Origin of the sequence: Psychrosphaera ytuae (genome assembly GCF_017638545.1) — a bacterium.
GTDB lineage: Bacteria > Pseudomonadota > Gammaproteobacteria > Enterobacterales > Alteromonadaceae > Psychrosphaera > Psychrosphaera ytuae.
In genome coordinates this window covers 460,261-690,946 of sequence record NZ_CP072110.1, presented here as the reverse complement: position 1 = coordinate 690,946, position 230,686 = coordinate 460,261, and the positions used below count along the sequence as shown (strand labels likewise).

At 41.7% G+C, this 230,686-nt stretch carries 193 protein-coding genes, 5 tRNA genes, 4 rRNA genes, 2 pseudogenes and 1 riboswitch (2 of these 205 running past the window's edge); of the genes and pseudogenes, 114 read left to right on the top strand and 90 right to left on the bottom strand.

Annotated elements, in window-relative coordinates; translation table 11 throughout:
• A pseudogene (locus tag J1N51_RS14825) lies at window positions 1-649 on the top strand (histidine kinase dimerization/phospho-acceptor domain-containing protein); its annotated part reaches 119 nt to the left of the window's first position; the annotation flags it as partial.
• Window positions 650-874: 225 nt separating this feature from the next.
• On the top strand, window positions 875-1,618 hold the full coding sequence (locus J1N51_RS14820) for an ATP-binding protein (RefSeq protein ID WP_408635892.1): 744 nt from the start codon (window positions 875-877) through the stop codon (window positions 1,616-1,618).
• Between the two features lie 11 nt (window positions 1,619-1,629).
• Here the strand turns inward: J1N51_RS14820 and J1N51_RS03130 are convergent, their stop codons facing one another.
• The 5 genes from J1N51_RS03130 to J1N51_RS03110 all read right to left on the bottom strand — a co-directional run bounded on the left by J1N51_RS03130 (window position 1,630) and on the right by J1N51_RS03110 (window position 9,949).
• Entirely contained in the window at window positions 1,630-2,682 is a 1,053-nt protein-coding gene (locus J1N51_RS03130; protein ID WP_208832540.1) for an aldo/keto reductase, read from the bottom strand.
• A 23-nt stretch (window positions 2,683-2,705) separates the two neighbouring features.
• Window positions 2,706-3,383, bottom strand: coding sequence for a nitroreductase family protein (locus tag J1N51_RS03125; RefSeq protein ID WP_208832539.1), 678 nt, complete (start codon window positions 3,381-3,383; stop codon window positions 2,706-2,708).
• A gap of 87 nt (window positions 3,384-3,470) precedes the next feature.
• The gene (locus tag J1N51_RS03120) at window positions 3,471-6,623 is read right to left on the bottom strand and encodes an Ig-like domain-containing protein (protein WP_208832538.1); all 3,153 of its coding nucleotides are present in this window, start codon (window positions 6,621-6,623) and stop codon (window positions 3,471-3,473) included.
• Between the two features lie 76 nt (window positions 6,624-6,699).
• Window positions 6,700-8,391 carry a monovalent cation:proton antiporter-2 (CPA2) family protein gene (locus J1N51_RS03115; protein ID WP_208832537.1) on the bottom strand — a complete coding sequence of 564 codons (1,692 nt, stop codon included), beginning with the start codon at window positions 8,389-8,391 and terminating at the stop codon, window positions 6,700-6,702.
• Window positions 8,392-8,494: 103 nt separating this feature from the next.
• On the bottom strand, window positions 8,495-9,949 hold the full coding sequence (locus J1N51_RS03110; RefSeq protein WP_208832536.1) for a DEAD/DEAH box helicase: 1,455 nt from the start codon (window positions 9,947-9,949) through the stop codon (window positions 8,495-8,497).
• On the opposite strand from J1N51_RS03110, the gene J1N51_RS03105 reads away from it, so the two are divergent.
• Window positions 9,948-10,151 carry a hypothetical protein gene (locus J1N51_RS03105; protein ID WP_208832535.1) on the top strand — a complete coding sequence of 68 codons (204 nt, stop codon included), beginning with the start codon at window positions 9,948-9,950 and terminating at the stop codon, window positions 10,149-10,151. The two genes, J1N51_RS03110 and J1N51_RS03105, sit on opposite strands and share 2 nt — an antisense overlap.
• Window positions 10,152-10,154: 3 nt before the next feature.
• On the top strand, window positions 10,155-10,439 hold the full coding sequence (locus J1N51_RS14815) for a GIY-YIG nuclease family protein (RefSeq protein WP_408635878.1): 285 nt from the start codon (window positions 10,155-10,157) through the stop codon (window positions 10,437-10,439).
• Here J1N51_RS14815 and J1N51_RS03095 read toward each other — a convergent pair.
• A complete protein-coding gene (locus tag J1N51_RS03095; RefSeq protein WP_208832534.1) occupies window positions 10,436-11,653 on the bottom strand; it encodes an EAL and HDOD domain-containing protein in 1,218 nt (405 codons plus the stop codon). The two genes, J1N51_RS14815 and J1N51_RS03095, sit on opposite strands and share 4 nt — an antisense overlap.
• Window positions 11,654-11,908: 255 nt before the next feature.
• On the opposite strand from J1N51_RS03095, the gene J1N51_RS03090 reads away from it, so the two are divergent.
• The 3 genes from J1N51_RS03090 (at window position 11,909) to J1N51_RS03080 (ending at window position 16,135) form a co-directional block, all read left to right on the top strand.
• Window positions 11,909-12,970: an extracellular catalytic domain type 1 short-chain-length polyhydroxyalkanoate depolymerase gene (locus J1N51_RS03090; protein WP_208832533.1), complete on the top strand. Its 1,062-nt coding sequence runs from the start codon at window positions 11,909-11,911 to the stop codon at window positions 12,968-12,970.
• 140 nt (window positions 12,971-13,110) lie between these two features.
• Complete coding sequence (locus J1N51_RS03085) at window positions 13,111-15,414, top strand: TonB-dependent receptor (RefSeq protein ID WP_208832532.1); 2,304 nt, start codon at window positions 13,111-13,113, stop codon at window positions 15,412-15,414.
• Window positions 15,415-15,502: 88 nt separating this feature from the next.
• The gene (locus J1N51_RS03080) at window positions 15,503-16,135 is read left to right on the top strand and encodes a response regulator (protein WP_208832531.1); all 633 of its coding nucleotides are present in this window, start codon (window positions 15,503-15,505) and stop codon (window positions 16,133-16,135) included.
• An 18-nt stretch (window positions 16,136-16,153) separates the two neighbouring features.
• On the opposite strand, the gene J1N51_RS03075 is transcribed toward J1N51_RS03080, so the two are convergent.
• Window positions 16,154-19,660, bottom strand: coding sequence for a hybrid sensor histidine kinase/response regulator (locus tag J1N51_RS03075; RefSeq protein WP_208832530.1), 3,507 nt, complete (start codon window positions 19,658-19,660; stop codon window positions 16,154-16,156).
• Between the two features lie 158 nt (window positions 19,661-19,818).
• Here J1N51_RS03075 and J1N51_RS03070 point away from each other — a divergent pair, with 158 nt between their 5' ends.
• The 5 genes from J1N51_RS03070 (at window position 19,819) to arsJ (ending at window position 24,902) form a co-directional block, all read left to right on the top strand.
• A complete protein-coding gene (locus J1N51_RS03070) occupies window positions 19,819-21,036 on the top strand; it encodes an MFS transporter (RefSeq protein WP_208832529.1) in 1,218 nt (405 codons plus the stop codon).
• Entirely contained in the window at window positions 21,036-21,998 is a 963-nt protein-coding gene (locus J1N51_RS03065) for an alpha/beta hydrolase (RefSeq protein ID WP_208832528.1), read from the top strand. The genes J1N51_RS03070 and J1N51_RS03065 overlap by 1 nt, the downstream gene beginning before the upstream one ends.
• A gap of 124 nt (window positions 21,999-22,122) precedes the next feature.
• A complete protein-coding gene (locus J1N51_RS03060; RefSeq protein WP_208832527.1) occupies window positions 22,123-22,488 on the top strand; it encodes a metalloregulator ArsR/SmtB family transcription factor in 366 nt (121 codons plus the stop codon).
• Between the two features lie 82 nt (window positions 22,489-22,570).
• Window positions 22,571-23,575: an ArsJ-associated glyceraldehyde-3-phosphate dehydrogenase gene (locus tag J1N51_RS03055; RefSeq protein ID WP_208832526.1), complete on the top strand. Its 1,005-nt coding sequence runs from the start codon at window positions 22,571-22,573 to the stop codon at window positions 23,573-23,575.
• A 52-nt stretch (window positions 23,576-23,627) separates the two neighbouring features.
• Complete coding sequence (arsJ, locus tag J1N51_RS03050; protein WP_208832525.1) at window positions 23,628-24,902, top strand: organoarsenical effux MFS transporter ArsJ; 1,275 nt, start codon at window positions 23,628-23,630, stop codon at window positions 24,900-24,902.
• A 43-nt stretch (window positions 24,903-24,945) separates the two neighbouring features.
• On the opposite strand, the gene J1N51_RS03045 is transcribed toward arsJ, so the two are convergent.
• Window positions 24,946-25,767 (bottom strand): 3-hydroxybutyrate dehydrogenase, encoded by an 822-nt coding sequence (locus tag J1N51_RS03045; protein WP_208832524.1) that lies wholly within the window; start codon window positions 25,765-25,767, stop codon window positions 24,946-24,948.
• A gap of 375 nt (window positions 25,768-26,142) precedes the next feature.
• Here J1N51_RS03045 and J1N51_RS03040 point away from each other — a divergent pair, with 375 nt between their 5' ends.
• The 4 genes from J1N51_RS03040 (at window position 26,143) to J1N51_RS03025 (ending at window position 28,541) form a co-directional block, all read left to right on the top strand.
• A complete protein-coding gene (locus J1N51_RS03040) occupies window positions 26,143-26,841 on the top strand; it encodes a CoA transferase subunit A (protein ID WP_208832523.1) in 699 nt (232 codons plus the stop codon).
• Between the two features lie 10 nt (window positions 26,842-26,851).
• Window positions 26,852-27,508, top strand: coding sequence for a CoA transferase subunit B (locus tag J1N51_RS03035; RefSeq protein ID WP_208832522.1), 657 nt, complete (start codon window positions 26,852-26,854; stop codon window positions 27,506-27,508).
• A 131-nt stretch (window positions 27,509-27,639) separates the two neighbouring features.
• Window positions 27,640-28,158 (top strand): hypothetical protein, encoded by a 519-nt coding sequence (locus J1N51_RS03030; protein WP_208832521.1) that lies wholly within the window; start codon window positions 27,640-27,642, stop codon window positions 28,156-28,158.
• A gap of 29 nt (window positions 28,159-28,187) precedes the next feature.
• Window positions 28,188-28,541, top strand: coding sequence for a DUF1428 domain-containing protein (locus tag J1N51_RS03025; RefSeq protein WP_208832520.1), 354 nt, complete (start codon window positions 28,188-28,190; stop codon window positions 28,539-28,541).
• A gap of 20 nt (window positions 28,542-28,561) precedes the next feature.
• Here the strand turns inward: J1N51_RS03025 and J1N51_RS03020 are convergent, their stop codons facing one another.
• Window positions 28,562-30,502, bottom strand: coding sequence for a methyl-accepting chemotaxis protein (locus tag J1N51_RS03020; RefSeq protein ID WP_208832519.1), 1,941 nt, complete (start codon window positions 30,500-30,502; stop codon window positions 28,562-28,564).
• A 122-nt stretch (window positions 30,503-30,624) separates the two neighbouring features.
• On the opposite strand from J1N51_RS03020, the gene J1N51_RS03015 reads away from it, so the two are divergent.
• The gene (locus tag J1N51_RS03015; RefSeq protein ID WP_332874936.1) at window positions 30,625-31,788 is read left to right on the top strand and encodes a MalY/PatB family protein; all 1,164 of its coding nucleotides are present in this window, start codon (window positions 30,625-30,627) and stop codon (window positions 31,786-31,788) included.
• On the opposite strand, the gene lnt is transcribed toward J1N51_RS03015, so the two are convergent.
• From lnt to miaB, 5 genes are all read right to left on the bottom strand, one after another.
• A complete protein-coding gene (gene lnt, locus J1N51_RS03010) occupies window positions 31,712-33,310 on the bottom strand; it encodes an apolipoprotein N-acyltransferase (protein WP_208832518.1) in 1,599 nt (532 codons plus the stop codon). The genes J1N51_RS03015 and lnt overlap by 77 nt on opposite strands.
• A gap of 14 nt (window positions 33,311-33,324) precedes the next feature.
• Window positions 33,325-34,194, bottom strand: coding sequence for an HlyC/CorC family transporter (locus tag J1N51_RS03005; RefSeq protein WP_208832517.1), 870 nt, complete (start codon window positions 34,192-34,194; stop codon window positions 33,325-33,327).
• A gap of 135 nt (window positions 34,195-34,329) precedes the next feature.
• Entirely contained in the window at window positions 34,330-34,791 is a 462-nt protein-coding gene (gene ybeY / locus J1N51_RS03000; RefSeq protein ID WP_232842884.1) for an rRNA maturation RNase YbeY, read from the bottom strand.
• Window positions 34,782-35,873 (bottom strand): PhoH family protein, encoded by a 1,092-nt coding sequence (locus J1N51_RS02995; protein ID WP_208832515.1) that lies wholly within the window; start codon window positions 35,871-35,873, stop codon window positions 34,782-34,784. The genes ybeY and J1N51_RS02995 overlap by 10 nt, the downstream gene beginning before the upstream one ends.
• Window positions 35,874-35,925: 52 nt before the next feature.
• On the bottom strand, window positions 35,926-37,359 hold the full coding sequence (gene miaB, locus J1N51_RS02990) for a tRNA (N6-isopentenyl adenosine(37)-C2)-methylthiotransferase MiaB (protein WP_208832514.1): 1,434 nt from the start codon (window positions 37,357-37,359) through the stop codon (window positions 35,926-35,928).
• A 230-nt stretch (window positions 37,360-37,589) separates the two neighbouring features.
• On the opposite strand from miaB, the gene J1N51_RS02985 reads away from it, so the two are divergent.
• Window positions 37,590-38,804 (top strand): FAD-dependent monooxygenase, encoded by a 1,215-nt coding sequence (locus J1N51_RS02985; RefSeq protein ID WP_208832513.1) that lies wholly within the window; start codon window positions 37,590-37,592, stop codon window positions 38,802-38,804.
• Here the strand turns inward: J1N51_RS02985 and J1N51_RS02980 are convergent.
• The 8 genes from J1N51_RS02980 to J1N51_RS02945 all read right to left on the bottom strand — a co-directional run bounded on the left by J1N51_RS02980 (window position 38,801) and on the right by J1N51_RS02945 (window position 43,543).
• Window positions 38,801-40,153, bottom strand: a complete 1,353-nt coding sequence (locus J1N51_RS02980; protein WP_208832512.1) for a porin family protein — start codon at window positions 40,151-40,153, stop codon at window positions 38,801-38,803. The two genes, J1N51_RS02985 and J1N51_RS02980, sit on opposite strands and share 4 nt — an antisense overlap.
• A 177-nt stretch (window positions 40,154-40,330) precedes the next feature.
• Window positions 40,331-40,405 (bottom strand) — tRNA-Gln (locus tag J1N51_RS02975).
• Window positions 40,406-40,414: 9 nt separating this feature from the next.
• A tRNA-Gln gene (locus J1N51_RS02970) sits at window positions 40,415-40,489 on the bottom strand.
• Window positions 40,490-40,532: 43 nt separating this feature from the next.
• A tRNA-Leu gene (locus J1N51_RS02965) sits at window positions 40,533-40,617 on the bottom strand.
• Window positions 40,618-40,654: 37 nt separating this feature from the next.
• Window positions 40,655-40,731 (bottom strand) — tRNA-Met (locus J1N51_RS02960).
• A 444-nt stretch (window positions 40,732-41,175) separates the two neighbouring features.
• The gene (gene ychF, locus J1N51_RS02955) at window positions 41,176-42,267 is read right to left on the bottom strand and encodes a redox-regulated ATPase YchF (RefSeq protein WP_208832511.1); all 1,092 of its coding nucleotides are present in this window, start codon (window positions 42,265-42,267) and stop codon (window positions 41,176-41,178) included.
• Window positions 42,268-42,306: 39 nt separating this feature from the next.
• A complete protein-coding gene (gene pth / locus J1N51_RS02950) occupies window positions 42,307-42,897 on the bottom strand; it encodes an aminoacyl-tRNA hydrolase (protein WP_208832510.1) in 591 nt (196 codons plus the stop codon).
• Window positions 42,898-42,922: 25 nt separating this feature from the next.
• A complete protein-coding gene (locus J1N51_RS02945; RefSeq protein WP_208832509.1) occupies window positions 42,923-43,543 on the bottom strand; it encodes a 50S ribosomal protein L25/general stress protein Ctc in 621 nt (206 codons plus the stop codon).
• 281 nt (window positions 43,544-43,824) lie between these two features.
• Here J1N51_RS02945 and J1N51_RS02940 point away from each other — a divergent pair, with 281 nt between their 5' ends.
• A complete protein-coding gene (locus tag J1N51_RS02940) occupies window positions 43,825-44,274 on the top strand; it encodes a hypothetical protein (RefSeq protein ID WP_208832508.1) in 450 nt (149 codons plus the stop codon).
• Window positions 44,275-44,325: 51 nt separating this feature from the next.
• Window positions 44,326-44,709: a hypothetical protein gene (locus J1N51_RS02935; RefSeq protein WP_208832507.1), complete on the top strand. Its 384-nt coding sequence runs from the start codon at window positions 44,326-44,328 to the stop codon at window positions 44,707-44,709.
• A gap of 52 nt (window positions 44,710-44,761) precedes the next feature.
• On the opposite strand, the gene J1N51_RS02930 is transcribed toward J1N51_RS02935, so the two are convergent.
• From J1N51_RS02930 to J1N51_RS02920, 3 genes are all read right to left on the bottom strand, one after another.
• Window positions 44,762-45,718, bottom strand: a complete 957-nt coding sequence (locus J1N51_RS02930) for a ribose-phosphate pyrophosphokinase (RefSeq protein WP_208832506.1) — start codon at window positions 45,716-45,718, stop codon at window positions 44,762-44,764.
• Between the two features lie 69 nt (window positions 45,719-45,787).
• Window positions 45,788-46,663, bottom strand: a complete 876-nt coding sequence (gene ispE / locus J1N51_RS02925; protein WP_208832505.1) for a 4-(cytidine 5'-diphospho)-2-C-methyl-D-erythritol kinase — start codon at window positions 46,661-46,663, stop codon at window positions 45,788-45,790.
• On the bottom strand, window positions 46,663-47,307 hold the full coding sequence (locus J1N51_RS02920) for an outer membrane lipoprotein LolB (RefSeq protein WP_208832504.1): 645 nt from the start codon (window positions 47,305-47,307) through the stop codon (window positions 46,663-46,665). The genes ispE and J1N51_RS02920 overlap by 1 nt, the downstream gene beginning before the upstream one ends.
• A 140-nt stretch (window positions 47,308-47,447) precedes the next feature.
• Here J1N51_RS02920 and hemA point away from each other — a divergent pair, with 140 nt between their 5' ends.
• From hemA to J1N51_RS02860, 12 genes are all read left to right on the top strand, one after another.
• Window positions 47,448-48,698 (top strand): glutamyl-tRNA reductase, encoded by a 1,251-nt coding sequence (gene hemA / locus J1N51_RS02915; protein ID WP_208832503.1) that lies wholly within the window; start codon window positions 47,448-47,450, stop codon window positions 48,696-48,698.
• Window positions 48,695-49,780, top strand: coding sequence for a peptide chain release factor 1 (gene prfA / locus J1N51_RS02910; RefSeq protein WP_208832502.1), 1,086 nt, complete (start codon window positions 48,695-48,697; stop codon window positions 49,778-49,780). Before hemA ends, prfA begins: the two co-directional genes overlap by 4 nt.
• Window positions 49,781-49,786: 6 nt before the next feature.
• Window positions 49,787-50,671, top strand: coding sequence for a peptide chain release factor N(5)-glutamine methyltransferase (gene prmC / locus J1N51_RS02905; protein ID WP_408635875.1), 885 nt, complete (start codon window positions 49,787-49,789; stop codon window positions 50,669-50,671).
• 90 nt (window positions 50,672-50,761) lie between these two features.
• The gene (locus J1N51_RS02900; RefSeq protein ID WP_208832501.1) at window positions 50,762-52,306 is read left to right on the top strand and encodes a response regulator; all 1,545 of its coding nucleotides are present in this window, start codon (window positions 50,762-50,764) and stop codon (window positions 52,304-52,306) included.
• 140 nt (window positions 52,307-52,446) lie between these two features.
• Window positions 52,447-52,806: a SirB2 family protein gene (locus J1N51_RS02895; protein WP_208832500.1), complete on the top strand. Its 360-nt coding sequence runs from the start codon at window positions 52,447-52,449 to the stop codon at window positions 52,804-52,806.
• Window positions 52,807-52,832: 26 nt separating this feature from the next.
• The gene (locus J1N51_RS02890; protein WP_208832499.1) at window positions 52,833-53,636 is read left to right on the top strand and encodes a tetratricopeptide repeat protein; all 804 of its coding nucleotides are present in this window, start codon (window positions 52,833-52,835) and stop codon (window positions 53,634-53,636) included.
• A 27-nt stretch (window positions 53,637-53,663) separates the two neighbouring features.
• The gene (locus tag J1N51_RS02885; RefSeq protein ID WP_208832498.1) at window positions 53,664-54,905 is read left to right on the top strand and encodes a DUF819 family protein; all 1,242 of its coding nucleotides are present in this window, start codon (window positions 53,664-53,666) and stop codon (window positions 54,903-54,905) included.
• Between the two features lie 50 nt (window positions 54,906-54,955).
• Window positions 54,956-55,819, top strand: a complete 864-nt coding sequence (kdsA, locus tag J1N51_RS02880; protein WP_208832497.1) for a 3-deoxy-8-phosphooctulonate synthase — start codon at window positions 54,956-54,958, stop codon at window positions 55,817-55,819.
• 51 nt (window positions 55,820-55,870) lie between these two features.
• Window positions 55,871-56,989 (top strand): beta-ketoacyl-ACP synthase III, encoded by a 1,119-nt coding sequence (locus J1N51_RS02875; RefSeq protein WP_208832496.1) that lies wholly within the window; start codon window positions 55,871-55,873, stop codon window positions 56,987-56,989.
• 150 nt (window positions 56,990-57,139) lie between these two features.
• A riboswitch (Lysine riboswitch) is annotated at window positions 57,140-57,314 on the top strand.
• Window positions 57,315-57,393: 79 nt separating this feature from the next.
• A complete protein-coding gene (lysC, locus tag J1N51_RS02870) occupies window positions 57,394-58,776 on the top strand; it encodes a lysine-sensitive aspartokinase 3 (RefSeq protein WP_208832495.1) in 1,383 nt (460 codons plus the stop codon).
• Between the two features lie 17 nt (window positions 58,777-58,793).
• A complete protein-coding gene (locus J1N51_RS02865) occupies window positions 58,794-59,903 on the top strand; it encodes a biotin/lipoyl-containing protein (protein WP_208832494.1) in 1,110 nt (369 codons plus the stop codon).
• Between the two features lie 28 nt (window positions 59,904-59,931).
• Window positions 59,932-60,807, top strand: coding sequence for an NAD(P)-dependent oxidoreductase (locus J1N51_RS02860; RefSeq protein WP_208832493.1), 876 nt, complete (start codon window positions 59,932-59,934; stop codon window positions 60,805-60,807).
• A gap of 28 nt (window positions 60,808-60,835) precedes the next feature.
• Here the strand turns inward: J1N51_RS02860 and J1N51_RS02855 are convergent, their stop codons facing one another.
• The 6 genes from J1N51_RS02855 to J1N51_RS02830 form a co-directional block, all read right to left on the bottom strand.
• On the bottom strand, window positions 60,836-62,716 hold the full coding sequence (locus J1N51_RS02855; protein WP_208832492.1) for a methyl-accepting chemotaxis protein: 1,881 nt from the start codon (window positions 62,714-62,716) through the stop codon (window positions 60,836-60,838).
• Between the two features lie 112 nt (window positions 62,717-62,828).
• The gene (locus tag J1N51_RS02850) at window positions 62,829-63,563 is read right to left on the bottom strand and encodes an RNA methyltransferase (RefSeq protein WP_208832491.1); all 735 of its coding nucleotides are present in this window, start codon (window positions 63,561-63,563) and stop codon (window positions 62,829-62,831) included.
• 104 nt (window positions 63,564-63,667) lie between these two features.
• The gene (locus J1N51_RS02845) at window positions 63,668-64,516 is read right to left on the bottom strand and encodes a tryptophan 2,3-dioxygenase (protein ID WP_208832490.1); all 849 of its coding nucleotides are present in this window, start codon (window positions 64,514-64,516) and stop codon (window positions 63,668-63,670) included.
• Between the two features lie 88 nt (window positions 64,517-64,604).
• Window positions 64,605-65,918: a phosphate regulon sensor histidine kinase PhoR gene (phoR, locus tag J1N51_RS02840; RefSeq protein WP_208832489.1), complete on the bottom strand. Its 1,314-nt coding sequence runs from the start codon at window positions 65,916-65,918 to the stop codon at window positions 64,605-64,607.
• A 9-nt stretch (window positions 65,919-65,927) separates the two neighbouring features.
• Window positions 65,928-66,614 (bottom strand): phosphate regulon transcriptional regulator PhoB, encoded by a 687-nt coding sequence (phoB, locus tag J1N51_RS02835; protein WP_208832488.1) that lies wholly within the window; start codon window positions 66,612-66,614, stop codon window positions 65,928-65,930.
• A gap of 99 nt (window positions 66,615-66,713) precedes the next feature.
• Entirely contained in the window at window positions 66,714-67,598 is an 885-nt protein-coding gene (locus J1N51_RS02830) for an AraC family transcriptional regulator (RefSeq protein WP_208832487.1), read from the bottom strand.
• A gap of 143 nt (window positions 67,599-67,741) precedes the next feature.
• On the opposite strand from J1N51_RS02830, the gene J1N51_RS02825 reads away from it, so the two are divergent.
• The 11 genes and pseudogenes from J1N51_RS02825 to J1N51_RS02775 form a co-directional block, all read left to right on the top strand.
• Complete coding sequence (locus tag J1N51_RS02825) at window positions 67,742-69,238, top strand: CoA-acylating methylmalonate-semialdehyde dehydrogenase (protein WP_208832486.1); 1,497 nt, start codon at window positions 67,742-67,744, stop codon at window positions 69,236-69,238.
• Between the two features lie 111 nt (window positions 69,239-69,349).
• On the top strand, window positions 69,350-70,507 hold the full coding sequence (locus J1N51_RS02820) for an acyl-CoA dehydrogenase family protein (RefSeq protein WP_208832485.1): 1,158 nt from the start codon (window positions 69,350-69,352) through the stop codon (window positions 70,505-70,507).
• A gap of 10 nt (window positions 70,508-70,517) precedes the next feature.
• On the top strand, window positions 70,518-71,294 hold the full coding sequence (locus J1N51_RS02815) for an enoyl-CoA hydratase (protein ID WP_208832484.1): 777 nt from the start codon (window positions 70,518-70,520) through the stop codon (window positions 71,292-71,294).
• An 8-nt stretch (window positions 71,295-71,302) separates the two neighbouring features.
• Entirely contained in the window at window positions 71,303-72,427 is a 1,125-nt protein-coding gene (locus J1N51_RS02810; protein ID WP_208832483.1) for an enoyl-CoA hydratase/isomerase family protein, read from the top strand.
• 9 nt (window positions 72,428-72,436) lie between these two features.
• Window positions 72,437-73,330, top strand: a complete 894-nt coding sequence (mmsB, locus tag J1N51_RS02805) for a 3-hydroxyisobutyrate dehydrogenase (protein ID WP_208832482.1) — start codon at window positions 72,437-72,439, stop codon at window positions 73,328-73,330.
• Between the two features lie 621 nt (window positions 73,331-73,951).
• A 16S ribosomal RNA gene (locus J1N51_RS02800) occupies window positions 73,952-75,487 on the top strand.
• Window positions 75,488-75,947: 460 nt separating this feature from the next.
• Window positions 75,948-78,823: ribosomal RNA gene (locus J1N51_RS02795) — 23S ribosomal RNA — on the top strand.
• Window positions 78,824-78,966: 143 nt separating this feature from the next.
• A 5S ribosomal RNA gene (rrf, locus tag J1N51_RS02790) occupies window positions 78,967-79,081 on the top strand.
• 89 nt (window positions 79,082-79,170) lie between these two features.
• Window positions 79,171-79,285: ribosomal RNA gene (gene rrf / locus J1N51_RS02785) — 5S ribosomal RNA — on the top strand.
• Together the 16S, 23S and 5S rRNA genes form the textbook arrangement of a ribosomal RNA operon.
• Window positions 79,286-79,449: 164 nt before the next feature.
• Window positions 79,450-79,950: a helix-turn-helix domain-containing protein gene (locus J1N51_RS02780; RefSeq protein WP_208830311.1), complete on the top strand. Its 501-nt coding sequence runs from the start codon at window positions 79,450-79,452 to the stop codon at window positions 79,948-79,950.
• A 2-nt stretch (window positions 79,951-79,952) separates the two neighbouring features.
• Window positions 79,953-80,792, top strand: a pseudogene (locus J1N51_RS02775) (IS3 family transposase); the annotation flags it as partial.
• A gap of 79 nt (window positions 80,793-80,871) precedes the next feature.
• Here J1N51_RS02775 and sbcB read toward each other — a convergent pair.
• Together sbcB and J1N51_RS02765 are read right to left on the bottom strand one after the other, a co-directional pair.
• The gene (gene sbcB / locus J1N51_RS02770; RefSeq protein ID WP_208832481.1) at window positions 80,872-82,305 is read right to left on the bottom strand and encodes an exodeoxyribonuclease I; all 1,434 of its coding nucleotides are present in this window, start codon (window positions 82,303-82,305) and stop codon (window positions 80,872-80,874) included.
• Between the two features lie 6 nt (window positions 82,306-82,311).
• Window positions 82,312-83,028, bottom strand: coding sequence for a LysE family translocator (locus J1N51_RS02765; RefSeq protein ID WP_208832480.1), 717 nt, complete (start codon window positions 83,026-83,028; stop codon window positions 82,312-82,314).
• Window positions 83,029-83,137: 109 nt separating this feature from the next.
• Here J1N51_RS02765 and J1N51_RS02760 point away from each other — a divergent pair, with 109 nt between their 5' ends.
• The 3 genes from J1N51_RS02760 (at window position 83,138) to hrpA (ending at window position 88,800) form a co-directional block, all read left to right on the top strand.
• Complete coding sequence (locus J1N51_RS02760; RefSeq protein WP_208832479.1) at window positions 83,138-84,151, top strand: isoaspartyl peptidase/L-asparaginase family protein; 1,014 nt, start codon at window positions 83,138-83,140, stop codon at window positions 84,149-84,151.
• Between the two features lie 98 nt (window positions 84,152-84,249).
• Window positions 84,250-84,681: a CBS domain-containing protein gene (locus J1N51_RS02755; protein ID WP_208832478.1), complete on the top strand. Its 432-nt coding sequence runs from the start codon at window positions 84,250-84,252 to the stop codon at window positions 84,679-84,681.
• A gap of 93 nt (window positions 84,682-84,774) precedes the next feature.
• A complete protein-coding gene (hrpA, locus tag J1N51_RS02750) occupies window positions 84,775-88,800 on the top strand; it encodes an ATP-dependent RNA helicase HrpA (RefSeq protein ID WP_232842843.1) in 4,026 nt (1,341 codons plus the stop codon).
• A gap of 72 nt (window positions 88,801-88,872) precedes the next feature.
• Here hrpA and J1N51_RS02745 read toward each other — a convergent pair whose 3' ends face one another.
• Window positions 88,873-89,631: a TIGR04219 family outer membrane beta-barrel protein gene (locus tag J1N51_RS02745; protein WP_208832477.1), complete on the bottom strand. Its 759-nt coding sequence runs from the start codon at window positions 89,629-89,631 to the stop codon at window positions 88,873-88,875.
• A gap of 192 nt (window positions 89,632-89,823) precedes the next feature.
• Between J1N51_RS02745 and J1N51_RS02740 the strand changes: the two genes are divergently transcribed.
• Window positions 89,824-90,189 carry a response regulator gene (locus J1N51_RS02740; protein WP_208832476.1) on the top strand — a complete coding sequence of 122 codons (366 nt, stop codon included), beginning with the start codon at window positions 89,824-89,826 and terminating at the stop codon, window positions 90,187-90,189.
• 19 nt (window positions 90,190-90,208) lie between these two features.
• Complete coding sequence (locus tag J1N51_RS02735; RefSeq protein ID WP_208832475.1) at window positions 90,209-90,508, top strand: PilZ domain-containing protein; 300 nt, start codon at window positions 90,209-90,211, stop codon at window positions 90,506-90,508.
• 50 nt (window positions 90,509-90,558) lie between these two features.
• On the opposite strand, the gene cspD is transcribed toward J1N51_RS02735, so the two are convergent.
• Complete coding sequence (gene cspD, locus J1N51_RS02730; RefSeq protein ID WP_208832474.1) at window positions 90,559-90,768, bottom strand: cold shock domain-containing protein CspD; 210 nt, start codon at window positions 90,766-90,768, stop codon at window positions 90,559-90,561.
• Window positions 90,769-90,955: 187 nt separating this feature from the next.
• Here cspD and clpS point away from each other — a divergent pair, with 187 nt between their 5' ends.
• Both clpS and clpA read left to right on the top strand, forming a co-directional pair.
• Window positions 90,956-91,276, top strand: coding sequence for an ATP-dependent Clp protease adapter ClpS (gene clpS, locus J1N51_RS02725; RefSeq protein ID WP_208832473.1), 321 nt, complete (start codon window positions 90,956-90,958; stop codon window positions 91,274-91,276).
• Window positions 91,277-91,322: 46 nt separating this feature from the next.
• A complete protein-coding gene (gene clpA / locus J1N51_RS02720) occupies window positions 91,323-93,581 on the top strand; it encodes an ATP-dependent Clp protease ATP-binding subunit ClpA (RefSeq protein ID WP_208832472.1) in 2,259 nt (752 codons plus the stop codon).
• Between the two features lie 74 nt (window positions 93,582-93,655).
• Here clpA and infA read toward each other — a convergent pair whose 3' ends face one another.
• The 4 genes from infA to trxB form a co-directional block, all read right to left on the bottom strand.
• Window positions 93,656-93,874, bottom strand: a complete 219-nt coding sequence (infA, locus tag J1N51_RS02715) for a translation initiation factor IF-1 (protein ID WP_208832471.1) — start codon at window positions 93,872-93,874, stop codon at window positions 93,656-93,658.
• 101 nt (window positions 93,875-93,975) lie between these two features.
• Complete coding sequence (locus tag J1N51_RS02710) at window positions 93,976-94,671, bottom strand: arginyltransferase (protein ID WP_208832470.1); 696 nt, start codon at window positions 94,669-94,671, stop codon at window positions 93,976-93,978.
• Window positions 94,658-95,419: a leucyl/phenylalanyl-tRNA--protein transferase gene (gene aat, locus J1N51_RS02705; RefSeq protein WP_208832469.1), complete on the bottom strand. Its 762-nt coding sequence runs from the start codon at window positions 95,417-95,419 to the stop codon at window positions 94,658-94,660. The genes J1N51_RS02710 and aat overlap by 14 nt, the downstream gene beginning before the upstream one ends.
• A gap of 64 nt (window positions 95,420-95,483) precedes the next feature.
• Complete coding sequence (gene trxB, locus J1N51_RS02700) at window positions 95,484-96,434, bottom strand: thioredoxin-disulfide reductase (protein ID WP_208832468.1); 951 nt, start codon at window positions 96,432-96,434, stop codon at window positions 95,484-95,486.
• A 175-nt stretch (window positions 96,435-96,609) separates the two neighbouring features.
• Here trxB and J1N51_RS02695 point away from each other — a divergent pair, with 175 nt between their 5' ends.
• A complete protein-coding gene (locus J1N51_RS02695) occupies window positions 96,610-97,452 on the top strand; it encodes a hypothetical protein (protein ID WP_208832467.1) in 843 nt (280 codons plus the stop codon).
• A 55-nt stretch (window positions 97,453-97,507) separates the two neighbouring features.
• Here the strand turns inward: J1N51_RS02695 and ald are convergent, their stop codons facing one another.
• Window positions 97,508-98,638, bottom strand: coding sequence for an alanine dehydrogenase (ald, locus tag J1N51_RS02690; protein WP_208832466.1), 1,131 nt, complete (start codon window positions 98,636-98,638; stop codon window positions 97,508-97,510).
• Between the two features lie 138 nt (window positions 98,639-98,776).
• On the opposite strand from ald, the gene lrp reads away from it, so the two are divergent.
• From lrp to J1N51_RS02655, 7 genes are all read left to right on the top strand, one after another.
• Window positions 98,777-99,247 carry a leucine-responsive transcriptional regulator Lrp gene (gene lrp / locus J1N51_RS02685; RefSeq protein WP_208833292.1) on the top strand — a complete coding sequence of 157 codons (471 nt, stop codon included), beginning with the start codon at window positions 98,777-98,779 and terminating at the stop codon, window positions 99,245-99,247.
• A gap of 103 nt (window positions 99,248-99,350) precedes the next feature.
• The gene (locus tag J1N51_RS02680; RefSeq protein ID WP_232842842.1) at window positions 99,351-102,080 is read left to right on the top strand and encodes a DNA translocase FtsK 4TM domain-containing protein; all 2,730 of its coding nucleotides are present in this window, start codon (window positions 99,351-99,353) and stop codon (window positions 102,078-102,080) included.
• 24 nt (window positions 102,081-102,104) lie between these two features.
• A complete protein-coding gene (gene lolA, locus J1N51_RS02675; protein ID WP_208832465.1) occupies window positions 102,105-102,824 on the top strand; it encodes an outer membrane lipoprotein chaperone LolA in 720 nt (239 codons plus the stop codon).
• 133 nt (window positions 102,825-102,957) lie between these two features.
• Window positions 102,958-104,250: a replication-associated recombination protein A gene (locus tag J1N51_RS02670; protein ID WP_208833290.1), complete on the top strand. Its 1,293-nt coding sequence runs from the start codon at window positions 102,958-102,960 to the stop codon at window positions 104,248-104,250.
• A 35-nt stretch (window positions 104,251-104,285) separates the two neighbouring features.
• Window positions 104,286-104,663: a fluoride efflux transporter CrcB gene (gene crcB / locus J1N51_RS02665; RefSeq protein WP_208832464.1), complete on the top strand. Its 378-nt coding sequence runs from the start codon at window positions 104,286-104,288 to the stop codon at window positions 104,661-104,663.
• Between the two features lie 61 nt (window positions 104,664-104,724).
• Entirely contained in the window at window positions 104,725-106,038 is a 1,314-nt protein-coding gene (gene serS / locus J1N51_RS02660) for a serine--tRNA ligase (protein ID WP_208832463.1), read from the top strand.
• Between the two features lie 101 nt (window positions 106,039-106,139).
• Window positions 106,140-106,433 carry a DUF3301 domain-containing protein gene (locus J1N51_RS02655; RefSeq protein WP_208832462.1) on the top strand — a complete coding sequence of 98 codons (294 nt, stop codon included), beginning with the start codon at window positions 106,140-106,142 and terminating at the stop codon, window positions 106,431-106,433.
• A 21-nt stretch (window positions 106,434-106,454) separates the two neighbouring features.
• Here J1N51_RS02655 and nadD read toward each other — a convergent pair whose 3' ends face one another.
• From nadD to leuS, 4 genes are all read right to left on the bottom strand, one after another.
• Window positions 106,455-107,069 carry a nicotinate (nicotinamide) nucleotide adenylyltransferase gene (gene nadD, locus J1N51_RS02650; protein WP_208832461.1) on the bottom strand — a complete coding sequence of 205 codons (615 nt, stop codon included), beginning with the start codon at window positions 107,067-107,069 and terminating at the stop codon, window positions 106,455-106,457.
• Window positions 107,070-107,082: 13 nt separating this feature from the next.
• Complete coding sequence (holA, locus tag J1N51_RS02645) at window positions 107,083-108,147, bottom strand: DNA polymerase III subunit delta (protein WP_208832460.1); 1,065 nt, start codon at window positions 108,145-108,147, stop codon at window positions 107,083-107,085.
• Window positions 108,148-108,152: 5 nt separating this feature from the next.
• Window positions 108,153-108,671, bottom strand: coding sequence for an LPS-assembly lipoprotein LptE (locus J1N51_RS02640; protein WP_208832459.1), 519 nt, complete (start codon window positions 108,669-108,671; stop codon window positions 108,153-108,155).
• A gap of 98 nt (window positions 108,672-108,769) precedes the next feature.
• Window positions 108,770-111,352, bottom strand: coding sequence for a leucine--tRNA ligase (gene leuS, locus J1N51_RS02635; RefSeq protein WP_208832458.1), 2,583 nt, complete (start codon window positions 111,350-111,352; stop codon window positions 108,770-108,772).
• Window positions 111,353-111,651: 299 nt separating this feature from the next.
• Between leuS and J1N51_RS02630 the strand changes: the two genes are divergently transcribed.
• Window positions 111,652-114,069: a Lon protease family protein gene (locus J1N51_RS02630; RefSeq protein WP_208832457.1), complete on the top strand. Its 2,418-nt coding sequence runs from the start codon at window positions 111,652-111,654 to the stop codon at window positions 114,067-114,069.
• A gap of 74 nt (window positions 114,070-114,143) precedes the next feature.
• Here the strand turns inward: J1N51_RS02630 and J1N51_RS02625 are convergent, their stop codons facing one another.
• The 3 genes from J1N51_RS02625 to gloB form a co-directional block, all read right to left on the bottom strand.
• Window positions 114,144-114,755 carry a hypothetical protein gene (locus J1N51_RS02625; RefSeq protein WP_208832456.1) on the bottom strand — a complete coding sequence of 204 codons (612 nt, stop codon included), beginning with the start codon at window positions 114,753-114,755 and terminating at the stop codon, window positions 114,144-114,146.
• 34 nt (window positions 114,756-114,789) lie between these two features.
• Window positions 114,790-116,403 (bottom strand): lytic transglycosylase, encoded by a 1,614-nt coding sequence (locus J1N51_RS02620; protein WP_408635908.1) that lies wholly within the window; start codon window positions 116,401-116,403, stop codon window positions 114,790-114,792.
• Window positions 116,404-116,523: 120 nt separating this feature from the next.
• Window positions 116,524-117,297 carry a hydroxyacylglutathione hydrolase gene (gene gloB, locus J1N51_RS02615; RefSeq protein ID WP_208832454.1) on the bottom strand — a complete coding sequence of 258 codons (774 nt, stop codon included), beginning with the start codon at window positions 117,295-117,297 and terminating at the stop codon, window positions 116,524-116,526.
• A gap of 71 nt (window positions 117,298-117,368) precedes the next feature.
• On the opposite strand from gloB, the gene J1N51_RS02610 reads away from it, so the two are divergent.
• Entirely contained in the window at window positions 117,369-118,121 is a 753-nt protein-coding gene (locus J1N51_RS02610; protein WP_208832453.1) for a class I SAM-dependent methyltransferase, read from the top strand.
• Here J1N51_RS02610 and J1N51_RS02605 read toward each other — a convergent pair.
• Window positions 118,118-118,588 carry an acyl-CoA thioesterase gene (locus J1N51_RS02605; protein ID WP_208832452.1) on the bottom strand — a complete coding sequence of 157 codons (471 nt, stop codon included), beginning with the start codon at window positions 118,586-118,588 and terminating at the stop codon, window positions 118,118-118,120. The genes J1N51_RS02610 and J1N51_RS02605 overlap by 4 nt on opposite strands.
• Window positions 118,589-118,830: 242 nt before the next feature.
• On the opposite strand from J1N51_RS02605, the gene J1N51_RS02600 reads away from it, so the two are divergent.
• Window positions 118,831-119,583 carry an electron transfer flavoprotein subunit beta/FixA family protein gene (locus tag J1N51_RS02600; RefSeq protein WP_208832451.1) on the top strand — a complete coding sequence of 251 codons (753 nt, stop codon included), beginning with the start codon at window positions 118,831-118,833 and terminating at the stop codon, window positions 119,581-119,583.
• Entirely contained in the window at window positions 119,580-120,506 is a 927-nt protein-coding gene (locus tag J1N51_RS02595) for an electron transfer flavoprotein subunit alpha/FixB family protein (RefSeq protein ID WP_208832450.1), read from the top strand. The genes J1N51_RS02600 and J1N51_RS02595 overlap by 4 nt, the downstream gene beginning before the upstream one ends.
• On the opposite strand, the gene J1N51_RS02590 is transcribed toward J1N51_RS02595, so the two are convergent.
• The gene (locus tag J1N51_RS02590) at window positions 120,503-120,946 is read right to left on the bottom strand and encodes a GNAT family N-acetyltransferase (RefSeq protein WP_208832449.1); all 444 of its coding nucleotides are present in this window, start codon (window positions 120,944-120,946) and stop codon (window positions 120,503-120,505) included. The two genes, J1N51_RS02595 and J1N51_RS02590, sit on opposite strands and share 4 nt — an antisense overlap.
• Before the next feature lie 6 nt (window positions 120,947-120,952).
• Entirely contained in the window at window positions 120,953-121,714 is a 762-nt protein-coding gene (locus J1N51_RS02585) for a hypothetical protein (RefSeq protein WP_208832448.1), read from the bottom strand.
• A gap of 220 nt (window positions 121,715-121,934) precedes the next feature.
• Between J1N51_RS02585 and cysB the strand changes: the two genes are divergently transcribed.
• On the top strand, window positions 121,935-122,909 hold the full coding sequence (cysB, locus tag J1N51_RS02580; protein ID WP_208832447.1) for an HTH-type transcriptional regulator CysB: 975 nt from the start codon (window positions 121,935-121,937) through the stop codon (window positions 122,907-122,909).
• A gap of 71 nt (window positions 122,910-122,980) precedes the next feature.
• Here cysB and J1N51_RS02575 read toward each other — a convergent pair whose 3' ends face one another.
• Entirely contained in the window at window positions 122,981-124,210 is a 1,230-nt protein-coding gene (locus tag J1N51_RS02575) for a NupC/NupG family nucleoside CNT transporter (RefSeq protein ID WP_208833289.1), read from the bottom strand.
• Between the two features lie 286 nt (window positions 124,211-124,496).
• Here J1N51_RS02575 and J1N51_RS02570 point away from each other — a divergent pair, with 286 nt between their 5' ends.
• Window positions 124,497-126,746, top strand: a complete 2,250-nt coding sequence (locus J1N51_RS02570; protein ID WP_208832446.1) for a TonB-dependent receptor — start codon at window positions 124,497-124,499, stop codon at window positions 126,744-126,746.
• 143 nt (window positions 126,747-126,889) lie between these two features.
• Here J1N51_RS02570 and pyk read toward each other — a convergent pair whose 3' ends face one another.
• Together pyk and J1N51_RS02560 are read right to left on the bottom strand one after the other, a co-directional pair.
• Complete coding sequence (gene pyk, locus J1N51_RS02565; RefSeq protein WP_208832445.1) at window positions 126,890-128,329, bottom strand: pyruvate kinase; 1,440 nt, start codon at window positions 128,327-128,329, stop codon at window positions 126,890-126,892.
• Window positions 128,330-128,606: 277 nt separating this feature from the next.
• Complete coding sequence (locus J1N51_RS02560) at window positions 128,607-129,455, bottom strand: MurR/RpiR family transcriptional regulator (protein ID WP_208832444.1); 849 nt, start codon at window positions 129,453-129,455, stop codon at window positions 128,607-128,609.
• A gap of 290 nt (window positions 129,456-129,745) precedes the next feature.
• Between J1N51_RS02560 and zwf the strand changes: the two genes are divergently transcribed.
• From zwf to J1N51_RS02535, 5 genes are read left to right on the top strand one after another with little or no spacing between them, the layout of a single operon-like run.
• Window positions 129,746-131,215 (top strand): glucose-6-phosphate dehydrogenase, encoded by a 1,470-nt coding sequence (zwf, locus tag J1N51_RS02555; RefSeq protein WP_208832443.1) that lies wholly within the window; start codon window positions 129,746-129,748, stop codon window positions 131,213-131,215.
• Between the two features lies 1 nt (window position 131,216).
• On the top strand, window positions 131,217-131,915 hold the full coding sequence (pgl, locus tag J1N51_RS02550; protein ID WP_208832442.1) for a 6-phosphogluconolactonase: 699 nt from the start codon (window positions 131,217-131,219) through the stop codon (window positions 131,913-131,915).
• 16 nt (window positions 131,916-131,931) lie between these two features.
• Window positions 131,932-133,749: a phosphogluconate dehydratase gene (gene edd, locus J1N51_RS02545; RefSeq protein WP_208832441.1), complete on the top strand. Its 1,818-nt coding sequence runs from the start codon at window positions 131,932-131,934 to the stop codon at window positions 133,747-133,749.
• 6 nt (window positions 133,750-133,755) lie between these two features.
• Complete coding sequence (locus J1N51_RS02540; protein WP_208832440.1) at window positions 133,756-134,709, top strand: glucokinase; 954 nt, start codon at window positions 133,756-133,758, stop codon at window positions 134,707-134,709.
• Between the two features lie 30 nt (window positions 134,710-134,739).
• Window positions 134,740-135,378 (top strand): bifunctional 4-hydroxy-2-oxoglutarate aldolase/2-dehydro-3-deoxy-phosphogluconate aldolase, encoded by a 639-nt coding sequence (locus J1N51_RS02535; protein WP_208832439.1) that lies wholly within the window; start codon window positions 134,740-134,742, stop codon window positions 135,376-135,378.
• Between the two features lie 48 nt (window positions 135,379-135,426).
• Here J1N51_RS02535 and J1N51_RS02530 read toward each other — a convergent pair whose 3' ends face one another.
• Together J1N51_RS02530 and gap are read right to left on the bottom strand one after the other, a co-directional pair.
• Complete coding sequence (locus tag J1N51_RS02530; protein ID WP_208832438.1) at window positions 135,427-136,263, bottom strand: D-hexose-6-phosphate mutarotase; 837 nt, start codon at window positions 136,261-136,263, stop codon at window positions 135,427-135,429.
• A gap of 129 nt (window positions 136,264-136,392) precedes the next feature.
• Window positions 136,393-137,403: a type I glyceraldehyde-3-phosphate dehydrogenase gene (gene gap / locus J1N51_RS02525; protein WP_208832437.1), complete on the bottom strand. Its 1,011-nt coding sequence runs from the start codon at window positions 137,401-137,403 to the stop codon at window positions 136,393-136,395.
• A 229-nt stretch (window positions 137,404-137,632) separates the two neighbouring features.
• Between gap and malQ the strand changes: the two genes are divergently transcribed.
• The 4 genes from malQ to gndA all read left to right on the top strand — a co-directional run bounded on the left by malQ (window position 137,633) and on the right by gndA (window position 145,855).
• Window positions 137,633-139,840: a 4-alpha-glucanotransferase gene (gene malQ / locus J1N51_RS02520; protein WP_208832436.1), complete on the top strand. Its 2,208-nt coding sequence runs from the start codon at window positions 137,633-137,635 to the stop codon at window positions 139,838-139,840.
• An 88-nt stretch (window positions 139,841-139,928) separates the two neighbouring features.
• Window positions 139,929-142,136: a 1,4-alpha-glucan branching protein GlgB gene (gene glgB, locus J1N51_RS02515; protein WP_208832435.1), complete on the top strand. Its 2,208-nt coding sequence runs from the start codon at window positions 139,929-139,931 to the stop codon at window positions 142,134-142,136.
• Window positions 142,137-142,151: 15 nt separating this feature from the next.
• The gene (gene glgX / locus J1N51_RS02510) at window positions 142,152-144,203 is read left to right on the top strand and encodes a glycogen debranching protein GlgX (protein ID WP_208832434.1); all 2,052 of its coding nucleotides are present in this window, start codon (window positions 142,152-142,154) and stop codon (window positions 144,201-144,203) included.
• 125 nt (window positions 144,204-144,328) lie between these two features.
• On the top strand, window positions 144,329-145,855 hold the full coding sequence (gene gndA, locus J1N51_RS02505; protein ID WP_208832433.1) for an NADP-dependent phosphogluconate dehydrogenase: 1,527 nt from the start codon (window positions 144,329-144,331) through the stop codon (window positions 145,853-145,855).
• A 72-nt stretch (window positions 145,856-145,927) separates the two neighbouring features.
• Here the strand turns inward: gndA and J1N51_RS02500 are convergent, their stop codons facing one another.
• Genes J1N51_RS02500 through J1N51_RS02490 form a run of 3 tightly spaced genes read right to left on the bottom strand, consistent with a single transcriptional unit; the run spans window position 145,928 to window position 151,277 of the window.
• Complete coding sequence (locus J1N51_RS02500) at window positions 145,928-146,932, bottom strand: zinc-binding dehydrogenase (protein ID WP_208832432.1); 1,005 nt, start codon at window positions 146,930-146,932, stop codon at window positions 145,928-145,930.
• Window positions 146,933-146,935: 3 nt separating this feature from the next.
• A complete protein-coding gene (locus J1N51_RS02495) occupies window positions 146,936-150,085 on the bottom strand; it encodes an efflux RND transporter permease subunit (RefSeq protein ID WP_208832431.1) in 3,150 nt (1,049 codons plus the stop codon).
• A gap of 1 nt (window position 150,086) precedes the next feature.
• Window positions 150,087-151,277: an efflux RND transporter periplasmic adaptor subunit gene (locus tag J1N51_RS02490; RefSeq protein WP_208832430.1), complete on the bottom strand. Its 1,191-nt coding sequence runs from the start codon at window positions 151,275-151,277 to the stop codon at window positions 150,087-150,089.
• A gap of 117 nt (window positions 151,278-151,394) precedes the next feature.
• Here J1N51_RS02490 and J1N51_RS02485 point away from each other — a divergent pair, with 117 nt between their 5' ends.
• The 4 genes from J1N51_RS02485 (at window position 151,395) to J1N51_RS02470 (ending at window position 156,710) form a co-directional block, all read left to right on the top strand.
• A complete protein-coding gene (locus J1N51_RS02485) occupies window positions 151,395-152,366 on the top strand; it encodes a LysR family transcriptional regulator (protein ID WP_208832429.1) in 972 nt (323 codons plus the stop codon).
• A 60-nt stretch (window positions 152,367-152,426) separates the two neighbouring features.
• Entirely contained in the window at window positions 152,427-152,816 is a 390-nt protein-coding gene (msrB, locus tag J1N51_RS02480) for a peptide-methionine (R)-S-oxide reductase MsrB (RefSeq protein ID WP_208832428.1), read from the top strand.
• A gap of 236 nt (window positions 152,817-153,052) precedes the next feature.
• Window positions 153,053-154,495 (top strand): glyceraldehyde-3-phosphate dehydrogenase, encoded by a 1,443-nt coding sequence (locus tag J1N51_RS02475; RefSeq protein ID WP_208832427.1) that lies wholly within the window; start codon window positions 153,053-153,055, stop codon window positions 154,493-154,495.
• A 166-nt stretch (window positions 154,496-154,661) separates the two neighbouring features.
• Window positions 154,662-156,710: a bifunctional diguanylate cyclase/phosphodiesterase gene (locus J1N51_RS02470; RefSeq protein ID WP_232842841.1), complete on the top strand. Its 2,049-nt coding sequence runs from the start codon at window positions 154,662-154,664 to the stop codon at window positions 156,708-156,710.
• A gap of 14 nt (window positions 156,711-156,724) precedes the next feature.
• On the opposite strand, the gene J1N51_RS02465 is transcribed toward J1N51_RS02470, so the two are convergent.
• Window positions 156,725-157,144: a hypothetical protein gene (locus J1N51_RS02465; protein ID WP_208832425.1), complete on the bottom strand. Its 420-nt coding sequence runs from the start codon at window positions 157,142-157,144 to the stop codon at window positions 156,725-156,727.
• Window positions 157,144-158,373 carry a hypothetical protein gene (locus J1N51_RS02460; protein ID WP_208832424.1) on the bottom strand — a complete coding sequence of 410 codons (1,230 nt, stop codon included), beginning with the start codon at window positions 158,371-158,373 and terminating at the stop codon, window positions 157,144-157,146. Before J1N51_RS02460 ends, J1N51_RS02465 begins: the two co-directional genes overlap by 1 nt.
• Window positions 158,374-158,617: 244 nt before the next feature.
• On the opposite strand from J1N51_RS02460, the gene J1N51_RS02455 reads away from it, so the two are divergent.
• The 14 genes from J1N51_RS02455 (at window position 158,618) to J1N51_RS02390 (ending at window position 169,508) form a co-directional block, all read left to right on the top strand.
• Window positions 158,618-158,803: a hypothetical protein gene (locus J1N51_RS02455; protein WP_208832423.1), complete on the top strand. Its 186-nt coding sequence runs from the start codon at window positions 158,618-158,620 to the stop codon at window positions 158,801-158,803.
• A 56-nt stretch (window positions 158,804-158,859) separates the two neighbouring features.
• Entirely contained in the window at window positions 158,860-159,363 is a 504-nt protein-coding gene (locus J1N51_RS02450) for a TlpA family protein disulfide reductase (protein ID WP_208832422.1), read from the top strand.
• Between the two features lie 91 nt (window positions 159,364-159,454).
• Window positions 159,455-160,582: a M14 family metallopeptidase gene (locus tag J1N51_RS02445; protein WP_208832421.1), complete on the top strand. Its 1,128-nt coding sequence runs from the start codon at window positions 159,455-159,457 to the stop codon at window positions 160,580-160,582.
• A gap of 111 nt (window positions 160,583-160,693) precedes the next feature.
• Window positions 160,694-162,367, top strand: coding sequence for an alanine/glycine:cation symporter family protein (locus tag J1N51_RS02440; RefSeq protein ID WP_208832420.1), 1,674 nt, complete (start codon window positions 160,694-160,696; stop codon window positions 162,365-162,367).
• Between the two features lie 128 nt (window positions 162,368-162,495).
• Window positions 162,496-162,819 carry a zinc ribbon domain-containing protein gene (locus J1N51_RS02435; RefSeq protein ID WP_208832419.1) on the top strand — a complete coding sequence of 108 codons (324 nt, stop codon included), beginning with the start codon at window positions 162,496-162,498 and terminating at the stop codon, window positions 162,817-162,819.
• A gap of 14 nt (window positions 162,820-162,833) precedes the next feature.
• Window positions 162,834-163,115, top strand: coding sequence for a YeaC family protein (locus tag J1N51_RS02430; protein ID WP_208832418.1), 282 nt, complete (start codon window positions 162,834-162,836; stop codon window positions 163,113-163,115).
• On the top strand, window positions 163,105-166,011 hold the full coding sequence (locus J1N51_RS02425; RefSeq protein ID WP_208832417.1) for a DUF349 domain-containing protein: 2,907 nt from the start codon (window positions 163,105-163,107) through the stop codon (window positions 166,009-166,011). Before J1N51_RS02430 ends, J1N51_RS02425 begins: the two co-directional genes overlap by 11 nt.
• 177 nt (window positions 166,012-166,188) lie before the next feature.
• On the top strand, window positions 166,189-166,533 hold the full coding sequence (locus J1N51_RS02420; RefSeq protein WP_208832416.1) for a hypothetical protein: 345 nt from the start codon (window positions 166,189-166,191) through the stop codon (window positions 166,531-166,533).
• Between the two features lie 98 nt (window positions 166,534-166,631).
• The gene (locus J1N51_RS02415) at window positions 166,632-167,243 is read left to right on the top strand and encodes a hypothetical protein (RefSeq protein ID WP_208832415.1); all 612 of its coding nucleotides are present in this window, start codon (window positions 166,632-166,634) and stop codon (window positions 167,241-167,243) included.
• Window positions 167,244-167,424: 181 nt separating this feature from the next.
• Complete coding sequence (locus J1N51_RS02410) at window positions 167,425-167,679, top strand: energy transducer TonB (RefSeq protein ID WP_208832414.1); 255 nt, start codon at window positions 167,425-167,427, stop codon at window positions 167,677-167,679.
• Window positions 167,680-167,825: 146 nt separating this feature from the next.
• Window positions 167,826-168,251, top strand: a complete 426-nt coding sequence (locus tag J1N51_RS02405) for an energy transducer TonB (protein ID WP_208832413.1) — start codon at window positions 167,826-167,828, stop codon at window positions 168,249-168,251.
• Between the two features lie 109 nt (window positions 168,252-168,360).
• Window positions 168,361-168,573, top strand: a complete 213-nt coding sequence (locus J1N51_RS02400) for a hypothetical protein (RefSeq protein WP_208832412.1) — start codon at window positions 168,361-168,363, stop codon at window positions 168,571-168,573.
• 43 nt (window positions 168,574-168,616) lie between these two features.
• The gene (locus tag J1N51_RS02395; protein WP_208832411.1) at window positions 168,617-169,000 is read left to right on the top strand and encodes a hypothetical protein; all 384 of its coding nucleotides are present in this window, start codon (window positions 168,617-168,619) and stop codon (window positions 168,998-169,000) included.
• Window positions 169,001-169,136: 136 nt separating this feature from the next.
• Complete coding sequence (locus J1N51_RS02390) at window positions 169,137-169,508, top strand: hypothetical protein (RefSeq protein ID WP_208832410.1); 372 nt, start codon at window positions 169,137-169,139, stop codon at window positions 169,506-169,508.
• Window positions 169,509-169,671: 163 nt separating this feature from the next.
• Here J1N51_RS02390 and ansA read toward each other — a convergent pair whose 3' ends face one another.
• Window positions 169,672-170,679 carry an asparaginase gene (ansA, locus tag J1N51_RS02385; protein WP_208832409.1) on the bottom strand — a complete coding sequence of 336 codons (1,008 nt, stop codon included), beginning with the start codon at window positions 170,677-170,679 and terminating at the stop codon, window positions 169,672-169,674.
• 13 nt (window positions 170,680-170,692) lie between these two features.
• Window positions 170,693-172,561 (bottom strand): signal peptide peptidase SppA, encoded by a 1,869-nt coding sequence (gene sppA / locus J1N51_RS02380; RefSeq protein WP_208832408.1) that lies wholly within the window; start codon window positions 172,559-172,561, stop codon window positions 170,693-170,695.
• 157 nt (window positions 172,562-172,718) lie between these two features.
• Between sppA and J1N51_RS02375 the strand changes: the two genes are divergently transcribed.
• Together J1N51_RS02375 and J1N51_RS02370 are read left to right on the top strand one after the other, a co-directional pair.
• Window positions 172,719-174,734, top strand: coding sequence for an NADPH-dependent 2,4-dienoyl-CoA reductase (locus J1N51_RS02375; RefSeq protein ID WP_208832407.1), 2,016 nt, complete (start codon window positions 172,719-172,721; stop codon window positions 174,732-174,734).
• Between the two features lie 54 nt (window positions 174,735-174,788).
• On the top strand, window positions 174,789-175,307 hold the full coding sequence (locus tag J1N51_RS02370; protein ID WP_208832406.1) for an RNA methyltransferase: 519 nt from the start codon (window positions 174,789-174,791) through the stop codon (window positions 175,305-175,307).
• Here J1N51_RS02370 and pssA read toward each other — a convergent pair.
• From pssA to asnS, 5 genes are read right to left on the bottom strand one after another with little or no spacing between them, the layout of a single operon-like run.
• The gene (pssA, locus tag J1N51_RS02365) at window positions 175,304-176,644 is read right to left on the bottom strand and encodes a CDP-diacylglycerol--serine O-phosphatidyltransferase (protein WP_208832405.1); all 1,341 of its coding nucleotides are present in this window, start codon (window positions 176,642-176,644) and stop codon (window positions 175,304-175,306) included. The genes J1N51_RS02370 and pssA overlap by 4 nt on opposite strands.
• A gap of 4 nt (window positions 176,645-176,648) precedes the next feature.
• Window positions 176,649-177,371 carry a dipeptidase PepE gene (gene pepE / locus J1N51_RS02360; protein ID WP_208832404.1) on the bottom strand — a complete coding sequence of 241 codons (723 nt, stop codon included), beginning with the start codon at window positions 177,369-177,371 and terminating at the stop codon, window positions 176,649-176,651.
• Window positions 177,368-177,736, bottom strand: a complete 369-nt coding sequence (locus J1N51_RS02355) for a response regulator (RefSeq protein WP_208832403.1) — start codon at window positions 177,734-177,736, stop codon at window positions 177,368-177,370. The genes pepE and J1N51_RS02355 overlap by 4 nt, the downstream gene beginning before the upstream one ends.
• 11 nt (window positions 177,737-177,747) lie before the next feature.
• Window positions 177,748-178,176: a DUF3010 family protein gene (locus J1N51_RS02350; RefSeq protein ID WP_208832402.1), complete on the bottom strand. Its 429-nt coding sequence runs from the start codon at window positions 178,174-178,176 to the stop codon at window positions 177,748-177,750.
• Between the two features lie 13 nt (window positions 178,177-178,189).
• Window positions 178,190-179,587, bottom strand: coding sequence for an asparagine--tRNA ligase (gene asnS / locus J1N51_RS02345; RefSeq protein WP_208832401.1), 1,398 nt, complete (start codon window positions 179,585-179,587; stop codon window positions 178,190-178,192).
• Window positions 179,588-179,745: 158 nt separating this feature from the next.
• Here asnS and J1N51_RS02340 point away from each other — a divergent pair, with 158 nt between their 5' ends.
• Entirely contained in the window at window positions 179,746-180,096 is a 351-nt protein-coding gene (locus tag J1N51_RS02340) for a hypothetical protein (protein ID WP_208832400.1), read from the top strand.
• 20 nt (window positions 180,097-180,116) lie between these two features.
• On the opposite strand, the gene bioA is transcribed toward J1N51_RS02340, so the two are convergent.
• Window positions 180,117-181,427, bottom strand: coding sequence for an adenosylmethionine--8-amino-7-oxononanoate transaminase (bioA, locus tag J1N51_RS02335; protein WP_208832399.1), 1,311 nt, complete (start codon window positions 181,425-181,427; stop codon window positions 180,117-180,119).
• A gap of 171 nt (window positions 181,428-181,598) precedes the next feature.
• On the opposite strand from bioA, the gene bioB reads away from it, so the two are divergent.
• From bioB to bioD, 4 genes are read left to right on the top strand one after another with little or no spacing between them, the layout of a single operon-like run.
• Window positions 181,599-182,645: a biotin synthase BioB gene (gene bioB / locus J1N51_RS02330; protein ID WP_208832398.1), complete on the top strand. Its 1,047-nt coding sequence runs from the start codon at window positions 181,599-181,601 to the stop codon at window positions 182,643-182,645.
• A 19-nt stretch (window positions 182,646-182,664) separates the two neighbouring features.
• Entirely contained in the window at window positions 182,665-183,891 is a 1,227-nt protein-coding gene (locus J1N51_RS02325; protein ID WP_208832397.1) for an aminotransferase class I/II-fold pyridoxal phosphate-dependent enzyme, read from the top strand.
• Window positions 183,888-184,721: a methyltransferase domain-containing protein gene (locus tag J1N51_RS02320; protein WP_208832396.1), complete on the top strand. Its 834-nt coding sequence runs from the start codon at window positions 183,888-183,890 to the stop codon at window positions 184,719-184,721. The genes J1N51_RS02325 and J1N51_RS02320 overlap by 4 nt, the downstream gene beginning before the upstream one ends.
• A gap of 13 nt (window positions 184,722-184,734) precedes the next feature.
• Window positions 184,735-185,427 (top strand): dethiobiotin synthase, encoded by a 693-nt coding sequence (gene bioD, locus J1N51_RS02315; protein ID WP_208832395.1) that lies wholly within the window; start codon window positions 184,735-184,737, stop codon window positions 185,425-185,427.
• 16 nt (window positions 185,428-185,443) lie between these two features.
• Here bioD and J1N51_RS02310 read toward each other — a convergent pair whose 3' ends face one another.
• From J1N51_RS02310 to J1N51_RS02275, 8 genes are all read right to left on the bottom strand, one after another.
• Complete coding sequence (locus tag J1N51_RS02310; protein ID WP_208832394.1) at window positions 185,444-185,629, bottom strand: DUF2897 family protein; 186 nt, start codon at window positions 185,627-185,629, stop codon at window positions 185,444-185,446.
• Between the two features lie 27 nt (window positions 185,630-185,656).
• Complete coding sequence (locus J1N51_RS02305) at window positions 185,657-186,361, bottom strand: M15 family metallopeptidase (protein WP_208832393.1); 705 nt, start codon at window positions 186,359-186,361, stop codon at window positions 185,657-185,659.
• Complete coding sequence (gene dapE / locus J1N51_RS02300; protein ID WP_208832392.1) at window positions 186,361-187,512, bottom strand: succinyl-diaminopimelate desuccinylase; 1,152 nt, start codon at window positions 187,510-187,512, stop codon at window positions 186,361-186,363. Before dapE ends, J1N51_RS02305 begins: the two co-directional genes overlap by 1 nt.
• 70 nt (window positions 187,513-187,582) lie before the next feature.
• Entirely contained in the window at window positions 187,583-187,933 is a 351-nt protein-coding gene (locus tag J1N51_RS02295) for an ArsC family reductase (protein WP_208832391.1), read from the bottom strand.
• 49 nt (window positions 187,934-187,982) lie between these two features.
• Window positions 187,983-188,501, bottom strand: a complete 519-nt coding sequence (locus J1N51_RS02290) for a PTS glucose transporter subunit IIA (RefSeq protein WP_208832390.1) — start codon at window positions 188,499-188,501, stop codon at window positions 187,983-187,985.
• Window positions 188,502-188,519: 18 nt separating this feature from the next.
• A complete protein-coding gene (locus tag J1N51_RS02285) occupies window positions 188,520-188,912 on the bottom strand; it encodes an ACT domain-containing protein (protein ID WP_208832389.1) in 393 nt (130 codons plus the stop codon).
• A gap of 179 nt (window positions 188,913-189,091) precedes the next feature.
• On the bottom strand, window positions 189,092-191,230 hold the full coding sequence (gene pta / locus J1N51_RS02280) for a phosphate acetyltransferase (RefSeq protein WP_208832388.1): 2,139 nt from the start codon (window positions 191,228-191,230) through the stop codon (window positions 189,092-189,094).
• Window positions 191,231-191,233: 3 nt separating this feature from the next.
• The gene (locus J1N51_RS02275) at window positions 191,234-192,475 is read right to left on the bottom strand and encodes an acetate kinase (protein WP_208832387.1); all 1,242 of its coding nucleotides are present in this window, start codon (window positions 192,473-192,475) and stop codon (window positions 191,234-191,236) included.
• 135 nt (window positions 192,476-192,610) lie between these two features.
• Between J1N51_RS02275 and yfbV the strand changes: the two genes are divergently transcribed.
• The gene (gene yfbV, locus J1N51_RS02270) at window positions 192,611-193,063 is read left to right on the top strand and encodes a terminus macrodomain insulation protein YfbV (protein WP_232842840.1); all 453 of its coding nucleotides are present in this window, start codon (window positions 192,611-192,613) and stop codon (window positions 193,061-193,063) included.
• A gap of 26 nt (window positions 193,064-193,089) precedes the next feature.
• Here the strand turns inward: yfbV and xthA are convergent, their stop codons facing one another.
• Window positions 193,090-193,908, bottom strand: coding sequence for an exodeoxyribonuclease III (gene xthA / locus J1N51_RS02265; protein WP_208832385.1), 819 nt, complete (start codon window positions 193,906-193,908; stop codon window positions 193,090-193,092).
• 208 nt (window positions 193,909-194,116) lie between these two features.
• Between xthA and J1N51_RS02260 the strand changes: the two genes are divergently transcribed.
• From J1N51_RS02260 to recD, 5 genes are all read left to right on the top strand, one after another.
• Complete coding sequence (locus J1N51_RS02260) at window positions 194,117-194,452, top strand: DUF6122 family protein (RefSeq protein ID WP_232842839.1); 336 nt, start codon at window positions 194,117-194,119, stop codon at window positions 194,450-194,452.
• 158 nt (window positions 194,453-194,610) lie between these two features.
• Window positions 194,611-194,949, top strand: a complete 339-nt coding sequence (locus J1N51_RS02255) for a hypothetical protein (RefSeq protein WP_208832384.1) — start codon at window positions 194,611-194,613, stop codon at window positions 194,947-194,949.
• Window positions 194,950-195,024: 75 nt separating this feature from the next.
• A complete protein-coding gene (gene recC / locus J1N51_RS02250) occupies window positions 195,025-198,714 on the top strand; it encodes an exodeoxyribonuclease V subunit gamma (protein ID WP_208832383.1) in 3,690 nt (1,229 codons plus the stop codon).
• Window positions 198,714-202,643, top strand: coding sequence for an exodeoxyribonuclease V subunit beta (gene recB, locus J1N51_RS02245; protein WP_208832382.1), 3,930 nt, complete (start codon window positions 198,714-198,716; stop codon window positions 202,641-202,643). The genes recC and recB overlap by 1 nt, the downstream gene beginning before the upstream one ends.
• Window positions 202,636-204,696, top strand: a complete 2,061-nt coding sequence (gene recD, locus J1N51_RS02240; protein ID WP_208832381.1) for an exodeoxyribonuclease V subunit alpha — start codon at window positions 202,636-202,638, stop codon at window positions 204,694-204,696. Before recB ends, recD begins: the two co-directional genes overlap by 8 nt.
• A 201-nt stretch (window positions 204,697-204,897) precedes the next feature.
• Here recD and J1N51_RS02235 read toward each other — a convergent pair whose 3' ends face one another.
• On the bottom strand, window positions 204,898-205,875 hold the full coding sequence (locus tag J1N51_RS02235) for an ion channel (protein ID WP_208832380.1): 978 nt from the start codon (window positions 205,873-205,875) through the stop codon (window positions 204,898-204,900).
• Window positions 205,876-206,062: 187 nt separating this feature from the next.
• Here J1N51_RS02235 and J1N51_RS02230 point away from each other — a divergent pair, with 187 nt between their 5' ends.
• Window positions 206,063-207,931, top strand: coding sequence for a metallophosphoesterase family protein (locus J1N51_RS02230; RefSeq protein WP_208832379.1), 1,869 nt, complete (start codon window positions 206,063-206,065; stop codon window positions 207,929-207,931).
• Here the strand turns inward: J1N51_RS02230 and J1N51_RS02225 are convergent.
• Window positions 207,928-209,112, bottom strand: coding sequence for a class I SAM-dependent methyltransferase (locus tag J1N51_RS02225; RefSeq protein ID WP_208832378.1), 1,185 nt, complete (start codon window positions 209,110-209,112; stop codon window positions 207,928-207,930). The genes J1N51_RS02230 and J1N51_RS02225 overlap by 4 nt on opposite strands.
• A 78-nt stretch (window positions 209,113-209,190) precedes the next feature.
• Window positions 209,191-209,382, bottom strand: coding sequence for a hypothetical protein (locus J1N51_RS02220; RefSeq protein ID WP_208832377.1), 192 nt, complete (start codon window positions 209,380-209,382; stop codon window positions 209,191-209,193).
• Window positions 209,383-209,475: 93 nt separating this feature from the next.
• Here J1N51_RS02220 and J1N51_RS02215 point away from each other — a divergent pair, with 93 nt between their 5' ends.
• The 4 genes from J1N51_RS02215 (at window position 209,476) to putA (ending at window position 215,716) form a co-directional block, all read left to right on the top strand.
• Complete coding sequence (locus J1N51_RS02215; RefSeq protein ID WP_208832376.1) at window positions 209,476-210,090, top strand: HvfX family Cu-binding RiPP maturation protein; 615 nt, start codon at window positions 209,476-209,478, stop codon at window positions 210,088-210,090.
• 80 nt (window positions 210,091-210,170) lie between these two features.
• Window positions 210,171-210,722: an NAD(P)H nitroreductase gene (locus tag J1N51_RS02210; protein WP_208832375.1), complete on the top strand. Its 552-nt coding sequence runs from the start codon at window positions 210,171-210,173 to the stop codon at window positions 210,720-210,722.
• Between the two features lie 71 nt (window positions 210,723-210,793).
• Window positions 210,794-211,765: an aldo/keto reductase gene (locus tag J1N51_RS02205; RefSeq protein WP_208832374.1), complete on the top strand. Its 972-nt coding sequence runs from the start codon at window positions 210,794-210,796 to the stop codon at window positions 211,763-211,765.
• Window positions 211,766-211,927: 162 nt separating this feature from the next.
• Window positions 211,928-215,716: a bifunctional proline dehydrogenase/L-glutamate gamma-semialdehyde dehydrogenase PutA gene (gene putA, locus J1N51_RS02200; protein WP_208832373.1), complete on the top strand. Its 3,789-nt coding sequence runs from the start codon at window positions 211,928-211,930 to the stop codon at window positions 215,714-215,716.
• A 114-nt stretch (window positions 215,717-215,830) separates the two neighbouring features.
• On the opposite strand, the gene J1N51_RS02195 is transcribed toward putA, so the two are convergent.
• On the bottom strand, window positions 215,831-217,210 hold the full coding sequence (locus J1N51_RS02195) for an MATE family efflux transporter (RefSeq protein ID WP_208832372.1): 1,380 nt from the start codon (window positions 217,208-217,210) through the stop codon (window positions 215,831-215,833).
• A 276-nt stretch (window positions 217,211-217,486) separates the two neighbouring features.
• Here J1N51_RS02195 and J1N51_RS02190 point away from each other — a divergent pair, with 276 nt between their 5' ends.
• Window positions 217,487-217,978, top strand: coding sequence for a low molecular weight protein-tyrosine-phosphatase (locus J1N51_RS02190; RefSeq protein ID WP_208832371.1), 492 nt, complete (start codon window positions 217,487-217,489; stop codon window positions 217,976-217,978).
• Window positions 217,979-219,325: a class II 3-deoxy-7-phosphoheptulonate synthase gene (locus J1N51_RS02185; protein ID WP_208832370.1), complete on the top strand. Its 1,347-nt coding sequence runs from the start codon at window positions 217,979-217,981 to the stop codon at window positions 219,323-219,325.
• Between the two features lie 79 nt (window positions 219,326-219,404).
• On the opposite strand, the gene ppsR is transcribed toward J1N51_RS02185, so the two are convergent.
• On the bottom strand, window positions 219,405-220,217 hold the full coding sequence (gene ppsR, locus J1N51_RS02180) for a posphoenolpyruvate synthetase regulatory kinase/phosphorylase PpsR (protein WP_208832369.1): 813 nt from the start codon (window positions 220,215-220,217) through the stop codon (window positions 219,405-219,407).
• Window positions 220,218-220,393: 176 nt separating this feature from the next.
• Here ppsR and ppsA point away from each other — a divergent pair, with 176 nt between their 5' ends.
• Window positions 220,394-222,775, top strand: a complete 2,382-nt coding sequence (gene ppsA, locus J1N51_RS02175; protein ID WP_208833287.1) for a phosphoenolpyruvate synthase — start codon at window positions 220,394-220,396, stop codon at window positions 222,773-222,775.
• 49 nt (window positions 222,776-222,824) lie between these two features.
• Here ppsA and J1N51_RS02170 read toward each other — a convergent pair whose 3' ends face one another.
• Both J1N51_RS02170 and J1N51_RS02165 read right to left on the bottom strand, forming a co-directional pair.
• Complete coding sequence (locus J1N51_RS02170) at window positions 222,825-223,181, bottom strand: YchJ family protein (protein WP_208832368.1); 357 nt, start codon at window positions 223,179-223,181, stop codon at window positions 222,825-222,827.
• A 116-nt stretch (window positions 223,182-223,297) separates the two neighbouring features.
• Window positions 223,298-223,699 (bottom strand): hypothetical protein, encoded by a 402-nt coding sequence (locus J1N51_RS02165; protein ID WP_208832367.1) that lies wholly within the window; start codon window positions 223,697-223,699, stop codon window positions 223,298-223,300.
• A gap of 79 nt (window positions 223,700-223,778) precedes the next feature.
• Here J1N51_RS02165 and J1N51_RS02160 point away from each other — a divergent pair, with 79 nt between their 5' ends.
• Window positions 223,779-226,316 carry an EAL domain-containing protein gene (locus J1N51_RS02160; RefSeq protein WP_208832366.1) on the top strand — a complete coding sequence of 846 codons (2,538 nt, stop codon included), beginning with the start codon at window positions 223,779-223,781 and terminating at the stop codon, window positions 226,314-226,316.
• Here the strand turns inward: J1N51_RS02160 and J1N51_RS02155 are convergent.
• The 4 genes from J1N51_RS02155 to J1N51_RS02140 all read right to left on the bottom strand — a co-directional run bounded on the left by J1N51_RS02155 (window position 226,275) and on the right by J1N51_RS02140 (window position 229,369).
• A complete protein-coding gene (locus J1N51_RS02155) occupies window positions 226,275-226,763 on the bottom strand; it encodes a DUF6436 domain-containing protein (protein WP_208832365.1) in 489 nt (162 codons plus the stop codon). The two genes, J1N51_RS02160 and J1N51_RS02155, sit on opposite strands and share 42 nt — an antisense overlap.
• Window positions 226,764-228,245 (bottom strand): methyl-accepting chemotaxis protein, encoded by a 1,482-nt coding sequence (locus J1N51_RS02150; protein ID WP_208832364.1) that lies wholly within the window; start codon window positions 228,243-228,245, stop codon window positions 226,764-226,766. It lies immediately after the preceding gene.
• Window positions 228,246-228,250: 5 nt separating this feature from the next.
• Window positions 228,251-228,997, bottom strand: a complete 747-nt coding sequence (locus J1N51_RS02145; RefSeq protein ID WP_208832363.1) for a substrate-binding periplasmic protein — start codon at window positions 228,995-228,997, stop codon at window positions 228,251-228,253.
• 295 nt (window positions 228,998-229,292) lie between these two features.
• A tRNA-Val gene (locus J1N51_RS02140) sits at window positions 229,293-229,369 on the bottom strand.
• Window positions 229,370-229,584: 215 nt separating this feature from the next.
• Here J1N51_RS02140 and J1N51_RS02135 point away from each other — a divergent pair.
• A complete protein-coding gene (locus tag J1N51_RS02135; RefSeq protein WP_208832362.1) occupies window positions 229,585-230,226 on the top strand; it encodes a riboflavin synthase subunit alpha in 642 nt (213 codons plus the stop codon).
• 32 nt (window positions 230,227-230,258) lie between these two features.
• Here the strand turns inward: J1N51_RS02135 and J1N51_RS02130 are convergent, their stop codons facing one another.
• Window positions 230,259-230,459 (bottom strand): CPXCG motif-containing cysteine-rich protein, encoded by a 201-nt coding sequence (locus J1N51_RS02130; RefSeq protein WP_208832361.1) that lies wholly within the window; start codon window positions 230,457-230,459, stop codon window positions 230,259-230,261.
• A gap of 17 nt (window positions 230,460-230,476) precedes the next feature.
• Window positions 230,477-230,686, bottom strand: partial view of a pteridine reductase gene (locus J1N51_RS02125; RefSeq protein WP_208832360.1) — the final stretch only. The gene runs 549 nt beyond the window's last position; 210 of the gene's 759 nt are visible here — the last part of the coding sequence; the start codon falls outside the window, past its right edge — the gene reads right to left on this strand; the stop codon is at window positions 230,477-230,479.

Below are 230,686 nucleotides of genomic sequence, written 5' to 3'. Positions count from 1 at the left end.
TATTTTATTTTTATTACTCAACCCCGAACATTTTGTAAATGAAGATGAGCGTTTAGCGCATTCTAATGTACAACTCCTTATTGATGGAGTGACTTGGTTTCAGTTTGGTCAACAAAACCTAAACCAGGATGAGGTGATTGTAGAGCAGCACACTGCGTCTAAAAAAAATGAGTATGGTCTCGATTTTGAAGTAAAAGTTAAGCATTCAGAGCAATACTTTACTAGTTCGGTATTCGAATCAATTATATTGTCCAGCTTGTTAGTTATTCTACTATTTGTCGTGCTGCAAATGTATTTAATGGGGGTGACCAAACGCCTAACTCACCCAATAGAATTACTAGAAGAAATGACAGAAAAGATCAGAAAAGGGCATTACGAAGTCACTGGTTTGCGCTCAGAGTACACTGAATTTGATAAGTTATTTAACACCGTTGATAACATGACTAAGACGATAACGGCGCAAATAGACGATTTACACGAACAACGAACTCGCGCAGAGGTTTCAGAGCGAGCGAAAGCGGTGTTTTTAGCAAATATGAGTCATGAGATCCGAACCCCGATGAACGGAATTCTAGGCACATTACAAATTTTACAGCGCCAACCATTGCCTAAAGAGTCTGCTGACCTAATCGAAAAAGGTGTGTTGTCGAGCAAAATGTTATTGACGATTGTTAACGATATACTCGATTTTTCAAAGATAGAGGCTGGCCATTTACACCTCGAAACGATACCGACTAACATCTCAAGCTTGACTCAAGATATTGTTGCGGAACTGAGCCCGCAAGCAGAGTCAAAAGGTTTGCAACTAGATTTGATTCAAGACCCAACTTTCAGTTCTACTTGGTTTGCGGATCCTGTTCGCATTAAACAGATCTTGTTAAATCTTATTTCTAACGCAATTAAGTTTACTGACAAAGGCACCGTAACCGTTGAGTTAGCGGTCGATCAAAGTTCCGGTCATGCTCGTATAACTGTCATGGATACTGGGATTGGTATGTCAGAATCCATGTGTCAAAATTTATTTAATCGATTTGAGCAAGCGGATAGCAGTACTACGAGAAGGTTTGGTGGTACGGGTTTAGGCATGACGATAACTCGACAATTAGTAGAACTGATGAAAGGTGAGATTACGGTCAGTAGTACAATTGGTAAAGGCACAAAATTTGTTATTTTACTGCCGCTTATTGAAACTACATTAGACGTAGAGGAAGAGCATCACCACACAGAGTCAGTGACACCTGATCTCACCGGTAAACACATCTTACTGGCAGAGGATAATAAAATTAATCAAACAGTCTTTTTAGCCATGATGAGACCGACAAACGCAACAATAACCATTGCTGAAGATGGTGTGGAAGCGGTAGATGCGTTTAAAAATCATTCACCAGATCTAATTTTTATGGATATTCAAATGCCTAATATGGATGGGATTGATGCCTGTAAATCAATTCGTAAAGTTAATACAGACATCCCAATAATAGCGCTCACCGCTAATGTAATGGATCAAGACGTAAAGACATATATGAGTTCAGGCTTTGATTCTCACCTCGGTAAACCAATTGAGTTGAATGCATTGTACCGAGAAGCGACTTTATATTTGGTGTCAAAAGATCAATAACTTACCCCTTTTTAAAAAGGGGCAGGGAAGCGCTTTAAAATTTCATCAATTTCACTTAGTAATACGTCATCCAACGTAATTTCAAACGCATTAATATTCTCATTGAGTTGTTTTATTGATGTAGCACCGATAATCGTCGATGTGACACCGTCTACTTGTTTACACCAAGCTAACGCTAACTGTGCCGCACTATAACCATTTTTTTCAGCGAGTGTTTTGTATTCAGCGACCGCATTCATGCTCTGCTCAGAATCCCTAAACAAGCCATTGCGTTGACTCATAGTCCATCGGCTTCCTTCGGGGCGGGCACCATTCAAATATTTACCGGATAAAGCGCCGCCGGCCAAAGGTGACCAAGGTAAGTAAGCAATATTCTCGTGTATACAGTTTTCGATTAGGTAGGGCCAATCTTTGCTGTGCAACAAACTGAACTCATTTTGAATCGACACCATCTTGGGCAATTGGTATTTTTCACTGAGTTTTAGGTACTGATTAATCCCCCAGGTCGTGTCGTCAGATAGACCGCAATGTTTTACTTTTCCTGCATCAATACAGGTTTGTAGTGCATCAAGGATTTCATGCATTACTGCTGTTTCATGTGCGGCGCTTACTTCAGAAAAACGAACTTGATTTGGACGATGTTTAGCAAAATGAGGAGAGGTTCGATTGGGCCAATGCAACTGGTATAAGTCTATATAATCTGTTTGTAGCCTTTGAAGAGAATCGTCGACTGATTTGATAATAGCAGGACCTGAAATATCTTCAGCATTTCGAATCCAAGGCAAGCCGTTACCTGCTATTTTTGTAGCAAGGACTAGGTTTTGTCTTTGCGCTTTGTTTCGCGCTAACCAATTGCCAATAATACGCTCTGTATCGCCATACTTTTCACCTGATGGCGGCACCGGATAAAGCTCTGCGGTATCGATAAAATTGATGCCTTTATCTATAGCAAATTCGATTTGTTGGTCTGCATCTTGTTGGCTATTTTGTACGCCCCAAGTCATAGAGCCCAAGCAGATGTTTGAAACGTCGATACCACTGGAGCCAAGTTTTGCGTATTCCATGTTTTTTCCTGTTCTCGGTTTTATTACAAAAAGCTAGCTATGTCCTCTAGTGGCTTTTTAATGGTTGCATGATGTGGAATAGTTGCGTTTTGTGCTGGATAACCTACTACCAACAGCATGTAAGGGCGCTCGTTGTCCGGTCGCTGACACACTTTTGATAAAAACTGCATAGGTTTGGGGGTGTGAGTCAATGTCGCCAGTCCAGCGTGATGTAGTGCATTAATTAAAAAGCCAGTCGCAAGACCAACTGATTCATGTACGTAGTAGTTAGTATTTTGATCACCTGCGTGGACACCACCTTTCTTTTGTGAAAACACCGCGATTAACCATGGTGCGTGTTCTAAAAAAGGTTTGTTAGCATCTGTACCCAAAGGCTTGAGTGCTTCTAACCACTCATCTCCAGCTCTACCATCATAAAAGCCTTTTTCGTGAAGTTCTGCTTGTTCTCGGACTTGTTTTTTTACTTCATGACTGCTTATAGCGACAAAATGCCAAGGCTGATGGTTGGCTCCACTAGGTGCGGTTCCCGCCGCTTTTATGCAGTTTTCTATGATAGTGCGCGGCACTGCTTGGTCCGAAAACATGCGGATGCTGTGTCGACGCTTAATGTTTTCGTAAAACTGAACAGAGCGTTCCAGCATTTCTGATTCTGGATATTTGATGAAATCGGTTAACGGGTGGTGTTGTTCTGACTGACTCATGCCGTCCTCCAAGCCTAAATAATTGTTTTATTTAACGTGTATTTAGACCTGGAGGCAAGTTTAAATTAGTGGTTAGTTTGTAGACTCTTACAGATCATCGTCCCTGACCTTTACAGTAATAAACTCATCCACTTGAACATAGCCATCGGTTAATCGAATCGCTATGCTGACAGGTCGACTATCAGCTGGGTCGGCCAGGGTTACATCGTTGGTATTGATAGTAAATTCAACCCGATTGTTAAAGTAGTTGATGTTTGTAATATTGACGACGGAGGCGTTGCCGAAGTTGTTTGTTGTACTCACACTGATAGGAACTACAGTATCCTCCGGAGTTACACCATCTTGTAGCACATCATCGTCAAAGAAATAGAAGACTTCGGTTAGCGATGAATTATCTCCCATACTGATGGTTTTGGGACTTAAGTTTTCAAATTCTATATATGGTGGCGTATTGTCAATGGTTTTTGATAGCGTAAATGAGGCGGTAGCAGACGTCTGATCTGGGTCCGTTACTCGTATTGTTACTACCTCGCCGGCAAGTGATGTGCCTTTTGTCGCAGCTTTCAGGGTGATTGAATAAATATCAAAACCAACCACTTCTATGGTTGTTGGTAATGCTTCTGAGTTGCCATTGAGCGCTTCGATTTGCAAATCACCAAGCTGGTTATCTATATCACTAATATTGAGCGTCATTGTCGCTGTGTAGTCGTTGACTAAAGCAAGGCTCGGTGCACCTAGGCTGATGGTCGGAGGATCGTTTTCAGGCAGTGCAACTACCTCAATGATTTCTGAAGTACTGAGTTGGCTGGTACTTGTGTCTGTGGCGACGACTTGAATTCTGTATACGGTTTGACTGAGTACATTATCGGGTACTCTTATTTGTAACGAATTAGCAAGATAATCAATTTGCAAATTGGCAATATTAGAGGTTCCTCCATCAAGCGTACTGATAATTATACCGTCGCCGTTAGGGTCGCTGACGGTGTAATTGATGATTTGGAAGTTACCTTCTTCAATATTTGGGTTGAATGGCTCGATGGTCAAAATAGGTGGCTCAGGTGCCGTAGGAACAACGACGGTAATAGTCTCTGAGACTTCAATAAAACCATCGGACGCTGTGGTAGTAAACGTCATACTCTGTTGGAACTCAGCACTCGGATCCAAAGTTAAGGTTAGCTCTCCAGATGTTTGGTTATAGCCAAAAGTAAGTAATGTGTTATTGGTAAACCGATTGATAGTCAGAGCGGTACCGTCTGGATCGGTATAGGTCAATAATAGTGTAGTGCTTTGGCCTGGTGCTAACGTCACTTGTGATTGACTCACTGAGATTTCAGGTGGTCTATTGTTAATTCGTACAATGACCGGAAGCTCTAATTCTGCAACGGCGCCAAATTCATCCTCTGCTCTAATCAATACAGAATCAGAGGTTTCAAATTCAACGTCCTGCGCTGTCACGGTCATGATGCCATCGGTGTAGCTAATGTTGACCAAATCAGAATCAAACGTAAATGTAGGTATAAGCACACCTTCATCAACATCTGCTACATTGAGAGGAATATTAAGAGTACCTGTTTCTACAATGTCGATAGCGCTGACATTTGTAGTTATAGTTGGAGCAGAGTTTTTATAGATCTCAATTGGAACTGTAATACTTCGGTCGCTCCCAAAAACGTCTGTCGCCGTTACTGTGACATCTGTTACAACCGTTGTTGATTCGGCAAGTAGATTTGTGTTGACCGTAACAGTGTCAGTATTGACTGTAGTATCGCCATACACCGGGTCTATTTGTGCAGACAATGTGTAGTCATGACCTTCAAAGTCTGAGCCAGTTACCACGAAGTCGATGGCCTTACTCTCTAGTACAGGAGGTGGAGTCGTTGCTTCAATAATAGGCGCAAGGTTTTCGTTACCACCTTGAAAGGTAGAGAAATTATTGCGCACATATAAGTGAAAAGTTAGTTTACTTTGAAAGCTCTGATCAGCCGCGACGATGGTAATTTGCTCGTGTTGGAGTTGGCTCACATCATCGGCATATACTGAAAAATAAGGGTAGTTAATATCAAACGTAAATCCATCAAAGGTAGTCAGGACATCATACGTTACATCCTCAGGGGTTTCGTCCTCCATCACAAATGCAAAGCGGCTTATTTCGTCGGTTTCGTTACCGGTTAGGCGTTTGGTTAAGCTCACAGTCACATTTTCTTCTAGGTACAATCGCGGCGGTTGATTGTTATTAACTAGACTTTGACTGTTGGCTGATTCTATAAGCTCGATATCGATTAAATCTTTGAGGTGACCATCGCTCACCTCTAAAGTTATAAACGTCTGATTTTCCGGCAGGCTGTCAATTAATGAGACACTGAGTTGATAACCTATGGCTAATCGGTGCACGTGAGTTTGAACTTGAGGTGGAGCCGACACAACCCGATATGAAATTCGATCTGAGTCCGGATCATAGACATCAAAGGTCAAATGAGTTGTAACACCCGGCGTTAATGTCATTTGAGGTGCGATTAATGCAATTACAGGTGGCTCTGGGGTAACTAAGTTTCTGTTTTTATTGTAGTAGATGATGTCTATGCTGGACTCAATCCGTTCACCCATGTATTCGGTCACTGCAAGTAATTGACCATAGGTATCTTCCTCACCATCATCTGCAGTAATTGTGTAACTTTGCCCATCATTGCCCAGGCGTCCAGTCAGGTTTGCTGCGTTTAGATAAAGCGTCTCAGTGATGTCTGAATTATCGAGACTGTAGTTTCGACTGAGGTTTAGTGTGATTTTTTCGTCTTCAAAAATCGTGATGTAATCGGATGGCCAGCTGACGGTAAGAGGGCCGGTTTCTTCTTCGTCTCCGCCACTGCCATCACCGCCACCATTTCCATCTCCACCGTTAGCAGAGTCATTTATGGTAATGGATATATTTGATACTACCGTGCGCTGAGGTGCAACAAACGTCAGTTGTAACTGCCCAGAACTGGCTGCATCTCCAGCCGTAAATGTAACGGTTTGAGCGTCAGTATTGATGACGGCAGTACCTAAGTCACTTTGAACAATCGCCGAAACATCTACATCGTCAACATTAGCATTAGTTAATGTGTAGTTGAGAGTAACTTGCTCCCCGACCTGCACATCAAGCGAAGTTGGGCTGACTTGGACTGAAAATGGTGTGTCCGTAGGTGTTGGTTCGTCCTGACCATCGCTTGAGCCACATCCTGTTAGCGCCCACAACACCACCATTAAGACAAAACATCTTAAATGCTGGCACGAATTGTACATTAAGCTAAATTACTCCAAAGCTAATCACAAACTAATGTTAGTTCATTATAGTATCGGTCGGATCCTTAATTTTTTTATAGTAATTTTCGCGAAATGCCGTTAAAAGTTGATTTTGTAATAATGAATCTACGCCGTGATCGTCCAGAACTTGCTCGCTGAGCTCTAAACTTACTTCTATATTTTCAGATATGACTCTTGTTGCCCCGAGTTGGTATAAGGCTTTACAAGTGTCACTGTTATGACCTCTTACATATAACGGTAGACTTGGGTGAGCGTGATGCAGCGTAGAGACTAACTCTTTTGCGTCCTCTGGTGAATTGACTGTAATAATGACACAACTTGCATGCTGTATGCCGCCAGCGTGAAGTAGGCTGGTTTGCGTGACATCACCGAAAAAAATCGGGTGCTCTTGTTGGTAGGCTTTTACAATGTTTGCACTCTTATCAAAGGCCATATAACTGATATTGGCGCTATCTAATACCTGAGCGACAGCTCGACCAACTCGACCAAAACCGGCTATAACGACTTTGCCTTCGCTTTGTTCAGCCTCTACTGTATTGAGATCTGTATCATCTTGAGGTTTTGCTTTTAAAACATCCGCAAAATAGGCCAAAACAGGGGTTACCAACATACTAACAAGCACCACTAACATGAGCTTGTCAAATATGGGCTGAGCCAAAATGCTTTGATTGAACGCGAGTGTAAACAGTACTAATGCAAACTCACCTCCTTGACCCAATAATAAACCCACACTCAATGCTTTGTGCCATGGTAAGCCAAACAATCTTGCAAGAGGCGTAATGACAGCAACTTTTACGACAATTAATCCGAGTGTCGCAAATAAAATTATCCCAGGGTTGTTAATTAATCCCGAGATATTAAGTGACATGCCCATAGCAACAAAAAACGCCCCTAGTAATAATCCTCTAAAGGGCTGAATTTCTGCTTTTATTTGATGGCGATAGGATGAGTCAGAAATCAATAAACCAGCTAAAAACGCGCCCATTGCCATAGATAAACCTGCAAGCTCGGTTAAGTAAGCAGTACCTAATACTATGAGTACAGCGAGAGCCGTGAAGACCTCGGCATTGGCGCTAAGTGCGACGCGATGTAAAAGAGGAGTCAATAAATAGCGCCCACCTAAAAATACCGCGACTAATATCCCAATAGACTGTAAAAATGCCGAGCTGACACTTGAAGTCACAGAGTTTGTCGCCGCCAACATAGGGATAAGGGCTAACAAAGGAACAACCGCTAAATCTTGCATCAATAAAATTGCGACCGAAGGCTTACCTGTGTCTGTGGTTAACTGTTTTTTGTCTGTTAATATCTGTAATACAAATGCAGTAGAAGAAAGGGACAGAGCGGTACCAATGACCACTGAAGTAGGCCAACTTAGATTTATTACAAAATAGCAAAAGGAAGTGATAATTGCGGTACAAAGTAAAATTTGTGCAGAGCCCAAGCCAAATACAAGATGACGAATCCGCCACAAAAATGCCGGTTTCATCTCCATACCGATGACAAACAAAAGCAGGACCACCCCAAACTCGGAAATGTGAGCGATGTTCTCTACATCATGTACTAGGCCTAAAACCCCGGGGCCGATTAAAATACCAGCTAACAAAAAGCCCGGAACCGCGCCTAGTCTGATGGCTTGTGCGATGGGAACAAAAATAACCGCAGCAAGAAGAAGATAGATGATTTCGAGTAAAAAAGAGCCGTGCACAGTAACGGGACCTATGATGTGGATAATAATTCCAGTTTACTGTGCAAAATTAGTCTAAACAACTCTTGTTCAATCCAGATGTGATTTGGATCAAGTAGTTGGTTTATTTAGCTTTGTTTATTGAGTATTTCGACTTCTGCTTCGGCTTTTGCCCAGTCTTATTTTGGGGCTTATTATTACCTTGATTTTTAGGCTTTGGTTTACTGTCTGTTTTTTTATTTGCGTCTGGTTTTCGACGGCGATTGGCCCCAGAGCCATTGCTGTTTGGACGTCTTTGACGTGTTTTGTCTTTACCCTCAGTTGTACTTGCACGTGATTTGGTATCTGAGCTTGAGGTTTCTTCGGTCTCTTCTGACTTTGGTTTTTTGTTCTTTTTAGGCTTTTTCTTTTTAGGTGGCTTTATCGGTTTTGATTCTGCCAATACCATTTGTGGCTCAAATTCTTCATCGATTAAACGCGGAATGTGTTGCTGAATTAACTGTTCAATATCGTTAAGGTTCTTAAATTCATCCCCACTAACCAACGAAATAGCATGACCGGCTGCACCAGCGCGGCCTGTGCGGCCAATTCGGTGAACATAGTCTTCAGCAACCTGTGGTAAATCGTAGTTAACAACTTGAGGCAGTTGTTCAATGTCCAAACCTCGAGCAGCGATATCCGTCGCTACCAAAACTCGTATTTCTTTATTTTTAAAGTTAGCCAGGGCTTTAGTTCGAGCCCCTTGGCTTTTGTTGCCGTGAATAGCGGCAGCTGTGATGTTTTTTGCGTCTAGGTTGCGGGCAATGCGGTTTGCACCGTGTTTAGTGCGACTGAATACTAATACCTGCTGCCAGTCATTTTGTTTAATCAACTTGATTAACAATTTACCTTTACGGCCTTGGTCGACGCTGTATAGCCTTTGTTCAACAAGTTTAGTCGTTGTGTTGGCCGGAGTCACAGATATGTGGACTGGATCATTCATTAGACCCTGTGCGAGCTGCTTGATGTCATCTGAAAAGGTCGCAGAAAACATTAAGTTTTGGCGTTTTTTAGGCAGAAGTTTAAGAATGCGTTTTATATCGTGAATAAAACCCATATCGAGCATACGGTCTGCCTCGTCTAAGACTAACATTTCAAGTTGCTCAAACTTAACCGCGTTTTGTTGGTACAAATCAAGTAATCGACCAGGCGTAGCGATTAATATATCTACGCCTTTTCTCAATGCCATCATTTGTGGGTTTATTTTTACACCACCAAACACAACAGTCGACTTTAAGTTAAGGTGTTTACCATAAGTCGCAACACTATCGGCTACTTGGGCGGCAAGCTCACGCGTGGGGGTCAATACCAACGCTCGTACTTGATTACTTTTGGCACTTGGACCAGACAATAAACGCTCAAGCATAGGTAGAGTAAAACCTGCGGTCTTTCCCGTTCCAGTTTGCGCGGCGGCCATGACATCGCTGCCGGATAGGACAGCTGGAATGGCTTTGGCTTGAATAGGAGAGGGTGAATCGTAACCTTGTTCGGCAATAGATGTTAGTATTGCCTCGTTAAGGCCTAAATCGGTAAACTGCATGTTTTCTCACTTGCTGGCTGATGACAAACTTAAACCACTGGCATTCTTTTGGTATTGCTCTGATATTAGCCCAAAGATTGAGTTTGTATCATTGAAACCATACGAGCATCTGCCAAGGGAGTACGAGCTCGCAGAGCAGCAGTGGAAAGTGGCGCGAAGACTACAGGAAAGCGCCTATGTAAGCAATCGAATCAAAGGTTAAAAATTGGATAGTACAGCTTTGTGGTATGTCTATATATTAAAGTGTGCGGACAATACTCTATATACAGGGATTACAGTCGATGTAAAAAGGCGTTTAGTCCAGCATAATTCTGGAAAAGGGGCCAAATATACGCGCAGTCGAACACCCGTCGAAGTTATGTATACGGAGGTGGCAGAATGCCGAAGTTCTGCGACAAAAAGAGAAATGGCCATTAAAAAAATGACCAAAACTCAAAAACAACAATTGATTTTGAACGGTGCGTTAACCGTTAAGCAACTTGATCTTTAACTGAAAAGACTATCGGCTTCGATACTTGCGTCTAAATAAACTTTATCTATATTAAAATCTTGGTCGGGAAAGTGCTTTTCAACGACGGCTCTTACACCATCCCACTCGTCACGCTCAACGTGCTTAACGACCTGAAGAGCACAGCCGTACTGACCCTCATAATGCAACAGTGAGTTGGCGAGCTTCTCTTGTAATTGGAGCTTGGCGACGACATCTTCCATTGTTGTATCTAGAATCGCGTCAAGGACTGATAGTATTCCCACTAAGAATCCAGTTGGGCTTGGTGGTTGACCAATGAGCGTTGGTAGGTTCTGAATAAACAGGGCGCGCCTCAAGCCCAGTAAAACCAACTCGCTAGGTTTTGAATCTGCAAGCTTAGTAACGGCTACCACTGAAATAAATTTTCTCATGGTGTCTTCACCGAGATAAATAACCGCTTTATTAATACTCGAAATGTTAATGTTGCGAAGCGCTAAAGAGACATTGGCAAGCTTTATAACACGAGCAGTTAGACTTATATCTCGACCTAACACGCTTGCCACATGGTTGAAGTCCAATAAGGTTTTACTCAAACAATTGACAAGCTCTAAAGCGACAACTTTAGATGGATCAATGTTTTTAAACTGCATAACTTGAGGTTTGGCAAAGTAATACCCTTGCAAGTAGTCCACTCCACATTTAATTGCAGCTTCTGCTTGCTCTAGGGTCTCGACTCTTTCAGCGACAAGTTTGACATCAGGAAATCTTTGTTTGATCACCCTTACTGTCTCTGGTATTTCACCTAGAGACTCCGGGATATCAAACTTAACATAGTTGATATAAGGCGATAAACGCTGCCACTTGCCCTCAAAATCATAATCGTCGAGTGCAAAAATATAGCCCATTTTGTGCAGTTCACCGATAGCGGCGACGGTTTGATCATCGACTACACTTCGTTCGACAATTTCAATTACAAGATTGTCACGAGGGATAAGATTAGGGATTTTTCTTAGAACACTTTTGTCACATAAATTTACGAATGCTTTGCGCTGTTCGGTGACATTATTGATACCGTGAAATAATGCAGTTTCATAAAAAAGACGAGCGGAGGCTTCCTCGTCAGTCATACCGGCAGGAAACATATTTTTTTCTGAATCACGGTAGAGCAACTCATAAGCAACAACTTCATGATCAGCATCAAAAATTGGTTGTTTCGCTAAAAACTGTATATTCAAAAACAAACTCCATATTTAAATCTATTAACAGCGATAGACTTCCCGTACTCGATAAATTAGGTTTTCCATTCTCTAATTTGACAAGACAACACTACGAGAAAACAAGCCCATAGTATAAGTGTAAAACTCGCTAAAGTGCATTAAAAATATACAAATATAGTCAGTTGGGATTTAACCGGGACTAAAGTAGCATTGTGTCTGGTCTCTTTCTCATTTTGACTTACAGGACGTCTTTGTTTTAAAAGGAATACTATTTTGAAGACAACTCATATGTTCAACGCCGGCATCGATTATGTCGATTTCAGATTTAGTAACAGGGTGCGAAAGCTTGTGCTAATTGTCGTGACTTTTCTAATCGCCTTACCTAATTACTCGGTTGCAGCAAAGTCTGATTCTGTGGCAACTTGGAACGAGTCATTGATACCTATACAGATTGCACCAAAGTTAAACCCTGGTGAATTAACAGCATCACTTTATAAAGTGACAAACGCACAGAACTTGGTGGTATTACTTCATGGTTGTGGCCAATCGGCAATAGACTTTGCCAATCATGGTGGGTTTTATGCGATGGCTCGGCGCTTTGAAGCTAACTTGTTGTTGATTCAACAGTCGCAACAAAACAACCCACAGGGCTGTTTTAATTGGTTTTCTGAGCATGATACGACAGTAGGCAAAGGGGAGTACGCCAGTATTATGGCCTTTGTTTTTCAGGCAGAAAAACAACTTACCTCACCTCAGGCGCGGTTTTTAATAGGGCTGTCAGCGGGTGCTGCAATGGCGAATGCACTCTACGCTCAGCAACCCGAACAATTTGATGGTTTGGCTGTCGTAGCTGGTATTCCGTTTCCATGTGCGCAGTCATTGGTTCAAGCTATTTCTTGTATGAAAGTGGGGCCTAACCAATCTGGTAAAGCGATGGCGCAATCCGCAATGTCCTCTGGTTCAAATACACTTGGTTCAAACTTGACTCGAGGAAATCACGTCATTGTTATTACTGGCACAGGGGATCGAATTGTATCGCCAAATAACTCTGAACTAACTGTTTCACAATACAAACATCTATTGGGCTTAACTGAGCTTCCGTCAAAACAAGAGGGAGACGGGTATTCGAAAATGATTTATCACCAAACCGATAGCAAAATCCCCGCTCAAATCGATTATTACCAAGTGTTAGACATGGATCACGGTTTGCCAGTTGACAGTCGTACCTTATCTGGAGAACGCGCAGCGCCGTATTTCTTGGATGTAGGATTTAGTGCCAGTAGTTCTATTTTTAGTACTTGGTTTGGCGCTAGAAAGAACAATGCGTCAAGTTGATGGGCCATTAAAAATAGCGAAGTAGAACAATAAAGTCAGTCTCTCAAACCCCATATACTACTAAGGTACACATTAAATTTGTTCTTAACTGGGTTAGGGTGGATGACGTCAAATAATAAAAATATAAACAGGGTTACAACATGAATTCTATCCTCCTAACAAAATCACTGGTGGCGGCAGCTGTAGCAAGCGTTTTGGTTGCACCCGTCAGTTACGCTGCGGAATCCGAAGCTAAAGCATCTAAGAAAAAGGGTCTTGAAGTAATCGAAGTAACAGCCCGAAAAACGGTTGAAAATCTACAGGAAGTACCCGTTGCAGTTACCTCGGTAAGTGAGTCGGATTTAGCAGAAGCCGGCATTCAAGTATTAACGGAAATTCAACAATTTTCGCCAAATACGACGCTGCAAACGAGTCGTGGTACTAATTCAACATTAACGGCTTTTATTCGCGGTGTTGGTCAACAAGACCCTTTGTGGGGTTATGAGCCAGGTGTTGGTATCTATGTTGACGATGTTTATATCGCTCGTCCTCAAGGAGCTGTTATCGATTTGCTAAACGTCCAACGAATCGAAGTATTACGCGGGCCACAGGGAACGTTGTACGGTAAAAACACCATAGGTGGTGCCGTCAAATATGTAACTAAAGCGATGAGTGGTGAAACTCAAGTTGACCTTAATGCAACAATTGGCTCATACAACCAAAAAGATTTTAAAGTGACAGGTCAGATTCCTTTGATTGACGATGAGCTGTACGTTGGGTTTGGATACGCGTCTTTAAATCGTGATGGTTATGGTGAGTTTTTGACGGTTGCTGAAGGCTTAGGAGCGCAAGATACCGAAAATTACAATAAAGACTTAACGGCGGCTCGATTGACTTTAGAGTACGCACCATCTGACGACTTATTTATTCGTCTAGCTTGGGATACGACTCAAGATGATAGTAATGCCAAAGGGGGTTATCGTTTACTGCCGAGTTTGTTGACCAATGCGCCGGTTCCAGACAGTGTTTATGATTCGTATACCTCGTTACCAACGGAAAATTCAGTTGAGTTAGATGGTCTTAGCCTTACCGTTGATTACTCAGTCTCAGAAACCTTATCTCTGAAATATATTGGCTCAAGCCGCGAGAGCTACTCCGATACCAATATTGACTTTGATAATACCGCCTTGGATATTTTTGACGTTCCAGCGATTTATGACGATGAAAATACAAGCCATGAATTACAAGCTAATTATCAAGGCCAAGGATACAGTTTAGTGGCTGGTGCTTATCTTTATGATGGCGAATCATGCGGTCAATTTGACGCAATTTTAGGGGTGTTAGGGCGTGCATTGTTCCCTGGTGTTGCGACTGGATTTACCCGAGAAGTCACTGGTTGTAATAACTCAGAAAGCCAAGCCGTATACGCACAAAGTAGTTTTGACCTCGCTGAAAACTTATCGTTAACCGTAGGCGCAAGGTATACCAAAGAACAAAAAGATGCGTTTGTACATAATGATGTGACGATTTCTAATGTATATCCACGCACGGGTTGGATCCCGGGCTATACTCGCGATCCTAACTTAATGTTTGGTCGTGTGTTGGGCACAGATACCGATGGCGATGGAACCTTAGATGCACCTAAGTCTGCAGATTGGTCTCGTTTTACACCTCGAATCGGTGTTGAATATTTTGTCGATGACAAAACCATGTTGTTTGCTAGTTACTCTCAAGGTTTTAAATCAGGAACATTTAACCCTCGAGCGTCGAGTAATGAAGACGCAGCGAACCCAGAAATCGTTGACTCTTTTGAAATTGGTATGAAGAAAGATTGGAATAGTCAGCTAAGAACCAATCTTACTGCCTTTAGTATTGATCATACGGATCGTCAGTACATTGTTGTGACACCTGATCCAAACGATGCAACGGTACTAAACCAAAATCTAGGCAATGTTAAAGGTTCTACGGTAAAAGGTTTTGAAGCTGAGGTCAGTATAGCTGCAACGGACTTATTGAGTTTTGACATCGCGCTAGGATGGTTAGACGCAGAAATCGAGGATGATCCAGCCATTGCGACACCGCTAGTAGGATTAGCTAATACGCCAGATTACACTTTGGCGGTGTCGGGTAACTACCTGATTGAATCAGATTATGGTTACTTTGTTGTTAACGGTGGATATTACTATCGTGATGATTACCGTATTTTTGAAGATAGCGATGATTTGTATCAGGATGGCTATGGCATCTTTAATCTAGGCGTCAGCTGGGAAAGCAATGACGGAACCTGGTACGGTGGGTTGCACGGCAAAAACTTAACCGATGAAGAATACATGGTAGGTGGCTACGCCTTTGCCGCACGCAATGAAGATGGCACTTATTCACCTGGTTTAGGTGGAGATACCACATTAGCGAGTTATTACGGGGATCCCAGAACCATTCATTTAACAGTGGGATATCGCTTCTAATTCACTACCACTATGATAAAAAGCACATCTGGCAATGATGTGCTTTTTCTGTTTTTATAGATAACAAATAGGAAGTAAGGAAACCCACATGTCTCACGTACTCATTGCCGATGACCATCCGTTGTTTCGGGCTGCATTAAAACAAGCCGTAGGGCTATCGTTTCCAGAGTCACACATTGTCGAGGCGAGTGATGTAGAAGAGCTCTTTGGCCAAGTGAATCGCTTGTCTGACTTAGAGATCGTGTTTTTGGATCTACATATGCCTGGCAACGATGGGTTTATGTCACTTACCCAATTAAAAAACCACTACCCAGATATCGAAGTTATTATGGTCAGTGCCGACGAACAAACGGAGCTCATGCAACAGGCCATAGATTTTGGCGCCTCGGCATTTGTACCTAAGTCGGCGGACTTGGCCTCGATTCAAGCTGCCATCGAGAGTGTTTTGGACGGTGAAACTTGGTTGCCCTCTGGTGTGCGTCATGAAAGCGCCGAACACCAAGCTCGTGTGTTGTTAAGTGCTCAATTAGCAGAGCTGACACCGCAACAATACAAGGTATTAAAGCTCATTGCAGAAGGACAGCTTAACAAACAAATAGCCTACGAATTAGACATCAAAGAAACAACAGTTAAAAAACACGTGTCGGCTATTTTAGAAAAACTTCAGGTTCACAATCGAACCCTTGCGGGTATGGCATTTCAACAGTTAAAACTAAATTAAAACTCACCTAAACCCCACCTAAATTGCGGTGGGGTTTAATATATTTTTCAATTTACGCTTGAGAGCAGGAGCTTTGACTGGCTTTCGAATAAAGCTGTACTTGTGATCGATACAGGTTTGGCGAAGTGTTTCGGAAGGGTCCGCCGAGCAAATAATAACTGGCGTTGTCGACGTCAAAAGTTTGGTCAGTGATGGATGGTCATGTAAATAATTGACCACTTCAATGCCTGTGTCACCGTCATCTAAATGATAATCTGCGACAATTAAATCCAACGTACTTTTGTACTGAGTCAACTTCTCGAACAACTCAGCCCGACTGTGGCCAGATATTACTTTGAAACCCCAATGTTCAAGCTGTTGAGATAAGGCTTTAACGATCAGTGGTTCGTTATCTATGATGGCAATGGTTTGTTGGCTTTGCGTAACCGCAATAGCGTTGTTGGTTTCTGCTCTTGAAGGCAAGGTTGGTGGTTGCACTTCACGTTCAACATCAATGCCAAAACATATGCCCTTATCAGGCACAGAACGAACAAATATAGGGGCATTTAATAAATCAGCGATGCGGTCACAAATCGCTAAGCCAAGACCTAAACCTGGCTTTTCTTTATTTTCTTGTAGACGCTCAAACTCTTTAAACACCCTAAACAACTTGGTGTTTGGGATGCCAAGTCCGTTGTCGATCACATCTAAGCGCAATCGCTGTCTATGTCGCCTCACACCGATAACGACCTTTATTTTTCGCTTTGGATCTTTGGCAAGTGCAAGCGGTGCATAATGGAATGCGTTGGACAAAAAGTTTTGTAATACTCGGCGCAATAAACGCTTATCAGATCTAATCCAAAGCGCACTATGGACGCAACTGAATTCAATTCCAAGACGCTTTGCCATCGCAGAAAACTCATTTTCGAGAGGGCGGAGCAGTTCCATCACAGGAAAAGATTGGATATCAACTTTTTGCACCCCTGAATCTAGTTTACTGATCTCAACCAGGTCCGTTAATAGTTCCTCTACGACTTGAAGTGAATCTTCAATGTTGTTCGCTAGTTCTTCAACCTCAGAGTTCTGGGCTTTTTGTTTAAGCATGGCGGTAAAAAGCGACAGAGCGTTAAAGGGCTGCATTAAGTCGTGACTTGCTGCTGCTAAAAATCGGGTTTTACTGCGGTTGGCGTTTTCTGCTTCTGCTTTTGCTTCGGTTAACTCAGAAGTTCGCTCTGCAACTCTTTGTTCTAATAGTTCATTCGCTTGTTGGAGTTGCTTTTCGGCTTCAATGTGGCGGCTTATATCTGTAAAAGTACTTACAAAACCACCACCTGGCATAGCTTGGCCACGTATTTCAATGACGACACCAGAAGGTAATGTGCGCTGTGTGTGATGCTGGTGACCTTGACGCATATGGGCAAGGCGTTTATCAATCATGCCTTGAATATCGTCACCGCTGAGTAAGTCACGCTCGGCATTATATCGAATGATGTCTTCAATCGGCATTCCTGCCTTGAGCATACCAGCGGGAAATTCTAACAACTCAACATAGCGTTGGTTCCAGGCCACTAACTTCATGTCAGCATCGATAACACTTATTCCTTGCGCTATATTCTCGACACCGGCTTGAAGTAACTCTCGATTGAACTCGTACAAACGAGATGCTTCATCGACAATTTCCGCAACGTTATCTAGGGTGTGGATGTCGCCACTTCTATGTTGACTCGCGGCCTGTAAAACAAGTCTTGTCGAAGCTGTCCCCAAAATAGCGGATAGGGATTTTTGTACAAACTGAATATCTTGTTTTTTTGCTAATTGGGACAATGGAAGCGCAGTAGGTAAGCTTTTTGCAAAATTGTTTTTTGCGCTTTCATCTATAAACCGATGCAGCAAGTCCAGTAAGTCACCATACGTCAAAGTATGCTCAATGCCACTAGATGAGTTTAGGTGGGAAGACGCAGCGGTGAAGTTTTTGGCTAATAGGGATTCACCAAGTGACGGTTGCTTCCAATTGGAGATGGCCACAAATAACATCAGGTTGATTGTCAGACTCATCAACAGACCGTGAGTAATAGGGTCTAAACTATCTAGCCCAAACATGGCGGTAGGAATTAAAAAGTCTATTCCAAACAAGCCGTTTGTAACTATTGATGACTCAGGCCAAAGGTTTGGTATTAGTAAACAATAAAACCATGTTACGCTACCGCCAATCAGCCCCCACAAGGCACCATCTGAACGACTGTTTCGCCAATACAACGCACCGACTACAGCGGGAGCGCATTGAGACAGCAAAACAAAGGACAATAGACCTAAACTGGCAAGCTCGCTTTGTTGAGTGATAAGTTGGTCGAACGCTAAAGACAGCAACAATATTCCCGCAATCACTAGACGCCGAATGAATAATAACAATCGACCCATAGTTTTAGGTTGATCAGTGCCGGTTTGTTTGGTCTTTCGCCAAGTTTTTAAAATAATTGGGTTGGCAATTTCAGTGGTGATGAGCGTTGATAATACGATTGATGCAATGATCACCATGCTAGATGCCGCCGCTAACCCTCCTAAAAACACCAACAAACTCAAAACTGATTGGTCGTAATACAAAGGGATTGTCAGCATAAAGGTGTCTGGGCTAATCGCCCCACCTGGAAAAGTGACCAAACCGGCCATTGCTATAGGTAAAATAAATAGATTTATCAGTAATAAGTATCCTGGATACATCCAACGGGCTTGTTTTAGCTGGTGTTCATTATCGTTTTCTATGGCAATCATGTGAAATAGTTGCGGCGTAATAAATATCGTCGCAAACCCCAGAATGATTTGTGCAAGAATAGAATACATATCCATAGGTTGGTCAACGGGAGAAGGCAGGGCTTGATATTGTTGATGCAAGCTTTCCCAACCGTCAAACACATAAAACACCGCAAAGACGCCGACAGCTAGAATTACGAACAACTTAAATAACGAACTAAATGCAATGGCAATGAGCAAGCCGGGGTTTTGCCGGTTAACCTCTGCGTGACGGACCCCAAACAACACGCTAAACCCAATTAATACTATGGTTACAATTGTTGTTGTCGCAAAACCTGATTGATAACTGCCCGTGACTAAATCAAATGATTGACTTACAGCTCGCAATTGGAGTGCTATGTATGGAAGTGTTCCGACGACGGCAATAATAGAGATAACAGCTGCAATGCTTGGGGCTTTGTCATACCTACATGCAATAAAGTCAGCAACAGAGGTGAGGTTTTGTTGTTTGCTTACTCGCACCAGTTTTAACAGCATTGGCCAAGCTAATACAAAACACGCAATCGTTCCGATATAAATTGGTGCTAACCAGTAACCCGTATGAGCTGCTTGAGAAACCGTTCCGTAAAAGGCCCAACTGCTACAGCTCACTGCAATTGCAAGGGTATAGAGGCTGGGTTTGGCAGCCCAATGAGAAAGGTGTTTTTGGCCAAAATAAGCTACAAAAAAGAGCAGGCCTAAAAACCCCAGTGCCAAAAGGGACACTAACCACGTATCAATCGACAACCAAACTAACACAGTATTCCCTCACGACTTTTCTGCTTTTTTACAAAGAGTTTGATGATTATCCCATGACCAGTTGGCAAGGGTAGTGGACTAAGGTAGTAGATATTTTTATAAGGCGGTCCAGTACTCTTTGAAGCACTTTTATTATTATCAAAAAGAAACTACCACATATGAAAATTCGGAACAAATACTTGGTCGAAGCCATTGTTTTTATGAGTTATGTCTTGTTTGCTATGGCGTGGGTGGGTGGCACAGCCAGTATGAGTCAAATAATGAGCTCGATGCAATTAGACAGTTATGCTTCTGCGAGTTTTATTAGTGGAGCGGTTACTTTTGCAAAAATAGTGGGCACCTTTATGGCGGCTTGGTTAGCCATTAAATTTGGAGTTAAAGTTGCCTTTTTTATAAGTGGCTTGCTGGTTGTGCTTGGCATATTTACGCCCCTTGCACAAGATTACGAATGGCTATTAGTCAGTCGGTTCTTGATGGGGTTAGGTGGGGCCTTAATGATTGTTTATTTTAATCCTATCGTAATGAATTGGTTTAGCTTAGAAGAGCGCTCTACAATTAATGGCTTAAATGCGGTCGCCTTTAATGTTGGAACTGCAATTATATTAACCTCTATGGTTAGTATTAATGAGTTAACTGGTAATTGGCAAAACAGTTTGGTCCTGTTTAGTATTATTAGCCTTGTATTGATTGTGATTTGGCTGTTTGTAGACGATCAGCCAACGACTGCCCAAACGTCAAGTCAAAATACTGTAAGTCAGGACAGCGAACAAACCTACGGTTATGTCGACGGTTTGAAGGATCCGTTTAATTGGGCATACTCGTTGTGTTATGCAGGATTGTTGGCCTTCTATATCTGTTTATTTACTTTTTACCCTAAAGCCGGTGTAAGCGAGAGTAGTGTAGTTATAGGCTTTGGCATTGTTGGCACGATAGCGGGTATGATTTATAGCAAACGGATCAAACAACGAGTTTCGGTAATAAAATGGTCGGGATTGATCGTTACGTTGATGGTTTTCACTTTATCATTTGTCAGTAGCGAAAGTATCCAGGCTCTTGCAGCTATGGTATTGGGCTTTTTTATATTTTTTCCGATAACTGCTTTAGTCTCTATTCCGCATGAGTTACCTAAAATGACAAGTAACAAAATTACTGTTGTGTTTAGTCTATTTTGGTCAATCAGCTATCTTTTTGCTACGGTCGTACTATGGTTGTTTGGCAAAATCGTCGATATGAATAATGGTGATTTTCAATATGCGTTTGGTTTAATTGCCATGGTAAGCTCTACGTTGTTTTTGGGGAGCTTCTTTTTGCCAGAAACCAATCCCAAACCAAATAAAAACAGTATTTCAAATGACAGTAACGAACAGGAGGCGTAATGAGAGGTACGTTAGCAAATCACTTGCAAGGCTTTATTAACGATGTCAATGCGGCTCTGAACAAAGCGCGCGAAGACGGAATAACACCGACCCCTGAACTCGCGAGGGAAAATCTAACAAAACTGTCGGGCTTTGTGACTCAGATACCGCAAATAGCCTTTGCAGAAGAGCGCCGTATTTATCACGAACAAATTGAAATTCCAGTCCGTGTTTATTCTCCTAATCCCCAGAAAGAGCTCCCTGTCTTGATATATTTTCATGGTGGTGGCCATATGTGTGGTAGCACTGAGTTATATGATCCTATGTGCCGTAAGCTTGCTATTGCAGGCGACTGCGTCGTGATTAGCGTCGACTATCGCCTTGCCCCTGAGTTTCCTTATCCGGCCGGTGTGAATGACTGTGAAGCGGTCGTTAAGAAATACCATCAAGCGTTGGTACATGTCGGTTATTCAAATACAGTAATGATTGGCGGGGATAGTGCTGGTGGTGCGATTTGTGGCACTCTTACCATGCGTAAAGAGGACGATCCTGAGCTTAACTTTTCCAAGCAAATTTTAATCTATCCTTCCTTAGATTACACAATGAGCCAACCTTCAATACAAGAAAATGGCGAAGGCTATTTACTCGAACGAACGCGCATCCAATGGTATTTCGATAACTACTTTGACGATTATGAAGACAGAAAGTTGTGTTCGCCATTATTTGCAGAGCTAAGTGAAAAAATGCCAGATACACTTTTAATCGTTGCCGGATGTGATCCTTTGCGTGATGAGGGGCTTTTGTACGCGCAGCAGTTAACTGACGCTGGGCATAGAGTGGTGGTTCGTGAGTTTGCGCATATGATTCATGCCTTTATGAATATAGAAGATTTAGTTCCGGATGAATGTCGAGAGCTTTACAAAGTCATTGGTGACTTTATAAACGAAGATTTACCCAGCACAATTGCACCACCAGCGGCGTAGATTTTTACATTTCCTTAATGTCTTGGTAATTCCGTATATCAAAATTGTTATATAACAATAATTGCATATGCGGTTTTTGTTATGTATCCTTGTGGCGTTTTAAATTTGGGTTCAAAGGAACCATATGGAACACAATACGCCAACACTACCTCAACTATTTAAAGCGCTCGGTGACGAAATACGCCTGGTGGCTTTATTACTCATTGTTGATCAAGATGAAATTTGTGTCTGTGAACTGATGACGGCACTTGATGAAGATAGTCAGCCTAAGGTTTCTAGACATTTAGCCCAACTTAAGAAAATGGGTATATTGCAAGATCGCAAACACAAACAGTGGGTGTTTTATTCAATTTCTCCACGCTGCCCAAACTGGTTGAGTGATTTACTCAAAGCACAATTACTCATTCAAAGTGACTTTTTACAACCATTTAAAACAAAGCTGTTAGCTATGGGGGAAAGACCACAGCGAACGGAGAACTGTTGTATCTAATTTGTACTTTTCGTCTTTAAAACAGCCTTAGCACAGATAACCAAGTGTAAAGGCTAAAACACATTTTCATTGGAGAACCGACATGACAATTAAAGTAGGTATTAATGGCTTTGGCCGCATGGGTCGACTGACGTTCAGAGCGGCATGCGACTTTCCTGAATTAGAGTTTGTTCAAGTAAATGATCCGGCCGGAGATGCGGCAACTTTCGCCCATTTGTTAGAGTTTGACTCGGTCCATGGAACTTGGGACAAAAAAATAGAAGTTAACGATAATCAAGTGACTGTTAATGGTCATAAGTTAATTTTCAGCCAAAACAAAGAAATAGAAGCAACAGACTGGTCGGGGTGTGACATCGTGATTGAAGCATCCGGTAAAATGAAAACGACGGAACTGCTAACTGCCTATTTGAATCAAGGTGTTAAAAAAGTTGTTGTGACTGCACCAGTAAAAGAGCCTTCGGTTTTGAACATTGTCATGGGCGTTAATGATCATTTGTATGACTCAAACGTGTACGACATTGTCACGGCAGCGAGCTGTACGACTAATTGCCTTGCACCGGTTGTAAAAGTGCTACAGGAAAAAGTGGGTATTGAGCACGGCTCCATGACGACCATTCATGACATCACCAATACCCAAACTATTTTAGATGCACCTCACAAAGATTTACGTCGAGCTCGTGCCTGTGGTATGAGTTTGATCCCAACGACAACAGGCTCTGCGACAGCGATCACCCATATTTTTCCTGAGTTAAAAGGGCGCTTAAATGGCCATGCTGTTCGCGTGCCTTTAGCTAATGCATCCCTAACCGATTGTGTATTTGAGTTAAAACGCGCAGTTACCGAGCAAGAGGTAAATGATTGGTTTGAAGAGGCTTCAACAGGCGCACTTAAAGGTATCTTGGGATATGAAACTAAACCTTTAGTGTCAATCGACTACAAAACAGATCCTCGTTCTACCATAGTGGATGCGTTATCAACCATGGTCATAAATGGTACTCAGCTTAAACTTTACACTTGGTATGACAATGAGTGGGGGTATGCTAACCGTACTGCTGAGCTTGCTCAAAAAGTTGCAAAAGCACTTTAATTTTAAGTTTTTAAATTATTTATAACTAATAAGAGATAGACGAGAGTTTGTTATGTTGAGTGCCCTTAGTTCTGTTAGCCGAGATGTCAAACAGTACCTATTAGTTACATTTAACTATTGGTCGTTCACCCTGACAGATGGTGCACTTCGCATGCTTGTTGTGTTGTATTTCCACCAGTTGGGATACGACACATTAAGCATTGCACTGTTGTTTATCTTTTATGAGGTATTTGGCGTCATTACCAACCTGTTGGGGGGCTGGATAGGAAGTCGGGTAGGCTTAAACCGAACAATGAACGTAGGGTTGCTTTTGCAGGTAGGTGCGCTGTTAATGCTAACCTTACCAACCGAATATTTAACGGTTGTTTGGGTCATGATCGCACAAGCCCTGTCAGGCATTGCCAAAGACTTAAATAAGCTCAGCGCCAAAAGCAGCATCAAACAGCTGGTTAAACAAGGAGAGACTGGCAAGTTATTCAAATGGATTGCGGTACTGACGGGGTCGAAAAACGCGTTAAAAGGCGTCGGTTTTTTCTTAGGTGGATTGTTATTGACTACGGTTGGATTCAGTCAGGCAATGTGGCTGATGTCGATGTGGCTCTTTGCTGTTTGGCTTTTGAGTATCTGGACTTTGGACAAAGATCTAGGAAAAGCGAAAAATAAGCCTAAGTTTTCTGAGCTGTTTTCAAAAAGTCCTGCAATCAATTACCTATCTGCAGCCAGAATGTGTTTGTTTGGTGCTAGAGACGTTTGGTTTGTGGTGGCACTACCGGTTTTTTTAACGGCTGTTCTAAACTGGAGCAGTGCGTCCGTCGGTATTTTTATGGCGAGTTGGGTTATCGGTTATGGCCTAGTTCAATCTCTTGCCCCGCGACTTTTCTTAGATGTAACTGGTCAATTAAAACATTCTAGACCTGCTTTATTGGCTGTTTTGGCGTTAACTATTGTGACACTCGCTCTGACTGGAGTATTCCAAGTGGTCATTGGAAATGGTGATTTGGCAATCGTTAACCAAGTCGTTGTAATTGGCTTGTTGGTATTTGGTGCTGTGTTTGCTGTGAACTCTAGCTTACATAGTTTCTTGATTGTTGATTTGGCAAAAGCGGACGGCGTCGCCATGGATGTCGGCTTTTATTATATGGCCAATGCGATGGGCAGATTGCTTGGCACCATACTCTCAGGTGCCGTATATCAAGCCTATGGTCTGGTCGAGTGCGTAGCGGTGTCGTCGTTATTATTAATTTTGGCTACGTTGGTTTCTACTAAGCTACCAGGCAAAGAATCAGGCAAACAATCAGGTAAATTACCAGGTCAATTATCTGGGTAATTAGCCCCGTACATGACCCTTTGCGCAAGATGAGGTGCTAGTTTTACTGTGCAGTCCAGCCTCCATCAATTGTCAATGCGCTTCCAGTCATAGTACTCGCGGAGTCGCTGCATAAAAAGCTTACAAGATCGCCAATTTGGTCCGGGCTTGTCATGTTTTCCAGCGGCTGTTTGGCCGTGACTAATTGTTTTTTTGCATCATCAAAACTGAGTGATTGATGTTTAGCGATGGCGTCAATTTGATCATTGATTAGCGGGGTTTCGACCCAGCCTGGACAAATAGCATTTACCGTTACACCTCGATTAGCTTGCTCCATTGCAACCACTTTAGTGAACCCCACTAATCCGTGTTTTGCAGCCACGTATGCAGACTTATTTACAGAGCCGACTAAACCATGAACTGAAGCGATGTTTATGATCCGTCCCCAGTTATTTTCGTGCATCAAAGGAAGTGCTTTTTGGGTAATATAAAAAGCAGCAGTCAGGTTGATGTTAATGATCATTTGCCAGCGTTCTAACGGAAATTTTTCGGTGGTTTCCGTATATTGAACGCCTGCGTTGTTTACTACGATATCCAATCGCCCAAATTTGGCTTGAATGACAGAAAAAAGCTGATCAATTTCTTTTACTTCCGCCAAATTGGCATCACTAAACGCAGACTTTATCTCATAGGTTCGCTCGAAAAGTCCTTGTAGTTCTTTACCTTGTGCTTGGTCTACCAAACCATGAATTATTACATTACACCCTTGTTGCGCCAATTTATGGGCGCTTGCTAAGCCGATACCGCTAGTCGAACCTGTGACTAAAGCGACCTTGCCTGTTAAGGGGGCATTTACAAATTGATGTTTAGGGACTTGCACAGCCATAAAGCGAAACTCCGAGAAATAAAACCTAAAGAATAACGATACCAATATTTAGGGCGCTGATATCTACTACCTTAGTATGAGTCGTATTTGTATGAAATCCTGCTGTTCGGTACGAAAGTAGAGTTGATGTTTATTGACTAGCCAATTATCTTTCATTTTCAAAGGTAAAACCTATGGAAGTGTCAAATAGAGTTTACTGGACGGTGTTGAGTTTTTATTCATTTGATGTCAAAAAATAGCGCGGTTTTGCCAACTTTGTGTAAGTATCAGCTTTAGCTGCGAGTCGGGTTTGTAAAAAACGACTTGGCAATAAAAAATTATAATGAAAAACAAAACGTTTGATTGAAGAGTCACTGAAAGGTGAAGGGGAGAAATATGTCAGGTTTTGACAAAGTCGTAAACAGCTACGAAGAAGCGATGGCGGGTTTACAAGACGATATGACGGTAATCGCTGGTGGATTTGGCCTTTGTGGTATACCAGAAGGCCTAATTGCACAGATTAAAACTATGGGAACCAAAGGCCTAACAGTCGTTTCGAATAACTGTGGCGTTGATGGATTTGGTTTAGGGTTGTTGTTAGAAGATCGCCAAATTAAAAAAATGGTGTCGTCTTATGTTGGTGAAAATGCTTTATTCGAACAGCAGCTATTAAATGGTGAGCTTGAAGTAGAATTAACCCCTCAAGGTACTTTGGCAGAAAAAATGCGCGCCGGTGGTGCAGGTATTCCTGCATTTTATACGGCGACAGGTTATGGCACTCCCGTTGGCGACGGAAAAGAAGTCCGCGAATTTAATGGCCGCAACTATATTCTAGAAGAAAGCATCACCGGTGACTTTGCGATTGTAAAAGCTTGGAAAGCAGACCGCTACGGCAACTGTGTTTATCGTCACACGGCTCAAAACTTCAATCCCATGGCTGCAACTGCGGGAAAAATTACCGTTGTAGAAGTGGAAGAAATCGTTGAACCTGGTGAATTGTCGCCATCAGAAATCCAAACCCCAGGTATTTACGTCAATCGAGTGATCAAAGGTAACTTTGAAAAACGCATCGAAAAAGTAACCACAAGAGACTAAGGAGCGACAGATGGCTTTATCAAGAGAACAAATTGCACAACGCGTCGCCCAAGAATTCAATGATGGCGATTACATTAACCTAGGTATCGGTATTCCTACTCTTGCGGCGAATTATGTGCCTGAGGGTATTGAAGTAATGCTTCAGTCAGAAAATGGTTTGTTAGGTATGGGCCCATACCCAACAAAAGACCAACTTGACGCTGATATGATCAATGCGGGTAAAGAAACGGTAACTGCAGCGACGGGAGCGGCGATTTTTAGCTCGGCAGAGAGTTTTGCAATGATCCGTGGTGGTCATGTTGATGTGACTGTACTTGGGGCATTTGAAGTTGATCAAGAAGGCAATATTGCGAGTTACATGATCCCTGGCAAACTCGTCAAAGGAATGGGTGGTGCCATGGATTTGGTTGCAGGTGCAGAAAACATCATTGTTACCATGACTCACGCCAACAAAAATGGCGAGTCTAAGCTGTTAGAAAAGTGTACTTTGCCACTAACGGGTGTTAACTGTATCACTAAAATCATCACTGATTTAGCGCTTTTAGAAGTTGATAATGGTGCGTTTATTCTTCGTGAGGTAGCACCAGGCGTAAGCGTAGAGGAAGTGAAGGAAAAGACCGCTGGTAAACTAATTATTCCTGATGACGTTAAAGAAATGAACGTATAACTTTCGTTTTTTCAAAAGACATTCTTAAAATCAGAGCCACTGGATTAAGCACCCAGTGGCTTTTTTGTTGTAGCGCATATATGCAGTAACCGTGTTTAGGCCTATAGTTATTAAAAACGGGGGAAGCTTTTATGTCTATGTCAGGTCAAAGTTTATTGCACTCAAAATGGCAACGCTCAGGGCTGGTAATTTTCGCCGCACTGTTATCGTTTAATTCCATGTTTAGTTTTGCTGAACGTGGCCCTTTGTCTGGTAAAGAAAGGGTGCTTCAAGCTATCGAAGACTATCAGGTTCAACCTATCTCCAAACGTGGCTTTGAGCTTGCTGGGCAAATTATTGAATTTGCTGAGCAGTCCGATAAAGTACTGGTAGAAGTGAATCCAGATACGACGCCTTGGTTATTGAACAATCGGCTCCCTGACTCATTAAGAGGGGCACTGTTGGGCGCGTATGTATCGGGAAACATTAAACCTCAATTGCAGCTCGAATTAAAAAAAGCTCACCATTGTGAAGGAGCTCTAGAGGTTAAGCGAGTACTGTCGTTAATTGTTAATGCCCAACTCAAGCAGGAATTAGAATTAGCGAATCAACTTAATGAAAACAGCCTTACTAACTTTAATTGTGTAGGCAAACCGGCAGACTTTATTTAATTGACTGTTTTAATAAAAAAGGAAACGAAATGGAATACATCGATGGCTATTTACTAGCGGTATCACAGGACAAAAAAGATGAATATATAGAGTTCGCCTCAAAACTCGTACCTGCATTTAAAAAATACGGTGCCACCCAAGTCATGGAATGTTGGGGGGATGATGTTCCCGATGGAAAACTAACGTCCTTTCCGATGGCGGTCAAAGCAGAGGAGGGTGAAGCAGTAGTATTTTCATGGATAGTGTGGCCCGATAAAGATACGCGTATGGCAGCCTGGCCAAAAATAGAAGCCGACGAATCTCTAGCCGGGCTTTTTGAAGATATGCCTTTTGATGGCAAACGTCTTATTTTTGGCGGCTTTAGCGTTGTTATAAAAGAGTAAATTGCGAGCGGTTAATCATCTCACGCGAAGGTATCTTTAATACGCTTTGATTGTTCATTGACAGACGTTTTTACATCCAAAGCCTGCTGACTTGCATCGTCAACTTGCAGGCTTATCTCATTCATCATATTGGCAAAATCACCAAAGTGAGTTTGCTGTTCGTTTGCGCACTGTAATGTTTGTGCGGAGATTTGCGCTGACATCAGGGCTTTTTCCTCAACTGAGTTTGTCGTTTCTATCAGCGAATTAACTATGACCGTTTGTTGCTGGCCAGATTCGGAAATTTGCTCGATGTTGGATTGGAGTAGGTTACTGTAATTAGTTAATTGTTCGAGTATTTGGCTGGTATCTTCTAACGACTCTTGTGTCTTAAAGGCGAGTTTTCTTACTTCATCTGCCACTACCGCAAAGCCTCGGCCGTGTTCGCCAGCTCGGGCAGACTCAATGGCAGCATTAAGTGCAAGGAGGTTGGTTTGTTCAGCAATCGACCTAATCACGTCCATGACCTGTTGTACTTCCGTTACGCTGCCTTGTAATTGATTTACTGTGTCGTTGGAGACATTGATTTGCTCGATGGTTTTGGTATTTGCAGCGAGTACTTCTTCTGCACCTTTACGGCCAGAAATCATGGCTTTTTCAGTATCCTGGGCGTAAGTTTCGACTTGCTGGGCAAGGTCGTTGAGCTGTTCATTGATTTGAGAAAGTTGGCTCAATACCGTTTTTGCTTGATGAACATTTTGTTGAGTTTCGTGGGTGCTATGGGAAATTCTCTCTACTTTATCACCAAGTTCGGCTAACGCATTGGATACAACCGTCATTTGTTCTGTTTTGAGTTTATAGTCACGCTCTTGGTTGTCTAACATGTGATTAAACGACGTGGCTATTTCACCAAACTCATTGTTTGCTCTGTCTGCTATTCGATTGAGTTCGCCACTTGTCACTAGCCGTTTAAAGGCGTCTCTTAACTCACGCAAAGGGTATAATATTTGACGAACCATTACTGCGTAGTTCATCAGACCAACAAAGGCAACAATCGCCAATGCCACTAAGGTGATGTAAATGGAAGTTTGATAGGTTGTTTCACGGTTTTTTTGTACTTGTGCTGCGGCTACTTCCGTTAAATGCTCGAGTTCGTCCATATCCTTATTTATTTCTTTTATTGTTTGAACGCGTAACGCAATAGAATCCAAAGTGTTGTTTAACTCCATTGGGTAACGATTTGCCAAAGAACGCAATTCGCCTATGATGTCCTCGCCAATATCGGTTTTGTCTTCATCATCACCAAAGAAAGACGCCAAATCATCATCGGTGTCGCTCTCTGCAAATACCTCAAGTAAAGGTAAGTTACTTATTTGGCTATTGACGTTTTGAATTTGAGTCACGGTTGCTGCAATCGCATCTTTTAACTCAGAGTCGGCTGTTTCGACAAATTTAACTCGAGTTTCACCAAGTTGATTAACCAAGGACATCACCTCTGAGCCGTACTCAATGTATTGTTTGGCAATTAAAGGTTTGTTGTCATAGCCTTGCATACCATAGCCAATCAAACTATCGGCATATCCAAACATTTCTCTCTCGGCGTTGACGATGAGGGCTTGTTCGTTTCCACTTAACTTTCCAAGTGCTCGATATTTGTTAGTGGTCTTGTCATTGAATTCACGTAGCTTAACTTGTAAGTCTTTAACCGCTTTATTTTGATCGCCCAACACGGTAAGTTGTTGTTGGATTGACTCTACTAAAGACTCAGCTTCACTGAGGTTTATGGCGTTACCAGTAGATAGGTAATTTTGGATGTGTCGGTAAAGGTTTATCGTCATCGTTTGATAAACCAATTGGAATTGATTGGCGTTACTATCTGAGGATTCAAGTTTGTTTTTGGCTATAAAAAATAGGCCAGCCATTACAATTACGGAAATAATGATAGTGACAGCCGAGATGCGAATTAGGTTAGATATTCTCATAAGTACTCCAATGTAGAGCGGCGAAGTGTAGTGAACTTATGTGACAAGTTTGTTACGCGAATGTGACAAGTCTGAATTTTTGGTTTTTATTCTGATAAACAACTAATTAACTAAGGTGAATAATGGAATCCATGACAAATCAATGGTTTGAACAACTTGTTGAGCGCACTGATACACATTCTTTAAAGTGGAATCGTTATAAAAATAAGGATGTTATTCCACTTTGGGTAGCAGACTCTGAATTTAAATCACCAACAGAAATACAGGCTGCATTGGCCAAACGAGTGCAGCACGGGATTTTTGGTTATCACAATCCTTATCACGATGAAGATGCGACTGAGGCTGTCGTCAATTGGTTGGATAGGCGTTTTAATTGGAAAATAGAGTCTAAGTGGTTGGTGTGGACTCCGGGTGTGGTACCTGCCTTTAACGTCATGTTGCGAGCGTTTTGTCAAAAGGGCGATGGGGTTATCGTTCAAACACCTAACTACCCACCTATTCTAAACGCAGCGAATCATCACAGCTTAGAAACCTTATCAGTAGGAACCGTTTGGTCAAATGGGCGTTGGCAGTTGGATTTTGAAGAGTTAGAGCGTCAAGCGGCAAAACCAAACGCCAAGGTCTTTTTGTTATGTAATCCTATGAACCCTTGTGGCAGTGTTTACACAGAAAAGGAATTAGAGAAAATTGAGGCAATTTGTCTTCGTAATGGTGTGTATTTATGTTCTGACGAAATCCACGCAGATCTTATATTAGAGCCATCTCAACCTCATTTTCCGGCCGGCCGTCTGAGTGAAATTGGAAGTCAAGCCGTTACCTTAATGGCAGCGAGTAAGACGTTTAATATAGCGGGGTTTGGAGTTTCGTTTGCGATTATTAAGGATCCCAAAATAAGGGCGCAATTCAAACAAGCCGCAGACGGAATTTGTCCTTCAGCTAACAACTTGGGTGTGATTGCGACGAAAACAGCTTTTAGTCAATGTGAGCCTTGGTATCTGGCACAGTTGGATTACCTTAGAGCAAATCAGCAATACTTAAACAAAGCGATAAATGAAATTCCGGGTCTCGAATACAAGCCCCAAGCGGCTACATACTTAGCTTGGATTAATGCTGAAGGGTTAAATGTAGCGGATGTGCAAAAAACCTTTGAAGAGGCCGGTGTGGGCCCCTCGCCAGGAAAAGATTTTGGTTGGCCTAATTACGTTAGGATTAACTTTGCTTGTCCGCGTTCAATGCTCGAGAGCGCCATTGAACGACTACAGCAATTCCTGCCAAAACCAAGGTAAACAACCAAGCAATAAGGTTACCTAGCGTTTTATACGGAGTTTGGCTCAGTGCAATATCGACTGTATGACTCAATACTGCTTGTTCAAATTGCGGCAACTGCGCCGCAATTGTTCCATCGCTGTTAATAACCGCTGTAACACCATTATTGGTGACACGAATTACTGGCATAGCCATTTCGAGTGCGCGCATTTGGGCAATCTGTAAGTGCTGCCATGGACCATGAGAAGCGCCAAACCAAGCGTCATTGCTCAGAGTTAGTATAACGTCGCTGTTGTTATATAGATTGGCTCTAACTTGGTCAGCAAAGGCAATTTCGAAACAAATCGCAGGAGATAAGTTAAGCCCATTAGCAATCAGGTTATCTTGTTGGTAATAACCTCGACTAAATGATGACATGGGTAAATCAAAAAGCGGCGCAATTTCTCGCAATACGCTCTCTAACGGCACAAATTCACCGATTGGCAATAAGTGGTGTTTGTTAAATCTATTGCTGTGACCGTATCGGTAGTGGCCATGTTCGTCACCTGAGTTCTTATTGCCTAATACGATTATGTTGTTATAGGCATTAGTGGTATCTGGTTGATAATCGACGATGCCCGTAATAAGAGCTGTGTTACTTTGAGCCGCAATACTATCTACTTCGTGTAAAAACTCTTTAGACAGGATCTCTAATCTAGGAATAGCAGCTTCAGGCCAAATAATTAAGTCATGATCGTCAAAAAACGACGTCGATAACTTGAGGTAAGTCTGCATTGTTGGCCATTCGTTTTCAGGTTGCCATTTAATGCTCTGGGCAATATTGCCTTGCACCATCGCAACTTTAACTTGTTTGTGCGTAGGGCCAGACCAGGAAGCATTATTGAGAATGGTTGCCGCAGTAAATATAGATACGAACGGTAAAATATAAATACTCGAGTTGAACCTGAGTTTATTTTGTTTAACCTTGATAAGCAGTTGTGCCAGGCTTGCGGTAACAAAAACGACAATCGCCTGTAAGCCAAACTCACCAACAACTGGCGCTAACGCTCTTAACGGCCCTTCTGTTTGGCTATAACCAATTGAAAGCCACGGAAACCCAGTTAAAAATACCCCACGTAAAGACTCTGCTATCAGCCATAATAGTGGCATGATTAAAGTCAGCGGTAGGCCAATAAAACGTTGGGTTAATTTTTTATATGCCCAGCCGAAGAGGGCTGGATATAATGCTAGATACAGAATTAAAAGACCCATCAAGAGTAAAGAAGCGGCGATGGGAAGACCACCGAAGTCAGCGATTGCAACATGAACCCAGCTGATTCCCGCACCAAACCATCCAAGTCCAAAACACAGGCCTAAAGTACGTGCGTATTTAGCAGTAGAGGCTCGCTCTAAACTATAAAACAATAAAGTGAAGGTAAAAAAGGGAAGCCACCATAAGTTAAATGGGGCATAGGCTAGTGTATTAATACTGCCAGCTAATATTAAGCCGATGGCGGGAAACCATCGGCTTAAAAGTGCATCCGTGCGGAATTTGTTAACCATGTAGATAAAACACCTTATACAGCGTGCGCTTTCTTTTTAGGTAGAGTAACCATTAGTTGCTGAATTCGACGCGTATCGGCAGATTGAATCTTAAACTTGATGTCTTCGATGTGCACTTCTTCACCTTTTTCAGGCATGTGACCGAATTTGTGCAAAACGATACCGCCAATGGTATCAGCTTCTTCTTCGTCAAATTCAGTTCCGAAATAGGCATTGAAGTCATCAAGTTCCGTTAACGCTTGAACCATATAACAGTGTTTTGAAACTTGGCGAATGTCGTCGGTTTGATTATCTTCAGAATCAAACTCGTCTTCGATTTCACCAACGATGAGTTCTAGGATGTCCTCGATAGTAACTAGTCCTGATACACCACCATATTCATCAACGACGATTGCCATGTGATAACGATTTAAACGGAATTCGCGTAGCAGGGTATCGACGCGCTTACTCTCAGGTACAACAACGATTGGGCGCAATAGAGACTTAAGGTCAATCTCTTGTTCACGGTCCATTAACAGTTGCAGTAGGTCTTTTGCAAGAAGTATCCCTTCGACGTGATCTTTGTCTTCAGTCACAACTGGAAAGCGTGAGTGACCTGACTCGATCATTTCTGGGATGAACTTTTCTGGGCTGTCAGATAAGTCCAAAGTGATCATTTGTGAGCGAGGGATCATGATGTCACGGATACGTAAATCGGCAATACCCATTACGCCATCAATCATGTTTTTGGTGCTCAGGTCGATCAGATCATTTTGTGCCGCAGCATCTATGATGTTAGCGACATCTTCTTTACTTTGCGGTTCGTCGGTAAAAAGTTGGCCAAGTTTTTCTATCCAACCTTTGTTCGAAGAACCGTTGCTACTATGTGGATTGTCGTCGTTCATTCTAGTAAGAATGTTCCTATGTTATTAAAAAATCTATTAAAACGGCTAACTTAATCGTTACCGAAAAAGACTGCCATTTGACTCCATTTTGGTTGAAAAATGAGCGCAATGTCAATCTAAATATTTGTTACAAAATTAGTCAATTAGATAAGGGTTGTGAAAACCAAGCTCTTTTAGAAGGTCGATTTCTAATTGTTCCATCTCTTCCGCTTCTGAGTCTTCTATATGGTCATAACCGAGCAGATGCAAGCTTCCGTGTATAATCATATGACACCAATGTGCTTGTTCGGTCTTATTTTGCTCTTTGGCTTCTTGTTGAACAACTTGCGCACAGATGACTAAATCACCTAACAGCGGAAGCTCTACGTGCGCTGGTGCTTCAAACGGGAAAGATAAAACGTTTGTCGGTTTATCCTTGCCACGATATTCGTGATTCAAACTTTGACTTTCTTCTACGTCAACAATGCGTATTGTGATCTCTGATTCTGCTTGAAATTGCGGCAATACATGATTCAACCACTGTTCAACCTGGTCTTGCGAAGGAAGGTTGGTTGCTGAAGTAGCAAGTTGATAATCTAGAGTAACGCTCATTGTGATGAGAGATCCTTTAATGTCGCTTCTCGAATGGCTTTTTCTTGCTCTGCTTTTTCTTTTGCAAGTTTGTCGCGCTCAGCTTTGGCTCTGCGCTCGTCTTCGTCGTGTTTTTCATAAGCCATAACAACCTTAGCCACAACTGGATGACGCACAACGTCATCGGCTTTAAAGAAGTTAAAACTAATGTCTTCGACTTCACCAAGGATTTCGATTGATTGACGTAAACCCGACTTCGCACCGCGAGGTAAGTCGACTTGAGTGATATCACCTGTAATGACGGCTTTAGAATTAAAACCGATACGGGTCAAAAACATCTTCATTTGCTCGACTGTGGTGTTTTGGCTTTCATCCAAAATAATAAATGCATCGTTAAGTGTGCGTCCACGCATGTAGGCTAGAGGCGCAACTTCGATTACGTTGCGCTCAATAAGGCGTTCTACCTTTTCGAAGCCCATCATTTCAAATAATGCATCGTACAGTGGGCGCAAATACGGATCGATTTTTTGACTTAAATCACCAGGTAAAAAGCCCAGCTTTTCACCGGCCTCAACCGCTGGTCGAGTTAACAAAATTCGACGAACTTCTTGGCGCTCTAATGCGTCGACTGCGCACGCTACCGCTAGGTAGGTTTTACCAGTACCTGCGGGACCGATACCAAATGTGATGTCGTGATTGAGTACGTTTTTAACGTAATCGATTTGATTTTTGTTACGAGGTTTGATGTTGCCTTTACGAGTACGAACAATGACTTCGTCGTCATAGGCTTCGTGACCTTGATCAAGAACGGCCGCCTCTTGCACTGCCAAATGTACTTGGTCTGGGGTTAGCTCTGCCGCTTTTACTTTGTTTTTAGCTTTGGGACTGGGCTGTGTCTCGATATAGAGATTTTTTAATACATCGCTCACCGCTGCCGTATTTTGCGGGTTACCCACAATTTTAAATTTGTTTCCTTGATAAGTGATCTCCACTCCCATGCGACGTTCGATATATTTGAGGTTATCATCGTATGGACCAATAAGAGACGCTAAACGGTCTTTATTGGCAGGTTCTAGAAACAGTTCTACGGTATTGATTTTTTTTGGCAATGTCGTTCAGTCCTCAGTTAAAAATAGGGTGTCTATGCACCCTATATTTTCATTAGTTTGGTGTAAAGGTCGCAACACCTAAATCGTCTTCTTGAACTTGTCGTTTGGCTAAAATGTCGGCAGGCGATACATCTTGACGCAAGCCCATTTCGTTTTCGCCACGAATAAATTCGCCGCGTAAAGAGTTTGTATAGACGTCGACAATCTTAACGTCTGCAAATCCACCGATTAACGAGTGTGGACCTTCAAAGTTTACTACACGGTTGTTCTCAGTACGACCACGAAGCTCCATTGGATTTTTAACCGAAGGACCTTCAACCAAAATACGCTGCTCCGTGTTTAACATCTGACGAGAGATTTGCATTGCTTGGTGCGTAATTAAGTTTTGAAGCTCGTATAGTCGCTCTTTCTTTTCTTGCTCAGACACGTCATCCGGTAAATCTGCCGCTGGTGTACCTGGGCGAGCACTATAGATAAAGCTGAAGCTGTGGTCATAACCAATGTCTTCGATTAGCTTCATCGTTTTAGCGTGATCTTCCGCTGTTTCACCTGGGAAACCAATGATGAAGTCACTACTCATACTTATATTAGGACGCACTTTGCGCAATTTGCGAATTTGTGACTTGTATTCAATTGCCGTATGGCCACGTTTCATCAAGTTTAGAATACGGTCAGCACCTGATTGAACTGGCAAGTGCAAGTGATCTACAAGCTCTGGAATGTCCTCGTACGCGGCGATAATGTCGTCGGTAAATTCTACAGGATGAGATGTTGTGTAACGAATGCGGTCAATACCATCGATTGAAGCAACATAACGCAACAACTCACTGAATAAACAAATGTCGCCATCGTGTGTTTCACCACGATATGCGTTAACGTTTTGGCCAAGTAAATTAACTTCACGAACGCCTTGCTCTGCAAGTTGCGCGATTTCATATAATACGTCGTCAAGAGGGCGCGATACTTCTTCGCCACGTGTGTAAGGTACAACACAAAACGTACAGTATTTACTGCAGCCTTCCATAATGGAAACGAACGCACTTGGACCATCAGTTGTTGGCTGTGGTAAACGGTCAAATTTCTCGATTTCTGGGAACGAGATATCAATAACAGACTCACCTTCGCCAGCTTTGATTTGTTCAATCATTTCTGGCAAACGGTGTAAAGTTTGAGGACCAAATACCATGTCTACATATGGTGCGCGTTCACGAATGTGCTGGCCTTCTTGAGACGCAACACAACCACCAACACCGATAATTAGGTCTGGGTTCTTTTCTTTAAGGTTTTTCCAACGTCCAAGCTGATGGAATACTTTCTCTTGAGCTTTTTCACGAATAGAACAGGTATTCAGAAGAATGACGTCAGCGTCTTCTGCTTGTTCGGTAAACTCATATCCATGACTGTCATCCAAAAGATCTGCCATTTTTTGCGAGTCATACTCGTTCATCTGACAGCCCCAGGTTTTAATATGTAGTTTCTTTGTCATTCTGCTCTCGTACTTCGTAAATGAAAACGTTGGTTTGTAAAAGGTCGCGTATTTTACAGGTAAAAGAGGTTAACTGGAAGACCTGAAATTTGTCCTGTTTATAACAACTTATTTCTTTGTAGTTGATTTTGTGAATATTTGCAGTAAATGCCTTCTTAATAAAGACTTTTCTGGCATAATATTGGTAGTTTATCGGCTTTAAAACAACAGCCAATCACAGGTACAAAAACATGCCCAATCAGAATCTGCAAGACTCTTTACTCAACAACAGTTTCGATATTGTTATTATAGGTGGTGGCATGGTCGGTGCGAGTTTAGCAGCGGGTTTTGCTCAACAAAACAAGTCTGTACTGGTGATTGAGCGAGCACGTCCAGATAATGATTGGCTATCACAACCACCGCTGAGGGTATCTGCTGTCAACAGATACAGCGAAACTTGGCTACAATCGGTTGGGTGTTGGAATGACATAGATAAAGCAGATAAATGCCAATTTAATCGACTCGCAACTTGGGAAAAGGGCACTGATAAAGTCGAATTCAGTGCTGAAGAGTTACAGGAGTCTCATTTAGGTCATTTAATTCGTAACGAAGCTTTGCAGTTAGCCTGTTATAGCGCTTTAGAGAAAAATGACTCAGATAAGGTGTCTTTTATGTACGGTGGGCAAATTGATCAAGTACAAAACAACACCAACAATGTAATTATTACAGGTCGCACCAAAGATGATAAAGCGTTTACTGTTAATACCTTACTTTTAGTCGGTGCAGATGGTGCCAATAGTAAAGTTCGCCAATTAGCAAAAATTGGGGTGACCGGTTGGGATTATCAGCAGGCTTGTTTTAGTATTACGATAAAAACCAATTTTGCGACGCAAGACATTACCTGGCAAGAATTCCAGCCATCGGGCCCTAAAGCATTTCTGCCTCTAAATGACGGTTTTGCTAGCCTCATCTGGTATGACAGTAAATCAACCATTAGTGCATTAAAAGGGTTGTCTGACCAAGCTTTGAAACAAGCGATTATTGAGACGTTTCCCGAGCTACCTGGTGATTTTGATATCATTCAACACGCATCATTTCCATTAACTCGCAGGCAAGCCAACCAGTATAACAATGGCAGAATTGTACTTGTTGGTGATGCTGCTCACACGATTAACCCATTAGCAGGTCAAGGTGTTAACTTAGGGTACAAAGACAACGCGACGTTACTCTCGTTAATGCAGGACTCTGACCTTAAAGACTTTGATAGATTAGTTAAGTCACTCAAGCGCTATACTATCAAGCGCAAAGCCGATAGCTTGTTAATGTCTGGTGTTATGGATGGGTTTTATCACTTGTTCAGTAACGACAAAGCCCCACTTAAAAAAGCTAGGGGCGTTATGCTATCTTTGGCAAACCACTTTTCTTTTGCTAAAAAGTCGGTAATTAAAAAAGCGTTGGGTTTTTAGAAATTAGCGCTGATATACAAAACCGCCATTCTTTTTTCAGCCTCTGATACATCGAACGTTTCACTAGGTGGATATAATGGTAAACCTATGATGTTTTCGACGACTCTAATATCCGATAATCGTATCTCTCCCGTTCCCTGTTTAACATATCCACCAATAGTAATAGGGAAGCCAAACGCGTCAGTATTTACTGATAAGCTTAACCCCAACAAATCTATGACTTCCGTCCTTTGATAGGGCTGGGCCGTGTCGATTTGGTCATTCGCATTATCAGTAAAGAAACCCAATGTCATTTTATTTGTTTTTGACAGATGATAGGAAAAGCCTAATGAGTAGTTAATTACTTTTTTGAGGTTTCGGGTAATCGGTGGGTGAAAGTCACTAATGGTAAATGGTTTAACATCGACATCACTGTAATAATCAATATCAAAACTAACCATCACTCGATTAAATTGCTTCGACAAACCCGTTGAGATGTTGGTTGCGTACTCTTGCTTTTTTTCGCCTTGGATTAGGCCAACACTGGCGTTTCTTCCTGGCGCGGGCACACCGCCAACGCTTGATACAAATATCTGATGTGCGGCTTCAAAATTTCGGTTAAGGGCAACGTCCTGAGACGCTTTTAAACCCCAATTAAACTCAGGACTTTTGTATAACACGCCTATTTGTGGTGTCGCAATGACGTTAATATCGGTTATTCGTCTTGTAGCGGTAAACCCTTGGTTAATGGGTCCAAGCTGGGTATTAACATTAGCTAAAATGCCAGAGCCTTGCACGGTTTCAAACTGCTTGTATTTTAAAATCATCGAGCTGCCAAACGACCAGTTGTCATTGATCTTAACCGCACCACCAATTCCGAGTTCATAGGATGCATTGTCTAAGTCAATATTGGCAAATTGTGTCTCGGTACCAATTTGAGCCCCGTTGTCTAATAAAATATCGGTTTTCGCTGTGGAGTAATTGCGTTCGATAGATAGGTCAGATACGGCAAAGGCCAGACTCCAATGCCATCTATCGGTGTTTTTACCTGTTCCTAAAAAGCTAGGTACGATAGAAAACGATGACCTTGAAAAGTCCGAGTTATCAGCAAAGACTTCTTTTATATCCATCTCTTCCCAAGCAAAAGTACTTAATGATGCAGAGTTGTTGAGCTTTGTTTGGGCCAGGCCAGCAGGGTTATAAAAAACGGCTGACATGTCGTCTGAAATAGAGGTAAAGGCACCACCCAAGCCAATCGCTTTGGTTCCAAGTAACACGTTTTTGTAGTGATATTCATCTGCAATTGCAGAGTTTATAAGTAACAAGGAAACAGTAATACTGACACAGGTATTAATAAAACGATTATTCATTGATGCACTCCATTGACTACTAGCAAAAACACATACGAAAGCATTAGTATTCAACGTTTAAAAAACGTGAGAGTCGAGATTAATTAGAAAGATAGCTAATTAAATTGGATTGCGAAAGGGGAGTTTAGATTTTTGTTTTAGAAAGAAAAAAGCCTCGCAAGAGCGAGGCTTTAAAGGTGGCTGGAGTACCAGGATTTGAACCTGGGAATGGCGAGATCAAAACCCGCTGCCTTACCGCTTGGCGATACTCCAACAAAAAGTTGGCTGGGGTACCAGGATTTGAACCTGGGAATGGCGAGATCAAAACCCGCTGCCTTACCGCTTGGCGATACCCCAACGTAACCTTGCATGACTTTGGTTAAAAGACCATGACTTTAAATGGTGCGGAAGGAGAGACTTGAACTCTCACACCCGAAGATACTGGAACCTAAATCCAGCGCGTCTACCAATTCCGCCACTCCCGCAAATTCTTTATACTTGAGTTTGGTAGTGGTATCGAATTGGTGGCTACGCCCTGATTTGAACAGGGGACCCCATCATTATGAGTGATGTGCTCTAACCAGCTGAGCTACGTAGCCATCCTTTGTTTCGATTACCGCCTCAAGCGATGTGGCGTATTATGCTGATGCGACCCCCACTCGTCAACAGCTTTTTTAAATAAAATGTCATTGTTTTGATTGTTTGGTTTTAAAATAAACAAGTTGAACAAAATATAATTAAAAATCGCCGATTTTGGGCTTTGTTTAATGAAAATAATGGCTGTTTTATTTGAATTAAATAGTATTTTACGTGATGAAGTCGGGAGCTTTTGGTGGTTTAAACAGCGATCGAAAGTCCTTAATTAAAAATCAAAAGGTTGAATTTTAGGCGTTTGAATAAAATAAACATAAGAACAGACCGAAAAGGTAGTTTAAGTTTTTTAAATCAATCCAAGTTCGGGCTTTTAAATTAACCAACTGGACAAATTTCATCCATAAAAAAAGCCTCAATTTGAGGCTTTCATAAAAAGATTTTTGGTTAAATTACACGTTGAAACGGAAGTGAATGACATCGCCATCTTTTACAATGTAGTCTTTACCTTCTAAACGCCACTTGCCTGCTTCTTTAGCACCAGATTCACCACCATTTTCTACATAGTCGCTGTAGCCGACGATCTCAGCTCTGATGAAGCCTTTTTCAAAGTCGGTATGGATTTTACCAGCGGCTTGTGGAGCAGTACTTCCCTCAGGGAAAGTCCAAGCACGAACTTCTTTAACGCCAGCAGTAAAATAAGTTTGTAGGTTAAGTAATTCGTAACCAGCGCGAATTACACGGTTAAGACCTGGCTCTTCTAAACCTAAATCTTCCATGAATTCTGCCAACTCATCGTCTTCAAGCTCTGAAAGCTCAGATTCAATAGCCGCACAGACTGCAACAACGACTGCGTTTTCGCCTTTAGCGATTTCTTTCACTTGATCTAAAAACGGGTTGTTTTCAAAACCATCTTCCGCAACGTTTGCGATATACATAGTTGGTTTCATAGTTAAGAGGTTAAGGTAGCTAATAGCTGCTAACTCTTCTTTTGCCAACTCAACAGAACGAGCCATGCCGCCTTCATCAACAACAGGCTTAAGTTTTTCTAATACTGTGATTTCAAACTTAGCGTCTTTATCACCACCTTTTGCTTTTTTAGCGTTGCGTTGTAACGCTCGGTCGATGGCTTCCATATCAGATAACGCAAGTTCAGTGTTGATGACATCGATATCTTCTTGAGGATTTACTTGACCCGCTACGTGCACAATGTTCGGATCGTCGAAACAACGAACTACGTGGCCAATCGCATCAGTTTCACGGATGTTCGATAAGAATTGGTTACCCAAACCTTCACCCTTAGACGCACCTTTTACCAAGCCTGCAATGTCAACAAATTCCATAGTGGTTGGAATGACACGTTGCGGGTTAACGATCTCCGCTAGTTTGTTCAAGCGTAAATCTGGAACAGGAACCACACCTGTATTTGGTTCGATTGTACAAAACGGGAAGTTTGCCGCTTCGATACCGGCTTTTGTTAATGCATTAAATAGTGTTGATTTACCAACATTTGGCAAACCTACGATGCCACATTTAAAACCCATGATGGTTCCTTAATTGTTGCTTTTATTTGTATAAAAGTATTATTCAGCTTTGAAAGAGTGCAGACGGCTCTGCGCTTTTTTCAAATCTTGTTTAAACCAAATGTCGAGACTGCGAACTGCTTCGTCAACGGCAGCGTCTATTTTTTCTTGTTCGACACTTGGCGCTTTTCCTAATACCCAACCTGTTACTTTTTCGCGGCTGCCAGGATGGCCAATGCCAACTCGCAAGCGATAAAATTCTTTGTTGTTAGCCATTTTTGCAATGATGTCTTTTAAACCGTTGTGTCCACCATGACCGCCGCCTTGTTTTATTTTAGCGACACCTGGCGGTAGATCCATTTCATCGTGAGCGACTAAGATCTGTTCTGGTTTAATTTTATAAAAGTTTGCTAAGGCTGCGACAGCTTTACCACTTAAATTCATAAAGGTGGTAGGGATGAGTAATTTAACTTCTTGACCGTGCAAAATAACTTTGCCGGTATATCCAAAGTATTTACTGTCGTTTTTGAGGGTAACATTGTTGCTTCGGCAAAGTTCTTCGATAAACCATGCTCCAGCATTATGGCGGGTATATTTGTATTCGGGGCCCGGATTTGCCAGGCCCACGATTAGTTGAATATCAGTACTCACTTAGTGTACGTCTATTCAACGCAGATTATTCAGAATCTGCTTCTTCAGAAGCTTCATCTTCAGCTGCTTTTGCTTTAGGTGCGCTTAAGCTTACAACCGCTTGGTCGTGATCTTCACCTTTAGCTAGTTCAACTGATTCAACACCTGCAGGAAGCGTTAAGTCACTGATGTGTAACGTTTGACCAACTTCTAGGTCAGCAACGTTAACTTCGATGAACTCTGGAAGGTCTTTAGGAAGACAAGTAATTTCAAGTTCAGTCATTGTGTGATTAACAATCGCGCCGCTCTTAGTAGCAACATCTTCACCGATGAAGTGAACTGGAACACTTGTGTGTAACTTGTGGCCAGCTTCAACACGTTGGAAGTCCAAGTGCATGATTTGTGCTTTGTAAGGGTGACGTTGAACGTCTTTTAAGATTACTTCTTCGTTCTTGCCATCGATAACTAGAGTTAAGATGTGAGAGTAGAAACCTTCGTGTTCTTGAGCTTGCCAAACTTTGTTGTGCGCAAGAGCGATTTGTTGAGTTTCTTTATCTGCACCGTAAACGATTGCAGGAACTTGGTTAGCGTGACGAAGGCGGCGGCTCGCACCAGTACCTTTTTCGTTGCGAACTGTAGCTTCTAAAGTGTAAATAGCTTCAGACATGGAATTCTCCAAAATACATAAATAAAAGATGTTTTCTCCCGCGACCAAGAGAAAACCCATACCCCAAAAGATGAGGGCGGCGTATTTTAAAGGAAAGTGACCAAACGCTCAACTGTTTATTTTATTTACAGCAAGTTAATATGGTTTGTTGTTAGGAAGAAAAAACTCACAATCGATGCGTTTCACTTATAGAGACATTGTTTCGTGGGTCTTGTGTCAAATGCATATAATATTTAATATCAAGTGGATAATAAAAAGAACAAAAAAGAGTTAGGGTTACAATGAATAGATTGATTAGGGCAATCGCTCTTTTACCTCTGCTACTTTTACTCGTTAAAAGTGGTATGGAGGTGAATCAGGGTAATGCAGTTTCAACCTCTTATTGGGTGTTTGGCTTGGCGGTAATAAATTTATTCGCTTTAAATATGTCACTAGAAAAACTACGCGACGGTATCAAAGGTATTTTATATTCGGGTTTGATGGCGAATTTTCTGTTGGTTTTAACAATTTTAATGGGCCAACAAGTTTCGTTACTAACGCTGTTTATATTCTCGGTCTATGCTCTGTCTGTGTTTATTTTGGCATTGTTAGATTTGATCAATGTTAAGTATGTGGATAATAGCAAGGCTGAAGCACCGTTCCACTCAAGCGATGACGATCAAGTCGTAAACCATTCTAAATCTACGGAAGATCAGTCCAGCAAACGCTCGTTAAATGAAGCAAGAGATTAGGTCGTATCGAACCATAGACAAATATGTCTGTAGCCTTATTGGAGGGTTTTAATGAAGCAGTTTATGTTAATAGCAACGGGCTTGTTAATAACAGCTTGTACCTCGACAGATTCAAGTAATGATATTCAACCGCTGTCGAATGAGCGGGTTACAATATATAAAGATGCTGTAAAAAAGCAATGCTTTGGTGACGGTATCGCCTTGGAAACTATGAGCTCGACTCTTTCAATATCGGGCGTAACTGTGTTTTGTGCAGAACGGCATAATGATGGAATGGTGTACCCACAGGTTTGTGGAAATGATGAGGGCACAATAAATGTGTTTTCGATTTCTAAGTCTGATTTAGAGACCGCCAAAACATTGGGCTTTAAAGAGGTCAGTGAGCTAAAGTCGGCACAAATTAAAACAAGCTGTGCAGAAGTCATTAAAAATTAACTAAGAAAAAGCGGCTTCAAAGCCGCTTTTTCTTAGGATATCTATTTGGTATCTAGTGCTCGAACATGGCCGAGATAGATTCTTCGTTGCTTAAGCGACGAATCGCCTCTGCTAACATGTTCCCCAAGGTCAGTTGACGAACATTTGGCAGTGCGGCTATTTCTTCTGCCAGTGGAATCGAATCTGTTACTATAACTTCATCAATGACTGAATTTTTTAGGTTTTCTACTGCATTACCAGAGAATACCGGGTGAGTTGCATAAGCAAAAACGCGTTTTGCGCCGTGTGCCTTAAGTGCTTCAGCTGCTTTACACAAGGTGCCACCTGTATCAATCATATCATCAACCATAATACAATCACGACCTTGAACGTCACCGATTATATGCATGATTTGAGCGACGTTGGCTTGCGGGCGACGTTTGTCGATAATCGCAAGGTCTTTGTCGTCCAATAATTTAGCGATTGCTCTAGCGCGAACAACACCACCAATGTCTGGTGATACAACAACCACATCTTCAGCACGGTCAAAGCCTTTTTTGCGAAGGTCATCAACCAAAATAGGACTACCGAAAACGTTATCCACTGGCACGTCGAAGAAACCTTGGATTTGCTCAGCGTGTAGGTCAACCGTTAATACACGGTCTACACCAACACTCGATAAGAAGTCGGCAACAACTTTGGCAGTAATTGGAACACGTGCAGAGCGAACACGACGGTCTTGGCGAGCATAACCAAAATATGGAATGACAGCGGTAATACGTCCAGCAGAAGCTCTTCTAAGAGCGTCAACCATGACGATAAGTTCCATTAAGTTGTCGTTACAGGGGGCACAGGTCGATTGAATAATGAACACGTCTGAGCCACGGACGTTATCATTTACTTGAACGCTGATCTCACCGTCGCTAAAACGACCTACAGTGGCATTTCCTAGGTCGATGTCGAGACGATTACTGATGATTTCGGCAAGTTCTGGCGTAGCGTTTCCAGCGAAGAGCTTTATATCAGGCACGGAGATATCCTATAGCTTTATGCTTTATTTATGTTGAGATTAGTCAAAGAAAGACTATTTCTCTAATGTTTATTGGCCAAACAACGTTTGGTGCGTTGGTGAAATGTTACAGCCTTTTGCAACAAATCCAGCCAGTTCGACAGGCAGCCGACGAAATATCTCATTTGCTTCGTCTTGCGAACAAAATTCAGCAAAAACACAAGCGCCAGTGCCAGTCATCCTGGCCGGGCCATATTCTAACAACCAGTTCAATGATTTGGCAACGGTTGGATAGCCTTTAATCACTATGTTTTCAAAATCATTTTTAAACTGTGGATCAACAGCTTGGTAGTCTATTTCTGAAAGGGGGATTTTGGCTGTATCCCTGGGTAGGGAATCCGAGTTAAAAAGCATAGCTGTGTTGACATGAGCATCTGGAGTTAGAACAACATACCAAGCTTCATTAACCGGATAGGGCGTTAAATGTTCACCAACACCTTCGGCGATTGAAGACTCTCCGCGTACAAAAATTGGTACATCTGCGCCCAATTTAAGACCTATTTCTTCCAGTTGTGGTTTTGACAATTGAAGTTGCCAGATTTCATTTAGCGCCAACAAAGTCGTCGCCGCATTTGACGAGCCTCCACCGACTCCGCCGCCCATAGGTAACACTTTATTGAGGTGAATATGAATGGGTTGCAGGTGTTGAGGCTTATCACGTAAGCTATTTATTTCAACCAGTGCATTACGCGCTTTAATAATTAAATTGTCTTCAGTTTCTAGTTCTGGATTGTCACAAGTAAAAAGGTGTTGGTCAGACTCGGAAAACGTCATGGTGTCGCCGTAGTCTAAAAAGTGAAATAAGCTCTGTAATTCATGGTAGCCATTGGGTAAGCGCCCATTGATGTGTAAAAACAAATTGAGCTTGGCTGGCGATAGTAACGTCATTGGCAAAACAAGACTCATTAGAACAGGTCCCAGTTATTAATTCTTAGTTTGATGCGGTTAAGTGATGAGCTAATTTGAATTTGGCTAGGTAACCAAAGGCCATCGACAGATTGGTATTGCTGATAATGTACACTCCAGCTCGAATTTATAGGCATTTTTGTTGGTACTTTTGTTGGCAGTGGTGTGGTAGCTGAATTTGGACTAAAGACAAAGCGCTCTGGTCGACCCGAAGTGAACTTTTGTAGGTTGAATACACCACGGCCTTCAACCCGGCCAATAAGCCATTTTGATATATGCTGCAATGGTAGTGTTTGTCCTGTTAATGATTGTAATAACAGTTGGGGATCATCACCGTTGTGTTCTTTACCATCTACATATACGACTGCGTTATTCTCATTTACTTTTAAAGAAAACACATCAATACCCAGAATTGTCGAAACAACAAATTGATAACCGGACTCAGAACGACGCCAAAAAAAGTAACCTGATTGTTTGTCACTGCCATTAACCAGCAGGATTTTTCCAGATGCCGTGTAATTGCCTATTTCGGCGATTGATGTCGGTTTTTTTAGTGGCACAGAACCCGTTACAGAAGGGCGAGTTGTACAACCTGCGAGGACAAAAAAACAACAAATTAAAAGTCCCAAACGAAAGATTGACATCAAATATCCTTAATTATGTTAGATAACCTAGTGTATTCAATTATATCTATCACAATAATCAAGGGAATAGACTTTTAAATACTTTGGTATTTTCGTAGAATTGCATGCTTTTTCAAATCTGAGACCATTTTAAGCTAAATATGACCGTTCTTGCACTAGGTATAAACCATAAATCTGCTTCCGTAGAGTTACGTGAACGTCTTGCGTTTACGCCGGAGCGATTACCTGAAGCGTTAAAAACGATAAAAACGCAAACAGGTTGTGAAGAAGCTGTCATTTTATCTACTTGTAATCGCACCGAGATTTATTGCTTTGGAGAGCAAGCAGATTCAAACAACTTGGTAGATTGGTTAGCAAACTTTCATGGCGTAGCTCAAAGTGAATTGGCTGAGCATGCATATATATACAGAGATGTTGATGCCACCAAACATTTGATGAGAGTGGCTAGTGGGTTGGACTCAATGGTTTTAGGTGAGCCCCAAATCCTGGGCCAGGTGAAACAGGCATATCAACAAGCAAGAGCAATTGGTACGGTCCAGACTTACTTCGAACGTATGTTTCAACAATCTTTTTCAGTTGCTAAACAAGTACGAACTGACACTGACATTGCCGTTAATGCGGTATCTGTAGCGTATGCTGCGGTAACCTTGGCGAAACAGGTCTTTGGAGAATTCAAAGGTAAAAAAGTTTTGCTGGTAGGTGCCGGTGAAACGATAGAACTTGTTGCCAAACACATTTTTGAACAAGGTGCGACTGATATTGTAGTTGCCAATAGAACACTGAGTCGAGCAGAAGGGATAGCAGAGCAATTTAACGCTCGAGTTTGTACTTTGAGTCAAATTAGTGAAGAAATATTGACGGCGGATGTAGTGATTAGTTCAACCGCAAGTACTCTACCTATTATTGGCAAAGGCCTGATTGAAAATGTGTTCAAACAACGCAAACACAGGCCAATGTTCTTAGTCGATTTGGCTGTACCAAGAGACATAGAACCTCAGGTAGCTGAGTTAGAAGACGCCTACCTTTACACAGTCGATGATTTACAAGAAATCGTAGCAAGTAATATGCAAGCGCGCTCAGAGGCTGCGGCAGAAGCCGAGGTGATTATTGATGGTAAGGCCACGATTTTCGCTGATTGGTTGAGTGCGTTGGATTCGGTAGATCTAATCAAAGAATACCGAACTCAAAGTCTTGCTATTAAAGATGAATTATTAGGGCGAGCTAAGAATCAACTTCAGGCGGGCAATGACGCTGAGTTGGTGTTAACTGAGCTGGCTAACAAACTAACAAACAGACTGATTCATGCTCCTACTTCCGCACTGAAAGAAGCGGCAGAAAAGCAGAGTAAAGATGAATTAGCGATACTTAAATCCGTATTGGGGATCCAATGAAAGAATCAATTTTTAGAAAATTAGAAGGGTTAGTGGAGCGTTTTGAAGAGATTCAAGCGTTATTAAGTGACCCGGAAGTCATTTCTGATCAAGATAGATTTAGAGCGCTTTCTAAAGAGTTTTCAGACCTTGAGCCTGTAACTAAGGCATTTACAGAATTTCAGACCGCCCAAGAAAACCTTGAAGACGCTAAGTTAATGTTGGAAGAAGACGACGCAGAAATGCGTGAGATGGCCAACGAAGAAATTAAAGCTGCGAAAGAAGACATTGAGCGATTGGAAGAAGAGCTGCAAGTTCTCATGTTACCTAAAGATCCAAACGACTCTAATAACTGCTTTGTAGAGATCCGCGCAGGTGCCGGTGGTGATGAAGCAGCCATCTTTGCGGGTGACTTATTCCGTATGTACAGCCGTTACGCTGAATCTAAGCGTTGGAAAGTCGAGGTCATGAGTGCCAACGAAGGTGAGCATGGTGGATACAAAGAAATCGTAGCTCATTTCACTGGTGATGATGTTTACGGAACAATGAAGTTTGAATCAGGTGGTCACCGTGTACAACGTGTTCCTGAGACAGAATCACAAGGACGCGTTCACACCTCTGCATGTACAGTTGTGGTCATGCCTGAAATTCCAGAAGCAGAAGCGATTGAAATTAACCCTGCCGACCTAAAAATCGATACATATCGGGCGTCAGGTGCCGGTGGTCAGCACGTTAACAAAACCGATTCAGCGGTTCGTATTACTCATATACCAACGGGTATCGTAGTTGAATGTCAAGACGAACGTTCTCAACACAAGAACAAAGCGAAAGCAATGTCTGTCTTAAGCGCCCGTATGCAAGCGGCTGAAGATGAAAAACGCAGTGCAGAAGAGACCAGCATGCGTCGTAACCTGGTTGCAAGTGGTGATCGTTCGGAACGTGTACGTACCTATAATTTCCCTCAAGGACGTATGTCAGAGCACCGTATTAACTTAACTTTGTATAAGTTAAATGAGATCATCGAAGGTGATTTAGACTGTGTATTACAACCGCTAATGACGGAATATCAAGCCGATTTATTGGCGTCAATGTCAGAAGAATAAGTCGAGTTGAATACCTCAGACAAAAATAGCGATGGTCAGTCCCTCAAGACCATCGCTTTTGTTATTACACAAGCTGCGCAACTTCTTTCTGATGTCTCTGACACCGCAAAGCTCGACGCAGAGATATTGTTGTGTCACGTATTACAGCAAAACAAAACTTACCTGATAACTTGGTCAGATCGACAATTGACGGAGCAAGAGCACTGTCAATTTAATATTTTGGTAGCAGAACGCCAAAAAGGCAGGCCAGTTGCTCACCTCATCGGTCACCGAGCGTTTTGGACATTGGACCTTGAAGTAAATGACAGCACGCTCATTCCTAGGCCAGATACTGAAGTCTTGGTTGAGACTGTGTTAGCAGAGCTTGGTGAACACAATATAAATCAGTCGTTGTCAGGCTTGGACTTAGGTACAGGGACCGGAGCCATCGCTTTAGCCTTGAGTTATGAATTACCAAACTCTCATTGGTTGGGTGTTGATTTTAATCAACAAGCCGTTGAATTATCAAAGCGCAATAAAAAACGCAATAACATCGATAACTGTGACTTTGTACAAAGTGACTGGTTTACCAATGTACCACCACAAAAATTTGATCTTATCGTTAGTAATCCACCATATATTGACCCAGACGATATACACCTAAACCAAGGCGATGTGCGGTTCGAACCTTTATCTGCGCTAATAGCTAAAGACAAAGGACTGTCAGATATAAAGCATATAGTAAATGCAGCGACAGAGTACCTTAAGCCTAATGGACTGTTAGTGATTGAACACGGTTACGATCAAGGCAAAGCAGTACAGGCGATCTTTATCCAAAATAGATTCACTAAGGTAAAGACGATCAAAGACTTAGGCCAAAATGATCGCATAACCATTGGCTATTTTTTGTAATTGGGTTACTCTAAAGTTAGAGGAAAAAGATACTGTCAATATCGGGGTTTGTGGCAGTCGTTGTTCTAATTTTATTGGAGTGCGATCAGAATGGCTGAGGATTTTTTATTTTCAGGGGAAGAAGTTGAAGAGGTAACTCAACCTACGATTGGAACCTGGAAGGTATTAATTGTCGATGATGAACCCGAAGTTCACGCAGTGACGAAACTGGCATTAAGTGATTTTACCTTTAGAGATAAAAGCCTCGACTTTTTAAGTGCCTATTCTGGCACAGAAGCAACTAATCTACTCAAAGAACACTCAGATATCGCGATTGTTCTGCTTGATGTTGTAATGGAGACTGATGACGCCGGCCTTAAGGTTGCCGACTTTATTCGTAATGAATTAGAAAACGACAGTATCCGAATTATATTGAGAACTGGTCAACCCGGCCAAGCGCCCGAGCGCCAAGTGATCGTAAATTACGATATCAACGATTATAAATCCAAAACAGAACTCACAGCGCAAAAGTTGTTTACCGTCATAATGGCAGGGCTGCGTTCATATAGAGACATTATGTCTTTGCGAACCACTCAAGATGGTTTAAAGAAAATTATATCTGCCTCTTCCGATATTTTTAGTGTGCATTCGATGGAGCAATTTATCGATGGTGTCATGATGCAGTTAACTTCAATATTAGGCTGTGGTGAAGAACAAGCTATGTACGCCTCTAACAGCTTAATGGTAAATTGCCAACCTACAGATTCTGATACAGAACTCAAAGTTGTAGCGGGTCAAGGTAGGTTTGGGGCTGTTGTTGGCAAACGCGTTAGCGAAATTTCCGATATTATTAATGATGAACTGCAGGGGGCATTTGCTGAGGCGATAAAACGCAGGGCTATTGTTTATCGTGGCAACTATCTTATCGCATACTGTCACAGTAAATTTAGTACGAATTCGCTGTTGTTTGTTTCTGGCATACCAACAGATTTGAGCAACAACAAGCGGGATTTGGTTGAGTTGTTTGCCCAGAACGTCCAAGTAGCATACGAAAGTATTCAACTAAAAATTGAACTAGAAGCCTCCCAAACAGAGCTCCTGCAACGCCTTGGTGGTGCGATAGAAAAACGCCTAAACGATCGTGGTGAGCACATCTACAGGGTTGGCCAAATTAGTGCAATGCTAGCTGAATTATACGGTCTGTCCAATTCTCAAATTGAACTTTTAAAGCGTGCCTCCGGTTTACATGACACCGGAAAAATCCTTTTAAGTGACGATATTTTAAAAGCGCCAAAGTCGTTAACGGAAGAGCAGTGGCAAGCGGTTAAACAAGCGCCAGTTGAAGGGTATAAAATTTTAGCAGGCTCTGAGCGCGAATTAATTCAAATTGGCGCAATCGTCGCGCAACAACACCACGAACATTGGGACGGTACAGGATACCCCGATGGTTTGTCAGGCACAGATATACATATTTACGCTCGAATCGTCTCTATTGCCAATGTGTATGATTCGTTGCGCAGTAAGTTAGTGTATAAAGATGCTTGGTCTCACGAAAAAGCCATCGAATACCTCTTCGAACAAAGCGGTAAAAAGTTTGATCCAAAGCTGATTGAGTTATTTGACCGCAATCAATCTAAGTTTTCTGCACTTTATTAATCCTTTGCAGAAAAACCATTTCAAATCTGTTATGATCGCCCGTTGCTGATCGAAGATCAGCAACCCAACAGAATTCCTTAACCAGGTTAATCCGCGAAAGGGTTTGGCCTCAAAAGAATAAAAATAGACGGGGAAATTTTATGTATATGGGATTGAAACACGCACACCTAACCTTTGTACTGTTAAGTGTTGTTTTGTTTTACTATCGCTTTTTTGCTATCCAGATTCAGCAAAAAGAGTTACCTAAGTTTTTAAAAGTGCTTCCACATGTTATTGATACCGCATTGATAGGTACTGCGGTGGGCTTGTGTATTGTTTTACAACAATATCCACTCGTCGTTACGTGGTTGACCTTTAAAGTTTTATTTGTAATTGGATATATCGTATTTGCCGTTTTTGCAATTAAAGCATCACAAAAGTCTAAAGCGATCCAATGGTTGTCTGCGGCGTCTGTGTGCTTAGTTTTGGCTGCGTTTACCGCGATTACAAAAATGGCATAATGCCACTATCAAATTTAAGAGAGTTTATGTCTGCAAATTGGTTTTTATCACTGGATAAGAACAGTGATATTTTGTTTGAAATACTTGAACTAGAAAAAAACTGGCAATCTGCCATAAGCCCAGAAAAAGTAGAGTTGAGTCTCGATTTTTATGTAGAGCAGTTGTTACAAGTGTTAGACGGCGAAGAGCTTGGTCAGCAAAGCCTGTATCGTGTATTGGATGCGATTTACGATGAATTGGCTTTTTCTGGTCCTGGTATGCAGCAATTACCTGAGTCTGCTCTTAGCTCATTAAGCTACTGCATTAGTGCCCGTACCGGTAATCATATGACATTAGCTGTGGTCGTCTCGTATTTATTAAAGCAACTTGGTTTTAATGCATTTATTGCTGAATTGGAGTCAGATGTCACTTTAGTGGTGATGTTAAACAATGCGGAAATGATTGTTGTGGACTCCATCACGGGTGCAACAGAATATTTAATTACGAGTGACGACTTAAACGAAAGCTTCGTAAATGGCTTAGCGTCTTTCGCTAAACCTGTGCCTAATGACGAATTGATCAAAGAAATAATCAGTGAACAAAAGCTTTGTTTGTTAGCTGAGGGTCATTTAGAGGAAGCCTTAGCTTGTGTTGAAACTATGATGGAAATGCTACCTGAAGATCCATACGAGCGCAGAGATAGAGGCATCGTTTTACAGCAATTAGACTGTGAGCAATGGGCCAAAGAAGATTTAAAGTACTTCATAAAAGCATGTCCGAATGATCCAATGGCAAGCTTTTTTAAAATGCAATTGGAGGAGCAAGTCCTTCCGGTGCATACCATCCACTAAAAAAGATAATTAACAGGGTTGGAATTTATGCCAGTTATTCAAAATGAAGCAACGTTATTAGGCCTAATTGCTGTGATATTAGGTCTGGTGTTTTATACCAGTAAAAGTGACCATCCATTTTTTCAGAAATTTTATCGATTTGTTCCAGCATTATTGCTGTGTTATTTCATTCCATCGTTATTTAAAACGTTTGGGCTAGTCAGCCCAGAAGCGACCGCTAACATATATTATGTAGCATCAAGAATTTTATTACCTGCCTGTATCGTTCTTTTAACGATAAGCGTTGACCTACCAGGGATTTTAAAATTAGGCCCTAAAGCCATGGTCATGTTTTTAACGGGTACTTTAGGTATTGTAATCGGTGGACCTATTGCACTGTTAATCATGAGCGTATTTTCACCTGACCTTTTAGGTGGAAATGGTCCTGAATCAGTGTGGCGAGGAATGACGACAGTCGCAGGGAGCTGGATTGGCGGTGGAGCAAACCAAACCGCAATGAAAGAAATTTACGAAGTCGGTGATACTATTTTCTCGTCTATGATTGCTGTCGATATTATCGTGGCTAATATATGGATGGCTGTTTTGTTATTTTTATCCGGTAGTGCCAAATCCATAGACGCAAAATCAGGTGCTGATACAACTGCGATCGCCAAGTTACAAAATGACGTGGAAGAATATCAAAAGAATAACGCTCGTATCCCAAATCTAAATGACCTGATGGTTATTTGTGCCATTGGCTTTGGTGTAACAGGTATTGCACACATATTTGCAGATGTAGTCACACCGTTCATGCAAACTAACTTTCCTACACTAGATAAATACAGCTTCCACAGTAAGTTTTTCTGGATGATTGTGAGCTCAAGTGCAATGGGCATCGCATTATCATTTACAAAATTTAGAAAAGTTGAATCGGCAGGGGCATCTAAAGTAGGCAGTGCCTTCTTATATTTCTTAATAGCTGCCATCGGTTTAAAAATGGATATTACTGCTATCTTAGATAGCCCAGTGTACTTTGCGCTTGGCGCGATTTGGATGCTAGTCCATGCGACATTAATGCTTTCGGTTGCTAAGCTTATCAAGGCTCCTTTGTTTTACATGGCAGTAGGTAGTCAGGCCAATGTTGGTGGCGCAGCATCGGCGCCGATTGTCGCTTCAGCATTCCATCCTTCGCTAGCACCTGTAGGTGTGTTACTCGCTGTGTTTGGTTATGCGATAGGTACATTTGCCGCTTGGTTCTGTGGCCAATTGTTACGCACGATTGTAAGTTAATTTTCCCTGATGCTCCGCATCTATTACGAATTTAAAAAAGAGAAATTTGAATGACAACATCGACGAATACTCAAATCATTAACATTGGCAAAGACATTGAGCTTGCTAATGATAAGCCGTTTGTTTTGTTTGGTGGAATGAATGTTTTAGAGTCGAGAGACCTCGCTTTAAAAATTGCAGAAAAATACAAAGAAGTAACTTCAAAACTTGGTATTCCATATGTTTTTAAAGCGAGTTTTGATAAAGCCAATCGCTCTTCGATTAATTCTTATAGAGGTCCCGGCCTAGAAGAGGGCTTAAAAATATTTGAGGAAATTAAGCAACAGTTTGATTTACCTATCATCACCGATGTTCATGAGCCACATCAAGCACAACCTGTAGCAGAAGTTGTAGATATTATTCAGCTTCCTGCATTTTTAGCGCGTCAAACTGATCTTGTTGTATCTATGGCTAAGACAGATGCCATTATCAATGTTAAAAAACCGCAATTTTTAGCACCTCATGAAATGCGCCATATTATTAAGAAATTTAATGAAGCAGGTAACGATAAAGTTATTTTATGTGAGCGAGGCAGTCAGTTCGGTTACAACAACTTAGTTGTAGATATGCTGGGTATGGACGATATGAAGAAAATGGCACCAGTTATGTTTGATGCGACTCACGCCTTACAGCGCCCAGGCGGGAGAGCTGACTCTGCGGATGGTCGTCGTGCCCAAGCCGCGGAATTAGCACGAAGCGGAATGGCACTTGGTCTTGCAGGTTTGTTTATCGAAGCACACCCTAATCCAAACGAAGCGCTATGTGATGGGCCATGTGCACTGCCATTGGACAAGTTAGAGGGTTACCTGTCGCAAATGAAACGAATCGATGACTTAGTTAAGTCATTTGAGCCACTAGATACAGCAGCGAATTAAGTTTGCAGTCATTGCTTTTAATAACAGAATGTGAAGTTAAGTAGGTTAAATATGTCATCAATCGTGATTTCGGGTTCAGGTCTGTTTACCCCACCTCATAAAATCAGTAACCAAGAACTTGTTGATGTTCTAAATGCCCATGTAAGTGAATACAACGAGCAATATGCGGAAGAGATTGCAGCTGGAAAGCGCGCGGAAAAGAAACCTTCAAGTGTTGAGTTTATCGAAAAAGCCTCAGGGATTAAGTCTCGTTATGCAATGGTAAAAGAGGGTATAACTGACACCCGTATTATGCACCCTAAACTAACCAAAAACGCACCGACAGAGCCACCAGAAATGGTGTTGATGGCGGTGGAAGCAGCGAAAGATGCGTTACGTCAGGCGAACAAACAAGCTGACGAAATCGACATGGTTATCTTGGGGTCATCCAATATGCAACGATCGTATCCGGCTATGGCGATCGAAGTTCAGCAAATTCTTGGCGCTCAAGGGTTTGGTTTTGATATGAACGTTGCGTGTTCTACGGCTACATTTGCGATAGTCAATGCCTACAACGCAGTAGTCAGTGGCACGGCAAAATGTGTTTTGGTTGTTAACCCAGAATTCACCACACCGCAATTGGACTACACTAATCGTGACAGTCACTTCATCTTTGGCGATGTTGCAACTGCGGTTGTAATTGAACGTCAAGAAACAGCAACGAGTGACTCACAATTTAAAATTGTTAACACTCAACAATTCACTCAATTCTCGAATAATATTCAATGTAATCACAGTTATGTTGATCATTGTTACGACGAATTACCTGAAGACAATTCATATTTCTTCCAAGAGGGGCGAAAGGTGTTTAAAGAGTTGTTGCCTATCGTCACATCAACCATTAGCGGACATTTAGAACAAAACGGCTGGACGGTTGAAGATGTAAAACGCATGTGGTTGCATCAAGCTAACATCAACATGAATCTGTTTGCTGCTAAAAAACTTCTAGGTCGAGAGCCTGAGTTTTTGGATGCACCTTTGATCTTAGATGAATATGCTAATACTGCTTCTGCAGGCAGTGTTGTTGCGTTCCACAAGTACAAAGACGACTTCCGGGCAGGTGATAAAGGGATACTTTGTAGTTTTGGAGCCGGGTACTCTGTTGGTTGTATTAGTTTAGAAAAAGTATAATTGGTTGTTTAAAAATAATTCTGCTGACCGAGTCTCAGAATTATTTTTGTTCAGTTTACTTTGCATGCAAAATAGCATTTGACTTTTTACTCTAATTTTTTTGTAATAGCGACTAACTCGTAAAGCTACGAGTCACGTTGCAAGTATTTGCAACACAGAAGAGGTGCGATGTTCAGGTAGCAAGTTGGAGAAGTCTCAACTTCTAAGAAAACTTGTGAGGGGTTCATCGCCGAGGGATACGTTTGTTGAGATAGACGTATTTCGGCTGTCTGAATTGAGTTTCAGCAGTTGTCACCATGTTATCTGGTGGAGCGCTTCTGGTTAGTAAGTTCATGAACTGCAATCGCAGCCAATCACCTTATAACCTGATCCCTCCCCATTATTACTTTAATTTTGGGATAAAAATGTCTACACAAACTCGTCTACACGTTGCTAAATTTGGCGGAACAAGTTTAGCCGATCACGCTGCGATGCAACGCTGTGCTAATGTTGTTTTAAACGATTCGTCTATCAAAGTTGTTGTAGTTTCAGCGTCTTCAGGTGTTACTAATTACCTTGTTCAATTAGCTAACCGACAAACCGAAACACTCGAGCAAGCCGATATTATTGAGAGTATCAAAGCCGTTCAGCTTGAAATCATAAATAAACTAAATGATCCATCTAAAGTATTAAAGACCGTATTAGCGATATTAGACAATCTACAACACGCGGTTACCGAGCTTAATAACTTATACAGTAACAAGGCGGTAGATGAGATATTGTCATTTGGTGAACAAATGTCGAGTGTGATATTTAGCCAAGTATTAAACGAATCCGCTGCATTAAGGGGATTAAGTCAGGGATACGCTCGAGCTTTTGATGTTAGGGCTGTGATGAGAACAGACAGTAACTTTGGCCATGCTCAACCGCAAATCGACGAAATTGCTCAGCTTTCAAATGAGTTATTAGCGCCTTTATTATCTACTCAAGTAATCGTTGCGCAAGGCTTTATTGGCTCGGATAAGTTTGGTAACACAACAACACTAGGTCGAGGAGGAAGTGACTATTCGGCTGCTTTATTATCAGAAGCGTTAGGTGCAAATGAAGTTCAAATATGGACCGACGTGCCGGGGATTTATACTACTGACCCTCGTATCACTGGCCATGCAAAGCCTATGTTAGAACTTAGCTTTAACGAAGCAGCAGAATTGGCTACTTTTGGCGCAAAGGTACTTCATCCAGCGACGATACTTCCAGCAGCGAGAGCCAATATTGATGTTTTTGTTGGTTCAAGCGTTAACCCAGAGTTGGGTGGGACTTGGATCAAAAAACAACCCTCCGCACCGGGAATTCGTGCAATAGCGTTGAGAGAAAACCAAACGCTATTGACGGTCAGTAGTCCTGCGATGTTACATGCAAGTGGCTTTTTGGCACGTGTATTTGCGATTCTTGCCAAACATGACCTTTCGGTTGATTTGATCACCACATCGGAAATTTCGGTTGCATTAACTATAGATAAAGCACCAAATGAGCATGTTGCTGTTATTTCTGAAGAGTGTTTAGCAGAGTTAAGCGACTTTTGTTCTGTAAAAGTTGAGACTGATCTAGCACTAGTAGCTGCAATAGGTAATCACAGTATTACAGAAACAGGAAATGATAGTGCGAGAAAGCTTTTTCAGTCGTTATCGTCTCACCCTTTAAGAATGATCTGCCATGGTGCAAGCATTCACAATATTTGTTTTTTGGTCCACCAACGCAACGCCAAATCGGTAGTGCAATCAATCCACGATGATGTTTTTTCCTTATAGGCTAGAATTTAGTGACTATGAATATTTCAAAACAAATGGTGACTCTTAATCAGGATATCGCCGGTCAAGAAATTGGTATCCCAGTTTACGATATTGACTGCGGTCAACCAAATTGTAAAACGGTCTACATCCAAAGTGCAGTGCATGCAGCAGAGATGCAGGGCAGTGCGGTGATTTACCATTTGATCCGAAAACTTAAAGCGCTAAAACTTAACGCGAATTTTGTTCTAGTACCCAATTGTAACCCGTTTGGACGTACTCAAAGAGCTGGTGAGTATCTGCAAGGTAGGTTTGATGCTACTACGGGTAATAACTGGAATCGTTTTTATCACTTTGACAATGAAATTGTTGGCCGGTTTATTTCGGAGTTTGATGAGCAGCTGGCCGATTGGTCCGAAAAACAGATCGTCGATAAATTCCGTCTGTTTTTATTGGATAGCTTAAACAACAAATTAAACAAAGACTGGGGCGTAAACACCGCGCAGTTTTTAAATATTAAATTACAAGAGATGGCTTCTAAAGCTGACATGGTGTTGGATCTTCACACAGGACCATCTTCTACACGACACATCTATAGCCCTGAGTTTCTTACTGAAGAAGCTCAATGGTTTAATATTGAGACCGTTTTATCTATTCCAATAGAATTTGCAGGAGCACTAGACGAAGCCAGTTTTACGCCTTGGTATAGACTTAAGCAAGCATTAAAACAACGGGGTTTAGATTTTGATTATCACGTTGATGCATTTACTATCGAATTGGGATCCCAAGAAAATATTTGCCTTGCACAAGCTAGTGACGACGCAAATGGCGTTATTCAATATCTCGCTAAAAAGGGCCTTGTTGAAGGACAAGAAAATATAACGCCCAAGACTGTGGCAGTCGTTCCACTTAGTAATTACAAAACGCTATTTAGCCAGCACGCTGGAATGGTCGAATACATAAAAAAAGCGGGCGACAAAGTACAAAAAGGCGATGTTTTGGCGCGGGTGTTAAATTCATTGGAGTTTGATAATGACTCTGCGATTGTTAATATTCATGCGCCACAAAGTGGAACCGTAATCTTACATTATCCATCAGCTGCTGTTCAGGTTGGCACTCAATTGTATAAAATTGCGGTAGAATCCTAACGTAAATCATTCATCACAAGGAAAAACAATGAAAGTCAGCTTTATCGGCCTAGGTGTAATGGGCTATCCAATGGCCGGACACTTACAGAAGTCTGGTTTCGATGTCACTGTATTTAATCGTACTACAAGCAAAGCTCAAGCATGGCAAGCTGAATACGGTGGCACTTATGCCACGACTCCAGGCCTAGCGGCAGAAGGTGCGCAGTTGATATTTATTTGTGTCGGAAACGATGATGATGTTAGAGCCGTATTAAATGGCTCGGATGGCGTATTTAACTCAGCGCAGTCAGGTGCGATCATAATAGATAACACAACAACGTCAGCAGAATTAGCACGTGAAATGGCCGAACAAGCGAAAGGTCACAAGTTGTCCTTTTTAGATGCACCAGTTTCTGGTGGTCAGGCAGGCGCTGAAAATGGTGTATTAACTGTTATGGTTGGTGGTGAACAGGCAGATTTTGACTTTGCCAAACCGGCAATAGATTCGTTTTCTAAATTTAGTAAATTAATGGGACCCGTTGGCTCCGGTCAATTAACCAAAATGGTTAATCAAATTTGTATTGCAGGTGTGGTGCAGGGACTTGCAGAGGGTTTGCATTTTGCTCGTTCTGCCGGCCTAGATGGAGTTGAAGTTGTGGAGGCAATCTCAAAAGGAGCCGCAGGTAGTTGGCAAATGGACAATCGCCATCAGACTATGTGGAAAGGCGAGTACGACTTTGGTTTCGCTATTGACTGGATGCGCAAAGACTTGGGATTTGCATTAGATGAGGCGAAGCGCAACGGATCTCATTTACCGGTCACAGCTTTGGTAGATCAGTTTTATTCTGAAGTCCAAGCAATGCAGGGAAATCGATGGGATACATCAAGCTTGTTAGCAAGGCTTGAGAGATATAGAGCAAACTAAGAAAAAGGGCCTTTGAGGCCCTTTTTTACTACACTTTGTATTTCTCAATAAAAGATCGAAGAATCTGTGCTTGATCTGATATTTGAGTGCTACTTTTGGCGTTGTCTTTCGCTCTTTGAAATGAGTTGTCAGCGACATCTCTGATTGCAACAACGTTCTGATTTACTTCTTCGGCTGCTTTACTTTGTTGCTCGATCGCCGTCGCTATTTGGGTATTCATATCCATAATAACTTTAACGTCAGCCGTGATGGAATTTAGTTTGTCGCCAGCCTCAGCCGCTCTCTGCGTAGAGTTATTTCCTTGTTCTTGACACTGATCAATCACGTTAACAATTGAACCGATTCGACCTTGTAAAGATGAGATGATATTTTCAATCTCTTTGGTCGATTCTTGTGTTCTCATTGCTAAGGTACGGACTTCATCTGCAACTACCGCAAAACCGCGACCGTGCTCGCCGGCTCGAGCTGCTTCAATTGCGGCATTCAACGCCAATAAGTTAGTTTGTTCGGCAATGCCTCGAATGACATCCAATACAGAGCCGACATTTTTACTCTCCTCCGCTAACTCTGTTACATCCTGAACGGCTATCGCCAGATTGTCTGATAGCTGTTTAATACTATCAATTGTTAGATTAACTTGTGTGTACCCTTGCTCGGCATTGTCGTTACTGCTCAATGCTTTAGCTGCGGCGTCTTCGGTATTACTCACAATTTCTTTAATGGTCGCGCCCATTTCCGTTACGGCTGCAGCAACAGATTCTGTCTCTTTCAATTGTAAATCTAGCGAATCTTGGTTGTGTCGGGAGTTATTTACCAGACTGTTTGTTGCTGAGTCGAGTGCTTGAACTGCACTGATAACCTTATTGATTAATTCTCGGAACTCTTTGATTAAATCATTAAATTGTCTCCCCATTGCAGAGACTTCATCCGAACCATCAAAGGTTAAATCTGTAGTAAGATCATTCTCTTCACGGACTAGAGAGATAGAAGAAGATATTTCTTTAATTGGTGTCAGTACTTTGGTGCTTGTAACGTAAGTAGACGCAAGTACGACAATAGTTAAACCTGCAAACAAGACAAATCCTGCGATTTGTGTTTTGGTTTGGGCGCTTACAATCGCGTCATTTATTTGATTAGACATAGTTGCCATGGCTGATTTTAAATCATTAACTGACTTATCCAACTCAGCCCTAACACCAGATTGAGCATCCAATCCTTTTTCAGTCTCGGCATCAACAAGCGTTCTAAACTTCTTTTTGTAGTCAGATAGATATGACTGAAGTGTTGATTGGGTCGCAGGGTCTATGTCTGACATGCGAATATTACTGCTTAGGGTATCTACGCCATCATTAAATTTATCCAGATACTTTAGATCAAATCGAAGCATAAAGTCCTTTTCAGCACGACGTAGCTGCAACATATCAGTCAATAACAAGTAATTATTCTGTTCACTTAACAAGGTTTCTATGTTGTGAACTGCTCCTCGCAAATCTCCGTACAAACCATCTTTCGGATTTAGACCTATTTTTTTCTGTAGCTCAACGACTATGTTAAAGGAATTGTTATAGCGGGTTAGTGCAGCTTGAAAACTATCGAGTCCTTTGGTCGGGAATGATTGTTCTTGTAAAACTTTCTTAAACTTAGCTATTTGCTGAGTTTCTTTTTCAACTAGCTGATTAAAATTTTCGACGTCGGTAAGGTCTTTCGTCTCTAAGAATGCTTGCGCACCTGATTTAAGTTTGTAAGTACCCGTGTTAAAGGTTTCAAGTAATTGCAGCGCTTGTGTGTAGCTCATGTTTTTTGAATTTGAATAAATCAAAAGCAAAAGCATGAAGACCATGCCGGCAGCAACGAGTGCTGCATTGATGATCAATTTTTGTTTGATGTTGGTGCCTAGGCTGAACTTCATAGCTTGTTCCAAGTAAAGCAAAAGGGATATTGTTCACTTTAAAACTAGTTGAAAATCAGTGTTTCGCAAAAAATAAAACAAAAATAACAGTTAAGTGGTTACTTTCTATCCACTAACTCTGTGTGCGCCTTACGTTATCTAGGATGATGCCTGTCGCCATAGCAACATTGAGAGATTCTGACTGACCATATTTAGGTATGGTAATTTTGTCTGTTACCAGTTCACTTATCTCTTTACTAATACCATGTGACTCGTTGCCTAATACAATAATCATGTCCGTTGGAGCGGAGCAATCATGAATCGACTGACCATCTAAAAATGCGCCCCAAATTGGCTTGGACTGTTTGTTTAAAAAGGCTTTTAAGTCAGTGCGGTAGGTTTTTACTCTTGTGAAGGCACCCATAGTTGCACTAATAGTTTTTGGGTTATAAACGTCAGCAGTTTGTTGACTCAAAACTAGGTGCTCGATACCGTACCAATCCGCCAACCGAATAATAGTCCCTAAATTCCCAGGGTCGTTAACGTCATCAAGTGCCAACACCACACCTGACATTTCACCAAGTTCGAACACTGGCTGTTTGACAATAGCAATAGCTGCATTGTTACTAGTAATACTGCTAACCTTCGATAGTTCTTCTTCGTTGACAATGTGTATTGGCCTAGTAGCCAAAAATTTGAAATGTTTGTCGGCGAACGTCTCCGTTACAAACAAACTGACGAGCTCCAGAGAAGAGTTTAAAAGCTCAAGTACATTTTTTTCACCTTGTACTAAGAACTGGCCTGTAAGTCTTCGTTCTTTTTTGGTTGCAAGCGCTTTTAATGTTTTTTGTTGGTTTTTTGAGAGCATAGTCAATATTACTAGAGTAAAAATGAAACGGAGTGTTAACTAACGGTTTGTCGAGGGCATAGTTTAACGATTTATACCCTCGAACACACTAATTTACTTGGTTTTCAGAGCTTAGTTCTGAGCTCTAAGAGCTCAGGGAAAAAACTAATATCCAATGCCTTTTTTAAAAACTCTACGCCAGATGAACCACCTGTCCCGACTTTGTTTCCGATAATACGTTGTACTGTGTACATGTGCTTAAAACGCCAGTTTTGGAAAGAGTCTTCTATATCCATTAGTTTTTCGGCAAGCTCATAGAGTTCGAAATGTGTATCGGCGTGATTATAAACTTCTACCCATGCGTTTAGAACACTATCATGTCTCTCGTAAGGTTGATTAAAGTCTCTGTCGAGTAAACGAGGCTCTATATCAAACCCGCGCTTTGCCATAATTTTGATGACAATGTCATATAAACTAGGAGCGTTACTTAGGTTTGTCAGTGTGTCATATGCTTGTGAATTAGAGTTGTGAACTTCGATAAGGCTTTTGTTTTTGTTCCCTAACATAAACTCAATCGAGCGGTAACCAAAGGATTGAAACCCGGAGGACTTACCAAGTGCATCACGAAACTTCAAATAATCGACAGGAGTTAACGTTGATAAAATGTTCCAGGACTGTGTTAACTGGATAAAGATCTGTTTTACTCTAGATATTACCTTAAACGCTGGGCCAAATTGTTCATTCTCTATAAAACGCATCGCAGCAGCTAACTCATGACCCGCAAGTTTTAACCAAAGTTCACTCGCTTGATGAATAATGATAAAGAGCATTTCGTCGTGCTCTTTTGACAAAGGGTGTTGGGCATTTAAAATTTCTTCGAGGTTCAGATAGTCACCATATGACATTTCTTCTTTAAAATCAGTATGAATAGAAGATTCTAGCTCTCTAAAGTTATTTTGATGTGGACAGCTCATTATGTGTTTCCGTTGCTGATTTGACATGCACAGAATAGCATATCAACGAGCGCTTTCCCTAGCGCTCAATCAATCCAATAATTCGCATTTATTGTGGTTGGATGTGTTGTCTTACCAATGACTTAGGAAAGCGAAAAGAAAATGTACTGCCCTTGCCAACTTCACTGCTAATTTCCAGTTTTGATTTGTGGTGGGCGAGGGCGTGTTTGACTATCGATAGTCCTAAACCTGCACCACCGGTTTGACGTGTGCGAGCCTCATCAACTCGGTAGAAGCGTTCTGTTAATCTAGGTATGTGAGCCGGATCAATACCTACGCCGGTATCTTTAACCGAAAATTTTGCTTTACCAGATTTCGTTAGGTTCCATTTTATTTTTATTTGGCCATCCTGAGGCGTGTAGCGTACAGCGTTAAATACAAGGTTAGAAAATGCACTTCGTAATTCCGATTGGTTACCCATTACCTTTAAGGTTGGATCTATGTCAGTCACTATAGTGTGTTTACCACCCGACAGGCTCTTTGCTTCTTCAGCTAGAACATTTAACAATGCGGCAACATCTAATTCTTGCATTTCAACGTCTGCGCCTTGTTGTTCGATTTTAGATAGCGATAACAATTGAGACACTAGGTCATCCATACGCGTGGTTTGTTCACTCATCATTTTATGAGCTTTATTCCACATAGGTTCGTCAATATCACAGAAGTCTTTGGTCATTTCGAGATAACCCCGCATTACCGTGAGTGGGGTTTTGAGTTCATGAGATACATTGGCGATGAAGTCTTTGCGCATTTGTTCAAGTTGGTTCAATTGCGTAATGTCGCGCACGATTACTGTCCATTTGTCTGTTTCAAATGGAACAACACGTATTTCATAAGTGTGATTTTCGTTAGTTGGTGACGGGATCTCCAACGGCTCGTGATAAGCCTGATCATCCAAGTAATCGATAAACTCCGGCATTCGGATTAAGTTATCGATACGGATCCCTTTGTCTGCCGGCCACTGTAGGCCTAACATGTCTTGGGCGATTTTATTACACCAAAAAATATGGCGTGTTTCGTCGTAGATAACGACGCCGTCAGGTAATGCTTCAGCGCCTAGCCTAAATCGACGGACAAGGGCGGACAAATCGTTGCGTTTTTTGGCGTTTCTTTTTTGTTGAGAATATATACCGTCGAATACAGAAGACCAAACACCTAGTGCTTTTGGTGGGTAAATTCCTCGTTGGTGCCACAACCAATGAGTCAACTTATGCAGTTGCCAATAATGGATTCCGATAATCAGAAAGCAGAAAGCAAAACTGGCTTCAATAAAGAAACCAGCAGCGTACCCTAGAATTCCAAATGGGGCATATATCCACATTAAGCGGAAAACAACTTGCCCGATAGAACGTTTTTGATACATAAAAAAGCGTTAGTCCATTCTTGTTGAAAAACGATAGCCAGATCCACGAACCGTTTGGATCAGTTTATCGTGAGTTATGAGTGCTTTACGCAACCTTCTGATATGAACATCAACCGTGCGATCTTCGACGTAGGTGTTTGTTCCCCATACGTTATCTAATAATTGATCACGGCTATAAACGCGCTCTTGATGCGTCATGAAAAAGTGCAGTAACTTAAATTCCATTGGACCTAAGTGTAGATCGCTTCCTTCTAAAGTCACGCGATGACTAGTAGGATCTAAGCGCAAGCCAACAATTTCAATAGGGTCATCCGTTGCGGTTGGTTGAGTTCTTCGCAATACGGCTTTGATACGAGCAATTAACTCTTTAGGTGAAAAAGGTTTAGTGATGTAATCATCAGCACCTACTTCTAGGCCTTGGATTTTATCATCTTCCTCACTGCGAGCTGTAAGCATGATGATAGGGATGTGCTTGTAGCTATCTGATTGTTTTATTTTTTTGGCAACCTGAATACCTGACATACCCGGTAACATCCAGTCTAATAAGATTAGTGCCGGGGTCTCATCCATAAGTAGTTGCTGCGCATCGTTATAGTTTTCGGCAGAGATTGCCTTGTAACCGTTTTGCTCGATAACGAACGTCAGCATTTCGCGAATCGCAAATTCATCTTCAATGATTAATATTTTATGTGACATAGTCTTATCTTACTTAGTTAGTTCGTAACAAAAGTTCGAGCATCATTATCAGGCTGTAATATGACGGAAATATGACAGTTTTACGTAAATTTTAACATTCTATTGACCATGTATAGATTGTCGGTACTGGGTTGGTGATAAACCCATAGTACTTTTAAATAGCCGAGAAAAATAATACTGGTCTTCATAACCCACTGTTTTTGAAATCGTTTTAATGTTCAGCTCAGTAGAGTCTAGCAGTTTACAGGCATACTGCACCTTGATTTCCAAAAAATATTTAACGGGGCTGTTGTTCATTAAAAGTTGAAACTTTTTTGCAAAATAAAATTTGGACATTCCAAAGTAGCAAGCCATGTCATCTAATGTCAGTAGCGACTCTACGTTCTCTTCAAAATAAGCATGAATGCTGTGTTCACTAAAATGACGCTCTGCTTGGATATTGACGATAGGGGTTTGTAATGAAATTAAACTTAAGATCTTTTTGAGCATATTTGAGGCAACAAAAAATCGATTGAGTTGATAACCCATATACCTAGATTGAATAAGCGCATCAAATTCGGCAACGATAGATTCTGGAGCGGTTAAATCAAGTACTAAATTTTGTTGGTTAACACCAATAATATCCATGAACTCATCAAAAAGATGACCTTGCAGATGAGCCCAATAAATAGACCAGGGCTCATGATTGTCAGCTTTATATTTGTGAGCGGTGCCCCGGGGCAAAAACACGATTTGGTTTTTGGTTATTGTAAATGTTTTGCCATTGACCTGCAGCGTACCCTTACCTCCGACGCACAGCAAGATAAGATTGTCCGTATGCTCCGGGCGAGCAATGCCATGACCCAATGCATTTTCATAAAAACCAAAGGCTAAGGGGACTAAACCACGAGATAAACTACTGATCTCCAATTGTTTAACCATTGGCTTGGGGACTAAAAAGCGAACACTGGATTTAGGTAGGGGCCATTGTGAAGTAACACTCAAGATAAGTACCTCTTGATTTTGTATTGGCAAGATAGTCCATCAAAAAAGCAATTTAATCAATTTCTTTCTCAATATTGATTTGATGTAATCAAGCCAACAATAAATAAACGACGTCAAATCGTCGATATAAAAGAGGCAATGTCATGAAACAGGTTCCTTTATTTATCGGAGGTGAATGGGTTACTTCATCTTCACAAAGAAAAATAGATGTAACAAACCCAGCTACGCAAGAAGTGATTGCACAGGTACCTTGCGCGACTCCAAGTGAAATGGATGCAGCAATAGAAAGCGCGAAAGCCGCTTTTAAGACATGGAAAGAGGTGGCTATCTCTGAGCGTGCTCGTGTCATGATGCGATATGCGCACCTATTAAAAGAGCACCAAGAAGAAATCGCAGGTATTATTTGTGAAGAGTTAGGAAAAACTCACGAAGATGCGATGGGCGACGTGTGGCGAGGTATAGAAGTTGTAGAGCACGCGGCAAACATTCCATCTATGATGATGGGTGAAACAGTAGAAAACGTAGCGCGCAATATCGATACTTATTCTTACACGCAGCCTCTAGGTGTGTGTGTGGGAATCACACCATTTAACTTTCCTGCGATGATACCACTGTGGATGTTCCCACTAGCGATTGCTTGCGGTAATACATTTATCTTGAAACCTTCTGAGCAGGATCCATTAACACCTACGCGTTTGGTCGAGTTGTTTGAACAAGCTGGTGCACCAAAAGGTGTGTTACAAGTTGTACATGGTGATAAAGAGCAAGTGGATCGCTTGTTACACGAGCCGGAAGTAAAAGCGATTTCGTTTGTAGGCTCTGTTGGTGTAGGCCAGTACATTTACAAAACAGGTACTGATAACATGAAACGCGTTCAAGCGTTTTTAGGCGCGAAAAACCACATGGTGGTTATGCCAGATGCTAATAAAGACGCAGTGATTAATAATATTGTTGGTGCTTCGGTAGGTGCTGCAGGTCAAAGATGTATGGCAATTTCGGTTGCTGTATTTGTAGGGGAGGCTCAAAAGTGGATCCCAGAAATCAAAGAGAAGCTTGCATCTGTCCGCCCAGGTCATTATTCAGATAAAGACGCAGCTTACGGACCTCAAATTACGCCACAAGCGAAACAACGTATCGAAGGTTTAATTGAACAAGGTAAAAAGGAAGGTGCTAATTGCGTACTCGACGGTTCTAATTTTACTGTTGAAGGTTACCCAGACGGTAACTGGGTTGGTCCAACTATGTTCACCGATGTCACAACAGATATGGAGATCTACAAACAAGAGATCTTTGGACCGGTCTTTTTGACAATGAATGTCGATACACTTGATGACGCCATTGAATTAATCAATAACAATCCATATGGTAATGGTACTTCTATCTTTACATCTTCGGGTGGCGCGGCACGTAAATACCAACACAATATCGAAGTTGGTCAGGTAGGTATTAACATTCCAATTCCTGTTCCTCTGCCATTTTTCTCGTTTACCGGTTGGAAAGGATCGTTTGCTGGAGACCAACATGCCTATGGTAAGCAAGCTGTTAAGTTTTATACTGAAACAAAAACAATTACGGCTCGTTGGTTTGAAGATGATGTCGCTGCGGCAGCAGGTCCAAACATGTCTATCACATTAAAGTAGGGCAACCCGACTTTCGTCTATAAATTTTCGTCTAAAAAGAAGAGCCTCTCGTAATAGCGATTACCGAGAGGCAAAAATAATAAATATCAACATATAAAAGAAGGGTTAATCATGAATTTCGAATTAAATGATGACCAACGTGCATTCATCGACTTGGCAAAACAATTTTCCGATGCTGAATTAGCGCCGAACGCTGCGAAGTGGGATGAGGAACACATTTTTCCAAAAGACGTGATGGCAAAAGCGGGGGAGCTTGGTTTTTGCGGATTGTACTCACCAGAAGAAGCCGGAGGAATGGGGTTATCTCGCCTAGATTCGTCTTTAATATTTGAAGAATTGTCCAAAGGCTGTACGACAACAACGGCGATGTTAACGATTCACAACATGGCCACCTGGATGATTGCGACTTGGGGCACTGAAAATGTAAAAGAAACTTGGTGTCCTGGTTTAGTTATGGGCGAGCAACTAGCATCATACTGCCTAACGGAACCTGGTTCAGGTTCTGATGCGGCTGCACTTCGAACCACTGCTAAGCGCGATGGCGATGAGTATGTTATCAATGGTTCGAAAATGTTCATTAGCGGCGCCGGTGAAACCGATGTATTGGTGGTTATGGTAAGGACCGGAGAAGCAGGTCCTAAAGGTATTTCCGCTGTTGTTATTCCTGCCGATGCACCAGGCGTTATTTACGGAAAAGCTGAAGAAAAATTGGGTTGGAATGCCCAACCAACCAGGTTAATTACATTTGAAGATGTTCGCATTCCAGTTGAAAACCTTCTAGCAGAAGAAGGTGATGGCTTTAAGTTAGCGATGAAAGGCTTGGATGGTGGGCGTATTAACATAGCCACTTGTTCTGTCGGTACGGCTCAACAAGCTTTGGAGACTGCTACTGCTTACATGAAGGAACGCTCACAATTTGGTAAACCGTTAGCTGCATTTCAAGCTTTGCAGTTTAAGCTCGCTGACATGGCTACTGAGTTAGTCGCTGCCCGTCAAATGGTTCGTTTGGCGGCGTTCAAACTGGATAATGGTGACCCTGAAGCGACGGCATATTGTGCTATGGCTAAGCGTTTTGCGACCGACATAGGCTTCCAAGTTTGTAATGAAGCGTTACAGCTTCACGGTGGTTACGGTTATATCAAAGAGTATCCGCTTGAACGTCACTTCCGAGACGTGAGAGTACACCAAATTTTAGAAGGTACTAATGAAATCATGCGTCTAATCATCGCCCGTCGATTACTCGATGACGCAGCCGCAGATATTCTATAAAGGAGGCAGAATGTCATCATTATTAAAGGTAACGACTAAAGATCATATTGCGACAATTACGATAGATAATCCTCCGGCAAATACGTGGACGTTCGAAAGCTTAAAAGAGCTTAAAAACTTGGTAGAAGAGTTAAATGCCAACAAAAATATCTTTGCTTTAGTAATAACCGGAGCAGGTGAAAAGTTCTTTTCTGCTGGCGCCGATTTGAATGTGTTTGCAGATGGCGATAAAGGAAAAGCAAGTGATATGGCACGAGTATTCGGTGCCGCTTTTGAGGCCCTACGCGATTTTAATGGCGTGAGCATTGCCGCGATTAACGGTTATGCAATGGGCGGCGGACTTGAAGTTGCGCTAGCCTGTGACATTCGAATTGCAGAGCAGCAGTCACAATTAGCACTACCAGAAGCGAAGGTTGGTCTTTTACCATGTGCTGGCGGAACACAAAACCTAGCGTGGTTAGTAGGGGAAGGTTGGGCGAAGCGTATGATTTTATGTGGCGAACGCCTAAATGCGACCACCGCTGAAAAAATTGGTCTAGTGGAAGAAGTAGTTGAAACAGGAGAAGCCCTGAACTCAGCAATGAAACTAGCGCAAAACGTTGCAAATCAAAGCCCAACGTCAATTAGTGCCTGTAAGAGCTTAATTCAAGCAGGGAGAGCGGGCTCTATTAATGCTGCGTTGCCACTTGAGCGAGAGCTGTTCGTTGGTTTATTTGATTCAAAAGATCAAAAAGAAGGCGTTAATGCGTTTTTAGAAAAGCGTGCGCCGATTTGGCGAAATGAATAGGAGGTTCTATGTCAGAGTCTGTCTTATATAAAGAGTTAGAGTCGATAAGTGATAAGAAAGTCGGTTTTGCAACACTAAATGCCGAGCGATCACTGAATGCGCTAAGCCTCGAAATGGTTGAGTCACTTTATGCCAAGTTACTCGAATGGCAAGAACGCAGTGATGTCGCGGTTGTCGTTATACAAGGCGCTGGTCAAAAGGCGTTTTGTGCAGGTGGTGATGTAGTGCAACTTCACAACGCTGCTGTTTCTGCAGGAGAGGGAAACATCGCACGTGACGTAGAACAGTTTTTTACTAAGGAATACAAGCTAGATTACTTGATCCATAAATTCGACAAGCCAATCTTACTCTGGGGTCATGGCATTGTTATGGGCGGAGGCCTTGGTTTGTTAGCTGGAGCGAGCCACCGTGTTGTTACCGAACGTTCTCGAATTGCTATGCCCGAAATAACCATAGGACTATATCCAGACGTAGGGGGATCTTATTTCCTAAATAAAATGCCACCTGGGGTTGGAATGTTTTTAGGTTTGACTGGTGCTTCAATCAATGCAGCAGATGCCAAGTTTGTTAAGTTGGCTGACCACTTTGTATCGAGCAGTCGACATGAGTCTATAGTAGAGCACTTATTGACGATTGCGTGGGGCAATACGGTTGCGCTTAATCATCAGAAATTAACAGATCTGTTATCAGAGCTGGAAGTTGAGGATAAATTGCAAATACCAGAGGGTAACATTGCAAAATTCAGTGATTACATGGAGACACTTGATGGTATCGACTCGTCGTCTGCAGCTATTGCATCAATTTTAGACCAAACCTTTGATGATTCTTGGTTTAAAAAAGCACAAGCATCGTTAGCCCATGGTAGCCCGCTAAGTGCACGAATAATAAAGCGTCAAATTGATTTAGGAAAAACCATGTCTTTGGCTGACAGTTTCAGATTAGAACTTGGCCTTTCGGTAAACTGTGCTGCAATTGGCGACTTTGCTGAGGGTGTAAGAGCGTTACTGATCGATAAAGATAATAATCCAAACTGGAAATTTGCCACGATTCACGATGTGACTGATGAATTTATAGATCAATTTTTCCAATCTCCATGGGATGCTAATAACCACCCATTGAAAGAACTTAAATAAGGAAGTGTTATGAACCAAATCGCTTTTTTTGGATTAGGAAACATGGGCGGCCCTATGGCGGCCAATTTAGTTAAGGCAGGTTACAAAGTAAGAGTGTTTGACTTAGTACCAGAATCGGTTACTAAATTAGTGGAGCTTGGTGCGGAAAGTGCTGCGACGCCAAGTGAAGCAGTAAAAGATGCTGATGTGGTAGTTTCAATGCTTCCTGCTGGTAAACATGTACATGGTTTATATTCACAGCTAACTGAACAACCTAACACGCTTAAGCAAGGTGCTCTTGTTATTGATAGCAGCACTATTGACGTAGCGACCAGTAAAAATGTGTGTCAATTATTGGCAACAAATAACGTCTCTTTTATAGACGCACCTGTTTCTGGTGGTGTCGCTGGCGCAACCAACGGAACATTGAGCTTTATGGTTGGTGGAAGCAGTGAACACTTTGAGCTCGCTAAACCACTCCTAGAAAAAATGGGTAAGAACATCTTCCACGCTGGTGAAGTAGGTGCGGGCCAAATAGCCAAAGTATGTAACAACATGTTGTTGAGTATTTTAATGGTTGGTACCAGTGAAGCATTACAACTTGGAATTGATAATGGAATGGATCCTACTGTTTTATCGGAAATAATGTCGAAAAGCAGTGGCAGTAATTGGACTCTTGATGTGTACAATCCATGCCCTGGTGTAATGGAAACTGCACCAGCGTCAAATGGTTACCATGGCGGTTTTATGACCGATTTAATGTTAAAAGATTTAGGCCTGGCGATGGATACCGCGTCGAAATCATCATCTAGTACACCTTTGGGGGCGATAGCACGTAACTTATACGCGATGCACTCAAGAAGCGGGGCTGGTACGAAGGACTTTTCAAGTATCTTTGAATTACTGCAAGGTAAAAGCTACTAATTCTCCTGAAGTCGCGTAATGCACCACTAAAAGAAGTAAGTAAAAAAGCTTACTTCTTTATTCCTAAGTGCCTAAACATAAACACTGACGCTTTTTTAATAGTTCCAAGCTTGAATTGTTACTGTTTTGTACAATACTTAATCATTCAGTCATTATTTTGTAAAAAATGACGAAAAAGAGGTTGCGCTCTTGTTAAAAATCCCTAGAATGCGCACCTCGTTGTCAGGGAGACATCAAACAGCTCGAAACATAATGTTTATAAGCGGTTTGAGACTTCAAGCGGTTTCGAAAACTTTAAAAAAAGATTGAGAAAAACGTTGACAACAAAACGACGCAATGTAAAATGCGCGTCCCGGTTGAGACAGAGTCTTAACCAGAACTGGAAATGTTCTAAACGGTCGAAATAAACAATCATCCATGATTGATTTCGACACTCGAACTTCCATGTTCATCGTTCTTTAACAATTTAGTAATTAATTATTTGTGTGGGCACTCCGTTGAGTAGTAACAAAATAAGCTAGAGTCTCTTATGAGACAGGCTAGCAACTTGTAAACTATTCATTGAGTGTCTGAACGAAAATTTATTTGAACAGAATTCGATGAGTAGTGATTAAACTTTTTAAAGTGAAGAGTTTGATCATGGCTCAGATTGAACGCTGGCGGCAGGCCTAACACATGCAAGTCGAACGGTAACATGAACTAGCTTGCTAGTTTGATGACGAGTGGCGGACGGGTGAGTAATGCTTGGGAATTTGCCTTTAGGTGGGGGACAACAGTTGGAAACGACTGCTAATACCGCATGATAGCTACGGCTCAAAGGGGGCTTCGGCTCTCGCCTTTAGAGAAGCCCAAGTGGGATTAGGTAGTTGGTGAGGTAAAGGCTCACCAAGCCGACGATCCCTAGCTGGTCTGAGAGGATGATCAGCCACACTGGAACTGAGACACGGTCCAGACTCCTACGGGAGGCAGCAGTGGGGAATATTGCACAATGGGCGCAAGCCTGATGCAGCCATGCCGCGTGTGTGAAGAAGGCCTTCGGGTTGTAAAGCACTTTCAGCGAGGAGGAAGGTTAAGTAGTTAATACCTGCTTGATTTGACGTTACTCGCAGAAGAAGCACCGGCTAACTCCGTGCCAGCAGCCGCGGTAATACGGAGGGTGCGAGCGTTAATCGGAATTACTGGGCGTAAAGCGTACGCAGGCGGCTAAGTAAGTCAGATGTGAAAGCCCCGGGCTCAACCTGGGAACTGCATTTGAAACTGCTTAGCTAGAGTGCGACAGAGGGTGGTAGAATTTCAGGTGTAGCGGTGAAATGCGTAGAGATCTGAAGGAATACCAATGGCGAAGGCAGCCACCTGGGTCGACACTGACGCTCATGTACGAAAGCGTGGGTAGCAAACAGGATTAGATACCCTGGTAGTCCACGCCGTAAACGATGTCTACTAGCAGTTTGACTCTTAAGAGTTGTCTTGCGCAGCTAACGCATTAAGTAGACCGCCTGGGGAGTACGGCCGCAAGGTTAAAACTCAAATGAATTGACGGGGGCCCGCACAAGCGGTGGAGCATGTGGTTTAATTCGATGCAACGCGAAGAACCTTACCATCCCTTGACATCCAGAGAATTTTCTAGAGATAGATTAGTGCCTTCGGGAACTCTGAGACAGGTGCTGCATGGCTGTCGTCAGCTCGTGTTGTGAAATGTTGGGTTAAGTCCCGCAACGAGCGCAACCCTTATCCTTAGTTGCCAGCACGTAATGGTGGGAACTCTAAGGAGACTGCCGGTGACAAACCGGAGGAAGGTGGGGACGACGTCAAGTCATCATGGCCCTTACGGGATGGGCTACACACGTGCTACAATGGCAAGTACAAAGGGTTGCGAACTCGCGAGAGTAAGCGGATCCCATAAAGCTTGTCGTAGTCCGGATTGGAGTCTGCAACTCGACTCCATGAAGTCGGAATCGCTAGTAATCGTGGATCAGAATGCCACGGTGAATACGTTCCCGGGCCTTGTACACACCGCCCGTCACACCATGGGAGTGGGCTGCAAAAGAAGTGGATAGCTTAACCTTCGGGAGGGCGTTCACCACTTTGTGGTTCATGACTGGGGTGAAGTCGTAACAAGGTAGCCGTAGGGGAACCTGCGGCTGGATCACCTCCTTAATAGACTAGTTACACCTTCGAAGTGCCTACACAAATAATTAATTACGAAATTGGCAGGGAATCCTAACCCATGCGCATTACGGTGCTCATCAGTTAGGGTTTTTAACCCGGACGCAATAGCGTCATGCTCTTTAACAATTTGGAAAGCTGATAAATAAGGTAAACATTATTGTTTATTAAATTTGTTATTCAACAATTTAAAAATAATTTTGATTATCACTGTAAGAGAAAACTCAAGCGTTATTTATGTCAAAACGAACATGCCTATACAACATGTTTCGTTAATAAATAAAAGACATGAAATTATACGACTCAGAGAGTTAAGCGCAGAGTAAATTGCTTAGTTCAAGGCTATCGAAGGTTCGATTGAAGGAGTGTACTGAAAGGTACATGACTGATTGAGAAACAAGATAACGCCGAAATAAGTGATTTAATCAAGCGAGAACACTTAAGGTTGTATGGTTAAGTGACTAAGCGTATACGGTGGATGCCTTGGCAATTGGAGGCGATGAAGGACGTGTTAATCTGCGATAAGCGTGGTTAAGGTGATAAAAACCGTTATAGACCACGATTTCCGAATGGGGAAACCCACCCTTTTAGGGTATCGCTAAGTGAATACATAGCTTAGCGAGGCGAACCCGGAGAACTGAAACATCTAAGTACCCGGAGGAAAAGAAATCAACCGAGATTTCCTAAGTAGCGGCGAGCGAACGGGAAACAGCCGAATCAGCATGGTTTAGTGGAATGCTCTGGAAAGTGCAACGATAGTGGGTGATAGTCCCGTACACGACAAGCCATGTTGGACATATTAAGTAGGTCGGGGCACGTGAAACCTTGACTGAAGATAGGGGGACCATCCTCTAAGGCTAAATACTCCCAATTGACCGATAGTGAACCAGTACCGTGAGGGAAAGGCGAAAAGAACCCCTGTGAGGGGAGTGAAATAGAACCTGAAACCGTATACGTACAAGCAGTAGGAGCATACTTGTTATGTGACTGCGTACCTTTTGTATAATGGGTCAGCGACTTATATTTTGTAGCAAGGTTAACCGAATAGGGGAGCCGTAGTGAAAGCGAGGGTTAACTGCCCGTCTAGTTGCAAGGTATAGACCCGAAACCCGGTGATCTAGCCATGGGCAGGTTGAAGGTTGAGTAACATCAACTGGAGGACCGAACCCACTAACGTTGAAAAGTTAGGGGATGACCTGTGGCTAGGAGTGAAAGGCTAATCAAACCGGGAGATAGCTGGTTCTCCCCGAAATCTATTTAGGTAGAGCCTCGGACGAATACTTACGGGGGTAGAGCACTGTTTGGGCTAGGGGGCCATCCCGGCTTACCAACCCCATGCAAACTCCGAATACCGTAAAGTAATATCCGGGAGACACACGGCGGGTGCTAACGTTCGTCGTGGAGAGGGAAACAACCCAGACCGCCAGCTAAGGTCCCAAAGTTCATGTTAAGTGGGAAACGATGTGGGAAGGCTTAGACAGCTAGGAGGTTGGCTTAGAAGCAGCCACCCTTTAAAGAAAGCGTAATAGCTCACTAGTCGAGTCGGCCTGCGCGGAAGATGTAACGGGGCTAAACATGACACCGAAGCTGCGGCAGCGCATTTATGCGCTGGGTAGGGGAGCGTTCTGTAAGTGGTTGAAGGTGAGTTGAGAAGCTTGCTGGACATATCAGAAGTGCGAATGCTGACATGAGTAACGATAATGGGGGTGAAAAACCCCCACGCCGAAAGACCAAGGGTTCCTATCCCATGCTAATCAGGGTAGGGTAAGTCGGCCCCTAAGGCGAGGCAGAAATGCGTAGTCGATGGGAAACAGATTAATATTTCTGTACTTTTAATCATTGCGATGGGGGGACGGAGAAGGCTAGGTGAGCACGGCGTTGGTTGTCCGTGTGAAAGTATGTAGGTTGACTGCTTAGGTAAATCCGGGCGGTTAGAACTGAGATACGAGACGACGCTCCACGGAGCGGAAGTCATTGATGCCATACTTCCAGGAAAAGCCTCTAAGCTTCAGATGATTAAGAACCGTACCCCAAACCGACACAGGTGGTCAGGTAGAGAATACTAAGGCGCTTGAGAGAACTCGGGTGAAGGAACTAGGCAAAATGGTACCGTAACTTCGGGAGAAGGTACGCCGGTGCTGGTGATGAGACGCGCTCTCTAAGCTGGTGCCGGTCGCAGTGACCTGGTGGCTGCAACTGTTTATTAAAAACACAGCACTCTGCTAAATCGAAAGATGACGTATAGGGTGTGACACCTGCCCGGTGCCGGAAGGTTAATTGATTGGGTTATCTTCGGAGAAGCTCATGATCGAAGCCCCGGTAAACGGCGGCCGTAACTATAACGGTCCTAAGGTAGCGAAATTCCTTGTCGGGTAAGTTCCGACCTGCACGAATGGTGTAATGATGGCCACGCTGTCTCCACCCGAGACTCAGTGAAATTGAAATCGCTGTGAAGATGCAGTGTACCCGCGGCTAGACGGAAAGACCCCGTGAACCTTTACTATAGCTTGGCACTGAACATTGAGCCTACATGTGTAGGATAGGTGGGAGGCTTTGAAACTTGGACGCCAGTTCAGGTGGAGCCATCCTTGAAATACCACCCTTGTATGTTTGATGTTCTAACATTGGCCCCTAATCGGGGTTGTGGACAGTGCCTGGTGGGTAGTTTGACTGGGGCGGTCTCCTCCCAAAGAGTAACGGAGGAGCACGAAGGTTTGCTAAGTACGGTCGGACATCGTACGGTTAGTGTAATGGTAGAAGCAAGCTTAACTGCGAGACAGACACGTCGAGCAGGTACGAAAGTAGGTCATAGTGATCCGGTGGCTCTGTATGGAAGGGCCATCGCTCAACGGATAAAAGGTACTCCGGGGATAACAGGCTGATACCGCCCAAGAGTTCATATCGACGGCGGTGTTTGGCACCTCGATGTCGGCTCATCACATCCTGGGGCTGAAGTCGGTCCCAAGGGTATGGCTGTTCGCCATTTAAAGTGGTACGCGAGCTGGGTTTAGAACGTCGTGAGACAGTTCGGTCCCTATCTGCCGTGGGCGTTGGATGATTGAGAGGGGCTGCTCCTAGTACGAGAGGACCGGAGTGGACGAACCGCTGGTGTTCGGGTTGTCATGCCAATGGCATTGCCCGGTAGCTATGTTCGGAATCGATAACCGCTGAAAGCATCTAAGCGGGAAGCGAGCCTCGAGATGAGTCATCCCTAGACCTTTAAGGTCTCTAAAGGGTCGTTGAAGACTACAACGTTGATAGGTTGGGTGTGGAAGCGCTGTGAGGCGTTAAGCTAACCAATACTAATTGCCCGTGAGGCTTAACCATACAACGCTTAAGTGTTCTCCTAGAGAGATAATCAAACTTACCTTATTTAAGCTTTCCAGATTACGTACTGAGGTGTATTCACCAGTTCGCTCTTGACCATCCATGGTCACGCGAACCTTGATACATCCATGTACCCAGTTTTGCCTGGTGGCAATAGCGCTGTGGAACCACCTGACTCCATTTCGAACTCAGAAGTGAAACGCAGCTGCGGCGATGGTAGTGTGGCATTTGCCATGCGAGAGTAGCTCACCGCCAGGCTCCAAATATATAGCCCCTTGCTCTACGAGTTAGGGGTTTTATTTTGCTCTCTTCTTAATTTTTTCTCAAAGAGCAAAATTACAGAATTTCTTGATGGCAATAGCGTTGTGGTACCACCTGACTCCATTTCGAACTCAGAAGTGAAACGCAACTGCGGCGATGGTAGTGTGGCATTTGCCATGCGAGAGTAGCTCACCGTCAAGTCCCCTAACAAACCCCTTGCACAGCGTGCGAGGGGTTTTTTATTACCTGAAAAAGAGAGACTCAAAGATAGACTTAGATGTCTCCCTTTCTTACTAATAAAAAACCTCGGTAATTTCTGAAGTGACCCCCAATAGTTGGACATTCCAATTACTGGGGGTCTTTTTATGTCCAAACACAATAGAATATTTAAAATAAAGCTCGCTCAGCATGCCGTGCAGGAAAGCTCTGTAGCTTTAAGTAAAAAGCACAATATAAGCGCTCGGCTTATTCGCTATTGGTCTCAGGTATACCAGCTAAACGGCTCAAATAGCTTTATTCATAATCAGTCACCTTATTCTAGTGAGTTCAAAGCTCATGTCCTCAAGACGATGAAAACTAACGATTGGTCATTGGGCCATACCAGTGCTCACTTCGACCTATCGTCTCCTGGTATTTTATTTCAGTGGCAAAAGCTTTATGCTCAAGGTGGTATATCCCGTCTTAAACCACAGAAAAAAGGTAGGCCAACCGTGACAAAGAGTGATTCTTCAGCAAAACCCGTAGAGCAGATGACAGAGGAAGAGTTACGAGAAGAGTTAGCGTACTTACGGGCAGAGAATGATGTTCTAAAAAAGTTAGAAGCCTTGGCTCAAGCCAGAAAGAAAAAAGCAAAGACAAGACGTTAGTTGTCGAAGAGTTCAAGGCAAAACATAGCTTAAGGCATCTATTAAAGGCCGTAGAGTTACCGAAAAGTGTCTACTATTATCACCGCTCAAGATTCGAGCAGCCGAGTGCCGACAGTGACTTACTCATAAAAATACGTGATATCTATCACAGGCATAAAGGGCGATATGGTTATCGTAGAATTACGAGTGCCCTCAGAACAGTAGGTCTACTCGTTAATCATAAACGGGTTCAACGTCTGATGAATGAACTAGGTCTAAAGTCGAAGGTAAGGCCTAAGCGCTATAAATCTTATAAAGGTGAAGTGGGCAAAATCGCCGATAATATCCTTGAGCGCGAGTTTACAGCAACGCAGCCCAATCAAAAATGGGTGACGGATGTAACAGAGTTTAAAGTCAACGACCAGAAGGTATACCTGTCACCAATGATAGACCTGTTTAATCAAGAGGTTATCAGCTATGAGGTGCGAACGTCTGTGACATTGCCATTGGTCACAGACATGCTCAAAGCTGCAACAGCGAAGCTACTGAAGCATGAGAAGCCTCTCATACACTCAGACCAAGGGTGGCAATATCAGAATAGAAAATACCAACAACACCTAAAAGAAAACGGGCTACTTCAGAGTATGTCAAGAAAGGGAAACTGCTTAGATAATGCCGTTGCAGAGAACTTCTTCGGCATATTAAAAACTGAGATGTATCACAACGAAACCTTCAAAGACGCCAATGACCTCATTGAAAATATCAAAGAATACATCCACTATTACAACAACGAACGCATTAAGCTCAAACTAAAAGGCCTGAGTCCGATACAATATCGAAATCAGGCCTTGGTTGCCGCTTAGAAATGAGTCCAACTTTATGGGGTCACTTCATTCCGAGGTTTTATATAAAACATATTGAGAATATACGGCAAAGACCTAACTATAGTTGTTGAGCATACAGGAATAGCTCTTTTAATATTGCGGTATTTCTATCATTACCTTGGTTTTTCTCGGCTGCTTTCTCAAGAGCTTGTTGAAACTCATCAACAGTCAAACTTGGGCTATCTACACCGTGCATAAGCTTGTCGGCGCGATATTGTTGCCACCAAACTACATCTTTGTGGTCCAGTTGTGACGTAAAATATCGTGCTTTATATATCCGCCATAATTCATTTAACTTTTTATCTTCAAATTGAATGTTAAGCTTCCAATGGTCCTGAATTTCGTGTTGTTGAATCGTATCTTTAACGTGCTGATCGGCATCACTTGTAAAACCTTCATATAATCTATATTCAGGATTTGTATCAGGCTCAAAAACTCGCTCGTCATTAAACACTTCATTTAGATTAATTACTAATTGTTTGTTTTCTTGTAAAAACTTTAGATTTCTTAGACAAGCTTCGCGGTCAATTCCTAATCGTTCAGCGTTTTCTGGCAAAAGAGTTTTGGCTGGTGCGAGTACCGGACACTTGTTTAAATGAACTAATTTTAAACCGACACGCTCTTCACCGTTTAAATCTTCTGTTTTGCTATAAAGTTTTTCTTTTAATTCATCCGTACTTAGATCTACTAAACGAGATGGGTCTTTAGTCAAGTCATAAATGATGACTGCATTTTTATTCGTCGGATGAAAACCAATTGGTGACACCCAAGAGGTACATCCTTGCCACGCCGAAAACATACCCGTCGTGTGAACTAGGGGGGTCATACGGTAAACATCAATGAGTTCTTGTAACTGTTTTTTATGACGATGGTCTAACAAGAATTGAAAAAGTTTGGGTTGTTTTTGCTTAATTAACTTAGCCAATTCAATTGTCGCGATAACGTCAGATAATGCGTCATGCGCAGCACCGTGTTCAATTCCGTTGGCTTTAGTCAATAACTCTAATCTAAAGGAGGGTTTACCTTCCTCATCAGTTGGCCAATTTATCCCCTCCGGTCGCAGGGCATAACACGCTCGAACCATATCTAAAATATCCCATCGGGAGTTGCCGTTTTTCCACGCATAGCCATATGAGTCATAAAAGTTTCGATATAAACCATAACGAATGACTTCATCGTCGAATCTCACGTTGTTATAACCGACATTTATAGTATTTGGTTTGCTAATTTCTCGATGAATCTTTTTGAAAAACTCAGGCTCAATTAGACCTTTTTGTAAGGTTGTTTGTGGGGTAATTCCCGTAACGAGTGCTGCTTCAGGATGTGGTAAGTAGTCATTGGGTATTTGGCAATACTCAACGAGTGGTTCACCAATAATATTTAGATCCAAATCTGTACGAATGCCAGCAAATTGGCTCGGTTTGTCTTTTTTAGGACTTACGCCCCATGTTTCAAAGTCGTACCAATAAAAACTCGGTTGTTGATCTTTCATAAAAAGTTATTGCCATAAAACTGTGTTAATTGAAATCAAAAGGAAAATTACGGCCTGCAATCGCAAAAACCAGTTGCCTGTCGCTTGGCTAACGTTTAGTTTCTTTTGGCCATGACAAACGATTGATACAACTATTAGGTACCAAACAAAATCAATGATGAAAACTGTACTGGTTAAAATTGTTGCTAATTCTATACTTGTTTCGTCTTGAGGAATGAATTGCGAAAAAAGCGCGATGAAGAAAAAGGCTAACTTCGGATTTAAAAAAGCAACCATAAAAGCGTCTTGTGCCGCGTTAAATAATTGTTTTTTTCCATGAGTAATAACGGCTGCTTCTGTACTTGAAAGCTTAGTGCTATTCGTTGAGCTTGAATTGCTTGTACTGATTAAAATTTTAACAGCCAAATAGGCTAGGTAAAAAGCACCGGCATAAGCAATGATCTGTGCGAGAGTAGGGTAGACCTTAAATAGTTCGGCCAATCCATAAATTGTCGCAACCGCATAAAAGCCCACTGCAAATGCATGTGTAAAAGAGGCAACGTAGCCAGCGTTTCGACCTGATTTTATCGTGTGATTAATTATGATGGCCAAGCTAGGGCCAGGAGTGGCTGCCCCTAAAAAGCATACCGTTGCGAGCGCAAACCATTCTATTATTGTCATAAATTTTCTCCTCACGCTTATTGTCCCACATAAAGCTGAATTTACAATGCGTGGCGGTAACAATTAACACAAGGTTTGGTCGAGTGAGCAGAACCTGAAGCAAGGCGTTGACGTTAGCGGGGATGGTGCAAAAGTAAGTTATAAATTATGGTGTTAACTCTTAGAGGTGTTTATGTTCAAACGAGTGTTGTTATCTTTGGTTTCAGTGTCATGTTTAGTGGGTTCATGGTCAGTATTTGCTGAACAAGGAAAAGCTACAAATAATATTGCCTTTGCTATCCACGGTGGCGCCGGAACGATTCTTAAAGAAAACATGACACCAGAAAAAGAACAGGCTTATTTAGATAAATTAGATGAGGCTAGGGAAGCAGGCTATGCCCTTTTATTAAAAGGGGGATCGGCGCAAGATGCTGTATTAGCTGCCATTCAAATACTAGAAGACTCACCACTGTTTAACGCTGGGATAGGAGCGGTCTATAATTTTGAAGGTGAACATGAGCTAGACGCATCCGTTATGGACGGTAAAACAAAGATGGCTGGAGCCGTCGCAGGTGTGAAACGCATAAAAAACCCTATTTTATTGGCAACGGACGTTATGCAAAAGTCAGATCACGTTATGCTTTCGGGGGTTGGTGCAGAAAGTTTTGCTAAATCGTTAGGATATGACTTTGTCGATAACAAAACATTTAATACTGAGCGTCGTTTTAAAGCGCTTCAAAAAGCCAAATTGAAAATGGCAACGACAAAAAACTGGTATCATGCGTCGGATTATCGTTATGGGACAGTCGGGGCCGTAGCTCTTGATAAAAATGGAAATTTATTTGCAGGAACATCAACTGGCGGTATGACGGCTAAACGATTCGGACGTATAGGCGATGCACCGATCATAGGGGCGGGTACTTTTGCTGATAACGCCAGTTGTGCGGTTTCCGCAACGGGGCATGGTGAATACTTTATCCGGTTTAATGTCGCAGCAGATATTTGTGCCCGTGTTAAATATAAAGGGGTATCGATCGCTGAAGCAGGACGAGAAGTTTTATTTGATCAATTGTTACCAGCGGGGGGCACTGGTGGTGTAATCATAGTGGACCCACAAGGCAATGTTGCAATGCCGTTTAATACCTCGGGTATGTATCGTGCGAGCACTGATAGTCGTGGCAATAAAGTCGTAGCTATATATAAATAGTTATTTGAAAATTCGCGAAAAAATTTAATTAAAACAAGGCAAAATCTGAAAAAAGATCTAGCATTTAAGTAAGAGTAATTGAATGTGAAGGCTGTTATATGGAATCCGTAAAAGTTAAAGACCACATGAATCATCGACCGGTTTTTTTTAAGGGTACAGAAACTGTCGTGGTTGCCGTTGAAAAGCTCCTGCAATCTAAAAGTTCAGGTGGCGCAGTGGTTGATGATGACAAAAAAGTTATTGGCTTTTTGTCAGAACAAGATTGTTTGAAAGCCATGTTGTCTTCGACATACCACAGTGGTGAAGCATCGCAGTGCGTAGCAGAATTAATGAATACAGAAGTTTTGTTAGTTAAGCCTTATGACAGTATCTTATCTATTGCGGAAGATATGTTGGGGCAGCGTCCACGAGTTTATCCGGTCGTTGATGATGATGGACACCTGGTTGGGAGTGTCAACCGGACTAACATACTGAACGCCCTTGATAAACATTTGTTGTCCATTTATGAAAAAGGCTCACATTTTGTCTAACTAAAGTATTTACAAGCCCCAATTAGGGGCTTTTTTGTGACTTGAATAGAATGTTAGAATGCGTGTTCTCTTTGATTGTTTATTAGGATTTTCGTGTTTAACTCCGATACTGACTTTTTGAATGACGTTCTCCATCAAGACAGGTTTAAATTAAAAGCGCGTTTACGTGGTCTTGCAAAGATCCGCGACGAAAAAAAGCGCCAACAAGCCCTCGAAAAAATAAAAAAAGCTGCATCAGAAAGCATAGAATTACGAAAGCAAAAACAAAACTCCGTTCCAACTATTCGTTACCCTGAAAATTTACCAGTCAGTCAAAAACACGAGCTTATTAAACATACCATCAATGATCACCAAGTAGTAATAATCGCTGGTGAGACAGGTTCTGGTAAAACGACTCAAATTCCAAAAATGTGTTTGGAGATTGGCCGAGGTATTGAAGGCAAAATTGGCCATACTCAGCCTCGTCGACTCGCAGCAAGAAGTGTCGCAAATCGCCTTTGTCAGGAATTAGAATGCGAATTAGGTAGTTCAGTCGGTTATAAAATTCGGTTTAATGATCAAGTTTCTGAACAAACCCATATCAAGTTAATGACTGATGGGGTGCTTTTAGCAGAGCTTCAATCCGATAGGTACTTAAATCAATACGATACGTTAATTATCGACGAAGCGCATGAACGTAGTTTAAACATCGACTTTATACTTGGTTTATTAAAAGAGTTATTGCCAAAGCGTCCCGACCTAAAGGTAATTATAACGTCCGCGACTATAGATCCAGAGCGATTCAGTAAGCACTTTTTTAATGCACCAATTATTTCTGTTTCTGGCCGTACTTACCCTGTAGAAGTAAGATATCGACCGGTAGAAGAAACGCCTTTAGACGACTCAATGCTTGAGCGTTATCAAGACAGTGAGCAAAATAACGCAATTTTTGCGGCAGTAGAAGAACTAGATCAAGAAGCACCTGGCGACATTTTGCTATTTATGAATGGTGAACGCGAGATAAGGGATGCTGCAGAGGCACTTGAAAAAAGAAAGTTTAAAAACACTGAAGTACTGCCATTGTTTGCACGACTGTCTGCCGCTGAGCAAAATCGCATATTTGCCCCCCACAGTAAACGACGAATAGTGTTGGCAACAAACGTCGCCGAGACCTCTTTAACAGTCCCTGGAATTAAATATGTAATAGATACAGGTACTGCTAGAATCTCACGGTACAGCTACAAAACTAAAGTGCAGCGATTACCAATCGAACCAATTTCGCAAGCAAGTGCAAATCAAAGAAAGGGACGATGTGGACGAACGGAACCCGGTATATGTATTCGCCTTTACAGTGAGGAGGATTTTGAAAGTCGCCCAGAGTTTACCGCTCCAGAGATTCTGAGAACAAACCTTGCTTCCGTTATATTACAAATGTTGGCACTTGGTCTAGGCGATCTAGAATCCTTTCCTTTTATTCAAAAGCCAGACAGTAAGTACATCAACGATGGGATGAGGCTGTTAGAAGAGCTCAATGCCGTTACTACTAATAATGTTGGCAAAAAGCATCGTAAAGGTAGCAGGGCAGCGATCAGTTTAACTCCATTGGGACGGCAATTAAGCAGAGTTCCAGTCGACCCTAGACTCGCTGCGATGGTTTTGAATGCCAGTGATACCAATGCACTGCATGAGCTCGTAATTATTGTCGCAGGGTTGAGTATTCAAGATCCTAGAGAGCGCCCGACGGACTTTAAACAAAAATCTGATGAGGCCCATGCTCGATTTAAAGATAAAGACTCAGACTTTGTTTCGTTTTTGAATTTGTGGGATTACTTAGTTGCACAGCAAAATTTAGTATCAAAAAGCCAATTTAGAAAACTGTGTAAACAAGAGTTTATAAGTTATATGCGGGTACGGGAGTGGCAAGATTTAGTATTTCAGCTAGAACAAACTCTTGCTGAGCTAGGTCTTAAAACAGATAAGAGGCTATCACAGTCAAATACCCAAGAGTTAGACGATGACTTTATTGATAACCCAACAGTTGAGCGTAATTATCACGCCATTCACAAACCTATCTTATCAGGTCTACTAAGTCATGTAGGTATGAAGCTGTTACGTGAAGAGAAAAAAAGTCCGGACAAAAAACCGCGAGCACTTGGGTATCAAGGCGCAAGAAACAGTAACTTTCATATTTTTCCTGGCTCTAACCTATTTAAGAATACCCCTAAGTGGGTTATGGCAGCAGAACTTGTAGAAACCTCAAAGTTATATGCGCGTTATGCCGCGAAGATATCTCCCGAATGGATCGCACCGCTCGCCCAACATCTGGTAAATCGAACTTATGCGGATCCATATTGGGATAAAAAGCAAGGCGCAGTAATGGCCTTTGAATCACAATCGCTGTTCGGGTTGCCTATCGTCAATCGTAAAAAGGTTGTTTTTAGTCAAATAGATCCTGAGCAAGCGCAACACTTATTTATTCAATCTGCTTTGGTGTATGGGGAATTAGGAGCAAAGGTCCCTGTAATTGAGAAAAACTTGGCTTTAATTGAGCGAATTAAGCGACTAGAAAATAAAACTCGACGCAGAGACTTACTGCTTGATGAGCCTGAGCTTGTCGATTTTTATCAAACACGACTTCCCCTAGAGGTAAATAATCGACCTGCGTTATTAAAGTGGTTAAAAAGCAACAAATCAGAGTCTTTATCAGCTAAATTTGAAGACTTTGCTCATGTAGAGTCTGAATCAGGAGTGGCACAAGAATACCCGGATTTTTGGCAGCAGGGCGATATTCGCCTTCCAATTCAATACGACTTTGAGCCGGGCGAGAGTCATAGAGATGGGCTTTCAATTGTGATACCACTTGGTTTATTAAACCAAGTTCAACCTATTGGGTTTGAATGGAACATATTACCGCATCGTCACGAGTTATTAGTGGCGTTAATAAAGTCTCTTCCGAAGCAACTCCGCCGTAATTTTGTTCCCGCACCTAATTACGCAGACGCATTGTTACAGCGCTTTTCAGACAAAAATGTTGATACCAAAGAGCCGTTAGTTGAAATGATGAGCGAGGGACTGTTTAGAATGACAGGTACCCGAGTTGATTTGGAAGCATGGGATTTGTCATCAATACCTGAGCACTTAAAGATTAATTTCCGCGTCGTAGACGAAAGTGGCAAAGTGGTAGCAAATGGCTTTGATTTACTCGCGTTGCAAGAATCTCTTTCTGGGCAAGTTAAACAAACGTTGAAAAAAGCAGTTGATGACAATTTAGAACAAAAAAATGTCGAAGACTGGACCTTTGGCGAGTTACCTAAACACTACGTTAAAAAACAAGCAGGGTTTGAAATTAAAGCTTATCCAGCCCTGGTGGTTCACGACAATAAGGTTAATGTTGAGTTACTAGATAACGAGACAAAAGCAGAGCACGCTCACAAACTGGGAGTTACCGCTTTGTTGATGAAAACTTTACCTTCCCCGATTAAACACTTGCAACAAAAATTGCCAAACAAATCTAAGCTAGTGTTGTATTTTAACCCGTTTGGTCAGATTGACGCCTTGATAAAAGATTGTGTTAAGGCAACTATTTTTGCAAAAGTAGACAATAACGTCCCTAGAAATGAAGCTGAGTTTTTCCATCTTCAAACTGAGTTACAGAAGACGTTAAATGACGAAGTCTATGAGGTAACTCAAAAAGTCGAGAAGTCATTGTTTATAGGTCATCAAATTGCCAAGCAATTAAAAGGCAAGGTAAGTTTAGATATGGTGCAACCTCACGCATATATTAAGGCTCACTTAGAATCTTTAATCTATAAGGACTTTGTATCAGAAATTGGAGTTGACCGCCTTGATGATTTGCACAGGTATATGAAAGCACTGCAAGTTAGACAGGAAAAACTAAAGGTTGACCTTGTTAAAGATCGTCAAACACAAATTGAGTTGGACAAAATATACGACGAGTACGACAAGCTGGTAGGCCGTTTACCTAAAAATATGCCTATCCCAAAAGAAGTTGAAGATATCTATTGGATGATTGAAGAGTTGAGAGTATCGCTTTTTGCTCAAACACTGGGGACCAAGTTCCCTGTTTCAGGAAAACGTGTAAAGCAAGCAATTGCAGAACAGACAAAGCAACTTAAATAGTCAATTTTCAATTAAATCTAAATATAAAAAAAGGAAGCTAAGCTTCCTTTTTTGTTTTTAGACGAGTTGGAATTAAAGGTGTAAAGAGATACCTAAAAATACACCAGACATATCGATGTCAGCCGTCAAGTCATCTTCGTCACCATCAAAGTCAGTCGGGTCGATATTCATTTGGAAAGAGCGATAGCCAGCTTCTAGGTTTAAATCAATAGCTGGAATAAAGTCCAATGTGTAACGAATAGCGATTTGGTAATCTAGGTGATCAGTGTCTTTATAGCCGATATAGTTTGCTTCACCCATGATTGACAGGCCAGTCAGAGGTAAATAACCACCTACGCGAGCAAACGCCATAGGAACTGCAAAATCTAAATCCGCGGTAGCATCTTCAATCGTAATCAAACCATCAAATTTACGAACATTAAGACCGAAATCTACAGTAACAACAGGAAGAGGTAATCCCCAATATAATGTGTAATCAGTGTGACTTAAATCAGCAAAGGTATTTACGTCACCTGTAGCGGTAAAGGTTTCGCCACCAAATTGGTATACACCAGTAACTTGACCCATACCCGTTGTGTCCATAGAAGTCTGTTTGACTTGAACGTTAGGAATCAATGGGATTGGATGCTCAAATGCAGCCCATAAAACATTGTTGTTTGAGTCTTCAAGTTTTAGGTCGTCTTGTAGGTCGAAAGAGGTCGGCGTAGCAGACACGGTACCTTCATAAGACGTATTCCAATTGTAAGCACCAGCCCAAAAGTCAACTAGAGGTGCAGCAGTCGCCGAAGTCGAAGCTAAAAGCACCGATAAAGCCGTTATCGTTTTTTTCATATGTTCTTCCTAGATTATGATGTCTTTACTATCGCTAATTTCAAAGGTAATTTGATGGAATGTCAAACATTTGCTTTATTTATATTAGATGATGGTGAGATTTTTTCTTGCTTAATATACTGGAGAGAGCACAATGGACCTAGTGGTACAACGAGTATCAACGTATTTTTGTAGTAGCGTTGTGGTTTGATAATGGAAAAAATTCATGTTTTATTAGTTGATGACGAGTATTTTAATTATGAAATGCTGTCATTGACTTTGGGAGAGCGCTATAACTTAAGTTATGTGTCTTCAGGAAAAGAAGCGCTCGGATACACAATTTCGTCTCGTCCGGATGCAATTTTATTGGACGTGTGTATGCCGGGCCTAGATGGTTACGATACATGTCGGTTATTAAAAAATACGCCTGAAACGGCAGATATCCCTATTATTATGGTAACAGGGTTAGAAAACGACATAGAAAAGAATGAAGCTTATGCAAGTGGGTGTGATTGGTATATGACCAAGCCATTTGATATTGCGGAGCTAAAGGAACAACTAGAAAAGTACGCTAAATAAAATGGAATAGGGGTAATACATGATTCGTTATGACGACAATCGAAACTTTTTCCGGATGATGGTAAACACAGATATCGAAATTCAAATTGCCGATGCTGACGCGGGTCGAAAGATTACTGCAGTATGTCGTGATTTGAGCGCCACTGGCATGGCGATAGAGTCTGACGAACACGTTGAGCCAGGTACTAGTATCATGTGTCGAGTAGCGAGCAGCAGCCCAGATATTCCAGCCCTTCAAGCGACCGCTAAAGTTGTTCGGTGCACACCAGAAGACTCCGGCGCCTACATACTAGGTGTCGAGATACTAGAACAAAGATAATCGGTAAAAATAAAAATCCCTAGCCGCATGGCTAGGGATACAAGAATTAATTACTTGTCACCGAGTTTAATGTTGGTCGCGTGAAGACCTTTGGGTCCCTCGCTTAAATCAAATTCAACTTCTTGGCCCGCTTTTAGCGTTTTGTAACCATCCATTGTTATTGTTGAAAAGTGTGCAAAAATGTCTTCGTCTTTGCCTTCTTCGCGAATGAATCCGAAGCCTTTTGCATTGTTGAACCATTTGACTTTGCCGACTGCCATACTTCTACTTCCTTAGTTAGAATTGAATCAGTTACCAATCACTGCCACATTATCGTGGTAAAAACAGTGACTGTTGATAAATTAGTCAAATAAAGTGGTTTTGACAAGTCTGATTTGTTAATTCTTGGTAAAGTTTTTATATATACTATTTAAAAGACCCGTAAAAAGATTGGAGAGCAGTCCATTTATGCCAAACTTAGGTGAAAATGATCACAATACTGGATTAGTAAAGGAAGCAGAAAAGTCTAAACTAAAAAGACCACCTATGTATAAAGTGGTATTGAATAATGATGACTACACCCCCATGGACTTTGTTGTAGAAGTGTTAATGAAGTTTTTTGCGATGGATCTCGATCGTGCGAACCACATCATGTTTAGAGTTCACAAAGAAGGCAAAGCAGTGGTTGCCACTTACAGCGCCGAAATCGCAGAGACCAAGGTTGCTCAAGTTAACCAGTACTCTAGAGCCAATGAGCATCCTTTGTTGTGTACCATGGAGCAAGAGTAACAGGAACCACTCCATTGCTCAGTCAGTTAAGTATTAGAAGGTGTATATGTTAAATAAAGCATTAGAAGTTACATTAAATGATGCGTTTAGATACGCGAAAATAAATCGTCATGAATTTATGACGGTTGAGCACCTTTTGATGGCGCTATTAGATAATCAAGACGCAAAACAGGCGTTGCAAGCGTGCTCTGCAGACTTTGAAAAGATTAGGGTGGAATTAGCTGAATTTATTGCCCAAACCACTCCGTCCTTCCCAGATGCACCAGAAGGTGAAGAGCCAGATACTCAACCTACACTTGGCTTCCAACGTGTTCTGCAAAGAGCTGTGTTTCATGTACAAAGTTCTGGTCAACAAGAAGTTACCGGTGCAAATGTACTCGTTGCTATTTTTAGTGAGCAAGAATCTCACGCTGCCTATGTATTGAAGAGCTTCGATATTACTCGACTCGATGTCGTTAATTATATTTCTCACGGCGTTGATAAAGACAGTATTGAAGAAGACAGTTCCGAGGAAGAACAAGAAGATGTCTCGGTAGACAAAGAAAGCAGTCTAGATAGCTTGTGCTCAAACTTAAATGAAGTTGCACTTGCAGGTGGTATCGATCCAATTATTGGCCGTGATGAAGAACTCGAGAGAGTCGTCCAAGTACTGTGCCGCAGAAAGAAAAATAATCCTTTGTTGATCGGTGAGGCCGGTGTCGGCAAAACTGCGATTGCAGAAGGATTGGCTTACCAAATTGTTAATAAGCAAGTACCAGAAGTCATCGAAGACGCGACAGTATACTCTTTAGACATGGGGAGTTTATTAGCGGGGACTAAGTATCGCGGTGACTTTGAGAAAAGATTAAAAGCACTCCTCAAACAACTGCAAGCCAAAGAAAATGCAATCTTATTCATTGATGAAATCCACACCATTATAGGTGCTGGAGCAGCGTCTGGCGGTGTTATGGATGCATCTAACTTATTAAAACCATTATTATCGGCCGGTAAACTGCGTTGTATTGGTTCGACAACCTATGGTGAATTCAGAAATATTTTTGAAAAAGATAAAGCATTAGTACGACGCTTCCAAAAAATTGATGTGGTTGAGCCAAGCGTCGAAGATACCACGAAGATTTTAATTGGCTTAAAAGAAAAATATGAGCAACATCACGGCGTTAAATATACCAATGCAGCACTTCGCTCAGCAGCGGAGTTATCAGCTAGATATATCAATGAACGCCATTTGCCAGATAAGGCGATTGACGTAATTGATGAAGCCGGTGCAAACCAAAAAGTACTACCAAAATCAAAGCGTAAAAAACAAATTAATGTCGCAGTAATTGAACAGATTATTGCAAAAATTGCCCGTATTCCAGAGAAGTCCGTTTCTCAGTCAGACAAAGACGTACTCAAAAACGCGGATCGCAATCTTAAGTTAGCAGTGTTTGGTCAAGACCAAGCGGTTGATGCATTAACGGCTGCAATCAGGCTATCAAGAAGTGGCCTGGGTAATGAGCAAAAACCAGTAGGTAGTTTCTTGTTTGCCGGTCCTACCGGTGTCGGTAAAACAGAAGTAACCAAACAATTGGCGAAAGTGTTAGGTATTGAGTTGGTTCGATTTGATATGTCTGAATATATGGAGCCTCATGCCGTAAGTCGTTTAATCGGTGCGCCTCCGGGTTACGTTGGTTTTGATCAAGGCGGCTTACTAACGGACGCGGTATTAAAACACCCTCATTGTGTAGTGTTATTAGATGAAATTGAAAAAGCACATTCCGATGTCTTTAACATCTTATTGCAAGTGATGGATCACGGTACATTAACAGATAACAATGGCCGCAAAGCTGATTTTAGAAACGTTATTTTGGTAATGACAACTAACGCAGGTGTATTTGAGACAACACGTAAATCAATCGGCTTTGCGCAGCAAGATCACAGTTCTGATGCCATGGCAGAAATTAAGCGTACGTTTACACCAGAGTTTAGAAACCGCCTAGATGAAATTGTCTGGTTTAATCACCTAGATGACAAAGTGATAGAACAGGTCGTAGATAAGTTTATTGTTGAATTACAATCTCAACTTGATTCAAAACAGGTAGAGCTGGATGTATCAGACGATGCTCGTAAATGGTTTGTCAAACATGGATATGACAAAGAAATGGGTGCACGTCCTATGGCTCGATTAATTCAAGACAAATTAAGAAAGCCTCTGGCTAATGAGATTTTGTTTGGTGAGTTAGTAAGCGGTGGTAGAGTCTCAATTAATATCAAAGATGATGAGCTTACGTTTGCATACACAGAGAAACAAGCAGAAACGGCTTAGATTTGATAAGTCTCTGAGTAAATAATAAAAAACCGAGCAAATAGCTCGGTTTTTTTAATTGAGCTGTTTTGAGATTAACGCGCGCGGAACGTAATACGGCCTTTAGAAAGGTCGTATGGTGTCATCTCTACAGTCACTTTGTCACCCGTTAAAATACGGATGTAGTGCTTACGCATCTTACCTGAAATGTGAGCTGTCACAACGTGACCATTTTCTAATTCAACACGGAACATAGTGTTTGGCAAGGTTTCTAAAATTGTGCCTTGCATTTCAATAACGTCTTCTTTCGCCATTAAGCGTATAACCTCTGGGATTTCGTTAAGCGTAAAAAAATAAGCGCAGATTTTGCCCAAGTTTGAGCACTTTGTAAAGGTAAACCTTTAAATAATTATAGTTACTCAACTTTAACCCATCGCTCTGCCAGGCGGATTTGATAGGGTTTAAAATTAGTTTTGTAATTCATCTTCTGACAATCTTCGATGTAATAACCCAAATATAGAAAATTACGGTCAGTTTTGATTGCTAAGTCAATTTGTTTAAGAACCAAAAACGTGCCTAGGGAATAACTAGAATAGTCTGGGTCGAAAAAACTATAAACCGCCGATAACGTCGTTGAAGAAGGGTCGGATACTCCTACACCAATCAATTTGTCATCATCATAAACTTCGATAAACCATGGTTTTAACCATTCACACACTGCAAAGCTGTCCAGCTGAGAGGGCTCTGCTGGATACATAACTCCATCATGGTGACGACTGTTTATATAGTTTTTAAATAGTGGGTAGTAGTTGTCTCTAACTTCATAGGATACTTTGACAGAGAACCGACGACATTTGTTGATAATTCGTTTTTGGCTGCGGGAAGGTTTGAATTTCTTAACTTCTAAGCGTACCGATTGGCAAGCATTACAATCCTGGCAATGTGGTCGGTAAACAATATCTTGTGAGCGCCTAAACCCCTCCTGTTGAAAGAAGGTGTAACGCTCTTGCGTCATAGGTTGTTCGTCTATGTATACCAGAAGTTGCTCTTTGTGGTCAGGTAGATAACTACATTCAAACTCCCTTGATAAACCAAATTTAAAGTAACTCATGTTCGCCTATAACTTTGTGCAATAAAGCTCGCCAGTCGACATTCCGCGGTTCGAAATCATCTGGGTTAACCTCTTCGATTGCGGCCATCTGAAGTCGATCTAAGAATAAGTCTCGGTCAATGGTTTTTGCCCCCATCGAGATTAAATAAGGGTTTGGTAACTGACAATCAATGAAACTGTGTTGATATTTGGCTAGCTGGTTTTCGAGCACTAATAGCGCAAGCTTTGAGGCATTGGGTTGTGCAGAAAACATGGATTCACCACAAAAACTACTTCCCACTTGAACACCATATAAACCACCGACTAGAGTTTCAGAGCCACTTTCACCAGACCAAATTTCGATAGAATGTGCTCTGTGTTGTTGATGCAGTGCTACGTAGGCTGCTTTCATTTCTGGAAAAATCCAAGTGCCGTTCTCTTCACTACGAGGTAACGAACATTGGGTGATAACCTGCTCAAAACAGCAGTTAATAGAAACTTTATATGGACATTTTTTTAGAAACTTACGAAGTGATTTATTCACTCTTACTTCGCCAACATCAATAACCGCCCTTGGGTCGGGCGACCACCAAAGTAGGGGTTCTTGATCTGAATACCAAGGAAATATTCCATGCTCATAAGCATTTATAAGCCGAGTCGATGAGAGGTCACCGCCTACAGCTAACAGTCCTGAAGGGTCTTCGAGGGCATCATTGACGGGAGGAAACCAAGTTTCATCGTCATTTAGGTAATATAACGTTTGTTTCATAGTTGTAGTCATGCAAAAACAAAGACAAAAAAGGGAGCGTTACACTCCCTTTATTATAGTCACATTATTTTGCGTCTAAGTAACGTTCTGCATCAAGTGCAGCCATACAACCTGTTCCAGCTGACGTAATTGCTTGACGGTATATATGGTCACAAACATCACCCGCTGCAAATACACCTTCAACACTAGTTGCGGTCGCATTGCCGTCTAAGCCAGAGTTAATCTTTATGTAGCCATTATTCATGTCTAATTTACCTTCGAACATTGCGGTATTTGGCTTATGGCCAATGGCGATAAATACACCCATTACATCAAGGTCTTCTTTGGCATCTGATTTAGTGTCTTGTAAACGGATACCGGTAACACCCATATCGTCACCTAACACTTCGTCAAGAGTTCGGTCGGTATGAAGAACGATGTTGCCATTCTCTACCTTATCCATTAAACGCTTAACCAAGATTTTTTCTGCTCTAAACGTGTCGCGGCGATGAACTAGGTGAACTTCAGAAGCAATGTTAGACAAATATAACGCTTCTTCGACAGCGGTATTACCACCACCTACAACTGCAACTTTTTGATTGCGGTAGAAAAAACCATCACAAGTTGCGCATGCAGAAACACCACGACCCATAAAAGCTTGTTCAGATTCTAAACCTAAATATTGAGCTGATGCACCCGTACAAATGATCAACGCGTCACAAGTATAGCTTTCATTATCGCCGATTAATTTGTATGGCTTTTCAGAAAAGTCCACTTCATTGATATGGTCGAACAAAATTTTGGTATCAAATTTTTCAGCGTGCTCTTTCATTCGGTCCATTAATTTAGGGCCGGTTAGGTCATTGGCATCACCTGGCCAGTTTTCAACTTCCGTAGTCGTTGTAAGCTGACCACCTTGTTGTAAACCAGTGATAAGTACTGGGTTTAAGTTAGCTCTCGCTGCATAAACGGCGGCTGTATAGCCCGCAGGACCTGAACCAAGGATAATAAGATTGTGATGCTGTACCGCACTCATATAGAAAACTCCAAAAAAACAATTTGAATCATTAATGGGGGGATAATATCGAACATCAAGGTGAAATGGGATGGTTATTGTTATTATTTATCGATCTATCTCTAAACTCAATTTGATTCAGTTTACGAATAATATATGATTGGGTGAATTTTGCTCATTTATTGGTGTTTGTTAGATGCGTATTCTGCGCTTTTCGATAGCGGTAGTTTGTTTATTAAATGCTTTTTTTACTAATAGCGCATTGGCTGATGTGAAGTCCGATGTAAGTGCTCCTATAAAATGGAATTTAGTTGCAAGCGAACAAAGCTTTTCTAATCCCCCTATAAAACTCGTAGTTGGCGTTGAAGACGTAAGTTACTTTCCCCTTTTTGACTTTAAACATCAGCATGACACTTTTACCACAGAGCTGTTACGCAAATTTGGAGAGCAATATAATTATGAATTTGAATACCTTGCGATGCCGGTTAAGCGTTTTGGCATGTGGTTATTTGAGAAAGACATAGATTTAAAATTTCCAGATAACTCGCGTTGGAATGAGTCTGACGAAGTGAACCTTTTGTCTAAAAATATTACTTACAGCCTTCCTGTCTTAGATCTAGTTGCGGGCACAATTACTGCTGACTCGAACATAAAAGCCAAACAAGATATAAAAATTATGGGCACGCTTTTGGGATTTCATCCGACAAAATGGCTGGATGAGGTAACAAGTGGACAGGTGATCCTTTATGAAAGCTCATCAACCATGATGCTGATACAGCAACTTATAAGAGGTCAATTAGACGCTATTAATTTAGAGCCATCTGTCGTCAACCATTACTTATCATTAATCAATAAAGAAGGTGTGGCAAACATCAATAAACACTTCGATTACGAAGTGTACTCATACCACTTATCAACCGTTAAACACCCGAGTGTCATTGCGGAATTTAATACTTTTCTTCAAAATAACCAAAGTGCACTCAATGCCTTAAAGAATAAATACAAAATTATCGATCCTACGCCTTACAGGAAGCCCTAAACCAAAAAAGCCCAGTATATAAACTGGGCTTTTGACTATATGGGATGTAAAGCTGTTAGATTTCTAACGCTGCTTTAGCATCCATATATTCTAGGTTAAGTGACTCACCTAGCGCATCAACAACTGCTTTATAAGTTACTTTACCTTTGTGAACGTTTAAGCCGTTTAATAAATGTTGGTCTTCTAACATGGCTTTTTTAGGACCTTTGTTAGCAAGTGCCAAACCGAAAGGTAACGTTGCATTGTTTAATGCCATCGTCGACGTACGAGCAACGCCACCAGGCATGTTTGCAACACAGTAGTGCACAACATCATCAATAACGTAAGTTGGATCTTGGTGTGTTGTAGCTTTAGAAGTTTCAAAACAACCACCTTGGTCAATCGCAACGTCAACTAGTACTGAACCAGGCTTCATGTTCTTGATGTGCTCTTTAGTGATTAACTTTGGCGCAGCTGCACCAGGAATTAATACCGCACCAACAACTAGGTCAGCTTTTGCCGTGTAGTAGTCAATTGCATCAACAGTAGAGTAAACCGTTTTAACAGAACCGCGGAAAATATCGTCTAACTGACGTAGGCGAGGTAATGAACGATCTAAAATAGTAACATCAGCACCCATACCAACAGCCATTTTTGCTGCATTGGTACCAACAACACCACCGCCTACAACAACAACTTTAGCAGGAGCAACACCAGGTACACCGCCAAGTAATGTGCCGCTTCCACCTTGTGCTTTTTCTAGATGATGAGCACCAGCTTGAATAGACATACGACCTGCAACTTCACTCATCGGTGCTAATAGAGGCAGACCACCGTGGTTGTCAGTTACTGTTTCGTAAGCGATACATGTTGCACCTGATTTAACTAAAAGTTCTGTTTGAACTGGATCTGGGGCAAGGTGGAGGTAGGTATAAAGAGTTTGACCTTCACGAAGCATTTTACATTCGTTTGGTTGAGGTTCTTTTACCTTTACGATCATTTCAGCAGTAGCGAAGATCTCTTCTGGCGTGTCGATGATTGTTGCACCAGCTGCAACATAATCTTCGTTATAAAAGCCGATAGCAGCACCTGCATTGTTTTCGATTAAAACACTGTGGCCATTTGCAACAAATTCTTTAGCCGCAGCTGGTGTCAAACCAACACGGTATTCGTGGTTTTTAATCTCTTTAGGTACACCGATAATCATGTTCATTACCTTATTATTTTAATAAATAACTTTTGTTGAAATTTGAGCGCATTATATGGACAAAAAAGAAAAATTAATCACTGTATTTTTATCGTTAGCGATATATTATGTTGTTTATGGTTTTATTTTCGGATTTTAATGTTGGTCATTGTGGATAGAATAGATAAAAAAATACTTACCGAATTACAAGTGAATGGTCGTATTTCAAATATCGACTTGAGTAAAAAAGTAGGATTGTCGCCAACTCCTTGTTTAGAAAGGGTTCGCAGACTTGAGCGCACTGGAGTTATAGAAGGTTATCAAGCAGTGTTAAATGCTGAGGCCATTGGTGCAAATATGCTGGTATTTGTCGAAATTACCCTAGAAAAAACTGCTCAAGACGTATTTAGTGACTTCTCCAAGGCAGTGGAAAAACTCGATGAAATTTTAGAATGCCACCTTGTTTCTGGAAGTTTTGACTATTTGTTAAAAACACGAGTTAAAAACATGGCTTCGTACCGGAAACTTTTAGGCGAAACTTTACTCAAATTACCGTCTGTAAGTGCCAGTCGAACTTATGTTGTAATGGAAGAAGTAAAATCAAACCGACCAATCCCCATCTACCTATAAACATGTGAAAAACGTCATGAAAAAACAGAAAATTTTTGGTAGATTAAACACACTCTCATCGAGCGTCTTTTTTTTCTAATTACGAGAGTCTGGAGTAGTTATTTTGAGCGACCAACAACCGTCATTTTTGAATGGATTTCAACGTCTTTTAGAAGTTGGCCTTATTCTCGCTGGGGCCATTTCGATTTATATTCTCATTACACTTTTTTCTTTTGATCCTGCTGACCCTAGTTGGTCTAAAACCGGTAACTACGAATACATCAAAAACGCAGGCGGCGCCTTTGGGGCATGGCTATCTGATATTCTTCTGTTTACCTTTGGTTGGTTGGCGTTTTTCATACCAGTTTTGGTCTCGCTGATAGGCTGGCTATTTTTCAGAAAATTTCACGATTTAATTGAAGTGGATTATTTGGCTCTCGGTCTTCGTCTTATCGGGTTTATGTTTTTTACACTTGGTCTTTCGGCTATCTTTAGCATGAATTTTGACGACGTTTATTTTTATTCCTCAGGCGGCATTATTGGTGATGTCATTGCTTATCTTTTAACTCCATTATTTGGTTTTACTGGTGCGACGTTGCTGTTTTTGGTCAGCGTGATGATGGGCTTTACCTTAATGACGGGTATTTCTTGGTTACAAATCGTTGATGGAATAGGGCGATATACCATCCTAGGTAGTACTTGGGCGTTTGAAAAAAGTAAAGGAGCGCTTGGTCTAGAGCCTGCAGGCCCGTATTCAGAACCACAGGATCAATCTAATAATACTTCTGACACAGCCAAATTAGGAGCTGACTCAACATCAGAACCAAAACAATCAACTGAAAAACCAGACGTTGCAAAAACAAGCTTTGAAAAGTCAAATGTTGAAAAAGATCAGGCCACTCAAACTTCAGTTACGGATTTAGACAAAAAACAGCAGCAATCATTATTAGCGCAATTTTTTGCGAAAACAGAAGAGCCTACAGAAAAAGCGACACCTAAAACTCGCACAAATGACTCATCCGTCGATGTTCAAGGTACACAGGCCGAAACCCTTACCCAAACATCAAAAGAAGGGCAGGCGAATCGAGTCTCGCTAGACGATGATATGCCATTTGAATTTGGCACTGAGCCAGTTACCGCAGCCAGAACGGAAGAGCTAGATGACGCTCTAATCGACGAACATATGAGCTATAGCTCAATCGATGATGAACTATCCGAAGATGATATTTTAGGCGCGCTAGAAGGGCTTCAGACTCCAGGTCAGAATCAAGAGCGCGACACGACACCAACGGCAAAGTCAAATGTGCTAGTGCCTGAGTCAGCAGCGCCAAAAGAGCCAATTACTTTGCCGTCGTTGGAGCTTTTAGACCGTCCAGATAAAGTAGAAAACCCAGTCTCCCAAGAAGAGTTAGATGCGGTCTCTCGACTAGTTGAAGAAAAACTGTTGGATTTCAACATTCAAGCAGAAGTAGTCGGTGTATATCCAGGTCCAGTTATTACGCGTTTTGAATTGGATTTAGCGCCGGGTATCAAGGTCAGTAAAATCTCTGGCTTGTCCAAAGACTTAGCACGTTCTTTATCAGCTATGAGTGTGCGAGTTGTAGAGGTGATCCCTGGAAAGAGTTATATCGGTCTTGAAATCCCTAACAAGCATAGACAGATAGTACGTCTATCTGAAGTTATGGATAGCCCAGGTTTTGAAAACGCAGAGTCGCCGTTAACCATGGTTTTAGGTAAAGACATTGGTGGTAAAGCTGTCGTTGTCGATTTGGCAAAAATGCCGCATTTACTTGTTGCTGGTACAACAGGTTCTGGTAAGTCGGTCGGTGTTAACACCATGATCTTGAGTTTGTTATACAAATCAACGCCAGAAGAAGTGCGGTTGATTATGATTGACCCGAAAATGCTTGAACTATCTGTTTACGAGGGAATCCCACACCTGTTGTCAGAAGTTGTTACAGACATGAAAGAGGCGGCCAATGCGCTACGCTGGTGTGTCGGTGAAATGGAACGACGTTATAAGTTAATGTCTTCGTTGGGTGTTCGTAATTTAAAAGGGTACAACGCAAAAATCGAAGCGGCTCGTAAAGACGGTAACCCAATTCGCGATCCATTATGGCGTTCTACAGATAACATGTTAGAGATGCCGCCTGAGTTGGATAAGCTTCCTGCGATAGTTGTGGTAATCGATGAATTTGCCGACATGATGATGATTGTTGGTAAAAAGGTCGAAGAGTTAATTGCTCGTATTGCGCAAAAAGCTCGTGCTGCAGGCATTCACCTTGTATTGGCGACTCAGCGTCCATCAGTTGACGTTATCACGGGTTTGATCAAAGCGAATATACCAACCCGAATGGCATTCCAAGTATCGTCAAAAATTGACTCTAGAACAATCTTGGACCAGCAAGGTGCAGAAAACCTTCTTGGTATGGGTGACATGTTGTACTTACCACCAGGATCAGGTGTACCGACTCGTGTTCACGGTGCCTTTGTAGATGATCACGAAGTTCACGCTGTGGTAAATGATTGGAAATCTAAAGCAAAACCTAACTACATCAAAGAAATCCTCGAAGGCGAAATGACTGAGGAAAACATGCTACCTGGCGAAGCTGCAGAAATGGCAGAAGGCGAAGAAATTGATCCAGTCTTTGATGAAGCAGTTGCGTTTGTCACAGAAACCCGAAAAGTGTCTATTTCGAGTATTCAAAGAAAGCTAAGAATTGGTTATAACCGCTCGGCAAGAATCGTTGAACAGATGGAAGCTATGGGTATTGTGAGCACGCCGGCTGCCAATGGTGCAAGGGATGTACTAGCGCCACCACCTAACAAAGAAGAACAGCAGGATTTGATTTAACAGGATTTAATAATAGGAACTTTAATGCTTCGATTGATAAAGCAACGACATTTAAAATCAGTGGCCCTTGCCAGTTTATTGGCTCTTAATTCGACTTACGGTTCGGCAATGGAAATAAACATTGACCAAGGCAACCAAGCTGTTCACACCTTTGGTGACGGCAAGTTACTGGGTCAAACAGGCGAAAACAAACAACTTAAGAGCTTATTGCAGGAACTCGATGGGTACCAATCTGGCTTTGAACAAATTGTTCGCGATACAGAAGGTAATGTAATTCATAAAGCCAAAGGCTCTATGTTATTTTCACAGCCAGGAAAGTTTGTATGGGAAGTTACCGAACCGGAAGAAGAGTTACTCATCTCAAATGGTAAATACGTGTGGTGGTATAACCCGTTTGTAGAACAAGTTTCAATTTATGATGCTAACAGCGCTGTGACGACCACTCCTTTTGCGCTATTAGTAAATGACGACCCTAATGTCTGGAAAAACTTTAGGATACAGACCTTAGAGCAGGGCTTTGTCATTACACCAGTTGATTTAGATGACGCTCAAGTCATTCAATTGGAGTTAAAAACAGATCAATCACGGTCAAAAATAGAGACGATTTTGATCACCAGTCGCAGTCGACAAGTTAGTGAGTATATTTTGTCTGACCAATCTAAAGTGTCACCGACCAAGCAGCGATTTGAGTTTGAAATCCCCATTGGTGTTGATATTGACGACCAAAGACAAAGTAACAACTAAAGTAAAAGCTTTAAACGTAGCTGGCTAAGAGGACCCGTTTTTGACTGATCAAAACAGCTTTGGCTTTGATACTCCGCCAAGTAAGACTTCTTCATCTGATTCCGAACCGCATAGAGCGAATGATCTGCGACATATGCCTCTGGCTGCTCGCATGCGCCCCAAAAAGATTGAGGATTACGTCGGTCAAAGTCACCTTGTCGGCCCGGGTAAAGCATTGCGTCGAATGATAGAGGCCGGTCATTGTCACTCAATGATTTTATGGGGCCCGCCTGGCACAGGTAAAACAACCTTAGCCGAGTTGCTCGCGTCATACTGTAATGCCGAGGTAGAGTCGCTTTCTGCGATTAGTTCGGGTGTAAAAGACATTCGCGCTACAGTGGAAAGAGCCGAACACCGAAAAGCCCAAAGTGGCAAAAAAACTTTATTGTTTGTAGACGAAGTACATCGTTTCAACAAAAGCCAACAAGATGCTTTTTTGCCTTACATAGAAAATGGCACAGTCACTTTTATCGGTGCAACGACCGAAAATCCCTCATTTGAACTTAACAATGCGATTTTAAGTCGAGCTCGAGTCTATGTACTCAAATCAATCGAGACGGAAGACTTACATCGATTATTAGATCGAGCGTTAAGCGACAAAGAGCTTGGTCTTGGTGATAAAGATTTAAACTTAAGCCCTGATAACCGAGATTTGTTAATCAACCTGTCAGGTGGTGATGGTCGAAGACTGCTTAATTATTTGGAAATCTGTAGTGACTTGGTTGAAGCCGATGGCATTATTACCGCTGAGATCATTGAACAAGCAACTGGTAATCAAATGGCCACTTTCGACAAAGGCGGAGATCATTTTTATGATTTGATTTCCGCGTTTCACAAGTCGGTAAGAGGATCGAGTCCAGATGGCGCCTTGTATTGGTATGCGCGGATATTAGCAGGCGGTGGTGACCCACTTTATGTAGCGAGACGTTTGTTGGCTATTGCATCGGAAGATATTGGCAACGCTGATCCTAGGGCATTACAAATAGGATTAAATGCATGGGATGTATATCACCGCGTCGGTCCCGCTGAAGGTGAACGGGCAATTGCACAAGCTGCTATTTATATGGCATCGGCAGCCAAGAGTAATGCAACTTATATGGCGTTCAATCAAGCAAAGCAACTTGCTGCACAAACCGGTGATTTGGCTGTACCTAATCACTTAGTAAATGCGCCAACCGAATTGATGAAAACCCTAGAAAAGGGTAAAAATTACCGGTACGCCCATGATGAACCAAATGCATATGCCGCTGGTGAGTCTTATCTTCCTGAACAAATTACAGGTACGAAGTTTTATCAACCTACAGATCGCGGTTTGGAAATTAAAATAAAAGAAAAGCTCGATTATTTAGCTCAGTTGGATGCGAATGCAAAAAATGAATATAAATAATATTCTCGGCAGGCTTTTAAATGGGATGAATTATAATGTGGGCTAATTTAGCGTTTGTAGCCGCTGGTGGCGCAATAGGAGCGAGCTTAAGGTTTGTAATTCACCATTTTTTAACTTTGTGGCTGGGTAAGGGATTCCCATTTGGAACGCTAGTGGTTAATGTATTAGGCTCATTTTTTCTAGGCCTCTTATTTAGCTTAATAGAACATGGTATAGTCGCCGACCTACCTTGGCGCTCATTGTTGAGTATTGGTTTATTTGGCGCCTTTACAACGTTTTCGACTTTTTCGTTGGATACCTTGTTACTTATTCAACAAGGTGAATGGTCAAAAGCGTTTATAAACATATTTTTGAACGTGGTGATTTGTATTTTAGCTGCTTGGATAGGCATGCAAGTCGTTGCGTCTAAATAACGTATTAAACAGAACATGACTGAGTGGATAACTCAGAAACAATCATAGGTAAATTAGTAAAATGTTAGATCCTAAGTTTCTCCGAAATGACATTCAAGAAACAGCAGACCGCTTGGCAACTCGTGGTTTCGAAATTGACGTTGCAAAGCTGACAGAGCTAGAAGAAAAGCGCAAATCATTGCAAACGGCAACTCAAGAATTACAAAATGAGCGAAACGCAAAATCCAAGAGTATCGGTCAAGCAAAAGCTCGTGGTGAAGACATTCAGCCTCTATTAGACAGTGTTGCTGATTTAGGTGACAAACTAGATTCTGCCAAAACAGAATTACAAGCTTTGTTACAAGAAATCGACGCTATTGCACTTTCGATCCCTAATTTACCTCAACAAGACGTACCGGTTGGTAAGTCAGAAGATGAAAACGTTGAAGTGTTAAAGTGGGGCGAGCCACGTGTTATGGACTTTGAACCAAAAGACCACGTTGACTTAGGTGAAGCATTGGATAATGGCCTCGACTTCGCAACAGGGACAAAACTGAGTGGTGCTCGTTTTACTGTTATGCGCGGAAAAATCGCTCGTTTAAACCGTGCACTTGCGCAGTTTATGCTAGATCAGCACACAGAGCAGCATGGCTACACAGAAGCTTATGTACCTTACCTTGTTAATCATGAGAGTTTACAAGGCACTGGTCAATTGCCTAAGTTTGCAGAGGATCTATTTCACACTCAGCCGATTACCGGCCAGTCAGAAAACTCTGAAGAGCAAGACCAACGCAAATTATCTTTGATCCCAACAGCGGAAGTACCGTTAACAAACTTTGCTCGCGATGTTATCTATGATGAGTCTGAGTTACCTGTCAAGTTAACCGCTCACACACCTTGTTTCCGATCTGAAGCGGGCTCATATGGTCGTGATACACGTGGTTTGATTCGTCAGCATCAATTCGACAAAGTTGAGTTAGTTCAAATTGTTAAGCCTGAAGATTCAAACGAAGCTCTTGAGTCACTGACGGGTCATGCCGAAGTTATTTTACAAAAGCTTGGCTTGCCTTATCGAAAAGTGATTTTATGTACTGGTGATATGGGTTTCTCAGCGACAAAAACGTACGACTTAGAAGTTTGGTTACCTGCACAGAACACATACCGTGAAATTTCATCGTGTAGTAACATGGGTGACTTCCAATCTCGTCGTATGCAAGCACGTTTCCGTGCAAAAGGCGCGAAAAAACCTGAGTTAGTTCATACCCTTAATGGTTCTGGTTTGGCTGTTGGTCGTACGCTGGTGGCTGTTCTTGAAAACTACCAAAATGAAGACGGTAGCATTACGGTCCCGGAAGCACTTGTTCCTTACATGGGCGGTGTAGAAAAAATCGGTTAAGGTTGAGTTTTAGGATCTATGACCCTAAATCAATTATAACTCTATAAAAAACGCGGCCATTGAGTCGCGTTTTTGTATTTGAATACAAAAGGAAATTTACTTTGTTTGATTTACAATCCGTTTGGCTACTTATGCTTATAGCCATGGTGATGTGGTTGTTTTGGCAAACTAGAAAGGTCGCTGAACGCGCGCGTATCGCTGGAAAACAATATTGCCAGCAACACCATTTACAACTTTTGTCGATTGCTATGTCAGATTGGACTGTATCTGTTAAATCCGGTTTGGTCGTTAAAGTCTTTTTTGACTTAAATTACAGCGCCGATGGTTTAACGGCTAAAAAAGGTGAAATCATCATTGCAAATGGCAAGGTTGAACAGATTAGCCATTGGTCCTAATCAAATAGAATTTGGCACGACTTAACTATAAAGCTGATTGTCTTTTATATATTTAAGAACACTGGCAGGAATTTGCTGATCTAGCTTTGGAGGTAATGTAACTGCTAGTTGTTCTAATTGCTCTCTAAGCTTACTAGATGCCAATTCAACTTCGGTGTTGTTGACTAAATGAATACTATCATTGATGCGCTCTGATATTTTGGGATGTAATGCCTCAACATCTAATACATAACCTGGTCTTGTAAGAACATATAAATGAGTGGTTTCGACAATGTGTTGCCATTCATACCAAGTATGTAGAGAAAGCAACGAGTCAATACCGATGACAAATGCAATTTTTTGATGAGGGTATTGACTCTTAAAGTGTTGCAGCGTTAAGGCGGTATATGATTTACCGGATTGGAGTAATTCATAATCACTCACATCGACTGGACAACTGAATTTGTTAGCTGTAACCGCCAAACGCGTCATTTCCAGCCTGTCTTGACCAGAAACTGAAGGAGCGGCTTTGTGCGGAGGCAGGTGACAAGGTATGTATATCAACCTATCTGGCTTCAATTGGTTAGCCAGGTTTTGTAATGGAATGATATGACCATAATGAATTGGGTTAAATGTCCCACCGTATAACAAGATCACAACAACAGCCTAACTAACTGACCAATTCATTGACGACTGGCCACTCGTATCCCGACAGAGTGTCTACACCACACAACTTAAGACAAAGGTGACTTGCTAAAGTATAAGGGCAGGGTAGCTGGAACTGTTTGAGTGACACATCAAACTGCGCCAGCTCTTTAATCACTTGGTTTACTAAATTGGGCGACAAGCGGTTGACTGCAGCGAGATAAATTGCTTGTTTGTTTTTCCATACGCGGTGTTGATCAAATACTGGCTTTGGATCTGTATTGCGTCCCGGCACCAGTAAAATGTCTTGAAGTGCTTTAATAATCAGAGCGTCTTTTTGTATAGACCACAACAAGATATTTGGCTCGAATTCTTCTAACTTTAATCGGCTTATAATTGTCAAAGCAAGGTTGGCGTCACCTTTTAAAACCGCTTCCATTAATTGGAACACCGTATATCGGGCTTGGTTGGCGATATATTGCTCTATGGCTGAAAGCGATAGAGTGGGTGAGTCTGGCAGTGCCATTTTCAATTTGTCGAGCTCTTGTGAACAAGCCAATAAATTACCGGCGGTGTAACTGAGTAAAAATGCTTGTGCGTCTGCGCTCATGGTTAACTGACGTTGACTCAATTGATTTTGTAACCAACGTTTTAAATGAGGCCCTTCAATTTCATAAACCGGAATATAATCGCCAACGCCTGAGAGTGCTTTAAACCAAGCTGTTTTTGTCTGAGAGGCGTCTAACTTAGGGCCAAACAAAACTAAAATCGTATCTTGAGAGAGTTCGGTGCTGATCTCTTTAAGGACTTCGGCACCCGCTTTAAGAACTTTATTTGACGTCAGCTCTAGCTCGATAAGTTTAGTGCTGGCAAACAATGACAGGGCTTGACAGTGCTGACGCAGATCTTCCCAGTCAAACTGGTCATCTTCGACCAAGCGGATGACTTCCTCCACACCTTTACTTTTAGCAGCACGCTTAATTAAATCGCGACTTTCAGCAATTTGAAATGGCTCATCGCCAAACAATAAGTAACAAGGCTTAATTCCTTTACTGAGCTCTGTTGGAAGTTGATTGGCGTATAGCTTCATGCAAATTAATCCAGCATGGTCAATTGAGCTAAGATACGGTCACTGGCGATTACGCGCAATTCATCTAGGATCAGAGCGCGCTCGCGTTCTTTAGCTAATGCATTGTTAGGATCGTCTTGAAATTCGCGGCTTAATTCTACTGTGTATTGCTTTTTATCGCCGTTCGGGCGAATGACTTCATAACGAGCAAAATACATCAATTCGTATTCGGCTATTTGACCATTAGGAAACAGTGACAAAGTGCGTCGTTGAAAACTTTCTGGTAATAGTCTCAATTCAGCAGATTCTTTACCGCGTTTTTCGATAATATTGACTTGGTTTTGTTGTAGGCGCAGTTTGACCTGTTTTAATAGAGGATCAAACCTTTGCTCAGAGCTGACATAGAGCGTTTTTAAAGAACTTGGCAGATAATATTGACCTTTCAGATGAAATCCGCAGCCAGACAACACACCCGTAACTAACAACAGGCTAATAATCATTAACCAGGGTTTGAGTGGTTTGCTTAGTTGGGCCTTAAAATACATCAAATCACGCCTTTTTCTGTTTGCTAAACGATACAAAACCGGACCCTACCGAAATGGCAGTTTGATCCGGTTATTGTTTTTACTTTATCGGCTTAGGTTTAATTAGCAACAATATTTAAAAGTTTACCTTTAACAAAAATAACCTTGCGGATAGTTTTGTCGGCAGTGAACTTTTGAACGTTTGCGTCATTAAGACCTAATTCTCGAATTTGCTCTTCTTCTGCATCAGCAGCAACCGTTATTTTGGCTCTAACCTTACCGTTGACTTGAACAATGATTAGCTTTTCGTCTTCTATCATTGCCGACTCGTCAATTTTTGGCCATTGTGCTTCGTCTAGTTGCTCTTTGTGACCAAGCTGAATCCAAAGATCATGACAAACGTGAGGCGTAATTGGCGCTAGCATAAGTACAACAGCATTAACAGCTTCGTACATTACCGCTTTATCTTGCTCAGATTCTAGTGAAGCCTTGTTCAACTTGTTAGTCAATTCCATGACTGCAGCGATCGCCGTATTAAAGGTATTACGTCGACCTAAATCGTCAGACACTTTTGCCAATGTTTTGTGCACTTCACGGCGAACCGCCTTTTGATCAGAGGTCAATGCTGCTTTGTCTAATTCAGTTACTAGTCCTGCATCGATAGTATCTTGTGTTAGTTTCCAAACGCGTTTGATGAAACGGTGTGCACCTTCAACGCCTGAATCAGACCACTCAAGAGTTTGCTCTGGCGGCGCCGTAAACATCATGAACAAGCGAACCGTGTCAGCACCTAAGGTTTGAATCACTGACTCTGGGTCAATACCGTTGTTTTTTGACTTAGACATTTTTGACATACCTGCTGAAATGACAGGTTGCTTGTCTTCTTTATGCCATGCTTTAACTATTCGACCTTTTTCGTCATATTCGGCTTCAACTTCAGTTGGAGAAATCCAAACCTTACCGCCTTTCTCATCTTCACGATAGTAGGTATCTGCAAGTACCATTCCTTGACATAGTAACTGTTTGAACGGCTCATCAGAATCGATCAAACCAACGTCACGCATCAATTTATGGAAGAAGCGGGCATACAACAAGTGAAGAATTGCGTGTTCGATACCACCAATATATTGGTCAACAGGCAACCAATAGTTAGCTTTGCTCGGGTCTAGCATCATGTCATCAGACTCAGGCGAGCAATAGCGTGCGTAGTACCAAGATGACTCCATGAAGGTATCAAATGTATCGGTTTCTTTAAACGCAGCCTGACCATTGATGGTTGTTTTTGCCCATTCTGGATCAGCTTTGATCGGAGATGAAGAGCCATCCATTACCACGTCTTCCGGTAACACAACTGGTAAGTCTTGCTCTGGAATTGGAACAGAGGTTCCGTCTTCAAGTGTTGCCATAGGGATAGGCGCACCCCAGTAACGTTGACGCGATACGCCCCAGTCACGTAGGCGGTAATTAACGGTCTTTTTGCCTTTACGTTCAGACTCAAGTTTAGCCACGATTTGTTCAAAGGCTTCAGTAAACTCTAGGCCATCAAACTCTGCTGAGTTAATGAGCGTACCTTTTTCAGTATAAGCCTCTTTGCTTAAATCAATTTCTGCTTCGCTAGCTGTAATAACTTGCTTGATAGGTAAGCCGTATTTAGATGCAAACTCAAAGTCACGTTGATCGTGACCAGGTACAGACATAACTGCACCAGTACCGTAATTCATTAATACGAAATTAGCGGCCCAAACTGGAACTTCTTCACCTGTTAGTGGGTGAATCGCTTTTAAACCTGTATCTACGCCAAGTTTTTCCATGGTCGCCATGTCTGCTTCAGCGACAGACTGGCTCTTACACTGTTCGATAAATGCAGCAAGCTCTGGGTTATTATCGGCTGCTTCAAGTGCAATTGGGTGCTGTGCAGCAACGGCTACATATGTCACACCGTATAAAGTGTCCGGACGGGTAGTATAAACTTCTAGAGCTTGTTCAGAGCCAACTAGTGGGAAAGTAACTTCTGCGCCTTCAGAACGACCAATCCAGTTTTTCTGCATGGCTTTTACAGTATCAGGCCAGCCTTCTAACTGGTCTAAATCATTGAGTAATTCTTCTGCATAGTCAGTAATTTTTATGAACCACTGAGGAATTTCCTTTTGCTCGACTAATGCGCCAGAACGCCATCCACGACCATCGATAACCTGTTCGTTGGCTAATACTGTCTGGTCAACTGGATCCCAGTTTACGGTTGCGGTCTTTTTGTAAACCAAGCCTTTTTCGTAAAGCTTAGTGAAGAACCACTGTTCCCAGCGGTAATATTCGGGTGTACAAGTGGCAACTTCGCGATCCCAGTCGTAACCAAAACCCAGGCTAGTTAGCTGGCTTTTCATGTATTCAATGTTTTCGTAAGTCCACTTCGCCGGTGCCGTTTTGTGTTTGATTGCGGCATTTTCTGCAGGCAGACCAAAGGCATCCCAACCCATAGGTTGCATCACGTTTTTGCCTTGAAGACGCTGGTATCGAGAAATCACATCGCCAATTGTGTAGTTACGCACGTGACCCATGTGAAGACGACCACTTGGGTAAGGCAGCATAGATAAGCAGTAGAACTTTTCTTTGTTTGGATCTTCAGTAACTTTAAACGTTTGTTGTTCTTGCCAATATTTCTGAACGCGTTGTTCAATTTCGCGATGGTTATATTCTGCTTGCATGGATGATTCTCAATAGTCGAATAAAAAGCGTGAGTTTTGGGTAAAAACTCGACAGGCCTGAGTGTTTATTAATCATTCTCAAGCCGTTAATTGTCTTAGAAAATTAGGACGTAAGGATAACTAATTCAAGCTAGGTCAACAAGGAGACTTTTGCAATTTTCACGGCATTAAAAACTGATTGTCTGTTTTTATTTCGGACCATTGTAGAAGGGCCGGAACATTTGATAAATACAATGCGTTTTAAGCCAATAAGATATAGACTAAAAGGTAATGACAAACTCAATATTGTTAATGAAAATATGAAGATAAAATCGTCCTTTCGATTGGAACCAGGCCGTTTAGCTCCGTCCCATGACATAGATAAAATCAATAAAATTTTAGAGTCAGAGCACCAACACGATGTCAATTTCATCGGTCAAGAGCGAGCCCAACAAGCATTGGAGTTTGGGTTGGATATGACTATGAAAGGATACAACCTGTTTGTTATGGGTGAACCAGCAACAGGGCGGCATACGTTAATTAACAATCATCTTAAGCAAGTTGCAAAAGATAAAGAAACTCCTTACGAATGGTGTTATGTCAATAATTTTGACGAGGCGCGCTCACCAAACTTTATACCACTGAGCCCCGGAGACGGTCGTCGCTTTAGTAAAGATATTGACACTCTCATTGACGATATTTTAAATACCTTTCCTGCCGCTTTTGACAACCCTGCCTTTCAACGAAAATGGCGTAATATCGAACAGCACTTTAATCTGAAATATCAAAAAGCCATCGACGACGTTGAGATCAAAGCGACTCAAAATAGCGTGATGCTAGTGGAAGAAAAGGGCACTGTTAGTTTTGCTCCGGTTCACGGTGGTAAAGCCTTGTCGGACGCAGAGTTTTCGGGCTTAGATGAAAAGACCAAACAACACTTTTTTGATGTGATAAGCGAGTTAGAAGAAATTTTAACTGAGACGTTACTTGAGCTGCCTCTTTGGAAGCGCGAGATGTTTGAAGCGCAAAAGAAGCTCGGTCGCGAGACGATAGAAAGCGCGCTCAAGCCTATGCTCAAAGATTTAGAACATAAATATAGTGCCGAATTGGGTATCGTGAAGTTTGTGAAAGACATGCGCGATACCTTGATTGAACTTATTCAAGATTACCTGTCTTCAGAAGCCGATGATGACAAAGACGCAGATGAAATTGATGTCAGAAAGGTACTCGAAGAACAGCTCAAGCCAAATGTGCTAACAAGACAAGAACCTTCTTCTGGCGCGCCAATTATTTATGAAGCCAATCCGACCTTTCAAAATGTATTTGGAAAAATTGAATACAGTTCGGTCCAGGGCTCGGTATACACAAGTTATCAAATGGTAAGGGCAGGTGCGCTGCATAAAGCCAATGGCGGCTACCTACTGATAGAAGCGGATAAACTCATTGGACAGCCTTCAGTTTGGGAAGCATTAAAACTAGCGATAAAAAGTCATCAAATTAAAATGGAATCACCCAGTGGTGAAGCCAACATCGTCAATGCATCAAGTTTGAATCCTGCACCTATTCCTCTTGACGTTAAAGTGATCTTGATGGGATCTCGAGAACTGTATTACCTCATGCAAGAGTACGATAGTGAGTTCAACGAGTTGTTTAGGGTATTAGCCGACTTCGAACATTATATTTCACTTACCGATAAGGCATTGCATGGTTTTGTTCAAAAGGTGAAAGGGTATGCGCACGACCACGGAATGGTACTTTCTGGCAATGCGGTTGCCGAACTTCTGCACTTTAGCTTTCGTCAGGCTGAGCACCAACATAAACTGTCAGCCCGCTTTGCTGACGTATTGGAATTAGTGGGTGAAGCACACTTTTTTGCCAAACGAGACAGTAAAACAGCTTCCGCTCCAAACACTTTGGTAAAAGTTACACAGGATCATGTTAAAGCTGCATTAGACGCCAAACAAACTCGTTCTGGTCAGATCAGCGAATCGTTTTTAGAAGACATTCAAGAAGGTCAAATCTTAATCGATACCGACGGTTTTGAAGTGGGTAAGTTGAACGGCTTAACAGTCCTTGAAATTGGCGATACGGTATTTGGCACACCAGCACGGATCTCTGCCACGGTTTATGCAGGCTCAAACGGCGTTGTAGATATTGAGCGAGAGGTAGAGCTTGGCAAGGCAATCCATTCAAAAGGCGTCATGCTATTAAGTGGTTATTTAGGAAATAAATACGCGCAAGATTTTGCCTTATCATTTTCGGCCAATATTGCTCTAGAACAAAGTTATGGTCATATTGATGGTGACAGTGCGAGTCTAGGAGAGGTGTGTACCTTGCTGTCGGCCATTACCCAAATCCCGCTAAATCAGGGCATTGCGATAACCGGCTCGATAAACCAACACGGCCAAGTACAGTCAATTGGCGGGGTTAACGAAAAAATTGAAGGATTCTACAAGCTCTGTGTAGCCCGTGGTTTAACAGGTCAACAAGGGGTTATTATCCCTAAAACCAATTGTATTAATTTAGTACTTAGTTCTGAAGTTCAACAAGCCGTTGAGAAAGGTTTGTTTCATGTTTATGCAGTAGAGCAAGTTGATGACGCTATGAGCATTTTAACCGGCAAGGTAGCGGGTGAAATGTCATTGAGAGGCCGATATCCGAGAGATTCAGTAAACGGTATTGCCGCTCAACGTCTTCGGCACATAGCTGACATTACCAATCACGAGTTTGGAGAATAATAGCATTAATAAAAAACAGGGCTATGCCCTGTTTTTATTGTATGTATCAGTCTTTATCGTGGCTTCGCCCATTGTTAGCCTTTGGGCGGCTCACACTCTTTTTTGTCTTCTGCGCTGGCTTCTTCTGAACCTTCTTCGGCGCTCTTATCTTTATTTTCTTGCGAAGCACATTCATCCTTCGCTCGGTTCAAACCTATACTTGCGACCATGCCATCTACTTCGATAGCCTCGATTCCTTCTTCATTGTAGATAAAAGTGATCTGGGCTAATTTGTTTTTAAAGAAGTAATCTTTGTCATCAATCGCCAAAATGTAATCGCCCTTGACGGGTTTTTTTAGTACCTCTTTGTACAGCCTTATATTGTGCTCACCCAGTTTCCACTCAAACGATTTGATAGGTCGTTTGTTGAATTCTTGGACCCACACAAAGTTATTGTCTTGAAGTACCAATGCAATACTGTACTTTTCAGGCCGGCTTGGTACCTTATATTCAAACTTACCAATTTTAAATTTGAAATCGTCACCAACCTGAGTGAACGCCATTGGCATGTCTTTTTTGATCGACTTTCCGCGTGGATCAACCGCGTTTAGTTCTCCCGTTAAAGAAAAATCAGCTAACGCAACATTTGAAAACGCGAGCGAAGCAAAGCCCAAAACCAAACAAAGTCTCTTAAAAGTGTGTGTCATTTAGGTAACCTCAAATCAGACTTTTCTTCACAAATTAACTACGTGTAACATCAACAAACAGTTTTAACGCTTGGCCCGGTTGGAGATATTTCTTAGTGTCTAACTGGTTCCATTTGGCGATGTCTTGAACTTTAACTTTAAATTTTTGAGCTATTCGCGCAAGTGAATCACCATTGCGAACCTTATACGTTACTTTTCTAACGATGCCAGAGTCTTTATCAGTACTTGGGTTTTTAGTCCAAATGACCAACTTTTTACCTGGCTTTAACGGGTCGGTTGGGGCCATGCCGTTCCACTTTGCTAAACTTCTGTGATTAACTTTATAAGCTCGGCTGATGTCCCAAAGCGTATCACCACTTTTAACAATATGAGTCAGCTTTTGACTGCCACGTTTTTTATTTTGAGTTTTGGCTAGGCGGTTACTTGCCGTTAAAGTGTATTGCTTAAGTGACTTTGCAGAAGTAGGAACCATCAGAGGTTGGTTGACTCTGATGATATTGCCCTTGATCTTGTTGATGTCTCTTAGGGTTTCTACAGACACTTTATACTTTGAAGCGATGCCGCCTAAGGTATCACCAGAACGAACTAAGTAGCGAGTCCAAGCCATTCGCTCTTGGTCGGTCAGGTTGTCAACCGACGCTTGAAATGCTTCGGCCTTTTCAATTGGAACAATAAATTTGTGCGGGCCGTTAGGGTCCGTTGCCCATTGATTATAACCGGGGTTAAGCTGATGTAAGTCGTTCAACTCCATATCTGCTAACTCTGCGGCTTTTGCGATGTCGATTTGTTTGTGCGCGTCAACAATCGCAATGTGTGGCTCATTTTTAATTGGATACCAAGTGATATCAAACTCTTCAGAACGCTTTAATAAATCGGCTAACGCTAGTAGTTTTGGTACATACGCAGTGGTTTCTTTTGGTAAATCAAGTGACCAAAAATCCGTTGGTAAGTGTTTTTTGCGATTGCGTTTAATTGCGCGTAAAACTCGACCTTCACCAGAGTTATAGGCTGCGATGGCATTAAGCCAGTCACCGTCCAGAGTTTTATGTAAAAACGATAAGTAATCCAACGCTGCTCGAGTCGCTGCGACAACGTCGCGACGTCCGTCGTACCACCAGGTTTGTTTTAGTTTAAAGCGGTTGCCTGTACCAGGTATAAATTGCCAGAGCCCTGATGCACGACCATGAGAATATGCAAATGGGTCAAAGGCACTTTCTACGATTGGCAATAACGCCAATTCAATCGGCATTTCGCGTTTTTCAATTTCTTCAACGATAAAATGTAAAAACGGCTCAGCACGCTTACCGACTCGAGTTATATAACTTTGGTGTTTGGCATACCAATTACGCTCGGTGACAACTTGGCGGTTTTGCGGGATTTCAATTGAAAGCTGATAAGCAATACGGTCCCAAACATCGTCGAACTCGGCGTGAGGCTCATCGTCTAGGTTTGCGCCAATTTCAGTTTCTAAAGCTGCTAATGTCAATGCATCAACGATATCGGAAGGGCTTGCTTCATTAGTATTTACAGGAGTGTTTGTTGTTGCATCGGGTGCTGACGAGGCAAAAAGCGGAAGGCCTTGTTCAGTACTTTGACAGCCGCTTAGAGAAAATAGGGTGGCGGTCACAACAAATGTTATTTTGTTTATTTTAGACATAAATCACTTACGCTAGTTATACAGCAAAACGCGCTGAATGAATCTTCAAAAATTATTAGTATCATAACTCAATCAAATTGACCGTGCGAATTTGTTTGTAACTCTTTGTTTTTAATATGTGTCTTTCCAAGCCCTGAGTTTAGTAAAAATTTCTAGCTGACTGGTCTCTTCTTTAAGGTCAAACTTTTTGCGGATCCCCTCTATGACGTCCTCTTGGTGAGTTCGTAGGAATGGGTTAATCAGCTTTTCTGTTGCCAATATAGTTGGAATCGTTGCTGCACCGGCCTTTCGTAACATTTCAACTTGCTGCTTATAAGACAACAGCTGTTTGTTGTATGGCGTTACATTAATAGCAAATTCGATATTAGCTTGGGTGTATTCGTGGGCACAATATATTTTTGTATCGCCAGGAAGGGTGAGTAACTTTGTTAACGAGGTTAACATTTGCTGTGGTGTACCCTCAAATAGTCGCCCACAACCAGCCGAAAATAGGGTATCACCAATAAATAAATTAGGTGCACTATAAAATGCAATATGGTCGGTAGTATGACCTGGGACTTCAAGCACTCGATAACTGTGATCCCCTGAAATTGGTTCGATATCGTCGAGGGCCTGGCAGGGAACGGTAACCATTGGAAACCGTTCTGTGGCAGGGCCGAATACATTGACGTTTGGGTAGGCCTTGGTTAATTCATCAACCCCGCCTATGTGATCTTGGTGGTGATGAGTGATCAAGATATCGGTTAAATTAAACTGACGATGCTCTAGATAATCAATTACTGGACGAGCATCACCTGGATCAACAACCAAGGCATTTCCTTTATCATCCACTGACAACCAAATGTAATTGTCTGTAAAAGCCGGAATTCTTACTATATTACTCATGAGTTCTCTTTTAATCCGATTAGTTAGTCGCCATACTAACTAAAGTTTTAGTACACGTGAAGGAGCCATGATTGAAACCCGCACTTGGTTATCGGTGGGTTCTGCCTTTATCGCAGTGGCAAAATATACCTGCCGGAGAATTGCTGTTAAAGGCTGAATCAACAATTATCAACGAACGATTACAATATTGCTTTGGCCAACACCTACTAAAGGTTGGGGCACTCAGTTGTGACGTACAGACCCCTCAAAGCCTTATTAATCATCAAATTAATTTGAACTCGGAGTATAGTCGCAGTTCGAATGTTGGGGTAGTTTCGGAGTTTGATGAAATGGCTTTTCAAAGCAATAGCATAGATGCCGCTGTTGTAAGTCATGTTATTGAGTTTTGTGCCGATCCACATCAAGTGTTGCGTGAGTTGCATCGAGTGTTATTACCCAACGGCAACATGATTATCAGTGTTTTTAATCCTTTGTCTTTTTTATTTTTTAATAAATTGTGGTTTGGGACTCAGTTCCGCCAATTTCGCCAAGGCCGGTTTTTCACAATAGGCAGAATAAAAGATTGGATGAGCCTATTGGGATTTGAGGTTATTGACGAACAATCTTTATTTTATTCTCGACTAGGCCAGTCAGGACAAGAGCTCGATTTGGGTACTTGGCCTAAGCTTGTCAAATCCATTATGCCTTGGGCAAGTGCGGTTACTGTATTAACAGTAAAAAAGCGAGAGTGGCCTCTAACGCCAGTGCGTCCAAGGCTTCGTTATAAAACCGTGTTTAATCCAAGTGTAGGCCGTCCCAGCGTTAATACCAAAACGTCAGGCTAAGCTTGTTTTAACCTTTTTTCGGCTTCGATAGATAACTCTTTCATATTGATCGCATAGTCTTGAAGCTTTTTGTCTTCTTCTGTTTGTGGTTGCCAAGGCTCGACAAGCACTTTATCACCATCGGCATCAACTGCAATAAAGGTGATGATGCAATGATTGGTCTCTTGAGGATCATTTTGTTTGGGGTCAGTCGCTTGTACACTGACGTAAATGTGCATACTGGAATTCCCCGTGTGCACAACTTTGGCTTCTACAGTAACTAGGTTGCCAACTAAAACAGGCCGTACAAACCTAATTGCACCAACAGAAACCGTTATACAATATTTTCCGCTCCAACCTGCGGCACAAGCATAAGCGGCCTGATCAATCCATTTCATTACGATTCCACCATGGACTTTACCACCGAAATTCACGTCCATTGGTTCTGCTAAAAAACGAAACTCAACACTTCTTTTTGGTTTATGCATTATTCGATCTCCACCATAAACTTCTTGTTTAAGTTTGGTAAAACTTTGAAAAAAAGCGAGAAGAGCCGGTTAATTAACCAGCAAAAGTCGGAACATAACGTTTTATTTACAGTTTCAAAGGTTTTGTCGCCTTGACTAAGTTGACGTTTACGTAAACTGATATTAAATTGTCTGCCGTTAATTCAATAATAAAAACTATACTGAATCTAATTTATCTTTCGGTATACCAGGTAGGAGCATGTATGAAAATCCTAGTGCCTATTAAAAGGGTCATAGATTACAACGTAAAAGCACGCGTTAAAGCTGACAACACAGATGTTGATCTCGCTAATGTCAAAATGGCGATGAACCCTTTCTGTGAAATTGCAGTCGAAGAAGCGGTACGTTTAAAAGAACAGGGCAAAGCAGAAGAAATCGTTGTGGTTTCTATCGGTGATAAAGCTTGTCAAGAGCAGTTACGTACAGCATTAGCCCTCGGTGCTGACCGCGCTATCCAAATTGAATCAGACAAAAAGCTAGGTTCATTGCAGGTTGCTAAAGTACTTAAAAACTTAGTAGAAAAAGAGCAACCACAACTGGTTATTTTAGGTAAACAATCTATTGATTCAGACAACAACCAAACTGGCCAAATGTTAGCTGCATTAACTGACCTTCCTCAGGGCACGTTTGCGTCTAAAGTTGAATTAGACGGTGACAAAGTAGCGGTAACTCGTGAAGTAGATGGTGGTTTACAAACGGTTTCTCTAAATCTTCCTGCGATTGTAACAACGGACCTTCGTTTGAATGAACCTCGTTATGCATCTTTACCAAATATCATGAAAGCAAAACGCAAGCCTCTTGAAGTTATTGCATTAGATGACTTAGGAATTGATACATCGAGCAAATTGACACAACTGCGAGTAGAAGAGCCTGCACAGCGCGAAGGCGGTGCAATGGTCGCATCAGTTGAAGAATTAGTTGAAAAGCTTAAAAACGAAGCAAAGGTGATCTCATGAGCATTTTATTAATTGCCGAACACGACAATAACGAATTAAAGCAAGATACGCTTAAAGCTGCACACGCTGCGTCTCTTATGGGATCGGATATTACAATTTTGGTAGCGGGTCACAATTGTGCAGCCGTTGCAGATTCTGCAGCTAAAATTGCCAATGTTTCAAAAGTGCTGTTAGCCGATGATAGTGCATACGAGTACGGCTTAGCTGAAAATATCAGCAAGCTTGTAGTGGGCTTGTCCGGCGACTACTCACACATTGTTGCACCAGCGACAACGACAGGTAAAAACTTTATGCCTCGTGTAGCTGCGTTACTCGATGTCGAACAAGTTTCAGATATTATCGCTGTGGAAAGCTCTGATACGTTTAAGCGCCCTATATACGCAGGCAATGCCATTGCAACAGTGCAATCTGAGTATGCTAAAAAAGTAATTACTGTTCGAGCCGCAGCTTTCGACAAAGCTGAATTAACAGGTTCAGCGTCAGTAGAGACAATCGAATCAGCAGGTGACGCTGGTATTTCATCTTTTGTTGGTCAAGAGCTAACTGAGTCTGAGCGTCCTGAGCTAACTGCTGCGAACGTTGTTATCTCTGGCGGACGTGGTATGCAAAACGGTGAGAACTTCTCATTGTTGGAAGGTATTGCTGATAAACTTGGTGCTGCGGTTGGTGCATCACGTGCTGCGGTTGACGCTGGTTTTGTTCCTAATGACATGCAAGTCGGTCAAACCGGTAAGATTGTTGCTCCAGACCTTTATATCGCTGTTGGTATTTCAGGTGCAATTCAACATCTTGCGGGTATGAAAGACTCTAAGGTTATTGTTGCAATCAACAAAGATCCAGAAGCGCCTATTTTCCAAGTGGCGGATTACGGTCTTGAAGCAGACTTATTCGAAGCTTTACCTGAGTTAGAAAGTAAACTTTAAAAGACTTCTACTTGCTCAGAATCAAAAGGAAGCTTAACCATCAAGGTTAAGCTTTTTTTGTTTAAAAGGTTGGTTAATGCATAAGGTATTTCTGTTGTAACTAAAAATCCAACGCCTTCATACAATCTAATTAATTCAGCATCACATATTGTATATACGTTGGTTTTTAAAGATGAGGTCGCTTCTTTTATGATCTCGGACGCAATACCTAAGCGTCTCATTCGCGGCGTTATATAGACACTTCTCAATAACCAAATGGGATGATTACTTTCATTCTCATAATTTCGCAGGATCAGCACACCTATCAGGTTATTGCTATTTTCCATACGCGCAACAAAAACCCGGTCAGCGTTGTTGGCACTCACATTTTGCTTGTGCTGTTTGTAAAACTTGTTGATCTCTCTTTGGTGTTCTTGGTTATGGGGGCTAATCCAAAACACTGTGCTCTACCATTTTTTCTTAGGTGCAAATAACTCATCGAGATCATGCTTATTCTCTGCTTCTTTTTGTTTAACAGAGTCTAAGTTAGCAGACTTAAGATCTTTTGTTATTTGCTCTAATAATTCTTCAATTTCTGCTTTTCTAGTCGCTATATATTCATCTTCATATTTCTGAGCATTAAGAGTCGCATAGGCTTTTTCTAAATATTGCCGCGCCGAACCAGACATGTTTTTAGCGAGAGCCATTTTTCCGCGACGTAATTGAGCTTCTATATTGATTCTCAACTGTAGCTTTTCTACTTTTTTATCTTCTTTAACAAATAGTTCACTGGAGATGCGTCCTTTGCCATGTTCAGAGCGCAACATGATCCTATACTTCTTGATCCCTTGAATCATCGAAATTAACTGTTTGTCGTTGTCAGGAATTTCTGTGGTTGCGGCATCTGCCGTAGGGAAGTCACCCGATTCGATCTTAGTTTGAACCTGTTGAATACGATTAATAACGTCTTTGTGGCCTGGCGTTTGTTCTAACATGCCTTTCAAAGCCATTAATACGCGATTATAGAGGATGCTGTAGCCTTCTAAAGAAATAGGCAAACCAGCAGAATTAACGATGATCTCTTCAGTTTCATCGATAATAGCCCTGTATTTGGCCATTTCTTTGCGACGTTCTTCTTCTTGTTTTTTCTTTTGTTGCTGCATTGAGTTGGTGACTAACACAATAACAACCAAACCCAAAATTAAGCCAACAACGATGGCGACTAACATACAATTTCCTCTTCAAAGCAACATCGAGTTCGCACAAAATAGCGAACTAGCCTTAATGTAGCTTAGATCAAATACTTCTTTTATTGAATAGTAAACAAAATTAAGGGGATAGGGTAGTTGTTTTAGTTTTTCACCATTTCTAAAAAATAATGGAATAAATGAGACAATATGTATATATTTTAGGAATAAGTAAATCATTAGGGCGAAACAGAGGTCTAAGATGAAACTGCAACAGTTGCGTTATATCGTCGAAGTCGAAAATCACAACTTAAATGTATCTGCAACGGCAGAGAGTTTGTATACATCTCAACCAGGGATCAGTAAACAGGTTAGAATGCTGGAAGATGAGTTGGGCGTGCAAATATTTGGTCGTTCGGGAAAGCATTTAACTCATGTATCGCCGTCAGGAAAAGAAATCATCGAGCTAGCTCGTGATATTCTGAGTAAAGTTGATAGCATCAAGCAAGTGGCCCGTGAACATACACTTCCAGACCAAGGTACCCTGAATGTCGCAACGACTCACACACAAGCTCGTTATGCGCTTCCGTCAGTCATCAAAGGCTTTATGGAAAAGTTTCCTAAAGTATCGTTACATATGCATCAAGGTACCCCTTCGCAAATTTCAGATGCGGCTGCCAAAGGCGATGCAGATTTTGCAATAGCGACAGAGGCGTTACATTTATATAACGATTTAGTCATGTTGCCTTGCTATCATTGGAACCGTTCGATCGTGGTGAAAAAAGATCACCCACTCGCTAAGCTTACGACTCCGATTACGGTCGAAGACGTTGCCGAGTATTCTTTGGTGACTTACGTGTTTGGTTTTACAGGTCGCTCTGAGTTAGATGTAGCGTTCACCGAAAAAGGTTTAAAACCAAAGATAGTGTTTACCGCAACGGACGCAGACGTGATTAAAACATATGTTCGATTGGGAGTAGGAGTGGGGGTAGTTGCAACCATGGCGATGGATGAGTCTGATACAGATTTAGTGGCGATTGATGCATCTCATTTGTTCCAAGCTTCCACTACTAAAATTGGCTTTAGAAAGGGCAGTTTTTTAAGAACTTACATGTATGACTTTATTGAGCGTTTTGCGCCACACTTAACTCGGGATGTAGTTGAAAAAGCATGTTTGCTGAAAAACCAAGAAGAAGTAGACAAGATGTTTGAAAAGGTTCCTTTACCAGTGCGTTAGTAAACGGACCGACAATCCACAGGCATAAAAAAACCGATACCTACGTATCGGTTTTTTTGTTTAAAAGGGATTTAGCTCAATGATACAAACAAGCCGGCAATTGCAGCGCTCATTAAGTTAGCTAATGTTGCAGCTAATACAGCTTTTAGGCCTAGCTCTGCTAGGTCATGACGACGCTCTGGCGCCATGCTGCCTACACCACCAATTAAAATTGCAATTGATGATAAGTTAGCAAATCCACAAAGTCCGAAAGTTACGATAACCTGAGTCATTTCACTAAGGTTTTCTTTGTGATTGATAAAGTCTAGATAAGCAACAAACTCGTTAAGAATAAGCTTTTGACCTAAGAAAGAACCTGCGACTTGGGCTTCACTCCAAGGAACACCAACGATGAATGCTACAGGGCTAAATAAATAGCCTAAAATCAACTGTAGAGTTAACTCTTCATAGCCGAACCAACCGCCAACTGAGCCTAAAATGCCGTTAACTAAACCAATTAGTGCGATAAATGCGATTAACATGGCACCAATTGAAAGGGCAAATTTCATACCTTCACCCGCACCGTCTGCTGCGGCATCAATCACGTTGACGTGACCGGCTTTTTCTAGCTTTAACTCTTCTAGGTCATTTTTGATATCACCTTCGTTCGTCTCAGGTAAGATCATTTTAGCCATTAATAAACCACCAGGTGCAGCCATGAAGCTCGCTGCGATTAGGTACTTCAACTCAACGCCAATACTTGAAAGACCAGCAATGATAGCACCAGCAACTGTCGCCATGCCGCCAACCATAACCGCAAAAAGTTCAGAGCGAGTCATTGTTTTAAGGAAAGGCTTAACGACTAATGGCGCTTCTGCTTGGCCTACAACGATGTTTGCTGCAGCACACATCGACTCAGGCTTACTTGTGCCGGTAATTTTACGAAGTGCTCCACCAAATATACTCACGAGCTTACCCATTACGCCGAGGTAATATAAAACTGCAATTAAAGAAGAGAAGAATACAATTACCGGCAAAATGTGTACGGCAAAAATAAAGCCTAACTCTTTACCACCGATTTGATCGCCGAACATAAATACTATGCCATCGGTCGCATAGTTAAATACGTTAGAAAGGGTAGTAGACACACCTAATAGAATGTCTTTGCCTGGTTCCCAGTAAAGAACCATGGCACCCAGAAAAAATTGCAACAAAAACGCGCTAATAACGGTACGTTTGTTAATAGCACGACGGTTTGTGGATAGTACAAACGCCAACCCCAGTAGTACTGCGATTCCTATTAAACTTCTTAGCCAATCAATATCCACAAAAATTGCTCCTAAACCATAGATATTCTTTTTACAGGGTGACGGATCATAGGCAGATTAAAAAATGATTCAAGCATTTTGTTGTGTTTTGACACATTTTCTATGGAATTGATTGTAAAATCATGAAAGTTTTATGACGAACTAAAGTAAATATTTCTAAACAAATCGTTACAAATAAATTACACTATGCGTGCTTATGTTTTTGATAGTTTGTTCATTCAGTAACATGCAGTGAAAACTATCATTAAAGACTACCAATTTATAACTTCGGGAAATATTTATGAAAAAGGCTGCATTAGCTCTTAGCATCAAGGCTGCATTGTTAGCATCTATGTCTACAACAGCATTTGCTGCGGAAGAATCAGCAAAAGTTGACGAATCTAAACTTGAGAAAATCACTGTTACTGCACTTAAGCGTACTCAGTCGATTCAAGATGTTCCAGTTTCGATTGCAACTTTATCAGGCGAAAAGTTTGAAAATATGTTCGCTGCCGGTGACGATATTCTTACATTGGCAACACGTGTTCCGGGTCTTTACGCTGAGTCATCAAACGGTCGTGTAGCACCTCGTTTCTACATGCGTGGTTTAGGTAACTCTGACTTTGACCTTGCTGCCTCGCAACCAGTTTCTATCATCATGGACGAAGTCGTGATGGAAAACGTGGTTTTAAAAAGCTTTCCTTTATTCGACATCGAGCAAGTAGAAGTTATTCGTGGCCCACAAGGCTCTCTATTTGGTCGTAATACAACGGCAGGTATCATCAAATTTACTAGCCGTAAACCTTCTGAAGACTTTGACGCGTACGTTAAAGCTGGCGTCGGAAGCTACGGTTTAATTAATCTTGAAGGTGCAATGGGCGGTCAAATCGCTGAAGACCTTACTGCACGTGTTTCTGTATTAAACCAATCTAAAGACGACTGGATTGATAACGGTTTCACTGGTCAAAAAGACGCTCTTGGCGGTCATGAAGATCAAGCGGTTCGTTTGCAATTAGCATACAACCCAACAGCTGACCTAGATATGTTGTTAAACCTTCACACTCGTTCATACGAAGGTACTTCATCAGTAATGCGTGCTAACGTACTTACTACAGGTAGCAACGAATTAAACAATTTATATGACCGTGATGTTGTTTACTACAACGGTGGTATGGATTTACAAGACCCGTCTTGTGAAGTTGTTCAAAACAACGCTAACGATTGTGTAATCTTAGATAGCAACCCACAAGCATACGACCAAGATGGTTGGAGCTTAAACATCAACTATGACTTCGGTGCATTCACATTGACGTCTGTTACTGCAATGGAGCAAGCTGAAGGCCGCTCTAAAGGTGACATCGACGGTGGTAACCCAAATGGTCCTGGTTTCATTCCTTTCCAATCTGACACTCAAGACGGCGCTGACGTAGAGCAGTTCACTCAAGAAATTCGTTTGTCTTCAAACGGTAACGGTGAGTTTACTTGGCAGACTGGTTTCTTCTACTTTGACTCTGACCTAACGGTTATTACTGATCCAGGCTTTATCCCTGCATCAACAGTAAACCAAACCAACGAAACGTGGGCGGTGTTTGGTCAAGGTACTTACGCACTTGACGATCAAACTACGGTTATTGCGGGTCTTCGTTACACAGAAGATGAAAAAGGCCTAACAGGTTACTCTGCAGGTTTTGGCGCAGATGTTGAACCAGTAGAATTATCTGACGGTCAAGTTAGCTGGGAATTGATGGTAAACCACAAAATCGACAGTGACTTATCAGTATATGGTCGTGCGTCAAACGGTTTCCGTGCACAATCAATTCAAGGTCGTGACATTGCGTTCTTTGGTACACCTTCAGTAGCAGAATCAGAAACTATTCAATCATTTGAAGCTGGTTTTAAATCTGACCTATTAGACAACACAGTTCGTCTAAACGGTGCGTTCTTCCACTACACAATTGACGATATTCAATTAACAGCTGTTGGTGGTAACGGTAACAATGTTGGTTTAACTAACGCTGGTAAAGGTGTAGGTACTGGTTTTGAATTAGATTCTGAAATCCGTGTAAATGAAAACCTAACTATTACAGCAGGTTTCTCTTACAACGACACTGAATTACAAGACGAAAACCTACTGATTGCAACTTGTGGCTCAGGTGCTTGTACTCCGACAGACCCACTAAACGAAAACGGTGAAGCATACGTTAACGGTAACCCATTCCCGAATGCGCCTAAAACTATCTTCACAACAACAGCTCGCTATGCAATCCCTATGAATGACAACGGTGAGCTATACGTTTACGGTGACTATGCATACCAAGGTGAAACAAACATCTTCATCTACGAGACTGAAGAGTACAACACTGACGGTCAATTCGAGTTAGGTTTACGCATTGGTTACATCCACTACGATCTAGATATGGAAATTGCTGTATTTGGTCGTAACATCACAGACGAAGACAACCTTAAAGCAGGCGTAGATTTCAATAACAATACTGGTATTGTTAATGAGCCAATGACTTGGGGTATCGAGTTTAAGAAGAACTTCTACTAATAACTATTTAGTAAAAGTTTATTGTTGATAAAAGCCTGCTTATGCAGGCTTTTTTGTATTTAGCACCGAGTACGTTAAAAGCACTAAAAAGCTAATGGTAATAAAAAAGCGAGCATAAGCTCGCTTTTTCATATCATATAAGACTAAGCAGTCATTATCTTCATCGTATTAGTAGCGCCGACGGTTTCCATTTTGTCACCGTGGGTTAACATGACAAGGTCGCCTTTTTGTAAACGTCCTGCAACTACCAATGCATTGACTGCTTCGCGTGCGTCTTCTTGGTCAAACTCAGTAGAGTCAAACGCGCATGGATAAACACCACGGAGCAGGGCACAACGATTTAAGGTTTTTTCATGACGCGATAAGGCGTAAATCGGTAGACCAGAACTAATACGTGATAATAGTCTTGCCATACCACCTGACTCTGTCAGTGCTACAATCGCCTTGATGCCTTTAAGGTGGTTTGCAGCATACATGGTTGCCATCGCAACGGTTTCAGAAATGTTGTCAAACTGAACGTCTAAACGATGTTTCGAGCTTAAAACACTCGGGTGTTTTTCTGCTCCAAGACAAACGCTCGCCATCGCTTTGACGGTTTCAACTGGGAAATCACCGGCAGCAGTCTCAGCTGACAGCATTACAGCGTCTGTTCCGTCTAACACGGCATTAGAAACATCCATTACTTCTGCGCGTGTCGGCATTGGGTTCGAAATCATTGATTCCATCATTTGTGTAGCCGTAATGACCGCTTTGTTCAATTGGCGAGAGCGTGCAATTAGCTTTTTCTGTACACCGACTAACTCGGCATCTCCAATTTCAACACCTAAATCACCACGAGCGACCATGATTACGTCTGACGCTAGAATAATATCATCGATAGCTTCATCTGTAGCGACCGTTTCGGCACGTTCGACTTTAGCAACGATACGAGGATTAAAGCCTGCTTCTTTAGCTAGCTTTCGTGCGTACTCAATATCAGCACCATTTCTAGGAAACGATACAGCTAGGTATTCGACGCCGATCTCGGCAGCCGTTTTGATATCAGCTTTGTCTTTATCGGTTAGGGCTGGAGCGGTAAGGCCTCCGCCTTTACGGTTTATACCCTTGTTGTTTGAAAGAGGACCAGCAACGGTCACTTCTGTAAACACCTTTGAGCCTTCTACTGATTCAACTTTTAATTGAACGCGACCGTCATCTAATAAAAGGATGTCACCCGGTGTAACGTCGTTCGGAAGGTCTTTATAGTCTATACCTACTTGTTGCTGATCTCCGGCATCTTTATCTAATTGCGCATCTAGCACAAACTTGTCGCCGACACTTAAATGAATCTTACCGTCTCTAAAACGAGCAACACGAATTTTAGGGCCTTGTAGGTCACCTAAAATGGCAACATAAGTATTTAGCTTCTTTGCAACTTCACGAACGCGCTTTGCTCTGTCTATATGATCTTGCGCTGTGCCATGTGAAAAGTTCATTCTTACGGTGTTAACCCCAGCGGTAATGATTTGCTCTAATATTCCGTCGCGGTCGGTGGCAGGTCCAAGTGTAGAAACGATTTTTGTTCTTCTTAATGCATTAGTCATTTAGACAAAGCTCCAAGTGAAAGCAATTAAAATGTAATTAAATTACATTTTGAAAGAATTGAAGAAAATTACAAGGCTTATTTCAATAAATTCTGAATTTTAACTACAGATCCGATGTCAGTTTTTCCTGACAAAATTCATTTATAGAAATGTATAAGAATAGCGTACTTAACGGTTTCTTCGAGTGATCTGTTTATTTGAAGTGAATTTATGTGGATGTTGGTGCCCCGAAGAGTTGATAAATAGGGCACCCTAGTTTTTCTGTTTGTCTACTAGATTAGTCTTTTTTGTCAAAACGGGAAGGACGAAGAGAGTCTTTCACTTTTTTGAGGTTATCTCTGAACTTAGGACCGCGTCTAAGAGTAAAACCAGTTGCTAATACATCAATAATAACGAGCTGAGCAATACGCGAAGCCATCGGCATGTACAAGTCTGTATCTTCTGGAACGTCTGGGCTCAAACAGATATTACACTCTTTGGCTAACGGTGAATCCTTTGATGTAACCCCAATAACGGTTGCGTCATTTTGGCGAGCGATCTCAGCAATTTCTACCAGCTGCTTGGTACGGCCAGTGTGTGAGAATAACATTACAACATCACCTTCACTTGAGTTCATGCAGTTCATTCGCTGCATGACGATGTCTTCAAAGCAGTTAACTGGCACATTAAAGCGGAAGAACTTGTTAAGTGCGTCCTGTGCGACAGATGCGGATGCACCAAGTCCAAAAAACGAAATCTTTTTAGCTTGAGTCAGGATATCAACTGCGCGATTAACTTGGTTGATGTCTAAACTTTTACGAGCGCTGTTTAAAGAGGCCATTGTCGATTCAAAAATCTTAGCGGTATATTCCTCTGGTCCGTCATTTTCATCAACGTGACGGTTTACATAAGGTGTACCGTTGGCTAAACCTTGAGCCAAGTGAAGCTTAAAGTCTGGAAATCCTTTAGTGTCTAAGCGACGACAAAAGCGGTTAACAGTAGGCTCACTCACGTCAGCAATCTTTGCCAGTGTTGCGATACTAGAGTGAATCGCTTGCTCTGGGTTTTCTATAATTACTTCAGCAACTTTGCGTTCTGATTTACTGAAAGTGGTAATTTGTAGGTTTATTTTTTCTAAGATGTTCATTAATTGGCCTCAACTCTTTTCAGACTCAACGGCAAAATTGACCAGAAATTGAAAAAAGGGTGTCACCATATTTCAAATACAGGTTAAAATTAAACATCAAAGTCTGCTCAATTTCGCTCTCTGTATAGCATTAGAAATTAATTACCAAATAAAAACAACAAAATTAGTTAAAAGTTTACTTTTGTGTAAAAAAATTACAGAAGGCGGGTTTACATAGGCTACATTTGTTCGATAGCATTAGAGCAATGTAGTTTAATTACAATAAACTGACCATCGTACTGGAGAGTCAAATGGCCAAAAGTTTAAGCCACAAACCTTGTGATTTAGTTTTATTTGGAACTAAAGGTGATTTAGCGAGGCGCAAACTTATACCTTCTTTATATCAACTAGAGCGTGCTCAATTATTAGCGGAAGATACTAAAATCGTCGGTATAGCACGTGATAAGCACGATTTGAAAGGTTACAAGAAGGTTGTCTCTGAAAGCTTAAAAGAGTTTTTAAAAGAACCAGTCGATAAAGAAGTAGAAAAGCGATTTCTAGCGCGTCTTGAATACTGCAAAGTTGATATGACAGTAAAAGACGACTACTTAAAGATAGCGGATGTGGTCGATTTAGAAAGTCGCACAATGGTAAATTACTTTTCTACACCGCCATCAGTGTTCGGTGCTATTTGTGAAGGCTTGTCTCATGCGGGTTTAGTAAATGAAGAAACTCGTGTTGTCGTCGAGAAGCCGATCGGTCATTGTTTAGAATCATCTAAAGTCATTAACGATAAAATTGCAGAACATTTTAACGAAAATCAGATTTACCGTATCGACCATTACTTAGGTAAAGAAACGGTACTTAATCTATTAGTATTGCGTTTTGCAAATGCGATCTTTACTAACAACTGGGATCACGAATGTATCGATCACGTTCAAATCTCAGTTGCAGAGTCTGTTGGTGTAGAAGGACGTTGGGGCTACTATGACGATGCTGGTCAAATGCGCGATATGGTCCAAAACCATCTTTTACAAATCTTGTCTTTGCTGGCGATGGAGCCACCAGTCGACGTTTCTGCAGATAGCATTCGTAATGAAAAGCTAAAAGTACTTAAAGCATTACGCCCAATTACAGTAGATGACGCATCAGAAAAAACGGTACGTGGTCAATACACCAAAGGCTTTGTAAACGGACAGCAAGTACCGGGCTATCTAGAAGAGGAAGGTGCTAATACAGAAAGTGACACTGAAACATTTGTGTCTATTCGTGTCGATATTGATAACTGGCGTTGGGCTGGCGTTCCTTTTTATCTTCGCACAGGTAAACGAATGCCAATTAAAGGCACTGAGATTGTCGTTCACTTTAAAGAGCTTCCTCACAATATTTTTAAAGAAACTTATAAGACATTACCTGCCAATAAGTTAATTATCCGTTTGCAACCACATGAAGGTGTAGAAATCCACTTAATGAACAAGGTCCCTGGCCTTGGTGAAAAAATGGAGCTGCAACAAACTAAGCTCGATTTGAGTTTTTCAGACACGTTCAAAAATGACCGTATTGCCGACGCCTATGAACGCTTGATGTTAGAAGCCATGCTAGGTAACCAATCACTATTCGTACGTCGTGATGAAGTCGAAGCCGCTTGGGCTTGGGTCGATGGAATTTTGGACGCCTGGGACAAATCTAATGAGTCACCTAAGGACTATTCAGCCGGCTCTTGGGGGCCAGTCGCGTCTATTGCAATGTTGGCAAAAGACGACAGAGAATGGGATGAATAATATGACTGTACAATTAAATAAATTTGATAATGCCACTGAACTAAATGCCGCATTTGCTGAAGAAATAGCGCAAAAGCTAACTCAAGGTATTGAACAGAACGGCGCGGCTTCGTTATTAGTTTCAGGTGGTAATACACCTAAAGCGTTATTTTCAGTACTTAAGTACAAAGATTTAGACTGGTCAAAAGTAACGATAGCTTTGGTTGATGACCGTTGGGTTACATTAGATGATCCCGCTTCTAATGAAACAATGGTGAGACAAAACCTATTGCAAGAAAACGCGGCTGCTGCGCATTTTATTGGCATGAAAACATCCCATGAAAACGCATTTGACGCAGTTTCTACTGTAACGACAAATATGCAAAATATTCAAATGCCATTCGACGTGGTGATTTTAGGAATGGGCGAAGACGGTCATACGGCGTCAATTTTTCCTTGTTGTGCACAGTTAGACGAAGGGCTTACGACCAAAGATTTAATCTTAGCAACTGAACCAACAACCGCACCACATCAGCGCATGACCTTTTCTAAGGCCGCGCTGTTAAATTCAAAACAATTGTACCTTCACTTAGTGGGTGAAAATAAAGAAGCCGTTCTAAATCAGGTTCGCGAATCAAATGACGAACGCAAAGCGCCCATCAACGCCTTTTTGAATCAAGATAAGGTACCAATGACGATTATGTTAGCGACCAGCAAATAGGCGCTAGGAGTAAATAATGAACCCAATTATTCAACAAGTTACCGATAGGATTATTGAGCGCAGTAAAGCAACTCGAAAAGCCTACCTTGCTAAAATAGAAAAAGCGCGCTTAAAAGGTCCACATCGTGGTGTGCTTTCCTGTGGTAACTTAGCTCACGGCTTTGCAGCCTGTAAACCTGAGCAGAAGAAAGACTTAACTGCATTAACTAAAGCAAACGTTGGTATGATTTCGGCTTACAACGATATGTTGTCAGCTCACCAACCTTACGAAGTGTACCCGGATAAAATAAGAGCCGCAGTTGAAAAAGTAGGCTCAGTTGCACAATTTGCCGGTGGCGTACCAGCCATGTGTGATGGTGTAACTCAAGGTCAACCTGGTATGGATCTCAGCTTAATGAGCCGTGATGTAATTGCGATGAGTGCAGCCGTTGGTCTTTCACATAACATGTTTGATAGTGCAGTAATGATGGGTATCTGTGACAAGATTGTCCCAGGTTTAGTTATGTCTGCATTGTCGTTTGGCCATTTGCCATTTGTATTTATTCCTGCTGGTCCGATGGAATCAGGGATCCCTAATAAAGAAAAAGCGCGAGTACGTCAGTTATATGCTGAAGGCAAAGTAGGTCGTGATGAGTTGTTAGAGTCTGAGTCAAAATCATACCACTCAGCAGGTACGTGTACGTTTTACGGTACTGCTAATTCTAACCAATTAGTGGTTGAAGTTATGGGTCTTCATCTACCTGGGTCGTCTTTCGTAAATCCTGGTACTGAATTACGTGATGCGCTTACCGAAGCGGCAGCAATTCAAGCGACTCGTATTACCGACTTAGGTACTGAATACACGCCAATTGGTCACATCGTAGATGAGAAGTCAGTAGTAAATGGCATAGTTGCTTTATTGGCGACAGGTGGTTCAACTAACCACACCATGCACCTAGTCGCGATGGCGCGTGCGGCTGGTATCATTGTTAACTGGGATGACTTTGATGCGTTATCTTCGGTAACGCCGTTACTTACCAAAATCTATCCTAACGGTCAGGCCGATATCAATCACTTCCAAGCAGCAGGTGGAATGGCACTATTGATAAAAGAGTTGTTGCGCGGTGGTTTTGTTCACAATGATGTTAAAACAATCTGTGGTGAAGGCTTAGAAAAATACACCAAAGAACCTGCATTACGCGACGGCAAATTAGTATGGGTTGATAGCCCTGAAAAATCAGGTGACGAAGACGTATTAACCACGATAGAAAAGCCTTTCAAGCCTGACGGCGGTTTATGTGTGTTAGACGGTAACCTCGGTCGTGCGGTGATCAAAACATCATCACTGCGCGAAGGTCGCAATGTAGTCAAAGCTCCTGCAGTTGTATTTGAAAGTCAACACGACTTAGATGGTGCGTTCCAGGCTGGCGACTTAAATAAAGACTGTGTTGTTGTTGTTCGTTACCAAGGCCCTAGAGCTATTGGTATGCCAGAGCTTCACAAATTAACGCCGCCATTAGGCGTATTACAAGACAAGGGCTACAAGGTTGCATTGGTGACGGACGGTCGTATGTCGGGTGCATCAGGTAAAGTGCCTGCAGCGATTCATCTATACCCTGAAGCTCTAGACGGTGGTTTGATCGCAAAGGTTCAAAATGGTGACATTATTGAAGTGAACGCCGATGAAAATAGCATTAAATTACACGTGTCTGATGAAGAGTTAGCTATGCGTACCGTTACGCCAAAAGATCTTTCGGAAGAACGCGAAGGGATGGGCCGTGAAATGTTTAATGGTTTCCGCAAAATTCTAACCACGCCTGAAGAAGGCGCAAGTTGTATATTCCACGAGGCTTAACTAAAAATGTCATTGCAAGCTTTAGTCGCAGATATTGGCGGCACTAACATTCGATTAGCCATCGCAGATTTGGCAACACTAAATATTGATCGCGTCCAGACCTATCGTTGTGCGGACTTTGATAATATCGATGATGCGATAAAACAATACTTATCTTTCTTAGACTTTGACGTGCATTATGCATGTATCGATGTAGCCTGCCCGGTGTTGGGTGATAAGGTTGACTTAACCAACAATCACTGGTGTTTTTCACAAGAAAAGCTAGCTGCACAATTTGGTTTTGAAAAATTAATTGTTATCAATGATTTTACTGCAATCGCGATGTCAGTACCGCAGTTACCTAATGAGGCAAAAGAACAAATTGGTGGTACAGAGCCACAAGCTAACAAACCTATTGCAATATATGGTGCAGGAACAGGATTAGGTGTTGCACATTTAGTAAATGTGGCAGGTAAATGGGTACCACTTGGTGGTGAAGGCGGTCATGTTGACTTCACTCCCACAGACGATGAGCAAATTGCAATACTTAAGCAACTTAAGAAAAAGTACCCAACGGTCTCAGCCGAGCAATTGTTATCTGGCTTAGGTCTAGTGCAGATTTATCAGTCTTTATGCGCAATTCACAATGTTGAAGAAAAGAATTACCAGCCAGCAGATATTAGCAACCACGCTATTGACGGTACAGATCCTATGGCTGAAAAAACTCTAGCGGTATTTTGCCGAATTTTAGGCACCTTTGGTGGCAACCTTGCCTTAACGATGGCGACGTTTGGTGGTGTTTATATAGCGGGCGGTATTGTCCCTCGATTTATCGAATATCTTAAAAACAGCGATTTTAGAACTAAGTTTGAGGCAAAAGGGCGTTTTCAGCCGTTTGTCTCAGCGATCCCTGTGTATGTTGTAACAGAAGCTCAACCAGGCTTAATTGGTTGTGCGGCGTATTTAAAACAAGAACTGTAACTAAACAGTTGAATGAATTAAGGAATTAGTATGGCAGAGCGTAATTGGTTAATTGACTCCTCTGAAGTATTCGCCGCTGGACCGGTAGTACCTGTGTTAGTTATTGAAAATGTTGAAGATGCGGTGCCTATTGCAAAGGCATTAATGGCAGGTGGAATTAAAGTATTAGAAGTTACTTTGAGAACGCCTGCGGCCATTGATGTTATTCGTGAAATTGCAACACATGTTCCAGATGCACTTATTGGCGCTGGTACAGTAACCAACGCACAACAACTCAAGCAAGTTACTGAAGCGGGTGCCAAGTTTGCGATTAGTCCCGGTTTAACACCAGACTTATTAGATGCTGGTAATCAAGGAACAATTGCCTTGATTCCGGGTATCTCATCAATTTCAGAATTAATGGTGGGATTGGATAAGGGCTATAGTCACTTTAAGTTTTTCCCAGCTGAAGCGTCAGGTGGAGTACCATCGTTGAAATCAATCGGTGGGCCTTTCCCAGAGGTTAAGTTTTGTCCAACCGGTGGTATTAACCCAGGTAATTATCAAGATTATTTGGCATTAAACAACGTGATGTGTTGTGGTGGTTCTTGGTTATGTCCAGATGCGTTAGTTAAAGAGCGTAAGTGGGACGAAATAACTAAGCTAGCCGCAGCGGCTGTAGCTGGATAAGCTTATAAAAATGTTGTATCAGCCAGACTAATTAGTCTGGCTTTTTATTTAGATGCGCTTTATTTGTTGAGTAAGGGTGTGGGAGTCGTGAGAGCCTACTTGTAGGCCTTGGGTGTTGGCCATTTCGACACAAATCATATGGGCAAAGCCATCATTGTCAAAGTCACCCATAGCTTCAGCACCTTCCTTCCATGGGTTCCAAAGAACGACAGAGTCGTAACCTGACCCTGAAACAACAAAATGAGACTCATCTGTACAAATTTCGATCTTCTCGATAGCGTCGAGGTAAACTCGATCGACTGGGTATGAAATACTTAAGGGGTGTTTATGAACGCCGCTTTTACTTGCTAGTTTGTCCTCGTAGTTAATTTGTTCAAAGCCAATAAGTTTGCACTGATAGATATCACTGATATTAAAATAGGTATGAATGGCCTGACTTAAATTTAAGGTTTTTTCGGTCAGGTTTTCTGTGTGTAAATTAATAGTTATGTCATCGCCCAAAACGTATTCGATAATCAGAGATAAATTACTTAGATCAATAGGTGCTTGGTCCAATTGACAACTAAACCTGATCCGCACTCGCTCGTCATCACCTTCACAATCTAATAACTGCCACGGTAAACGACGTGCATAGCCATGTTGAGGTAAGCTATTGTCTTGTGCGGGACCAAACCAAGGCCAGCAAATAGGTGCACCACCTCGTATAGGTGCTGAACCGTCAAGTTTGGCGGAGGAGGAGAGCCAGATCCATTCCACCCCTGATTCATCTTTAAAAGATATCAATTGGCCACCGAACTGACTGATCTCAGCATGAAACTTTGGGTGTTCTAATTGATAAAACAATTGTCCATTTTTATTCAGGGTTTTTAGGTACTTAGTTCTCATTGTCGCAACACATCTCAAATAAAAGCTGGGCCGGTAAAAAATAAAACGAGCAGTTCAGTTTTTACCCATAAAAAAAGGTGAGCGCTATGCTCACCTCTTATAATATAGCGTACTTTGCCGCTTATTTTATTAACCTTTCATTAATAAAACTGCGTTGTCTAACATACGGTTAGAGAAACCCCATTCGTTATCGTACCAGCTCATTACTTTAACAAGTCGACCTGTTACGCGTGTTTCAGTCGCGTCAAAGTTTGAAGAATAGGCGTTGTGATTAAAGTCGATAGATACCAGTGGCTCATCGTTAACTGCCAATACTTCGGCTAATGGCCCGCCTTGAGCAACCGCGTCGCGAATCACTTGGTTAACTTCTTCTACCGTTGTATCACGCTTAGCAATGAACGTTAAATCAACTAAAGAAACGTTTATTGTTGGAACACGAACTGCAAGACCATCCACTTTACCGGCTAATTCAGGAACTACGAGACCAACCGCTGCTGCTGCACCCGTCTTAGTTGGGATCATAGACATAGCTGCTGCACGAGCTCGGCGCAGGTCCGTGTGGTATACGTCACTTAAACGCTGATCGTTAGTGTAAGCGTGAATGGTGTTCATTAAACCAGACTCGATACCAATCTTGTCGTTTAATACCTTGGCCATTGGCGCTAAGCAGTTTGTGGTGCACGAAGCGTTAGAAATCACAGTCATGTCAGGAGTGATCTCGTCGTGGTTAACACCATATACAACCGTTGCATCTACGTTTTTACCAGGCGCTGAGATGATTACTTTTTTGGCACCGGCTTCAATATGCGCACTTGCCGCTTCTTTAGTTGCAAAGATACCCGTACATTCGAAAACGATATCAATATTCATTTCTGCCCAAGGTAAGTCAGCAGGGTTGCGCTCTGAAGTAACCTTGATTACGTCACCGTTTACCGTGATTGAGTCGTCAGTGTGTTCAACTGAAGCCGCAAAACGGCCATGGGCGGTATCGTACTTTAATAAGTGGGCATTGATGCTAGCATCACCTAAATCATTGATTGCTACGATTTTTAAATCATACTGCTTTTCTGATTCATACAAAGCTCTAAGAATATTACGGCCGATGCGGCCAAAACCGTTAATTGCAACACGAATAGTCATATCAAATCCTATTTAAGTGAATGGATATTTCAAAAGTGTAATAAAATTACATTTATTTTCCTATGAAGTAAAGGGGTTTAGCGTGACAATATGATGTCATTTCTATATAAAGCACTTTTTGCAAACGTATGTAGTAGTCAAAATAAAGCAAAGGCCTTTATAGTTAGCGGCCATAAATTCTGATTAATTATCGAATCTTAGCCCTTATTTTCCATGCATAGGAATAATCATGAACGAATCGCTAATCGAACAGTTAGTTCAAGCACGCGGTATTGAGTCTCAATACACTGACGCTTGGGGCAACCAAGCAATTATAGACCAAGCGTCTAAAGAAAAGATTTTAGCGGCGATGGGTTATCCCGTTACCGACGAGGCGGCTCTCATTGAAAAAGTAAATGAAGAGTCAAACGCAGCGTGGTTAACCGTCATTGAACCAGCAAATATTGTTCGAATTGGTGAGGCTAAACCACTTTTGATTAAATTGCCTATCGACTTTGTAAATGACGAGTTAACGTTAGTTGTTAAGCAGCAAGGTACGGTAATTCAAAAATTAAACGTCACGCCTATCGATCACGAATTAATTGCCAGTGTTGAAGTTAATGATATTGAAATTCAACAATACGCATTGGATGTTAGTTTTGACTTAGAGATGGGTTATTACGAGCTTTCACTTGTAGAAGAAGGGCAAGAAGAACCATTGGGCGAAGGTCGTTTGATCGTTGCGCCCCAATCTTGTTTTAAACAAAAAGAAATTATTGCTGGCCAAAAGCTATGGGGCCCAAGCGTTCAGCTTTATTGTGTTCGCAGTAAGACTAACTGGGGCGTAGGCGATTTTTCAGACTTAGCTACCTTGATAGAAAAAGTAGCAGATCGCGGTGCAGATTTTGTTGGCCTAAACCCTATCCATGCTCTTTATCCAAACAATGGCGATGCCTGTAGTCCTTACAGTCCGTCTTCTCGTCGTTGGTTAAACGTGATTTATATCGATGTAGAGAGTGTACTTGGCTTTGGTGTTGATAAGGCTACTCAAGAACTATTCAACTCAGATGATTTCCAAGCCCAACTTACTGCAGCGAGAGAAACGGATCACATAGATTACGGCTCAGTAATGGACCTTAAATTACGTGCTCTCAAACCGCTATATGAGTACTTTGCTCGTGAAGAAATCGCGAATCAAACAGAGCTTGCCAAAGCGTTTGAAGCGTTCAAAGAAGAAGGCGGAGACAGCCTAGCTCAACTGGCTGCCTTTGACGCGATTCAGGACAAGTTCAAATCGGAAGGTCGCTATATTGGTGATAACTGGGGGTGGCCGGTGTGGCCTGACGAGTTTAAAGACTTCAACTCAGAGGCGGTGCGCCAATTTGTTAAAGACAATGCCGAGTTAGTAGACTTTTATGCATATCTACAATTTGTGGCGTTAACCCAGTTGGAAAAAGCCAACGAAGTTAGCCAAGCAAAAGGTATGGCTATGGGCACTTATCGTGACCTTGCAGTAGGCGTCAGTGAAGGCAGTACTGAAATCTGGGCAAACAAAGACTTATATTGCACCGATGCGTCAGTGGGCGCGCCACCTGATGTGTTAGGTCCGCTTGGTCAAAACTGGGGGTTGCCACCGATGGACCCAGTAAAACTTTACCAACAAGGTTACCAGCCTATCATCGATTTGTTCCGTTCTAACATGCACGCATGCGGAGCATTGCGCATTGACCATGTGATGGCATTACTTCGTTTGTGGTGGGTACCAAAAGGTGAGTCCGCTAAAGCGGGCACTTATGTTTATTACCCAGTTGATGATTTACTTGCTATTTTGGCACTTGAAAGCCACTTGAATGAGTGTTCGATTATTGGTGAAGACTTAGGTACTGTGCCTGACGATATCGTTGGTAAATTGCAAGAAAATGGCATCCACTCGTACAAAGTGTTCTTCTTTGAGCAAGCGGAAGATGGTGGCTATTACTCGCCTATGCACTACAAAGAGCAAGCAATGGCAACGTTGACAACCCATGATATGCCGACCTTAATTGGTTACTGGCATTGTAAAGATCTTGAATTAGGTCAAGAAATTGGTTTGTATCAGGGTGAAGAGCTTATGCAGTCATTGTATGCCGATCGTGTTAAGTCGAAACAAGCTATCCTAGATAGCTTACACGGCCACAATAGTATTCCCGAACACATTGGTCGAGATGCAAATTTTGTTGGTATGACTCAGGACTTAAATTACGGTATGCAAATCCACATGGCCAAAGGTTCTTCGGCGTTGTTAAGTTTGCAAATCGAAGATTGGTTACAAATGGATATGCCTGTAAATATTCCAGGCACGAGCGAAGAATACCCTAACTGGCGACGTAAATTGTCAGTGGATTTGGAGGACATCTTCGAAAAACCTGAAATCAATAAATTAACGCATGATTTAACACAAGCACGTAAATCAGCCTAATCTATAATAAAATGAGCAGCACCTTAGGGTGCTGTTTTCTGTTTTAACTATCCAAGTCATTAGTGATATAACAAGGAAGCCCGGCACCATGCTCTCTCATCATCAACTAGCCACTCAACTCTCTCAGGCAACGTTAACCAAGCCATTTGCGGAGCTTGGGTTATTTGAAAACCCAGATGGTAAAGGTTTTGTTTTGAGAGTATGGCAACCAGATGCGGTAAAAGTTGAGTTGCTGGAGTCAAAGCGAAATAGAGTCATTGCAGAACTTGAGATGAAAACCGATTCGGGGCTGTTCGAGGTTGTTTTACCGCGTCGGAAAAAAGCGTTTCCGTATCGGCTTCGTATTCAATCACATGATGGTGTCAGCGTAATAACAGACCCATATCAGTATAAGTCTGAGGCCTTTTATGCGGTGCACCACGTTCATTCCGACCCAAGAAACACCTACCGTCAATTGGGCGCACAACTCATTGAGCTAGCGGACGGGACGGCCGCGACTCGGTTTGCAGTGTTTGCACCAAATGCTTCATCTTGCAGCCTTATTGGTGAGTTTAATCATTGGGATGGCCGTCGGTTACCAATGGAAAAAACAGACTGTGGTCATTTTGTTCTTGTGGTACCAAACATAATTGCAGGCGCCAAATACAAATTTGAGTTAAAAGACCAATACGGCCAAGTCTTGCCTCACAAAGCCGACCCAATTGGGTTTTATCACGATCAGTACCCCTCGTTTGCGTCAGTAGTTTATGACCACAATGTTTATAAATGGCAAGACCAAGACTGGCATCAACAAAAGCAAGCTGATACACATCAGCAACCAATGAATATTTATGAGGTCCATTTGGGTTCGTGGCGAATGAAACAAACCGAACACGGCGAAATGGTCCCTCTTAGCTATGAAGAATTAATAGAACAACTCATTCCTTACGTTAAAGAGATGGGTTATACCCACATTGAAGTATTACCTGTGTCTGAACACCCATTTACTGGTTCATGGGGTTATCAACCCACAGGCATGTTTGCGCCTACTTCTCGATTTGGTAATCCCGATGACTTCAAGGCGTTTGTCGATGCGTGTCACCAAGCAGAGATTGGTATTATTGTGGATTGGGTTCCTGCCCACTTTCCGGAAGACGCTCATGGCTTGGCGCGATTTGACGGTACTCATGTTTATGAATATGAAGATCCGCGAAAGGGCTGGCATCCCGATTGGAACTCTTGCATTTATGACTTTGGCAAAGACACGGTTCGCCAGTTTTTGGTCGCGAGTGCTTTGTATTGGTTTGATAAATTTCATGTCGATGGTATTCGAGTCGATGCGGTGGCGTCGATGTTGTATTTGGACTATTCCAGGAATGAAGGTGAGTGGATCCCTAATGTTGATGGGGGTAACCACAATTATGAGGCGATCAGTTTACTAAAGTGGATGAACGAAGCAGTTCATCAACACTTTCCAAATGGTTTAACCATAGCCGAAGAATCCACTTCGTTTCCTGGTGTGTCTAAACCGACGTTTGATGGTGGTTTAGGTTTCGATTACAAGTGGAACATGGGCTGGATGCACGATTCTTTGGTATTTATCAGCAAAGACCCTATGTATCGAAAATACCACCATAACGACATAACGTTCTCAATGGTCTATAACTACGATGAGCATTTTGTTTTGCCGATATCCCACGATGAAGTGGTACATGGCAAGGGTTCCATGTTACGTAAAATGCCGGGAGATGAATGGCAACAAGCAGCTAACCAAAGAGCATATGCAGGTTACATGTTCAGTCATCCAGGTAAAAAACTCAATTTTATGGGCAGTGAATTTGGTCAATGGGAAGAATGGAATCACAACACCGAATTATCTTGGTTTGCCTTAGATAACCCCAAAAACCAAGGTATTCAACATTGGTATAAGTCTCTTAACCACATTTACAAGTCTAACCGGGCTTTGTATCAATTAGACCATGACAAACGTGGATTCGAGTGGTTGGATCACAGTGACTCTGAACAAAGTGTGTTGGCATTTGTCCGTCGAGATGCACATGGTGAAGAAGTATTAGTTGTGGCAAATTTCACGCCCGTTCCGCGCGATGGATATCGCCTAGGGGCAGGTATTCATGAAGATTATGAGATTTTGTGTAATTCTGATGATGCCGAATTTGGCGGTAGTGGTTATCTGAAAAACCGTATATTTAAAACCGAAAACATTGAATGGCAGGGCCAAAAACACAGTATTGTGATGGACTTACCACCATTAGCCGTTGTGATGCTAGTGCCTAAATCACAAACTTCACCAGCATAAAATAGAATCGACGTAATGAAACAAGACCTTTTAAAACCAGAGGTAGTAGACGCCGGAGATGCACAACCACTTGGTATGCGTTGGTCACTAGATGAGCAGACTCTAAATTTTGCAATCGTTGCTCCTGATGCAGAAACGGTTTTTGTTCATTTCTTTTTGCCAGATACCGAAGAATACGTCGACAAAGTTGAAATTTCACACCGGACCGGAAAAGTCTTCCACGCTCGACTGGCAAACATTGAGTCAACTTGGTTATATGCGATACAAGCCATTCAAAAAGATCCACTTCGAGGTGCGGTAATTAACGACAAGTTGTTGCTCGACCCATATGCCAAAAACTTAAACCGCAGTCTGATCTGGGATCCGGTGAAATACAAAGACGACAGTCCGTTTTTTTTACCAAAAGCAAAGTTAAACGAAGCTTCGTTTGATTGGCAAGGGGCCACCAAACCAACTATTGCCAAGTCAGAAACTATCCTCTATGAGACGCACGTAAAAGGCTTTACTCAGTTACAGTCGCAGCTACCTGCAGAGCTACGCGGCACGTACCTAGGTCTTGCTGAGCCTATTAGTATTGATTACCTAAAAAGTTTGGGCGTAACTTCAGTTCAACTCATGCCTGTTTTTAGTTTTATGTCAGAACCACGTTTACAAGAACTAGGTTTGGTCAATTACTGGGGTTACAACCCGATCAGCTTTTTTGCACCAGACTCAAGGTATGCCATCAAAGACGCAGTTTTTGAGTTTAAAACTATGGTGAGAGAACTACACAAAGCGGGCATCGAAGTCATTTTAGATGTTGTTTACAATCATACCGCTGAAGGCGGTAAAGACGGGCCTGTACTCAGTTATAAAGGTCTCGTCGAAGCTGAGTTTTATGTACGCGGCGCTGATGATTATAGCTTTGAGTATGCCAACTACACAGGTTGTGGCAACACGGTTAATGCCGATAGCGACTTCGGTTTAAGGGTGATCATGGACTCGTTGCGGTATTGGCTAGAAGAAATGCAGGTCGACGGTTTCCGTTTTGATTTAGCGGCAACGCTAGGACGTAATGGCGAACGGTTCAACCATCGTGCGACCTTGCTGAGGGCAATGGCTCAAGATCCTGTTATCAGTCAAGCCAAGCTAATTGCAGAACCTTGGGATATTGGGCCTGAAGGATATCAACTGGGTAACTTTCCGCCTAATTGGGTTGAATGTAATGACCGCTATCGCGACAGCGTGAGAAAGTTTTGGCGAGGTGATCGCGCTTTAGTTCCTGAGTTGGCAAGTCGGATTTTGGGCTCAAGAGATATCTTTAAAAAAGGCCGCCGCAGTCAAATATCTTCTGTTAACTATGTTGCGTATCACGATGGATATACATTGCATGATTTGGTCAGTTACGAGCAAAGACACAATTTAGCAAACCTAGAGGACAACAGAGACGGCCACGGCGCAAATTATTCTCGCAATTATGGCGTTGAGGGGCCTACATCTGATCCGAACATTACAAAAATCAGAGAACGACAAAAGCGTAACATGCTGGCGACCTTATTTTTGTCGCAAGGCATTCCACATTTGTTGGCAGGTGACGAATTTGGTCGTACGCAACAGGGTAACAACAATGCTTACTGTCAGGACAATGAGGTCAGTTGGGTAAACTGGCAATTAGAGCCTGAGCAGGTGCAACTTAGTCGATTTGTTAAAAAGCTCATTGAGATCAGAAAAGCGCACCCTGTGTTACAGCATTGTATTTTACACGATGATGGATTTGAACATCATACTCGTCATCACCACGTTGCTTGGCTTCGACCAGACGGAGAAGAAAAAAGTGTTGACGACTGGCAAGACCCAGATAATCAATGTCTAGGTCTATTAGTGGCAGATGAAGACAGAGAGTACCAATTGTTATTTATTCTTAACGCATCTGAATGTCCACATCAGTATGTCTTACCAACTTCTTCAAGTCGGGTTAGATTACTTGATACAAAAGTCGAAGGGCAATTTGAAGAAATGATTTATTCAGAGCCAACTTACATTCAACAGCCACAGAGTATTAGTCTTTGGAAGTTGTCTCTGCACTAAATGTCGGATTACAAAGTAAAAGCGCGGGCCAACATTTATTTGATTCTTATAGTATAAAGTTGGCGAGTGGTTCTGTATAATCCGCCAAAATTTGTAAAACGCTCACTCTAAAAAGAGAAGTTTATATGACTGACAAGACAACGTTGTGTGATATTGGGTTTATCGGTTTGGGAGTTATGGGTAAAAATTTGGCCCTAAACTTAGCGGATAATGGATATAAAATCGCTGCTTTTGATTTAGATACTGAAAAAGTAGAAGCCGCCATCGAGCAAGACGAGCTCGAACGAAACGACGGACCCCAACGAATTTTCCCTTGCACCTCTTACACTGAACTTCTCTCTAAACTTACCTCTCCCCACTTAATTATTCTTTCTGTTCCTGCTGGCGCACCTGTTGATGATGTTTGTCACAAGCTAATGGATGCTGGTATTCAAGCTGACGATATTATTGTTGATACCGGAAACAGTTTATGGACTGACACAGTAGAGCGTGAAGCTCGTTATGAAGGGCGTTTCTTGTTCTTTTCTACGGCTGTGTCTGGTGGTGAAGTTGGTGCACGTTTTGGTGCGTCATTAATGCCAAGTGGCGATCGTTACGCATGGACTCGTATCGAACCTATTTTTAAAGCCATTGCTGCTAAAGTAGACCCTGACACGGGTAAACCTATTGAACGTCACGAACCAGGTAACCCAGTTACTGAAGGCGAACCGTGTGCGACTTACATCGGTGAAACAGGTTCTGGTCATTACGTAAAAATGGTCCATAACGGTATCGAATACGCGGACATGCAATTGATTTGTGAAGCATACAATATCATGCGCACTGGCTTGAAAATGGAGCCAAAAGAAATCGCAGCGATATTCCGTAAGTGGAATGAGGGTGAACTAAACAGTTATCTAATTGAGATAAGTGCTGAAGTTTTGGAGCACATCGATGAAGAGACAAACCAGCCTCTGGTCGACATAATTCTTGATAAAGCGGGCCAAAAGGGCACAGGTTTGTGGACGGCGGTTAGCAGTTTACAAGTAGGCGCTCCATCGCCAACGATTACATCTGCCGTATACGCTCGTGCCTTATCGACTCAAAAAGACAACCGCGTCGCGGCCTCCAAAGTATTAGCGGGACCTGAGCTAAAAGATCTTGGTTTATCCAAAGAAGAAGTCATAGAACAACTACACGATGCCCTATATTGCTCGAAAATTTGTGCGTATGCACAGGGTTTTCAATTAATGAGTATGGCTGCAAAAGAACATGGTTGGGTACTTGATTTTGCAGGTATTGCAAAGATTTGGCGCGCGGGTTGTATTATCCGAGCGGTATTCCTTCAATCGATTGCTGATGCGTATGAGCGCGATGAAGAGCTGGCTAATTTATTAATCGATCCGTTTTTTGCAGGTCAAATTGCTAAGTACCAAAACAATTGGCGCCGTACTATCGCTAATTCGTCATTGATTGGTATACCAGTTGGCGCATTTTCTTCGGCTTTGGCATATTACGATTCGTACCGAAGTGCAGTATTACCGGCTAATTTACTGCAAGGCCAACGCGACTTTTTTGGTGCGCATACCTTTGCTCGTGCCGATAAAAATGATGGCAAAATGTACCACGTAGAGTGGAGTAAACCAGGTCGTCCTGTCGTTAAAGTGAAATAACGTTGAGTTAATAAACGTGGTGTTAAAAAAGGTGGCGATTGCCACCTTTTGTTTTTTTATTAGGTATTAAGGTTATGACTGTTTCAACATAACCACTTGTTTACCAAACACATGGCCATCAAACTGTCTTTGTAATGCGTCTGAAATGGCATCGGCTTCGAAAGGGACGGGTAGTACTTTAGGTACTTTAAAGTCGCCCTTACCGATACAATTCATCATTTTATTGCCAATAAAAGCCATCTTTAATTGCGCGCACATATCGTTGCTCAGCCAAGCCCCACCAAGCGAAATCGAAATCAATTGAGGGGCTTTTTTAAACAACAACTTATAATCAATAGGCTGATATTCAACTAAGCATGCAATGGAACCAGCAAACTTCAATACTTTTACACATCTTGATGTTACCTCGCCGCCAATCGTATCTAGCACAGCATCAACTCCGCGATCCATGGTGATGGCCATAATTTGCTCGACAATATCTTGCGCTTTGTAGTCAATCACGTGTTCAGCGCCTAGGCTTCGCAAATACGCAAACTTGTCAGGGCTTGCCGTGGTGATCACGCGATAGCCAAGGTAATGTGCCATTTGAATCGCAAATTGACCGACAGAGCCAGAACCACCTTCAATAAGTAGTGTTTGGTCTTCTTTAAGATCAAGACGTTCAATACTTAAGTAAGCGGTCAGACCGGCGCACGGGACAGTCGCTGCGGTGCTATTGCTGACTGAATCTGGTATCTCAATTAAAGCGTGCGAAGGTACTGAAATGTACTCCGAAAGCACACCTTGTGAAGTCAGGCTTGCGTGGATCATTACACGCTTACCAGGTCCAAGCGGGTTACCGTCGTCACACTCAACAACGGTTCCCACAGCATCAAATCCCATTATATGCGGATATTGCCAACCTTCGACGCCTGATCTCGCTAATTTAGCGTCAACAGGGTTGAGGCCCACTGCTTCAACTTTAATCAAATGCTGTCCTGCCACACGTTGTGGTACATCGACAGTCACCTCAATTAACGTGAAGTCACCTGATGGAGAAGGTAGGGCAATTGCCTTCATCTTTAATGGAATTGTCATGGACTACTCCTGTACAACCTGTTTTTTATTATTTTTATTGGCGACCAACATATAAAAAACAGGGGTAAACAACAAGCCAAATATTGTAACGCCAATCATTCCTGAGAATACGGCTATACCCATAGTCTCGCGCATTTCAGCGCCGGCACCCGTAGCTAAAACCAGAGGTACGACGCCCGCGGTAAAGGCGATAGAGGTCATTAATATTGGTCGTAATCGAAGGCGGCAAGCTTCAATGATCGCGTCCAATGTGGTTAGACCCGCATCGGTTTTTTCTTTGGCAAATTCGACCATTAAAATCGCGTTTTTACAGGCCAGAGCAACCAAAACAATCAGCGCAATCTGGGTGAAGATATTATTGTCACCACCGACCAGCCATACACCTACAAGGGCACTTAAAATTGTCATAGGCACGATTAAAATGATTGCCAAAGGTAGACGTAAGCTCTCGTATTGTGATGCAAGCACCATGAAAACAAGTAACACCACAAGAGGGAATACATAGACCATCGTATTACCGGCTAGGATTTGTTGGTAGGTCACTTCTGTCCATTCGTACTCCATACCTTCGTCTAAGGTACTAGCAAGGACGCGCTCAATGGCTTTTTGCGCCTGATCCGAAGAATAACCTGGTGCAGGCGAGCCATTTAACTCAGCTGACGGATAGCCGTTATAGTGCATAACGCGGTCGGGACCCGTCGTTGGCGTTACGGTAAGAATACTGCCTAATGGCACCATTTGGCCCTGACGGTTACGGATCTTGTATTGTAAAATTTGCTCTGGATCGAGGCGATACTCAGCGTCTGCTTGTGCTGTTACCTGATAGGTACGACCAAATAAGTTAAAGTCATTAACGTACACTGACCCTAAATAAATTTGTAGCGCATCAAACACTTCACTGAGCGGTATACCCTGAACTAACGCTTGTTCGCGGTCGATCTCAATGTCCATTTGCGGAACTTGGATACGGAAACTAGAGTACAAACCCGTTAACTCAGGCTCTTTATAAGCATTGCCAATCACAGCTTGAAGGTTGTTAAACAAAGCTTCAAAGCCAAGGTTAGCGCGGTCTTCTATCTGCACTTTAAAGCCACCTGTTGTGCCCAATCCTTGAATGGGCGGCGGTGGGAATACGGCGACAAATGCCTCATCAATACCGTAAAACGCGCCGTTAAGTTGACCTGCAATCGCCATCGCTGACAAATTTGGGGCAGTACGATTTTCAAAATCATCCAAAGTAACAAAGACAATACCGCTATTAGGGCTATTCGAAAAACCATTAACGGAAAGCCCTGGAAACGAAACTGTGTGTTTAACACCAGGTGTTGCTAACGCAATTTGCTCCATTTCTTTTACTACCGCTTCGGTCCGATCTAAGCTCGCTGCATCTGGCAGTTGCGCTATTGCGACTAAATATTGCTTGTCTTGCTGAGGAATAAATCCACCAGGAATTGCATCAAACATTTTTGATGTAAGCAACAACAGGCCAAGGTAGATGACAAAAACAATGCCGGAGATTCGGATCAAACGTTTAACAAGGCCCACATAAGCATTAGACGCTTTGTCAAACATGCGATTGAATGGTTTGAATAACCAACCGCCAAAGACCTTATCTAAAACTCGGGTTGGCATGTCTGGTTTGGCCCCATGAGGTTTTAACAGAATTGCCGAAAGTGCGGGTGACAAAGTTAATGAATTGACAGCAGATATCAATGTCGAAATAGTAATGGTCAATGCGAATTGTTTGTAAAATTGACCAGATAGGCCCGTAATAAATGCGGTGGGGATAAACACGGCACACAAGACTAACGCAATGGCAATAATAGGACCCGTAACTTCTGTCATTGCTTGTTTTGTCGCTTCGTATGGAGTAAGACCTTCTTCAATGTTTCGTTCGACGTTTTCTACGACAACAATAGCATCGTCAACGACAATACCAATGGCCAATACTAATCCGAATAACGATAACGTATTAATTGATACACCTAACCATTGCATCGCTGCAAAGGTACCAACAAGTGACACAGGTACGGCGATCAAAGGAATAATCGAGGCGCGCCAAGTTTGTAAGAATAAAATAACGACGATGACAACTAACAAAACAGCTTCGAGTAATGTTTTGATAACGGCATCAATAGAGCCACGGACGAAGATCGTTGGGTCGTATACTATGTCGTATTCGACGCCGGCAGGAAATGCTTTAGAAGCTTCAGCCATCACCGAACGAACGTCATCAGAAAGCTCTATCGCATTGGAACCCGGACGTTGGAAGATCGGGATTGCGACCGCAGGTTGGCCGTCCAACATAGCTCTGAGAGAGTAGGTGTTTTGTCCTAGCTCAATTCGACCTATGTCTTTTAGACGCGTAATTTCACCGTTTTCACCAACGCGAATAACTATGTCATTAAACTCTTCGATGTTGTCTAATCGGCCTTTGACGTTTAATAATATCTGAAATTGATTCTCTAACTCCGTTGGTTGTGAGCCCAAAGAGCCTGCTGCTACTTGACGGTTTTGGCTACGAATCGCATTTACGACATCGGAGGCTGTGAGCTTTTTCTCAGCCAGTTGCTCCGGATTTAACCACACCCGAAGCGCGTATTGACCACCACCGAACACTCGCACGTCACCTACAGAACCCAACCTCGCTAATTGGTCTTTAACGTAAATGTCTGCGTAATTTGATAGGTAGCTAATGTCATGGGTCTTTTCTGGCGAAAACAAGTGAACAACTAAGGCTAAGTCCGGTGAGGACTTTTCTGCTACTACACCCAATCGCTGTACTTCTTGAGGTAGGCGCGGCACTGCGCTGTTTACTCGGTTTTGAACTTGGACTTGTGCTCGGTCAAGGTCAGTTCCAAGGGCAAAGGTTACCGTTAAGGTTAATCGACCATCACTGGTTGCTTGAGAAAACATATACAACATGTTTTCTACACCATTAATTTCTTGTTCTAGTGGTGTTGCTACGGTTTCAGCGATTACTTTTGGATTTGCTCCAGGGTAGCTTGCATTAACAACGACAGTAGGTGGAACGACTTCCGGGTATTCACTAACTGGCAACTGAGTCAGTGATATTGCCCCGGCAATAAGTATCACCATCGACAGCATCACAGCGAATATTGGACGGTTAATAAAAAAATGAGAAAATTTCATATTACTTCGAACCCATTACCGTGTGTTCATTTGTCATGTGTTTTTTGAATTCACTCACAAGTAGGTTTTCTGGTAGCTGAAGTGACACTGAGCGAGGTGTGATCGTCATACCTGGGCCGACTTTGGCTGGGCCATTTACCACAATGGTTTCACCTGCTTTTAAACCTGACTCGACAATTCGATAATCCCCCAGTCTTTTACCAACGGTGATAGGACGGTAACCAAGAGAGTTATCTTCGTTTACAACCAGAATAAATTTGTTTTTTAGATCTGTACCAATGGCGCGATCAGGAACAACAATGTGTTGTTCAAAATCTGTCGGGGCGATAGACACCCGTGCAAATGCACCTGGCATAAGCTTGTGATCGGCATTGTCGAAGCGGGCTCTGACTTTTAATGTACCTGTGTTCGGGTTTATGGTGTTGTTAACAAAGTCTAACTTACCAAACTTTGATTGACCTTTACTGCCTATCAACTCAAGTCTCACTGGTAAGCCGATGACACTTTGTAGATCATTAAATTCGCTGTTCCATGTTCTTTCGTCAATATCAAAGTACGCGTACATAGCATCGGTCGAAACAATAGAGGTTAAGACGGTACTATTGGCGTTAACTGTATTACCTTTGGTATGTAACGCAATTGAGGCGCGACCAGAAATAGGTGCTTCAATAGATGAAAACTCCAAATTGAGTTTTGCAATGTTTAACGATGCAGTGATCGCGCTAACATCAGCTTGGCGTTGATCAAAGTTGGCACGACGTGCTTCCGTTTCTTCTGCTGATATCGCATTGGTCTTGTTTAACTTGGTTGCTCGAAGGTACTCGGATTCGGCTTGTTTGAGGGCCGCTTTTGCTCGTTCAAGCTGTGCTTCAAGACTCTTTACTTCCGCATTAAAAGGGCGTTGGTCTAAGGTAAACAAGACTTCGCCTTGTTGAACGAGGTCACCTTCGCGATAGTTAACCGATTCAATGATGCCAGAAACACGCGGTTTTAATTGAACTTCTTCAGGCGCCTGAATTCGACTTGTATAGGTATACCAATCAGTAATCTCCATCGGACTTACGCTAGCAACATCAATCGGTGGTGGCGGTGGTGTGCTCGCCGCTTGCTGCTGCGGTGCGCCAGACTCAGAACAGCCAATAACGGTCGCGAGTGCTAGACTCACTACACCAAGTTGAAACATTTTTTTCATGTGGTTCTCCTATGTTATGCGCAACTATAATCTTGTCTTTTACAAAGAAAAATGCTCGAATTGGCATATTATTAATGCTCATATGGCAACAATGAGTAGATTTAGTGAGTAGATAAAATGGATCTAGCCAGTCGATTGTTACTGTTATTGGAAGTGGAAGAGTTTGGTACCTTTGCAAAGGTTTCAGAGCATCGCAATGTTGATCGGTCTGTGATCTCTAAACAAATCGCAAAGCTCGAGGACGAGTTAGGTGTCCGTGTTCTTAACAGAACTACGCGGTCCTTGTCATTGACCGCAGCCGGTAACGAAATAATAACCCAAGCTAGAGCTTTAAGAAGCTTGTTAAATGAAACTAAACGCCTTGCCCATAATTATCACTCAGAGCCCAAAGGCAAACTTAAGATCACTAGTGCGACTCACTTTGGTCGGATATATGTGCAACCCGCTATCATAGAGTTTCAAAAACGATTTCCGCAGTTGGAAGTCGAATTGCGGTTAGACGACCGAATTGTTGATATGGTAGGTGAGGGCTATGACATTGGATTTCGTTTTGGTCAGCCAAAAGACTCAAGTTTGATTGCACGTAAATTAGCTAGAAATAGGTTAGCAATTGTTGCTTCGCCTGATTTTATTAAGCGTTATAAATTGCCGACCACAATAAATGATCTACAAACCCTGCCATGTGCTGTTTATAGCAATTCAGGGCTTGTTGTTGATTCGGTAAATTATAAAGATGATGACGGTATTATTAAATCTTTACCTCTGAATCCGGCGTATAAAGTTAACGATCCAGAAATGTTGGTCAGAGCGGCCGAGTCTGGAAATGTCTTCGCGGTTATTTCTGCTGCTATGCTTAAAGATGAAGTGTTAACAGGGTCTCTCATCCCGATTATGACGGACCTTAACATTATGGATTATGGTGCGTTATACGCTGTGTATCCACATCGAGATTCACCAGTAAAAACCAGGCTTTTTATCGAAGCAATGAAGGAAGTTATCGGAAACCGGGTTCCTGTTTGGGAATCTTTCATCCCTAACTTTGATACGCTTTACGGTAATGATGAATCAACACCTGCGGCTTTGCTTTAGTAAAACACGAAAGCCCGTTAGTCATACAAAACCCCAAATTAAAGCATTGTGAGAATTAAAATGGCAAAAATAAATAAAACCGACCAACAATGGCGTGAGCAACTCACTGAAGAACAATATTACGTTACAAGGCAAAAAGGGACTGAAAGGCCTTTTACAGGAGAGTTACTAGACGAAACACGCGCTGGAAAATACATCTGCGTTTGTTGTAGCGCTGATTTGTTTTTTTCGGATCAGAAATTTGAGTCACATTGTGGTTGGCCATCATTTGATGAGTGCAAAGAGGGCAGTATTAGTTATCTAGAAGATCACAGCCACGGTATGCATCGCATCGAGATCGTTTGTTCAGATTGTCATGCTCACTTGGGGCATGTATTTGACGACGGCCCCACTAAAACTGGTAAGCGATATTGTGTTAATTCACTATCGATGACATTTGTCCCGCTGTAAAAAAGCAATTCACCGTTCATTTTTCACTATCAACCCTCGTTTTTACCAATTTTATCGGGCTTTAGAGCTAAAAATTAGTATTAGGTAAAAACTTGTGTACAGGTGACTTTCTAATATTTGTAAGTGTTTTTGTAATATTACATTTAAACTTTCATTGTGTTGGTTTACAATGCCGCTGTTTCGATCGACATGGGTTTCGATCACAGTTACTAAATCAATGTGGAAGGGCAGAAGTAATGACACTTACTCCAGAACAGCAATATCAAAAAAGTTGGTTAGAAAGACAGGACTATGCGGATAAAATGCAACCTATCGTAGGTAGCTTGTACCGCAACCACGGCATCGAAATCTGCGTTTATGGCCGTCCTTTAATTTCTGCTTCTACGATTGATATCATCAAAGCGCACAAGACGGTTACTAAATACGAAGGTCAAAAGCTTCGTTTACGTGAAAGCTTTGAGTTTCTTGAGTTAATTGCAGCAATGGAATTAAAACCTGCAAAAGTAGATTTAGGTAAACTAGCTTACGGTTACATCTACAAAAACGCAGGGGAAGGCCTAAGCAAACAAGAATACCTAGAAAAAGAATTAGCAACGATCTTAAATGGTCAAGGTGGCGAGCCACAAGATGTTGTTCTTTATGGTTTTGGTCGCATTGGTCGTTTATTGGCGCGTTTATTAATCGAACGCAATGGCCCTAATGCAAACTTGCGTTTGCGCGCTATTGTTGTTCGTGGTGGCAAAGATGGTGATTTAGAAAAACGCGCAAGCCTATTGAGACGTGATTCAGTACACGGTCCTTTCAACGGTAGCATCACTGTTGATAACGAGACTAACGTTATCAAGGCAAACGGTTCTTACATTCAAGTTATTTATGCAAACTCTCCAGATAGCATCGATTACACGCAATATGGTATTAACAATGCGCTAATCGTAGATAACACAGGTATTTGGAAAGACGAAGACGGCCTAGGTTTGCACTTAAAGTCTAAAGGCACTTCTAAAGTTCTTCTTACTGCACCAGCTGGTGGCAATATCAAAAATATCGTTTATGGTGTAAACGAAGGTGATATCACCCCTGAAGACAACATTGTGTGTGCAGCAAGCTGTACTACCAATGCAATTACACCGGTTCTGAAAGCAATTAACGACAAGTTCGGTATTGCTAATGGTCACGTAGAAACTGTTCACTCTTACACTAACGACCAGAACCTGATCGACAACTTCCACAAAGCAGAACGCCGTGGTCGCTCGGCTGCATTGAACATGGTTCTTACTTCAACGGGTGCGGCTAAAGCTGTTGCTAAAGCACTACCTGAGCTAAAAGGCAAGTTAACAGGTAACGCGATTCGCGTACCAACGCCTAATGTATCTATGGCTATCATGAACCTAAATCTAAACAGCAGCACAAGTCGTGAAGAGTTAAACGACTACTTATTGGACGTAGCGTTGCATTCTGACCTAAAAGATCAAGTTGACTTCACTAGCTCAACAGAAATCGTTTCTACAGACTTAGTGGGCAGCCGCTATGCTGGTGTTGTTGATTCACAAGCGACGATTGTAGATGACAATCGTGTTGTTTTATACGTTTGGTACGATAACGAGTTTGGCTACAGCTGTCAGGTTGTGCGAGTTATGCAAGAGATGGCAGGTATCGAATACCCAACTTTACCAGCCTAACAACTAATTAATTTTTTGAAAGCCAGCTTATGCTGGCTTTTTTTATGGATTAAAGTCTTAAAAGTTTCAAACCATTAAAATTCAACTAATCTTTAATAAGGTTAAACCGAAGGTAATGGGTGCAAAGTTGTTAAAAAGTATTAAGGGTTCGTTGACGACTTATACTGTGACATTGTTTCTTGTGATGACGATCAGCATTCTCTGGTTATCTATCAACGAGCATGAGCGCTTGTATAAGGAGGCGGTCACTCAAGACTTAGAAGCACTTTCAGAAAATATGGCCAATGATTTGATCCCCTTTATGGCCGAAAGTAACAACGACATTGAGCTAATTACAAAGCTACTTAAACTAGATACATACGAAAATGTCATTATAGGCGCGGTGTACAACAATGAATGGCAGTTAGCCCAGTTTTATATTGGCAAATCTGACGCGGTAAACAAAGCGCGACCATTGACCCATTTACCTAAAAATATTCAAAACTACGCCATGGGCATCCATACCGATTCTGGTCAATTATTGTCTTTAAAACGAATTGGAGAGGTCAGTTACCCTTTAGGTTACTTATTGATCATTAAAGATGCCCAAACACCTTTACAGCAGAGCAATTTAAGCCTGTTGAAAAATATAAGCCCTTTGGCCATCGTCATACTTTGTTTGGTGGTTTATTTCTTAATTAAACTACAAAGTGAATTACTCATTCCTTTGACACGCTTAGCAGACCTTGCAAACTTCGTAAAAGACAACAAGGACTACAGTGTTCGATTTGATGTGGGAGGTAAAGAAGAGGTCCAGCTTCTTAGCGCCGATTTTAATGACATGATGGTCATGATTGACGAAGAAACCCAAAAAAATAACGAAATTACACTGCGGCTAAAAGAACAACAACGCCAAATGGAAAAAATGGCTAACTTTGACCCTTTAACAGAGCTACCAAACAGGCAGTTTTTTATGGAGTCATTGCGTATCGAATTAGACCGAGCGCAAAGAGAAGGTAAAAACTTGGCGCTGATGTACATGGACTTGGATGGTTTTAAAGAGGTAAACGACTCTTTTGGGCACGACGTAGGCGATGAATTGTTAATTCAGGTAACAAAACGCATAAAAGCGCATATCCGTCGCGGTGATGTTTTGTCTCGGTTAGGTGGTGATGAATTTCTTTTATTGTTACATAACTCACCAGATCTTTTGTTGCTACAAGAAGTGGCTAATCGAATTGTCACCAGTATTGAAGAACCTGTAAAAGTAGGGGCTTGGGAAGTCGAGGTTTCGATAAGTATTGGCATTGCAGAAGCAAGACAGGCTAACTTTAAAATCTCTGAATTTATGGCCAATGCAGATATTGCAATGTATCGGTCTAAAGAGGCTGGTAAGGGTTGCCATACTTCATTCTTACCAGAAATGATGGAAGATAATAAACGCAAACTAGCCATAGCCAGTGCCATATTACCTGGATTACAAAATGATGAGTTTCAGGTGTATTACCAGCCCAAAGTAAACGTTAATGGTGAAGTGGTGGGCTACGAGGCCCTAATCAGATGGATAGAAAGTAAATTAGGCTTTGTATCGCCAGCGGAATTTATCCCAATTGCTGAAGCGACAGGCAGGGTGGTTTTTATTACCGAGTGGGTGATCAAAAAAGTTTTTGATGATTTATCAAGCTTGATAGAAATACATGGACCACATCTCAAAGTTTCAATTAATTTATCTGCCACGGATATTAAACGCATTGAATTACTAAACTACATTGAACGAAACTATCAAATGTATGGTGTTGATCCCAAAAATACAGAGTTTGAAGTGACAGAGTCTTCATACCTTGAAAACTTTGAAGAAGCGGATAAGTTTTTACAAGAGCTAAGTAAAATTGGGGCATCAATTGCGCTGGATGACTTTGGCACAGGTTACTCTTCGTTGGGTTATCTAACAAAAATCCCAATAGACACACTAAAAATCGATAAACAGTTTATTGACGAGCTTGAAGTTGATGAGCGCAGCACATTAATCACAACAACGATTATTCAATTGGCAAAACAACTCAATTTAACCATTTGTGCAGAAGGCGTTGAAACAGAAAAGCAAAAGGATTATTTGTTCAATAAAGAGTGCGACCAACTGCAAGGATATTATTTTAGTAAGCCGACTCCACTCAAAGATATTCAAAAACTTCGCAGAGGCGATGCTGATACGGTAAACATTAAACAAAAAGCCTAAATCAATTAGGCTTTTTATTGAGGTACATAAACCACAGTTAAACCATCTGGGATTGGGGTATCTTTAGGGAGATATCCAATAGAATAGGGCGTATCGATCAAGAATTCGATAAGCTCCAATTGGCTACTTACTTGAGTAGGAGGTTTTTTTCGACCTGTAAAACGCATTTGTGCCCAATAAGACTGAACTCTCGATTCGGTTAGTCCTAAAACCTTAGTGTTAAATATAACTCGAGTCGGGCTATTATTTGGTAATACAACTGGTTGAAACTCTACTTCTAACGCTCCACCCATGAATAGGTTTTTTACTTCTTGTTTGGTTAAAACCATTGGCGTGTTATTGGTGTTTGCGACAACAATGATTCCACCCACTCTTGCGTTTACAGTTTGAGAGAGTGCCATCATTAGAAATAAAAATAGATACACTTTCTTCATCAAAACACCCAACTAACGGCTAATTGAAAAAGAGTAGAATGTCGATCAAAAGAGGGGTCAGTTATTTGATAAAAACTGCGTTGGTCTGCTTCTCCACGTAGAAATGTTAAGTCTGCTTTAAAGGCAATGTTAGGTTTCCAATCCCAACGTGTCCCTATTGAAAAACTGCTCAATTCATCTTTATCTAATGCTCTGAACACGGTTTGATACCCAAAAGCCAGCATGTCTAATTCAGGACTGACCCCCACTGGGATTTCCTGAACTGGATCGCTAAACTTCATATCACTGTTGGCAAATGTAATGTGGTATGTAAATGGGTAGTCGTATATTCCCGCACTCAGATAGTAGGCTTGAATCTCTGGGACGACTAAAATGTCCGGCACTATTTTGGTCCATTCTGCACGAGAAAAATAAGAAGGGTTTTCATAATTCACACTAGCTTGAATAAAATCTAGATGGCCATCTACTGTCAATGAGTCTGCGCTTTTGGTAAAACCCACATTATACAGTGTGTCTATAAAGGCTTGTAAGTTAGGTAGTTTGGTATTTACATTGCCTTGGTGGTAAGCCAAACGAAACGTAAAATTATTAACTTGTAAGTTAGTGATTAGGCCAGCTAGGTCGTCAACTTCGACATCTACTTTAGTCTCTGCAATATAATAGTCGTCATCGAACGCCCCCCAGTAAGCTTCGAAGTTGAGAGCGTATTGTTTGTTGGGGATGTCGTAGCGTACAAAAGCCCCTTCGAAGCTACTAAATAGATAAAAGTTATAAACCTGCTGAGGCAAGCTTACCCACGGATAGGTAAAACCAACATCGACACTATCACTGTAATTAAAAAACGGGGTTTTGTGTCGCCCCAAACGAACTTGCCAACGTTGCGATGGGGTGATGTTAACGAATAACCATTCTAATCCTGACGTTTTCGTATCTGATGCGTAAGCGACGGCTTGTCCTGAAGCCGAAATATACTTGTTAAATTGAACATCTGCTTGCAGACCCAAAATTGACTGCTGATCGATAGAAAAACTATCGTCATATCCCTGATAGGTTGCTTTGTCTGTGTTTAGATATCCACCTACAACTTGACCAAAGCCAGAAATGTCGAATTCTGGCTCTATACTGCAGGCTCCAGTACTTATGATTAATGCGAGGCCGACGGATGCGTTGAGTATGTGTTTAAAAGTCATGAAAAGACGTGCACTTTTCCAAGTAATTTCATGCTTCATATTATAGACACTATTCAAAGACTTGCGGGGTTTAGGTAGTGGCCACCCAAAAACGAAGACTTTTTTAATTTAATTTAAATTTAATTATTTTTTGAAAAAACAATTAATTTCAATAAGTAACAATAGTTGTTCAATATTAAATCAATCTTATAAGTAAATCCCCGAAATTTGATGCTTAATTTTTAAGGGATTCCCTGATAATATCGGATGCAATTCCTTATAAACGCTGTTTTGGATAGTCACAATGAAAAAGTTGTCAATTGAAGTAGCCATCATATTGTGTGCGGTTTTTAGTACATCTGTTATTGTGCAATTAAGTTTGTTACCAGCAACTACTACACACCACGTTTGGGGTCACTTTACCCTTATTCCAGCGGTAATTAGTGCCGTTTTGTGTCTGGTTTGGTTTTATAAAGTTGCAAAGCGATGAAACATTTTGTGCCGCAAGTCTGTCTTGTAGATAGATGCAGTTTATAGAGCGGTACCATGATCAAAAACATTTCACTTCAAGTTTTATTTTTCTTTATCTTATTTCACTTAATTAGTTGGGTTAGAGAACTCAGCCTACTAGAAAGTGACAGTCATGCACCCAACTTTAGCTTGGTGTCCGTCGCGGGGAAAAACGCCGGTACGCTGATGACGACGAGAGACTTCCAAGGCAAGCCGACCGTATTGTTCTTTTGGGCGCCTTGGTGCTCAGTGTGTAAAGTATCCATGCCTAATCTTCAAGCCTTCCACCAAGACAATTTTGATCAAGTAAACGTGGTGAGTATTGTAATGGATTATGAGTCGGTCGAGTCGGTTACGGATTATATGCAAAATAACCAACTCAGTTTTACGACACTTTTAGGTAAAGACAGTACCGCAATTGATTACAAAATTCAGGGATTTCCTACTTATTATGTGCTGGATGCAAATGGCCAAATTCACGCTAAATCCATGGGATATTCCTCTGAAATTGGGATGAAAGCCCGAACGCTTACTTTGTAAACAAAGATCACGAGCAAACAACAGAATAAGTGGCTTGTCCGCCTTTTTGTGTGATAACCTCACTACAAATAATAAGATGGATCCGAATACAATGAGAATCACAAGCAACTTTGACAGCGGCAATATTGATGTCGTTGACTTGTCTTCAAAAACGAATATCCAGTTAAAGATCAACGTCGATAATCAGTCTGATTTCTATCAATGGTTTCACTTTAAGTTAGAAACCACAGCGGGTGAAGAGCACACAATGCGAATCATCAATGCCAAGACTGCGGCGTACCCTGAAGGGTGGGTCGAATATCAGGCGATGGCGTCTTACGATAGAGAAACATGGTTCAGAGTACCAACAGAATATACCAATGGTGAACTCGTAATTAACCACATTCCTGAGTTTGATAATGTGTTTTATGCGTATTTTGTTCCGTACTCATATGAACGTCACTTGGACCTAATCCATCAATCACAACTCAACCCAGATACCCAATTAATCACGCTTGGCGAAACCATTGACGGTCGAGATATCTCTCTACTTCAAATCGGACAACCTTCAGAAGGTAAAAAGTCTATTTGGATCACCGCCCGTCAACACCCAGGCGAGAGCATGGCAGAGTGGTATGTTGAAGGCCTGTTAAACCGTTTGTTTGACGGCGATGACGCAACATCTCGTTTATTGCTAGAAAAAGCAGTGTTTTATGTTGTACCAAACATGAACCCAGATGGCTCAGTGCGTGGGCACCTTCGCACCAATGCAGTCGGTACAAACCTTAACCGCGAATGGTTAGAGCCAAGCTTAGAAAAAAGCCCAGAAGTGTTTTACGTAACACAAAAAATGAAAGAAACGGGCGTTGATATGTTCTTGGACATTCACGGTGATGAGGCCATTCCTTACAACTTTGTTGCCGGATGTGAAGGCATAGTGAGTTATGACGAGCGCCACAAAAACCTAGAAGAGGCATTCAAAGCTGCTTATGCGGCAGCGACTCCAGAGTTTCAAGACGTCCACGGTTATCCAAAAGACGAACCTGGCCAAGCGTTACCAACGGTTGGCGCAGCTTGGGTAGGAGAGGCGTTCAAGTGCTTGTCTTATACAGTAGAAATGCCATTCAAAGACCATAATGATGCGCCTGACGAAATTTATGGATGGAACGACGTTCGATCTGCTAAATTTGGCGCAGATGCATTGACAGCAATTTTGGCCGTTGTTGATACGTTGCGATAATAAAATTAAATAAAGAAGGGCTGTCAGCCCTTTTTTACTTAACAGTTTTGTAAAACAACAATAAATAATTACAACAAATAAATAACAATAACTTTTAAAAAGGAATATCCAGTGAACTCGTTTAATGATTTGCTCTTGTTTCTTGATAGTTTATTAGGGAGCTCTCCATGGTTCCCTTATGTACTATTGGGCGTGGGTATATTTTTCACAATCTATTTGAAGTTTCCACAAATTCGTTACTTTAAGCACGCGTGGCGTGTAGTAACAGGGAAGTACGACAAACCAGACGCTGAAGGTGACACAAACCACTTCCAAGCGTTATCAACTGCGCTATCAGGTACAGTCGGTACTGGTAACATTGGTGGTGTAGCACTTGCCTTATCAATCGGTGGTCCTGCAGCGTTATTCTGGATGTGGATGACGGCGTTTTTTGGTATGACAACAAAGTTTGTTGAGGTAACGTTATCTCACAAATACCGTGTTAAAGCCGAAGACGGTACCATGTCAGGTGGCCCAATGTATTATATGGACCGTCGCCTAAACATGAAATGGTTAGCGGTTCTGTTTGCGGTTGCAACCGTAATCAGCTCATTTGGTACTGGTAGTTTGCCACAAATCAATAACATCGCTCAGTCAATGAATGATTCGTTTGGCATCGAGCACATGGTAACAGGTGGTGTGTTAGCTATTCTGCTTGCTATGGTTATTTTAGGTGGTATCAAACGTATTGCTTATATTACGTCTCGTGTTGTTCCTCTAATGGCTGCATTGTATATCATCGGTGCGTTGGCGGTTATTTTCTACAACATTGAAAACCTAGTTCCTTCGTTTGTTTCTGTATTCCAAGACGCCTTTACTGGCTCTGCAGCAACAGGTGGTTTCGTAGGTGCGGCATTTGCATATGCATTTACTAAAGGCGTTAACCGCGGTCTGTTCTCAAACGAAGCAGGTCAGGGTTCTGCACCGATTGCTCACGCAGCAGCGAGAGCGAAAGAGCCAGTTTCTGAGGGTATGGTTTCGATTCTTGAACCGTTCATCGATACCATCATTATCTGTACGCTAACAGGTATGGTGATCTTATCGTCTGGTGCTTGGCATGAAAAACACGAAAACGAATTCCAACGTTCAGACATGATCATCTTGGCGGGTGAATACGACCAAAATAAACAAGAAGACTTTGATGAAATTGCCCGTTACCTAAACGCGCAGACAAATGAAGTTAAACTTTACCAAGGTGAAATCCAAGTTAAAGACGGTTTAGCGGTAAGTGAAGGTTTCACTATCCTTAACTCTCGTTCATTTGCAGAAAACGTTGTTTTCTTATTACCAGGTGAGCACGTCTACAACGGTAAGTTAAATGTTATTGATGGTCAGCTGAAAAACAAAGAGATCGTTGTTAAAGGTGACTCATTGATCCACTCAGCATCTTTGACGACCGAAGCGTTTACACGTGGTTATTTTGGTGAGTCTGGTAAATACATAGTAACCATTGGTTTATTATTATTTGCATTCTCTACCGCGATTGCTTGGTCTTACTACGGTGACCGTGCGATGACCTATCTATTAGGCGCTCGTTCTGTAATGCCGTACCGAGTGATTTACGTTGCTGGTTTCTTCTGGGCATCGTTTGCTGATACTTCTTTGATTTGGACGTTAGCGGCTGTTGCGATTGTCGTGATGACCTTACCTAACTTGTTAGGTATTATGTTACTGCGCAAAGAGATGAAAGAAACCGTCGATGAATATTGGGTAAACTTCGAAAAGGACAATAAAAAAGAAGGTTAACCATATTAATTATTGAGTAAAATCGATAAACTTTATAAGAGCACGATAGGTCACTACCGTGCTCTTATTCGTTTTAAGACAGATTGCTTTTATGTGCGTGATCTGTAGGTACACCGAAGAGGTATTTCATGGCAATTATCAAATGTCCCCAATGCAAAAAATCAATTTCTGACAAACAAAAGGTGTGTCCGCACTGCGAATTGGATATGACCAATTTGACTGAAGAGAAACTCGCGTCAATGAGCCGTATCAGCTCTCTTAAACACAACCAAAATTTACAAACGTACCAATTTATTGCCATGTTGATCTTTTTGGCTGGCTGTTTTTCGGTTTACACCATCGAAGATAAAGAAAGCCCACAATACATAGCGGCTCAGGCGTCGGTCGTGATCGGTTTCATCTGGTATATCGTTAATCGTTTTATTATTATCTGGTCTAAGAAAAGAAGTTGATGCTGGAGTAAACAGTGAACCTAGAACAAATGTTGCAGGCAATTACGCCTGAGGTTTATGAAAACCTAAAATATGCTGTCGAGACGGGTAAATGGCAAAATGGCCAAAAGTTAACGGATAAACAACGCGAAGACTCATTGCAGCTCGTTATGGCTTATCAAGCTAAAGTAGAAAAGTCGACAGAACACTTCACCATCGGGGCAGACGGTCAAATGGTTATGAAGTCTAAGCGAGAATTGAAAAAAGAGTTTTTGGCTGCAACGGATATTGCAAGGTTCGACCAAGATGATATTTAAAACGCTATTTACTAATAACAATAATAAAAAATGGCAAAGTGAAAAAATCAGTGACCGGGTTCAAGCAATTTCAGAATTGGACCCGTCACATCCCCAACATAAAAAAATCTTACATGAGTTAGCGTACAATGACGGTTCAGCGTCGGTACGTTGGCCAGCTTTAGAAAAACTTCAAGAATTCAGCTTGTTTTGGCAAAGCTACAAACAAGATCCGGAACCAACCATACGAAAAAAATCAGAGACCAAACTCGCTTATTTTATTTTTGAATCAACGGATATTTCTGACTCAGATAAACAAGCATTTGTGACTCAAAGTGCACCGCCAAGCCTATTAGACAAGTGGCTCGATTTTATTTTAGACGGGCAGGGTAACGAGAGTCTTGTCATTAGTATGTTGCAGCGCATCGATAAAGACAGCTCAACGACCAAAGTATTACAAAATAGAGACTTGAGCGACGCATCGGTTACCGCACTCATTGACCACCTTAATGACTCGAAAGCACTTAAAAAACTCACCAAACACAAGAGTCCAGTATTAGCTCAAAGTGCTTCAAAGCGACTTAAACAAATACAAGAAGCAGCAGAAAAACCAGCAAAAATAGAGCAACAAACCCGGTTGCTTTTAGCAAGGTTAAAAGCATTAAAAGAACAATCTGATTTTGAATTGTTTAGCAAAAACTTAAATTCAATAATAACCGAATGGCAAGGGCTCCAAACGGACATTAAGGTGTTGAGTCAGCCACAACTCGATAGCGTTACCGAAAAATACCAAACATTATTAACGACCGCAGAGCGCCAATTAGAATTTCTACAAAAGCAGCATCAACAAATTCTCGACCAAAAAGCCCAGGCGCAACAAATACAAAAAGAACAAGAGCGGATAGCTAGCCTTATCAGCTCGGTTGAAGCAGAACTGATCAATCGCACTAACATTATTGCCCAGACATTAGACCAAGACATTTCGGATACATTTAACCAATTTAGTCTTGCAAAAGAATATAGTGAAAGCGCGTTAACTGAGGTGTTTAACGCCATTAAAGTGGCCGAAGGTATTGAGCACTCGAGTAGCGAACTTAAAATTAAAGCGAATACCTTAAAGTTAAATTGGGTAGAGTTCGTTGATCATTCCACAACCTTATTAGAAATAAGAGAATGCATAGAAACGCTCAAAACTGTTGAGTTGTACTCGGATAGTTGGAACACCGCAATAGACTTATTGAGTAATGGCAAGCGAACACTTTTAAATAACCGATTTGGCAAAGTGGCATTAAATGAGCTCCTGCCTGATGATTTTGAACAACTACAAGCACTGGCCAAAAAATATAAAAAGCAGCAATCAGAAACCAGTCAAACGATTGCAAGACGATTAAAAGACGTTCACAAACAAATAAATTTGGGGCGATTTAATGACGCAATACGTCAATTTACCAAATTAGAAGCTACGTATAACTCGTTGGATACAGAGGCAAAAGCTAAGCTCCAGGCAAATTGGGCAAATACCCAAGATGAGATCACTAAATTACTGGATTTACGAGCGACAATTAATGAGCCCAAAATTGCCGAGCTTATTCAGGCGGCGCAGGAGCTGGCACAGCAGCCACTGGCCAATCTAGATGAGCAAGCACACAGAATTAAAACCTTACGTAAAAACTGGAACAGTCTTCGATTAGAAGAAACCAGCCATCAAGAGCAACAAGTCCTTTTTGATGAGTTGTTAGAGAAAGCGTTTGAACCGTGTCGCTTGGTTTATCAAGCGCGTGAAAGTCAACGACATCAAAATTACCAACAAAAACAAAATATCATTGTTCAATTAAATGAATGTTTTGAACAAATGAAGCGCAACAATGTTGCCGACTGGAAACAATTAGAGCAGGTATTTTCAAAGCTTCAGTCTGACTGGTCTGTAATCGGCCCTGTCGATAGAGAAAAACAAAGCCGACAACAGGACGAGTATTATACCGTATGTAAGGATATCAAAGCCTTGATATCGGCAGAGCATCTAGCTAACAAAGAAGCAAAGCAGGCCTTATTAGAGCGAACGAAAGCTATCGTTAATGACGCGGCGGTATCTCAAAGTGAAAAACAAGGCGATCAGTTAAATACTGCCGCTCAACAACTTAAGTCACTACAAAAGCAATGGAAAGCAATTGGTTACGCCGGAAAACATGACAGCAAGTTATGGCAATCATTTAGGCGAGAGAACGATAGGTTTTTTGAGCAACGCAGTGCGCGTTTTAGCGAGCGTCAAAAGTTATCATCAGACGCCCGCACAACATTAATGTCGTTTTTTGAACAGCTCCAAAAGCAAATTAGCGAGGCTACAACATTTGTTGAACTCAAAGACTTTGAAGATAAAGTCAACGCTGCGGAGCTTAGCGAAGAAGTCCTGTTACCTAAAGATTTAAAAGAAGCAAAGGCACGGAAAAACCACCTAGAACAGCAAATTAGGCTAGGTTTCGAAACTATTCGACAATTAGAATCAAAACAAAAAACGGAAGAATTATTCGAACTTGTCTTGGACTTAATCAATAACAAACAACCAAACTTGGATGTCTTAAGCGGCGGTTGGCGCAATGCATTAATAGAGGCCTCTAAAAAGTCCACAAACACCTCTGACACTATTACGAGCGATAGTAATGATATTAGCGCCGAACTCACTGAATCGAGGGCTGGATTAACCTTGTTACTCGAGGCCATCTGCCAAGTAGACTCTCCTATAGAGCTCAAAGAGCAACGAGGATCGGTGAACTTGTATGTGCTAAGCCAAAAGTTAGAGCAGGGCATAGAGTTTAATAAAGACATGCTCCTAACCAAATGGTTAGCGGTAGAGCCTTGGACATCAGATGATATGGGCTACGTCGAGCGTGTAAAGCCACTGTTTGAACAAACCATTTAAATCACCTGCACTATTAAAAATAGGTATTGTTACTGCTAACTCTTAGTAATACTTTAGTAAGGCTTAGGGTTAAGCAGTTTTAAGACAATAACAGATTGAAAGTTGGGCTTTTTCTGTTAGGTTAAGAGTTACAAAGTAGGCGAGCGTTACTGAGAAGCCTACGTAATATGATGTTATATGCCAATGATGAAATCGCTAACTATTGTGCTATTTCCACTAGTTTTAATTTCGAGTTGGAGTAGCTTTGCAAACATAGATATTGAATATCAGGTAACTGAAGTAGCAGGTAGTAATACAAATTATGGTTTATCTGTAATTGCACCAGCCAGCGATCCTGAACAATTAGTTCCATATTGGCATCGTAAGGCTGTCAAAATTTGTGGTTCTAAAAAATATAAAGCGTCTGCGTTAATTAAAAAAGAAACGCAATGCGGTGATGCTATTCAGGTTACGAGTACAGGTGAAAAGTGTGAGGTAATTCCTGCATCAGTTTTCGGTACTTTAAGTTGTAATGGCATATAACAAGCTAATTAATAAGGACAAAAAACAGTTTGCTGTTTCGTTCCTCAACATTTTAGCAAACAATTTTTTGCCCATTATTAGGGCGTTAGGTAACTAGCATGGATCGCAAATTCATAAATCAAATTCAAGACCAAATTGATTCTGCTTTTGTTGCAATAAACTACAAAAGACCAAGGCGTTCATGTTGCTATTTTGAGCTTTCGCCTAATGTTTATTCATGGCACGGTATGCCATGTGATAGCAGAGGGCAGGAAGCCATTTATTATATGCTAAATATCGGGCTTCACTTTAGGGATATTGAAGAAACTGCGCGTAAGTATTCTGGATTGAAATATAAAGTAGGTGAAGGTGTTACCATTATGGAAAGCTTTCAAACAGTTTTAGGTGAAAAATATAAACTGTTTACGTTTGACCCTGAAGAGCCAGAAAACATAAAACCAGAGATAGAAAGACTAATTGCCCTTATTCAAACACACGCATTTCTTTGGTACGAAAGAAATAATAACATTGAAGTGGTAACTGAGTTTTTAAGAAGTAATGTAGAGCGTTTAGGTTTTTATCCAGAAAGGTATGCTGTTGCATTAAAAATGCAAAAGCAAAATAAAGTGCTTCAGGAATTTATGGAACAACACTCTGAAACAGTAAAGCAGTATGGTAACGACATTGAACAAAGCTGGATAAATTTTGGCAATAATTTAAAAGTTACCTAACAAACGCTTCAACCAAGGACGCAAAACAGCAGGCTTGCGCTCCTTCGTCGCTAATTTTAGCCTGCTATTTTTCGCCGGTTAAGCGAGGCGTTAGTTCTCCAAAAGGATTTGTATGAATAAGAGACTTCTTTTAATTATATTTGTGTTCTTCGTTTCAGCGTGTAAATCAAATGATAGCCATATGGACAGTTCAACAAAGCAAGCTACCATAACCTCTTCGAACCAAATAAGTGAAATACAAAACGGTTGGGTTCAATTATCTTTTGACGTATCTGCGTCTGGTGATGTTGAAAACATTAAAATTATAGACTCTTATCCTGCCGGAAGATTTGACGATGAAGCAGTTGAAGCATTAGCTAAGTGGAAATACAAACCTAAAGTTGAAAACGGAGTGCCAGTTAAGCAACATAATTTAAAAGTTCAACTTGATTTTTAAAGACTAAAAACAGGAAACAAACAAGTCGTTACAAGAGCGACAATTAACTACAGGTTTGTGCTATCGTTGCAAGATCCTATTTTAACACCAACCAAAGATTGCTCCTGAACGGAGCGTTATGCGTCACGGGACATAATGGAGGATAAATGACAAGGTTTCTATTTTTGACAAGTGCTTTAGCACTATCAGCATGTAATTCGACTTCTGTCGTTCAGGATAGCGTAATACAACCAATTGATTTTGTGGGCGACAAAAATGCCCTTGAGAAAATGTGGATCGTTTCGAAAAACGATTACCCGATATACCCTACAGATGCAGCTAGGAGAGGCATAAGCGGTTGTGTCGATTTTTCATTTGTGATCGACAGTGAAGGGAAAGCACAAAACATCCAAGTTATTAAGGCTATTCCTGACTCTACTTTTATTAATTCAGCGACAAAATCACTTAAAAAATTCAGATGGCAGCCAACGAAATCAAACGATGGGCGCCTTCCAGCAATTACAACTTTACAGCTTGATTTCAGCACCGCCCCAGTAATGAAAGTTGCGGAATGCATAGCAGGTGACGCATAGCAAACCACTCAAGTCGCTCGCAGGCGGGCTGGGACGCAAACAGGCAGCTTCGCCATTATAGCCTGCCTGTTTGTGCCCCGTATTTAAGTGTTAAGTTACCAGAGGTGTCATGGACTCAAACCCAAATATAGGAAAATGGAAACGTTACCCAGAGAAACAAGAGCTTTTTGAAGCCACTTTCTTTGTGTACTTTAAAAGCTACCAAGAAATTGAGGTGCAAGTTAATTTAAGCCCTAACTCTTTCCTTGGAACAGCTTATTCAATCTCTGTTCGATTGGATGAATTTAAAAAGTTTGTTTATCTTTGCAGGCTTCAATTTTAACACCAACCAAACATTGCTCCAATGAGGAGCGTTAGGCATAAATTTGAAATCACTTATTTTTTTCTTTCTTGTTATTCTGACTGGGTGCTCTCGACAGGAATTACCTATTGGTTCTTATGACATAGAATTTCAATCCAATATCTGGAAAAAACCAGAATCCATTAACTGGAATAAAGAAAAAGGCTCTGTCAGGCAACAAATGCTAGGGAGCTTGATAGATAACAACCTTGTGGGTAAAAATAGAGATCAAATTATTGTTTTGCTTGGTACCCCATCAACAAAAATGGATCCTGACTCTGAAGGTCCTAGTTTGTCGTACCCAACCGGACCGCAAAGAGACAATTACTTGGGTATCGACTACGAATGGCTGATAATACAATTTGATTCTGCAAACATTTATGCCGGATATTATCTGGCATCTGATTGAATGCATCAAAAATACCTGCAGTCACTTACTGGCCCACGTTGGGAAGCAAACGAGCAAGAATCCCTTCGTTTCGCCTCGAATTATAGGCAGTTCACTTTTGCACCAAGCGGGGCATTAGCTTTACAAGGAAAGTTTTGTGTTTAATAAATTAAAAAAAGTAGCCTCGAAAGGACTTTGGCATTCGTTAGCCGTCATTATCGTAATGCTTTTGGCTGGCCCAGAATTTATAGTAAGCATTGAGCTGATGGCTCTAGTTGAAGTGCTTGGTGCTTCTACATTTGTGTTGATGTACTTCGCAGGGTTCAAGTTATATTTATCTAAAATGTGGGATAAATATAAAAGCTTTGAAAATTACTCTATATTTTTTATCCCAACAATATCTGTTCTAAAACAAATGCCATCCTTGATAATTCATGCGATACCAGAGAGAACTGCGGTTGCTCTGTTCTTAGGGATGGTTACCGTTATGATGTTAGTGTTTAATATTCAAAATTTAATTTTAGCGTAATTTGTAAAGCTGGTTTTCATCTATTTAATAATTATCTATCAAATGCTTATAAGAGAAGTAAAAATCCATTAACGAAACAAGCAAACAGAGTGTTCGTTATTTTTCAGCCTTTTGGAAAGGAGAGGGAACGGAGAAAAGTTGCCGAAATAGAAAAAGAAATCGACTAACTTAACTCTCCCTTGAGGTTTTGACTAAACAGAGCACGACGCTCCTCGTAGCTAATATCCAAGCTCAATACGTAATGCAGTTTTGTCAAGCATGCTTCTAACGTCATGTCAGAAGCGGAAAGGGCACCAGCGTCTTTTAATACGTGACCTGTAGCGTATCCATCCATATTAACTTGGCCTCTAAAACACTGAGTACGATTGACCACCAATATTTCTCTTTGATGGGCTGACAGTATTTCACCAATCAACTGCTCGTTTTGCGGCGCATTTCCAACTCCATAACTTTGCACAATCAACGCGTTTACGGGTTGCGATAAAATGTTTGCAATGACCTTATGACTGATCCCTGGATATAGCGTTATCACCCCAACCGGTTGCTCTTTAATCCGATTCACTTTAAGTGCTTTGGATTGCGGGTTTCGGTTTACTTCGCCTTGGTCAACTTTGATTTGTATTCCCGCGGTGGCTAGTGGGTCGAAATTAGGGCTTTCAAATGCATTAAAGCCCGTTGAGTCTGCTTTGGTCGTTCGGTTACCGCGATAAAGCGTATTGTTAAAAAACAAACTCACTTCAGGTATTGGGTAATGGGCGGCTAAGTAAAGGGCGTTTAACAAGTTCGCCTGGCCGTCAGAGCGGATCTCGGAGAGCGGAATTTGGCTGCCAGTAATAATTACCGGTTTTTCTAGGTCGTCGAACATAAAAGACAGTGCCGATGCAGTATAAGCCATCGTATCTGTGCCATGTAACACGACAAATCCGTCAAACTGGTCATATACCGATTCGATATCGTCTGCGATTGTTTGCCAATCCGATGGCGTCATATTACTAGAATCAAGAATCGGACAGTACTCATTGATGACAAACTCTGGCATTTCATCCCTAAAAAGCTCTGGTAGGCTTTTAACTACATCGGATATATAACCCGCAACTGGGATATAACCATGATCTGACTTTTTCATACCAATCGTACCGCCAGTGTAGGCGATATAAATTCTTTTCTTCATTACGCTTTACAACTTAATTAGCAATATCACATTGTACACAGTAAACATACATATGGCGCGGATCATTAAACTCAATCCAACGCGTCGTGTCTTTAAGGACTGACTTTAATGCACTCATTACCTTTTGATTGGTTGATGGGGTAGGTTCGTATCCCAAGTTTACTTTTGCTAATCCCAGTAATTCTTGAATGATCTTATCGAAACCTTTCATCGGCTTAGTAATTTGAATGATTTCGTAATCCTCCAATTCAGCACGTTGAGCGGCTGCTAAAATAGCGTCATCGTAATAACCTAAATGATCAACCAAGCCAAGTTCCTTTGCCGTTTGTCCAGACCAAACTCGGCCTTGAGCGATTTGATCAACCGCTTTTGGAGTCATGCCGCGCTCTGTTGATACTAAATTAATAAATTCGCGATATCCCTGCTCAATACTTAGTTGAATAATGTCACCGAGTTTTGCTGGTAAAGCTTGGGTTGGACCATAACCTGCTAACTCTGTGGTACCAACACCATCAGTGGACAAGCCTAGGTGTTGTAGAGATTTTTCGTAGGTCATAAACATACCGAAGATACCGATAGAGCCAGTAATTGTCGTAGGAGACGCCCAAATTTCGTCTGCAGAAGCTGAAATCCAGTAGCCCCCGGACGCTGCTACTCCACTCATGGAGGCAATCACAGGCTTGCCGGCTTGCTTTAATGCCAAAACTTCATTGCGAATGATTTCTGACGCAAACGCGCTACCACCCGGACTATTTACTCGTAAAACCACTGCTTTAACCGCATCATCTTCCCGTGCCATTTTTAGAAGCTCTGCAGTTGAGTGGCCACCGATTTCGCCTGGTTTGCGCACACCGTCGTAAATAGTGCCGCTAGCGACCACGATGGCGACTTTGTCTTTGACGATAGGTTGAATAGTTTGATCTACATAATCTAAGTAATCACTGAGCGCGATATAGTTAGGTTCTTTTTGTTCGACTTTTTGTTGTACAAACGCATCGAATTCTTGGTGCGTCATGACAGCATCAATCAGTTTGCTGTTAAGGGCGTATTGCGAAAAGTCTCCGCCTGCCGCCTTAAACTTTGATAACAAGCTGTCTAGGCTCTCATCAAAGCTGTCTTCACTTAGGTTTCGCAATGCACTTACATCAGACTTATACTGATCCCACAAAACGCCTAACCACTGCTCGTTAGCTTCTTTTGCTGCATCAGACATATCGTTACGCAAGTATGGCTCTACCGCGGATTTAAAAGTACCAACGCGAAATACATGAGAGGTGATCTTAAGGGACTCTAACGCGTCTTTATAATACATTTGGTAACGACCAAAACCTTCCAATATAACACTGCCCATTGGGTTCATTACAACTTCATCGGCGTGTGCCGCTAAATAGTATTGAGCTTGCGTGTAGTAATCACCGTAGGCAATGATTGGCTTGCCACTGGTTTCTTTGAAGCGTTTAAGGGCGATACCTATTTCTTGTAAGTGGGTCATACTGCTATTAAACAAACCGTGCAGATTAAGGTGCAAAAGTACGATTTTGTCATCTTCTGCAGCAGCATCGATGGCGTTTAGAATATCAGTGATTAAAATTTCAGGGTTGTCACTCGAACTACCAATAGCGTCGTTTAATATCTCTGAATATGGGTCAACAAAACGTTTTTCTTCGACGATTTCACCGACTAGCTTGAGTTCCAAAACAGAATTGTCGGCAAAGATAATAGGTTTTTCTTTTTGTTCGAACGAAAGAGCACCTATTATTAATACAGCGAGCACGATAAAAATGAGGTTGAGAATTGCTTTACGCGTGAAGTTTAGTACACCCCAGCACGCTTTTAATATATCGAAAAACCAGTTTTTATTTCGGGAGATCTCACTAGACATTCATCCGCCTTAATTCTAAATATATAACTGGTGGCTATTGTTGAATATAAAACAACGTATTACCAGTGAATCTGTGTAACAAAATTAAAATATTGAAGTCCGACCAGTAGTCGGTTACAGTTTCCGACAGTTTAAACAGCATATTTGGGTTTGCAACATGTCATATCCTCACTTATTACAACCACTTGACCTCGGCTTTACGACCTTGAAGAACCGTGTCCTTATGGGGTCAATGCACATTGGTTTAGAAGAACAAAAAAACGGTTTTGAACGCCTTGCTGCATTTTATAAAGAACGTGCAGAAGGCGGAGTTGGATTAATTGTAACTGGTGGTATTGCACCAAATTTTGCTGGCCGTGTTGAGCCCCGTGGTGCGCAGTTGAGTCATTTTTGGCATGTGGGCAAACATAAAAAAATTACCAAGGCAGTGCACGAAGCTGACGGTAAGATTTGTTTGCAGATTTTACACACCGGCCGTTATGCTTATCATCCATTTAGTGTATCTGCTTCTGCAATTAAAGCGCCTATTTCTCCATTTAAACCGCGTGCTTTGTCGGCTCGCGGCATCAGAAAGACCATCAAAGATTTTGCAAACTGTGCAAAGCTTGCTAAAAAAGCAGGATACGATGGCGTTGAGGTTATGGGCTCGGAAGGGTATTTAATTAACCAGTTTATTGCACCCAAAACCAACAAGCGTACAGATGAATACGGCGGTAGTTTTGAAAATCGAACTCGCATTGCATTAGAGATCGTTAGAGCTATCAGAGAAACTGTCGGCGAAGACTTCATTATTATCTTCCGTTTATCTATGTTGGACTTAGTGGATAATGGCTCGACATTTGATGAAGTTATCGCACTTGCTAAGTTATTAGAAGAGGCGGGTGTTACGCTTCTTAATACCGGCATTGGTTGGCACGAAGCGCGAATTCCGACCATAGTTACATCGGTTCCTCGTAAAGCTTTTACCTGGATCAGCGAGCGTGTACGCAAAGAAGTAAACATTCCAGTCATTACTACTAACCGTATTAATACACCTGAAATTGCCGAGCAAATTTTAGCAGACCAACAAGCTGACATGGTGTCGATGGCTCGTCCACTTCTCGCCGATGAAAAGTTTGTTGAAAAGGCCGCCAAAGGCGAAGCCGATAAAATCAATACTTGTATTGCATGTAATCAAGCTTGCTTGGATCACGTGTTTAAACAACAACAAGCGTCCTGTTTGGTTAACCCAAGAGCCGGTTACGAAACTGAGCTTGTGTTTAAAACTGTCGTCAATAAGAAAAAACTCGCAGTTGTAGGTGCGGGCCCTGCAGGTATGGCGTTTTCGTGCTATGCCGCTGAGCGAGGTCATGAAGTTCATTTGTTTGACCAAAGCAACGAAATTGGTGGGCAGTTTAATATTGCTAAGACTATCCCTGGTAAAGAAGAGTTTCACGAAACTATCCGTTACTTTAATAATCGAGTAAAAGATGCAGGAGTGCATTTGCACTTAGGTCAAAAGCAAACTGCGGACAGTTTAATCGAACAAGGTTTTGATCAAGTAATTGTCGCGACAGGTATTAACCCGCGCGAACTTAACCTACCTGGTTTTGATCACCCTAATGTGATGAGTTATTTAGATGTGCTTAGGGATCGCAAAGAAGTCGGTAAGCGTGTCGCCGTTATTGGTGCAGGCGGCATCGGTTTTGATGTGTCGGCATTTTTGACGCAGCCAAAATCTCATACTTTAGATCTGGATGCGTGGTTGGACTATTGGGGTGTTGACAAAGAATACCAAGAACGTGGTGCAATCAAAGAAATGCACGATGAGCCAGTCGAGCGCGAAGTTTATTTGATGCAACGTAAATCAAGTAAAGTAGGTGGTGGATTAGGCAAAACTTCAGGTTGGGTTCACCGAACTGAATTAAAACGAGCAGGTGTTAAAATGCTTAACTCTGTTGAATACAAATCTTACTCTGAAAAAGGCCTATTAATTGCGGTTAATGGTGAAGAGCAATTATTAGAGGTTGATAATGTGGTTGTTTGTGCAGGTCAATTGTCTAATAACTCTTTAGCTGACGAGCTTAAAGCTAAAGGTCAAAGTGTCGAAATTATTGGTGGGGCCTATGTCGCCGCCGAACTAGATGCTAAACGTGCAATTCGCCAAGGTGCAGAACTAGCCGCTCGCATCTAACTTGGCGTATAATGTCGGTCATAATTTTATGATCGACATTAACAAGAGAGACTAATGGACAATAACGCAGTTTCCATTTGTTTAACCAACCCTAAAAGCCCAAGTAACGTAGGCGGCATTTTACGTGCCGCTGGCTGTTATCAAATCCCGCAAATTTTGTACACGGGTAATAGATACAACAAAGCTAAAAAGCACGCAGCCGATACTCAAAATAACATTCAATCAATCGATATGCGTCATGTTGAGAGTTTTTTAGCAGAGAAACCTGACGACGTAAAATTGGTGTGTATTGATTTCGCCATTGGTGCTACGCCACTTCCTGAGTTTGAACATCCCAAAAAAGCGTTTTATGTATTTGGGCCAGAGGATGGCTCAATAAAACAAGACGTCGTAGATCAGGCTGACGCTGTGGTTTATATGCCCACGATAGGCAGTTTGAATTTAGCGGCTGCGGTTAATGTTGTTTTGTACGACAGGGCAGCAAAAGCGTTTGGACAACAAACTACACAACAACAAACCGAACTGATCAAAGCCAGTCGCGATGTAAATAATCGATTAAAAACGCCTGTTTAAAGCAGGCGTTTTAATACTCTGTCAATTTGAGTCATACGCAATTTGTTGAGTAACTTTTGCGGTTTGAGCGGGTAGTCCTTTACGGTTTCGAGCTGTTGGTAGCTCTCAACGATTTTTGTGTGTTCGTAAATCAGTTCTAGCTCGCGTTCGACTCTTGGCATCAAAGCCTTTTGGGTGTCGTCAATCAAAATGCCATTTTCGAGATCTAATGACCAAGCTCTTGGGTTGATGTTACTACCAGTTACCAAGTGATAGCGCTGATCGACAATAATGCCTTTTAAATGGTAGCTATTACAGTCATGCTTCCACAAGCGAATAACTAATTGGCCATTTTCGATGTATTTTTTCCATCGTTTAGCAAATCGTACCAATAGAATTTCGTAGATGTAGGGCACAATACCAATGGTTGAAAATTTTTCTTGGTCGTGAATATAAAAGTCGTTTGCGGTTTTGTCACCGACTGTGATTTCTATTTTTACGCCGCGTTTTAACGCTTTGGCAACATCGCGGATCAACACTTTAGGAAGGTTAAAGTAGGGCGTAAACACTGTAATGTGCTGTTGACTTTGTTGGATCAAACGACGAACTTTTTGATTTAATTCGTTTTTACGTCGACCAAATCCTACCAAAGGTTCAATGAGTAATGAGTTTTGCGGATCTAAATCAGTCGTTTTATTCGTAACTTTATATTGCGAGGTAACTAGTTGCTTTCGCAATTGTGCTATGCGCTTTTTGAGCTCTACTGGTTCTGGAAATTCTTCTACGTTTAACCGTGGAGCAAAACCTGAGTCTACAAACATCTCATTGATAAAGTTTACAAAACTATCACTTAATTGAGTGTTTTCGATGAGATAGTAGCGGTCTAAACGATATTTATCAGCTTGGTGTAAATAGACGTCATTAACCGAAGCTCCGGTGTAAAAGAGTAGATCATCAAAGACCATCCCTTTTAAGTGAAGAACCCCGAATAGCTCTTTGGTTTTACAAGCGACGCCATATATTTCGATAGATTCTGCACGCAGCTCTTCGTATTTTAAATATAGACCGCGATTTCCTTCGCTTTGTTTTTCACCGATGAGGCCACGGCGAGCACGATGAGCATCGACGAATACCTTTATGTCTAAAGACGGTGTTTTTTGTTTTGCCTCGTATAACGCATCGAGGATCTCACGCCCAGCGTCGTCATCTTGTAAATATAACGCCGTTATATAAATGCGATGTTTAGCACTAGCGATTTGTTTTTTCAGTTCGTCTTTGTATTGACGAGGCGAATTCAAAATTACAATATCTTCGGCTTGGACGCGTACTGCATTTTGAATGTTTATTAAGTCGTTCATAATGTTAACGGTTTATCCACTCGTTTAGTCGCGTGTTTGCGGCCAATTCGTGTTTTTTACCACCTTTAAACAAATATCCGCTTTTTGGCCCAACGAGGTCAATATTATTATTAGCTATATGTAACGCTGTGCCTTCTTGGATTCCGATAACCGGCATATTAGGTTCGAGAACCATAAATTCTTCTAAACGCATTTGACGTGTCTCGCCGTGATGGCCAGGCGGAACAAAATCAGTATAGTGTGGGTTTATTTGAACCGGCAATAAACCTAGTGCATCAAAAGAGGGCGGAGCTACGATTGGCATATCATTGGTTGTCTTGATACTTAGACCAGCTACATTAGAACCTGCACTCCAACCTATGTACTTAACTCCTGACGCTACTGCATCTTTAATCACACTTATAAGGTCGTTATGATACATTCGATCGAGCAGGGCAAAGGTATTACCGCCGCCCACGAGCACTACGTCGGCATTTTTGATTGCTCCGGCTTGGTCATCGTGTTCGTGAATGCCAGAAATACTCAAAGGTAGAGCTGAAAGTGCGTCCTTTACTCTTTGTGTATATTCATCAAAAGTGATGGTCACGCCTGCATAAGGCACAAATATAACGGATAGAGGTGTGGTTGTGTTATTTAGGGCCAAAAAGTCACTAATTAACGGAATTGCATGCTCTAGATATCCGGTATTGTCCGCTTTTGATGCACTGAGTAACAAGGCGTGGATCATGAATAGACTCCGATTCGTTCTAATAGGTTTTTAAGTTTGTTTGGATCGACCGGTTTGGACAAAAAGCCTTTTGCGCCCATTTCCCACGTTACTTGTACATTGTCGACTGAATTATGCGCAGAACACATAACTACAGGCGCATCAAATCCTTCGACATTGATGGTATCAAGGACTTGTTTGCCATTTATGTCTGGTAGTTCAATGTCTAAAATGACGAGATCATATCGATGAGAACGCAGAGCTGAAATCGCTTCGCGACCAGTCGATACTAGATCGATGTCGCGAAAGCCTAAATCAGTCAAAAGCGTATAAAATAAGTGCAGTATATCTTCAGCGTCATCGATTACTAATAGGCGCTTGTTCATGCTTTAGAAGACTAATTTTGATTGAGTGCAAATGTATAGGCTGCATTAAATGCTTGTTCTTGGAATTGTCTCAACTCCAAGTCTTTCATGGTATAGCCTAACGGGTTTTCTTTTAATGTATCTTTGATGTCCTTATTCGCAACTAACTCAACGTTAATGCCGTCGATTAGCTGGATAGCCGCTTCCATTTTAAAACTGTTTGCGCTGCCAGCAAACTTACCTCTCATCGGGCGCTGTTTAATGACAACGGTATCAATTTTGTAATCTTCTACGATCTTTTTGAATTGAAATTGGAAGGCTTGAATCCCTTCGGCATTTTCTGGATCGCGTAACTCGATGCCGCGCGTGCGGCATTCTTTTACGTTGAATAGGCCGTCATTTAAGCTCATAAGAACAATAACGGCTTCTTTATTGTTTAGCTCTACACCAACTAGATTCATAATATTCTCAGTATTAGTAGTTTGCTGTGCCTGGTGCACGAGGGAACGCAATCACGTCACGGACGTTTTGCATACCTGTCACGTAAGCAACTAAACGCTCAAAACCAAGGCCAAAACCAGAGTGAGGTACCGTACCGTAACGGCGTAAGTCACGATACCAGCTGTAGTCTTCTTTATCTAAGCCCATTTCTTCTAAGCGAGCATCAAATACATCAAGGCGTTCTTCACGTTGTGAACCACCAATGATTTCGCCGATACCTGGCGCTAAAACGTCCATTGCCGCGACGGTTTTACCATCGTCGTTTTGACGCATGTAGAAGGCTTTGATATCACGCGGGTAGTTTTGCATGATAATAGGCGCTCCTACGTGTTCTTCTGCTAAGTAACGCTCGTGCTCTGACGATAAGTCGATACCCCATTCAACCGGGAACTCGAAGTTTTTGCCCGATTTAAGAAGAATGTCGATAGCGTCCGTGTAGTCCATGCGCACAAAGCTAGATGCAATGACTTGCTCTAGGCGCTTGATGGCATTTTTCTCGACGCGTTGTTCAAAGAATTTCATGTCATCTGGTAATTCAGTTAACACGGCTTTGAAAACATATTTCAACATATCTTCTGCAAGCTGTGCGATGTCGCTCAAGTCAGCAAACGCAACCTCTGGTTCAATCATCCAAAACTCAGCAAGGTGACGACTTGTGTTTGAGTTTTCAGCACGGAAGGTTGGACCAAACGTGTAGATCTTGCTTAACGCACACGCGTACGTTTCGCCGTTTAACTGACCCGATACGGTTAAATACGCTTCTTTACCAAAAAAGTCTTGGCTGTAATCTACTTTACCTTCGTCGGTTAATGGTGTGTTAACCATGTCTAATGTAGATACGCGGAACATTTCGCCTGCACCTTCACAGTCAGATGCAGTGATAATTGGAGTAGAAACCCAGTAGTAACCTTGCTCATGGAAAAAGCGGTGAATCGCTTGTGATAAACAGTTACGTACACGTGCTACTGCACCAATGATGTTGGTACGAGGGCGCAGATGAGCATGCTCACGAAGGTACTCTATCGAGTGACGCTTAGCGGCCATAGGGTAGGTGTCTGGGTTTTCTACCCAACCTACGATTTCAACATTTTCTGCTTGAATTTCAAGAGATTGACCTTTACCTTCAGATTGTACTAGTTTACCTGTAACAATCACTGAACAACTAGTTGTGAGTTTGGTCACATCTTCATAATTCGGTAAGTCATTAGGTACAACGGCCTGAATTGGATCGAAACAAGAACCGTCGTGAACGGCTAAGAATGAGATGCCCGCTTTAGAGTCGCGTTTGGTGCGAATCCAGCCCTTAACGGTAACGATTTCACCGGCTGTGATGTCGCCCGCTAATAATGATTTTACTGAGTGATGTGCCATAGTAATTTCGGTCTACAAATTAAGTCTGTTTAAAAATAAATAGATGGTAATCTTACTTAGTTGTCATTGAGATACAAGTGATAATAGACTATCCATGACGTTAATTAGTACAAATCGTGTTTAATGATTATTTATTGGCCATTTAAGGAAGCGGTAACATGTGGGATGGCATAGATCGACGCTCAGGTCCGGACTGGGTAATGCAAACTGTCAATACGCTAAATGTATTGTCATGGGTCGTGTTTGTCATTGCGTTGGCGATTTTCCATTATGCTCGGCCAGAGTTAAACAACATCATTCTTGAATTTCATCAAATTCCTGTCAGAGAACATTGGATTTATCGCCTCAAACAATACCTTTTTATTTCTTTGTATATTAGTGTTGGATTAAGCCTGGTTTCGCTCCTGGTTAACCAGGTTAGAAATAAACGAAAAACCGACCACCGTCGTTATAATTTGGTGTTCTTAACAATTGTGGTCGTCGCTTTTCTCATCGTGATCAAAAGCTAAATCAAAAGCTAAATCAAAAGCTAGCCTTTCTGTTCACTCAGTACTTGTATAAGTTTGGTACACAAAAACTGGAGTTGTTCTTCTGTAATTATGTATTGAGGCATGATGTATACGAGCTTTCCAAACGGTCGGACCCAAATGCCATTTTTTACAAATGCTTTTTGAATCTCGCCAACATCAACTGCCTTTTTCATCTCGATTACACCGATTGCACCTAAGACTCGAACTTCCTGTACCGAGTTCAAGTCAGCAGCTTTGGCTAACTCTCGCTTCATGAGCTTTTCAATTTGAGTGACTTGTTGTAGCCATTCTCCCTTTTGAAGTAATGCTAGACTGGCGTTTGCAGCTGCACATGCAAGCGGGTTGCCCATAAAAGTAGGGCCATGCATTAACACGCCCGCATCGCAATCACTGATGCCTTGTGCAACTTTGTCGGTACAAAGTGTTGCAGCGAGTGTCATGTAACCACCAGTCAATGCTTTGCCTAGGCACATGATGTCTGGTGTTATGTTGGCATGCTCACAAGCGAATAGTTTTCCAGTACGACCAAATCCAGTCGCAATTTCGTCGGCGATGAGTAAAATTCCTGATGCGTCACATATGGCTTTAGCACCAGCTAAAAATTCTGAGTGATAAAACCGCATACCGCCAGCACCCTGAACAATAGGCTCGAGGATCAACGCTGCAATCTCTGAACCTTGCAGTTCTATTGCTTGTTTTAGTGGCTCTAGGTCACTTGGATCAAATTGTTGATCTGGTTTTGATGTGGGTGCGTCGACGAATATGTTTTGTGGCAACATACCGTCATAAAGGCTGTGCATCGAGTTTTTAGGGTCACACACAGCCATAGCGCCAAAAGTGTCGCCGTGGTAACCATGTTTTAACGTTATGAATTTATTTCTATTTTTGTAGCCCTTGCCGAGTTGATATTGTATCGCCATTTTTAACGCTACCTCGACCGAAACTGAGCCACTATCGGCAAGAAATACCTTATCTAAGCCCTTGGGAGTCATATCAACGAGTTTTTTAGCTAATTCAACTGCGGGACGATGGGTCAAGCCACCGAACATGACATGGCTCATTTGGGACAGTTGTTGTTGAATGGCGTCATTAATAGATGGATTGTTATATCCATGAATAACGGACCACCATGATGACATTCCATCTATTAAACGCTCACCTGTTTCAAGCTCGATATACACACCGTCTGCATTAACCACCGGGTATACAGGTAATGGGGCCTTCATCGAGGTATAAGGGTGCCACAAATGATCTCTGTCGAACTCCAAATCTATGCCATTAGTGGTAGGATGAGCGTTTTTGTCGTTCATTTAATGTCCTATTGTAAACTTTTGTGATTTTAGTAAATTGACAAGGTAGGGGCGCAGGATAGACTAAACCCCATTAAAATTACAAGGGTACAAGCCCGACTTTACGAATTGGCTGTTTGGTATTTCAACCTAAAAAAACAAAAGCAATTCGAACAGGATATTGGAGACAAAATGAACGCAGAAATTAGACACGATTGGACACACACAGAAGTAAAAGCGTTGTTTGAGATGCCATTTAATGATCTTATGTTTAAAGCTCAGTTGGTCCACCGTCAGCATTTTGATCCAAACCATGTACAAGTTAGCACCTTGCTCTCAATAAAAACGGGTGCCTGTCCAGAAGATTGTAAATACTGCCCACAAAGCGCTCGTTATTCTACCGGTCTCGAAAAAGAGCGCCTTTTAGAAGTAGAAAAAGTTCTTAAAAGAGCAAAAGAAGCGAAAGAGATTGGTTCAACTCGCTTTTGTATGGGCGCTGCGTGGCGTAACCCAAAAGACCGTGACATGCCTTATGTCATCGAAATGATCAAAGGGGTGAAAAAGCTCGGTTTAGAAACCTGTATGACCCTAGGCATGCTGAGTAAAGAGCAGGCTCTGGCGCTTAAAGAGGCTGGCCTTGATTACTACAACCATAACCTAGATACGTCACCAGAATACTACGGGGACATTATCACAACACGAACATACGAAGACCGTCTTAACACTTTAGAAAATGTTCGTTCTGCAGGTATGAATGTTTGCTCAGGCGGTATTGTCGGTTTAGGAGAGAGCGCAAAAGACCGCCACGGCTTGTTGATGGCGTTGGCTAACTTACCTCGTCACCCGGAAAGTGTTCCAATTAATATGTTGGTTAAAGTAGAAGGTACACCATTAGATTCTGTGGATGATTTAGAGTCATTTGAGTTTATTCGCACAATCGCGGTAGCTCGTATCATGATGCCTAAGTCGTATGTGAGGCTATCTGCAGGCCGAGAAGGGATGAACGAGCAAATGCAAGCTATGTGTTTTATGGCTGGCGCTAACTCTATTTTTTATGGCTGTAAACTGCTAACAACGGCTAACCCAGACGAACACTTTGATAAAAAACTGTTCAAAAAATTAGGAATAAACTCCGAGCAAACCAAAGATTACTCTGACGAAACTAAAGAAGCTGCGCTGTTAGAGCAGTTGTCTGAGCAAAACAAAGCGCCAGAGCAAGAATTGTTCTACGAAGCTTAATTTTTATGACAATTTAAAGATGATGTTAGAACAAGCGGCCTTAGCCTTTTTAAGTGACAAGAGAGCGTCGTCCTTATTCAGAGACTGTAAGAGTTTTGAAAAGGTGGACGCCAAAAGCTTGCGCTTCGAGGGCAAAGATTACTTAAATTTTAGTAGTAATGATTATCTTGGCCTAGCGTCAGATTTTTCATTGCAGGATTTAGTTGATATCGAGTCGTCTTTACAGCAGCCTATTTTAAGTGGGGGTACTGCTAGCCCTTTGGTTGTTGGTGAACAAAACATACACCAGCAACTAAAATTAGCATTGATGGCCCATGTTTTCAAAGACTGTCAAATACACCAAGCCAACTACAAGTGTCTTCTTTTTTCCAGTGGATTTGCCGCGAATCAGGCGTTTATATCTGCTATGTGTACAACAGCTGACCATCAAAAACATAAAATGTTGTTGGTTCAAGACAAATTGAATCACGCATCTTTAATTGATGCGGGAACCAAAGCACAAGCGCAAAAGCTGACCAAGCAGGTTCGTTTTAGACACAATGATATCGAACAATTAACCAAACAACTTTCTCAACACAATGAATACCAGTTAAAACTGGTTGCGACAGAAAGTGTGTTCAGCATGGACGGTGACTGTGCGCCACTTGAAGAGATTGCCGATGTATTAACACAGCACAATGGGTTGTTGTATGTTGACGATGCACATGGATTTGGAGTAATTAACACGCCGGATGTTTCTAAAATGGCCGGATATTTAATTACCTTTGGTAAAGCATTGGGCAGTCAAGGGGCTGCTCTAATTTTAAAACAGCCATTGGCTGATTTAATGATTAATATAAGTCGTGAATTTATTTACTCAACGTCGATATCACCACTGCAAGCGGCCGCGACTCTGGTTAATTTGAAAAAGCTTCAGTCCCAAGCTGACCGACGAATTACATTACAAAATAATATCGCCTTATTTCGTGATTTAGCCGCTAAAAATAACCTGCCTTTAATGGACAGTACATCTCCTATTCAGCCTATTTTAATAGGGGAAGAATCAAGAGCTGTACACATGGCTGAAGAGCTCAAACAACAAGGTATTTGGTTAAGTGCAATGAGAACACCGACGGTACCGAAAGGCCAATCAAGGTTACGCGTAACCATAAATACCAAACATGATGAACAATCTATATTGTTTTTAATCAATGAGTTAGGTAGAGCGGTCAGTAACAGAGTTGATTCGGGAGTACAACACACATGAAAACTGCCTTTCAACAAAACACTGATATTAAAATGTCGACTAAGACATATTCACAATCCAAAAATGACGATAATTCACTCGTTCAACAATGCTTTAATTCGTCAGCAACAACCTATCAACAAAGGGCCGTTTTACAAAAAGATTTAGGTACAGATTTACTAAAGACCTTGATGCCAGCAGTGGTTAATAACCGTGAAATAATTTTGGATTTGGGGTGTGGTCCAGGCTTATTTAGTCAACCGCTTTCTGAACTTTCTGAGCACTTAATTAGTTTGGATGCTTCCTTGTCTATGTTGCAAGCTAATCCAAACTCCCAAACCAAATTAACGTGTGATAGCCATCAATTGAGCTTATTGGATAATTGCGTAGATTTGGTGTTTTCTAATTTAATGATCCAATGGTGTGACTTTGAGACCGTCGTGAATGAAGTTTATCGGGTGTTAAAACCAGGTGGCGAATCGGTGATCAGTACTTTATTGCCTGGTAGCTTGTATGAACTACAGCAAGCGTGGCAGGTGGTTGATGACGACGAACATATTCACCAATATCAATCCCTACATACGATTCAAGATTGTCTGGCCAATATGAATTGGAAAACAGTCGAGACTCAAACCAAACGGTATACCTATTATTATGAGTCGGCTCGAGCATTAGCTCGAGAGCTTAAGTCGTTGGGCGCAAATGCTGTAAAAGGGCGTTCATCAAAAGCATTGTGCGGTAAAGGGAAGTGGTTAGCGATGGAAAGCGCTTACGTCAAAAACTTTGCTGATCCGGCGTCAAACCTTCTTCCAGCAACCTACCGTGCATTAATAATCAAACTTAAAAAGTAATAATTAAGTCTCTATGTCAAACACAGTTTTTCAACAATATCCCATATTATTTGTGACCGGCACCGACACTGAAGTTGGTAAAACCTTTGTAAGTTGCAAACTAATAGAATCTGCTAATAAACAAAAGCGCGTTGTGTTTCCGTTTAAACCCATTTCTGCAGGGACTGGTGAATACACCGTTAACGGTAAAAGCCAAATTGTAAACGAAGATGCATTTAAGTTGTGGCAAGCGAGCGACGGTAAGTTCGAACTAGAAGATATAAATCCAATAGTATTTGATGAACCTATAGCGCCCCATATCGCGGCAAAACGATCGCTACGCTGTTTGTCCTTAGACTTACTCGACCAACACTGGCAACAGACTCAAAACGCGATTCAGCATCAAGTCGATAATATTTTGGTAGAAGGTGCCGGAGGGTGGTTACTTCCGTTAAATGATGATGAGCTATTATCTGATTGGGTTGCTCAGCAAAAATTACCGGTATTACTGGTCGTCGGTATTAGGTTAGGTTGTCTTAATCACGCTATGTTAACCGCACAAGCGGTAACAGCATCAGGGTGCAAATTAGCAGGGTGGGTCGCCAATTTCGTTGAGCCAGAAACCCAAGTCGCAAGAGAAAACGTCAATTTTTTAAATCAAAAGCTCAAAAAATTATATGGCATTGATTGTGTTATGGAAGTTGGGTTTGACTCGACACACAATTAGTTAAACCCAACGTAGATTACGACTCTGAATCAGAGTCGCTTTTTGATTTGTTTTTTTCTCGTTCTTCTAAACGCTGTCGAGCGTTGTCGATGGGATCTTGATTGAAGTTTTTCATAGAAAACTTTGAAGAGTGTTTAAGCAACATGATGTTGCTAATAACGACCCCTAAAACAAGTACAATTAAGCCGATTGCTAACCACATAATTCGTTCCTTTATTTTTAGCTTTGCTTATTTATCTGGTAGACAAATATTTAAACCAAATCGTTCAACAATGACATCGATATTTTCAGCAATTGCATCAAACCCCAAGGTGTTGTGTTGTTTTAAGGCGTTTAATAAGCTAGAAGTTGGGGCTGCAGCCAAATCGGAAGTCAGGGTTTGGCTTGTTTCAAAGTGAGATAAATGCCATGGCTCTCGCGCAACTCCGCCACAATCTTCTCGATAGGGCCTAAAAAAGCCAAATTGCCCCATGTTGTCAGTCAGCCACTTGTTAAGTGGAGCAAAAACACCAGTCTCTTCATACTCGTTAGGAATTAATTGTAATTGAGCGCTACCGAGCAAAGTTGGATCGTAATAATCAAAATCGGTTCCCCAGTGATGGCGACTCAAACCTGGCAGGGCACTGTATTCCAAAATAGCGAAGATTTTTTGAGTGTCGCTGTATGAAGAAAACTCATGTGGCTTACCTTGTTTGTCAAAACATGGCGTTTGGCCAGAGAACTTTCTGTTCCAAATCATTACTTGTCGCTCAAAACCTCGAAACCCACTTGCGATTTGTAAGTTAAACCCCGCCCTCTGTGCTTCAGCTTGCAATGCGACAAAGTCATTGACAACACTGCAATGGAGTTTTGCCAGACTTTTGTCATCACCGATTTCTACTTGTGTTAAATGCTGCTCTGATAAGCCAAACAGCACCTCAAGTGGGTTTTGCATTAGGCTAAACACCCAACGAGAGTGTGGTAATACATGTCGGTCAGTTTTAACAAATCTTCAATACTGACATTTTCATCCACTTTGTGAATTGTGGCATTACACGGACCTAGTTCGATTACTTGTGCACCGGTTGGGGCGATAAAACGACCATCTGAAGTTCCCCCAGATGTACTCAACGTAGCAGGTTTGCCATTTACCTTTGTAATAGCATCGTTTACCGCTTCTAACAGTGTTCCTTCGTCGGTTAAAAAAGGTTGGCCATTATGGATCCAATCTAATTCGTATTCGATTTCATGTTGTGCTAACAGAGCAACGACTCGCTCTTTGAGTTGTTCTGCGGTGACTTCGGTAGAGTATCGGAAGTTAAATTGTACATCGACTGTCGCAGGGATTACGTTTCCTGCACCAGTACCGCCGTTCATATTCGAAATTTGCATCGTAGTTGGCGGAAAGTAGTCATTACCTGAATCCCACACTGTGGTTGTTAACTCGGCTAAAAACGGTGCTGCTTTGTGAATTGGGTTAGTCGCTAGGTGAGGGTAAGCGACGTGGCCTTGCACGCCTTTGATTTTTAGGTATGCAGTGAGTGAACCTCGGCGTCCGTTTTTGACTATGTCACCGCAATAGTCAGTACTTGATGGTTCACCCACAATACAATAATCAATTTTTTCATTTCGCGCTTCTAAGGTATCAATGACTCGAGTTGTACCATTAATAAATGGTCCTTCTTCATCACTGGTGATCAAAAACGCGATACTGCCTTTGTGATCAGGATAATCTGTAACAAATCGTTTGGTTGCTACCAACATTGCAGCTAATGAACCCTTCATGTCCGCCGCACCACGACCGTGGATATGGCCGTTAATTTCAGTAGGCTCAAAAGGCGGGGTTTGCCAATGGGCAGGATCGCCAACTGGGACAACATCTGTATGACCGGCAAAACAAAAGGCAGGACCCTTATCACCTTTTCGAGCCCACATATTGAGCGTATCCACAAAGTACATAGACTCTATGTTAAAGCCTAACGGTGACAAATAGTCGTCCATTAACTGTTGGCAACCAGCATCTTCTGGTGTGACAGATTGACGTTCAATCAATGCTTTGGTTAATGTTATCGTCTCTTGGTTTAGTACGTTGTGTTGTTCACTCATTGATTTGGTAAAGCCTTATCCTGATTTTATTACATATATCGGTGTTAGAAATATCTCGGGGTGCAATATTTTAGTTAAATATTGCCGCGTACTGGTCCGCTTTAAAGCCAAGGTGTAGTTGACCATCTACAGAAAGGATAGGTCGCTTAATCATAGCTGGCTGTTCTAACATTACGTCTATTGCAAGTGACTCGTTCATGGCATCTTTTTGTTCTTGAGCTAGTTGGCGATATGTTGTGCCACGCTTGTTCAAAACAGCTTCCCAACCCAAGTCCGCGACGGCCTGTGATAGCCAAGAACGCTCAATCCCTTGTTGGCGATAATCGTGAAATTCAAAACTGACTTGATGTTCCTCTAACCATTTTTTTGCTTTTTTGATGGTGTCGCAATTTTTAATTCCATACATGATTACATCTGACATAACTTACTCTTTATAAATAATTTTATTGATTGTGGGTTAATGTTTTTGGTTACTGTGTGTCTTGCTTTTTAGGGCGAGGAATTAAACTAAAAATGATGTCTTTACCGGCCTCTACATTTTTATGTGGTACTAAAACTCGACTGAAAGGGCGACTATCTAAGAGCAAAAACTGTAAAGCTATTGGTTTTAGGTGATGTTGAATTTTATATAGGTCTAATTCCATCAAGTCCTGACCTGCGTCTATCGAGTCCCCTCGAGCAACTTTAATTTTGAGGCCTTCACCTAAATGTTGGTTGTATTGCTCTGGAAGTTGAATCGCAAATTGTACCTTATTGTTTGCTTGAATAATGATCTGACCGTGGCTCGGAGTTATGTCCAAAACACGTCCAGAAAAGGGGGCAATGACAAAGTGACTTGAAGGTTTAATTGACACTCCTTCGAGTTGACCGCCACTTAATGCAGGTGACAACAAAGTTACTTCACCGGAAATCGGAGCCATGACTTTTATACCGGCTACTTTGTCCGGTGTTGTTTCACGAGAGATTGTATTAAATCTAACAAACGCCATGACTGAGGTCCTTATCTATTAATAACTGTCTGACAACACTTTGTAGCTAGACTTGCGCAGGGCTTTTACCGCTGCTTCTATACTGTCATCTTTGACCAAAATGTAATCGGTATCAAAGGTCGAAACCGCAAAGATACTAATATTGGCTGCTGCTAAAACGCCAGAAATATTGGACATGATCCCAGTGAGTGAAAAGCCCAGAGGACCCAACACTTCAAGCGTTTGCCAACCACTTTCACTTTCATCGCTGTCGATGTCAATATCAGAAGGACATACGATTGATAGTTCATCGGATGTTTTTGCTATAAAAAACAATTCAGCCTGAGTCACTTCGACAGGTATCGGGCTGTTGGGTGCCATGCTGTGGATAGTGAGCGGGGCTTCCAAATGCTGAAGTGTTTGCTTTGGCATTAAATTGTCCTTTCGTAATTTATTCGATATTTAGATCGTTAAGTTATCCAATGTTACCCACAAAATCTGTGGATAACATTGTTGGTTACTCGGTGTAACGTTTTAAGACCCAGATAGACAGGGACTTTCCTAAACTAGGTCAAAAAAGAAACACAGCTTAAAACATCGTCAAAACGATCCTAAATTTGACTCGCTTGGATCGCGGTTAACGCTATCGTATATACAATATCATCGACTAATGCGCCGCGAGATAAGTCATTCACTGGTTTGCGCATACCTTGCAACATTGGACCAATACTTACCACATCTGCACTACGTTGTACGGCTTTGTAAGTCGTATTACCTGTATTTAAATCAGGGAATACAAATACAGTAGCTTGTCCAGCAACCGGGCTGTCTGGTGCTTTTTTACGAGCTACGTTCTCCATTACAGCCGCATCGTATTGCAATGGCCCATCTATAACTAAATCAGGACGCTTTTGCTTGGCTATCTCGGTCGCTTGTCTCACTTTATCAACATCTGCACCTGTACCTGAAGTACCCGTTGAATAACTGATCATTGCCACTTTTGGCTCGATGCCGAAAGCTGCCGCAGAATCTGCCGACTGAATCGCAATGTCAGCCAATTGCTCTGCATTTGGATCTGGATTAATTGCACAGTCACCATAAACTAATACTTGGTCAGGTAACAACATGAAAAACACCGACGAAACTAAAGAAGCACCCGGCGCCGTTTTAACTAATTGTAGAGGAGGGCGAATAGTGTTGGCAGTCGTATGCACGGCACCAGAAACCAAGCCATCTACTTCATCAAGCGCTAACATCATCGAGCCAAGCACCACGTTGTCTTCAAGTTGTTCTTCTGCCATTACGGCTTTTAGACCTTTGTGCTTGCGCAATTCAACCATAGGCTCAATATAACGACCTCTGATTTTACTCGGGTTTTTGATGGTAACGTTATCGTTTAATTCAACACCTTGTTGTTCTGCAATAAGCAATATTTCTTCTGGGTCACCCAATAAGATACATTTGGCGATACCACGTTGACCACAAATTGCCGCTGCTTTGATGGTTCTTGGTTCATTTCCCTCTGGTAAAACAATGGTTTTGTTCGCTTTACGAGCTTTATCAGTAAGAATATAACGGAAAGCGGCAGGGGATAACTTACGGACTTTCGCAACGTTTTCGGTAAGACTTTGTATCCATTGATCAGAAATGTGACGAGCTGTGTGATCTTTGACTCGTTCAATCCTTTGTTCGTCATCCACAGGAACTTCCATATTGAAGTTCTGTAACAACATAGACGTATCCCAAGTATCTGACTTGGTACTAAGAACCGGAAGACCAGTTTCAAACGCTTGTTTACATAGCTCCAAGATAGACGGTTCTGGCTGGAAGCCACCGGTTAAAAGAATCGCACCGAGTTTGGTACCATTCATTGCTGATAATGATGCTGCAACAAGTACATCTGAACGATCCCCCGGTGTCACTAATAGTACACCTGGTCTAACACGCCCTAGAATGTTACCCACGGTACGTGCACAAACTGTAATACTACGTAAACGCCTAAACTCAATATCACCTTCGTTAATGACCATAGCGTCTAAGTACTCCGCCAAGTCTTTAACTCTCGGCGCAATTAGATCTGCATTCCAAGGCACACAACCTAACAAGCTGAATTTTTTATTAAAAATAGAAAGCTTTTTGTAGCTGGATGTTAGATCTTCATCGGATGGTTCAACCAACGACTCGGAGAAGTCATTCGCTAAGTTACCTTTTAGGTCTCGAGGAGCGTTAATTTTATTAAATATGGCACCAATAACATGCTCATTGTCAAAACCACCGTAGTTGTTGGCGGTTATTTCTAATTGATCTTCAAGAGAGTTTAGGGAAGCGTTACCTGGTGCAATCACAAACACAACATCAGCACCAAGTGCTGTGGCAATTTGACGGTTAATTTTATTAACGTAGGCTTGGTCTTTGGTAGGCACCAAACCTTCAATGATAACTGCTTCATCGTCTTTGATGGTAGATTCGAATCGCTCTACTATTTCTTCTAGCAGTATATCTACATTGCCATCGCCGATTAAGGTTTCTGCATACTGCAAAGAAAACGGCTCTGGTGGATTAATATGTGCAACGTTTTTTAATATTTGAGTGGTTTTTTCGGGGCCTTTGTCACCGGTTAACGGCTGTGAAATAGGCTTGAAAAAATTCACTTTAACGGCTTTGCGTTCTAGTGCGCGAAACAAGCCAAGCGTAACGGATGTAAGGCCAACACCAGACCCAACCGGAACCAACATGATTCGATGTGCCATAAATTATGCTCCTTGTTGTTGATTGTCTTGGCTGTGGTTAAATGTCAGTCGAGCAGCATCCTGAGCTATAACGAGCTCTTCATTAGTTGGAATAACCCAAATTGCTGCGCGTGAATCATTGCCATGAATTGGACCAGAATGACCAAATCGAGCGGCGGTGTTGCGAGCTTCATCTACTGACAGTCCTAACACACCTAAATGCGCTATAATTCGACTTCGCAAGTAGTCTGAGTTTTCTCCGATTCCGCCGGTAAACACAACCGCATCAAGGTGCGTCAGTGCACAGGTGTAGCTTGCAATGTATTTAGCGACACGGTAGCTAAACACTTCAAGAGCGAGTTGTGCTGATTGTTGAGTTTGCTCGTCTTCCGACTCTAAAGCTTGTTCTAGGGTACGACAGTCATTAGATAAACCACTCAGTCCCAACAAGCCACTTTGTTTATTTAACAGTTGATCTAGCTTGTCGGCATCGTAACCGTACTTTCTCATTAAATAGATGGTTATACCCGGGTCTAAATCACCACTACGCGTCCCCATTACCAAACCTTCCATCGGTGTAAGGCCCATGGAAGTATCCACACTTTGACCGTTTTCTATCGCACATACCGAGCAACCATTACCCAGGTGTACAGTAATTACCGATGTCTCTGATATTTGTTTGGCCAGCGATTCTGCTGCTTGTCGAGACACATAAAAGTGACTTGTGCCGTGAAAACCGTATCGGCGTATGCCTTTTTCTTTATACAACTGTTTGTCAATTGCATATAAATACGCCTTAGCAGGCATGGATTGATGGAATGCGGTATCAAACACTGCCACTTGTGGAATTCCTGGAAATGCGACCATAGCAGCTTCAATGCCGATCAAATTAGCAGGGTTGTGGAGTGGGGCGAGTGAAGAAACATCCTCTATCGACTTAATTGTGCTGCTGTCTATTACCACACTTTCAGTAAACTTTTCTCCGCCGTGAACGACCCGGTGGCCTACAGCGGCAATGTCATTACTCAATCCTTCTGTTTCTAGATAAGAAACCAGTGTTTTTATTGCGTCAAGATGTCGGTTTTTGTCATTCAGTGATAAACTGTTTTTGTTGCCGTTGCGTTTAAAGGTAATAGAAGCGTCGTCAGAGCCAAGGCGCTCTGCTAGGCCTGATAGGGTTTCTGTACCGGTTTCACTGTTTAAAAGAGCAAACTTAAACGATGAACTACCGCAATTTAAAACAAGAACTTGATTAGCTGAACTCATAGCTTCCTTACGCCGTAGGCAATTTGGTTAACTTTTCATGACAAAGCGTTTTAGCAACACAAAGCATGACAAAGTTTTCTAAAAATGAGGATGAATGTATTCTTTACAGTATAACCATTTTATGATTATTGGTGGATGACTATTTTGTATAAAACAATAACTTTAGGTTATAAATTTAGTCAAACTTGGCCTAAAAAAGAGCCTTATTTACAAATGTTTGACCAAACGAAGATCATAAAACTAACCGATTTAGCTTTTGTGGTTTCACCGGCGATCGCGGTTGCTACTTTGTGGCTACAAATAGATATGTTGGGAATGGAATATTTACATTCGTCATTAGCAATGGCTCTGTTTGTTCTTTCGTTACCGTTTCAAGGATATTTCATGCTCGGCAAACAAGCAAAAGTGAGGTTGCCAATCGGCTTGCAAAGTTGGTATCGAGAACTTGAACAAAAAGCCAAGTCAGAAGGGCTAGAACCGGTTAAAATCAAACAAAATATTGAGCCGTTACCAGCCAAACCAAATAGTCGGTTAACCTACATGGACTTGGCTCTGCTTCTTCACACTATATTTGTAGCTCGCCGCTAAAGCGACGAGCTATCTGCATTAATAAATTAAAGCTCGAAGCTGGTCCAAATTGGCGCGTGATCAGACGGCTTTTCAATCCCGCGTAATTCGTAATCGATACCTGCGTCAACCGCCTTTGTGTTAAGAGATTCGGTTGCTAAAATTACATCAATACGCAGCCCTCGGTTGTCATCAAAACCACGAGAGCGATAATCAAACCACGAATACTGCTCGCCTTTGGTCGGGTGTAAAGTTCTGAAGGTATCGCTAAAGCCCCAGTCCATTAGTTTGCCCAACCATTCGCGTTCTTCTGGTTGAAACGAACACTTACCTGTCTTTAACCAACGCTTGCGATTTGGCTCACCGATACCGATGTCTAAATCTTGTGGAGAAATGTTAATATCTCCCATCACAATTACATTTTCCTCTGGCGTGCGATGTTCATTAAGGTATGTCATCAAATCTGCATAAAAGGCCCGCTTGTATGGGAATTTTATTTCGTGATCAATGTTTTCGCCTTGTGGGAAATACCCATTTAATACTGTTACGGGTTTGCCGTCGTAATCAACGGTGACCATAACCATGCGCTTTTGATGATCATCGTTATCTGTCGGAAAGCCTTTTTGAACATTTGTGATATTCGTTGCTATGTCGTTTCGAACAAGCATAGCAACACCATAATGGGCTTTTTGGCCATGAAAGTGTACTTGGTAGCCCATGTCATTGACCGCTTGTTCTGGGAACGCTTCGTCGTGAACCTTGGTTTCTTGTAAACCAATGATATCTGGGTTGTGCTTGTCGATTAACGCTTGAAGTTGGTGAAGACGAGCGCGAAGACCATTGATGTTAAATGAAATAACTTTCATAAAATGTAACTTTGCCTTGTTGGAAAGGGCTTTGACATAAAAAACACCGAAAGATGAAGTCATAGCCATTGAATCGTGGGTGAATAATGCCGCCCTCAAAGCGATAAATCAAACCGCTGACAGTATGAAGTTTACCTCGAATGTTAATTTGCCGACTAAAGAGCTATTTTGCCGGTAAAATCGGTGGCAAAATATAGTAATGACGTAGTTGTTAGAGGGCTTTGTTATCATTCATATTATTTTGCATTTTGTCGTACCTGCTATCTTCGCAAGAACGTTTTATCCGCAAAAGTGGATAAACGCATTTTTAATACTTATTGCGACTATGCTGGTCGATATCGATCATTTATTAGCGACGCCCATTTATGACCCTTTGCGATGTAGTATTAATTTTCACCCGTTACATACTTTACCAGCGATAGCGGTATATTTTGTCATGTTAGGCTTTAACAAAACACGGCTTATAGGCTTTGGACTTCTCATTCATATGGCATTGGATAGTATTGATTGTTTTCAAAATGTTGGTTTGTGGATGAACCCGTGATTTTGGTTATTGCAGTGTCTTGTTTTGGTACATAAACAAAATAAAAAAGTTGTATTTCCAAAACTACTTATTAAAGTGAACTATATGTAAGAAAAAAGCTTCACGGACTGAATTTAGTGAAGCGGGCGTAATGTCGGTAGAGTTCTTTGGGAAACACTATGTCAGATGCAGCACAAAACGAACAAAAAGTTCAAGTCACGATTAGAGTCGAACCAGGTTCTTTAGGCCCAGATGGGTTAGATCATGTCGAAGACTTTTGTCGAGTGGCTCAATGTTATTTCGACAAGCTCTATGTCGGTACTTTGTGTTGGCAAGTAATTCCAAGATACGACAAGTCTCTTGCCGAAATCGAATATTGTTATCTAAACAGAACGCTCAATGAAGCCCAAGCGAATAAAATGTTGAGTCTAATCAATAAAGACATCGACTCCATGGATGAAGAAACCATGCAACACATCGCAAATCTCATTGACAAATTTTTGGGCCACCAATACTAATTATTAAAAATTGACAAAGTCGGGGGCTTTCCCTTCACCTCTCGGAGCAGAGGATTTGACAAAATTTAGGAACTCATGGAATCCAATACTTTAAATGTTATTCAGTCCAATCGTTTGGACGTTCTCGCAACTGTTTTAACTGAAAACCTTCGAATACCCAACACAGATGATCCTTTTAAAGCCGAAACCGTGTTGGTTCACAGCCCAGGTATGTCGGAATGGCTGAAAGTTACCTTATCTGAAAAGCTCGGTATTGCAGCCAATTTAGAATTTCCATTACCAAGCACGTTTATCTGGAATTTGTATAAATTATTTATCCCTGACGTTCCAGAAACCTCTGTATATAACAAAGACAGATTGCGTTGGCACATCCATAAAGAAATAAAGCAACATTTGGACGCTGACGAATTTAAATCGATCCAACAGTATTTAGCAACGACAAGCGATACCAATAAGGCCGATGAATCATCGATAAAGTCAATGTTTTCAGAGCTTCGTGCGTTTAAATTGAGTGAAAAGATAGCCGATGCCTACGACAACTATTTAATGTATCGGCCTGAATGGTTAGAACATTGGGAACAAGGGTTTAATGATCTACCAGGCGACGATGAAATAGGCCACCAGCAATGGCAAGCGATATTATGGCGAGCATTAAAAACCAAAATGTCGGCGGCAGGTTTAAATATTCATAATCGACAGAGCTTACACCAAGCTTTGCTTGAAAAGCTCCAGTCTGAAGAGTGGACATTTGAGCAAAAACAAGGGTTACCGTCACGACTCTTCGTATTTGGTATTTCAACCTTACCAAAACATCAAACTGATGTGTTAGAAGCCTTGTCTTCACATATAGATGTTCAAATTTTGTGGTTTAATCCTTGCCAAGTCTATTGGGGTGATATTCTTAGCGAAAAAACCAAAGCAAGAATACAACAATTCCGCATTCAACAGATGGAAAATGGTAGCGATGCTTATTTTGTGTCTGGCAATCCATTACTAGCAAGTTGGGGAAAATTGGGACGGGATTACCTCGATGCACTCTCAGGGCGGGATATAAATTTTACCGATCTGTTTATAGAAGGGCGTACTACATCCTTATTGGAGCAAGTCCAAAACGACATCTTTAAACTTGAGTTTCGTCAATCGTTAGAGCCTTTGTCGGTAGAGGCGTTGAATTCAGATCATGGAAAAAGACCCCTACCTAACGACCAAAGTATTCTAATTCACAGCTGTCATAATCCAATTAGGGAACTAGAGGTCCTAAAAGATTCAATGCTGTCTTGGTTTGAGCAGGATGAATCCCTAGAGCCAAAAGACATATTGGTCATGGTACCGGACATTAATGATTATGCGCCATATATAGATGCTGTTTTCGAACGTGATGATAAGTATCCAGAACTGACCATACCTTATGCCATTTCTGACCGCTCTGGGCTTCAAGAAAACCCAATTTTAAACACTTACGTAGCACTCATCGGCCTGCCGATCACGCGTTTTAAAGTATCAGAAATATTAGATTGGCTCGAAGTTCCATCCATCTTGGCGGCTTTTGACTTGGACTTATCAGAATTAGAGATAATTAAAAAGTGGGTGCAAGAGTCTAACGTTAAATGGGGTGTGAGCGGCCAGCACAAATCCCAATGGGCGTTGCCTGAAGATGACTTACATACTTGGTTATACGGATTGGAACGAATGATGCTGGGTTATAGCGCAGCTAATCATTCTCTGTGGAATGGTATCGTCAGCTATGACGACGTAGAAGGCTTGAGCGCTAACACCTTGGCTAAGTTCATCGCGTATATAAGTTATTTAATCGAGCTAAAAGATACTTTCAGTGATTGCGCAGATTTAGACGCTTGGCACGCAAACCTTCAAGATGTCGTAGAGCGTTTATTTACTTCTAGTCAATCCGATACTTTGTTATCACCTTATGTGTCACAGCAATTAAGAGACGCCAATGCTTTATTATTGAGTTACACCGAATCGGGTGACGTCGCTGAGCCTGTTAATGCGGTCGTTGTACAGCAGGTAATAGGGCAGGCGCTGACGTCAAATGGTGTGTCTCAGCGGTTTATGGCAGGTCGGGTTAACTTCTGTACTCTGATGCCAATGCGCTCGGTGCCATTTGATACGATCGCTATTTTGGGTCTGAATGACGGTGAATTTCCGCGCCATGTTGAACCCCTGAGTTTTGATTTAGTTAATCAAAACCCGCCAAGAAAGGGTGACCGTTCAAGAAAGCTAGATGAGCGTTACTTATTTTTAGAAGCATTCTGTACCGCACAAACTCGATTGCACCTCAGTTATATCGGACAGTCTGATAAAAACAATGACCCCAAAACTCCGTCGCTATTGGTTAGCGAACTTATTGATTATATTAACGAAAGTTATATTGTCGACAATCCCAGCGTAGAAAATTCACAAGGATCTGCCGGGGATCTTCTTGTGATCAAACATCCGCTGCAACCATTTAACTCTCAGTATTTTGTCGACAATGTTAAATTGAATTTAAAAAAGTCTTATAGCAAACAGTGGTTTAGCTTATTATCAAAGTCGAAAGGTGATGAGTTCAAATTGCCTTCTCAAGCTCAAAGTGACAAATCATCAGAATTACCATTGATGATGAATGACACGGCAGAAAAAGGAGTCGAACTTGATGATTTGATCCGTTTTGCTAAAAACCCTTTGAAGTATTTTTATCGTCAACAGTTAGGTGTCAACTTGGACTTATCAGAAGACCAAGTTAACGATTTAGAACCTTTTAGTCACGATGGCTTAACTCGATATCAATTCACCGAGTTACTGGTTAATGAATCAGACGCTGAAAGTCGCAGTTCTTTGAAATTGAGGCATTTACAGGCGGGCGATTTTCCATCTGGTTTATGGGGAGATAGTTTATTTAGTGATTATCAAACCACTGCAGATAAGCTGCTCGATATAGAGGAAAAATGGTTAGAGTTAGCCCACGATCAAATCGCACAGCGCCGATTGAATCTAAGTGGTGTATCGCAACGACAAATTTCAATGAGTTTTGAAATCGAAAGTCAAACATTAGTTCTGCAAGGCAGATACCAACTGATTGATAATTTGTGTATTGTCCGTCGGATCAGTGACAAGGTGCGCTATGACGATGAAGTGCAAGCCTGGTTATTGCATTTAATACGCTGTGCCGATGGGCAACCTGGTATCACCACCATAAGCTCGTTGAAACACACTGAATGGATTGCGTTTGCCGGAATCGATTCGGTTCAAGCCAAAGCGTTACTCGTTCCTTGGTTGAGCGCGTTTTATCAAAGTCACTTTAAAGGCGAATGTCACAATTGGTTTGGCAGCTTAGGTCAATTGTACTTAAGTCAGTTTAAGATTGCCTTTAGTGAGCTAAGTGAAGAGCAGATTTATCAGCACCTGGACAGTCAACCAGAAGAAATAATAGTGGCTGCCGAACGCGCTGTGTTTTCAAAGTTAGAGGAAGACCTAAATCCTCGCCATGGTATGCACTTAGATGCGTATTTAGAACAACTGGCGGCCAATTTATCGGTTGCGTCAGCAAGAGAAAACAACGGTCCAGATAACAGCATGGTTCAACAAAATACCGAAAAATCATTACCTCCGGCGTTTTCAAGCTTGTCTAAATCATTATTGATAGGCCTAGAGCAATACAAACAAAAGGTTAAAACCAAAGAGATGAAAGAGTTTGTCGATTCTCATTTTTATGATGAAAGCCTGTTTTTACCTAGCAATAAAAACACTGAGCAGGGAGGTGCATAATGCAAACACTTAAACCTCATAGCCTCCCTTTAGATCGACATGCATTAATTGAGGCCAGTGCCGGAACAGGTAAGACCTACACGATTACAACTTTGTATCTTCGTGCGGTATTAGGCTTGATAAGTGAGCAATCTAGTCAAAGTCTGGCAGTTGACGAAATCTTAGTAGTAACTTTTACCGAGGCGGCGACAGAAGAATTAAAAAGCCGAATAAGAGGACGCTTAAAAGAAGCACAGGGCGCAATATTAAAGTGGCTGAACACGCCGACAGGCAAGCAAGTGAAAGACGTAGATCCCACTGTTTTAGAAATAATTGAACTCGCCTACCAACAACAATTGGTAAATTCGGTTGAACATTCAAGTACAGACTTGTCCGAAAAAGACCGTGACACCGCATTGGCCCTTTATCACAAAATTCAGCAAAACATTACGTTGATTGATGAGGCGTCAATTTTTACTATCCATGGTTTTTGTCAGCGAGTTCTCAATCAATTTGCTTTTGAAACCCAAATGAGTTTTGAGCAGTCATTTGACCTCGATAATGCACCATATCTCAATCATGCGCTCCAAGACTTCTGGAGAAGCTACATGAGCGGATTAAAGGGTTTTGAGTACTACCAGGTCAGTTCATTGTGGAAAAGCCCTGAGCAGCTTAAATCAGAGCTCCAACAGCTAATCGATAAGCCTATTACCATTAGTCCGGCGCTAAGCGACGATGAATATCAAAAGATAAAGCGATTTCATTACGAGTCGTTACTCAAGCTTTGGCAGCAATTGCAAGACAGCGATATTGTTGATGTGGTTGCTGGTGCGGCATTGAAAAAAAGCAGCCCTCAAAACAAACACCTGGCTTTGTTAACTGAATTCATATCACGGCCTTTTGGCGAGGTATTACCCACCGCTGACGTTATCGATGCCTATACCAGTGATTCCCTTGCTGATCAGAGCAATTATTTAGCAAAGAAGCCTGCGGTATCGCATCCAACATCAACGGCATTTGATGCCTGTGTGGATTATTGTAAAAGGTTTGAAAGTCCAGAAGTTAAAGGTTACTGGTTAGTATTAGCCAAACACGAAATAGAACAAGGTGCGCAAGCGGTCAAAAATGAACAGCAAACTCTAACACCAGATGACTTGTTATTGCGTTTGCAAGAAGCCGTCAAAAGTGAAGATAATCAATCGTTAATTGAGGCCATTCAACGTCGTTATCCGTTAGCGTTTATCGATGAATTTCAAGACACTGACCCAATTCAATACGAAATCTTCAAATCGATTTATCAAAATGAATGTCTATCAAATGAATTTCAAACAAATGAAAACGTACCTCATAGTCATCGACCGACGATGATCATGATTGGCGACCCCAAACAAGCAATTTATAAGTTTAGGGGCGCCGATATTAATACCTACATCACGGCCAAAACGGATTTGGATGAGACCCAACACTTTACTTTGGACAAAAACTGGCGTTCACATCCTCAGCTAATCCGCGCCATCAACAACATGTATTTAAACAGCGAATATCAATTTGGCCATGACGCGATACCTTTTGTTGCAGTAGGGGCAGGTCAACCCGATACAAATCGATTGTTTAACACCCACCGTCAAACTAACAAAACAGGTGCTGATCCTTTGCCTGTGCTTAAAATACAACATCTTGCGGTATGTGAATTAGATGAGAATAAATCTGTCATTGAAGACGCCAAAGGGCTGAGTTTTTCTGAAGCTAAATTACCTTTAGCAAAACTTTGCGCTGCCAATATAAAAAATCAATTACAACTGTCCCAACAGGCAAGTCTTAAACTAGGCGACATTACCCAAGGTACAGGCCGGAATATTGAAGGCAAGGATATAGCGGTGTTGGTGCGCAGTCGTTACCAAGCGAAGCTGATAAAGCAAGCGCTGAGAGATTTGGGCGTGGATTCTGTGTACCTTAGCAGAGACTCTGTGTTTGACAGTGCTTTGGCCAGAGACATGCTTAGGTTGTTAGAAGCGATTAATAGCCCATCCAATGAAAAACGGGTTAGGGCTGCGGTAAGCACCTTGTTTTTTTCGTATTTGCCAGAGTATCAACTTGCTGTACAAAATGATGAACGCCAGTGGCACCGCGTGTTAGCCGCCTTTTACAGAGCACATGAACTTTGGGAAGCGGGTAAGGTGACCAGTGCTATTCAAACTATCCTTAATTGGGCAGGCACTTTGCGAGTTTGGCAACAATCAGACTTTGACTTTGAGCGACTAGTTACCGACCTTCGCCACTTAGAACAATTGATCCAAGAGCAATCGGCTAAGTTACCTGGTCACGAAAAACTTCTTGTTTGGTACCGTCAATCGGTGACAGAAATAGAACGCAATGACGCCTTGAGTTTGCGCTTGGAGTCAGATCGCAACTTGGTACAAATTGTCACTATGCACGGCTCTAAAGGTTTGGAATATCCGATAGTTTACTTACCGTTTGTGACGGAGTTTTCGAAAGAAAAAGTCCCGCTGTTTTTTGATGAACAAGCATGCCAGTTGGTATATCGTGCCGATAAGCGTCAAATTGATCTCCAAAAAGCCGAAAAAGAGCGCTTAGATGAAGACACAAGGTTATTGTACGTTGCCATGACAAGGGCGAAATACCAACTCAACTTATCGACCTTTACTACATTAGAGCGTTCTAATAGCAAAGACTCGAGTGTACACGAATCTGCGTTTGGTTTAATGGTCCTAGGCAAGGGGCTTTCTAAAGTAACCGATGGGCAATGGATATCGGCTCTAAGCGCCTATGTGGAAAAAGTAGGTCAATTAGAATCCTGTAGTGAGTTGTGTAGTGAGGTGGAGTGGCAAGTTTTAACTCAGCAAGATGTATGGTCGATTTATCAAGACGCTAAAGTCTCACCATACCAAGTAAGCGAAAACAACGACGCATTAAGTGTGGGTGAGTTTAACGGGCGGATAGATAAACGCTGGTCAGTATTGAGTTTCTCTGCAATTGCGCACAACAGCGAACAAGACCATGTGCAAAGTTCTTATCAAGCAGAGTCATCACCACCGACAGGCGAAGTGTGGTTAGCCGGTGTCAGTGATGAAGCTGTTGTAACAAGTCAAAATCATCACTTTGATGGTACGTTGGAGGCACAAGCTTACCGTTTTCGTTTTCCAAAAGGGGCCAACGCAGGCTCGTGTTTACATTTTATTTATGAGTTTTTAGATTTTACCTTACCGGTGATAGAGCAAGTTGAAATTGTTGAAAAAGCCATTGCTAAATTTGGTTTGTCTGAAATAGACATTGATCTTTTGTGTGACTGGCTACAGTCGACGTTGGACGCTCCTGTGTTCGCTCCTGTATCTCTAGACCAGCAAAATTGGTGTTTACGTTTACTCAATAACCGTGACCGACTCGATGAAATGGAGTTTTATTTTTCGTTTGAGCAATTAACAACAGATATTGTTAGTAACGCGTTGCGTTTGGCTGGGTTTAAACACCTCAATTACAACAACGTTTTACTAGCCGGCGATGGTTTAAAAGGTCGGCTTAAGGGCTTTGTAGACCTAACCTGTAGAATCAATGGTCAATATTACGTAATGGATTATAAATCGAATTATTTGGGTGATCAGTTGAGCGACTATGGCTTGGAGCAAATCCAAAATTCCATGACCGATCACAATTATTATTTACAGATGTTGATTTACACCTATGCATTACATCGATTCTTAAAAGTGCGAATAAAAGACTATGACTATCAAAGCCATGTTGGCGGCGGTGTTTATTTGTATTTGCGCGGTATGACTAATGATAAGACGGTAAATAGTAACACAAATCATAGCGAAAGTTCTTTTGTTAATGGGGTTTACAGTCACAAGGTTAATCAAGAAGCGATTGATTATTTAGATAACGCGTTACTAAACTTGGGTCAACAATCAAGCTTGGAGAGCACTAATGGATAATAAAGTGGTTGTGCTTGAGCCCATAAAGGAGCAAGCGAATTCAATCTTTGCGCAAAGTGTAAATATAGATGGAGGTAAAACGGGAAGTCGCAACGTCTCCATAATGACATGGTTAAGGACGAACAAAGAAAAGGGATTGTTGACTGAACTTGAATTTCAGTTTGCTAATTTTATTGCACGACAAGAAATATTGGGGATGTCATCTGGCGATTATTCGGAACACGAACCCATTATTAACTTGATCACAATAATGAGTGCGCACGTTATCCGACGGTTTAACGCGCAAAGTACCTGCTTTGAGATAACTGACTGCCATATTGATATGTTCGATAATCAGGAGTCATTGATATTACCTGCTAAATCAACCTGGCCTGATTGTATAGACCAAGCCAAAAGTACAGGAAATGGTGGTCCGCTAACGTTTTATAATGGCTTTTTGTTTTTAACTCGTAACTTTAATTATGAAGTGAGCTTGGCGAATTACCTATCGACTCAAAGTAAAATAAGCCCAGCCTTGTCTTTTAATTCGTTTGAAGGCGCACCTGGTCACGCCCCTGGTCACTTTGGGCAAGATAATACGTTAGTTTCATTATTAGCTCAGCTTTTTAAACCGCTTGACGATGGCTACACAGGTGGGCCTGATTACGATTGGCAACGCCAGGCCGTGCTAAATAGTCTAAATTATCGATTTTCAGTGATCACAGGTGGACCAGGAACGGGTAAAACCACCACAGTCATTAAACTACTCGCTGCGACGATTTACTTGTACGAACAACAAGCGTCATTTGTAAAAGACCAACTAGGGCCGTTAAAGATTGCACTAGCGGCACCAACAGGTAAGGCAGCACTTAGACTGACGGAGTCTATTTCAAGTAATGTAAAAACCCTCGAAGGGGTTGAATCTCACATAAAAAGCCAAATCCCAACCGAAGCAACGACACTTCACCGGCTCCTAAAGCCAAGAGGGTCTGGATTTCTATATAATCAAAACAACAAATTACCTTTAGATGTTCTTATTTTAGATGAGGCGTCTATGGTTGATTTGTCCATGATGTGTAAGTTGGTTGATGCTTTAGCACCGCAAACGCAATTGGTTTTGTTGGGAGATGAACAACAGCTGGCATCGGTAGAGGCGGGAAATATTTTAGCGGAGATATGTCAGCCACTAAATGTGTTAACAGATGACGAGCAAAAACGAGTAATGCCGTTAACTAAACTGAAACACAGTTACCGATTTGATGCGGTTGGCGGTATAGGTAAGCTGGCTCGTGCTGTTATCGATGGCGATGTAAACAGTGTGATACAAATTTTAGTTCAAAATGTCGACAGGAATGTAGTTCAGAGATTCAGCCAAGCAACAAACCCAAAAGCCGACATTGCAATCTTGCCGCAGAGAGACATTGAGTTAAATGACATCGTGCGTGCATTGGTGCCACATTATTCAGAGTTGTGCCATGCTGCTCGGTCTTTGACGGTCGCACAAGAGGAAACCCAAGTTTTTGCCATGTTTGAGCAATTACATCAATTTCAGATATTGGCGTGTGTAAGGCAAGGTGACACAGGTGTTGAGGGGCTCAATGGCCAATTTGTACAAGCCCTAAAGATTGAATCCAATACTACTCACGATGGTCACTTTGCTGGAAGACCTGTATTGATCACTGAAAATGCTTACCATTTAGGCCTATTCAATGGTGATATTGGTATCCAGGCGATTGAGCCAGAATCAGGCCTGCTAGTGACTTATTTTATCGATGCCCAAGGCGCTATTAAGCGGTTGTTTAATCAAAGATTACCTGCACACGAAAGCGTGTACGCGATGACAGTCCATAAAAGCCAAGGATCAGAGTTTAGTCATGGTTTGTTAGTGTTACCGCCAGAGGGACAAGCAGGGGCACTGTTGAGTAAAGAATTGTTATATACGGCGATTACGCGCGCTAAAAAGCAATTTACCATTTATGGCAGTTCGGCGGTCATTAAAAAGATGGTGGCAACGCACACCTCACGCCAGTCGGGATTGAATCAGATGCTCAAAGAGCGAGGTGGATTGTTTTAAACGGTAGGGCAACAAAAAAAGGCCAGCAGGGTGCTGGCCCGTCCAAATATTGGAACAAAATAATGAAGAAATGATATCAAACACGGTCTCAAGATGTTCAACACCATTCAACACAATAGACCTTATAAATGAAAAAAAGTTTCAAAAAAAGTAAATTTACACTAAATGATTCTTTTTTATACAAAACTGTCCTAAAAAATACTATCTGCTCGATTTTTTTACAAAAACGACGACATAAAGCGCTAACGCAAAACTTCCGACAAACGCTTCAATCGTCGCCACAAGTCGAGCCCATCCATGTGGGTGGATATCGCCGTAACCCAAGGTGGTAAAAGTCACAACACTAAAATAAATGGAGCTGCCTAAGTCTTCGATGTTTTGTTTAAAGGTATTGGCGGGATTAAACCTTATGATCCCGTCACCTGAATCAACCCCGAGAAAAAAGAACGCAACTGCGGACAGTAAAATTAAACCCATAGAAAATATAATGACATTGATAGGCTTTTCACCGTATCCACAAAACAAATCAACAAATTTCAACATAATACGTTCAAGAGAAAACTTTTCTCTTTGTTTTCGTTGCATTGTTAACTCTTTGTAGGCGAGGGTACCGGCAAGCTTTATCAAACCATCGTCGTCCGCGGCTTTTCTTAATGCCCGATAGATTTCTTCTGACTGCTCATAATAATCGATTGCTTTTTCTCGCTCACCACGCAGTTCGGCTCGTCTAGCTACGGCTTCTTGTTGAACATGAGTACCAAGCTTGATGTTGTCGAGGCGCGCATTAGTGAGCTTAGCGCCAAGTAAATTACAATTGTGAAGATTGGCGCAGTGTAAGTTGGCCTCGGATAGTTTGGCCTTCATTAGGGATGAACCTTCGAGGTTGGCATTGAACAGGTGTGCATTGGTCATATTAGCCCTATAAAAGTCACCGTGGCGCAGGTCATAGCCTTCTTTTTGGCCATGACGGACGAGGTTTACGTTTTCTAGATTTGCTCTAGCTAGACACAAACCTTGTAATAATCCTCCACTTTTGGCGTATTCTTCGAGCCGTTCTGATAGGTCCATACCACTCTTGTCGATGTCTTTATCGTGCCAAAAACAATATCCAGACCCTATGTCTGTTTCTTCGCAACACTGTCCATCATAAGATTTGTACTTACATTTATCATCAGACATCGCTATTCAAACCTCTTCATCAATCGATGTAATAAAGTAAGAATAGTTAAAGATTTGCGTAAGTCCCAAGACGATAAACAATTGCTTTAACAAAATGTTGCATTTGTTTTGGGTATCAAACTTGATCCTTAGTGGCTAACTCGGGATAGTAGAGAGAAATGTAATAAAAAGCAGACCCTTTAAAATAATGACTGATAATTTACTATGCGGGCCGTTTTTGCGTTTAGTTGACCACAACCAAGTTAATGTTTGGTTTGTAACTAGCGAAAAGCAAAGTTGTGACGTAAAGGTATTTGAAAACCCAACTCATAGTGAAGCAGAACTAGTCCAGGTGGGACAACAGATTGATTGTGTGCAACTGGGTGTGCGCTGCTTTGTTTATTTGTGCACGATTAAACCCGATGCAGGTACTTGGATAAGTGATAAGGAATACGGTTACGAGCTTCACTTAGACCAAAACAAAATTAATGACCAACCCCTTAGGTTACAAGGTTATTGCCGCTTATCCTTTAAAGTCAGATCTGCAATAAAACAAGTCATTCAGGGCTCTTGTCGAAAGCCGGATCATCCTTCGGTCGATGCGTTTAATGGCATCGCTGAAATGCTCAATGACGAACCGGTAAACCGCCCAGACTACCTTTTGATGACGGGTGATCAAATTTATGCCGATGACGTTGCAGCCCCAATGTTAGTTGCGATCCAAAGTCTGGTTAAAAAACTGGGGCTATACACAGCACTAGAAGACTTAGGGGACAAGACACCCGCTGAGTTAAGTTGGACAAATTCGATTAATGAGCGCAGCAAAATACTACCCAATAAAGACAAACAAAGCCGTTGGTCTAATTTTTGGCACGGCTCAGAAATAATCAGTGCCCGTTATCACGACAATCATTTGATTAGCCTAAATGAGTTTTTTGCTTGTTATCTATTAACTTGGTCGTCCAAAGCGTGGGCGCTAGTAGAAGAAAGCGTAAATGAAGCGCAAGAGCTGGTGGCCCAAAAGAATCAATATGCCTACGACAAGGATTGGCAAAACCTAAGAGGATTTATCTCCACTCTGCCTGATTTTGAGTTAACTTTGGCGAACATACCAACTTTGATGATTTTTGACGATCACGATGTAACCGATGATTGGAATTTAAGTGCGGATTGGGAAGAGCATATATACGGTAATGATTTTACTCGTAAAATGATCAAAAACGCCTTGTTATCCTACGCTGTGTTTCAAAGCTGGGGTAACAATCCAGAGAAAAATCGCCCCATTATTCAACAAATTCAAGCGTTAAGTCACGAAAATGACTTCAGTAGTGAACCGCTCACGGAGGCCTTGTTTGATTTTTCTGAATGGCATTTTGAAGTTCAAAGTCAGCCTAAAATAGTTGTGTTAGACACACGTACCCACAGGTGGCGTAGTGAAAAAGATCCCAAAAACCCAAGTGGCTTGATGGACTTCCCAAGACTAGAAGAGTTTGAGCGGCAAGTCTTTAAAGAAACCGATTCTATTCTTGTTGTATCTCCTGCGCCGGTGTTTGGCGTAAAGTCGATAGAAGTGGTTCAGAAGATTTGTGCGTTTTTTGGCAAAGAGTTGTTAGTCGATGTAGAAAACTGGATGGCTCACCAAGGCTCGGCAAAAAAGCTGATGAATATATTAAGGGATGAGCGTGCTCCAGACGAAATTATTATTATGTCAGGTGATGTTCATTATTCTTTTTGTTTTTCTGCGGAGCGTCGCTTTAGCGATATCGAAGATAGGATTTGGCAACTGACTTGTAGTGGCTTTAAAAATCAATTCCCGCCAGGTTTATTGAAGTTTTTTGATTACGTAGATAGGTTTTTATATTCGCCGCACAGTATTTTGAATATATTTACCAAACGTCGGCGCCTAGAAATTGAACACCATCCATTAAAAGCAAAACAAAGTCGCTTTCGGTATCGCAACTTACACACGCAGTCTGCAGCAGGTTTAGTGACGCTAAATGAAAAAGGGCTATTAGCCGATTACAGCTTAATAACCCCTGATAACAAAAAGCTTTATTTTGATCTAACTGAAAGTTAGAACACTTGGCAGACTAGACCTTTCAGGTAATAACCTTCTGGGTAGTAGCTTGCAATGATGTGATCTTGTGCTTGATTGAGTTTTTCAACAAATACGACGTCACGTCTAGCGTCTAGTGCTGCATCTGCAACTACTTTTTGGAATAGATTTGCTTCCATCAAACCACTACAAGAGAAAGTTAACAGGAAACCCCCCGGGTTCAATAGTTCCATTGCAATGCGATTTATGTCTTTATAACCGCGACACGCGCCTGTTAACTGTGCTTTTGACTCGGCGAACTTCGGTGGGTCCATAACAATGACGTCAAATTTTACGCCGTCTTCTTTGTACTTGCGCAAAAGCTTAAACACATCGTGTTTTACAAACTCAGCTCGGTTAAGGTCTAACCCGTTTAATTCGACATTTTTTTGAGCAATGTCTAACGCATCTTGCGATAAATCAACGTTTGTTACTTTTGTTGCGCCTCCTCGAAGGGCATACAGTCCAAACGTACCGGTATAACTAAAACAGTTCAGAACCGTTTTGTCTTTACAGTAACTTTCTAACTTGGCGCGATTGTCTCTTTGATCAAGGTAAAAACCGGTTTTATGGCCTTTTTCAACATCAACATAGGCTTTGATGCCATTTTCTTCGATGACTAATGGTGAAGGCAGTGTACCGTGGATAATGCCACGTGCTTTTTTTATACCTTCTTTGCCACGAGAGTCTGCGTCTGAGCGCTCATAAATATTAAACGAAGGAAATTTTTGTTTTAACGCAGCAATAAGGTTGTCTCGTTGATATTCAGCTCCGGCACTCACTAATTGCAAGACTAAAGTGGTATCAAAAAGATCCACTGTGATCCCTGGAAGGCCGTCCGACTCAGCCGCAAATAAACGATAGCCAGTTAAGTTACCATTGCTGATAATACGATGACGAATCGCCATAGCGCGGTCGATTTTTTGTTCAAAAAAGCTTTGGTCAATCAACTCTTGTTGATTAAAGGTCCATACACGAGCGCGGATCTGTGAGTGTGGTGAGTAGGCAGCACGTGCAAGCCAGTTCCCGTCTGGGTCCAATACATCGATGGTTTCACCGAGTTGTGGGTTATCAACGACTTTTTTGATCGCTTTGGAAAATATCCATGGGTGTCTGCGGTTCATCGCTTTAACGCGGTCACCACGAAGTATAATAGCTGGCATTGGTTTAGTCTCTTTGCGCAAATTGGACGCGAATTCTAGTTGAATTGGGGATTATAGCAACTGTTAGCCTGAACGTTTTTAACGCTTGGCCGTTGCGTTAAGCCATTGTGTTACTATTTTCACCGCAACTTCTGGGCGTTGTTTGACATAGACCCTAACTAAATCCCTTAGTTTGAGCTGTTGCTGCTTTGATTCATCAACTGTGCGTCTCATAAGCTTTATTTTATTTTTAGCTCGTTGTAAACGCTCTTGTTTTGTCAATTGTGACATATCCGTCCTAACTCAATTTGTGTTTAAAGATATGAGTTGAATGTTTATTTAGTCTTATCCGGTCTAAATGCAAAACAACTTCGGACACTAAACATGAACATTATAAACCAATACTCCAATATCATCGCTAAGTTAAATAAATTAGACGGTATTCCAACCTTATTTATACGGCTTTATTTAGCTCCCGTATTCATTCAAGCCGGATGGGCCAAATTGAGCAATTTTGAAAGTACCGTAGGTTGGTTTGGTAATGCACAGTGGGGTTTAGGTTTACCTTTTCCAGAATTATTGGTGGCACTGGCAGCAGGCGCTGAGTTCATTGGTGGTTTTTTAATTTTAATAGGACTTGGTACTAGACTCGTTGCGATCCCTTTGGCCGTGACTATGCTGGTGGCTGCAACTACAGTGCATCTCAAACATGGTTGGTTAGCTATAGCGGATCCACAGAGTTGGTTTGCCGACGGTACTTTGTTTTTAAATGAACGAGTATTAGAGGCACAAGAGAAAAAACAAATGGCTATTTCTATCTTACAAGAATATGGAAATTATGAGTGGTTAACGAGCAGTGGTTCAATTACGATATTAAATAACGGTGTAGAGTTTGCTGTTACCTATTTGGTCATGGTGATTGTATTAATTTTTATGGGAGGAGGTCGATACACCAGTTTTGACTATTACCTAGCTCGTAAATTACGTATGCAAGCTTGAGTTAACCCTATAAAGCCCCAAGTAAAACAAGTACACTATTGTAAAAGTACAAAAATAATAATCGTAATATAAGAGGGTATATGAAGGCGCTGGATTTACTGTTATCTCGCTCATCATTCAGTCGTGTTTCTGAGCCGGCTCCGGCCGGGGAAAAACTAGAGAACATTATTGCGGCAGGGTTAAGAGCTCCAGATCATGCCCACTTAGGCCCCTTTGAATTTATCGTGTGCGAAGGAACAGGCTTAGACAGATTAACTGAAATTTTTGTTGCAGCGGCAGCTGCTGACAACCTTTCAGAAGAAAAACAAGTAAAAGCAACTAAGATGGCCTATCGCGCGCCGATGGTTATCGTCGCAATTATGCGCTACAAACCTCATGATAAAGTTCCTAGAGAAGAGCAAATCGCTACCACCGCATGTGCTGTACAAAATATGCAAATGGCTGCGCAAGCCCAAGGCTTTAACGGTATTTGGCGAACGGGTAGTTACGCTAAAAGTGAAACGGTTCGGGATGCGTTTGGTTTGGCCGAACAAGATGAGTTAGTTGGTTTTCTGTATTTGGGTACTCCTGAGGCTGACGTACCTATTAAACGCCAAAGATCGGCAGAAAGTTATATTAAATACTGGCGTTGAAATCTCAACGCCTTCTTCTAAGCTTAGTAACTTAAGCTATTCAAAAACTTAAAAAAACAGTTAGGAATTCGATGAAAATAAATACCGCTTTGTCAACGTTAGGTATCACAAACCCTATTGTCTACGGCTGTATGGGGTTAGGTGGTGGATGGAACCAAAACCCAGTTTCAGCACAAGACGTTCAGCAAGCTCACGCTGTAGTTGATACGTTGCTAGACCAGGGAATCAATTTTATTGATCACGCTGATATATATACCTTCGGCAAAGCGGAAGTGGTTTTTGGAAAGGTGTTAAAAGAACGTCCAGAACTTGCCGACCAGTTGGTATTGCAATCTAAGTGCGGGATACGATTTGAGGATCACCTTGGGCCAGGCCGCTATGACTTTAGCAAAGAGTGGTTGGAAAGCAGTGTTGATGGAATTTTAGAGCGTTTAGGGATTCAACATCTACCTATCTTGTTATTGCACCGCCCGGATCCGCTTATGTCAGCAGAAGAAGTGGGAGATACCCTCAATAAACTCAAAGAGACGGGAAAAGTTGGTGGTTTTGGAGTTTCGAACATGTCTGCTGCGCAAATGGATCTGATTCAGCAACACCTCAATACTAAACTTATCGCCAATCAAATGGAGCTTAGTTTAAGTAAGCTTGACTGGATTGACGATGGAGTCATGCACAATGTAGGTAGCGACAAGTCGGTAAGTTTTCCGTCTGGCACTTTAGAATATTGCATCAAACATGAAGTTCAACTTCAGGCGTGGGGCAGTTTGAGTCAAGGACTGTTTACAGGTCGCGACAATTCCGACCAATCGTCTAATGTTCAGCAGACTTCAGCGGTTGTGAATGAATTAAGCCATCTGTATGGTGTATCAAAAGAAGCAATTGTACTCGCTTGGCTCATGAAACATCCGGCGAATGTAATGCCTGTCATCGGTACTACTAACTTAGACCGTATTAGAGCTTGTAATGAAGCCACGTCTGTAAACTTGAGTCGAGAACATTGGTACAAACTATACGTAACATCTCGAGGCGAAGTTTTACCGTAAGTACAAGGCCAACCACGGAAGGTGTTTGTGGTTTATTGATAAGTAAAATTAACTACAAATAGACAATAAATTTAATTAGTTATTGGATAATATTTTCAATTAGAATGCGCGACCTTAGGCGTTTATTAGCAAACGTATTCTACCGTTTAAGAGGATTTGCATATGTTGTTTGACGACAACTACATTACTGATTGTCCAATTCGTCAAAAAATTCGCGATTTTTATCGAATCGACGAAGAAGAAGCGATGAAATTTATTCTGCCGGAAGCTGAAATTAGCTTGGCAGCGAGAAGTAGGGCGTGGGAACGCGCTCGTAAAATGGTGATCAGGATCCGCAAGGAGAACACTGATAACAACGGTATAGACGCGTTGTTAAATGAGTACTCTCTTTCTACGGAAGAAGGCGTTGTGTTGATGTGTCTAGCGGAAGCACTTTTGCGTGTTCCAGACAAAAAGACTCAAGACAAACTTATTCAAGATAAAATCGGTCAAGGCTCATGGAGTCGTCACATCGGTGGCAGCGAATCATTATTCGTAAACGCGTCAAGTTGGGGCTTATTACTGACCGGAAGCATGGTTAAGTACACTGGTGATAGCACCAAGCACCAATACGGCATGTTAAAGCGCGCTGTTGGCCGTTTTGGTGAGCCAGTGATTCGTAAAGCTATGCGAATCGCTATGAAAATAATGGGTCAGCAGTTTGTAATGGGCGAAAACATAGAAGATGCCACAGAGCGCGCCCAGAAAAAAGAAACAAAAGGCTACGTATATTCATATGACATGTTAGGCGAAGGTGCGCGTAACATGGAAGATGCCCAGAAATATTACAAAGCTTACGTTGATGCAATCCATGTGATTGGTGATAAAGCAAAAGGTCGCGGTCCTCGTACTAGTCCTGGTATTTCTGTAAAGCTTTCTGCTATCCATCCTCGTTATGAGTTTACGAATCGTCAGCGTGTTTTAGACGAAATTGTACCAAAATTAAAAGAGTTGGCTTTATTAGCTAAGCAGTACGATATTGGCCTAACTGTTGACGCGGAAGAATCAGAGCGCTTAGATATCTCATTAGATATTATTGAAGCGGTATTTTTAGATGACGATCTTGGTGATTGGAATGGCTTTGGTTTGGCCGTTCAGGCTTACCAAAAACGCGCGATTTTTGTTATCGAATGGCTTCGTAAACTAACCGAACAAACCCATCGCAAACTAATGGTTCGTCTGGTGAAAGGTGCATACTGGGACTCAGAAATCAAAAACGCTCAAAGTGACGGTGAACCGCATTTCCCAGTGTTTACCCGTAAGTCGTCAACGGACGTTTCATATCATGCTTGTGCCAACCGCTTGTTAGAATACCGAGACACAATCTACCCGCAATTTGCAACGCACAACGGTTATACGGCATCGACGATTCTTGAATTAGCTGGCGATGACAAAGAAGGGTTTGAGTTCCAGTGCCTTCACGGTATGGGTGATAGCCTTTACGACCAAATCGTTAGTGAAGAAAAAATTCAGTGCCGTATTTATGCACCAGTAGGTGTTCATGAAGATCTATTAGCGTATTTGGTTCGTCGTTTATTGGAAAATGGTGCAAACTCTTCGTTTGTAAATGCGATTGTCGATACCGAAAAGCCTGTAGAAGACTTGTTGTTCGATCCGATGGAGCGCACGCAGCGCTTAAAGCAGGTGTACAACGAGCAGATCAGTCTACCAAAAGACATCTATGGTGAAGAGCGTCAAAACTCAAAAGGTATTGATATCACTGATATCAACGAGCTTGTACCGCTTAAGAACAATTTAGAAGCATGGTTTGAACAAAACCAAAAGGCAGTTGCAGAGTCTGATAAGTCAGGTGTTGCGGTCGTTAATCCCGCAAATACAAAAGAAGTCGTTGGTTATCACAAGTATGCTACTTCTGATGACATGAAGTCAGCGTTAGAAAATGCTGAGAAGGCTTTCGCAACTTGGTCTAAGACTCCTGTATCTGAACGAGCAGAACTGCTGCGCAAAACAGCAGATATGCTTGAAGATCACATGGATGAGTTTATCGCGATATGTATTAAAGAAGCGGGTAAAATCACCAAAGACAGTATTGATGAAGTTCGTGAAGCCGTTGACTTTTGTCGATACTATGCGGCTCGCGCCGAAGAACTTGATCAAGATGATCGCCTTGAACCTCGTGGTGTCATTTTGTGTATTAGCCCATGGAATTTCCCGTTAGCGATTTTCCTCGGTCAAGTTGTAGCTGCAGTGGTGACGGGCAATACCGTTATTGCCAAACCAGCTGAGCAAACCGGTCTAATTGCGGTGAGAGCGATTGAATTGATGCGCAAAATCGGTCTACCAGAACATGTGGTCAACCTAGTGGTCGCAGAGGGCCCTGAAGTGGGTAACACGTTACTTCCTGATGAGCGAATCAAAGCGGTTATGTTCACAGGTTCAACGCAAACGGGTACTCTGATCTCGCGTATATTGGCTGAACGTGGTGGTGAACAAGTACCTTTGATTGCCGAAACGGGTGGCCAAAACTGCATGATAGTTGACTCAACAGCATTACCTGAACAAGTTGTTGATGATGTTATAGCTTCTGGCTTCCAAAGTGCAGGCCAGCGCTGCTCCGCTCTACGTGTTTTATACGTACAAGAAGATATTGCTGATAATGTGATCCGCATGATTAAAGGCGGTTTAGCCGAGTTAAGCATTGGTGATCCTAAGTTACTATCTACAGACGTCGGTCCGGTCATTGACGAAAAAGCCTTAAATGCCCTCAATGCTCACGTAGAGTTTATGAAGGACAAAGGTAAATTGCTGTTTGAAGCTGAGTTACCAGAAGAGTGTAAAGACGGGACGTATTTTGCGCCTCGCCTATATGAAATCTCAGATATTAACGTACTGGAAAAAGAGGTGTTTGGCCCAGTCGTTCATGTTATTCGCTTTAAAGCAGACCAAATCAACGAAGTCATCGAGCAGGTTAACTCAACAGGTTATGGTTTAACCATGGGTATCCACAGTCGTATTGAAGAGCGTGCACTTGAGCTTGCTCGTTTATCACGTGCCGGTAACGTTTACGTGAATCGCAATATGATCGGGGCTGTTGTTGGAGTACAACCATTTGGTGGCCGCGGTTTATCTGGTACAGGTCCAAAAGCTGGTGGTCCAAACTACCTGCCGCGACTAATGATTGAAAAAGCGACGCCAGATGAGTTTGATTACCCAGAAGAAGATCCAGCATTAGAAACAGACGATCTGTCTGTCAATGCCGCAAATGAGATGATGGAACTGGCTAAAAGTGCTCGAGAAACATGGCGCCTGACAGATTTAGTTACTCGTTTGTCACACGTTAGGCAGCTTTTAGCAAGTATCGCCACTGTCGATATCGTTGATGATTTAGCGGACGATTTAGAACAAACTCTAAGAACATCACGTAACCAGTTGATCAGCATCGAGCGCAAAATGAAGCGTCCGATTCAATTACCTGGTCCGACAGGTGAGTCAAATACATTGTATTTTGAACCACGTGGTACGTTAGTATGTTTCGCCGATAAAAACGTTTCTTTCCACTATTGGGCGTTGTCAGTCGTAACAGCCCTTGCAACGGGTAATACCGTTGTTGCGGTTGTTTCTGAGCTGTTTTATGAGGAAGCACAAGCGTTTAGAGAAAAATTATTAGCGACAGGTGTAAATCAAGGCGTGCTGCAAGTTGCTAGATTACGTCACCTTGAGCCATTACTTGCTCACGAAGACCTAGCTGGTGTGGTCATTGAGTCACGCTCTAAGCGCACGGCTTATGTATCAGAACAGTTGGCAAAACGCGATGGCGCTATCCTGCCTGTAATCGAAGCCGAGTATGATGACAACTTAATCAGTCGTATGCTGACGGAAAAAACCGTAAGTATCGATACCACTGCGTCGGGCGGTAACACATCGCTTATGACATTAACGGACGAAGAATAGTCAGTTAATTAAATGCAATTAAATCGATAAAGTGACATCAAATAGAAAAGCCCAGTTAAACTGGGCTTTTTTGTACGAATCATTTTTTGTACAAATCAAACGAGGAATAAACACTTAGTCAAATAACTGCTCTGGCTTTTTCATCGTAAAGCCTAGCTTTATAAAAAACATGATAGACGCAGCCGTTAAACCAAAAACGATACCCCACCAAAAGCCCGCAGCGCCCATCGCTGGTACTATCACATCAGTGCGGCCTAAGAGGTAACCTAACGTAAAACCAATTGGCCAATACGCAATAAACGTGATGTAAAGCAGTGGTTTGGTAATTTTTAAACCTTTGAAGATACCGGCGCACATAACTTGTATGGCATCGGGTAGTTGATAGACGGCAGTGATTATCAAAATACTTGAGGCGAGTGCGATTACTTCTGGCTCATTGGTATACATGGCAATAATTGCATCTCTAAATAAGAAGGTAAGAGTCATTACAAACGTACCGAACGCGGTCGCCATAACAAAACAAGTTCTGATAGCTTGTTTGAGTTTATCTAAGTCACCAAAGCCTTTGAGGTAACCTATACGAATTGTTGCGGCCATAGAAAGGCTCAACGGCATCATAAATACCACACTACTGTAACTAAACGCGACCTGGTGACCAGCTACCGAAACCGAACCAAGAGGGGCAATCGCCAAAGCAGAAAAAGCAAATAGGGTAGTCTCAAACACTAAAGATATTGCGATTGGAACTCCGATTTTTGTTAACGCTTTAATTTTGCTTAAATCTGGCTTTTCAAAATAACTAAAAATGTTGTAGGAGCTGAGCTTTTTAGAAAATTTGAGGTAGGCCAACATCACCACAAAACTAACCCATTGCACAATTGCTGTAGCAAGACCACAACCGGCACCACCGAGTTCTGGCATACCAAATTTACCATAGACGAACACGTAGTTAAGTGGAATATTGATGATTAAGCCGATAACTCCTGTAATTAGGGCCGGAGTTGTAAGTCCCATACCTTCACAAAAGCTCCGCATAACAAAAAACATACAGGTTGGAATAATGCTCCAAATCGCAAACTGCAGATAACCGTAGGACTTTTCATATAGTTCAGGCTCTAAGTCCAGGTTTTGCAGTGGTACATCGGCAAACTGATACAACACAAGGACAAAGGCAGAAACAAGTAACGATAGATAAAAACCTTGATAAAGGGTCGATGTGACAGTTTTGTGATCTGAACTACCTTTACCTAAGAGTTGCGCAACTACAGGAGTGACCGCTATCAACAAGCCTTGCACTGAAAACACTACAGGTCCCCAAAGGCTGGTTGCTACAGACACTGAGGCCATATCTACGTGACTTAATTGGCCTGCCATAACCGTATCGGTAAATAGCATTAGGGCTGTAATGACCTGAGTAATGAGCAAAGGTAAGGCAAGTTTTAACAAATGCCTGATTTCATTAACGTCAAAAAATTTAGGCTTGGATTGGATCATAATAAGACTTGATATAAATGAATGCGCGCATTATCCCTGAGAGACAGTCTTTATACTAGCCTATAGGGTTGGTTTTCGGGGTTTTAATCCTTAAAAACAGCCAGTTTAACGAAAAGTTAGTATATAGACTCTATTTTTATAAAAAGGAGGTTTAAATCTTCATTGGGATATGGCTTAATGTTTTCATCGGAGCATGTCGTTCAGCGTCTTATTTTCTCTTAATTTCTGAACCCATGTGACTACTTAGTTTTAACTTCTAATCAAGGTAATCAGTACGTGTCATCATATTCAGATACAGCTTCAGTTTTGTTTGTTTGCTTGGGCAATATTTGTCGCTCGCCATCCGCCCATGCGGTGTTTCGAGCAAAAGTAAAACAACACAACCTAGCTGTTGAAGTTGATAGTGCCGGAACTGCAGCGTACCACGTAGGTTCAAAGCCAGATCAGCGCTCTCAACAAGCTGGAGAAGCAAGAGGATATGATTTTAAAGGGTTAACCGCACGTAAAGTATCAGAACACGACTTCGAACAATTTGATCTGATTTTGGCAATGGACAAAAGTAACTACAGTGACTTGATGAACCGTTGTCCAGAGCAGTATCAACACAAAGTTAAGCTTATGATGGATTTTGCCCAACATCATTTGGATCAAGACGAAGTGCCTGATCCTTATTATGGTGGTGCAGCTGGTTTCGAATATGTGTTGGATCTCATCGAGGATGCCAGTGAAGGCATCATTATGAATATACAAAAAGAAAAGGTGAACTAAGTGACAATATGGACTCCGGATAGTTGGAGAAAGCTGCCGATAAAACAGCAACCAACGTACAAAAACAAAGAATTATTAACCAGTGTGGAAGAGCAAATTCATTCGTTTCCACCGCTCGTTTTTGCCGAAGAAACCAGAGAGCTCTATCGTCAATTAGGTGAAGTATCTCAAGGGCGAGGCTTTTTATTACAAGGCGGCGATTGCGCCGAATCCTTTGCTGATTTTAATGCAGCAAACATTCGCGATACCTTCAAAGTTATGTTGCAGATGGCCGTAGTACTAACGTTTGGTGGTAAGGTCCCTGTTACAAAGATTGCCCGTGTTGCTGGTCAATATGCAAAACCGCGTTCGGCTGACTTTGAAGAGGTAGACGGTGTAAAATTACCAAGTTATCGCGGTGATATCGTCAATAGCTTTGAGCCAAATGAAGCTGCTCGTGAGCCGGATCCAGAGCGTTTAATTACCGCGTATCATCACTCGGCTTCGACTCTCAACTTGTTGCGAGCATTTGCTCAGGGTGGTCTAGCGGATTTACATCAAGTGAATCGTTGGAACATGAGCTTTGTCGAATCAAATCCAAACCGAGATCGCTATCAGGCGTTAGCTGACCAGCTAAAAGAAACTCTAGACTTCATGGAAGTGATTGGTTTGACGTCTGAAACAACGCCAATGATTAAAGAGACTCAACTCTTTACGTCTCACGAAGCATTACTGTTAAATTACGAACAAGCGCTTACCCGTAAGGACCACTTAACTGACAAATGGTATGACTGTTCTGCACACATGGTTTGGATCGGTGAAAGAACTCGTCAATTAGACCACGCTCATATTGAATTTTTCAAAGGTATTAACAACCCAATTGGAGTTAAAGTCGGTCCTGGTATGGACCCAGACGAGTTGATTCAATTAATTGATGCTCTAAACCCAAATAACGTTCCGGGACGTTTGACGCTAATTACGCGAATGGGTGCTGACGTCTTGGCCGATAAATTACCAGCGCTAGTTAAACGCGTTAAACAAGAAGGTCGTCATGTAGTTTGGTCTTCTGATCCAATGCACGGTAATACCATCAAGGCGAGCAATGGGTATAAGACTCGTAACTTTGATTCTGTGTTACGTGAAATTCAGCAGTTCTTTGCTGTTCATAAGTCTGAAGGGACTTGGGCCGGCGGTGTACATTTTGAAATGACGGGTCAGCATGTCACTGAGTGCACAGGTGGTGCGTATGGCTTGAGTGAGGAAGACTTATCACGCCGTTATAAAACTCAATGTGACCCACGTCTAAATGCTGATCAGGTATTAGAACTTGCATTTTTGATAACTGATGCACTAAAAGACGCACGTTAAAAGAGTAAGTCAAAAACGCAAAACACCGAGTTAACACTCGGTGTTTTTGTTTGTACCTTCTGCCTTTTCGGGTAATAACTCAGTGGTTGTAGCGCTCAAGTTTCATTTGAGAAATGATTTTTGCTGAAATTTCCTCAACTGAAAAGTGAGTTGTATTTATAAATGGAATTTTGTTCGACTTGTACATGCGTTCTACTTCGCGTAACTCCATGCGACATTGACGAATTGAGGCATATTTACTGTTGGCGTATCTTTCGTGACGGATAGCTGCTAGTCGTGCAGGCTCAATAGTTAAGCCAAATATCTTTTTTTTATTTTTCTTAAGCGCTTCTGGTAAAACCAGGTTTTCCATATCTTCTTCGATGAAAGGGTAATTCGCTGCCTTAATGCCATATTGAAGCGCTAGGTAAATACTCGTTGGCGTTTTCCCTGAACGCGAGACTCCAACTAATATGACATCAGCATTGTCGTAGTTTTCCATCGTCTGGCCATCGTCGTTAGCCAAAGCAAAGTTCATCGCGTCGATGCGCGCATCATATTTATGCTCTTTGATTGAGTGGGTCCTGTGCTTAACAGGATTTGCGGTAATATTTAATTGTTCACTTATTTTGTTGGTAAATGGCTTTAATACATCAAAACAAATGGAATTTGAGTCACAAATCGTACTGGCAAGTGATTGGTCTACAAAAGTATGAAACACAAAAGGGCGGTGACCTGTTGTTTTATAACGTCTATTTATTTGTCGTTGTAGTTGTAAGGCTTTATCTTCACTTTCAATAAAAGGCACGGTTATATGTTCGATATCAAAATCATACTGAGATAAAGTGGCGTGGCCAATGGTTTCTGCTGTAATAGCTGTACCATCTGATATGTAAAATGCCGTTCTAGTCATATAAGTCCCTTGTAGTAATAAATTTTCAGCAACAATTAAATTTTACGTTGAAGTTTTGCTGGTATAGAATGCGCTGAGTTTGTAAGTCTTTTTGTAATATTACAAATTGTATAACAAAAGGGTTTTCAGTCGCTAATTAAATCTCAAACTTATTAAATATTTGTGGAGTAGTCATGGTGCAACAATATGTACTTTGGTATCAAGAATTAGGAATGAACGACGTCAACCAAGTTGGCGGTAAAAATGCATCATTGGGAGAGATGATCAGTAACCTCTCTAATGCTGGTGTCAAAGTGCCAGGCGGGTTTGCAACGACCTCTTATGCGTTTAATGAGTTTTTAGAGCAAAGTGGCCTAGAAGCAAAAATTCATAACGTTTTAGAAACGTTAGACGTAGAAGATGTTAATGAGTTAGCTAAAGTCGGTGAACAAATCCGTACATGGATCATTGATACTCCGTTTCAGCCGGCACTGGAAGACGCGATTGCTGAAGCATATAAGCAACTTGCAGGTGAACTTGGCGATGCAGCCTCTTTTGCGGTTCGTTCATCGGCGACAGCAGAAGATATGCCAGATGCATCTTTTGCTGGCCAGCAAGAAACATTCTTGAATGTTAAGGGCCTAGATGCAATTAAGGTTGCAGTTAAGCATGTATTTGCTTCTTTATTTAATGACCGTGCTATCTCTTACCGCGTTCACCAAGGGTATGACCACAAAGGTGTCGCACTGTCTGCCGGTATCCAGCGCATGGTTCGTTCAGACTTATCATCATCAGGTGTTATGTTCTCGATTGATACTGAATCTGGTTTCGAAGATGTTGTATTCGTAACGTCGGCGTTTGGCCTGGGTGAGATGGTTGTGCAGGGTGCTGTCAATCCAGATGAGTTTTATGTGCACAAACCAACTTTAGAAAAAGGTTTACCAGCGGTTGTCCGTAAAACCATGGGCAGCAAAGCCGTGCAAATGATTTACGCAGACACACAAGAACATGGCAAACAAGTAAAAATTGAAGATGTCGATGTTGCTAAAGCGAATGAATTTTCTTTGACAGACGAAGAAGTAATGGCGCTAGCAAAACAAGCGGTGATCATTGAGAAACACTACGGTCGTCCAATGGATATTGAATGGGCGAAGGACGGTTTGGATAACGAGCTTTACATCGTTCAAGCACGCCCAGAAACCGTGCGCAGTAACGAAGAAGCAAATGTGATTGAAACATTCCAACTAGAACGCAGAGGAACCGTTAAGTGTTCTGGCCGAGCGATTGGTCATAAAGTTGGTTCAGGTACTGCAAAGGTACTTGCATCAATCGCAGAAATGGATCAAATCCAACCTGGCGATGTATTAGTTACAGACATGACGGACCCAGATTGGGAACCGATCATGAAACGTGCTTCAGCCATCGTAACTAACCGTGGTGGCCGTACCTGTCACGCAGCAATCATCGCTCGTGAGTTAGGTATTCCAGCCGTTGTCGGTTGTGGTGATGCTACTGACAAAATTGTGACTGGCGATGAAGTTACCGTTTCTTGTGCGGAAGGTGACACAGGTTATATTTATGGCGAAGTTTTACCATTTGAAGTTGTGACCTCAAAAGTAGATGAAATGCCTGAATTACCCGTTAAGGTAATGATGAACGTGGGTAACCCAGATCGCGCGTTCGACTTTGCTCGCTTACCAAATGCTGGAATCGGTCTAGCTCGATTAGAATTTATCATCAACCGTATGATTGGTGTACATCCTAAAGCACTTTTAAATTATGACGTGCAGCCTGCAGACGTTAAAGACGAAATCGATGAATTGAGTGCGGGTTATGAGTCGCCAGTTGAGTTTTATATCAATAAACTCAAAGAAGGTATTGCAACGCTTGCAGCTGCGTTTTATCCGCAAAAAGTGATCGTACGTATGTCAGACTTTAAGTCGAACGAGTACGCAAACTTAGTCGGTGGTGAGCAGTACGAACCAGATGAAGAAAACCCAATGATTGGTTATCGTGGTGCGTCTCGTTATATTTCCGAGAGCTTCCGCGATTGTTTTGCCTTAGAGTGTGAAGCACTAAAACGCGTTCGCAATGAAATGGGCTTAACAAATGTTGAAGTTATGATTCCATTTATCCGTACGGTTGACGAAGCTCGTCAGGTAAGCGAATTATTAACCGAGCACGGCTTAGAACGTGGTAAAGACGGTTTGCGTATTATTATGATGTGTGAACTTCCGTCGAATGCACTTCTTGCTGACCAGTTCTTAGAGTATTTTGATGGTTTCTCTATCGGATCAAATGACCTTACTCAATTAACATTAGGTCTAGACCGCGACTCTGGTCTAATTGCCCATTTATTTGATGAGCGAAACGAAGCAGTTAAAGCATTGTTATCTATGGCGATCCGAGCTGCGAAGAAGGCGGGTAAATATGTCGGTATCTGTGGTCAGGGCCCATCAGACCATGAAGACTTTGCTAACTGGCTTGTTGAGGAAGGTATAGATTCAGTGTCACTTAACCCAGATACTGTTCTTGAAACCTGGTTATACCTAGCAGAGCAAAAAGAAAAACGCGGTTAAACACACTGCGCACTCTAAGAGATAAAAGTCAGACCTATGTCTGGCTTTTTTATTTCATATGACACTTTTTAAATTTTTTGTCGGACCCGCAAGGGCATATATCATTTCTTTTGATGTTTACATCAACTGTCGGGTGTAACGTACCTGTATCGTACTTCCAATTGTCGTCTTCTTTGATGAATTTTGACGTTTCATGGATGATCCCAAATAAACTATCCACTAGATACTTTGCCTTAAATTCGACAGAGTCTTCGTTGTGATCAATTAATTCCAATCCAATAAACTGAGTGCTGTCACAGGACTCTTGAAGTTCCTGTACTGTTAACATTTGTCGTAGCGCTTTAGAGGTTGTTTCAAATAAATAGTCTGCTTCTCCTGTCGCAAAGGCTACATACCTAGACCGCATGAGTTCAACCGGGCTCACTGCTTTACGTTGTTTATTTATTAACGCTTGGCAAATACAGTCGTTTTTTAAGAGATTAAGGTCACACACACAATTCATAACGTTTATTTACGGCTTTATTAATGTGCGAGCAGTTTACTATTAAAGGTTTCGAAGTGCACTTCTTGCTGGCGTGCCAAGTCAAATAGAAATTCGAGCTGATCAATCGGTAACATATCTTTAGCTAGGTACAATCCAGCGCAGTTTTTTCCGAGTAAAGCCTGCTGGCAGGTTAACAATGCGTCACTTGTGTACTTTTTGGGGAAAACAATAATGCGATTTACATCAACTCCGTATTCGAGACAAAGCTCCTTAGTTATTTGGCCTTCCGGTGCAATTACAAAAAACCAGCCCTCTGCCTCACAATTCAAAGATATTGAATCTAAGACACTTTGCGAATGTTTTTTGGTTGATATAGCGCTATAGTTATCAAGCACTTGAGCGTAATCAAAAGTTAGTTGAGAGTGCGTTTGTTTTTTCATTTTCGTTATACTGGTTATTTATACAGTGTTGGTAATTTAGTTTGTTTTTTATTCGAAAGCAAGCGGTTTGGAGAATATTTTGTTTTTTTCGCGAGCAACTATTTTTGCTGGATTAGTCATCGTTCCTTTGGTTTTGTTTATTGCTTCGAGCGTGAGCTCCTTTTCTGTGTTGGATTCACTCGCAGTGCAAGAAAACCATCTTACGACGGAAGTAACTCATAATGCTTACAGTGATAAAGATGGTTTAAATGCGGAGCGTATGTTTGAGAGAACCCGGCGCTTTGATTTGACGCCAGTTGATAAAACAAAATTAGGATTCAGTGAATCAGGCTTTTGGCACGTTGTTACCGTCAAAAATCTTACAAACAGTAGAGTCAGGTATCGGATCGTACTAGATAACCCGACAATTGATTATATTCGGGTTTATGAAGTTTATGATGATGACGTCAAACATGTTACATCTCTAGGTGATCAACAGCCTGGGATAAGTCGAGCCCAGTTAGCGGCTCCAGTTCATTTGTTAGAAATCAATAAAACAAGTAGCCAAACTGTTCTCTTTTATACCAAAACCACTGGTTCTTATTTCCTACCGATTAAAGTGTTTGAAGAATCAAGTTTTATACGCTACCAAAACGCAGTTTCGATGATTTGGGGCGCTTTTATTGGCGTTGTATTATTAATGACGGTTTATAATCTAATTTTATATGTTGGCGGTAAAGAGCGCCTTTATATTTTATATGTCGGTTATATCCTCTCATTTTTGATTGAGCTAGGTGTCGTGCATGGGTATAACTTTTATATTCTTCCTGAAGCCACAGCCAGAGTCGCATCACAAAACATAATCGTTTTAAACTACCTTATTTGCTACTTCACCATTCGATTTGCGATGGAGTTTTTTAAGATCGAAAAAACAATAAATTATCGTTCTTATCGGGTCAGCAGAGTTCTTCAAGTCCTAGTGTTACTAGGTGGTTTAATTTCAATTTTCATAAAAGAAATGTACGCAGCGCCGCTGTTCTTTGTGATTCAAATAATAATGTATGTTTTCGTGGTTTCGGTCATTGTTAAAAAATGGCGAGAAGGCATCAAGTGGGCAAAATATTACGTAATTTCTTGGTGTCCGTTGTTAGTTGGCGCAGGTATTGGCTCATTGTTGTTTATGGGGGTTGTAGAATATAACTTTTGGACAAGGCACGCGTTATTATTGAGTGTTATGTTTGAGATGGCTTTCATTAGTATGGCTTTAGCTGAACGGTTGAGAATTAGCGAAGCCGACCGGCTTTATCAAGCATCTCACGATCCAGTTTTTGGGTTTCCCAACATTAGTTTAATGAGAAACAAAGTAAGTTCCTTAGCGATGGAGGGGCGATATAACGACTTTTCAGTTATTTCAGTAGCAGTTCAAAAATATGAATCAATTTCACCATACTTAGAAACGGATGAACTCAAGTTATTAATGCATGAAGTAGCAACGGATATAGAGCGGAAGTTAGCATCTGAATTAATGCTAATCAATTTAGAATCTGATGCTAGAGCAAATTCAACCGCGATGATTAGAGAGGGTGTGTTTGCTTTTATCGTTACAAGTAATGATCGTGTACTACTAGAAAAAGTACTTAATGAACTCGCGAGTGATCAACCCAAAACTTATCAGCTTAAGTCTGCAAGCCTTCGACTAAATTGCACGATTGGTGCGGCATCGTTGAGTGATTGCGAAAAGGGCGTGGAAGAAATTGTTAACCGCTCATTACAAGGTATTGAAATTGCGAACCAAAATAAGAGCAATATCTGGTGGTTCAAAACACGGAGTAACGACGTTGTAGGTAGTAAACTAAAAATTGCGACCGCACTAAAAAATGCATTATTAGCCGATGAGTTAAAATTAGTCTATCAGCCGCAGGTAAGCTTAGTTGATAACAAAGTAATTGGCTTGGAAGTGTTACTAAGATGGGATAATAATCTAGGACTAGGTTCTACAGACGAATTCATCGCTGTGGCGGAAGATACTGGTTTAATAGAGAAGGTTTCTGAGTGGGTGTTCGAAAAAGCATGTCTCGATTTGATCAGGTTGCGTGAACAATGCTCCTTTAAAGGTGTCTTGAGTATTAATGTTTCAATTTACGATATCAATTCTGGTACATTTTTATCATATCTAATCCAAACACTTGATAAACACCAACTCAAAGCAAATGACTTTATTTTGGAAGTTACAGAAAATGTGGGGTACGAATACAACTCTAAGTTTTTACAACGATTGAAAGAGTTTAGAGAATTTGGCTTTAGGATCGCAATCGACAATTTTGGAAAAGGACGTTCTTCTCTTACATATTTAAGCCGAATGCCGTTTAGCCAGCTTAAGATAGATGGTTCTATTATTTCTGAATGTTTAAATGATAAAACGTCGCAAGAGATTCTTAAAGCATCAGTTAATATTGCCCATAGTCTTAAATACAAAGCGATAGCCCAAAATGTTGAATCAGAAGAGGTTTTAATCTTTCTTAAAGAAATTGGCTGCGATATAGGCCAAGGATTATATATAAATAAGCCAATGACCATTGAGGAAGCCAAAGAGAGTTTAAGCTCCAGTATTACAATAACAACCAAAACCGTCGGTTAGAATTTGTGGTTTTGTTGTAGGAGTCGTCAAATATGGTTCAATCAACCCTTCGCCAGGTAAACAAGAAGGGCCGGTTGAGTAGGGACCAAAATACTGTAGTTGGTTGTTGTTTATTGCCAAAACTGCCGGTGTACTGGGAATTCTAGATTTCCACTTTGGGTGCTCGTTGATATCAATGTACACATTTGTAAATTGCTGTTTTTGTGCCAAAGCTTTTACTGAATTGATGTGGGGCTCTGCTACCAAGTTGCAACGGCACTCTTGATCAAAAAAGTGAAGTAAAATAGGCTTGTTTACCGGGTGATTACTTTTGACTAGATCAACCAGTTCTTTACTTTCTATCACCGTATTATTGGGTGAAAAGTGGCTCAGTTGTCCGCTACCGCTATACCATAATAGTGCCACGAGCACGGACAACCAAACGATTATTGCTACAATTAACTTCATTTAAACAATAAACTTCGCAAGTTCCTTATCCAGTGAATTGATGCTTTTATTCATTTTACTGACACTATGGTGTGCATCTTTTACGTGTTGTGCCAAGGATTCAGCCGTGTCGTTTAGAGTGAGAGTAGACTGAGTAATGTTCTCAGAAACCAGCGATTGTTGTTCGGCAGCTGTTGCAACGGACGCAATATTTTCTGATACCGCACTTATATCTTCTAACACCTTATCTATAACAAGTACAGCTTGTACAGAGGCTTCTGTTGCTTCTGTCGCGTTTTGTAAACACGTTTGCATCTGAGAAACAGACTTTGTTACGTCGCTTATGAGGGATGTTGTGATGTCACTAATTTCTTCCGCATTTTTACCTGTATGCATCGCCAACTGGCGAACCTCATCAGCTACGACGGCGAATCCTCTGCCATGATCGCCAGCTCGTGCAGACTCAATTGCGGCATTGAGAGCGAGTAAGTTTGTTTGTTCAGAAATTGATTTAATCGAAGCCATTGCTGCTTCAATAGAGCTACATTTTTCTGCCAGTTGATCGATGGTAGTTGACGTGTCCGTCAGATCGTTCTTTAAATTAGTAATACTGTCATTGGAAGAGACTATGATTTGTTTTGCTTCACTTGTTTTATCCGTTGCCGTTTCTGCGAGCATATTCACATTGTTAGAACGATCAGCGATGTCAACATTAGCGGTTGTCATTTGATGCGTAGCTTCCGTTATTAACTCTATTTGAACATTGTTCTCTGAGGTAGCGTCGTTAATCTTATAGGTAACTTCATCTACTTGTTTAGACATCGTCAATATGTCTTTTGATAGGTTTTTAGAGTGATTGGTTAAGTCCGCAAAGGATGCAATCAGACGATTGAATTCTTCCATTGTTTTGTTCTTTTCATCAAGTTCAATTCGCAGATCAACTTGTTCTTCATTTTTAAGTATTTCGTGAATTTTTGATTGTACCGTCTCAGCGGTTCGAGCCTCATCAAAGGCTGTTGCCGATATGTAAGCCAATACGGCACCTTCTGCAACCGCAAAGAACGCATGTATTAGCAAGATATATAACATCACGTGGCCTTCTTCAAAGATAAAGAAGGGCTGACCATTTGCTTGAAGTAAGAAAAACAACACATGATGAACTGCAATCACAACAACACTTGTAACTACAACACGCCAATCTTTGTACATAGTCAAAAAGGCTAAAACGCTAAAGATCTCGAAGTGGATTTCTGTTAGCCCCTGTGTTTGCTGAATATGAAGTGCGGTTAAAATTTGTATTGCAATAGCGACGGAATGTCGTGTCATATAATGTAATGGTTGGGTTTGGATTAAGTACAGAGGCACTGCAATAGTAATTAACGAAATTACGATTGCTTCAGTCCAGGTTCCTGTAAAATAAGCTATCAGAAAAGATATTAAGGTTTGTCCGACAAGTACAAATCGAAACATTCTGTTGGCTTTATAAATCCAAAGATACTTCATGTGCGTTATTCCAATTCTCTATTGTTTAAGGTTAGCGGAGCGAAAGATGCTAATTCTTGGCGTAACAACTTTATTAACACAGGATCACTGTCTTTGTTTATAACAAGAAAAAACGTCTGTGGTATTTCGTCAAAGGTATAAATCACCTTAAATTCATCAAGCTCACAGTCGTTTTTTTTACAATAATCTTCAAGTATATAGACGTTTGTTGGGATTAAATCAAAGCGTTGCCTACGCAACATAGTTATAGTTGATTCACTCTGAACAATTTCCATAAGGTTGTTGTCAAATTCGAAACCTACTTTCAGAAGGTGGTCCGTTATTGCATCGTTTTTCTTTACCCCAAGGTTGTATTGCATTAGGTCCGCTAAATTATCGGTAGGTTCTACGTTACTATCTGAATTTGCGATTAAAATCGTATTCACTTCTAACAGCCGACTTAACCAAACAAACTTACTTTCTCTTTCTGGGGTCCTAATAACTGAAAAGAGCAGGGTGTTGGGTCGCCTAGTTGCTAATTCATAAGCATGACTCCAAGGCAAAAGTTCTATCTTGAGTCCAGGCTCAAGATTTTGCAGGATAGGAAGCAGTCTATTTGACAATAGCCCCACAACTTTTTGTTCTTGATTGAGGTAATGAAAAGGAGCTAGATGTTCAGTGACTATGCGTAAAGGAAGCGTCTGATCAAGTGATTCAGCACGTGGGCAAAATAATGAAAATACAAACAATACCAACGCAAGACGTAGTTTCAATGACGCTGTTCCTCAATAAAATTTACTTATATTGTAATAGTCTAAAAATTACTCGTACGCAAGGCGTAGGCGGAGAGGTAGCGTAGGTACAACCGAGTGGATTCGAACCACCGGACATCGGACCGGGTCATAAGGAGCGGTGTGCTTTTTCTTGACTTGGGGGGGGGGGTTGATTCTGAATTGGAAAGTGTTGGTACAACCGAGTGGATTCGAACCACCGAACATCGGACCGGGTCATCAGGAGCGGTGTGCTTTTTCTTGACTTGGGATGTTTTGACTTTGAATTGGAAAGTGTTGGTACAACCGAGTGGATTCGAACCACCGACCCCCACCATGTCAAGGTGGTGCTCTAACCAACTGAGCTACGGTTGTATCCTGAGGACGAGACGTATCCTAATCAGGGCCGTTTTAAAAAGCAAACTTTTTTTACCACAAAATGGTTTAACTGATTCTTTATTCGACAGAAACTTAAAAAACAATCAATTCAAGTTTAAACATTCGACAAGAGATAAATGATTTACACCAAAGCCAGAAAATAAACGTATATACTGTCCACATTAATATAAAAATTCTAAATAGGAAGCAGTATGTTTACAGGTATTGTTCAAACGAAGGCAACCGTTGTAAGTATTTCTGGTGATGACTCTTTTAAAACAATTTGTCTGTCAGTCGGCCGTGAGCATTTAGAGCGACTTACCATTGGTGCGAGCATAGCAATAAATGGCTGTTGTCTGACAGTTACAAAATTCGAAACGCAAATGAATGATGTAGTAGGGCAAGTTTATTTTGATGTAATAGATGAGTCGTTACAAAAAACAAACCTTGGTAAATTGCGTCAAGGTAGTTTAGTTAATTTTGAGCGTTCGGTTACGTTTGGTACTGAGATTGGCGGCCATATTGTGTCTGGTCATATCCACGCGACTGCAAAAGTTATTAAGTCGGAATCTCATGGATCAAATTGGATAATGACCCTTGAGCTTTCACCAAAGTGGATGAAATACGTTTTACACAAAGGGTTTGTGTCTGTTAACGGTTGCAGTCTTACTGTTGGCGATGTGACTGAGTCTACATTTAATCTACATCTGATCCCAGAAACGATGAATATTACTAATTTGGGTGAATACGTCCCCGGTGATGAAATAAACATCGAAGTAGATCAACAGACATACACAACAGTGCAAACCGTTGAGCGCTATTTAAAGTCAATCAACAAAAACTTACCTGTTTAGGGTAGTTTAGTGTCGCGAGTTTTAACTTGCTTTTAATAGATCTGTTCGTCGTCGGCGTCGATGCGAACTTCGACTTTGGCATGGGCATCATCAAGGTGTAACGTAACATGAATCGCGTTACAACAAGCACTACAATCCTCATAATAGTCTTGGTCGCCATTACTTGGATCAAACTCAAAACGAACGTGATGCCCACAGTGTGGGCATTCTATAACTTTTGTAAAGGTGTCCATAAGCCTACCTCTTTAACTTAGGCTTTACTCCCACCATTTATGCTTCGGCCGCCATCCACTGCGAGTATTTGTCCTGTTATGTAACTTGATTTGCACATAAATAAAATTGCTTGCGCAATATCGTCAGGAGTTCCAAGCCTATTAAGTGCTATTTCACTTAACACCTGGTCTTTATCAGCCTCTGACAGATCGTTTTCATGCCAAAGAATTGCACCCGGTGCTATGCC

What these genes read in the sequence shown, in the direction of transcription:
- J1N51_RS03130 (WP_208832540.1), bottom strand. Translation starts at nt 2,682, where the DNA reads ATGGAATACGCAAAACTTGGCTCCAGTGGTATCGACGTTTCAAACATC.
- J1N51_RS03125 (WP_208832539.1), bottom strand. Translation starts at nt 3,383, where the DNA reads ATGAGTCAGTCAGAACAACACCACCCGTTAACCGATTTCATCAAATAT.
- J1N51_RS03120 (WP_208832538.1), bottom strand. Translation starts at nt 6,623, where the DNA reads ATGGTGGTGTTGTGGGCGCTAACAGGATGTGGCTCAAGCGATGGTCAG.
- J1N51_RS03105 (WP_208832535.1), top strand. Translation starts at nt 9,948, where the DNA reads ATGTTTTCTCACTTGCTGGCTGATGACAAACTTAAACCACTGGCATTC.
- J1N51_RS03110 (WP_208832536.1), bottom strand. Translation starts at nt 9,949, where the DNA reads ATGCAGTTTACCGATTTAGGCCTTAACGAGGCAATACTAACATCTATT.
- J1N51_RS03085 (WP_208832532.1), top strand. Translation starts at nt 13,111, where the DNA reads ATGAATTCTATCCTCCTAACAAAATCACTGGTGGCGGCAGCTGTAGCA.
- J1N51_RS03080 (WP_208832531.1), top strand. Translation starts at nt 15,503, where the DNA reads ATGTCTCACGTACTCATTGCCGATGACCATCCGTTGTTTCGGGCTGCA.
- J1N51_RS03070 (WP_208832529.1), top strand. Translation starts at nt 19,819, where the DNA reads ATGAAAATTCGGAACAAATACTTGGTCGAAGCCATTGTTTTTATGAGT.
- J1N51_RS03065 (WP_208832528.1), top strand. Translation starts at nt 21,036, where the DNA reads ATGAGAGGTACGTTAGCAAATCACTTGCAAGGCTTTATTAACGATGTC.
- J1N51_RS03060 (WP_208832527.1), top strand. Translation starts at nt 22,123, where the DNA reads ATGGAACACAATACGCCAACACTACCTCAACTATTTAAAGCGCTCGGT.
- J1N51_RS03055 (WP_208832526.1), top strand. Translation starts at nt 22,571, where the DNA reads ATGACAATTAAAGTAGGTATTAATGGCTTTGGCCGCATGGGTCGACTG.
- arsJ (WP_208832525.1), top strand. Translation starts at nt 23,628, where the DNA reads ATGTTGAGTGCCCTTAGTTCTGTTAGCCGAGATGTCAAACAGTACCTA.
- J1N51_RS03045 (WP_208832524.1), bottom strand. Translation starts at nt 25,767, where the DNA reads ATGGCTGTGCAAGTCCCTAAACATCAATTTGTAAATGCCCCCTTAACA.
- J1N51_RS03040 (WP_208832523.1), top strand. Translation starts at nt 26,143, where the DNA reads ATGTCAGGTTTTGACAAAGTCGTAAACAGCTACGAAGAAGCGATGGCG.
- J1N51_RS03035 (WP_208832522.1), top strand. Translation starts at nt 26,852, where the DNA reads ATGGCTTTATCAAGAGAACAAATTGCACAACGCGTCGCCCAAGAATTC.
- J1N51_RS03030 (WP_208832521.1), top strand. Translation starts at nt 27,640, where the DNA reads ATGTCTATGTCAGGTCAAAGTTTATTGCACTCAAAATGGCAACGCTCA.
- J1N51_RS03025 (WP_208832520.1), top strand. Translation starts at nt 28,188, where the DNA reads ATGGAATACATCGATGGCTATTTACTAGCGGTATCACAGGACAAAAAA.
- J1N51_RS03020 (WP_208832519.1), bottom strand. Translation starts at nt 30,502, where the DNA reads ATGAGAATATCTAACCTAATTCGCATCTCGGCTGTCACTATCATTATT.
- J1N51_RS03015 (WP_332874936.1), top strand. Translation starts at nt 30,625, where the DNA reads ATGGAATCCATGACAAATCAATGGTTTGAACAACTTGTTGAGCGCACT.
- lnt (WP_208832518.1), bottom strand. Translation starts at nt 33,310, where the DNA reads ATGGTTAACAAATTCCGCACGGATGCACTTTTAAGCCGATGGTTTCCC.
- J1N51_RS03005 (WP_208832517.1), bottom strand. Translation starts at nt 34,194, where the DNA reads ATGAACGACGACAATCCACATAGTAGCAACGGTTCTTCGAACAAAGGT.
- miaB (WP_208832514.1), bottom strand. Translation starts at nt 37,359, where the DNA reads ATGACAAAGAAACTACATATTAAAACCTGGGGCTGTCAGATGAACGAG.
- J1N51_RS02985 (WP_208832513.1), top strand. Translation starts at nt 37,590, where the DNA reads ATGCCCAATCAGAATCTGCAAGACTCTTTACTCAACAACAGTTTCGAT.
- J1N51_RS02980 (WP_208832512.1), bottom strand. Translation starts at nt 40,153, where the DNA reads ATGAATAATCGTTTTATTAATACCTGTGTCAGTATTACTGTTTCCTTG.
- ychF (WP_208832511.1), bottom strand. Translation starts at nt 42,267, where the DNA reads ATGGGTTTTAAATGTGGCATCGTAGGTTTGCCAAATGTTGGTAAATCA.
- J1N51_RS02945 (WP_208832509.1), bottom strand. Translation starts at nt 43,543, where the DNA reads ATGTCTGAAGCTATTTACACTTTAGAAGCTACAGTTCGCAACGAAAAA.
- J1N51_RS02940 (WP_208832508.1), top strand. Translation starts at nt 43,825, where the DNA reads ATGAATAGATTGATTAGGGCAATCGCTCTTTTACCTCTGCTACTTTTA.
- J1N51_RS02935 (WP_208832507.1), top strand. Translation starts at nt 44,326, where the DNA reads ATGAAGCAGTTTATGTTAATAGCAACGGGCTTGTTAATAACAGCTTGT.
- ispE (WP_208832505.1), bottom strand. Translation starts at nt 46,663, where the DNA reads ATGAGTCTTGTTTTGCCAATGACGTTACTATCGCCAGCCAAGCTCAAT.
- J1N51_RS02920 (WP_208832504.1), bottom strand. Translation starts at nt 47,307, where the DNA reads ATGTCAATCTTTCGTTTGGGACTTTTAATTTGTTGTTTTTTTGTCCTC.
- hemA (WP_208832503.1), top strand. Translation starts at nt 47,448, where the DNA reads ATGACCGTTCTTGCACTAGGTATAAACCATAAATCTGCTTCCGTAGAG.
- prfA (WP_208832502.1), top strand. Translation starts at nt 48,695, where the DNA reads ATGAAAGAATCAATTTTTAGAAAATTAGAAGGGTTAGTGGAGCGTTTT.
- J1N51_RS02900 (WP_208832501.1), top strand. Translation starts at nt 50,762, where the DNA reads ATGGCTGAGGATTTTTTATTTTCAGGGGAAGAAGTTGAAGAGGTAACT.
- J1N51_RS02895 (WP_208832500.1), top strand. Translation starts at nt 52,447, where the DNA reads ATGTATATGGGATTGAAACACGCACACCTAACCTTTGTACTGTTAAGT.
- J1N51_RS02890 (WP_208832499.1), top strand. Translation starts at nt 52,833, where the DNA reads ATGTCTGCAAATTGGTTTTTATCACTGGATAAGAACAGTGATATTTTG.
- J1N51_RS02885 (WP_208832498.1), top strand. Translation starts at nt 53,664, where the DNA reads ATGCCAGTTATTCAAAATGAAGCAACGTTATTAGGCCTAATTGCTGTG.
- kdsA (WP_208832497.1), top strand. Translation starts at nt 54,956, where the DNA reads ATGACAACATCGACGAATACTCAAATCATTAACATTGGCAAAGACATT.
- J1N51_RS02875 (WP_208832496.1), top strand. Translation starts at nt 55,871, where the DNA reads ATGTCATCAATCGTGATTTCGGGTTCAGGTCTGTTTACCCCACCTCAT.
- lysC (WP_208832495.1), top strand. Translation starts at nt 57,394, where the DNA reads ATGTCTACACAAACTCGTCTACACGTTGCTAAATTTGGCGGAACAAGT.
- J1N51_RS02865 (WP_208832494.1), top strand. Translation starts at nt 58,794, where the DNA reads ATGAATATTTCAAAACAAATGGTGACTCTTAATCAGGATATCGCCGGT.
- J1N51_RS02860 (WP_208832493.1), top strand. Translation starts at nt 59,932, where the DNA reads ATGAAAGTCAGCTTTATCGGCCTAGGTGTAATGGGCTATCCAATGGCC.
- J1N51_RS02855 (WP_208832492.1), bottom strand. Translation starts at nt 62,716, where the DNA reads ATGAAGTTCAGCCTAGGCACCAACATCAAACAAAAATTGATCATCAAT.
- J1N51_RS02850 (WP_208832491.1), bottom strand. Translation starts at nt 63,563, where the DNA reads ATGCTCTCAAAAAACCAACAAAAAACATTAAAAGCGCTTGCAACCAAA.
- J1N51_RS02845 (WP_208832490.1), bottom strand. Translation starts at nt 64,516, where the DNA reads ATGAGCTGTCCACATCAAAATAACTTTAGAGAGCTAGAATCTTCTATT.
- phoR (WP_208832489.1), bottom strand. Translation starts at nt 65,918, where the DNA reads ATGTATCAAAAACGTTCTATCGGGCAAGTTGTTTTCCGCTTAATGTGG.
- phoB (WP_208832488.1), bottom strand. Translation starts at nt 66,614, where the DNA reads ATGTCACATAAAATATTAATCATTGAAGATGAATTTGCGATTCGCGAA.
- J1N51_RS02825 (WP_208832486.1), top strand. Translation starts at nt 67,742, where the DNA reads ATGAAACAGGTTCCTTTATTTATCGGAGGTGAATGGGTTACTTCATCT.
- J1N51_RS02820 (WP_208832485.1), top strand. Translation starts at nt 69,350, where the DNA reads ATGAATTTCGAATTAAATGATGACCAACGTGCATTCATCGACTTGGCA.
- J1N51_RS02815 (WP_208832484.1), top strand. Translation starts at nt 70,518, where the DNA reads ATGTCATCATTATTAAAGGTAACGACTAAAGATCATATTGCGACAATT.
- J1N51_RS02810 (WP_208832483.1), top strand. Translation starts at nt 71,303, where the DNA reads ATGTCAGAGTCTGTCTTATATAAAGAGTTAGAGTCGATAAGTGATAAG.
- mmsB (WP_208832482.1), top strand. Translation starts at nt 72,437, where the DNA reads ATGAACCAAATCGCTTTTTTTGGATTAGGAAACATGGGCGGCCCTATG.
- J1N51_RS02780 (WP_208830311.1), top strand. Translation starts at nt 79,450, where the DNA reads ATGTCCAAACACAATAGAATATTTAAAATAAAGCTCGCTCAGCATGCC.
- sbcB (WP_208832481.1), bottom strand. Translation starts at nt 82,305, where the DNA reads ATGAAAGATCAACAACCGAGTTTTTATTGGTACGACTTTGAAACATGG.
- J1N51_RS02760 (WP_208832479.1), top strand. Translation starts at nt 83,138, where the DNA reads ATGTTCAAACGAGTGTTGTTATCTTTGGTTTCAGTGTCATGTTTAGTG.
- J1N51_RS02755 (WP_208832478.1), top strand. Translation starts at nt 84,250, where the DNA reads ATGGAATCCGTAAAAGTTAAAGACCACATGAATCATCGACCGGTTTTT.
- J1N51_RS02745 (WP_208832477.1), bottom strand. Translation starts at nt 89,631, where the DNA reads ATGAAAAAAACGATAACGGCTTTATCGGTGCTTTTAGCTTCGACTTCG.
- J1N51_RS02740 (WP_208832476.1), top strand. Translation starts at nt 89,824, where the DNA reads ATGGAAAAAATTCATGTTTTATTAGTTGATGACGAGTATTTTAATTAT.
- J1N51_RS02735 (WP_208832475.1), top strand. Translation starts at nt 90,209, where the DNA reads ATGATTCGTTATGACGACAATCGAAACTTTTTCCGGATGATGGTAAAC.
- cspD (WP_208832474.1), bottom strand. Translation starts at nt 90,768, where the DNA reads ATGGCAGTCGGCAAAGTCAAATGGTTCAACAATGCAAAAGGCTTCGGA.
- clpS (WP_208832473.1), top strand. Translation starts at nt 90,956, where the DNA reads ATGCCAAACTTAGGTGAAAATGATCACAATACTGGATTAGTAAAGGAA.
- clpA (WP_208832472.1), top strand. Translation starts at nt 91,323, where the DNA reads ATGTTAAATAAAGCATTAGAAGTTACATTAAATGATGCGTTTAGATAC.
- infA (WP_208832471.1), bottom strand. Translation starts at nt 93,874, where the DNA reads ATGGCGAAAGAAGACGTTATTGAAATGCAAGGCACAATTTTAGAAACC.
- J1N51_RS02710 (WP_208832470.1), bottom strand. Translation starts at nt 94,671, where the DNA reads ATGAGTTACTTTAAATTTGGTTTATCAAGGGAGTTTGAATGTAGTTAT.
- aat (WP_208832469.1), bottom strand. Translation starts at nt 95,419, where the DNA reads ATGAAACAAACGTTATATTACCTAAATGACGATGAAACTTGGTTTCCT.
- trxB (WP_208832468.1), bottom strand. Translation starts at nt 96,434, where the DNA reads ATGAGTGCGGTACAGCATCACAATCTTATTATCCTTGGTTCAGGTCCT.
- J1N51_RS02695 (WP_208832467.1), top strand. Translation starts at nt 96,610, where the DNA reads ATGCGTATTCTGCGCTTTTCGATAGCGGTAGTTTGTTTATTAAATGCT.
- ald (WP_208832466.1), bottom strand. Translation starts at nt 98,638, where the DNA reads ATGATTATCGGTGTACCTAAAGAGATTAAAAACCACGAATACCGTGTT.
- lrp (WP_208833292.1), top strand. Translation starts at nt 98,777, where the DNA reads ATGTTGGTCATTGTGGATAGAATAGATAAAAAAATACTTACCGAATTA.
- lolA (WP_208832465.1), top strand. Translation starts at nt 102,105, where the DNA reads ATGCTTCGATTGATAAAGCAACGACATTTAAAATCAGTGGCCCTTGCC.
- J1N51_RS02670 (WP_208833290.1), top strand. Translation starts at nt 102,958, where the DNA reads ATGCCTCTGGCTGCTCGCATGCGCCCCAAAAAGATTGAGGATTACGTC.
- crcB (WP_208832464.1), top strand. Translation starts at nt 104,286, where the DNA reads ATGTGGGCTAATTTAGCGTTTGTAGCCGCTGGTGGCGCAATAGGAGCG.
- serS (WP_208832463.1), top strand. Translation starts at nt 104,725, where the DNA reads ATGTTAGATCCTAAGTTTCTCCGAAATGACATTCAAGAAACAGCAGAC.
- holA (WP_208832460.1), bottom strand. Translation starts at nt 108,147, where the DNA reads ATGAAGCTATACGCCAATCAACTTCCAACAGAGCTCAGTAAAGGAATT.
- J1N51_RS02640 (WP_208832459.1), bottom strand. Translation starts at nt 108,671, where the DNA reads ATGTATTTTAAGGCCCAACTAAGCAAACCACTCAAACCCTGGTTAATG.
- leuS (WP_208832458.1), bottom strand. Translation starts at nt 111,352, where the DNA reads ATGCAAGCAGAATATAACCATCGCGAAATTGAACAACGCGTTCAGAAA.
- J1N51_RS02630 (WP_208832457.1), top strand. Translation starts at nt 111,652, where the DNA reads ATGAAGATAAAATCGTCCTTTCGATTGGAACCAGGCCGTTTAGCTCCG.
- J1N51_RS02625 (WP_208832456.1), bottom strand. Translation starts at nt 114,755, where the DNA reads ATGACACACACTTTTAAGAGACTTTGTTTGGTTTTGGGCTTTGCTTCG.
- gloB (WP_208832454.1), bottom strand. Translation starts at nt 117,297, where the DNA reads ATGAGTAATATAGTAAGAATTCCGGCTTTTACAGACAATTACATTTGG.
- J1N51_RS02605 (WP_208832452.1), bottom strand. Translation starts at nt 118,588, where the DNA reads ATGCATAAACCAAAAAGAAGTGTTGAGTTTCGTTTTTTAGCAGAACCA.
- J1N51_RS02600 (WP_208832451.1), top strand. Translation starts at nt 118,831, where the DNA reads ATGAAAATCCTAGTGCCTATTAAAAGGGTCATAGATTACAACGTAAAA.
- J1N51_RS02595 (WP_208832450.1), top strand. Translation starts at nt 119,580, where the DNA reads ATGAGCATTTTATTAATTGCCGAACACGACAATAACGAATTAAAGCAA.
- J1N51_RS02585 (WP_208832448.1), bottom strand. Translation starts at nt 121,714, where the DNA reads ATGTTAGTCGCCATCGTTGTTGGCTTAATTTTGGGTTTGGTTGTTATT.
- cysB (WP_208832447.1), top strand. Translation starts at nt 121,935, where the DNA reads ATGAAACTGCAACAGTTGCGTTATATCGTCGAAGTCGAAAATCACAAC.
- J1N51_RS02570 (WP_208832446.1), top strand. Translation starts at nt 124,497, where the DNA reads ATGAAAAAGGCTGCATTAGCTCTTAGCATCAAGGCTGCATTGTTAGCA.
- pyk (WP_208832445.1), bottom strand. Translation starts at nt 128,329, where the DNA reads ATGACTAATGCATTAAGAAGAACAAAAATCGTTTCTACACTTGGACCT.
- J1N51_RS02560 (WP_208832444.1), bottom strand. Translation starts at nt 129,455, where the DNA reads ATGAACATCTTAGAAAAAATAAACCTACAAATTACCACTTTCAGTAAA.
- zwf (WP_208832443.1), top strand. Translation starts at nt 129,746, where the DNA reads ATGGCCAAAAGTTTAAGCCACAAACCTTGTGATTTAGTTTTATTTGGA.
- pgl (WP_208832442.1), top strand. Translation starts at nt 131,217, where the DNA reads ATGACTGTACAATTAAATAAATTTGATAATGCCACTGAACTAAATGCC.
- edd (WP_208832441.1), top strand. Translation starts at nt 131,932, where the DNA reads ATGAACCCAATTATTCAACAAGTTACCGATAGGATTATTGAGCGCAGT.
- J1N51_RS02540 (WP_208832440.1), top strand. Translation starts at nt 133,756, where the DNA reads ATGTCATTGCAAGCTTTAGTCGCAGATATTGGCGGCACTAACATTCGA.
- J1N51_RS02535 (WP_208832439.1), top strand. Translation starts at nt 134,740, where the DNA reads ATGGCAGAGCGTAATTGGTTAATTGACTCCTCTGAAGTATTCGCCGCT.
- J1N51_RS02530 (WP_208832438.1), bottom strand. Translation starts at nt 136,263, where the DNA reads ATGAGAACTAAGTACCTAAAAACCCTGAATAAAAATGGACAATTGTTT.
- gap (WP_208832437.1), bottom strand. Translation starts at nt 137,403, where the DNA reads ATGACTATTCGTGTTGCAATTAACGGTTTTGGCCGCATCGGCCGTAAT.
- malQ (WP_208832436.1), top strand. Translation starts at nt 137,633, where the DNA reads ATGAACGAATCGCTAATCGAACAGTTAGTTCAAGCACGCGGTATTGAG.
- glgB (WP_208832435.1), top strand. Translation starts at nt 139,929, where the DNA reads ATGCTCTCTCATCATCAACTAGCCACTCAACTCTCTCAGGCAACGTTA.
- glgX (WP_208832434.1), top strand. Translation starts at nt 142,152, where the DNA reads ATGAAACAAGACCTTTTAAAACCAGAGGTAGTAGACGCCGGAGATGCA.
- gndA (WP_208832433.1), top strand. Translation starts at nt 144,329, where the DNA reads ATGACTGACAAGACAACGTTGTGTGATATTGGGTTTATCGGTTTGGGA.
- J1N51_RS02500 (WP_208832432.1), bottom strand. Translation starts at nt 146,932, where the DNA reads ATGACAATTCCATTAAAGATGAAGGCAATTGCCCTACCTTCTCCATCA.
- J1N51_RS02495 (WP_208832431.1), bottom strand. Translation starts at nt 150,085, where the DNA reads ATGAAATTTTCTCATTTTTTTATTAACCGTCCAATATTCGCTGTGATG.
- J1N51_RS02490 (WP_208832430.1), bottom strand. Translation starts at nt 151,277, where the DNA reads ATGAAAAAAATGTTTCAACTTGGTGTAGTGAGTCTAGCACTCGCGACC.
- J1N51_RS02485 (WP_208832429.1), top strand. Translation starts at nt 151,395, where the DNA reads ATGGATCTAGCCAGTCGATTGTTACTGTTATTGGAAGTGGAAGAGTTT.
- msrB (WP_208832428.1), top strand. Translation starts at nt 152,427, where the DNA reads ATGGCAAAAATAAATAAAACCGACCAACAATGGCGTGAGCAACTCACT.
- J1N51_RS02475 (WP_208832427.1), top strand. Translation starts at nt 153,053, where the DNA reads ATGACACTTACTCCAGAACAGCAATATCAAAAAAGTTGGTTAGAAAGA.
- J1N51_RS02465 (WP_208832425.1), bottom strand. Translation starts at nt 157,144, where the DNA reads ATGAAGAAAGTGTATCTATTTTTATTTCTAATGATGGCACTCTCTCAA.
- J1N51_RS02460 (WP_208832424.1), bottom strand. Translation starts at nt 158,373, where the DNA reads ATGAAGCATGAAATTACTTGGAAAAGTGCACGTCTTTTCATGACTTTT.
- J1N51_RS02455 (WP_208832423.1), top strand. Translation starts at nt 158,618, where the DNA reads ATGAAAAAGTTGTCAATTGAAGTAGCCATCATATTGTGTGCGGTTTTT.
- J1N51_RS02450 (WP_208832422.1), top strand. Translation starts at nt 158,860, where the DNA reads ATGATCAAAAACATTTCACTTCAAGTTTTATTTTTCTTTATCTTATTT.
- J1N51_RS02445 (WP_208832421.1), top strand. Translation starts at nt 159,455, where the DNA reads ATGAGAATCACAAGCAACTTTGACAGCGGCAATATTGATGTCGTTGAC.
- J1N51_RS02435 (WP_208832419.1), top strand. Translation starts at nt 162,496, where the DNA reads ATGGCAATTATCAAATGTCCCCAATGCAAAAAATCAATTTCTGACAAA.
- J1N51_RS02425 (WP_208832417.1), top strand. Translation starts at nt 163,105, where the DNA reads ATGATATTTAAAACGCTATTTACTAATAACAATAATAAAAAATGGCAA.
- J1N51_RS02420 (WP_208832416.1), top strand. Translation starts at nt 166,189, where the DNA reads ATGCCAATGATGAAATCGCTAACTATTGTGCTATTTCCACTAGTTTTA.
- J1N51_RS02415 (WP_208832415.1), top strand. Translation starts at nt 166,632, where the DNA reads ATGGATCGCAAATTCATAAATCAAATTCAAGACCAAATTGATTCTGCT.
- J1N51_RS02410 (WP_208832414.1), top strand. Translation starts at nt 167,425, where the DNA reads ATGGACAGTTCAACAAAGCAAGCTACCATAACCTCTTCGAACCAAATA.
- J1N51_RS02405 (WP_208832413.1), top strand. Translation starts at nt 167,826, where the DNA reads ATGACAAGGTTTCTATTTTTGACAAGTGCTTTAGCACTATCAGCATGT.
- J1N51_RS02400 (WP_208832412.1), top strand. Translation starts at nt 168,361, where the DNA reads ATGGACTCAAACCCAAATATAGGAAAATGGAAACGTTACCCAGAGAAA.
- ansA (WP_208832409.1), bottom strand. Translation starts at nt 170,679, where the DNA reads ATGAAGAAAAGAATTTATATCGCCTACACTGGCGGTACGATTGGTATG.
- sppA (WP_208832408.1), bottom strand. Translation starts at nt 172,561, where the DNA reads ATGTCTAGTGAGATCTCCCGAAATAAAAACTGGTTTTTCGATATATTA.
- J1N51_RS02375 (WP_208832407.1), top strand. Translation starts at nt 172,719, where the DNA reads ATGTCATATCCTCACTTATTACAACCACTTGACCTCGGCTTTACGACC.
- J1N51_RS02370 (WP_208832406.1), top strand. Translation starts at nt 174,789, where the DNA reads ATGGACAATAACGCAGTTTCCATTTGTTTAACCAACCCTAAAAGCCCA.
- pssA (WP_208832405.1), bottom strand. Translation starts at nt 176,644, where the DNA reads ATGAACGACTTAATAAACATTCAAAATGCAGTACGCGTCCAAGCCGAA.
- pepE (WP_208832404.1), bottom strand. Translation starts at nt 177,371, where the DNA reads ATGATCCACGCCTTGTTACTCAGTGCATCAAAAGCGGACAATACCGGA.
- J1N51_RS02355 (WP_208832403.1), bottom strand. Translation starts at nt 177,736, where the DNA reads ATGAACAAGCGCCTATTAGTAATCGATGACGCTGAAGATATACTGCAC.
- J1N51_RS02350 (WP_208832402.1), bottom strand. Translation starts at nt 178,176, where the DNA reads ATGAATCTAGTTGGTGTAGAGCTAAACAATAAAGAAGCCGTTATTGTT.
- asnS (WP_208832401.1), bottom strand. Translation starts at nt 179,587, where the DNA reads ATGGCACATCACTCAGTAAAATCATTATTAGCGGGCGACATCACAGCC.
- J1N51_RS02340 (WP_208832400.1), top strand. Translation starts at nt 179,746, where the DNA reads ATGTGGGATGGCATAGATCGACGCTCAGGTCCGGACTGGGTAATGCAA.
- bioA (WP_208832399.1), bottom strand. Translation starts at nt 181,427, where the DNA reads ATGAACGACAAAAACGCTCATCCTACCACTAATGGCATAGATTTGGAG.
- bioB (WP_208832398.1), top strand. Translation starts at nt 181,599, where the DNA reads ATGAACGCAGAAATTAGACACGATTGGACACACACAGAAGTAAAAGCG.
- J1N51_RS02325 (WP_208832397.1), top strand. Translation starts at nt 182,665, where the DNA reads ATGATGTTAGAACAAGCGGCCTTAGCCTTTTTAAGTGACAAGAGAGCG.
- J1N51_RS02320 (WP_208832396.1), top strand. Translation starts at nt 183,888, where the DNA reads ATGAAAACTGCCTTTCAACAAAACACTGATATTAAAATGTCGACTAAG.
- bioD (WP_208832395.1), top strand. Translation starts at nt 184,735, where the DNA reads ATGTCAAACACAGTTTTTCAACAATATCCCATATTATTTGTGACCGGC.
- J1N51_RS02310 (WP_208832394.1), bottom strand. Translation starts at nt 185,629, where the DNA reads ATGTGGTTAGCAATCGGCTTAATTGTACTTGTTTTAGGGGTCGTTATT.
- J1N51_RS02305 (WP_208832393.1), bottom strand. Translation starts at nt 186,361, where the DNA reads ATGCAAAACCCACTTGAGGTGCTGTTTGGCTTATCAGAGCAGCATTTA.
- dapE (WP_208832392.1), bottom strand. Translation starts at nt 187,512, where the DNA reads ATGAGTGAACAACACAACGTACTAAACCAAGAGACGATAACATTAACC.
- J1N51_RS02295 (WP_208832391.1), bottom strand. Translation starts at nt 187,933, where the DNA reads ATGTCAGATGTAATCATGTATGGAATTAAAAATTGCGACACCATCAAA.
- J1N51_RS02290 (WP_208832390.1), bottom strand. Translation starts at nt 188,501, where the DNA reads ATGGCGTTTGTTAGATTTAATACAATCTCTCGTGAAACAACACCGGAC.
- J1N51_RS02285 (WP_208832389.1), bottom strand. Translation starts at nt 188,912, where the DNA reads ATGCCAAAGCAAACACTTCAGCATTTGGAAGCCCCGCTCACTATCCAC.
- pta (WP_208832388.1), bottom strand. Translation starts at nt 191,230, where the DNA reads ATGGCACATCGAATCATGTTGGTTCCGGTTGGGTCTGGTGTTGGCCTT.
- J1N51_RS02275 (WP_208832387.1), bottom strand. Translation starts at nt 192,475, where the DNA reads ATGAGTTCAGCTAATCAAGTTCTTGTTTTAAATTGCGGTAGTTCATCG.
- yfbV (WP_232842840.1), top strand. Translation starts at nt 192,611, where the DNA reads ATGACTATTTTGTATAAAACAATAACTTTAGGTTATAAATTTAGTCAA.
- xthA (WP_208832385.1), bottom strand. Translation starts at nt 193,908, where the DNA reads ATGAAAGTTATTTCATTTAACATCAATGGTCTTCGCGCTCGTCTTCAC.
- J1N51_RS02255 (WP_208832384.1), top strand. Translation starts at nt 194,611, where the DNA reads ATGTCAGATGCAGCACAAAACGAACAAAAAGTTCAAGTCACGATTAGA.
- recC (WP_208832383.1), top strand. Translation starts at nt 195,025, where the DNA reads ATGGAATCCAATACTTTAAATGTTATTCAGTCCAATCGTTTGGACGTT.
- recB (WP_208832382.1), top strand. Translation starts at nt 198,714, where the DNA reads ATGCAAACACTTAAACCTCATAGCCTCCCTTTAGATCGACATGCATTA.
- recD (WP_208832381.1), top strand. Translation starts at nt 202,636, where the DNA reads ATGGATAATAAAGTGGTTGTGCTTGAGCCCATAAAGGAGCAAGCGAAT.
- J1N51_RS02235 (WP_208832380.1), bottom strand. Translation starts at nt 205,875, where the DNA reads ATGTCTGATGATAAATGTAAGTACAAATCTTATGATGGACAGTGTTGC.
- J1N51_RS02230 (WP_208832379.1), top strand. Translation starts at nt 206,063, where the DNA reads ATGACTGATAATTTACTATGCGGGCCGTTTTTGCGTTTAGTTGACCAC.
- J1N51_RS02225 (WP_208832378.1), bottom strand. Translation starts at nt 209,112, where the DNA reads ATGCCAGCTATTATACTTCGTGGTGACCGCGTTAAAGCGATGAACCGC.
- J1N51_RS02220 (WP_208832377.1), bottom strand. Translation starts at nt 209,382, where the DNA reads ATGTCACAATTGACAAAACAAGAGCGTTTACAACGAGCTAAAAATAAA.
- J1N51_RS02215 (WP_208832376.1), top strand. Translation starts at nt 209,476, where the DNA reads ATGAACATTATAAACCAATACTCCAATATCATCGCTAAGTTAAATAAA.
- J1N51_RS02210 (WP_208832375.1), top strand. Translation starts at nt 210,171, where the DNA reads ATGAAGGCGCTGGATTTACTGTTATCTCGCTCATCATTCAGTCGTGTT.
- J1N51_RS02205 (WP_208832374.1), top strand. Translation starts at nt 210,794, where the DNA reads ATGAAAATAAATACCGCTTTGTCAACGTTAGGTATCACAAACCCTATT.
- putA (WP_208832373.1), top strand. Translation starts at nt 211,928, where the DNA reads ATGTTGTTTGACGACAACTACATTACTGATTGTCCAATTCGTCAAAAA.
- J1N51_RS02195 (WP_208832372.1), bottom strand. Translation starts at nt 217,210, where the DNA reads ATGATCCAATCCAAGCCTAAATTTTTTGACGTTAATGAAATCAGGCAT.
- ppsR (WP_208832369.1), bottom strand. Translation starts at nt 220,217, where the DNA reads ATGACTAGAACGGCATTTTACATATCAGATGGTACAGCTATTACAGCA.
- J1N51_RS02170 (WP_208832368.1), bottom strand. Translation starts at nt 223,181, where the DNA reads ATGCGGTCTAGGTATGTAGCCTTTGCGACAGGAGAAGCAGACTATTTA.
- J1N51_RS02165 (WP_208832367.1), bottom strand. Translation starts at nt 223,699, where the DNA reads ATGAAAAAACAAACGCACTCTCAACTAACTTTTGATTACGCTCAAGTG.
- J1N51_RS02155 (WP_208832365.1), bottom strand. Translation starts at nt 226,763, where the DNA reads ATGAAGTTAATTGTAGCAATAATCGTTTGGTTGTCCGTGCTCGTGGCA.
- J1N51_RS02150 (WP_208832364.1), bottom strand. Translation starts at nt 228,245, where the DNA reads ATGAAGTATCTTTGGATTTATAAAGCCAACAGAATGTTTCGATTTGTA.
- J1N51_RS02135 (WP_208832362.1), top strand. Translation starts at nt 229,585, where the DNA reads ATGTTTACAGGTATTGTTCAAACGAAGGCAACCGTTGTAAGTATTTCT.
- J1N51_RS02130 (WP_208832361.1), bottom strand. Translation starts at nt 230,459, where the DNA reads ATGGACACCTTTACAAAAGTTATAGAATGCCCACACTGTGGGCATCAC.